The sequence below is a fragment of the Mesorhizobium sp. ES1-6 genome, from assembly GCF_020164775.1.
In the GTDB taxonomy this organism is placed as follows: domain Bacteria; phylum Pseudomonadota; class Alphaproteobacteria; order Rhizobiales; family Rhizobiaceae; genus Mesorhizobium.
On record NZ_JAIUGU010000009.1, the window covers coordinates 55,932 to 258,922 of the forward strand.

Consider the following 202,991-nt stretch of genomic DNA (forward strand, 5'->3'; position numbering starts at 1 on the left):
GCGGGCGCGCTTTTCGCGCCCGCATCGGCGCCAATGAGAGCAGCTTTGGTCCTTCGCCGCGCGTCATAGCCTGCATGGAGCGCGTCGCGCGCGACCAGTGGATGTATTGCGATCCCGACAATTACGATCTCAAGGTTGCGGCCGCCGCGCACCACGACGTGGCGGTCGATAACGTCGTTGTCGGTGAAGGCATTGACGGCCTGCTCAGCCTGGTGGCGCGCATGTATGTGGCGCCTGGCGATGCGGTGGTCACCTCGCTTGGCGCCTATCCGACCTTCAACTTCCATGTTGCCGGCGTCGGCGGAAGGCTGGTGACCGTCCCTTACGAGAACGATCGCGAAAGCCTGGACGGCCTGCTGGCTGCGGTCGTCAGGGATAAGGCGCCGCTGGTCTATCTGTCCAACCCGGACAATCCCATGGGGAGTTGGTGGGAGGCGGATGAAATCATCCGCTTCATCGAGGCCTTGCCGGAAACCACGATGCTGGTGCTCGACGAGGCCTATGGCGAGTTGGGGCCGGCCTCGGCCCTGCCGCCGATCGATGTTTCCAGGCCCAACGTCATCCGTATGCGCACCTTCTCCAAGGCCTACGGGCTTGCCGGCATACGCTGCGGCTATGCGTTGGCCGAGACGCAAGTCATCAGCGACTTCGAGAAGATCCGCAACCACTACGGTGTCAGCCGCATGGCACAGATCGCCGGCGTCGAGGCGCTCGCCGACCAGGCCTATCTCGAGACGGTGGTGGCGCGGGTGGCAACCGGACGGCGGCGCATCGCTGCTGTCGCCGAGCAGAACGGGCTGAAGCCGCTCGCCTCGGCGACCAATTTCGTCACCATCGACTGCGGCCATGACGGTGCTTTCGCTCTGAAAGTGTTGCAGGGACTGTTGTCGCGCGACGTCTTCATCCGCAAGCCGATGGCGCCAGGGCTCGACCGCTGCATCCGCGTCAGCGTCGGTCTCGACCACGAACTGGATATCTTCGCCGAGGAATTGCCTGGTGCACTGGCAGCGGCGCGCGGAAACTAAGGCATTTCCAGACATCGGAAGCCACCGCCGTATCGAGCAGAGAGCTGAGGCGCGCGAGCATGTCCGACAACTCGACGGCATCCTGGTCGCCCAAGGCCGCGGTCAAGCGAGCAAGATCGCGATCCGCCGCGGCCTGAAGGCTGGTCAATGCCGCCAGGCCGCGTTGCGTGAGTGAGAGAATGCGCCGACGCATGACGTCAGGGCCGGAGCGCGTTTCCGTCAGACCGGCGGCAGAGAATTTGCGAAGGATTCTGATGACATAGCCAGTATCCAGCTGGAGCGCGCGAGCGATTTCGGATGCCGCTGGTGCGAGATCGAGTTGGAGCGCCCGTGCCAGAAAGCCTGTCTTGCCGCCAGCGACGGGGGCGATCTGGCCGGGTCGCCGACCCAATTCGAACAGCACACGTGCCTCGGTCAGCGTGTAGGCGCTATGCAGGAAGGTTTCGTCCAGCAGTCCGATCAGGCCGGTATAGAGCCGGTTGAACGGCGGATGTCATTGATCACGGCTTTCCGATTGGCTGGCATGTCAGGCGCGTTCCCAAGGGGTTCACACCAGACTTTTGCATAAAACTTGACTATGTCAACTATTTAGTGGGCCAGGTCGTACACCACCGGAACCCAATGCGACCCATCAATTTGTTCGCGTCATCCCTTCCAGCAGTTGCCTTCGTTCGATCCTGCGCCAGACTCCATGCAAGGGAGCGAGCCATGGATGACCGGACAAGAGCAGTGCAGGCGCGCGTGTTCGGCAAGGTGCAAGGTGTCGGCTACAGGCTGTGGGCGCGAAGCGAAGCGACCGGGCTCGGGCTGGTGGGCTGGGTGCGCAACGAGAGGGATGGCTCGGTGACGGCATGGCTTGCCGGCGCCGACGCGGCGGTTGCCGCCATGATCGAGCGGCTTCGCCATGGCCCGCCAGGCGCTTCCGTCTCGCGTCTAGAGGTGGAGGAACTGGAGGCCTGGCCCACGCCTGAAGATTTCAGGATCATTGCCTAGGCGAAACTCACTCTTGAATTAATTGAACGTTCGTTTTATTGTATTTCCATCAACGAGGCGATGATGGCACGCACCGCGGGATCAGACGGCGAGCGAACCGAAGCGGCAATCCGCGAAGCCGCGGTCAGCCTGATCGCGCGGTACGGTTATGAGGCGATGTCGATGCGCCAGTTGGCCGCCGAGGTCGGCGTGCAGGCGGCCGCGCTCTACCGCTATTTCCCGACCAAGGAAGAGCTGCTGTTCACGCTGATGCGCGAGCATATGCAAGGACTTCGCGAAGCCTGGGAGCACTCCAGGCCAGCCGGCGCGGACCCATCGCGGCAGCTTGCCGCCTTTGTGCGCAACCACATCGCCTTTCATATCGAGCGACGCCACGCCACGCATGTGTCGAACATGGAATTACGCAGCCTGTCTCCCGACAGGCTGACGCAGATCCTGCGCATGCGCACGGCCTACGAAAAAGAACTGCGATCGATCCTGCGCGATGGCGCCGAGGCGGGCATTTTCAGCATCGAGGACACCGGCCTGACGGCCATGGCGCTGATCCAGATGATGACCGGCGTCATCGTCTGGTTCCGGCCAGGCGAGCGGCTGTCGATCGCTGAGGTCACTACGACATATCTTTCGATGACAATGCGCCTCGTCGGCGCGAAGATCGATGTCAATACTACAGCGCCGCGCGTCCCGGCGGACGCGCAAAGGACGCTGTAGCACTGGAATTTCGCCCATGAGCCTTCCCGAAGATCGAAGTCGATTTTCGGGGTCATGCGGCAGGAGGAACGGCATGTACACGAACACGCTCAGCTTCGGGCATGACGAGGATGTCGAGGCGTTGCGCGACATGGTGCGGCGCTTTGCCCAGGACAGGATCGCGCCGATAGCCGCTGATATCGATCGCGAGAACGAATTCCCAGCACATCTATGGGGTGAACTCGGCGCACTCGGCCTGCTCGGCATTACCGCCGATCCCGATTTCGGCGGCAGCGGCATGGGCTATCTCGCCCATGTCATCGCGGTCGAAGAGATTTCGCGGGCCTCGGCGTCGGTCGGCCTCTCCTATGGCGCCCACTCCAATCTTTGCGTGAACCAGATCAACCGCTGGGCAACGCCGGCGCAAAAGGAAAAATACCTGCCGCCGCTGTGTTCGGGCGAGCATGTCGGGGCGCTCGCCATGTCGGAGCCTGGAGCCGGCTCCGACGTGGTGTCGCTCAAGCTGCGCGCCGACAAGCGCAATGACCGCTATGTGCTCAACGGCACCAAGATGTGGATCACCAACGGTCCGGATGCCGAAACGCTGGTCGTTTATGCCAGGACCGACCCGGAACGGAAATCACGTGGCATCACCGCCTTCATCGTCGAGAAGGCGATGCCGGGGTTTTCGGTGGCGCAGAAACTCGACAAACTCGGCATGCGGGGGTCCAACACCGGGGAGTTGGTATTCGAAAATGTCGAGGTGCCGTTCGACAATGTGCTGCACGAGGAAGGACGCGGCGTCGAGGTGTTGATGTCGGGTCTCGACTATGAGCGCACCGTGCTTGCCGGCGGGCCGATCGGCCTGATGGCGGCGTGCCTCGACGTGGCGATCCCCTATGTTCACGAGCGCAAGCAGTTCGGCCAGCCGATCGGGGAATTCCAGCTGGTGCAAGGCAAGCTTGCCGACATGTACACGGCAATGAACGCGGCGCGCGCCTATGTCTACGCCGTCGCAGCCGCCTGCGACCGCGGCCAGACCAGCCGCAAGGACGCTGCCGGCTGCGTGCTGTTTGCCGCCGAGAAAGCGACGCAGATGGCGCTCGACGCCATCCAGTTGCTTGGCGGCAATGGCTATATCAACGACTATCCGACCGGCCGGCTGTTGCGCGACGCCAAGCTCTACGAGATCGGCGCCGGCACCAGCGAAATCCGCCGCTGGCTGATCGGCCGCGAGATCATGGCGGAGGGGGTGTAGCATGGCCGTCCTGCAGACCCAGATCTCCCCCTCCTCCGAAAGCTTCCGCGCCAATGCCGAACGCATGCGGGCGCTGGTTGCCGACATCGCTGAAAAGGCCACGGCGGTCGAGCGCGGCGGTTCGGACGAGGCTCGCGAGCGTCATGTCGGCCGTGGCAAGCTGTTGCCGCGCGAACGCCTGGCGCAATTGCTGGACACCGGTTCGCCCTTCCTCGAGATCGGCCAGTTCGCGGCGTGGTCCATGTATGGCGAGGAGATCTCTTCGGCCGGCCTGATCGCCGGCATCGGCCGCGTCGAGGGCACCGAGGTGATGGTCGTCGTCAACGACGCCACGGTGAAGGGCGGCACCTATTATCCGTTGACGGTGAAGAAACATCTGCGCGCGCAGGAGATCGCGCTGCAGAACAATTTGCCGTGCGTCTATCTGGTCGACAGCGGCGGCGCCAACCTGCCCAACCAGGACGAGGTGTTTCCCGACCGCGAGCATTTCGGCCGCATCTTCTACAACCAGGCCAATATGTCGGCCGCCGGCGTCCCGCAGATCGCCTGCGTCATGGGGTCCTGCACGGCTGGCGGCGCGTATGTGCCGGCGATGTCGGACGAGACGATCATGGTGCGCAACCAGGCGACCATCTTCCTCGGTGGACCGCCACTGGTGAAGGCGGCCACCGGCGAGGATGTCAGCGCCGAGGATCTGGGCGGCGCTGATGTGCACACCAGGCTTTCCGGTGTCGCCGATCATTATGCGTTGGACGACGAACACGCGCTGGCCTTTTGCCGGCGCATCATCAAGAACCTGAATCGGAACAAGGCTGTAAGCCTGAACTTACACAAATCGATTCCGCCGCTTCATCCCCCGGATGAACTCTACGGCATCGTGCCCACCGACCTGCGCCAGCCCTATGACGTGCGCGAGGTGATCGCGCGCATCGTCGACGGCTCCGAATTCGATGAGTTCAAGCAGAATTACGGCACGACGCTGATCACCGGTTTCGCCCATCTCCACGGCATGCCGGTCGGCATCATCGCCAACAATGGCGTGCTGTTTTCCGAAAGCGCGCTGAAGGGCGCGCACTTCATCGAACTGTGCTGTCAGCGCAAGATTCCGCTGGTTTTCCTGCAAAACATCACCGGCTTCATGGTCGGCCGAAAATACGAGGCGGGGGGCATCGCCAAGGACGGCGCCAAGCTGGTGATGGCGGTGGCGACCGCCAAGGTGCCGAAGGTGACCGTCATCATCGGCGGTTCGTTCGGGGCCGGCAATTACGGCATGTGCGGCCGCGCCTACTCGCCGCGCTTCCTGTGGATGTGGCCCAATGCCCGCATCTCGGTGATGGGCGGCGAACAGGCGGCAACGGTGCTGGCCATGGTCAAGCGCGAAGGCATCGAGCGCAAGGGCGGGGAATGGAGCGCCGAGGAAGAGGCGAAATTCAAGAAGCCGATCCTGATGAAATACGAGCATGAAGGCCACCCGCTCTACTCATCCGCCCGCCTTTGGGACGACGGCATCATCGATCCGGCCAGGACCCGCGAGGTGCTGGCGCTCAGCCTTTCCGCGGCGCTCAACGCCGAGATCGAGGAAACACGCTTCGGCGTGTTCAGGATGTGAGATGAGCAAGGCCCAAGACAGGATCCAAGTCCACACCGGGGACATCATGAAGCTCGACGTAGACGCCATCGTCAATGCCGCCAACACTTCGCTTCTTGGTGGGGCGGCGTCGACGGCGCCATTCATCGCGCGGCAGGCCGCGAGCTTGAATTCGAATGCCGGATGCTGAATGGCTGCAAAGTCGGCGATGCCAAGATAACCAAGGGTTACAAGCTGCCGGCTCGACATGTCATCCATACTGTCGGGCCTGTCTGGCAGGGCGGTGGCAAGGGCGAAGCCGAGCTGCTGGCGTCCTGTTACCGGCGTTCGCTTGAACTAGCTATCGCCAATGATTGCCGCTCAGTTGCGTTCCCAGCCATCTCGACCGGTGTATACCGCTATCCGAAAGATGACGCGGCCAAAGTCGCCGTTTATGAGGTCAATGACTTCATCAAGCACAACGCGCTTCCCGAAATCGTTGTTTTCTGCTGCTTCGACGAAGCGATGGCGGAACTATACCGGCGACATCTTGCGACATTGGGTGAATATTGAATTTTATAGACCAGGCGCTTATTTCGGTCACGAAATCGCGAGCTCATCCCGCAGCTCTGGCGGCGCCGGAGAATATTCGCTATCGCTCCTCCTGCACTTTGCAGTCGGGATGGGATGAGAATGAAAAGGAAATATTCACGGAATGTGTCTACTTTAATACTTTCGGCATTGCTGCTAGCCGCCTCGTACGGTTTGGGCGTGGCCGGATCGCTGGCGGGAAGCGAGGGAGACAAACGTTTCCCGCCCTATTTGCCACGAAACTCGAAAGATCCATGTACCAAGGCCTACAAGGCGTATGTGGCGGCCGGCGGCCATTCGGCCTACGCCACCACGCCCTATGCCCGGATCATGTCATCATACATAATCTGCGGCGGGCATCTGAACGCGCCGTCACAGAAGGCAGCGGAAGAACTGGCTATGAAATCCTGTCTCGCCACGCGCACGCACTACAAGGTAACCACCGGCGGCGCCTGCGAGATCGCCGCTTCGAAATAGGCCGGTGCCTGCCAAAACGGCGCCGCCCGATACTGACCCGGGAGGCTCCATGTTCACGAAAATCCTGATCGCCAATCGGGGCGAGATCGCTTGCCGCGTCATTCGCACGGCGCGCAAGCTCGGCGTACACACTGTCGCCGTCTATTCGGATGCCGACGCAAAATCCCTGCATGTCGAGATGGCAGACGAAGCGGTTCATATCGGCCCCTCGCCCGTCGGCGAGAGCTATCTACGCGGCGACAAGATCGTCGCGGCGGCGCTCGCGACGGGCGCGCAGGCCATTCACCCCGGTTACGGATTCCTGTCGGAAAACCCCGACTTCGTCGACCAGGTGGTGGCGGCCGGCCTCGTTTTCATCGGCCCGTCGGCGGCCTCGATCCGTGCCATGGGACTGAAGGACGCCGCCAAACGGCTGATGGAGAAGGCCGGCGTGCCGGTCGTGCCGGGCTATCATGGCGAGGCGCAGGAAATCGTGCTGCTTGCGTCCAAGGCGCGCGAGATCGGCTATCCCGTGCTGATCAAGGCGCGCGCCGGCGGCGGCGGCAAGGGCATGCGCCGCGTCGAGCATCCCGATGATTTTTCCGAGGCGCTGTCCAGCGCCCGGCGCGAAGCCAAGGCCGCTTTCGGCGACGACCGCGTGCTGGTCGAGAAATATGTCGACAAGCCGCGCCACATCGAGGTGCAGGTGTTCGGCGATAGCTTCGGCAATGCCGTGCATCTCTACGAGCGCGACTGCTCGGCGCAACGCCGCCACCAGAAGGTGATCGAGGAGGCCCCCGCCCCCGGCATGACGCCGGCGCTGCGCAAGGCGATGACGGAAGCGGCGGTGAAGGCCGCCAAGGCGATCAACTATTCCGGCGCCGGCACCATCGAGTTCATCGTCGATGCCTCGCAAGGCCTGAAAGTCGACCGCTTCTGGTTCATGGAAATGAACACCCGCCTGCAGGTCGAGCACCCGGTCACCGAGATGGTCACCGGCACCGATCTCGTCGAGTGGCAGTTGCGGGTCGCCAGCGGCGAAAAACTGCCGAAGACACAAAGCGAGATCGCGCTTTCCGGCCATGCTTTCGAGGCGCGCATCTATGCCGAGGACGCGGCCAAGGGGTTTCTGCCGGCGACGGGCACGCTGCACCACCTCAAATTTCCGGACATTGCCCCTGAAGGTGCCGCGATGCGCATCGAGACCGGCGTGCGGGCCGGCGATGCCATCTCGCCCTATTACGATCCCATGATAGCGAAGCTGGTCGTCCATGCCGGGGACAGAGCGGCAGCACTGGAAGCGCTCCGCGCGGCGCTCGCGCAGACCGAGGTTGCCGGATCCACCGTCAACACCGCTTTTCTTGCGGCCCTTGCCGCCGATCCGGATTTTGCGGCTGAAGACGTCGATACCGGCCTGATCGGCAGACACCAGGAGGCGCTGACGGCGGTCGCGCCGCCGACCGGCGAAATCATCTCGGCCGCCGCCCTGGCCGCTTCGGGTGCCGGAGCATTGCCGTCGTCGGACGACCCTTGGTCGTCGCTTGCCGGCTATGCGCATTTCCACGGTGTGGCGCGCCGCACCCGGCTGAAATTTGGCGACGAGGCGATACTGGCAAAGGTTTCAATGCGGCCGGACGGCCGCTTTCAGGTGGCGCTCGATGCGCCATATGACAACGCCAATGCGCATGACCTTCGCACCCTTCCCCGCCTCGCCCGCTGGCCTGGCCACATCACGGTGTTCGAGGGCGCTGTCGGCTATACTTTCAGCGTGCCTGATCCCCTGGCCAGGAGCGATGAAGCAGCAGCCGCCTCCGGCAGCCTGCGCGCGCCGATGCCGGGCCTGGTCAAGCTCGTGCGCGCGGCGAAGGGCGAAGCTGTGATCAAAGGGCAACCCTTGCTGATCCTCGAAGCGATGAAGATGGAGCACACCATCGCCGCACCACATGACGGTGTGATCGCCGAGATCGCGGCCGAGGGTTCTCAGGTAAGCGACGGGACGGTGCTGGTGCGGTTCGTCGGAGAACCGAACGCCTGACGGCGGGCGCGTCACATACCTATACGGTGGAGCCCTTTGCGGCCACGCTCGGGCGTTTCCTCACTCTCCAGGTAAAGATCGACGTGGCCGCATAGTTCCAAACGGCGCCGAGGAGGATGCCGGCCAAGCCTGCCGACCACCATCTGTAATGATTGTTGGCGAACAGATAGTTTGCAATGCCTACATTGGCGAAAGCACCCACGGAGCATACAAGCATGAAAGTGAACAGACCAAAGATCACCTCCTTGGCACCCCGGAGACGTCTATCGCGATAGGTCAGTGTGTTGTTCACAAAGAAATTGAACACCATCGCGGTGACTGTCGCGAGGCCTTGAGCGGCTATAAAATCCGCAAGACCCGTGGCGAGAAGTGCCGACAAGACCACCATGTGAACGAACACGCCAAGGCCGCCTATCAGGGAGAAGGATATGAAGCGCGCCGGAACGACGTGACCGACCAACTTGTCGGCCAGCAGCATCAGATATTCCCATGTAACCAAGGCATCCAGCTTGCTCTCGCCGGCCTGCCTGGTGCGAAACTGGTAAGCGACCTCCTGGATCCTCAACGGAGATTTCGAGGAAGCGCAGATATCTAGCAGGATCTTGTAGCCTTGACCTGACAAATCCCTGACCGAGTTATCGAAAGCTGATCTCGTAATAGCGAAGAACCCGCTCATCGGGTCCGTGAGATCGCTCTTCGTTACCATCTTGGCCAGCCGCGTTGCAAAAGCACTAATTTGTGCCCGGCGTTTGTCCCAGGAGCCCAACCCACCCCCTTCGATGTACCTGGAGCCAACCACAAGATCAGCGGTGTTGGCTTCGAGGAAGGAAAGCATTTTCGGTATGATGGCCTCGTCATGCTGAAGATCGGCATCCATCACGACCATGAACGGCGTGGTCGTGCTGAGCATTCCTTCGGTGACGGCAGTGGACAGCCCGCGCCGGCCGATCCGATGGATGAGCCGAACTCCGGGGAGAACGGCAGCCAATTTTGCGACTTCAGCTCTGGTTCCGTCAGAGGAGTCGTCGTCAACAAAAACGATCTCATGTTCCTTGCCCTCGAGCGCATTCCCGATGGCCGCGGCGACCTTGGACACATTCGCAAATTCATTGAATGTCGGAATGATCACTGAAACCAATGGGGCAAAATGCGACGTCGCATTTTGACTGTCTTTGACATCGATGTTCAAAATCATCCTTGGGTTATCTGAGCTTGGCACAGTAGCAATCCTGTGGAACAAAAACTTACCAATGCAGAAGGGGATCCGCTTCCACGACAGTCAACTTTCCGGCAGCGACGAGTTTGTCGATGGCATCGGGAGGAAGGAGGCCGGCGAGAACCTGCTGGTGGACGTAGAAGGGATCAACAATGAACGTTTTTCCTGAACGGTAGCTGGCGAGCGTACAGAAACAGGTCGCATCTCCAGGGACGCTTTTTAAGCGCGCGGCCGTCGTGGACATAGCCGCTTCGCGCGCGGCTATTTCCTCATGAAAACTCGGATCGATCAACAATCTCACCGGTTCAATGCGTGACGACGCCACTAGGCGAAGACAAATGGCGAGCAAAAGAAAGAACCGCAGCGCCTCCGGCGACCAGCGCCGAGCGAGCGGCAAAACCGGCGCATGCGCGAAAGCGAGGCCGGTGGCAATCGATACCCCGAAGACCAGTTCGAATTGCGCGTTGTAGGCCACGCCATCGCCGGTTTTCTGGACAAAGAACATCACGAGGCCAAGGATGTTTAGGAGATTGCACAAGCGGATATTGGGATCGGTCCTGCGCGTAATGCCGACGTAAACCCAGGCGGCCAGTCCAATGGCAATCCATTGCAGATGGCCGATGGCGCCGAAGGCGTGTTTCAGCGAATAGGCGCGCGGCGACCTCAGATTGCTGAAAAAATCGGGGCCGAAGGCAACGTAACAGAGGGCAAAACCCAGAACGATGGCGAAAGCCGCCAGGATCGCGGATTTCACCATTTGCCGCGGCTTGTTGATGCCCACCCATATCATTGCTGTCAGCGGCATCACTACGATGTTGTGTTTGATGAACCCGGCGGCCACCATCAGAAGAATGGGCAGTGCGTAGCCGCGATCCTGCGCCCGGGCCTTGAGGAAGGCGACAAAGCCAACCGTCATGGCTGCCTGGGCCAGCAAATGGGGATCATCCATCCCGACATAGCCGGTAAAAAAGCGGCACATGGTGGCGCCGAAAAATAGCGCGCCGATCACCGCGGAGGTCGCATCCCCACCCAGCAGGCGGATGGCGCGGAAAACACCCCAGGCGATCACCAGAATTGCTGCGAGCGACAGCAACCGTCCGGCCAGCACGACATCACCGATCAACCGCCCCAGACCCCCGACAATGTAAAAGGAAAGCGGCGGATAATTGTTGGCAATCAGCTGATGGGCAGCGGGATAGAGCGGCATCCGCCCCATCGCCGCATCGGCATAGTAGGCATTCCATCCCTCATTGGTATCAATCTCGATATCGAGGAACGCCCGATAAATCGGCCACAATGCCGCCAAGACGGTCAACACGACGAGGCAGCCGATCATGATGTACACGCGGCGGGTCAAGAAATTCTCGCCGGCCAGGTTTGTGGTTGAATTCATATGGCGCCAGATCCGGATCTGATTATGCGAATGGGGCAAGTCGGCGAGCAAATCTGCCTGTCTCAAAACGCGAAGCGGCAGAAAGAATCACCCCTACATTCATTTTTTTTGACCTAAAAAAGCCTTCCCTAATAGCGCAATTACAGAGTGATACTTATTTCTTTGCGGACGTGAAATGCCGGGCGCTCAACTACAGTGTTTCCGACAAAAATGGCCGGGACGAACCCGGCCATTTGTTCAAGTTCCCTGACTGCCGAAGCGGCGGAGCGATTACTGCGCGATCGGCGCGTATTTGCCGTCATGCCACTGGTTGATGTCGTAGCTGGCGTTCTTGAGGTCGCCCTTCTCGTCGAAGGTGACATCGCCGACAACGGTGCTGATCGGCGTGCCGTTCTTCAGCGCCTCGGCAACCTTGGCCGGATCGTCGCTGCCGGCGCGCTTGATGCCTTCGGCGAAAGCCTGGACCACGGCGTAGGAGAACAGCGTGAAGCCTTCCGGCACGAAGCCGCCGGCCTTGATCTTCTCGACCGCCGCCTTGGCTTCCGGCTTTGCCTGGGGATCCGACGGGAACACGAACATGGTGCCCTCGCCGGCCGGGCCGGCAACCTGCCAGAATTCCGGCGAGGCGATGGAGTCCGGCATGATCAGCTGGAACTTCAGGTTCTGTTCGGCCGACTGACGCAGGATCAGGCCAGCCTCAGGATGGTAGCCGCCGAAATAGACGACATCGGCCTTGAGATCCTTGAGCTTGGTGACAAGCGCCGAATAGTCCTTCTCGCCCGGATTGATGGCGTCATAATAGACTTCCTTGAGGCCACCGGCATTCATGGTTGACCTGACGGCATCGGCCACGCCCTGACCGTAGGCGCTCTTGTCGTGCAGGACGACGACGTTCTTGCCGGCATATTTCTTGGCGATCCACGGGCCGATGAAGGCGCCCTGTGCGTCGTCACGCGTATAGAGACGCATGATCGTCGGCCAGCCGGCCTTGGCCGCGGCGTCGGTCAGCACCGGGTTCGACGAAGCCGGGCTCATCATCAACGCACCGGCCTCCGCATAGACCGCCGAGGCCGGAATGCTCGAACCCGAGCAGGCATGGCCGTCGATGAATTTGACGCCGTTGGCGACGATGCGATTGGCGACCGACACGGCCTGCTTGGGATCGCACTGGTCGTCCTCGATGTCGAGCTTGATCTGCGAGCCGTTGACACCGCCAGCGGCGTTGATGGCGTCGGCGGCGGCCTGTGCGCCCTGCTTGAACTGGTCGCCGATGGTGGCGAGCTGTCCGGTCATCGGGCCGACCACCGAAATGGTGATGTCGTCGGCGAACGCGACCGGCGCGCTCATCATCAGGCCGAAAATGGCCGCGCTCAAAATACTCATTTTTTTCATGACAAGAGAACTCCTCCACTCACGCGCGGCCGCCCCGGCCACGCTTCTTCCAGAGAGGCGGGACAATTTCATCCTTCATTGCGCCTGTCTAGGCGCATTGGCGCCGCTCGATTGGGCCTGAGATGGCCCACTCACGCAAAAAAGCCACGCCAGCCTTGTTCCGGCTGGTCGTGGCTTTTTTGCCTGTCGGGCTGTTTCCCCAGCGCCCCCGCGCCACGAACCCAACTTGATCTTCCCTGTCTTCCTGCTGACCATCATTCGCGCGGCTTGAGCCCGTCGGCCTGCCGCATTCTGTCATTGTTGGCCTGTGGCTGGCTGTCTGCGCAGCCTTGTCCCTGTTTAGCCCGACCGTCTTTGGCGGTCTTGGCCGAAGCGTCCCCGTCTGGCGAAACTCAGTGCATGGTCATCCATTCGCGGGCTTCGCGCAGCGCCTTGGCGATCTCGATCTTCGACATCGCGGCCGAGAGTTCCGAGCGCAGTTCGGCGGCGCGGGCCGATCCCTTGATGGCGGCGATGTTGAACCATTTGTGGGCGGCAACGACGTCGGTCTCGCAATCGCGGCCGGTCGCATACATCATGCCCAGTTCGAAAAGAATGTCGGCCTGGGCAGTTGCCCCCATGGCGCCGAAACCTGCTTCAAGCATTTCAAAACGTGCCATTTTAGTCCCCTGTCTGGCTCCCGAGAGCTGCCTCCGTTTGTCTTGTCCGGGCCGCTCTTTCGATGCTTTCGAGAATGCCGCGCAGGCTTGAATCCGTCGTTAAATGGCGTGCTTAATTTGAGGAAAACAAAGCTAAAACAAGAGGTAAACACGGAAATTCGTTAAGGATACGAAGCCAGCAATTCAGCCGATTTTCGTCAAATTTGACGAAAATCTGGCAGGCCTCGATCAACACTCCGCTAACCCTAGGAAACAAACAGGAGACGGCGATCGTTTTCATTTCCTCGCCGACAGCGCGAATTCAGGCGGCTTCAAAATGCCAAAGTCTTCCGTAGCGGCACCGCTTTTGTTTTGCTGGAAGCTGGATTAGCTTACGTTTGCGTAAGCGGCAGACCGGCGAGGCGGAGCATCCGGCCGGCTATCCAAAGGGAGGAAGACATGTTTCGAAAAGTGAGCCTGGCCTTGGCGGCCACTTTGATGCTGAGCGGCGCGGCGTTTGCCGATCCGATCGAGGGCAACTGGAGGACGCAAGCCGGTGACACCGCTGCCATTGGTGGCTCCGGCTCGTTTTCCATTACGCTGAAGTCCGGCAAATATGCCGGCAAGACCATCGGCTCGCTCAAGGCGGCCGGCGACAACAAATATACCGGCAACATCACCGATCCGGCAAACGACAAGACCTATTCAGGCAAGGCGACATTGTCGGGCACCTCGCTCAAGATGAGCGGTTGCGTGCTCGGCGGCCTGATCTGCAAGAGCCAGACCTGGCACAAGCTCTGATCGTCCATTTCCTAGTCATTTCAAAAACGGGGCCCTGCGGGCCCCGTTTTCGTTTCATCGACACGTTAGCAGTCGCGCTCGAGGCGCCATTCGGGTCGCCGGCAACTCGGCCAATGTCCCGTCAATCAATTTGAACCGCAGATGAACGCCGGCATCAGAGCCGGTTCAGAGGCATCAGGGCATTCTCCTGCGTGTTGAAGGAGACACGGACCCAATGCTTGCTCGCCGCTTCACCATCGTCTGCCTGCTGATGAGCCTGTTTGGAATGTTCTTCGCCATCCTCGTCGCCGAAGCGGGCCGTTCGCCCCGCTCCTGGGACGAAGCCACCAGAATGTGCCACCTCGGCTGCCCGACCACGCTTCGCCACTGAAACAGAGAACCCGGACCTCGAAAAGAAAAGCGCAAGACATCATGAACCGCATCGCCGCCAACCTCACCAAGACCCTCCGGCTCCTGCCGCGGGCGGCGCTTATCCTGATGCTTCTGGCCGCTCCGGTTCTGGCGGTGCCGATGATGCGCGCCGATGCCGGCTCGACAATCGAGGCGCCGGCACTCAGAAAGTCCGGCGTCGGCTTCGTGCTGCTGGTCAGCCTGCAGAGGGGTTGAAGAAAAATGGCGCTTTGAGCGCCTTCGGCGGCGACACCCCTCCCAACCGCCCGTCCAAGTCTCTATATTGAGCCATGGAAAAGCGAATCTATCCCCAAGCCATCGAATCTGTCGTCATGCCCGAGCCTTTTGGCCGGCAAAGCTTCGACAACGCCGAAAAGGCCGTTGCCGCACTGCAGGTGCTTTACAACAGAAACACCAAGTTCCTGCGCGACTCCTTCGCGGCCCTTGCCGCCGGCGGCGACAGCAGCAAGCGCTACCGGGCCTTCTATCCCGAGATCGGCGTCACCACGAGTTCCTTCACCCAGGTCGACTCGCGCCAGGCCTATGGCCACATGCCGACGCCGGGACATTTCTCGACCACGATCACACAGCCGCAGCTGTTCGAGACCTACCTCATCGAGCAACTTCGCCTGATCATGCGCAACCACGGCGTCGCGGTCACGGTTTCGGAATCGACCACACCCATTCCGCTGCATTTCGCTTTCCTGGAGGGAACTTACGTCGACGGCGCCGCCGCCGAGCGCATCAAGCGGCCGATCCGCGACCTGTTCGACGTGCCGGATCTGGACGGCACCGACGACCAGATCGCCAACGGTACTTTCGAGGTCGCCTTTGGCGAGCCCCGGCCGCTGGCGCCGTTCACGGCGCAGCGCATCGACTATTCGCTGCACCGCATGACGCACTACACCGCGACCAGTCCGCAGCATTTCCAGAATTTCGTCCTGTTCACCAACTATCAGTTCTATATCGACGAGTTCGTCGCCCGCGCCCGCGACCTGATGGAAAAGGGCGGTGACGGCTACACGGAATTTGTCGAACCTGGCAACGTCATCACCCGGGCTGGGCAAAGCGCGCCAAGCGAAGGCGTGGCGCCACAGCGCCTGCCGCAGATGCCGGCCTATCATCTGAAGAAGCCGAACCATGGCGGCATCACCATGGTCAATATCGGCGTGGGGCCTTCCAACGCCAAGACCATCACCGACCATATCGCCGTGCTTCGGCCGCATGCCTGGGTGATGCTCGGCCACTGCGCCGGGCTACGCAACACCCAGGCGCTTGGCGACTATGTGCTGGCGCATGCCTATGTGCGCGATGACCATGTGCTGGACGACGATCTGCCGGTCTGGGTGCCGATCCCGCCGCTGGCCGAGATCCAGGTCGCGCTGCAGGAGGCGGTCGCCGAAGTCACCGGCCTGTCGGGCTACGACCTGAAGCGCATCATGCGCACCGGCACCGTCGCCACCATCGACAACCGCAACTGGGAACTGCGCGACCAGCGCGGACCGGTGCAGCGCCTGTCGCAGTCGCGCGCCATCGCACTCGACATGGAATCGGCGACGATCGCGGCCAATGGCTTCCGCTTCCGCGTCCCCTACGGCACGCTGCTGTGCGTTTCCGACAAGCCGCTGCATGGCGAACTGAAATTGCCGGGGATGGCGACCGAGTTCTACAAACGCCAGGTGGCGCAGCACCTGACCATCGGCATCAGGGCGATGGAAAAGCTGGCCGAGATGCCGATGGAGCGGCTGCATTCGCGCAAGCTCCGGAGCTTTTCGGAGACGGCGTTCCAATAGAACGCCGCGCGAAGCCTCGGCGAGGCAATTCGTCGTCTTGCTCGGGCCGCATTTTGGCCGATAAGCAAATCGACGGATCGTCAGGCGGCATTCGGCGGACACGACCTCGATGACAACAGGCGCGCGCTTGAACATGACGGCTGGGCTGGCATTCCTGGCGATGATGGCATTATCGGCCGCTTTGTTGGCCGGGTTCTTCGGCGCGCTGCACCCGGCTTTCGATTCCTTCGCGCATTTTCGCATTCACTTCAGTGTGCTGATGGCGCTTCTGGCGTTGCCGCTGCTTGCGAGTTCCTACCGGCTGCAGGCGGCCGTGGCGATGCTCTTCGCCATCGCCTGCCTGGCCACGACGGCTAGCGCATTGCCAAGGCTGTGGCCGCGGCCCGCGGTTGCCGAGCCCGCCGACCAGATCGTCTACAGCCTGCTGCAGATGAACCTGCGCTTCAACAATCCGACACCGAAGAAGGTGCTCTCGCTGATCGGCCGCACCAATCCGGACGTGATCACGCTCGACGAGGTGTCGCAGATGTGGACGACCGAGCTTGGCTATATCGCCAGCGCCTACCCCTACCGGATCCTCTGTCCCTACCCGAACGGCATGTTCGGCGTGGCGCTGCTGTCGCGCCGGCCATTTGCCGCCGGCACCGCGCCGCGTTGCGAGCCGCGCGGCGCCATGGCGACCGCCACCATCGACTTCAGCGGGAGCGATGTCGACGTCGCCGCGATCCATTTGAGCTGGCCCTGGCCGAAGGAGCAATATTGGCAGATCGGCGAACTGGCGGGGCCGCTGGCCGCGCTCGGCCAGACCGCGATCGTGGCCGGCGATTGCAACGCCGTGCCGTGGAGCGCGGCGGTGCGGCGGGTCGCGGCTCTCGGCGGGCTGACACTCATGCCTTCCGCCGGCCCGACCTGGATCCATCGGACACTGCCCGACTTCCTGCGCCGCTACGCGGGCTTGCCGATCGACCAGGCGTTCAGCAAGGGCGGCGTGTCGATCCTGTCGTCAAAGCGGCTGGAGGATACCGGCTCGGACCATCTCCCGGTGCTGATCGAATTCTTGGTTCGATCGGATCAGAAACCACCCGAGGACGGGCGCGCCAGCGCACTCGCGGCAAGCGACTTGTCAGCCAGGCCTCGGGGCTGACTTACAAGGCCGAGACGCCGCGACGCGTCGAGATGGCGAACGGTTCGCTCGTTCATGGTTTTCCGATCAAGGCAGCGATCAGATGTTCGACATGGCCGCCATTGGCATGCTCGCGCCGGTCGAAGGCGATTTGTTTGGCCTCATATTCGGCATAGACCGCCTTGATGCGAAGCCGGGCCTCGCTCCGTGTCTTGTAGCAGGACGGGTCGTTGGCGACCCGTAGGCCGGTTATCGACCTCTCCGTGGCGCGCATCATCTCTCTGGCGATACGCCCATGTGTTTCCTCATGGCTGCGAACACCGGCGAAAAACCTGTTCCAGCGCCTTTTCAGCGCCGGCGTCATCGGCGAGGCAACGCGAGGGAAGGTGTAGAACAGATTGAGCGTGCCGTTGACCTGTCCCAGCCGGCAGAAGCCCTTATCCTGACCTCCGCCGAGATCCCAGTCGACGGTATAGGCCGTGGTGGCGATGGCATGCGTCATGAAGCCATGCTTGGGGCCTTTGCTGTCCATCGCGTCGATGAGGGTCGTGCCTGAACTTCCGTTGATATCGTAGGTCCGCGTCTGGACCACCGCCCTGGTGCCGGCCAGCGCTTCCGTCACACACAGCGCCCCGATGACGGCCAGGCATGTCAGAACGATCCGGCGCATCTGCCTTTCTCCTTATTCCTGGAGAAGGGAACCATAAGCTGGCGGTGGTTTCAACGGTTCTAATGTACCACACACCCTCGCGGGAATTTGCCGCTGTGCCCGACCCCAGGCCATCGCTCACATATTCTGGTACACAGGGCCCTCGCCGCCCTGCGGCGGCACCCAGTTGATGTTCTGGTTCGGATCCTTGATATCGCAGGTCTTGCAGTGCACGCAGTTCTGCGCGTTGATGACGAAGCGCACGTCCTTGACCTGGGGATCGGCGGCGGCGTTGCCATCCTTGTCCACCCACTCATAGACACCCGCCGGGCAATAGCGCGTGGACGGTCCGGCGAAGACGTCGTGCTCGGAGCGTTGCTGCAGCGCCATGTCGCCGACGATCAGGTGCACCGGCTCGTTTTCCTCGTGATTGGTGTTGGACAGGAACACCGAGGACAAACGGTCGAACGTCAGCACGCCATCCGGCTTCGGATAGGTGATCTTCTTGTGCCGGGCTGCCGGCTCGAGCGTGGCATAGTCGGCCTTGCCATGCTTCAGCGTGCCGAAGGGCGAAACGCCGAACAGCGTGTTCAGCCACATGTCGAGGCCGCCGAGGCCGACGCCGATGATGGTGCCGAAACGCGACCATAGCGGCTTGACGTTGCGCACCTTCTTCAGATCCTTGCCGATGTCGGTCGCGCGCCAGGCGTCCTCGTAGGCGGAAAGCTCGTCATTGGCGCGGCCGGCGCCGATCGCTTCGGCGACATGCTCGGCCGCCAGCATCCCCGACAGCACCGCATTGTGGGAGCCCTTGATGCGCGGCACGTTGACGAAGCCCGCCGCGCATCCCATCAGCGCGCCGCCCGGGAACGACAATTTCGGCACCGACTGCCAGCCACCCTCGGTGATCGCACGCGCGCCATAGCCGAGCCGCTTGGCGCCTTCGAACGTACCTGCGATCGCCGGATGGGTCTTGAAGCGCTGGAATTCCTCGAAGGGCGACAGATAGGGGTTCTTGTAGTTGAGATGGAGGACGAAGCCGACCGCCACCTGGTTGTCCTCGAGATGATAGAGGAACGAACCGCCGCCGGTCTTCATGTCCAGTGGCCAGCCGAAGGAATGCTGGACAAGGCCCGGCCGATGGTTCTCCGGCTTGACCTGCCAGAGCTCCTTCAGACCGATGCCGTACTTGCCGGGCTCGCGGCCATCGGAGAGCTTGTATTTGGCGATCAACTGCTTGGCGAGCGAACCGCGCGCGCCCTCACCGATCAGCACATATTTGCCCATCAGCGCCATGCCCGGCGCGAAGCCCGGGCCATGCGTGCCGTCCTTCTCGACGCCCATGTCGCCGGTAACGACGCCGGTGACGGCGCCTTCTTCATTGTAGAGCAGGCCGGCCGCGGCAAAGCCTGGATAGATCTCGACGCCAAGCGCCTCGGCCTTGCCAGCCAGCCAACGGCAGACATTGCCGAGCGAGACGATGTAATTGCCATGATTGTTCATCAGCGGCGGCATCAGGATGTTGGGCAGACGGAACGAGCCGGCGGGGCCGAGCACCAGGAAATGGTCCGCCGTGACGGGTGTCTTGAAAGGATGACCATCCTCTTCGCGCCAACCGGGAAGCAGCCTGTCGATGCCGATCGGGTCGACGACGGCACCCGACAGGATATGGGCGCCGACCTCGCCGCCTTTTTCCAGCACGACCACGGAAAGCTCGGGATTGACCTGCTTGAGGCGGATGGCCGCGGCAAGGCCAGCCGGTCCGGCACCGACGATGACCACGTCGAATTCCATGCTCTCGCGTTCGATATCGCTCATCAACCCCTCCGCACTGGCTTGCCGCTGTTGGCGTATCTTGCTGGCTCCTGCGCTGCATAGCGCATCAATTGGCGACAGGAAACCGGCGCATACGTGACAATGCGGATTCGGCCAAAAAGTCGCGCACCATGCACCAGGGCAGCCGTTTGCGCCGGGAAATAGGCCGCACTCGCGTTTTTGATTGTTTGACGACTTGCTTATCGGCCATACTTCCCGCCATGCGCATTCCCGGGCCAGGCGGCTTTTCTTCGACGCGCTTTCCATCAACGCCCGGCCGGGCCTGCCGGGCGGTCATTTTTGCCCTTCTGGCGTTGGCGCCGGATCATGCCGTCGCGGATGAGGCAAAGGTCTGGGCGACAGGCGCGTATTCGTTCTCCGACGAGCTTGGCGGCTTCCGCATCACCGCAGCCTCCGGCATCGGGACCAAGGATGATCCGCTCGTCATCACCGAAGAGCTGAATTCGGCGACGCCCGTGACGCTGACCATCCGCACGACGAAGCCGATCCAGACATTCGGCAAGGCCGGTGAGTTCGCCAATGGCATCATGTATATGCGCTTAAACGTGCTCAACAACAGCGGCCAGGCCTGGATCGAGTTCCAGTTCGAGTTGCAGGAAATACTGGACCAGCCGAGCGTGTTCGGAGACGGACTTTCGTTTGACCAGCGCAACAAGACGCCCGACAATATCTGGTCGAGCAATTTCGCCGATTTCGACCGCGACTTCGAACCCTATGACCGGCTGCTGTTCAAGAACGGCAAGGTCGATCCGCTGAGGACCGCCAGTTTCGAGTTCCTGATGACCGACTACACACCGCGCTGGACCTTCTATCTCGTGCAGGACCCACGCATACCCACCGGCTAGACCGCGACCTCGCCCCAGGCGAGAGAGATCGGCTGTCGCCGCCGCCTTCGCCGAGGTTGCAAATTGGCGCCGCCCGGACGATGGTGCGGCCATGACTGCCGCCTCTCCCAACAATCCGGTCGATTTCGCCGATCTGCTCGCCTTCTATGCCAGCGCGGGTGTGGACGAGGCTTTGGAGGATGCGCCGGTAAACCGGTTCGCGGAGGCCGCGCCGAAGCCGGCGGAACGCATGCCGGCGACGCCACGTGAAAGCAGGGCACCGGAGCCGCCCACGGCTCCGCCGCGCCTCGATGCGCGCGCCCTGCCGGATGCTCCGGCCGCGCGCCCGCCGACCTCGGCCGTGCCCGACGAGGCGCAGGCGGCGCTGGCGCGCCAACTGGCGACCGCGTCGGTGACCCTGGAAGAGCTACGCCAGCACATGGCCGCTTTCGAGGGCTGCAATCTCAAGGCGACCGCCAAGAACCTGGTGTTCGCCGACGGCAACCCGCAAGCCGCCGTCATGCTGGTCGGCGAAGCCCCCGGCCGTGACGAGGACATTGAGGGGCTGCCCTTTGTCGGCCGCTCCGGCCGGCTGCTCGACCGCATGCTTGCCGCGATCGGGCTTGACCGGACCTCGGTCTACATCGCCAATGTCATCCCCTGGCGGCCGCCGGGCAACCGCACGCCGACGCCGCACGAGACCGAGATCTGCCGGCCGTTCATCGAGCGTCAGATCGAACTGGTCAATCCCAAGGTCCTGGTCAATCTCGGCGGTCCGTCGGCCAAGACCTTGCTCAACACCTCGGAAGGTATCCTGCGGCTGCGCGGCAATTGGCGCGTCCACACCACGGCGTCCGGCATTGCCATTCCGGCCATGCCGACATTGCATCCGGCCTATCTCCTGCGGACGCCCGCGCACAAGAAGCTGGCATGGCGGGATTTTCTCGAAGTGAAGGCCAGGTTGCGGACACTCAGCTAGCGATAACCTCCCAGGTAATTGAAATGCCTTCAGTGTCAACCTAGTCATCCTCGCATGACATCAGCCCAAACCTCCGCAGGCAGTCTCATCCGCGAATGGCGCACGCGCCGCCGCATGAGCCAGCTCGACCTCGCCATGGAAGCCGATATCTCGCAGCGGCATCTCTCCTTCGTCGAAAGCGGTCGCGCAGCACCCTCGCGCGACATGGTGCTGCATCTGGCCGAGCAGCTTGCGATCCCGCTCAGGCAGCGCAACCAGTTGCTGCTGGCCGCCGGATTCGCGCCGAGCTTCAGCGAGCGGCCGCTCACCGATACGACGCTGGCACCGGCAATGGCGGCGGTCGAGATCGTGCTCAAGGGGCACGAGCCGTTTCCGGCGCTGGCGGTGGACCGGCACTGGAACCTGGTTTCGGCGAATGCCGCGATCGCTCCTTTCCTTGCCGATGTCGGCGAGACTTCGCTGCTGACGCCACCGGTCAACGTGCTTCGCCTCAGCCTGCACCCCGGCGGCATAGCGCCACGCATCGTGAACCTGCAGGAATGGCGCACCCACCTGCTCGAACGGCTGAAGCATCAGAACGATGCCGCCGGCGACCCGGTGCTGGTCGAGCTGGAGCGCGAATTGCGCGGCTATCCTTCAGGCCTCAAGGGCAGCCGCCCGGCGCCGGTGGAGCCGAATGCGATCGTCCATCCGCTGAGGCTTGCCCATGGCGATCAGGTGCTGTCGTTCATCAGCACCATCACGGTCTTCGGCACACCGCTGGATGTCACGCTGTCGGAGCTGGCCATTGAGTCTTTCTTCCCGGCCGACGAGCAGACGCGAGCTGTGTTGACGAGACTGGCGAAGGAACGAGCCGAGCGATCCTGATCAGCCCTGCGGCAAGGCCGCCTTGCGGATGCGGGTCTGTTCCAGACCCAGTTGCCGTTCGCGCCAGATGATGAAGATGCCGGCGGCCACCACGATCACACCGCCGACCAGCGTACTGGCTGAGGTCACGTCGCCGAAAACGAGATAGCCGACGACGACACCGAGGATCATCGAGGTGTATTCGAACGGCGCCACCACCGAGGCCTCGGCATGGCGATAGGCCGCGGTCATCAGGATCTGGCCGAGGCCGCCGCAGAAGCCGGCCAGGATAAGAAGCGCGGCTTGCGCTGGCGTCAGCGCCTGCCAGCCGGAAGGCAGCGTCAGCAGCGAAAGCACGCTCGCCGTCGACGAGAACCACAACACGATGGTCGCCGTCTTCTCCGTCTGCACGAGATTGCGCACGAGCAGCATGGCGACAGCCGAGATTGCCGCGGCAATCAGCGCCGCCATGACGCCCAGGACCTCCTGGTCGTCGAGCCCCTCGTCCGAACTAAGCAGGGTCAGCTCCGGCCAGGAAATGATGAGCACGCCAACGAGGCCGATCGCTACAGCGCTCCAGCGATAGACGCGGATCGTCTCGCCAAGGAAGACCGAGGAGAACACCACGACCAGCAGCGGCTGTGCATAGTTGAGGGTGATCGCCTCCGGCAGCGGCAGCCTGGTCAGCGCGAAGAAGCCGAGCCCCATGGCACCGACGCCGACTATGCCACGCGCGATGTGGTTGAAGGGGCGTTTCGTGGCGAACGCGGTGGCCAGATGTCCCTTCAACGCCAGGAAGGCAATGATCGGGAAGATGGCGAAAAAGGAACGGAAGAACACGATCTGGCCGGCGGGCACGTCGCCTGCCGCCTTGATACAGGTCTGCATGCCGACAAAAACCGCCACGGAGACGATCTTCAGCGCGATGCCTCTCAGCGTGCCGTGATCGCCCGTCGTCTCTGGTTGCGCGCCCAACCCTGATGTCACTTTGGCGATGCGTCTCTGTCCGCGATCGAAAGCACGTTGCGGGTCTCGAAATGGCAGAACGGGAAATCGTCGGCACGAACGAAAGCGCCCATCCCGAATTTCGGTGTGACGGCGGTCATGACGGCCTCGCGACGATGAAAGGATAGCCTGAATTAGGCTCTGCCGCAGTTTTGTCGAGGGAGTGTTTCGTGTAAAGAGCGCGGACTTTGAATTTTTTGGACCAGTCAGTTCATGTCCGGTCCCCGGAAAAGACAGGAAAAGCCAGGGAATGCGCACTGACACAGGCCAGGTCTTCAAGCTTGAGGACTATCGCCCCAGCGACTACCTCATTCCGGAAACCAACCTCGACTTCCGTCTTTCGCCGAAGGCTACGATCGTCACCGCGATACTGACCGTCGAGCGCCGCGAGGGCGTATCGAAATCGGCTCCGCTGGTGCTCGACGGCGATGGGCTGACGGTCAAGCGCGTCGAGATCGACGGCAAGATGGCGAAACCGGCGGATCTGCTGGCGAGCCCCGACCAATTGACGCTGCTCAAGCCGCCGGCCGCACGCCGTTTCCAACTGCTGATCGAGACAGAACTGGCGCCGGCCGGCAATGAGGCTCTCATGGGCCTCTACCGCTCGAACAACGTCTATTGCACGCAGTGCGAGGCCGAGGGCTTTCGCCGCATCACCTACTTCCTCGACCGCCCCGACGTCCTGTCCGTCTACACGGTGCGGATCGAGGCGCGGCGCGACGAGGCGCCGCTGCTGCTGTCCAACGGCAATCCGGTCGAAGCCGGCGATCTCGCCGATGGCTGGCACTATGCCAGGTGGCACGACCCCTTCCCCAAGCCGTCCTATCTGTTTGCGCTGGTGGCCGGCAATCTCGGCCAGGTCGCCGACAGTTTCGTCACCCTATCCGGTCGCAAGGTCGAACTCGGCATCTATGTCGAGCCCGGCAAGGAGGCGCTCGCCGGCTACGCGATGGACGCTCTGAAGCGGTCGATGCAATGGGACGAGGAAGCATTCGGACGCGAGTACGACCTCGACGTCTTCAACATCGTCGCCGTGTCGGACTTCAACATGGGCGCGATGGAGAACAAGGGCCTCAACATCTTCAACGACAAATACGTCCTGGCCGACCAGGAGACGGCGACGGATGCCGATTTCGCCAATATCGAGGCGATCATCGCGCATGAATATTTCCACAATTGGACAGGTAACAGAATCACTTGCCGCGACTGGTTCCAGCTTTGCCTGAAGGAAGGGCTGACGGTCTTCCGCGACCATGAATTCTCCGCCGACCAGCGCTCGCGCGCGGTCAAGCGCATCGCCGAAGTGCGCACGCTGCGCGCGCACCAGTTTCCCGAGGACCAGGGTCCGCTGGCGCATCCGGTACGGCCGCGCCGCTACCGAGAGATCAACAATTTCTATACGGCGACGGTCTACGAAAAGGGCTCCGAAGTGGTGCGCATGATCCGCACCATTCTCGGTGCCGAGGCCTTTCGCGCCGGCATGGACCTCTATTTCGAACGTCACGACGGCGAAGCCGCGACCATCGAGGACTTCATCAAGGTGTTCGAGGACGCATCCGGCCGCGATCTTTCACAATTCGCGCTCTGGTATCACCAGGCGGGCACGCCCAACCTGACCGTGAGTTCGACGCACAATCCTGCCGCGCGGGAATTCACGCTGGAGATCGAGCAGTCGGTGCCGCCGACACCGTCGGAAAGCCGCAAGCGGCTGATGCATATACCGCTCGCCTTCGGCCTGATCGGCGCCGGCGGCAAACCTGTCCGCTATAGCGGCGTCGAGGGCGCCAGCGTCGAGGACGGCGTCATCCATATCCGCAAGCGCCGTCACATCGTGCGCTTTTCCGGCGTCGACGAACGACCGGCGGTGTCGCTCAACCGCGGCTTTTCGGCGCCGGTGACGCTGTCGGTCGAGCAGAAGGCGGCCGACCAGTTCTTCCTCGCCCGCCATGACAGCGATGCTTTCTCGCGCTGGCAGGCCTTCAACACGCTGCTTACCTATGCGCTGATCGCTGCCTTCCGCCAGATCCTTGGCGGCAAACAGCCGGACTTCGCCTCACAGCTGACGGAACTAGCCGGCAACATCGCCAGCGACGAGACGCTCGAGCCAGCCTATCGGGCGCTGGCGCTGTCTCTGCCTGGCGACGCCGACATCGCGCGTGACATAGGCAAGAACATCGATCCGGACGCCATCCACGCAGCGCGCCAGGCGCTTGCGCTGGCGATCGGCACGGCCAATGGCGAGGTATTTTCCGGCCTCTACGACGATCTTACCGACAAGACCGCCTTCAGCCCCGACGCGGCGAGCGCGGGACGACGCGCCCTGCGCAACATTCTCATGGATTATCTCTCGCTGCCGCCGGGTGGAGCAACGTTGGCCGTCAGGCATTTCCAGTCCGCGACCAACATGACCGACCGCGCGGCCGCACTCAGCGTTCTGGCGCATCGTCACCATGGAACGCCGGAGGCGAAAAAGGCGCTGGCGGCTTTCGAGAAGACCTATGCATCCGATCCGCTGGTCATGGACAAATGGTTCCAGATCCAGGCCAGCGTGCCGGGGCCGCAGGCTGTCGATACCGTTCGCTCCCTGACCGCTCATCCGGGCTTCTCGATGGGCAACCCGAACCGGGTGCGCTCGCTGATCGGCACGTTCTCCAGCGCCAACCAGACCGGCTTTCACCGCGCTGACGGCGAAGGCTACCGTTTCTTCGCACAGACCGTGCTCGAAGTCGAAAAGCGCAACCCGCAAGTGGCGGCAAGGCTGGCGACGGCGCTGAGGTCATGGCGCTCGCTGGAGCCTGGAAGGCAGGCCAAGGCCAGGGAAGCGCTGCTGGCGATCGCCAATGGCCAGAACCTGTCGGCGGATTTGCGCGATATCGTCGAGCGTACGCTGGCTTAGTCGCCCCTCTCCGTCTCCCATCGGCTAGAAAGCAGAGCGGCGCCGAGCGACACCGGCGGCGCCGGAAAGCGCATTATTTATTCGATTTTTAATCTTTTTTCGCCCGACCACTGGACAAGGCGAATCACCTTTGATTCTTTAATGGCGATTCGGAAGTGCGGTGTTGCCGGATCACCAGCACATAGAAATGCGGCATACTGAAATCGGGGAGTGCCATTTATGGCGAAGGCGGACGCGTGGGGCGCGCCCGGTGGGATGGCTTTTGCGCGTCGCGAGACGCGCAGCGACGGCCTTGCCGGGAACACGCGGCTCATCGCCGAACCGGCCTACAAGCGGCTTCTGGCCGCCGAACCGTTGCTGCGCCGGTCGATACCGGCCCTCATCGTCATCTTCCTGATCGTCATCGCGGGGCTGCGTGTGCTCTCGCTGATGAACGAACGCGACGATGTCGAGCGCGACGCCAAGGCAATCCTGACATTGGCCGCCGCGCAGCTCGCCAGTTCGCTCGCCACCACATCGGACACGCTGCCGGGCGCCACCCAGGACCTGCTTGAGACCACCAGCCGCCAGGGCGCGATGGGCCGCAGCCATGTGCTGGTCATCACCGACAGCGCCTTCAAGATCACCGCCGTGACGCCGCGCTCGGTGCCCTGGCAAGGCCATTCGCTCGACGGCCTGGTCCAGGGCGGCCAGCCTCTGTTCATGTTCGGCGACCGCGCTGGTGTCATCGAGGTCAACATCGGCGGGCAGGACTGGTACGCGGCGGTCAGCCTCTCCAAGGACAGGAAGGGAGCCGCCGCGGCGCTTGTGCCGCAAGAGGCGGTCTTCGACACCTGGCGCAAGACAGTCTCGCTCAACGTCACCCTGTTCGTGCTGACGGCGGGCGTCCTGATCATCATCCTCTATGCCTATTTCGGGCAGGCGGCGCGCGCGCAGGCAGCCGACCGCATCTATCTCGAGGCGCATCAGCGTATCGACATGGCGCTGGTGCGTGGCCGCTGCGGCCTGTGGGATTGGGACATGGTGCGCGGCAAGATGTACTGGTCGCGCTCGATGTACGAAATGCTCGGCTACGAGCCCTGCGAGACGATGCTGTCCTTCGGCGAGGTCGACGAGATCATCCATCCCGAGGATGGCGACCTGTTCGAACTGGCCAACAGGATCGTCGCGCGAGAAATCGACCACATCGACCAGGTGTTCCGGATGCGGCATGCCGATGGCCAATGGGTCTGGATGCGCGCCCGGGCGCAGGTCATGGACCCGGAAGCCCCCGAGATCCAGCTGATCGGCATCGCCGTCGACGTCACCGAGCAGCGCCATCTGGCGCTGCGTTCGGAAGCCGCCGATCTTCGCCTCAGAACCGCGATCGAGAACATCAATGAATCCTTCGTGCTGTGGGATTCGGCTCAGCGCCTGATCATGTGCAATTCCAAATACCAGCACGACAACGGGCTGTCGGATCGCGATGTGATGCCAGGGGTGACGCGCGCCTCCCTGGAAGAGCGGATGCTGGCCTTTGCCTCGGAGCGGCGGCTTGCCAACACCAATGGTCCGCAGGGCGGCGCCACATTCGAGCGGCAGCTCGCCGATGGTCGCTGGCTGCAGGTCAACGAACTCCGGACCAGGGATGGCGGCATCGTCTCGGTTGGCTCCGACATCACCCAGATCAAGCTGCACCAGGAGAAGCTGGTCGACAGCGAGCGCCGGCTGATGGCGACGATACACGATCTCAGCCTCGCCAGGCGCTCCGAAGAAGAGCGCTCCAGTGAACTGGTCGACCTCAACCGCAAATACATGAAGGAAACCGAACGCGCCGAAGCGGCCAACCGGGCCAAATCCGAATTCCTGGCCAACATGTCGCATGAATTGCGCACACCGCTGAATGCCATCATCGGTTTCTCGGAACTGATGGAGCAAGGGCTGTTCGGCCCGCTGGGCTCGGAGCGCTACGAGGAGTACGCCACCGACATCAACAGCAGCGGCAAATATCTCCTCGGCGTCATCAACGACATCCTCGACATGTCGAAGATCGAGGCCGGCCAGTTCTCGCTCGACCAGGAACAGATCGACCTCGGTCCGCTGATCAGCGAGACGGTGCGGGTCGTCTCGCTGCAGGCGGCACAGAAGGCGATCACCGTGGAAACGCGCATCGCCGATGCGCTGACCTTGTTCGCCGATCGCCGCGCGATCAAGCAGATCGTCATCAACCTCCTGTCCAACGCGGTGAAGTTCACCGGCCAGGGGGGTCATATATCGGTCAGGGCCCGCAACACGTCGGGCGCGCTGGTGCTGACGATCGAGGACAATGGCTGCGGCATCCCGAAGGAAGCGCTCGGCAAGCTCGGACGGCCGTTCGAACAGGTACAGAACCAGTTCTCCAAGAACCATGCCGGCTCCGGTCTTGGCCTTGCCATTTCGCGCTCGCTGGCCGAGTTGCAGGGCGGCGCGCTGAAGATCCGTTCGACCGAAGGTGTCGGCACGATCGTGTCGGTGCGCATTCCGGTGAGGAAAGCGCCGGCGTCGGTGAAGGCCGCGGCTTAGCTCTAGCCGGACCGACCGCCGATCACGATCCTCCGGCACGCAGCAAAAGATCGAAATCCTTCCTGACCGTCCGCGACGTCTCCTTGAGGTGTGCTTCCAGCACCCCGAAATCCGGCAGGTCGGTGACCGCCAGAAGCAGATCCGAAAGCCCGGGGGGGACGTCGTCGCGTTCGAAAGGTCCGGTGAGGCAAAGCCGCGTCATCTGGGTCAGCGCCAGATAGAGGGCGAAAGCATCGCCCAGGTTCTGCCTGATCGCGGCATTGGCGAAACGTGGCGTCAGGCGAGACAGGATTTCGGCCGTACCGGTGGCGCGCGGTCCGGCTTCGACCTGCCCGGTGATGACAGCCACCTGGGCGATGAATTCGAGATCGATCAGACCGCCCGGGATCAGCTTTATGTCCCACAGATCGCGGGGCGGCTTTTCCTGCTCGATCATGGCCCGCATTTCCGAGGCCTCGGCCCTTACCTTCGCCGCATCGCGCGGCTGGCCGAGCACCGCGGCAACTTCCGCCTCGACCTCGCCGCACAGGCCGGCGTCACCGGCAATCGGCCGCGCCCGCGACAGGGCCATGTGTTCCCACGTCCATGCCTCCTGGCGCTGGTATTTCTTGAAGGCGTCGATATGGGTGGCGACCGGTCCCTTGTTGCCGGACGGCCGCAAACGCAGGTCGAGTTCGTAAAGCACTCCTTCCGCCGTCGGCGCCGATACCGCCGATATCAGCCGCTGCGTCATGCGGGTGTAATAGTGCGACGGCGCCAGCGGTTTGTCGCCATCGGAATCCTCGGCGTCCGAATCGTGGTCGTAGAGCAGGATGAGATCGACATCCGACCCGGCGGTCAATTCGCGGCTGCCGAGCTTGCCCATGCCGAGCAGCGAAACCACCCCGCCAGCGATCGTGCCGTGGCGCACGGCGAATTCGGCAGTCACCGCTTGCAGCGCCGCCGCGATGGTCAGGTCCGCCAGATCGGAGAAAGCGCGGCCGGCGCGAGCCGGATCGATCGAGCCCGCGAGAAGGCGCACACCGATCAGGAATTTCTGCTCGGATGCAAATATGCGCAGCCGGTCGAGCACGTCCTCATAAGCCCTGTCGCCTTCGAGGAAGGCGGAAAGCCGCGCCGCGAGATAGGCGCGATCGGGGAGCTCGGTCAGCAATGCCGGGTCGAGCAGGCCATCGAAGACATGCGGCCGACGGGTGATGATCGCCGCCAGCCGGGGCGCCGCACCCATGATCGTCGCCAAAAGCTTAAGCAGTGCGGGGTTCGACTGCAGCAGCGAAAACAGCTGGATGCCGGCCGGCAAGCCGGCGAGGAACTCGTCGAAACGGACCAGCGCCTCGTCGGCGCGACGCGTCTGGCCAAAGGCCTTGAGCAGAGCGGGCGTCAGTTCCGTCAAACGCTCGCGCGCCTCGGCAGACTGGGTGACGCGATAGCGGCCGAAATGCCAGCCGCGGATGACACGGCAGATATCGCTTGGCCGCTGAAAGCCGAGACCGTGCAGGGTCTGCAGCGTGTCCGGGTCGTCAACGTCGCCGGTGAAGACCAGATTGCCGATCCCGGCCGAAAGCTCCGGCGCGGTTTCAAATAGCGCGGCATAGTGGCGCTCGACCTGCTGCAGCGAAGCACGGAACGCGCGGGCAAAAGCGGGCGCGTCGGCAAAGCCCAGCATGCGGGCGATGCGCTCCAGCCCTTCATCGTCTTCCGGCAGCGTGTGCGTCTGCTCGTCGGCCACCATCTGGACGGCGTGCTCGACCCGGCGCAGGAACCAATACTGGTCGGCGAGCGCGTCACGCGCGTCCGATGTGATCCAGCCTCGGGCCGCGAGTTGACCGAGCATCGGCACTGTCTCGCGGCCGCGCAGCTCCGGGAAGCGGCCGCCGGCGATCAGTTGCTGGGTCTGGACGAAGAACTCGATCTCGCGGATGCCGCCGCGCCCAAGCTTGACGTTGTGACCCTTCACCGCGATCTCGCCATGGCCCTTATGGGCGTGGATCTGGCGCTTGATCGAATGGACGTCGGCAATCGCGGCGTAGTCCATGTATTTGCGCCAGATATAGGGCTGGAGCTCCCTGAGAAAGGCGTCGCCAGCGGCGAGATCGCCCGCCACAGGGCGCGCCTTGATCATTGCGGCGCGTTCCCAGTTCTGGCCGCGCGCCTCGTAGTAGCGCAGCGCGGCTTCAACCGGAATCGCCAGCGGCGTCGAGCCGGGATCGGGACGCAACCTCAGATCGGTGCGGAAGACATAGCCGTGCTCGGTGCGATCCTGCAGGATGCGAACCAGCCGGCGCGTCAGGCGTGAGAACAGGTCGGTGGCATCGAGAGGATCGACCACGGCGGGCGCTTCCGGGTCGAAGAACACGACGAGGTCGATGTCGGAAGAGAAATTCAGCTCATGCGCGCCGAGCTTGCCCATGCCGAGCAGGACCCAGCCCGATCGATGCGACGGGTGGTCGAGGTCCGGCAATTTGAGCTTGCCCTGGCCGTGCGCGTCGCGCAGCAGGAAATCGACGGCCGCGCGGGTGCAGGCGTCGGCGAGGTCGCTCAACCGCCTGACGGTCAGCGAGGTTTCGGCCTCGCCCGAGAGGTCGGCGAGCGCGATCAGGAAATGCGCCTCGGCCTTATGCTTGCGCAGCTCCATCATCAGGCTGGATTCCGAAACCGCTTCCGTCAGCGGTGCCTGGTCGATCGAGGCGATGATCGCCTCCAGGCGGGCCTCGATCGGCAGGTCGAACAGCCCGTCGAGGAGTTGCGGCCGGCGGCGCGCCGTATCGCGCAGGAACGGCGAAAGGTCGAAGACGGCGGCCAGGAAATCCTGCGCCGCCCCCTTGCCGGCCAGGAATTTGGCCGCCCGCGTCAGCCCCTCTTCGCGCGCCACAGCCGCGATTTCGGACAGTTCCTGTCGTGCCCGGGCCTGGTCGAGTGGAGCAAGCTGGGTTTCCAGGCTCAGCAACCAGTCCTTCTTGCTCACCTTGGCAACGGCCGCCATCAGTGGTCCTCCCGTGCGGGGAAACTCATGACCACGGATAGTCCGGGATTGCCGGGCAACAGGTCAAGCCGGCCGTAATGGAATGTCATGACCGCCTTGGCGAGACTGAGGCCAAGGCCGGAACCGGGTTGCGAACGGCTCTTTTCCAGCCGCACGAACCGTTCCGTCGCCCGGGCCCGATCGGCATCGTTGGGGATGCCCTGGCCATTGTCCATGACGGAAAGCCTGATCTCGCCACGCGTGCGTTCGATCGCCACGCGGACCGCCGGCTTGCACGTGGAATCGGTCGAGTATTTGATCGCATTGTCGACGATGTTGGAGAGCGCCTGGCCGATCAGCTCGCGGTTGCCATTCACGACAAAAGCGCCGTTCACCTCGGCATCCAGCGACACGCCGGCCTCCTCGGCCACCGGCTCGTAGAGTTCGACGACGTCACGCACGGCGGCCGCCAGATCGACGCGATTGGTATGCTCGGAAGAATACCCGGCCTCCAGCCGGGAGATCATCAGGATGGCGTTGAAGGTCTTTATCAGCTGGTCGGACTCCGTGATGGTGCCTTCCAGCGCCTGCCGATAGTCCGATGTCTTCTGCTTGCCCGAAAGGGTCGCCTCGGCCCGATTGCGCAGCCGGGTCAGCGGCGTCTTCAAATCATGTGCGATATTGTCGGAAACCTGCTTCAGGCCCTCGTTGAGCGTCGCGATCCTGGCCAGCATGGCATTGAGGTTTTCCGAGAGCCGGTCGAACTCGTCGCCGGCGCCGGTCACCGGCAGCCGGCCGGAGAGATCGCCGCCCATGATACGGCGGCTCGCCTCCGACACGCTGTCGATACGCTTCAGCGCCGCACGGCCGACAAAGAACCAGATCAGAAGGCCGCCCAGTCCCATCATGCCGAGCGCCAGCATCAGCGAACGGCGGATGACGGCGCGGAACCGCTCCGGTTCGCCGAGATCGCGGCCGACCAGCATGATCATCTGGTTTGGCAGGCGCAGCACGAGGGCAATGGCGTTGTGACCCTTCTCGCCCTGCGCCTGCGTTTCGCTCTGGTCGGATTGCGCGGTCCCCTTGTCGGCGGGCAAGTTGCGCAGACGATCGAGTTCCCCCTCGCCAAAGCGCTGGTAGGAAAAAGGGCTGGTGGTCCAGCCTTCGTTGTCGAGAACGCCCGGCTCCAGGCTCTGCACGTTACCGGTCAGGATCTGGCCGTTGGCATCGGCGATCAGATAGAGGTTGGCGCCGGGCTGGCGTGAGCGGGCCTCGACCACGCGGACCAATACCGGCAGGCCACCGCGCTGATAGGCACGGGCAAGACCGAGCACCTCGTCATTGATGGTTTCCTGCGTCTGCCCGGTCAGCATACGAGCCGAGAGCGAGGTCATGTAGAGGACAAGCAGCACCGCGCAAAGCGCGAAGAGCAGGAGATAAAGCGCCGAAAGCCGCGCGGCCGTCGTCCTCATGATGGCGGGCACGGAAAGCGCCATGCTGTCGCCTAGCCGCCCTTCAGCATGTAGCCGGCGCCGCGAATCGTATGCAGGATCGGCTTGTCGAAGCCCTTTTCGATCTTGCCGCGCAGCCGCGAGACGTGGACGTCGATGACATTTGTCTGCGGATCGAAATGATAATCCCAGACATTTTCGAGCAGCATGGTGCGCGTCACCACCTGGCCGGCATGGCGCATGAGATATTCCAGCAGGCGGAATTCGCGCGGCTGCAGCGTGATCTCACGCGCCGCACGGCGGACAGAATGCGACAACCTGTCGAGTTCGAGGTCGCCGACCCGGTAGACGGTTTCTACCTCCTTGGCACTGGCGCGCCGGTTCAGCACTTCGACGCGAGCCAGGAGCTCGGAAAAAGCATAGGGCTTGGTCAGATAATCGTCGCCGCCGGCGCGCAGACCGGTGACCCTGTCATCGACCTCGCCCAGCGCCGAGAGAATGAGCACCGGCGTCGTGTTGCCCCTGGAGCGCAGGGCGACAATGACCGACAGGCCGTCGCGGCGCGGCATCATCCGGTCGATGACCATCACGTCATAGTCACCCGCGTCGGCAAGCGCGAAGCCGGTCTCGCCATCACCCGCGACATGCGCGGTATGACCGGCTTCGGTGAAGGCTTTCTGCAGATAATCCGCGGCCTCGCGATCGTCTTCCATGACGAGAATCTTCATATGGCCGTTATACGCGATTTCGCTGGAAGGTTGAGTAGCCGGCATCTGCATTTTAGCCTTTGCCAAAGCGCTTCTCGACCAAGATGATCGAGGGCGTGCGTGATAAAATCTTTGTTGCGTGGCGTCGTTACGCCGAAAATGTCAGGTCACGGTCATCTCGTTACCCGGCAATCGCCGTGCCTACCGGCATTCGGGCCCGAGGGCGTGATGTGGCAGCCATATCCGGTGCGCGGCAGCGGGCGATGGGAAGCCCGCTGCCGCTGAAGAAGTGCGCGATGACTGACTAACGCGCGCTCCTTCTTGCTTTCCCATGCGGCGACTCGGGGGTGTTGAAACCGCCGCATTGGAAAAGTCGTCTCAGCCCTTGGCGACCGGCAGCGCGACGAAACGGTTGTTGTCGTCACGGGTAATCTGCATCAGCACGGCCTTGCGCCCGGATTTGACCGCATCGGCCATGGCCTTGGTGACGTCTTCGGTGCCGTTGACCTCGGCCGAGTTGACCGATGTGATGACATCGCCCGGCTGAATGCCGCGATCGGCGGCGGCGCTGTCGGGGTCGACGTCGGTGACCACCAGTCCCTTGCCGTTTTCGGACTTGGTGACGGTGAGGCCGAGATCGGCCAGCGTGTCCGGCTTTGCCGGGGCGGCGGGTTGCTGCTGCTGGTCGCCCGACGCCTGCTTGTCGCTGGCGGGCAGCTTGCCGAGATCGACCTTGATGGTCTGGCTCTTGCCGTCGCGCCACACGGTGACATCGACCGACTTGCCGGGCGAATAGGCCCCGATCAGGCGGGCGAGTTCCTTCGGCGAGGCAACGTCCTTGCCGTCGACCTGGGTGATCACGTCGCCGGCTGCTATGCCGGCCTTCTTGCCGGGGCCTTCATCCTGGGCGCTGGACACCAATGCTCCGTTGTTGGACTTCAGACCGAGCGATTCGGCGATGTCCGAGGTGACCGGCTGGATTTCGACACCGAGCCAGCCCCGCTGCACGGCACCGCTCTTCATCAGGTCCCCGACGACCTGCTTGGCCGTGGATGCCGGAATGTCGAAGGCGATGCCGACACTGCCACCGGAAGGCGAGAAGATGGCGGTGTTGATGCCGACCACCTGACCGTTGAGATTGAAGGTCGGGCCACCCGAATTGCCGCGGTTGACCGAGGCGTCGATCTGCAGGAAATCATCATAGGGGCCGGCGCCGATGTCGCGGCCGCGCGCCGAGACGATGCCGGCGGTGACGGTGCCGCCGAGACCGAACGGATTGCCGACAGCCACGACCCAGTCGCCGACACGAACCTTGGAATCGTCGGCGAAGTCGACATAGGTGAACTTGCCGCCACCGTCGACCTTGAGCACGGCGAGGTCGGTGCGCGGATCGGTGCCGACCAGCTTGGCGTCGAGTTCCTTGCCGTCATTGGTCACCACGGTGAAGGCGGTGCCTTCTTCGACGACGTGGTTGTTGGTAACGAGATAACCGTCCTCGGAAATGAAGAAGCCGGAGCCTTGCGCCACCGGACGCGGCTGGTCGTTGTTGCGGTCGCGGTGACCGAAGCGGCGGTGACCTTCATCATTCTGGCCACCCTGGTCGCCAAAGCCACGGAACTCCTTGAAGAAGCGGCGCAACTGCGGGTTGTTGGGAAGATTGTCGAGGCCGTCCTGATCATCGGAGCCGTCATCGGCGGTCGGCTGGATCTTGGCCTTAACCTTGACGCTGACCACGGCGGGCGAAACGCGCTCGACGACATCGGCGAAGCCCGGAACCTGCGGCGCCTCGACGCGTACGGCATCGGCCAGAACGGGGCTGGTTCCGCTGGTCAGCGCGCCAACGCCGATCGCGCCGGCGACGGCGATGGACGCGACGGCCGCCAGAAGGCGCTTGCGGGTGCGGGAATATGAATTGGGGGCGATATTCATGGGTTCGTATCCTCTTTCAAAGGGACGCGCCTTGATCGGCATCCTCAGGGAACGAGAATTAGAGCGGCGCACATTACACCGCCATTTCCGGTGCATGAAACTTTGGTAATGTTTGTCGTAGCAGCGAGGTCGCACGAATCCTTGGTCGCAGCCGGCGATTGCATCATGTCGTACACAAATCAGCACAGGCTTTCATCATGACGGCAAGCACTACGATGACAATTCGCGTTTCGCCCGAAACCAAGGTGAAGCTGGAGCGGATCGCCGCCGACACCCGGCGCAGTAAGTCCTTCCTCGCGGCCGAGGCAGTGTCGGCCTATGTCGATCGCGAGCTTGAGATCATCGAAGGTGTAAAGCGCGGCATGGCTGACGCGGAGGCTGGCCATCTCGTCGCCCATGAAGAAGCCATGGCGGAAATCGACGCCATCATCGACGCAGTGGAAGCCAGACGCGCGGGCAGCGCGTGAAGCGGATCTTCACCTGGTCGCGGGACGCACTCGACGATATCAAACGGCCGGTCGCTTTTATCGCGCAGGATAATCCGGCCGCGGCACGACGCTTGGCGGATCGCATTCGCGCCACGGGCCGGGGTCTTGGGGACATGGCGACTGGCCGTTCCTGGCCGGATTAATCGCCTAGCATCTTGTCCAGAGCGGCCTGCTCTTCGGCCGAAAGCGCTGCCGTTGCCGGAAGCCGGCGCGATCGGGTGCTGAGCACTATGAACACGCCACCCGCCAAAAGCAGGAGAACCGGCGTGCCCCACAGCAAAGCGTTGCGCAGATCGAAACGCGGCTTCAGCAGCACGAACTCGCCGTAGCGGGAGACCACATAGTCCATCACCTGCTTGTCGGTATCGCCGGCAACGAGGCGCTGGCGCACCAGGATGCGCAGGTCGCGGGCGAGGTCGGCGTCGGATTCGTCGATCGACTGGTTCTGGCAGACCATGCAGCGCAAGCCCTCCGACAGCGCCCGCGCCCGCGCCTCCAGCGCCGGATCCGCCAGCATCTCGTCAGGCTTGACGGCCAGCGCCGTGCCGGCCACACCGAGCACCAGCATCAGGGCGAGCAACGAGGCGGACAGCCTTGCCTTCATGGCTGGCTCGCGTCTGTCACGGTCTGCTTGCGGCGGCGCGAGGGTGCACCGACCCGCAGCCGCCGGTCCATCAACGACATGGCCGCGCCCGCCATCATCACCAGACCGCCGCCCCAGATCAGCGTCACCAGCGGCTTCCACCAAAGGCGCACCACCACCGAGCCGTCCTTGCCCTCGTCGCCGAGGGAAATGTAGAGCTGCGAGAGGAAGATGGTCCTGATGCCGGACTCCGTCGTCGTCATCTGCCGCACCGGATAGAAACGTTTGGCCGAACTGATTTCGCCGACAGGGCTGCCGCTGACGCCGATCAGCTCGAAACGGCCGCGATCCTCGCTGTAGTTCGGTCCCTGCGCGGGATAGAGCCCGACGAAACGCACCGTGTGGCCAGAGATTTCGACCGTTTCACCGGCATGCATGGAGAGGATCTTCTCCGTGCCGAAGCAGAGCGTGCCGACAATGCCGAGCACCGTCAGGCCGAGGCCAAGATGGGCGAAAGCAGTCCCGAAGACCGAGCGTGGCAGACCAACCAGGCGCCTGACCATGACCGGCGCGGCGACATTGCCTACACCGGCCTTGACGGCGAGGTCGGTCAGCGCGCCAAGGATCAGCCAGACGGCAAGGCCGACGCCAAGCGCGGCTAGCACCGAAGCGCCATCGATGAACAAGGCCGTGACCAGCGTCGCCAGAAGAGCGGCCCCGAACGCCACCATCAGGCGCTGCGCGACGCCAAGGACATCGCCGCGCTTCCAGGCCAGCAGCGGCCCGAAGGGAACCACCACCAGCAGCGGCGCCATCAGCGGGGCGAAGGTGAGGTTGAAGAACGGCGCTCCGACCGAAATCTTGTCGGCCGAAAAGGCCTCGACCGCCAGCGGATAGAGCGTGCCGACCAGCACGGTGGCGGTCGCCGTGGTGAGGAACAGATTGTTGAGGACGAGCGCGCCTTCGCGCGAAACCGGATGGAACAGGCCGCCTGCCGTCAGCCTCGAGGCGCGCAGCGCAAACAATGCCAGTGAGCCGCCGATGAACAGCGTCAGGATGCACAGGATGAAGACGCCGCGCGTCGGATCCGTGGCAAAGGCGTGGACTGACGTCAGCACGCCCGAACGCACCAGGAAGGTACCGAGCAGCGACAGCGAGAAGGTTAAAATGGCGAGCAGCAGCGTCCAGATCTTCAAGGCCGAGCGCTTTTCCATGACGATGGCCGAATGCAAAAGCGCGGTGCCCGCCAGCCACGGCATGAAGGACGCGTTTTCGACCGGATCCCAGAACCAGAAACCGCCCCAGCCTAGCTCGTAATAGGCCCAGTACGATCCCATCGCGATGCCGCCGGTCAGGAACATCCAGGCGACCAGCGTCCATGGCCGCACCCAGCGCGCCCAGGAGGCATCGATGCGCCCCTCGATGAGGGCGGCGACCGAGAAGGAAAAGCAGATCGAGAAGCCGACATAGCCGAGATAGAGCAGCGGCGGATGAATGGCGAGGCCGAGATCCTGCAGGATCGGGTTGAGATCGCGGCCTTCGATGGGTGCCGGATTGAGCCGGATGAAGGGATTGGACGTCGCCAGGATGAACAGGAAGAAGGCAGCACCGATGGCGCCCTGCACGGCGAGCACATTGGCGCGCAGCGTCGCCGGCAGGTTGGAGCCGAAAGCAGCGACAAGCGCGCCGAAGAAAGTCAGGATCAGCACCCAGAGCAGCATCGAGCCTTCATGGTTGCCCCAGGTTCCGGTGATCTTGTAGATCAGCGGCTGCAGCGAATGCGAGTTCTCCCAGACGTTCGCCAGCGAAAAATCGGAGTTCGCATAGGCGCTCGCCAGTGCCGCGAAGGACAGGGCCGTCAAGGCAAAACCGGTCACCGCGACGGGGCCGCCGACCGCCATCAGGCGCTGATTGTTCAGCCGCGCGCCAAACAGCGGCACGATGGTCTGCACCAGCGAGAGCGCGAACGCCAGGATCAGGGCGAAATGTCCGGTTTCAACCATGGCTATTCACTCTTGCTCTCCTGCCAGACGCCCTTGGCCTTCAGCCCGTCGGCCACTTCCTTGGGCATGTAGCGTTCATCGTGCTTGGCCAGCACGCTGTCGGCGATAAAAACGCCGTCGGGGCCGAAAGTGCCCTCGGTGATGACGCCCTGCTCTTCGCGGAAGAGATCGGGCAGGATGCCGGTATAGGTGACCTTGACCGATTTATGCGTATCGGTAACCGAAAAGGCGACTGTCGCACCCTGGCCGCGCTGGATGGTGCCTTTCTCGACCAAACCGCCGAGCCTGATGCGCTGGCCGGGCTGCACACTGGCGGTGGTCAGATCGGCCGGCATGTAGAAATAGGACGCTTTCTGACCGAGCGCGTAGAAGGTCAGGCCGGTGGCGGCGGCGAGGAAAGCCAGGCCGCCCAAAATCACCGACAATCGTTTCTGCTTGCGCGTCATATCAGGCCTACTCCGTCGCCGTCAGGCCGATCGAGGCGGCAAAGGCGGTGAATTTCTTGGCTTCTTCGCTGCCGGGGCCAAAGACCGCAATGGCGCGACCCAGCGCATCGCGCGCCTGGTCAGCCTTGCCCAGCACGACATAGGAACGAACGAGCCGCATCCATCCTTCCGCGTCGCGTGGATTCTGACGAAGTTTATCGTCGAGCCCGGCGACCATGGTGTTGATCATGGCTTCCCTGTCCTGCGGCGACATGGAGGAAGCCGCGTCGACATCGGCGGCATCGGGGCCCTTCGTGGCCGCGTCGGAAGCGACTTCGGGGCCGCCGGATTGGGCCAATGCCTGTTCGATGGCGCCGCGCCACGGCGAATCCGGCGGCAGCTTAGCAAGCGTCGCCTGCCAGGCCGCGGTCGCTTCCTGGCCACGGCCCTCCTGCGCCAAGGCCATGGCCAGATAGAAGCTGGCTTTCGCATTGGCGGGGTCAAGCTTCAAGGCCGCCTCGAAGGCGTCCTGGGCATCGGCCGAAACAATACCGCCCGCGGCACCGGCGATCGCCTCGCCGAGACCGGCCCGGCGGGCAGCACTGTCGCCGTCGAGGCGAATGGCGTTGCGGTAGGCCGCGACGGCGTCGGCGAAGCGCTGCATGCGCAGATAGACCGGCGCCAGCACGTCCCAGCCCCTTCCATCGGAAGGATTGGCCGCGAGATGGGCTTCGGCGCGCGCCACCAATTCGTCGACCGAACTGTCGGCGGGGTTCTTGGCCAGTCGCTCGCCGAGCGGCTGCGACGGCAAGTCAGGCGAGCCGATCTGGCTGTAGAGCCCCCAACTGACCAACGGGACCGCCAGCACGGCCACGGTCGCGACAAGCCTTGCCGTGACCGACGCCGCCCTGCCGGACGTCCTACCGGCCATATCCGCATTGCCAAGGCGAAGGATGCGGCGGGCGATCTCGGCGCGCGCCTCGGCCGCCTCAGCGGGCCGGATCATGCCGCGCGCGGCATCGCGGTCGAGTTCGGCCAATTGATCGCGATAGACTTCCAGATCGTGATCACCGCTGGATGACGCACCCCTGGAGGCCCCGGCCAGCGGCAAAAGCACCGCCAGGCTGGCGCCCAGCGTGAGAATTGCGGCTATGACCCAGAACAGCATGGCTCTTCCAATAAAGGCAGAGCCCTGCCCTGCCAACATACCCATCCTGCGACGCTTTGACGGCAGGAAGCCTGATATCCCTGACCGGCACCCGACACCGGCGCCGTCCGCGGCGAAGACTCAGGTCAATGGCGTCCAACTGCCGTCGGCATTGCGGCAGGCTGTTCCGTGCGCCGTGGAACTGGCGCCGCCGCTGAACACCGTCTGCGTATACTGGCGGCAGTCCTGCGAACCGACGCGGTAGGGCTGGGCTGGAACGACCTCGCCATAACGCGAAGCCTGATCGCCCTTCCACGTCACCTTCTGGCCGCTGGTATTGTATTCGAGCGCCTTGTATTCGGCCTCGAGCGCGCTGCGCTTCTCGGTCTCGCTCAGGCCGTTGCCGATCGACCCGCCGATGAGGCCGCCCCCCATGGCGGAAATGATCGACTTGGTGACGACCTTGCCGCCCGCCGGTGGCGTCGAGGCCGGGGTAGCCGCCACGGTCGGCCCCTTGCCGCTCAAGGTGGTGCAGCCCGACACGGCCAGCAATGCGGAAAAAAGCGCGACGCGAATCTTCATGCCAACAACCGGTATTCTTGAGTTGGAGCCTGCCATGGATGCGCCGGGGGCCGCGTCATCTCAGCGTGGCCATAGTATTGATATTCGTCGGAAATTTGGCCGCCGCCAGTGCGAGGTCAATCTATATGCCGCCATAGCATGCGCGGCCATCGCTGTCGATTGGCCTGGGAACACGTCACTGAAGGCTCCGCAATCGCACCACTGCCCTCAATCCGCCCATGCCGGACCGTTCCAGCACCAGGCCGCCTCCATACTCGTTGACGAGGTCGGCGACAATGGCAAGGCCCAGCCCCGTTCCCGGTTTTGTCTCGTCCAGGCGCCGTCCGCGCTTCATGGCTTCGCGCGCCTTGTCCTCGGGAATGCCCGGGCCATCGTCCTCGATGCTGATCTCGAACAGGCTCTCATCCTTGCTGGCCAAGGGCCCGACCGAGACCGCGACCGCACTCTTTGCCCATTTCATCGCATTCTCGAGAAGATTGCCAAGCAGTTCCTCGAGGTCCTCACGTTCGCCGGCAAAGACGATCTCGGTGGCCGGCAGCGACAGCGACAGGCTGGTCCCCGGGTTGAGCTTCTGCAAGACCCGCACCATGCGCTGCACCAGCGGTGCCACCGGCGTGCGATAGACGACGCTGTCGCGCTGCGCCGCGACGCGGGCGCGCTGCAAATAGTGCTCGATCTGCTTTTGCATGGATGCGGCCTGCTCGGCGATCAACTGCCCCTTGGCGCCGCCGAGCGCCCGGCCCTCGTTGAGCAGAACGGCGAGCGGCGTCTTCAGCGAATGGGCGAGGTTGCCGACCTGGGTCCGCGAGCGTTCGACAATGCGTTTGTTGTTTTCAATCAGCGCGTTGGTTTCATTGGCCAACGGTTCGATCTCGGCCGGGAAGCGGCCGTCGAGCCTCTGCGCGGTGCCCTCGCGCACCATGGCGAGCGCGTTCCGGACCCTGCGCAACGGCTGCAGCCCGAGCAGGATGGCGATGGCGTTGATGGCGATCATGCCGATACCGAACAGGCTGAGATAGGTCAGCAAGCGGCGCTGGAACGTTCCTATTTCCTGCTCCAGCTCTGTCTTGTTGCCCATGACGCGGAAGCGCGCGGCGCGGTTCTTGGCATCGAGAACGAATTCGCTCTCGAACACGACCAGCTCTTCGCCATTGATGCCTTGCGCGGCATAGCTGCGCTGGAAATTGGCGTTGAAGGGAACGTCCGCCACATCGGGCGACGGGATGGTCCGGGTCATGGACGACGAGTGAAGATCGCCATGCACGCCTTCCGAGGCGGGCTCAACGGACCAGTACCAGCCCGAATTCGGCTCGGAGAAACGCAGGTCGCCAAGGTCGGGCGAGCCGGTCAGCGCACCGCCGTCGGAAATTCCGATCGAGCCGATCAGGTTGAACAGATGCGCCGACAGCAGGCTGTCGAAACCCCGCTCGCTAGCCTGGCGGTAGAGCGTGGTGATCAGGGTGAAGATGACGACCAGGGTCAGTATCGCCCAAACCGTGGAAAAGGCGATGACGCGGAACGTCAGCGAGCGCGGCCACGCGCGCAGCGAAAGCCGTCCGCCCACGGTTGGGTTGGTAGGTAGCGGTTCCGCCTTACGCCTCCGGCTCACGCATGCGGTAGCCCATGCCGCGCACGGTTTCGATCATGTCGATGCCCATCTTCTTGCGCAACCGCCCGACAAACACCTCGATGGTATTCGAATCGCGGTCGAAATCCTGATCGTAGAGATGCTCGACCAGCTCGGTGCGGGAGACGACCTCGCCCATATGGTGCATCAGATAGGCAAGCAGGCGGAATTCGTGCGAGGTCAATTTCAGCGGCACGCCGTCGACATCGGCCTTCGAAGCCTTGGTGTCGAGGCGCAGCGGCCCGCAGGTCAGTTCCGACGAAGCGTGGCCGGCGGCGCGGCGGATCAGCGCCCTGAGTCGCGCCAGCACCTCCTCGATGTGGAACGGCTTGGTGACGTAGTCGTCGGCGCCGGCATCGATGCCGGAGACCTTGTCGCTCCAGCGGTCGCGCGCGGTCAGGATCAGCACCGGCATCTTGCGGCCGCCGCGACGCCAGCGCTCGACCACGCTGATCCCATCCATCTGCGGCAGGCCGATGTCGAGCACGACGGCATCGTAAGGCTCGGTGTCGCCGAGGAAATGCCCCTCCTCACCATCGAAGGCACGGTCGACGACATAGCCGGCATCGACCAGCGCATCCGAAATCTGCCGGTTGAGATCCTTGTCATCCTCGACGACGAGTACGCGCATGCGGGGACCAAATGCCTGTTGACCGAGGTTTCAGATATAGGCCGATTCCGCCGGCCTGGGAAACGGAGGGGAAGGCCGCGTCAGTTTTGCGGAACGACGATTTCGGAGCGGCGCGGACGCTGCCCGTCCTTGCCGGGCACCAGCACGACGATGACGCAGACCGGCTGGCCGCCGCGCGTCGATGCCGAGGCCTTGGCGAGCGTTCCGCCATTCTGCTCGGCCACCTGCTGACCGATCGCATAGCAGTCGGATGCGGCCAGGACGATCGGGCTGGGCTGGTCGAGCGCGATGACCGGCATCGCCATTGCCTGCGACGCAAACAGCCCGGCGGCACCAAGCGCCAGGGTCGCGGTTCGGAAATGAGAGCGAAGCGTTTTCATGTCCGGCTTTGTAACGCATCGGTGCTGAACGTGAAATGAACAGTGAACGGCCCTGAAACCATGCTCGCCAACCCCTGCAACGCGAGACAGACAATCTGATTTAACCGCCCCACCGGTGAAACCCGCGAAACCCAGTCTAGACTCCGTTTCGACGATATTGAAAGCGCGTCAGGCGTTTTCCTGCGTCAACGCACGGAATCGCAGCAGACCATGATGGACAAGCAGTTCCTCATCGTAGCGCGCCTCGGTGAATTCCAGCGACAGCCGCGTCTGGCCGCGTGGGCCGACGACCAGGACCGCTCCGGCAAGCCGCGCCTTGATGGCGTCCATGATCGCCCGCGTCTCGGCCTCGCCATGCGCCTTCGACCAGACATGCAGCGTGATCAGCTGGTCGTCATTGTTCTCGGCGCCGGTGTCCCAGTCGAAGGCGGAGGTCTGGCCTGAAGTCACATAGGGAAAGGCGACGTTGCCGGTTGCCCGCTCGAGTAGCCCCGCGCCACCCAGCAGCGCCGACAGCGACGCATCGCTTTTCAACCTGAGGAACAGGGCCTGCTGCAAATCATCGGGCGCGGTCATCGTCCATTTCCTCAAGCCGTTGCGCCACCGACCGTGCTTTCCAAAGCTTGTCCATGTCCGCATCCCTCCCCAGATATAGCGGTTCGCCACGCGAAGGCGATGGCGATTCGTCATCGGAATGATGAATGCCGATGATCTCGAAAATACGACTTGCCGACAATCTCGTCGGCAGGCGCGGTAGAGCCTGGCAAATGGACCATGGGCGCGGCCTCCGATTGCCTGGTCACGTGATCCTGCCCCATATAGGCAGGTCCATACGATGGAATGTTCCTTGCCGGCTTGGCCGGACAGCGGCATGTTGCCGATTTTCGGAGCTGATCATGCTCGATCCAGAAAAGGCTCAAGCCGCGTCGCGTCTGCTGGTAGGTCATTGGGATGATGGCACCCATCTCGACGCCATACCCGAGGCGTTGCGGCCGAAGACACGGACCGAAGGCTATGCCATCCAGGCCCATGTCATGGATCGTTCGGCGGCGCCACTCTTCGGCTGGAAGATCGCGGCAACCAGCGTGGCTGGACAAAGACATATCAATGTCGACGGCCCGATGGCCGGGCGTCTGCTCGCCGAGAAGGCAGTCGGGGTCGGCGGGACCGTTTCACTCGATACGAGCAAGATGCGTGTCGCCGAGATCGAATTCGCTTTCCGGTTCGGCAGCCAGCTCCCGCCTCGCCCGGCACCTTATGAAATCGCCGAGGTGATGGACGCCGTGGCGACCTTGCACCCGGCGATCGAAATACCGGACTCTCGCTATGATGATTTCTGTGCTGTCGGGGCCCCGCAGCTCATCGCCGACAATGCCTGCGCCAATCTGTTTGTCATCGGCGAGCCCGTGGCGGAAGACTGGCGCGGCGTGAACCTCGCCGAACACAAGGTAACCGGTTTCGTTTCCGGCAAGTCGCGACACGAGGGCACCGGCGCGGCTGTATTGGGTGATCCTCGGATCGCGCTGACTTGGCTCGTCAATGAGCTGTCGGGCCTTGGCATAGCCGCCCAGCCAGGACAGGTGGTGATCACAGGTACTTGCGTGACGCCGATACGCGTCGAGGCTGGTGATGAAGTGATCGGCGATTTGGACAAGTTTGGCCGCGTCTCGGTGCGGTTTGTTTAGAGCGGCTCGCTCCCCCGGCGTAGCCGGACCACGAAGCTCCTCACCGCCAGAACCAGCACGGTGATGATGATCAGGATAACCGACAGGGCCGCGATGGCCGGGTCGATGTTGTCGCGCAGGCCCATCCACATCAGGCGCGGCAAAGTGATGGCGTTGACCGAGGTGATGAACAGGGTGACGCCGATCTCTTCCCAGGAGAGCACGAACGACAGCAGTGCCGCGGTGACGATGCCGAACTTGATGTTGGGCATGATGACGCGCGTGGCCCGCTCCCACACGCTTGCGCCGAGCCCGCGCGCGGCAAGGTCGATGCGCCGGTCGAGCTGGCTGAGCGAGACCAGGATCAGCACGGTCGCGAATGGCACCGTCATCACCGAATGCGCCATGGCGACGCCGAGCCAGGTGTCGTAGCCAAAGAAGGAACTGACGCGCGAGATCGAGGTGAGCAGGAAGTAGAGCGTCACCGCCGAGACCACGGGAGGCACCACCATCGGCAACAGCACGAAGCCGACAAGGGCTGCCGTGAAGCGTGGCTGAAACATCCAGACGCCGAGGCTGAAGCAGAGCGCCAGCACGGTGGAAATGGCGCTGCTGACGAGGCCGATCCGGACCGAAAGCAGGATCGACTGGAGCCAGCGCGGATCCTCGATCAGCGAACGATAGTGGCGCAGCGACAATTCACCCGTCGGCATTGCCAGCATGCGGCTCGGCGTCAGCGAGACCGGAATGACGGCCAGCAGCGGCAGCAGCAAGAACAGCGCCACCAGCACGGCGAGGATCAGCGAGACGGGACCGGGGCGATAGGTCGGCATCGCGCTACACCAGGTGCTTCGGTTTGACGTGACGGAAGAGCAGCGCCATCAGGGCGCCGACAAAGACCACCAGCACGACGCTGATCGCGGCCCCCAGCCCCCAGTCCGGGCTCTGGAATATCCGGAGATAGATCAATTCGGCGATCATCACGCTGCGGCCGCCGCCGAGAATCGCCGGCGTGACGAAGAAGCCGAGCGAGAAGACGAAGACGATCATCGCCGAACCGATGATGCCGGAGCGCGTCATCGGCACGAACACCGTCCAGAAGGTGCGCATGCGACTGGAGCCCAGGCCGCGCGCGGCGAGCAGCACGCGCTCGTCCAGGCTGCGCATGGCCGACGCCAGCGGAAAGACGGCGAAAGGAATGAGGAAATGCGTCATGCCGACGATGACGCCGAATTCATTGCGCACCAGCGCCAGCGGTTCGGAAATGAAACCGATGGACTGCAGCCAGGTGTTGATCAGGCCGCGGTTGGACAAAAGCGCCACCCAGCCGAAGGCGCGCGTCAGCACCGAGATCCAGAACGGCACCAGGATGCAGAATTCGGCGATGAGGCGCTGTGCGGGGCTGCCGCGCACCCAGACGACGGTGATGGCATAGGCGGCGGCGACCGACACGACAGTGACGATGGCCGCTATGCGCAGGGTACGGATGAACACCGACTGCACCAGACCGTCGGTGAGCAGCGCCTGGTATTGGCCAAGCCCGGGCGTCGGCAAGGTGAAGCTCCACTTCACCACGCCGAGAAACGGCCAGGCATAGGCCAGGACGAGGAACAGGAGCAGCGGCGCCATCAACAGCGCCGCGCCCATCCTGTCGGAGAGGGTACCCCTCATATCGGTCCGACTGTCCCGGCCCGATCAGGCCGAGATGATCTTGGTGTATTCGTCGAGCGCCGGCCCGTAGTTCTTGGCGTACCAGTCCATGTCGAGCGCGATCTGCTTCTTCATGTTCTCGGGATCGACGGGGTTGATGCGCTTCTTGTCGGCGGGGATCAGCGCATCGGCCGCCGGATTGGCCGGGCCCTGGCCGAGCTTGTCGAACATCACGAGCTGCTTTTCCGGATCCTGGGCGCTGGCGATGAACTTCATCGCCGCATCCTTGCCGCCCGGGTTGTTCTTGAGCACGGCCAGCGCGCCGGGCGAGATCAGGCCCTGATCCCAAATGAACTTGATCTTGCCGCCGGAATCCTGCTCGATCAGCGAGGCCCGCGTCGACCAGACGATCGCCATCGAGGCTTCGCCGTTGAGCAACACGCTCTGGCTCTCGGCACCGCCGCCCCAATAGGCAACGACGTTTTCCTTGAAGGCGGCGATCTTGTCATGCGCGCGCTTAAGATCCAGCGGGTAGAGCGAGGCCGGCGCGATGCCGTCGGCCAGAAGGGCCGCTTCCCAGCTCGACACGCCCCATTTGTAGAGCGAGCGCTTGCCAGGGAACTTCTTCACGTCGAAGAAATCGGCCATGCCGGTCGGCGCGTCCTTGCCGTATTTCTCGGAATCATAGGCGATGACATAGGAGAAGAAATAGGTCGAGGCGGCATAATCCCAGCCAAAGCCCGGCCGCATCTTCTTCTTGTCGACTATTGTGTAGTCGATCGGCTCGAGCATGCCTTGCGCGCCGAGCGTGATGGCCGAGAACGGGTCGACGTCGACCAGGTCCCAGGTCGGAGCGCCGCTCTTGGACTGCGCGGCGATGGCGCCTTCGGTCGGACCGGAGCCATCCATCTTGACGGTGATGCCGGTGTCCTTGGTGAAAGCCTGTCCATAGGCTGCGTCGTAAGCCGTGATGGCATCGCCGCCCCAATTGACCAGCACCAGTTCCTTGGCTTGCGCGAAGGCGCCGGTCGAGCGCAGCAGCATCGGCGCGCCGGCAAGCACGAGTGCCGCGAGTTGCGTGAACTGGCGGCGCGAGATCTCGCCGCGCCTCGTCCTTTCGGACAGCGTTTCGATAGCCTGTTTCTTGGTGTCGTTCATGTCAGTTCCCCTTTGTTTTCGTTGATTTCAATCCGGAAGCCGGTGCGGCGGCTCAGGCCGCACCGGTGCTCATTGTCCTCCTTCCGGAAGGAGGAAACCCTTTTCAGCCGGCCATGTCAGCCAGACGGAATTGCCCTTGCTCAGCGCCGCGGCCGCGACCTCGTTGGGCACCGAGACGGTCACCTTGGCACCCTGTCGTGTCGTCAGGTCGAGCTTGGTCGCCGCCCCCAGATAGGTCGAGGCGATTGCCGTCGCGGCAATGCCGTTCTCTCCGGAGGCGGCCTCGCGCGCGATCGACATGTGTTCGGGCCGGATCGCCAGGATGGCGTCACCACGGACTTTCTCGGCCTTGCAGTGCATGCTGACCGCACGGTCCTCGCACAGGCCGGTCGAGCCGTGACCGGCGGGCTTGACCCCCTTCAGCGGCAGCATGTTGATTTCACCGAGGAACTCGGCGACGAAGCGATTGTCCGGCCGGTCGTAGACGTCGTCCGGCGCCCCGACCTGCAGCAATTTGCCATGATTGAAGATGGCGACGCGCGACGACAGCGCCAGCGCTTCGCTCTGGTCGTGGGTCACAAAGACGAAGGTGGTGCCGGTCTCCTGGTGCAGGCGCTTCATCTCGGCCTGCATCTGGCCACGCAGGCTCTTGTCCAGCGCCGAAAACGGCTCGTCGAGCAGGAGCACGCCCGGCTCGAACACCAGCGCGCGGGCAAGTGCGACGCGCTGCTGCTGGCCGCCGGAAAGCTGCGAGGGCAATTTCTTCTCGTGGCCGACCAGGCCGACGCGCTCGATCATCTCGCCGACGCGCTTCCTGATCTCGGTGGCCGATTTCTTGCGGACCTTGAGCGGGAAAGCGATGTTGGCCTCGACGCTCATATGCGGGAACAGCGCATAGCCCTGGAACACCATGCCGGCGGCGCGCTGTTCGGCCGGGCGGTCGGTGATATCGGTTCCGTCGCTGAAAAGCCTGCCCTCGGTCGGCTGCACGAAGCCGGCCAGGATCATCAGGAAGGTGGTCTTGCCCGAGCCGGAGGGGCCGAGCAGCGTCAGGAACTCGCCGCGACCTATGTCGAGCGTCAGATTGTCCAGCGCACGGAACGAGCCGAAGCTCTTGCCGATCCCGATCGCCTTGATCTCTGCGGCCCGGCCGGGTTGCTGCATCCTGCCTCTATCCTTACCGTTGAGCCAAATCGTAGGCAGGGCCGAAGCTCACCGCAACCGAATAGTTTTCGCCTGATCGGCAAATTTGATTCATCTATGGCGGGCTGACGCCACCCTGCCTCTCAATAAGGCTGAATGCGGTTCTCGGAGAGAGTCGACCTCAGCCATCCCGCGAACGCTTCCAGGACCGGGTGCGAGGCCTTGGCGTGTTCGGAGACCAGAAAATAGGAGCGCGGCGATTTGATCGCGATGTCGAACGGCCTGACTAGACGGCCTTCGCTTAGCGCACGGCGGCTGGTCAGTTCATCACCCATGGCGATTCCCTGCCCGGCAATCGCCGCCGAGAAGACGAGGTTCATGTCGGAAAAGAAGATGCCACCTTCGGTGTCCGGGTTTTCGACCTTGGACAGCGCCAGCCAGCGTGCCCAATCCTCGGTGTCGTCGAGATGGAGCAGATTGGCGCGCAACACGTCCGCCGGCCGGGAAAAACCGCCGACCTTGTTGAGCAGTGTCGGGCTGCAGAGCGGGGTGAACGAGATTTCGCACAACAACTCGGCCATGCGGTTCGGCCAATTGCCGACGCCGAAGGCGATGAAGGCGTCGGCATCGGCATTGCTGACATCGTCGAGCCGTCGGGGCGTCAGGATGCGCAGCGCCACATCGGGATACATCTGCCGGAACTCGCCTATATGGGTGCACAGGAACAGCGAGGCGAAGCCCGGTGTACAAGAGACGGCGAACGAGCCGCCGACGCCGGTGCCGGCATCACGCGCCACCGCGTCACCCAGCACGGTCAGCGCCTTGCGCACGTCGCTGGCATAGCGCTGGCCACGCGGGGTGAGCGCCACCCCCTTGCCGATGCGCTCCAGCAGATCGAAGCCGAGATCGCGCTCAAGCAGCCGCAATTGGTGGCTCACCGCGCTGCGGGTCAGGTGCAATTCGTCGGCCGCGCGCCAGACGCTGCCATGCCTGGCGAAACTGTCGAGAGCGCGCAGCGCCTGTGTCGAAGGAATTCTCAAGGGGTGAACCGAATTTGCACGAACCGGGAAAACATATCACTTTTTGGCGAGCCGCTTCACTGCTTTCTTCTAGAGCATGGACAAACCGGTGACGACATCGGCGCAAGAGACGGCGCTCGCCTGCCTCGACGGCATCCAGCCACTGCTGTCGGCCTGGACACGCACCATCTTCGATTTCGGCGAGACCGCGTGGCGCGAATACCAATCGGCCGCCTGGTATGTCGATCGGCTCAAGCGCGAGGGATTTTCGGTCGAGGAAGGCTCGGGCGGCATGCCGACCGCCTTCTGCGCCCACTGGACGAATGGTGCCGGACCAACCGTCGGCATGTATGCCGAATATGATGCCGTGCCCGGCAATTGCCAGGACGCCGTGACGGTAAAGCAGCCTCGGCCTGGCCTTGGCGCAGAGGCCGGCGGCCATACCGACCCGCATTCGGGGCTTGGCATGGCAAGCCTCGGTGGCCTGCTCGCGACCAAGGCCGCCATGCAGCGCCACGACATTCAAGGCACGCTGCGCTTTACCGGCGAGCCGGCCGAAAAGGTGCGCGGCTCGAAGCCTATCCACGCCGCCAAGGGCTATTATGACGGCCTTGCCGGCATGATCTCCTTCCATCCGTTCTACATGCTGCCGCTCTGCAATACGGCGCGCTGGGACACGCATTGCGGCGCGGCCTATGCGATGATCTATCGCTTCGTCTGCGACGAGCCTGAAAACTGGGTTCGCGCAGGCGACGGCGCACCGATCCCGCAGGCGCATTCGGCGGTCAGGGCACCGGGTGCCAACGATGCGCTGATGACCATGTACATGGCCTCCAAGGCACTGCGCGATTCCATGCTGCCGCATCAGGGAGGCTGGTCGATCAGCGAGGCGATCCTGACGGCCGGCCAGGCCACGGCCGACAATCTGCCGGCCGGCCTCGCCGAGATCCAGTACATGATCCGCGTGCCGACCATTGGGATGGCCGAACAGGTGACGGCGGTGCTCGACCGCAACGCCGCGGCCGCCGCCGCGATCAGCGGCTGCCGCCATGAGCGGCACTGGGTGTCGAAGTCGCGGCCGGGGCTGGCCAACCACGCCATGGCCGGGATTACCTACGAAGCCCTGTCGACGGTCGGGCCGCCACGCTGGGACGAGGCCGCCAGGACGATCGCGCGCGAGATTCAGGTCAATGCCGGAGGTACCGCGACCGAGAACCCGTTCATCGATGAACTGGAGCGGCTGATTGCGCCACGGGAGGCCGAGGCGATCCTGCGCCGTGACCTGCCGCCTTCGCAGGTGAATTCGACCTCCGACGACTACACCGACATGAGCTGGCACGCGCCGACCGCGCGCTTCTATGTTGCCCGCCCAGCGCTGCGCTCGGCAAACGGCCACGCTTTTCCGGCATGGGTGATGAATGCACTGGGCGGCATTCCCGCGACGATCGATCCGATGGTTGTCTGCGCGGCCAAGACGGTCGCGCTGGCGGCGCTGCGCCTGCTCGAGGACAAGACCGCCCGCGACGAGGCGATGAGCGAGTTCACCACCCGGACCGGCGGCGGCGTCGGCGGCTCTGACTGGATCGCGCCGCTCTGCGACTACGAGCCGCCAATCAACTTCCGCTGGCCGGAATATGTCACCACGCCACGCGGGCGCGACTGGTGGATACCAAGCAATGCGCGACCGACCAACTCTTGAGAACAAGCCACGAGGAGAACCGCATGACCGTTCATGACCGCATCATCGCCGAGCCGTTTTCGCTGCAACGCCGCAACCCGGCCGGCGGCACCAAGCCGCTGACATCATGGGGCTTCGCCAACGAGACCGACGTCTTGACCGACGTGCTGCTCGGATCGCCGAATTTCCTGCGCCACCTCTCGACCAGCTCGCTGTCGCGAAAACATCTGCGCGAAGCGCCCTGCAACGTCCAGATCGCGCAGGCCCAGCACAAGGATCTGGTCGCCGCCTACGAGCATTTCGGCGTCAACATCCATTGGCACGAGCCGACGCCGGAACTGCCGATGCAGGTCTATTCCCGTGATTCCAGCGTCATGACGCCTTATGGCGCCATCATCACCGCCATGGCCAACTGGTGGCGACGCGGCGAGAATTACGCCGCCATCCGGACCTATGAAAAGCTCGGCATCCCGATCTACGACATGGTGACGGCCGGCACTTTCGAGGGCGGCGACTTCAACGTCATCGAGGACGGCGTGGTGTTGATCGGCTGCGGCGGCGCCCGCACGCAGGAGGAAGGCGCCCGCCAGGTGCAGGCCTGGTTCGAGAAGGAGGGCTGGGAGACGCGCATCGCCTTCATCGACGAATATTACGTCCATATCGACCTGATGGTGGTGCCGATCGCCGAAAAGCTGACCGCCGTCTGCCTCGCCTGCACCGAGCCCGGCATCGTCGACTGGCTGAAGGGCATGGGCCATGAGATCATCGACGTGCCCTTCCAGGACACGATGGCGCTCGGCTGCAACTTCATGTCGCTCGGCAAGGACCGGGTGATCGCGCCGACCTCCAGCCAAGCGTTGATCGGCCAGCTCAAGGCGCGCGGCTTCGAGGTCGCGGCCGTCGACATGAGCGAAATCTCCAAGACCGGCGGCGGCATCCACTGCATGGCGCAGGCGCTGAAGCGCGAAGCGGCCTGATAGCCCGGAGACTGCAAAACCACCCTCGTCCGGCGGATCGACAATCTGGCGGACGGGAGACCGGCCCCCGCTCGCTCTCCCCTTCCATCGAGAAACCGTGCGACTGTGTCCTCGCCGCCCTTGTGAGCGTCCACAAAATGGATGAATAGTCGGAACAGGGCGTTGCCCTGAAATTGCCGGCTTGCGGTTTTCAGGTCACGCCAGAGCCGAGCGGGTTTTAGAATGGTCAACCCTGAACCGCGCAAGAGAAGAGGTCCGATCGCGTCGCGCCTTCTGGCGCTGGACGCGTGGCTCGATTCCTCGCTCTACGAGATCGGTTTCAAGGGGCGCGAGTTCTGGGAAGCCGCGACGATCTTTTCGCGGCGCTTCCGCCTCAAGGGTTGGCGCCGCGGCCTCATTGAACTTTTGAGCGAAGGTTTCACGCTTGGCGCCGGCGGCATGGTGGTGATGCTGGCGCTGGCCATTCCGGCGTTCCAGGATACGGCCGGCGACTGGCGCGCCCAGGGCGACTTCGCCGTCACCTTCCTCGACCGCTACGGCAACGAGATCGGCCAGCGCGGCATCATCCAGCGCGATTCCGTGCCGGTCGACGAGATGCCGGACCACGTCATCAAGGCAGTGCTCGCCACCGAGGACCGGCGCTTCTTCGAGCATTACGGAATCGACGTTCTCGGCCTGTCGCGGGCGATCTTCGAGAATGTGCGGGCAAACTCCGTCGTCCAGGGCGGCTCCAGCATCACCCAGCAGCTGGCCAAGAACCTGTTCCTGACCAATGAGCGCACCTTCGAGCGCAAGATCAAGGAAGCCTTCCTGTCGCTGTGGCTGGAGGCCAATCTTTCAAAGAAGGAAATCCTGCAGCTCTATCTCGACCGCGCCTATATGGGCGGCGGCACCTTTGGCATCGAGGCGGCGGCGGATTTCTATTTCGGCAAGAGCGTCAAGGACCTGAACCTTGCCGAGGCGGCGATGCTGGCCGGCCTATTTAAAGCCCCGACCAAATACGCGCCCCACATCAACCTGCCGGCGGCGCGCGCACGCGCCAATGTGGTTTTGTCCAATCTCGTGGATTCCGGCTTCATGACCGAAGGCCAGGTGCTGCAGGCCAGGCTGCACCCGGCCGACGTCGTCGACCGCGGCGAACAGAAGAGCCCCGACTACTACCTCGACTGGGCCTTCGACGAGGTCAAGAAGATCGCCAAGCCCGGCCAGCACTCGCTGGTTGCCCACACCACCTTCGACGCCAACATCCAGAAGGCGGCGGAGGAGTCCGTCGAGTTCCACCTGCGCCAGTTCGGCAAGGAGTACAACGTCACCGAGGGCGCGGTGGTGGTCATCGAGACCAACGGCGCGGTCAGGGCGATCGTCGGTGGCCGCGACTACGGCGCCAGCCAGTTCAACCGCGCCACCAAGGCGTTGCGCCAGACCGGCTCGTCGTTCAAGCCCTATGTCTACGCCACGGCGATGGAGCACGGCTTCACGCCGAACTCGATCATCTCGGGCGGGCCGATCAGCTGGGGCAACTGGTCGCCGCATAATTACGGCGGCGAGTCGGCGGGCAACATCACCCTGCTCATGGCGATGGCCAAATCGATCAACACCGTGCCGGTGCGGTTGGCCAAGGACCATCTCGGCATCGGCCCGATCAAGGCGATGGCGGAATCATTCGGGGTGGAATCGCCGCTCGAGGGACACAAGACGATGGTGCTCGGCACCTCTGGCATGACCGTAATGGACCAGGCGACCGGCTTCAGCGTGTTCGCGCAGAACGGCTTCGTCGGGTCCCGGCATGGCATCACCCAGCTCGTCACCCGCACCGGCGACGTGGTGTATGACTGGACCAAGGATGCGCCGCCGCCGCATCGCGTGCTGTCCGAGCAGGCGCTGAAATCCATGAACACCATGCTGACGGCCGTACCGGTGGTGGGCACGGCACGGCGGGCGCAAATTCCCAACATCGTCGTCGCCGGCAAGACCGGCACGACGCAATCCTACCGCGATGCCTGGTTCGTCGGCTTCACCGGCAACTACACGGCGGCCGTGTGGCTGGGCAATGATGATTTCACGCCGACCAAGAACATGACCGGCGGCTCGCTGCCGGCGATGGTGTGGCAGCGGCTGATGGTCTACGCGCACCAGAACATCGACCTGAAGCCGATCCCCGGCATCGACAAGCCGTTTGTCGACGAGGAGATCGCGGCCAAGGCGGCCGAGGCGCAGAAGAAGAGCGATGAGCAGGCAGCGGCCGATGCCGCCGCAGAGCGGCCGCCGGTGTTGTCCAGCCGAACCACGCAGACGCTGCGGGACATGAGCCAGCTGTTCCAGACAGCCCCCAAACTCGACGCGCCCGCTTCGCCCGAAACGCTTTCGGCCCTGTAACACCGTCCGGCAAAGACAAGACCGACAGGCAAATCCTTCATGCGGCTTGCCACGGGACCCCGCGCCGCGATATCCCCGAACGCCAATCCTTCGTGCACCGGCCATTCATGCTTAAGAACGCCTTCCTGATGCTGCTTTCGCTTGCCATAGCCGTTGGCGGCGGCGGCGCCAGCGTCTGGTATGCGCTGAAAATTCAGGACGGCATCGGCGCGATCCGGATCGGTCAGTGGACCGCCTTTCCCGACATCGGCACACCGGCCGCGGACCCCTATTCCAAGGCGCGCGTGGCACGCGAGGGCGTTCTGGCGCTCGGCCGCGCCGAAGGCCTGTCATTCGTCGCCGAAAATGATGCCGCCGGCGACCAGCTCAAACGGGAATGCACCTACAGGATCGAGGGTGGATTTCCGACGGCCCGCTTCTGGACGCTCTACGCCGCCGATCAATCGCTCGGTGTCGTCGAGACCGGCAAATCGCGGCTTGCAGCACTTCAGTCCTACGAGGTGCTGCGCCAGTCCGACAATTCCGTGATCATTTCCGTCGGGCATCGGCCGATGCCGGGCAACTGGCTCCTGACCGACGGCTCCGGAAGGATGTATTTCGTCCTGACCTTCTACGACACGCCCATCGCCAGCAGCACCGGCCTGTCGGACGTTTCGCTGCCCAGGATCGTCAAGGCGGGCTGCGATGCTTAGTTTGCGTGCCGCACTGCGCAGGCTTCTGCATGCCGTCCTGCTCGGCCTCGTCGGCGCCGGCATCGTCCACATCGTCGTCCTGCTTCTGGTGCCGGAGTTTTCGGAACGCGACGCCTGGTCGCGCTTGTCCATGGCCTCGGATCTCTACAGGATGAACCGGCTCGATGCCGAAGCGGGCGGCGCGCCGGTGGTGAAATCGGTCGACCCGCTGTTTTACGCCACGGCCTGCCGCTTCGACCTCGAGGAAGGAATGGTCCGCATCAAGGCGCCGGGAAACGTGCCGTTCTGGTCGGTCTCGGTCTATGACCGCAGCGGCCACAATATCTATTCCTTCAACGACCATACGGCGACGGGCGGCAAGCTTGATGCCGTCGTGCTGACGCCGGCGCAGATGATCGACGTGCGCAAGGACCTGCCCGAGGACCTTCAGGGGGCGATCTTCGTCGAGGCGCCCATCGGCGAGGGCATCTTCGTCATCCGCAGCTTCGTGCCGGACGAGAGCTGGAAGCCGATCGTGTCGCGCTTCCTCGATCAGAGTTCCTGCGAGCTGCAGGATTTCTAGATCGCCGATCTAGTGATGCGGCACCGGCGTTCGTGGCGATCCAGGCTTGTCCGGGCCGGCAGGCCGCGCTTCGCCGGTATTGGACCGCTCATAGCGGATGCCGGGAAATATGATCACGGCCGCCGGTATTTCGGTGGTTTGCTTGGCTCGATTGGTCGGTGCCGCACGCGGCACGAAAGACAGTACCATGCCCATGGTTCGCGCATTCCTCTCGGTTTTCCCGGAGCACAACGCAACGCCTCCAAATATCATTAAGGCAGGCAGAGGGTTAACGGAGCGCTAACGGATCGCCGCTAACTTGATCTTTGTCTGGAGGTCGGGACGTTCTGACCCGAGACAATCGCAAAACCGGCACGGTCCCGGTGGAACGTGTTCAAGTTCGTGTATCTGGTGTCAGGCGTATCCTTCGTGTCATCTTCGGATTTCAGGCAAATCGCGATAAGGACGGAATCGGGAAAAGCCGAAAGGTTGTTCCGCGCCGCGGTGTCGGCGTTCTGCTCGCTGACCCGCCCGTCGCGCCGCGAGATCGGCCAGCTCGAGGACCTGACGCTGCCGCTGTTCGACAATGTGTCCGTCGAATCGCGACGCTACGTGGCAGCCGCCCTTTCCGAATGCGAATATGCACCCGCGGCCTTGGTGCGTCGCCTCTGCGAGGAACCGGTCGACATCGCCGCGCCGCTGCTCATCCGCTCGCGCGCCGTCAGCGATATCGACCTGATCGCGCTGATCGGCCGGCATGGGCTGCCGCATGCGCGCGCCATAGCGCGGCGCAAGGATCTGAACCCGACCATCGCCGATCTGATCAGGGTGCTCGAAAGACCAACGCTGGTGCGGGTGCGGGATCCGGAGACGGAATCCTACCCGGCGCGAAGCCTTGCCGCGAAAACCCACGCGACGGCCGACGGCGCGGAAACCCCGCAGGCGCCCGGCCGGCAGACGCCCGGCGTCGCCGCGGAAAACGCGCGGCGCAGGCTGCGCTCCATGATGCGCACCGGCGACGAGGCCTCGGCGGCGAAGGTCGATGCGTTCCCGGGTGCGGATACCTACGTCAAACTACGGGAGACGGCTCTGACGGGAAACGCCGCGTTCTTCCAGACCGCGTTGGCGGACGCCCTCGACATTGATTTCTCGATCGCGCAATCGCTGACCGCCAACCAGAACTATGCGCCGCTGCTTGCGGCGCTGCGTTCACTCGACTTCAGCGAGGACCGGGCATTCCTGATCACGGTCGCCGTCTATCCCGGCCTGTTCCCGCACCCGCAAGCCATCCGCACCTATCTCGACCGCTACCGGCTCCTGCATCGCGACGTGGCCCTGGACAAGGTCAGGGGATGGAAGGCCGAAACGCTGTCCAGAGTGGTTCGCAACGCGTCGCCGGCAAACAGCGAAGCCCGCAAGGCCTCCAACAGCGACGAAGCCGAGGCGCCTGGCCTCAGGGCGTCTTCACGGAAATAAGCTCTTCGAGCGGAACGGTCCCGGCCTCGATCTCGACCACCCAGATATCGGGATCGAATTTCTTCTCCCGCTCGAGTCTGGCGTCTAGCACGGCTGCATCATCCTCGGTGGCAAGAAGGCTGAAGAACCGGTCTTCCGGCTTGTCCGAATCGTAGCTCGTCTGCGGCGCCGGCCCGTAGAGAGCGGTTTCGCCCAGCCTGCCTCGTGCCAGGATGAACACAGCCCCGGCCTCGGTTGCACCGCGCTTGACCACGGCGGCAAATCCGCCAGCGCCGAAAACCCGGCGCAACAGGGCCGACACCCACAGATCAGCGGTTACGCGCATGGCAGACTCCCGACGGCACTCGGGCTCTCTATCGAAATTTTACGTCCGGGGCGAGCCGTCGTTTTGGCCGTCAGTTGGTCAGGCCGATCTCGCGCATCTTGACGTAGACGATCTCGTCGGGCTCGCCGGTCTGCGGCAAGCCGAACAGCGACTGGAACTCCTTGATCGCGGCCTTTGTGCGCGCACCGACGACGCCATCCAGTTGCATGTCGTCATTGCCGAAGGCCTTGAGCCCGGCCTGGATCTTGATGATGCGGGGATCTGGTCCTTCGGTCGAGGTCGAGGCGGTACTCGCCTGCCCGGAATTCGTTTGCCCAGAATTCGTTTGCCCGGAATTCGTCTGCCCGGAATTCGTCTGCAACGACACGGGAACGGCGGCCGGCGCCACGTCGGGACGAGGCTGCGGCCTGGGCACGGCGGCGGTCTTCGGCGTTGCACCCAGTTGGTCCAGCAGCAGCGCGTCGATCTCGCCCGAGGCGTTCAGCCCGACCTTCTGCTGATAGGCCTGTATGGCCTTGCGCGTGTTGGGCCCGGAGATGCCGTCGACCGTGCCGGAATAGAAATCGAGGTCCTTCAATATGCCTTGCACCTGCTCGACCACCGGATCGCCCTTGATCGGGGCGGGCGCGGCGTTGGACCGCACGATGTTGATTGTCGTCTCCGGCTCGTCGGCGGCGTGCGGAACACCCTGGAAATTGCGTGTGGCGAAAAACGCCCCGGCATGCGGGAAAGGCTGATACCACAGCGCATTCGCCGAGACATAGAACAGCGTCACCAGGAATGCGGTCGAGCCTCCCACCAGGACGGGATTGCGCGAAATCATGCCGCCGACGGCGATGGCGCCATCCTGAAAGGCATTGCCGCGGCGTTTGACCGCCTTAGGCTGTTTTGCGGAGCGAGCCATTTCCGTCCCCTTTCGCCCTCGGCACCGGCATCGTCAGCACTCCGCTCGGGTTGGCGGGGCGGCCCTTCGGCCCGCTGACCGGCAGGCTGATGGTCACCGTGGTGCCCTCGCCCGGCATGCTTTCGATCGACATGGTCCCTTGGTGCAAGGCCACCAGCCCCTTCACCAGCGAAAGGCCAAGACCCGTCCCCTCGAAACGGCGTGTATAGTCGTTCTGGATCTGCATGAAGGGTTTGCCGAGATTGGCGAAATCCTCCTCGGCAATACCGATGCCGGTGTCCCTGACCCAGAAATGCAGGCGCGACCCGATCCGCTTGGCGCCGACGACGACATCGCCGCCATCGGGCGTGAACTTGATGGAGTTGGAAACGAGGTTGATGAGCATCTGTTGTACGGCGCGGCGATCGGCATTGATGTCGCCTGCGTCCGGGGCGATCTGCGTCCGCAGGTCGATATTCTTGGCCTGCGCCTGCAACCGCATCATCGACTGGCACATGTCCACGGCTTCCATGAACCGGAACGGCTCCGGCTCGGTGGCGTAGACGCCCGATTCGATCCTCGACACGTCGAGTATGGATGTCACGACCGCCAGCAAATGCTGGCCCGAATCCCGGACGAGGCCGACATATTCCTTCTGGCGCGGATCCTTGAAGGCGCCGAACATCTCATGCAGCAGCATGTCGGAGAAGCCGATAATGGCGTTCAACGGCGTGCGCAGTTCATGGCTCACCACCGCCAGGAAGCGGCCCTTGGCCACTTCGGCGGCGGCAGCGGTCTCATTGGCTTGCGCCAGTTCGTCGCGCAGCCGCGCGGTCTCGTCGTTCTGGCGCAGGACGAGCGTGAAGACGTCGCTCTGTTCCTCGCCGCGCACCAGTTCGAGCGCGAATGGCTGGTAATTGTCGGCCACCAAACCATTGCCGTTGTGGGCGCCACCGCCATTCTGCGGCAGCCTGATGCGCAATTCGAGGCGGCGCGACAGGGCGCCATCGCGCATGTCGGCCAGGGCGCTGAGATAGGAGACGCGGTCCGACAGATGGACGCGGTCGAAGAGGCCCGTTCCGGACAAAAGCTCGGGCGGCAATTTCAGCAGCGTGCGCGCCTTGGCGGACGCATCCACGACTTCTCCGTGGCGCGCGACCCGCAAGACCACCGCGTCGATAATGTCTTCCAACCGGTCGCCCGCATCGACCGTGTCGGCAGCGCCGGCGGTGCCGCGAAAGGCCGATATGCGCGGGACGAGGGTCAGCGCCCAGGCCAATGGCACCAGCCAATGCCAGGCGGCGACGTGCGAGCCCACGAATGGAAGGAAGGCGGCGGACAAGGACTGAAGGGCGATGGCGATGACGGCCGAAGCGGCGCCCCACAATGCCGCACGCCGCGAAGCGCCGATCCACCAGGCTTCGAATGGCAACGCCAGGGCAAGCATGGCGACAGGAGAACTCAATCCTCCCGCGGCACAGATGAGACCGCCAAGGGCAAGCGCCGCCATCGCCAGGGCGATCGGCCCCGCAGCGGCCATCTTGCCGGTAGCGGCCACCAGCAGGGCGACGAACCAGCACAGGCCGAAGGCCGCGAAAATGGCGGCCATGGTCACGGCGGCGCCCATCCCCGACGTCACCAGCGTGACCGCCGCGCCCGCGGCAAAGAACGGTGCGGCCAGCATGACGCCAATGAAACGGCGTTGGCGCTCGCGGTCGCTCCCTTCATGAACGCTGGGGTGAACCATGCGCTCACAACCGGCCGCCATTGCGCCAGGCAATTCAGCGTATCTGGCCTCGATCGGCATCAACTCAACGCACTCGCACTCGTCGTGAACAGCTCTGCTTTTGCAGATTGTCTTGGTTGGCTTTGAAACTCGCATCCAGCGTTTAAGGAATGGATAAGGCAGGGCCGACCAAGGCCCGCCCCGCGGCAAATATCGGGATGGCGGCGGCCGAAAACCCGGGCAAATGCAGCCATAGTAAACGGACGGTTATTCGCGAACACCCGTCGCCAGCCAGCCGATCGAGCCGCCGGAATCGCTTGATCTCGTCGGAAGTACAATGAAACCAATGGGATGGATGGTTATCACACAGTAAGGAAAATTGTCCCGATCCGAGACAAATCGGCAGCAAGAACGCCTGGTTTCGAATTTGCCTAAAATTTGAAGAGAATTTTCGTTTTGCCTGCAAGCCGTCCTTCGTGCCTGTGTGCCAACATGCTGCCCATAAAAGAGGTCATGCCCTTTGATGCATGATCCGGTCACGACGAGAGGCAAGGCATGTTCTTCCTGATAAGAATGGCTTTCTGGTTTTCCCTGGTACTGCTGGCGCTGCCGCTGGGTGTCGGGTCCGATGAAACGGGCCAGGAAAGCGTCGGGCCGATTCAGGCCCTGTTCGCGGCGCGCGACGCCGTCGGCGACATCGCCGGAATCTGCGAACGCAAGCCCGACGTCTGCGCAACCGGCAAGTCGGCGATGCACACCATCACCGCGCGCGCCAAGGAGACCGCCAAGATCGCGGCCGCCATGCTGGATGACAAGTCCGCCGGCCCCGACACCACGACAATGACCGGCAGCGTGCCGGAAGTCGTCCTGCCCGAAACGGTCGACCTGCCCATCAAGAATTAAGCCGTCTCGACGGCGCACCGCGGGCTGTCTGCCCTCTCGACGCCCGCGGTGTCCTTGTTTTTCTCGTGACGCGGCGCCGCCGCGTGACTATATCCGGCTCATGACGACGACGATCCAGACGATCCGCGACGATTTTTCCTTCCTCGATGAATGGGAAGACCGCTATCGCTACGTCATCGAGCTCGGCGAAGCCCTGCCGCCGTTCCCAGATGAGCAGCGCAACCCCGCCAACAAGGTGCCAGGTTGCGTGAGCCAGGTCTGGCTGACCACCGAACGGGGACCGGGCGCCGACCCCGTCATCACCTTCACAGGCGATTCGGATGCCCATATCGTGCGCGGACTGGTCGCGATCATGCTGGCGCTGTTTTCCGGAAAGACGGCCAGCGAAATCCAGAGAACCGACGCCGAAGCGACGCTGAAGGCTCTCGGCCTCGACGAGCACCTGTCACCCCAGCGCGCCAACGGGCTTCGTTCGATGGTCAAGCGCATCAAACGCGATGCGGAGATGGCGCTCGCCCATACTGCGTGACAGATTGCTGCCCGCGCGACAGGTTTCCAACTTCCATTTTCCTACCCAGCAAAGCAAAACGGCGCCCGAAGGCGCCGTTCGATTTCAGTTCGCTTCTGAAAAAGCGGCTACCGCGCCTTGCGTTTGCGGCCAAGGCCCATCTTCTTGGCAAGCTGCGAGCGAGCCGCCGCATAGTTCGGCGCCACCATCGGATAGCTCGGGTCCAGGTTCCATTTTTCGCGGTACTGATCGGGCGTCAGATTGTAGTGAGTCATCAAGTGACGCTTGAGCGACTTGAACTTCTTGCCGTCTTCAAGACAGACGATGTAGTCGTCATGAACAGAGCGCTTCGGGTTGACAGCCGGCTTCTGCTTGTCGGCAGGCGGCTGTTCAACGGTTCCGCCCACGCGACCGAGGGCGGCGTGGACATCAGATATCAGGTTCGGCAGTTCGCCGACCGGCACGGGATTGTTGCTGACATAGGCAGCCACCACATCGGCGGTGAGCTCGATCAGCGCATCATTGTTTCTGGAAGGTGTTTCGACAATATCCATCATCTTCAGGCCCCAACAAGAGTTACGTCGGTCTGTGCCCCTTTTTACAGGCAGGGCATCGCACGAATTTATGCAGATAGAGCTTCTGCGATTCGCGTCACAGGGACATCAATGCGACCGCACGTCAAGTAAGTCAATTCGCCGCCTGCATTATATTTAGGGATTTTGATCAACTATTCCGGGATCAGCTTCAATCTTTCGTGCACCATGTAATTTTTCGATATTTCGTTCGCCAAACGGATAAAGGCTGACGTTAGGTCAGCTAATCATTACATTCGCGATAACTCACAAAATAGGTTTCAATGTTCGGGTTTGCTTGGCGGCCACACCGACAAGCTTGGTTGTTCACACCTGTCCACAAAACCAGAGGTTGCCGACCATTCGTTGGTCAAAACGGCGTAATATATTTGCCATAGGCCCAGCCGGTGACGAAGACGCCGTTCTTGGCGGGGTCATGCCAGACCTCGCACCAGCGATAGCGGACTGTCTGTTGCTGTTTCCATGCCGGTTGGCCGGCAATGTCGAGCAGGTTCATGCCGCCGGTGCATCGTCCTGTCATCTGCAGGACGGTCCCGTTCGGGTAGGCGGCCTGCTTCTGGGATGTCCCCGACGGATATTTGCGCACATTGAGCGTGTCGCCGAACGGCACATTGGCCACTTGCCAAGCCGCGAATACGGTCGCATGAGACTGGCCGGAAAAGACCAGAGTTAGCGAAGCAACGGCGAAGGCCGTGGCAATACGAGACCGAATAGTCATCTTCTCTCCTCCCGGCCACCTCAATGGGCCCACACCACCTCTACGTAACGGCTCTTGAACCCGTCCTGATCGGCGTGTTCATTCGTCATTCAAGATATTTCCAGAGCGAGACGCAATGACCAGGACTTCCCGATTTCCAATCGTCAGCGCCCCTGCCCCCGAGAAAAGGCCCGTCTCGGACACGCATCACGGCATCACGCGAACCGACGAATATGCCTGGCTGCGGGCGGATAACTGGCAGGAGATGTTCCGGGATCCTTCCTTGCTCGATCCCGGGATCCGCGCCGAACTCGAAGCCGAGAATGCCTACCAGTCGAAACTGATGGCCGACACATCGGATCTGCAAAAGCAGCTTTTCAAGGAAATGAAGGGCCGCATCAAGGAAGACGATTCTTCGGTTCCGATGAAGGACGGGTCTTATGCCTATGGGTCCTCCTTCAAGCTGGGCGGCGAGCAGCCGCGCTATTTCCGCACGCCGCGCGATGGCGGACCCGAGCAGATCCTGCTCGACGGCGATGCCGAGGCCGCGGGGAAAGCCTATTTCCGGCTTGGCGGGGTCGATCATTCGACCGACCATCGCAAGCTTCTATGGGCCTTCGACGACAAGGGCTCCGAATTCTACACGCTGCGCGTGCGCGACCTGGCCGATGGCATGGAACTGGCGGACCAGATTCCCGCGACAGGCGGTTCGGGCGTCTGGGACGCGGGCAATGACGGGTTCTTCTACACGCGTCTCGATCCAAACCACCGGCCGTCGAAAGTGCTGTTCCACGCCCTGGGCCAAAACACTGAAAACGACCGGCTGATCTACGAGGAAACCGACCCCGGCTTCTTCATGAACGTCGATGGGACCCGCAACAATCAATGGATCATGATCGGCATCAACGACCATGAGACCTCGGAATACCGCCTGCTGAGTGCTAGCGATCCATTTGCCGAACCGAAGCTGGTTTCGGCCCGCGAGACCGGCCTTCAGTATGAGTTAGAGGAAGGCGGCGACATCTTCTTCGTCCTGACCAATGCGGATGGCGCCAAGGACTTCAAGATCATGACGGCGCCGGCGAGCGATCCTGTCCGCGCCAACTGGCAGGAACTGGTGCCGCATGAGCCGGGCCGGCTGATCCTGTCGGTGATCGGCTTCAAGGACCACATGGTCCGGCTCGAGCGCAAGGAAGGCCTGCCGCGCATCGTCGTGCGTGACCGTGCCAGCGGCGAAGAGCATTTGATTTCCTTCGACGAGGAGGCCTTCTCGCTCGGCCTTTCAGGGTCCCTGGAATACGACACCGAGATGATGCGCTTTTCCTACTCGTCGATGACGACGCCGTCGCAGATGTTCGACTACAACATGCGGACCCGTGAGCGTGTGCTGCTCAAGACCCAGGAAGTGCCGTCCGGTCATGACCCACACCAGTATGTCACGAGGCGGCTGATGGCGCCCGCGGCCGATGGCGAACTGGTGCCGATCTCGCTTCTGCATCACCGCGACACGCCGCTGGACGGTTCCGCGCCTTGCCTGCTCTACGGTTACGGCTCCTACGGCATCACCGTGCCGGCCGCCTTCAATACCAACTGGTTCTCGCTGGTCGACCGAGGCCTGGTCTTTGCCATCGCCCATGTCCGCGGCGGCAAGGACAAGGGTTATGGCTGGTACGATGACGGCAAGCGTGCGCAGAAGATGAACACCTTCACCGATTTCATCGCCTGCGCGCGTCACCTCGTCGCCGAGCGCTATACCGCGCATGACCGCATGGTCGCGCAAGGCGGCTCGGCCGGCGGCATGCTGATGGGCGCCATAGCCAACATGGCGCCGGATTGCTTCGGCGGCATCGTGGCCGAGGTTCCGTTCGTCGATGTGCTCACCACCATGCTGGATGCGAGCCTGCCGCTGACCCCGCCGGAATGGCCAGAATGGGGCAATCCGATCGCGTCGGCGGACGACTACCGGACGATCGCCGCTTATTCGCCCTACGACAATGTCGCCGCGCTCGACTATCCGCCGATCCTGGCGCTCGCCGGCCTCACCGATCCGCGCGTGACCTATTGGGAGCCGGCCAAATGGGTGGCGCGGCTGCGCGACCGCAAGAGCGGCGACAATCCGGTGCTGTTCAAGATCAACATGGATTCCGGCCATGCCGGTGCCTCCGGCCGGTTTTCACGCCTTGAGGAGATCGCCTATACTTATGCCTTCGCCCTGAAGGTAACGGACAAGGCATAGCTTACGGAGGAACGCCGCGATGATCGATCTGTCCACAGCGATAGCCTACATCGCGGTTGTGTTCGGTTTTGTCTTCATTCCGGGTCCGGCCACGCTGTTGACTATCGCCCGCGCGACGAGTTCGGGAACGAGGGTCGGGATCGCCACCGGCGCCGGGATCGCGGCCGGCGATGTGTTCCACACCGTGATGGCGATGGTCGGCATCTCGGCGATCATCGCCACGTCGGCGACGCTGTTCGGCATCGTGAAATATATCGGCGCGGCCTACCTCGTTTACCTCGGCATTCGCGCCATCATCGAGAAAGCACCGACCGATCCGACCGCTGGCGCGCTTGCGATATCGGCCGGCACGGCGTTTCGACAGGCTGTCCTGACCGAGGTGCTCAACCCCAAGACCGCGCTTTTCTTCCTGGCTTTCCTGCCTCAGTTCGTGCGTCCCGAAAACGGATCGGCGATGGTTCAGCTGGCCGTATTGGGGATCATCTTCGTCATGCTGGGGCTTTTCAGCACGGTCGTGTTTGCCGTCAGCGCAGGGCGGCTCGGCGGTTTCCTGCGCCGAAATCCGACAGTGCTGAAATGGCAAGGCAAGGTTGTCGGCGGTATCTACTGCGCCCTGGGTGTCCGCCTCGCCTTGCAACAGCGCTGACGCCAGACAGCAAACATCCGCCGACAGGCGTGATGATCATGACTTTTTGACTTCCGCGCGGTTCATTTCCGCTCGCAATCGCGCCGCTCGCGCGCTACCCAAGGCACGATTTTCCTGGGCACGAGCCCGCACTTGCACAAGGGTCCATTATGCTGCTCGTCGACGTCTACCTCGACAAATCGCCGATCCAGGGCATTGGTGTGTTTGCCAAAAACCACATCCCCAAGGGGACGCTGGTCTGGAAGCTCGACCCCCGGTTCGACCGCATCATTGACGTCGAGACCTATGAGGGCGAGACCGGGCCGGTGAAGAACTATCTCGACCGCTATTCCTACCCCGACCGGCGCGATCCGGCCTATATCGTCTTCGAAGCCGATGACGCTCGCTACATGAACCATGACGACGAGCCGAATTGCGATGTTTCATCGCCCGAGGAAACCTACGCCTTGCGCGACATCGCCCCGGGCGAAGAGTTGACCTGTAATTATAATCATTTCTTCGAAACAGGCTTCGATTTCCTCGGCGATCGCCACCTGTAGTGCGAAGATTGACTCTTTGTTTTGGCGCAATTCCGGACGGAAAACCATTTCACACTTTTCCTGGAATTGCCCTAATTCGTGCTTTTCTGGCGCGCCGGATAGCCGTTGGGATGCGGGGGTATCGCCTTGAGGTAGGCGGCGATCGCCGTGCGGTCGTCCGCCGTCAGCTCGGCCATGTTGCGCTGAACGTCGACCATGGCGCCGCCGACGGAATCGAAATCCGGCGTGAAGCCGGTTTCGAGGTAGTTGGCGATATCGGACGCCGACCAGGTGCCGATCCCCCCCTCGCCCGAAGTGATGTTCGGCACGACGCCCGAGCCCTCGGCGGCCACGGCGCCGGCAAGCCATTCGCCTTTCCTGGTGCCGCCCGCGAAATCGCGCGGCGTGTGGCATTCGCCGCAATGGCCTGGTCCTTCGACCAGGTAGCGGCCTGCCATTACGGGCTCGGGCGTGCCGTCAGGCAGGGGAATGACCGGCTGGTCGCGGAGATAGAGCCGCTTCCACAGGCCAATGCCGCGCCGGATGTTGAACGGGAACGCCAGCGAATTGCCCGGCGGTTTGCCAGCGACGGCGGGCAATGTCTTGAGGAAGGCATATAGGTCGGCAATGTCGGACGGTTTCATGCGCGCGTAGGACGCGTAGGGAAACGCCGGATAGAAATGACGGCCCGACGGCGATACGCCCTTCAGCATCGCGTTGGCGAGATCCTCGACCGACCACGCCCCGATGCCATCCTTGGGATCTTGCGAGATGTTGGGCGGAACGAAGGTGCCGAACGGCGTCTTGAGTTCGAGGCCACCCACCAGTTCAAGCCGTGCGTCGCCCTGCGACCCGGGCTTCGCGTGGCAGGAGGTGCAGCCGCCTGCGTAGAAAATGCGCTTGCCCCGGCTGGCGTCGCCGGGGCCGAGTTGCGCCAGGGCCGCCGCATTGAGCCTGACCGGCGCCGACAGCAGCCAACCGGCGGCCGCGCCGGCGACGCCCACAACGAGGGCGGCGCCGACGAGCTTCCTCAGCCAGGCCATTTCTGGCGATCAGCCCTTCTTGACCCTGTAGCCCTGGTGGCAGGTGCCGCAATCCGAGCCGATGGCGCCGATCTGCGTCTTCAACGCGTCGGCATCCGCGGGAGCGGCGGCGACCGCGGCCTTGACGTCGGCGAGATACTTGTCCTCGGCCGCCTTGAAGCCGGCCATGTCTTCCCAGATCTTCGGCGCCGCCGTGGTGTCGCCCGTATCGCTGCCCTTCGGGAACAAGGCCTCGACGTCGAATTTCTCGGCATTCGCCTGCAGCGCCTGAAGTTGCGTCAGCACCGCGGCGGCATCAAAGGGCTCCTCGCCCTTGGCCACTTTCGACAGGCCGCCGACGATCTTTCCACGTTCCTTCATCAGAGCCTGCCGGTCGAGGATCGGATCGGCAAAGGCCGCCGACGCCGCGAGGGCGAGCATGGAGATGGCGATGACAAGCTTTCTCATTCATTTGGCTCCTTGATGAAGGCATTTCAGGACAGGAGGTTAACGGATGCGGCGGGAGGAATATTCCCTTCTTCCCGCGTGAATTTCGTATGACCTTTGGTTGTTCGGTGCCGAAAAAGAAAAGCCCCGCATGCGGGGCTTTTCTGGAGGCAATCAGGCATTTTCGTAGAGTTCGAGCACATGATCCCAGTTGATCAGGCTGTCGACGAAGGCCTCGAGATATTTCGGCCGGGCGTTGCGGTAGTCGATGTAGTAGGAGTGTTCCCAGACGTCGACGCCGAGGATCGGCGAGGCGCCATGGACGAGCGGGTTTTCGCCGTTCGGGGTCTTGGAGATGGCCAGCTTGCCATCCTTGACCGAAACCCAGGCCCAGCCCGAACCGAACTGCGTCGTGCCGGCGGCGATGAAATCAGCCTTGAACTTGTCGTAGCCGCCGAGATCGCTGTCGAAAGCTTTCTGCAGCGCGCCGGGGAGCTTGTTGCCGCCGCCGCCCTTTTTCATCCACTTCCAGAAATGGATATGGTTGTAGTGCTGGGCGGCATTGTTGAAGAGGCCGGCATTCTTGCCGAACGACTGCTTGACCACCTCTTCGACCGAAAGATCGCCAAGGCCGGCTTCGGCGGCGAGCTTGTTGCCATTGTCGACATAGGCCTTGTGATGCTTGTCGTGATGATACTCCAGCGTCTCTTTCGACATATAGGGCTGCAGGGCCTCATAGTCGTAGGGCAGAGCGGGCAATTCGAAAGCCATGGGTAGTACTCCCTCGTGGAAAGTCCGGTGTGGATACCGGAGTAAGATAGGTCGGGATTGAGCTGGAACAACTCCGGAAGTGAAGCGCCGGCCCCTTTCTAAGCGGGTTCCCGAGAACTGTCACACGCTTTTCCTGCGACCAACTGCCCGGTGGCCGAAAGGCCGGACCGGCATGTCAGCCGGCCGAGGTCGAATGGGCCCAATCCCAATAGAGTTCGCGTGCCTTCTTGGCCACCGGACCGGGTTGCAGGTCGCGGTCCTCGATGCGGGTGACCGGCACGACCTTGGAGTGGTTGCCAGTCGAGAAGATCTCGTCGGCTTCGAGGAAATCCCGCACCGACAGCGTCTTTTCGGTCGTCCTGAACCCATAGTCGCCAAGCAGCGTCATGGTGCGCGAGCGGGTGATGCCGGACAGGAAGGTTCCATTGGGGGCCGGCGTCAGCACATGGCCGTCCTTGACCAGGAAGATGTTGGAGGTTCCGGTCTCCGCGACATTGCCCAGCATGTCCAGCACAAGCGCATTGTCGAAGCCGCGCATTTTGGCTTCGACAATGGCGCGGCCATTGTTGGGATAGAGGCAGCCGGCCTTGGCGTTGGTCGGCATGGTCTCGATGGTCGGGCGCCGGAACGGCGACACCGTCACCGAAAAGCCGGTCGGCGAGATCATTGGCGATTCATAGAGGCACAGGCAAAAGCGCGTCGAGGCCGGATCTGCCGGCACGCCCATGTAGCCGCCATGCTCGGCCCAGTACATCGGCCTGATATAGACCGCCGTCTTGCCGTCGAATTTCTTCAATCCGTCCCAGGTCAGCCCGACGATCTGCTCGGGCGTCATGTTCGGCGCGAGACCGAGCGCGATCGCCGAGGCATTGACGCGTGCGGCATGAAGTTCGAGATCCGGCGCCACGCCCTCGAACCAGCGCGCCCCGTCGAATACGCTGGTCCCGAGCCACATGGCGTGGCTGCGCGGCCCCAGAATGGCGACATTGCCTTCGTACCAATCGCCATCGACGAAAGTCCATGTCGCGGATTGCGCCGCTGCCGCCAGTGTCATCGCGTTTTCCTGTTCCGTTCAAATCTAGTGTGACAACATTGGATGACGCTTTGGCCGCTGCCGTCAACCAGCATCGGGGAGTTTTGTTGAGGCCAGCGCCGGTGCGATGCAATCAAGACTTGCACCTTGTCCCGGCTCGCCTCAAAACTGTTGCCATGCAATACGCCGCCTATGTTTTCGACGCCTATGGCACGCTGTTCGACGTGCACGCGGCCGTGCGCCGCCACGCGGACGCGATCGGCCCGGACGGCCAGCTCCTGTCCGAAATCTGGCGCGCCAAGCAGCTCGAATATTCCTGGGTGCGCACGCTCATGGGCGCCTATGCTGATTTCTGGCAGTTGACGGAACAGGCGCTGGACTTCGCCTTGCGCAAGGTCCCTTCGGCCGACCCGAGCCTGAAGGCAAAGCTGCTGGAAGCCTATTGGAGGCTGGATTGTTATCCCGAAGTGCCGGCCGTGCTGAAGGCGCTGAAGGCTTCGGGCGCGAGACTGGCGATCCTCTCCAACGGATCGCCTGAAATGCTGGAGGCAGCCGTCAAGTCCGCGGCGCTCGACCATGTTCTGGACGACATCTATTCAGTCGATGCGGTGCGGCGCTTCAAGACCGACCCTGTTGTCTACGACATGGTCGCCACCGGCTGGCGGCTCTATCCCGGCGCGGTTTCCTTCCAGTCCTCCAATCGCTGGGACATTGCTGGCGCCACAAAATTCGGCTTCCGCACGGTTTGGATAAACCGCTCCAACCAGCCGGAGGAATACCGGGACCTGCCACCTGCCCTGATCCTGCCGTCGCTGGACGCCTTGGTATGCGGTGGCTAGCAGACCTGTGGCCCCAACGCCACAGTGGCGGCGCAGTCACAGCTTCGCCTTTGTTTGTCCACGTTCGGGCCAGAATCGGAACCGCCTATCGCCCCAGGTGTTGTTCGACACCTGCAACAGCGCTCGGTGTATTCACGCTTTGTTGCGATTTGAGTCCTAAAGAAGGCAGCCATGTCCATAACCGAAATCGAATCCCATCGCCTGAGCCGTCGCAGCTTCCTCAATGCCGCAGCCCTGGGCGCCGCCTCGATCGCGGTTTCCGCATGCACCACCACCGGACCTAGGCCAGCCGAGCCGCCGCCACCAACCTACGTCGAGCCGCCACTCTCCGACTATGCGTCGATGTACGCGGCGGTCAACGATGGCGGCTTCGATCTGCCGGCCATCCCGGTCGACAGAATCGATCCGCAGTTCCTGCGCCAGATCGTGCCTGACCCGACCGGGCAGAAGCCCGGAACCATCGTCGTCGATACGACCGGCCACTTCCTCTATCTGGTTCGCCCGGGCGGCCAGGCCATCCGCTATGGTGTCGGCCTCGGCCGCGCCGGCTTCGAATGGTCGGGCGATGCCGTGGTCCAGTGGAAGCAGAAATGGCCGAAATGGACGCCGCCGGATGAGATGATCGCCCGCCAGCCCGAACTGAAGCAGTACAGCGCCGACAATGGCGGCATGCCCGGCGGCTTGAAGAACCCGCTCGGCGCGCGTGCGCTCTACCTCTTCCAGGGGAATGTCGACACGCTCTATCGCCTGCACGGCTCGCCGGAATGGCGTTCGATCGGCAAGTCGGTGTCGTCGGGCTGCGTGCGGCTGATGAACCAGGACATCATCGATCTCTACGACCGCGTGCCGTCGAAAAGCCCGGTCATCGTGACCAGCGATGCCAGCCAGCCAATGGTGGCGGCCGCGACGGCGAACCACAAGGCCATTCCGATCGACTCGGGCGTGCCGGACGGATCGGTCCTGCTCGGTCCGGTCAAAGCGATCACGAACGCGATCTTCTGAGTTTGCTGAAGGAGCGACGCACCGCCGTCGCTCCTTCCATTCACGTCGATGCCACAGCCTGCGACTTTCGGGGCGGCATCCGTCAGAGGCCAAGCGGAGCCTTGAAAGCCGCGAGTTCTTCATCTGAAATCGAGACCACGTGCTGCGGCTCGGGATAGGCTCCCGTCTTCACGTCGGAGATAAATTCGCGATAGGCAGCGACGCGCTCGCGCTGCAGCCGCTCATATTCGGCGGCGAAGTTGCGGTAGGTCTTGGCATGACGTGGCTTGTGGCCCGAGGTGTGGCCGAGCACGTCCTCGCTGAACAGATACTGCGCATCGGCATGCGGTCCGGCGCCCATGCCGAGCATGATCATCGGCGTGCTTCTGGTGATCAGCTCGGCGATCCGGTTCGGCACCACTTCCAGTTCGGCGCCGAAGCAGCCGATAGCTTCAAGGCGCCTAACGTGGTCCCACACCGCACGCGCGCTCTCTGCCGTTCGGCCAACGGCCTTGAAGCCGCCAGTCCAGGTGCATTGCGACGGGATCAGGCCGACATGGGCAACGACCGGCACGGCGTTGTCGCAGAGCGTCTTCTGGATATCGAGCGAGGCGGCGCAGTAGAAGCAGTCACCGCCGATGCGCATGAAGTGGTATGCGGCTTTCAGATAGTCCTGCGCAACGACAAGATTGCCGGCCGGGCCGTAAGGCAGCCCGACCTGGACGAAACAGCGGCCGGCCGCCTCGCGCATCTCCGGCGAGAAGAAGCGGCCCTCGATCGAAAGCATGTCGACGCCGGCCGCATCCGCCGCCGCCGCCTCTTCGAGCGAGGTGACGTAAAGCATGGAAATCTTCTGTCCGCGGCTCTTCATGGCGCGGATGTCGGCGACGGTGGGCCGGGTATTCTTGCTGACCATTTTGTTCCTCTGACAGTGAAAGCGTCGCGGAATGCTTCGAGTGCAACCTCGGGATCGCTCGAGGCAAATGCCTCCATGCCGACCGGCCCGCGATAACCCATTTCCTTCAGCGCATGGGCGATGCCCCGGTAGTTGATCTCGCCGCTACCGGGCTCCCTGCGTCCTGGCACGTCGGCCACCTGGACCTCGCCGATCCAGGGCAGGCAGGCGCGGCACAGCTCGATCAGATTCCCCTCCCCGATCTGCGCATGGTAGAGGTCGAGATTGAGGCGCAGGCCCGGCCGGTCGACATCGGAGACCAGCGCCAGCGTGTCTTGCGCGCGTCCAAACGGCACGCCGGGATGGTCGAGCGGCAGGTTCAGATTCTCCAGTGTGAACGTCACGCCTTCGGCCTCGGCAAGGTCGGCGATGCGGTTCAGCGTGTCGCGCGCCTTGAGCCACATCGCGCCGGTGACGGTCTCGCAGGGCGTGACCGGCAGGCCGCCTTCGCCGAGCCCGGTGCCATGCAGATTGAGCCGCGCGACGCCGAGGCGCTTGCCGACCGCCGCTGTTTCCTTCGCCGTCTTCACCAGTTCGGCCGCGCCCTCGTCATCGGCAAGCCTGCCGCGCAGATAGCCATTCATGATCGAGAAGGTCGCGCCCGATCTTTCCAGCATCGCGAGATCATGGTCCGGCCAGTTCCACAGGCCGACCTGAAAACCCATTTCGGTGAGGCGTTTGACGCGCCATTCCATCGGCTTGTCGCGCCACAGCATTTCGACGCAAGCCGCAAGCGTAAACGTATCGGACATGTCAGACCTCGATGTACACGCGGCCGTCCTCGACCTTCGTGGTGTAGGTTTTAAGGTTCACGCAGACCGGTGCGCGCAACGCTTCGCCGGTCCGGTAGTCGAACACGCCACTGTGTTTCGGGCATTCGATCCTGTATTCCATAACCAGCCCGTCACAGAGATGCACCTTCTCATGCGTGCACAGCCCGTCGGTGCAGAAGAATGCATCGTCGGGGCTGCGGTAGATGGCGAATGTCCGGCCCTCGTGATCGAAACGGATGACCTCCTTCTCGTCGATGTCATCGGTCGCGCACGCGTTGATCCATTTTGCCATTGTCACTCCGCCGTCTGTCTTTGGTTGGTTGAAAAAGGCGGCCGGCGGACCACGCATTCCGCCGGCCGCACAGGAAGATGCCCGGGAGGAGGAGATGGGCGTCTTCACTGGTCACGCATGGCTGGCGCCAGCCCGCGCATGTCCGTCATCAGCCATGGAGAAGCTCTCGATCTCGGCTTCAAGCTCGGCCATCTGCTCGCCGCCCGCCATCAGGTCGGTGATCGCCTCGCGGCTTTTCTCGCCCTTGCGGAAATCGGCGGCCTTGGCGCCCCTGATGAGCACGGCGAAGTGGTCGCCGACGGTGAGCGCATGGACGACATTGTGGGTGATGAAGATCACCGCGATGCCCTTGCGGCGCGCCTGGAGCACGATGCGCAGCACATGCGCCGCCTCCTTGACGCCAAGGGCCGCGGTCGGCTCGTCGAGGATCAGTACGCTGGCGCCGAAATGCACGGCGCGTGCGATCGCCAGCGCCTGGCGTTCGCCACCCGACAGTCCGCCGACGAGACGATCGCCGTCGTCGATACGGGTGATGCCAAGCTGGCGCATCTCGGCGACGGCAATCTCGTTGGCGCGCTTGCGGTCGTAGATGGTCAGCGGTCCCCAGCGCCGCGTCGGCTCGGCGCCGACGAAGAAGGAGCGGCCGATGCTCATCAGCGGGAACGTGCCGCCGAACTGGTGGACGGTCGCGATGCCATGGTCGCCTGCGTCGCGCGGGCTGTCGAATTCGACTGATCCGCCATCCATATCCATTGTGCCCGACGTCGGCTTGTGGACTCCGGAGAGGATCTTGATCAGCGTCGACTTGCCGGCGCCATTGTCGCCGAGCAGGCAGAGCACCTCGCCTGCGTGAACGTCGAGCGAGATGTCGTGGAGCACGTCGATCGGACCGAACGACTTGTTGATCCCGGTCAGCCTGAGCAGGGGCGGTGTCATCGGCGAGCCCTCGATTTGTTGCGCGGCGCGTAGGTCAACGCCATGGTGCGGAAGGTGTTGTTCATCAGCACGGCCGCCAGCAGCAGGATGCCGATGATCAGGCTCGCCCAGTTGGCGTCGAAGCCGGTGTAGAAGATGCCCTGGTTGACGATGGCGAAAGTCAGTGTGCCCAAGACGATGCCGACCACCGATCCGTAGCCGCCGGTGAGCAGCACGCCGCCGATGACCACCGCGATGATCGAGTTGAAGATGAACGACTGTCCGGCGGCCACCTGGGCGCTGTTGTAGAGGATCGCCTGCGACATGCCGACGAAGGAGGCGCACAGGCCGCTGCTCATGAACAGCGCGATGGTCACCCGGTCGGTCGGGATGCCGGCATTGCGGGCGCTCACCGCGTCGCCGCCCATGGCCAGGATCCAGTTGCCGAAGCGCGAGAAATTCAGGATGAAGCCGACAATCAGGATGGCGGCGATCCACCAGAACAGCGTGACCTCGAACTTGCCGCCGAGATAATCGCCGAACAGCAGCTTGGCGGTGGGCCCGCTCTTCAGCGCGACGCTGGTGCTGCCGGACAAGATAACCGAGAGGCCGAGCGTCAGGCCGGCCAAGGCGAACAGCGTGGCGAGCGTGACGACGAAGGACGGCACCTTGGTGCGGATCACCAGCACGCCGTTGACGAAACCGACCGCGAGCCCAAGGCAAAGCGCCGCGAGGATGCCGACGATAATCGGCAGGCCGTAATGGCCCGATAGGATAGCGATGGTCATCGAGCTGGCGGGGACCATCGAGCCGACGGACAGATCGAGATGCCCGGCGATCATCAGCAGCCCGATCGGAAGCGCGATGATGCCGAGTTCGGAGGCGACGTTGAGCCAGCTCGCGGCACCGCCGGCCGACATGAAATTGGCGCCGCCGAAGACCGAGAAGAAGACCAGAACGGCGATCATGCCGATCAGCGAGCCAACTTCGGGACGGCGCACAAGGCTGCCGAGCGAGGGCATCGAAGAGCGCTGGGAGAGCCCCTTGGTGGCTGCCGCAGCGGATTGGTGATGGGCTTGGGATGTCATCGAAATGTCCCTGGCTTTGTGGCTTGAAAATATGGCCCCCTTCTCCCCTTGTGGGAGAAGGTGTCGCCGCAGTCGACGGATGAGGGGTGTTCCAGCTTGGCAAGGACGGCAATCCGTCACGCACCCCTCATCCGTCTCGGCGCTGCGCGCCGATCCACCTTCTCCCACAAGGGGAGAAGGTCAGGCGTAGCGTTATCGAGCGCCGGCCGCCGCACCGGCCATCGTCGCATCGACATTGGCGGCGTCGACGATCCCCGGTCCGGTCAGCACCGGTCTGGTCGGCAGGTCGAGCCCATAGTTGACGAGGCCGTTCAGCAGCGACACCGCAAGAAAGCCCTGCAGGTAGGGCTGCTGGTCGACCGCGAACATCTGCGTGCCAGCCTTGATGCGCTGCAGGCCGGTCTCGTCCATGTCGAAGGAAGCGAGCTTGACCTTGTCGCCGGCATTGGCCTGGCTGATGGCGTTGGCGGCGCTGTTCGCGTCGCCGGCGCTGATGGTGATGACACCGTCGATGGTGTTGTCCTTCAGCACGGCGGCCTTGATCGCCTCGGCGACCGCGGTCGGGTTGCCGAAGCTGGACGAGGGCAGCGGCAACTGGCTCGATTTGCCGCCGCTCTTGGCGATGGCGTCGGCAATGCCCTTGCAGCGGTCTTCGGTGTTGGTGGCACCCGGCAGTGTGTTGACGCACAGCACGTTCTTGGAGCCATGGCTGCCGTAATAAGTGCCGCCGCCGAGACCAGCGGCATATTCTTCATTGCCGACATAGTTCATGGCGCCGAGCCGCTTGGCCGCATCCATGCCGCCGGAATTGTAGATGATGAGCGGCACGCCGGCGGCGACGACCTCCTTGAAGGCGTCGTCCATCGCTTCCGGCACCCAGTCGGGGCCGACAATGGCGCTTGGCTTCTGGCTAAGCGCGGTGCGGATCAGCTTGGCCGCGTCCGGACCGAGATTGTCGTAGTTCTGCGGACCGAGCCAAGTCACCGAGCCGCCGGTCAGTTCGGCGACCTTGCCGGCATCGTCGGCACCCTTCTTGACCTTGGACCAGAACGGGTCGTCGGCCTTGCCGCCGATGACGAAGATCTTCGCCCCATCGGCCATTGCCGACGTGGCCGATGTCGCAGCCACGCCCGCGAGCATGATTGCCATCAGCAGTTTCTTGATCGTTTTCATTTCGTTCCTCCCGGTTGCCGTCGTCAGACGGGTTTAGAAAAAGCTCGATTCATCCGCCGGCGCGCACCTCACCCCTTGCGCGTCGCGAATCGATCAATGATTGGCCGCGGCCTTGGCGTTCATGCGTTGCTTCTTTTTCTGGAAGCGGGCGTCCATGATGGCGTCGCCCTCCCGGGTGCCGTCGTGCCAGGTGCCGAACCACCGATCGAGCGGAATCAGCCCGTCGCCGCCATAGTTCACCTCGAAATATTTATGGTGCAGGTAATGCGCGTAGGCGTGGCTATCGACAGCCTTTTCTTCGGTCACTTCGAGCTTGTCGAAGCCGAGATGGCCATTGACGGCACCGAAGCCAGCGATGTGCAACTGGAACAGCGCGACGACCGGATTGGACGGGATGACCAGGTGCCAGAAAGCGACCGCGTGATAGAGAAACCCTTCCACGGGATGCATCGACAGCGACGACCAGGGCGACGGGTTGACCGAATTATGGTGGACCGAATGGATCCAGCGGTAGAGCGGGCCCCAGTGGATCAGGCGGTGGATGAAGAAGAAATGCACCTCGTGGATGGCCGGCGCGACCAGCACCAGGGCGACGAGGTAGACCGGGTGATCCTGCCAGCCGACCCACGGCACGTAGCCATTGGCAAAGCACCACAGGAAGACGACTTCGACCACGGTCCAAAGCGGGATGGTGATAAAGAACGAGCGCAGGAAGTTGTCGAGGTTCTGGCTCTGGAACCAGAAAACATCGGAGGGCGTGTCTGCGGGGAATTTGTGGTTGTATTTGAAGCGCGTCGCCTGGGTGCGCTTGATGTAATAGCGCAGCTCGAAAATGCCGTAGAAGACGAGGATCGCCGCCGCGCTGACGGCGTAGAGCCACAGCGCCCAGCCCCAGCTGATCGTCTTCATCGTCTCGACGCTGGGAACGATATAGAACCAGTAGAGCAGCGCCGTGGCCATGTGGAAGGCATTCCACGGCCAGATATAGCCGGGCAGCCATGCCAGGATCTTCGGCAGCCTCGGCGGCCAATCCCAGAACGGTGCGCCCTCGACGCGTCCGTTCGGCTTCCAGTCGCCGCGCTTGTCGCGCACGCCGTATTTGAGATCGTCCATGTAGATCCTCCCCCGCCATGCCTCGGGGATGGCTTGCACGCGCACGCCGCCTCACACCGCCTGAAGTGGTGGCGAGATCCTGGTCCGCGTTGTGCTGCAGCTATCCCTGGGCCGGCGGTGTTTGCGCCTTGCTTGCTTTCCCTGAGATAAACATCTTGATCCAAAATGAATCAAGAATAGAATGTTTATTCCAAATTGATTGTTTCATTCGTATCAATTTCGCGGTTTGAATGATACATTTGTATCAATGAGACGGAGCGATGAGATAAAATGGATCGGGGCAAGCGGCCAACGATCAAGGATGTAGCCGCCGAGGCAAATGTTTCGGTGGCCACCGTCAACCGGGTGCTGAGCGGCTCGGGCGCCGTCCGCCAAGGCATGCGGGAGCGCGTCAGGCTGGCGGCGGAGCAGATCGGCTTCTACGGCACGGGGGCGTTGCGCAGCCGCGTAGCGGCTGCCCGGCCGCGCTACCGGTTCGGTTTCCTGCTGCACCAGCCAGGCCGCGCCTTCTACCGAAACATGGCCGAGGCGCTGCGCCTGGTAACCGAAACCATGTCCGGCTGCGAGATTGAGCTGCGCACGGAGTTTCTGGACGATCTGTCGCCGCAGAACGTCGCCTCGCGGATGCTGGCGCTCGGCGCCGAATGCGATGCCCTCGGCGTCGTCGCGGCGGTCCATCCCCTCGTCACCCAGGCCGTCGACACGCTCAATGCCCGCAACGTGCCGGTCTTCGCTCTGATTTCGCAAATCTCGGCGACGGGAAATGTGCCTTACATCGGACTGGACAATTGGAAGGTTGGGCGCACCGCGGCTTGGGTGTTTGAACATGTCTGCCGCGCGCCTGGCAAGCTCGGCATCCTTGTCGGCAACCACCGCTACCGCTGCCAGGAAATGAACGAGAGCGGCTTTCGCTCCTATTTTCGCGAGCACTCTCCAGGTTTCACGCTGCTCGAGCCGTTGCTGACCTTCGAATCCAGCGCCATCGCGCAGGAGATGACCGAAAAGCTGCTCAACGAAAATCCGGATTTGTCCGGCCTCTATGTCGCCGGCGGCGGCATCACCGGCACCATCGCGGCCCTACACTCGACCGGCAGGGCGGGAAGCCTCGTCGTCGTCGGTTACGAGCTGATGGAATCGACCCGCCCAGCGCTGCTTGACGGCACGCTGACCTTCATCATCTCTCACCCACTCGCCAGCATCGCCCAGGCGGCCTTGGCCGGGATGATCCGCGCCGTCTCAGCGCCGAACGAAGGCGGGAGTTTTACAAACATCCTGCCCTTCGAGATCTACACCCGCGAAAACATCTAGCAGCGTAGTCGCGACCACTCCCAGGCGCGGCTCAACGTCCGCGCGAGAGGCTCCCCAGGATACCGCGCACGATCGCTCGCCCGACCGACGAGCCGACCGAGCGCACCACCGATTTGATCGCGGCTTCCGCCACCGTCTGGCGATTGGAGGGGCGTGGCGCCGGAGCCCGGCGGCCACCGGACTGCGGTGCTGGATCGTCATTGCCGAAGCCGGGAATGGTCCAGCGCGAGCCGCCGCTGCCGGCCTGCTGTGCCTGCGCTTCGGCGTCCTGCGCCTCCTTGGCCTTCTTCTGCAACATCTCGAAAGCCGATTCGCGATCGATGACCTGGTCGTACTGGCCGATAACAGGGCTTTCCCCGATCAGCTTCTGCCGTTCGGCCGGGGTTATGGGTCCGAGCCGCGAGGACGGCGGGCGGATCAGCGTGCGCTGGACCATGGACGGAATGCCCTCGGCCTCCAGCGTCGAGACCAGCGCTTCGCCGGTGGCGAGCTGGGTGATGGCGGTGGCGCAGTCGAAATCCGGATTGGGCCGGAAGGTTTCGGCCGCCGTCCTCACCGCCTGCTGCTCGCGCGGCGTGTAGGCGCGCAACGCGTGCTGCACGCGGTTGCCGAGTTGGGCCAGGACCTTCTCGGGAATATCCAAGGGGTTCTGCGTGACGAAATAGACGCCAACGCCCTTGGAGCGGATCAGGCGGACCACCTGCTCGACCCTGTCGATCAGCACCTTCGGCGCCTCGTCGAACAAGAGGTGGGCCTCGTCGAAGAAGAAGACCAGCTTCGGTTTGTCGGGATCGCCGACCTCGGGCAGTTCCTCGAACAGCTCCGACATCAGCCAGAGCAGGAACGTCGCGTAGAGGCGCGGATTCATCATCAGCTTGTCTGCGGCCAATACGCTGATGGCGCCGCGGCCGTCGCGGGTCGTGCGCATGATGTCGGCAATGCGCAATGCCGGCTCGCCGAAGAAGTTTGTCGCCCCCTGCTGTTCCAGCACCAGCAAGGTGCGCTGAATGGCCCCCACCGATGGCTTGGTGACGTTGCCGTAACGGGCGCTGATCTCTTCCGCACGCTCGGCGATGTTGGCGAGCAGCGCCTGCAGGTCTTTCATGTCGAGCAGCAGCAGCCCTTCCTCGTCGGCGATGCGGAAGGCAATGTTCATGATGCCTTCCTGCGCGTCGGTCAGGTTCATCAGCCGCGACAAGAGCAGCGGCCCCATTTCCGAAATGGTCGCGCGGATGGGGTGGCCCTGCTCGCCGAACAGATCCCAGAAGATGACCGGGAACTCCTGGAAGTCGTAAGGGTCGAGCTTCACCTGTTCTGCCCGCTTGACCAGGAAATCCTGCGCGGTGCCCATCATGGCGATGCCGGAAAGGTCGCCCTTGATGTCGGCGCAGAAGACCGGCACGCCGGCGTTGGAAAATCCCTCCGCCAGGATCTGCAAGCTGACGGTCTTGCCGGTACCGGTGGCGCCGGTCACCAGACCGTGGCGATTGCCGTATTGCAGCAGCAGGTTTTCGGCCCGCTGATAGCTGTCGTCGGGCTTGCGGCTGGCGCCGATGAAAATACTGGTGTCGTCAGCCATATGTCGGGTCTCCGCAAACTGTTGTGTCCAAAGCCAGCCTTTGTCCGAAGGTATAGTGAGGCTGTCGCACAGCGACAATGACAATTGTCCAAAGCGGGGCCAATCATCCAATCGGCGTCGATCGCCGAAATCGGATTTTTGGAACTTGCGAATTTCGATGGTGTTTGGCAATCGTTCATGGTCGCCCACGCAAGCCGACCTATATCAGGAGGGTCGAATATCAGGTGGATCGAATTCAGACCCGGGACGTGCATTGCGATAACCGAACCGGGACCGTAGACTGAACTGCCCCGGGCTGGTGCGGTTGCATAAACGAGGAAGATGAATGGGCGCCGGAGCCTTGACCAGGGATGTTGAGCCAACCAATGCCGAGCGCCAGCGATGGCTGGCCCTGGCGGTGAAGGCGTTGGCCGGCGCATCCTTCGAGGAAAAGCTGGTCTCGCACACCGACGACAACATCCGCGTCGAGCCGCTCTATGACCGCGCGACGGGAGCCGAACCGATCGTGCGCGCCAATGCCCAGTCGCCATGGATCGTCAGCCAGCGCGTTGACGACCCCGATGTCGACCGCGCCAAGAGCCAGGTACTGGAAGACATCGCGCAAGGCGCGACAGGGCTGTCGCTTGTCTTCGAAGGTGCTCCGAACGCCTTCGGCTACGGCCTGCCGAGGACGGCGCAAGCATTGGAGACGGTGCTGGATGGTGTGCCGCTCAACCGGGTCCAGATCCGCATCGATACCCACCCCTGGAGCCGACCCATGGCGGACTGGCTGGTGGCGTTCCTGAGCAAGCGCCGGTCCGATCCGGCGAAGCTCAACCTCTCCTTCGGCATCGATCCGGCGGCCATTCTCGCCGGCACTGGCCGGCTGCGCATGTCGATCGAGGCGCTGCAGGAATCGATGCCGCAATCGCTGGCACATTTCTTCTCGATGGGCGTGCCCGGCGTGCTTCTGGAGGCGGACGGTCGCGTCTTTCACAATGCCGGCGCCACCGAAGCGCAGGAACTCGGCATCATGCTGGCTTCGGCGGTCTCGTATCTGAGAATGTTCGAGAAGGCGCGGCAACCGCTGGTCTATGCCGCGCCGCATATCGGCTTCGCGCTCAGCGTCGACCAGGACCAGTTCCTGTCGATGGCCAAGGTACGAGCCCTCCGCAGGCTCTGGGCGCGTGTGCAGGAGACCTGCTCGATCCCCAATTCCACGGCCAACATCCATGCCGAGACATCATTTCGCATGATGACGGCCGCGGACCCCGAAACCAACATCCTACGCACGACGATCGGCTGCTTCGCCGCGGCGGCGGGAGGCGCCGATTCGATCTCAATCCTGCCGCATACGATCGCGCACGGCCTGCCGGCGGCTTTTGCCCGCCGCGTCGCGCGCAACGCGCAACTGATCATGGCCAATGAAAGCCATGTCGATCATGTCGCCGATCCCGCCTATGGCTCCGGCGCCGTCGAAGCGCTGACCTCGGACCTTTGCGAAGCCGCGTGGGCGGAATTGCAGGCGATCGAGGCGGAAGGCGGCGTGCTTTCCAGCCTCCGGGACGGACATATCCAGCAGCGCGTCCGCACCGCCGCCGCCCAGCGCGGCATTGCCTTCAAGTCAGGCGAGCGGGCCATTGTCGGCGCCACGCTTTACTCCTTGGAAAGCGAGCGTCCGGTCGAGACGCTGGACGCGGAGAAGCGGCCTGCCTTCACCGAGGGCGTCGTCCTGTGCGAGCCGCTGTCGCCGGTCCGCATCGATCAATCCATCGGGGCCGCTTCTTGATTCCGGATTTCAGTCAGATCGGCTGGGTGCCACCGCGCCGCGCCCCGGTCGAGGTCAAGGGACAGCGGACGACGCCGGAAGGCCTCGTCGTCAAGCATCTCTACAATCAAGGCGACCTCAAGGGATTGCCGCATCTCGACACCTATCCGGGCCTGCCGCCCTTCGTGCGCGGCCCCTACCCGACCATGTATGTCCAGCAACCCTGGACGATCCGGCAATATGCCGGCTTTTCGACCGCCGAAGAGTCCAATGCGTTCTACCGGCGCAACCTTGCCGCCGGCCAGAAGGGCCTGTCGGTCGCCTTCGATCTCGCCACCCATCGCGGCTATGACTCGGACCATCCACGCGTCGCCGGCGATGTCGGCATGGCGGGCGTGGCCATCGATTCCATTCTCGACATGCGGCAGTTGTTCGACGGCATTCCGCTCGGCGAGATGACGGTGTCGATGACGATGAACGGCGCGGTGTTGCCGATCATGGCGCTCTACATCGTGGCGGCCGAAGAGCAAGGCGTCGCGCATAAGGATCTGGCGGGGACCATCCAGAACGACATTCTGAAGGAGTTCATGGTCCGCAACACCTACATCTATCCGCCGAAGCCCTCGATGCGGATCGTTTCGGACATCTTTTCCTACACCTCGAAGAACATGCCGAAGTTCAACTCGATCTCGATCTCCGGCTATCACATGCAGGAAGCCGGCGCGACCGCCGATCTGGAGCTCGCCTATACGATCGCCGATGGTATCGAATATGCCCGGGCCGGCGTCGCGGCGGGGCTCGACATCGACCGTTTCGCACCGCGCCTGTCCTTCTTCTGGGCGGTCGGCATGAACTTCTTCATGGAGGTGGCCAAGCTCAGGGCCGCGCGCCTGTTGTGGGCGACGCTGATGAAAAAGAATTTCGCGCCGAAGGACGAGCGCTCGCTGTCGCTGCGCACCCATTGCCAGACGTCCGGCTGGTCGCTGACGGCGCAGGACCCCTACAACAACATCATCCGCACCATGATCGAGGCGATGGCGGCGACCCAAGGCCATACGCAGTCGCTGCACACCAACTCCTTCGACGAAGCCATGGCGCTGCCGACCGACCATTCGGCGCGCATCGCCCGCAACACGCAACTCATCCTGCAAAAAGAGTCCGGCACCACGCGCATCATCGATCCGTGGGGCGGTTCGGCCTATCTCGAGCGGCTGACACACGATCTGGCGGCGCGTGCGCTCGCCCATATCGAAGAGGTCGAGGCTCTCGGCGGCATGGCGGCGGCGATCGAAAAGGGCATACCCAAACTGCGTATCGAGGAAGCAGCGGCCCGCACGCAGGCGCGCATCGATTCCGGCGAGCAGGTGCTGGTCGGCGTCAATGCGCATCGCCCCGAGAACGACATCGAGGTCGACGTGCTGAAGATCGACAATGCAGAGGTCAGGGCCCGGCAACTGTCGAAGCTGCAACGGCTGAAAGGCACGCGCGACGTCGCCGCCGTCGAAAGCGCCCTCGACGCGCTGACCCAAGCCGCGCAGGGCGAGGACAATCTGCTGGAGTTCGCCATCCGCGCCGCGCGCGCCAATGCCACTGTCGGCGAAATCTCGTTCGCCTTGGAAAAAGCCTATGGCCGCCATGTGGCCACGGTGCAGACCATTTCCGGTGTCTACCGCAAGGCGCTCGGCGACAATCCGGTGGTCGACCGGCTGCGGGACAAGCTCGATGCCTTCGAAAAGAGAAACGGCGGCAAGCCGCGTATTCTCGTGGCCAAGATGGGACAGGACGGCCACGACCGCGGGCAGAAGGTGATCGCGACGGCCTTCGCCGATCTCGGCTTCGACGTCACCGTCGGCGCCATGTTCCAGACACCGGAAGAGATCGCCAGGTTGGCGATCCAGCACGACGTCCACATCATCGGCGCCTCATCGCTGGCAGCGGGCCACCTGACGCTGATCCCCGAATTGCGCGACGCGCTGAAGAAGCTCGGCCGCGGCGACATGCTGATCGTGGCCGGCGGCGTCATCCCGCCGCAGGACTATGATGCGGTGCTGAAGGCTGGAGCGGCGGAGATTTTCCCGCCGGGGACGGTCATCCCGGAAGCGGCGGAGCGGCTGCTGGATCGGCTGCTGGCGCGTTGAGCGAAACATTGTAGCGCCAGCAAGGTTGTGTCACAGTGACGAACGCAACCAAGGGTAACGGCGGTGAAGACTATTGTCCGCAAGCTCGACGACCGATCAGGTGTAGTGACCTTGCCTCAGGAAATGCTGGACAACCTGAACATGCGAGTAGGCGATCAATTCCAGATCATCGAAACCGATGACGGCGTCATTCTAAGACCGGTGAGAAGTGGCGACGTCGAACGGCAGATGCGCGCTGCTCGTGATGTCATGGACGACCAGTATGAGGCCGCTTTGCAAAGGATGGCCAAGTAGACGGGACGTAGCTTGCGTCAGCCATCAGAGAGCTTGACGATTTCCCATTCCTTGCCGTTGACGCTGGCCACGTCGCCAACCTTCTTGCCGAACAGCGCGACCGCCATCGGCGAGACATGCGAGATGCTGCCCTTGGCCGGATCGGCTTCGTCCTCGCCGACGATCTTCCAGTGCACCTTCTTGCCGTCGTCACTTTCCAGCGTGACACCCATGCCGAAGCGGACGACATCGCTGCCGGGTTCCGGCACGGAAAGTTCGGCGTTCTCGCGCCGTGCGGTCCAGTAGCGCAAATCTCGCGACACGACCGCGATGCGCTCGCGGTCGGCCTTCCGCTCCGCCTTCGCCAGGATATCGCGCAAATCGGCCAGATTGTCCTCGATCTGCGCCAGACCGTGCTCGGTCACCAGATTGCGGTGCGTGCTGATCGGCCGCTCGCCAACGCCGGCGATGGCGTTTTCGCTGTCTTCCTCGCGGGTGAAAGCTCTGCTCATTCCTTGAACTTAGGCGCCGAGTGCCTGCTCGGCAAGCCATCGCCTCCGAGAAGAGCTGCCCGAGGTCTGGCATGATTCCTGCGATGCCAGGGCTGAACACTGGGATTGTGTGCCGATGCTGAACAGACGAACGCTGCTGACGCAGACAGCCGGCTTTGCCGTCATGGGCCTCGCTCTCGGCAAGGCGGCGGCCGCCAGCCTGACCGGCATCGAGAAAGCCTCGATGCGCGGCTCGATCAATGCCGCGGAACTCGGCGTGCAGCCCGGTACGTTTGACGACCAGAGCAAGGCCTTCGCCAAGCTGCTGCGCGACGCGAACGGCCGCGACATGCCGGTCTTCCTGCCGCCCGGAACCTATGTCGTGTCCAATCTCTCGCTGCCCGGCCGCCTGCGTCTTTCCGGCGTGCCGGGCGCCACACGGATCGTCTATGGCGGCGACGGCCATTTGTTCATGGCCGAACAGGTCGAGCATATCGAACTCAGCGGACTGGTGTTCGACGGCGCGAACCGCTCGATGGGCGACTACGCGCAAGGGCTGCTCGATCTGCGCCGGGTCGCGCATCTTGTCGTCGACAATTGCCAGATAACCGGCAGCGGCAAGAACGGGCTGGCGCTGGAACATGCGGTAGGCCGGATCGAGCGTTCGGACATATCCGGGGCGGCGGACGCCGGCATCTATTCCGTCGAAGCCGGAGGGCTGGCGATATCAGGCAATACTGTCTCCGATTGCGCGAATGGCGGCATCCTCGTGCACCGCTGGCAAGCAGCGGAAGACGGCACCATTGTCAGCGGCAACCGCGTCGAACGCATTGGCGCGCGCAGCGGCGGTACAGGCCAGAACGGCAACGGCATCAATGCCTTCCGCGCCGGCAATGTCGTCATCTCGGGCAATGTGGTTTCGGACTGCGCCTTCTCGGCGATCCGCGCCAACAGTTCCAGCAATCTGCAGATATCGGGTAACACCTGCTCACGCTCGGGCGAAACGGCAGTCTATTCCGAATTTTCCTTCGAGGGCGCCGTCATCGCCAACAACATCGTGGACGGCGCGGCCAACGGCATCTCGATCGTCAACTTCAACGAAGGCGGGCGCATGGGTGTCTGCTCGGGCAATATCGTGCGCAATCTGTCGACATCAGGCCCCTACACTGCGGACCCGCCCGGTTTCGGCGTCGGCATCGCCGTCGAAGCCGATACCGTCGCGTCCAACAATGTCATCGAGAACGCGCCACTCTACGGCATGTCGATCGGCTGGGGGCCATATCTGCGCAATGTCGTGGCCACGGGAAACATCATTCGCAAGGCAGGCACCGGCATCGTCGTAAGCGTGGTCGAGGGTGCCGGCACCGCCGTCATCTCCGACAATGTCATCGACGGCGCGTTGAACGGGGCGGTCGTCGGCCAGCGCTGGGCCGAGCCGGTCACAGCGGATCTCACCCAGACCAGCAGCAGCGGTTACGCGCACCTGACCGTCGAGCGCAACCGCGTCAGCTGATTGCCACCTGCAATTCAAGGCCGGCGTCGGCCTCAGCGCCCCGACCTTGGCGCCATTCCGGCTTTCGATGGGCGCGTTCGCCAGTTCAAGCAGTTTCGCGGCCAGGGTTTCGTCCGTCCGCAACAGCCTGGCGAGGACGGCGGCGGCGATTGCATCGCCGGCGCGCCCGGCACCATCATCGCATTTGACCGCGATACCAAGGCCGAGTTCGGGAATTGCGGCACAATGGACACCCTCGGCTCCGCCTTTGGCAAAAATCCGTCCGGGAGCGGCTTCCATCAGCAACAGGTCCGCACGGCCGGTGCCCGCGACGAAGAACGGCTCCGCCATGCAGGCCGAAAGCAGCCGCTTCGCGGCCTTCGCCCGCTCCGGGCCAAAGCCGTTTGTCGTCGCCATGCGGGCAAAGCCGAGGGCAAAGCTCCTGAGCGGCACCGCATAGGTCGGGATCGAGCAGCCATCGGTCGCGCGTTCGTGGGCGCCGTGGACAGCGCCGGTGACCGCCTGCATGGCGTCGCGCACCATTTCCTGCAAGGCGTGCCCAGGCTTGACGTAGCCGCGATGCCCGATGCCGGAATGGACGCAGGTGCAGAGGAAGCCGGAATGCTTGCCGGAACAATTGTTGTGCAACGCGTTCGGCAAGCCTCCGGCACGCGCTAGCGCGATCTCGGCGTCATGGTCCGAGGGCCAGTGGGTGCCGCATTCAAGCGCCGACCCGTCCAGCCCGGCCCTGGCCAGCATGGACCGCGCCAGGTCGACATGCGCCGGCTCGCCGGAGTGAGAGGCACAGGCCAGCGCCAGTTCGCGGTTGCCGAAGCCATAGGCATCGGCGGCACCCGTTTCGACCAGTGGCAGGGCCTGGATGGCCTTGACCGCCGAGCGCGGAAACACCGGCCTGGAGGTGTCGCCGATCTCCAGGACCGGCTTGCCGTCCGCATCGAAGACGGCGACGGCGCCGCGATGGGCGCTCTCGACAATGGCGCCGCGCAAAACCTCGATCAGAACCGGATTGGCCATCTCACCTCCCGTGAATGCCGGGGCGGTTTACCTGATCCGATCAAGAATGGAAACGTAGTTGGCGACAGCCGCGCCGCCCATGTTGAAGATGCCGCCCAGTTTCGCGCCCGGCACCTGGATACCGCCGGCTTCGCCGACAAGCTGCATGGCGGTCAGGACATGCATGGAGACGCCGGTGGCGCCGATCGGATGGCCCTTGGCCTTCAGCCCACCGGAGGGATTGACCGGCAGGCGGCCGTCTTTTGCCGTTGTGCCATCCAGCGCCAGCTTGGCGCCCTCACCGGGCTTGGCCAGCCCCATCGCCTCATATTCGATCAGTTCGGCGATGGTGAAGCAATCATGCGTCTCGACGAAGGAGAGATCGTCGAGCGTCACGCCGGCATTCTTCAAAGCGCGGGTCCAGGCCTGCTCGCAGCCTTCGAAGGCCAGGATGTCGCGCTTCGACATCGGCAGGAAATCCTGCACATGTTCGTTGGCGCGGAAGGCTACGGCGCGGCGCATCTTCAGGGCTGTGGCCGTGTCGGCAAGGATAAGGGCTGCCGCGCCGTCTGAAACCAGCGAGCAGTCGGTGCGCTTCAGCGGACCGGCGACGAAGGGATTCTTCTCGCTCTCCTGCCGGCAGAATTCATAGCCGAAATCCTTGCGCATCTGCGCATAGGGATTGTCGACGCCGTTCTTGTGGTTCTTGGCGGCGATCATGGCGAGCGCGTCCGACTGGTCGCCATAGCGTTGGAAATAGGCCTGCGCGATCTTGCCGAAGACGCCTGCAAAGCCGGCCGGCGTCTCGCCGTCCTCGGGCAGATAGGACGCCTTGAGCAGGTTCTTGCCGATTTCGGGTCCTGGCGTCGTCGTCATCTGCTCTGCACCGACCACCAGCACGATGCGGGCAGCGTTTGCATCGATGGCGCGAATGCCCTGCCGGACGGCGGCCGAACCGGTGGCGCAAGCGTTCTCGACGCGCGTAGCCGGCTTGAAGCGTAACCGGTCATCGGCCTGCAGAACCAGGCTCGCGGTGAAATCCTGCGCCGAAAAACCGGCGTTGAAATGGCCAAGCACGATCTCGTCGACCTCGTCCGGGCCAATGCCGGCATGATCGAGCGCGTCCGTCGCCACCTTGACGATCAGATTTTCGAGCGTCTCGCCCTCGAGCTTGCCGAAGCGCGAATGCGCCCAGCCAACGATGCATGCTGTCATGGCGGTCTCCATCCTTGGCGCCAGCCTTTGCCCGTGGCTCGCAGCGCACTTCGCCTTTATTGTTCAAATATAAACATTCTTGCCCGGACCGTGAAGGGCCGCAACCCAACAATCGCTTGGTGCAGGTCGCGTCGGCATCGATTTTTTATTGATTGACGCGTCAATAAAAAATAATCTCCCGCAAAAATCGGGAACAACATGCCTAAAGTCGGAATGGAGCCGTTGCGCCGCAAGGCGCTCATCGACGCGACGATCTCGGCGATCGGCGAGCGCGGCTCGCTCGATGTGACCATGTCCGAGATCGCCGGACGCGCCGGTGTGTCATCGGCGCTTGCCCATCATTATTTCGGCGCCAAGGACGAGCTGCTGTTCGCGACGATGCGGCACATCCTGGCCGAACTGACTGTCGACATGCGGCAGGCATTGCGTTCCGCCGGGACCGCGCGCGAACGCGTCTCGGCCGTGGTCGCCGTCAATTTTTCCGACATCCAGTTCCAGGCGGAGACCATCGCCGCATGGCTCGCTTTCTATGTCGAGGCGCAGCAATCGTCCTCGCTGCGCCGGCTGCTCAGAATCTACGCAAGGCGGCTGCATTCGAACCTGATGAGCGGCTTGATCGGTATCCTGCCCAGGACCGAAGCCGACCGCGCCGCGGAAGCGACGGCGGCAATGATCGACGGCCTCTATATCAGGCGCGCGCTGAAGGATGGCGTGCCCGACGCCGCGACCGCGATCGCGCTGGTCGAGGACTATCTCGAAACCAAACTTAATGCACGTCAATGAGACGCGCTTTAAGTCTCTCTTTTTATGCATGTCGTTGTCCCAAAACCGCGGCGCACTTTTGGGCGACATGCACGAACGGACGGCACAAACAGTGACAGCGAAGCGACCCAATTTCCTGATCGTCATGGTCGACCAGCTCAACGGGACCTTTTTCCCGGACGGGCCGGCGGAATTTCTGCACACGCCGCATCTGAAAGCGCTGGCCGCGAGGTCGGCGCGCTTTGCCAACAACTATACTGCCTCGCCGCTCTGCGCACCGGGCCGCGCCTCGTTCATGAGCGGCCAGTTGCCGTCGCGCACCGGTGTCTACGACAATGCGGCCGAATTTGCCTCGTCGATCCCGACCTTCGCCCATCATTTGCGTGCCGCCGGCTACTACACCTGCCTATCGGGCAAGATGCATTTCGTCGGACCGGACCAGTTGCACGGTTTCGAGGACCGGCTGACCACCGACATCTATCCGGCGGATTTCGGCTGGACGCCGGACTACCGCAAACCCGGAGAGCGCATCGAGTGGTGGTATCACAATCTGGGTTCGGTGACCGGAGCCGGTGTCGCCGAGACCACCAACCAGATGGAGTATGACGACGAGGTCGTGTTCCTCGCGTCTCAAAAACTCTACCAGCTTTCCCGCGAACAGGACGATGCCAGCCATCGGCCATGGTGCCTCACCGTCTCGCTGTCGCACCCGCACGATCCCTATGTCGCGCGCAAGCAATACTGGGATCTCTACGAGCATTGCCAGGCGCTGGACCCGGAAACCGGGTTCATCGCGCATGACGATCAGGATCCGCATTCGCAGCGGCTGTACCATGCCAGCGACTATCCCTCCTTCCAGATCACGCCCGAGCAGGTGCGCCGTTCGCGGCGCGGCTATTTCGCCAACATCTCCTATGTCGACGACAAGCTCGGCGAGCTGCTGGATGTTCTGACGCGAACGCGCATGCTCGACGATACGATCATCCTGTTCTGCTCGGATCACGGCGACATGCTGGGCGAGCGGGGCCTGTGGTTCAAGATGAGCTTCTTCGAAGGGTCGGCGCGGGTGCCGTTGATGATTGCCGGCAAGGGTATTCATGCCGGGCTGATCGAGGCGCCGGTCTCCAATCTCGACGTGGCGCCAACGCTTTGCGACCTTGCCGGCATCGACATCGGGGCGATCGCGCCTTGGACCGACGGGCAGTCGCTGCTGCCGCTGACCCATGGCGGGCAGCGCACGGCACCGGTGCTGATCGAGTATGCCGCCGAAGGGTCCTATGCGCCTTTGGTGGCAATCCGCGAGGGCCGCTACAAATTCGTCCATTGCGAACTCGATCCGCCGCAATTGTTCGATCTCGAAGCCGATCCGCTGGAGCGGAAAAATCTGGCCGACGACCCCGCCAATGCGGCGCTGGTGGCCGCGTTCATGGGTAAGGTCAGGGCGCGTTGGGACATGGCCGGTTTCGACGCCGCCGTGCGCGAGAGCCAGGCACGCCGCTGGGTCATCTACCCGGCGCTGCGCAACGGCGCCTATTACCCCTGGGATTTCCAGCCGCTGCAGAAGGCGTCCGAGCGGTACATGCGCAATCACATGAACCTCGACAATCTCGAAGAGAGCAAAAGGTATCCGCGAGGCGAATGATGACAGACCTTCTCGTTCCCACACTCGACCATCTCAAACAGGCCTATGCCGTCACCTCCATGGCGACCCAGATCACGCCGCTGCTGCAATCGGCGGCGCTGGCCAGGGAAACCGGTGCGGCCCGGGTCTTCATCAAGCCGGAATCGCTGCAATGGGCCGGATCCTTCAAGGTTCGCGGCGCCTATTGGCGGCTGAAGCGGCTTTCGGCCGACGAGGCAAGCAAGGGCGTCGTCGCCTATTCCTCCGGCAATTTCGCGCAAGGGCTGGCCGCGGCCGGCCAGGCGCTCGGCATTCCGGTCACCATCGTCATGCCGATCGACGCACCGGCCGCCAAACGTGACGCGACATCAGGCTACGGCGCCCGCGTCGTGCTGACCGATCATGGCGACCGCGCGCGTGAAGAGGTAGCAGCCGCCAAGGCGCGCGAGATCGCGGAAACCGAAGGTCTGGCCTTGCTGCATCCCTTCGACGATCCCGAGATCGTCGCCGGCCAGGCGGGCGCCGGCCTCGAAGCGCTCGACCAGCTGTCCGCCAAGGACGCCAGCGCCGATCTCTTGTTCTGCTCGGTCGGCGGTGGTGGGTTGATCGGCGGCGTTTCGCTGGCCTTCCATTATCTGTCGCCCGCCACCGAGATCATCGGCGTCGAGCCCGAAGGGTTCAACGGCATGGGCTCGTCGCTGGCGCATGGCTCGATCGAGACCATGCCGATCGGCCCTAAATCGATCTGCGACGGGCTGATGTCGCGCCGTCCCGGTGATGCGCCCTTCGCCGCCGTCAAGACCGCCGGCGTGCGCGGCATCACCGTAGACGATCAATCGGTGCGGCGGGCAATGAAGATCGCCTTCGAGCGGATGAAGCTGGTGCTGGAGCCTTCGGGCGCGGCGTCGCTGGCTGCACTGCTCGGCGGCAAGGTGGATGTCAGGGACAAGACCGTCCTTGTGGTGGCAACCGGCGGCAATGTCTCGCTCGCCGATTTTATGGCGCATATGAACCATGCTTGAAGCGGATTTCGTCATCATCGGCTCCGGCTCCGCCGGCTCGGCGATGGCCTATCGGCTGTCCGAGGACGGCAAGCATTCGGTCATCGTCATCGAGTTCGGCGGCACCGACATGGGGCCGCTGATCCAGATGCCGTCGGCGCTGTCGATCCCGCTCAACATGAGCCTCTACGACTGGGGATTCGCCAGCGAGCCGGAGCCGCATCTGGGCGGCCGCGTGCTGGCGACGCCGCGCGGCAAGGTGATCGGCGGCTCGTCGTCGATCAATGGCATGGTCTATGTGCGTGGCCATGCCCGCGACTTCGATCATTGGGCCGAACAGGGCGCGGCCGGCTGGGGCTTCGCCGACGTGCTGCCCTACTTCAAGCGGATGGAGGATTCGGACGGCGGCGAGGATGGCTGGCGCGGGCATGGCGGCCCGCTCCATGTGCAGCGCGGCTCGCGCCGCAATCCGCTCTATGGCGCCTTCGTCGAAGCGGGCCGGCAGGCAGGGTTTGAACTGACCGACGACTACAATGGCGCCAAGCAGGAAGGCTTCGGCCCGATGGAGCAGACCATTCTGGGCGGCCGCCGCTGGTCGGCGGCATCAGCCTATCTGAAGCCGGCGCTCAGGCGCAAAAACGTGAGTCTGGTCAGAGGCTTCGCACGCCGGGTGATCATCGAGAATCAACGCGCCATCGGCGTCGAGATCGAAGCTCACAAACAGATTCAGGTCGTTAAGGCGCGACGTGAAGTCATCGTCGCGGCATCGTCGATCAATTCGCCCAAGATCTTGATGCTGTCTGGCATCGGCCCGGCCGGGCATTTGCGCGAAAACGGCATTGCCGTCGTGGCCGACCGGCCCGGCGTCGGCGGCAACCTGCAGGACCATCTGGAGCTCTACATTCAGCAGGAATCGACCAAGCCGATCACCCTGAATTCAGTGCTGAACCCGTTCTCCAAGGCGCTGATCGGGGCGCAATGGCTGTTCTTCAAATCGGGCCTTGGCGCCACCAATCATTTCGAGGCGGCCGCCTTCGTGCGCTCGCAGGCAGGCGTCGACTATCCCGATATCCAGTACCACTTCATCCCGGCGGCGGTGCGTTATGACGGCAAGGCGGCGGCCAAGTCGCATGGTTTCCAGGCGCATGTCGGGCCGATGCGCTCGAAGTCGCGCGGCTCGGTGACGCTGCGCTCGCCGGACCCGAAAGCGAAGCCGGTCATCCGCTTCAACTACATGTCGCATCCTGACGACTGGGCGGAGTTCCGCCACTGCATCCGGCTGACCCGCGAAATCTTCGGCCAGTCGGCCTTCGATGCCTATCGTGGAGAGGAGCTCTCGCCGGGCCGCCATGTCCAGTCGGATGACGATCTCGACGTCTTCATCCGCGACCATGCAGAGAGCGCCTACCATCCGTGCGGCACCTGCCGGATGGGCCATGTCGATGATCAATCAAGCGTGGTCGATCCGGAGTGCCGGGTCATCGGCGTCGACGGATTGCGGGTCGCCGACTCCTCGATCTTCCCGCGCGTGACCAACGGCAACCTCAATGCACCATCGATCATGACCGGCGAGAAAGCCTCCGATCACATCCTTGGCCGCACGCCGCTCGCGCCGTCCAACCAGGAACCGTGGATCAATCCGCGCTGGCAGGTGTCTGACAGATAGGCCATGATCCGCCGATAAGCGAGCCGCCCGACAGCCGCGCACCAATAGCTGACGCGCGGGGGCGAAATGATTTGGAGACTTCCCGATGCGCGCCCAGCCCACGGCTTCGCACTATGTCAACGGACGCTATATCGAGGACGAAGGCGGCGCGCCGCTGCCGGTGATCTATCCGGCCACCGGCGAGACCATCGCCATGCTGCGTTCGGCGACGCCGAACGTGCTGGAACTCGCCATCGAGGCCGCACGCGCCGCACAGCCGGCCTGGGCGCGGCTGAAGCCGGTCGAGCGCGGCCGCATCCTGCGCCGAGCCGCCGACATCTTGCGCGCCCGCAACGCCGACCTTGCCCGCATCGAGACGCTGGACACCGGCAAGGCGATCCAGGAGACGCTGGTGGCTGACGCGCCTTCCGCCGCCGATTGCCTCGAATTTTTCGCCGGCGCGGTCGCCGTCTTCAATGGCGAAGCGGTCGACCTCGGCGGACCCTTCGCCTACACGCGCCGCGAGGCGCTTGGCGTCTGCGTCGGCATCGGCGCCTGGAATTATCCGATCCAGATCGCCGGCTGGAAATCGGCGCCGGCGCTCGCCATGGGCAACGCCATGGTGTTCAAGCCATCGGAAAACACGCCGCTTTCGGCGCTGGCGCTGGCCGAGATCTACTCGGAGGCCGGCCTGCCCGACGGGCTGTTCAACGTCGTGCAGGGCTATGGCGATGTCGGCGCGGGGCTTGTCGGGCATGATGTCGTCGCCAAGGTCTCGGTGACCGGCTCTGTGCCGACCGGGCGCAAGGTGCTGTCGCTCGCCGGCTCCAGGATGAAGCACGCAACGATGGAACTTGGCGGCAAGTCGCCGCTGATCGTCTTCGACGATGCCGATCTCGAAAATGCCATTGGCGGCGCCATGCTCGGCAATTTCTATTCGAGCGGCCAGATCTGTTCCAACGGCACGCGCGTCTTCGTCCAGAGCGGCATTCACGACCGCTTTGTCGAGCGGCTGATCGAGCGAACCAAGAAAATCCGCATCGGCGATCCGCTCGACCCTGAAACGCAGATGGGCCCACTGGTCAACAAGGCGCAGCAAGACAGGGTCGTCGGCTATATCGAGGCCGGCAAGCAGGATGGAGCCACGCTCGCCTGTGGCGGCAATGTGCCGTCGCTGCAAGGCTTCCAGGGCGGCTTTTTCGTCGAGCCGACGGTGTTCACCGGCGTCACCGATACGATGCGCATCGCTCGCGAGGAGATTTTCGGTCCGGTCATGAGCGTGCTGAAATTCGACGGCGAGGACGAGGTGATAGATCGCGCCAACGACACCGAGTTCGGTCTTGCCGCGGGCGTGTTCACGCGCGACCTGCCTCGCGCCCACCGCGTCATCGCCGAGTTGCAGGCTGGAACCTGCTGGATCAACGCCTACAATCTGACCCCTGTGGAGATCCCCTTCGGCGGCGTCAAGCAGTCCGGCATCGGCCGCGAGAACTCTCTGGCCGCGCTGGCGCTCTATTCGCAGCTGAAGTCGGTCTATGTCGAGACCGGGGACGTGGCGAGCCCTTACTGACCCCTGCTACTTGTCCGCCGTCCCGTCCAGATACTGGGTCAGCGCGCAGACGAGGTGGTAGAAGATGCTCGCCGGCACGTCCGATGCCAGCGAGCGGCCGCGTTCGTCGATGCGGTCGATCCACAGACCCAGTGGCGCCGGGTCGATGTGCCAGCGGAACAGCCGGCCGACGCGGGCCTCAATCTCCGGCTTGAGATCAGGGCCGCCGGAGCCGTCGAGCGCGATCGCCGCCTTGAGCGCTTCGGCCTGAGGCCAGCTGCGCGATATAAGGTCGAGCGGCAGGCCCTGCCGTGACACGGCCCCGTAGGCAAGGCCGGTGGCGCGGTTGAGGCCATTGGCGATGGCCGAGGCATAGAGTTTTCGGGCAAAGACGCTGAGCTCGGCCTGGCCGCTGCGACCGGCGAAATCGACCAGCAGCGAAGCCCATTCGAAATGGTGGCCGGGTTCGGTCCAGTTCCCCTTCTCCCCCAGGACCGGTTTCCACTCGGCATCGAAATACTCGCCGAGCGTCCAGCTGTCAGGGTCGAAGAAATGGCTGCGGAAGAGATCGATGATGCGTGCCGCGCGACGCAGATGCGCCCGCTCGCCGGTCGCCTGGTGCCAGGCCAAAAAAGCTTCTAGCAGATGCATGTGCGGGTTGGAGCGCCGCTCGCCCGCCCCGTCCGACGTTTCGAGGAAGCCGGTCAAGCGGCTGTCCTCCAGATGCGCATCGAGGAAGGCGAAAGTCTCTTCGCCGAGCCGCAAGGCGTCGGGATTGCCCGACATGTGCGCATGCGCCAACGCCAGCAGAATGCAGGAATGATCGTAGGCGTCCTCGACCGGGTCGGCGACGGAACCGTCGACATTCAGCGTGCGCACCCAACCGCCCCGTTCGGTGCGGCCCTGCCCCGCCATGAAGTCGATACCATGCGCGATCAACCGGTCGGCCGGGCCGGTCCAGCCGCGCGCCTTGGCCACCGCGAAAGCATAGACCTGCCTGGCCTGGGTGCGCATGCGCTTGGGTTTCACGAGCGGCTTGGTGTCGAAACCCAGCGCCTCATGGAAGCCGCCATTGCGCTCATCCACGCCTGATGTCGACCACAGCGGCAAGGTCTCCTGGAACAGCCAGTGATGCACACGCCGCCGCCAGGCGCCGCTTTCGATGACGCGGTCATGCGCCGGCGTGAATCGGGTTTCCAGCCGTCCGGATTTTTCCAGCTGTTCGACGATTTTCTTGACGTGCTGGCTGTGGCTGACCGGGGCAACGAAAGTGGCATCCGCCGTCGAGACGATGGCAACGTCCTTCATGCCGATCGCCGACAGCAGGCGGCCGTCGCTGCGGATATAGGAATTCTCGCAGTCGATGGCGACGACATCGCCAACGACGACATTGCCCTGACCGTCGGCGGGACCGACATCGAGGAGCGATTGCCAGGAGCCGAGATCATTCCAGCGGAAACCGGCCGGCACCATGGCTATGTCTTTTGCCCGTTCCATGATGGCGTAGTCGATCGAGTTCGACGGGATGGCCGTGTAGAGATCCAGCGGCATATAGAGGCCGGAGAGATCCGATGTCGCCGCCTTGTAGGCGGCTTCGGTCGTGCGCCAGATATCGGGCTGGAACGCAGCGAAGGCGTCGCGCATGGCTCCGGCCCTGAACAGGAAGATGCCGGTGTTCCAATAGAAATTTCCCGCCTTGAGATAATCATTTGCCGTCTCGAGGTCGGGCTTCTCGACGAAGCGCGAAACGTCTGATACCCCGTCCTTCTCGGCCGAGACCTCGATATAGCCGTAACCGGTTTCGGGCTGGGTCGGCTTGATGCCGAACACCACCAGGCGGCCGGCGCGCGCCGCCTGCGATCCCGCTTCGATACTTTGCCAGAATTGCCCCGCCGTCGCTATTTCATGGTCGGAAGGCACCACCAGCACCAGGCTGTCGCCGAATTCCGACAGGGTGCGGAGCGTCGCCAGTGCGACGGCGGCGGCGGTGTTGCGTCCCGCGGGCTCGAACAGCGGGCCGCCACCGGCAAGATCGAGACCGGCCAGGTCGGCATGGACACGCTCGGCGTGACGCTCCGAGGCGATCAGGAAGATCGGCGTCTCGCCAGCAGGTCTGGCCGCCAGGCGGCGCAAGGTCTTGGCCAGCATCGAGCCGTCACCCGACAGATCGTGGAACTGCTTGGGATTGTCCTCGCGCGACAGCGGCCATAGCCGAGAGCCGACGCCGCCGCTCATGACAAAACTGACGATCCGCTGGCTCATGGATATCCCGTCAAAAAGTCTGGTTGTAGGCGCCGACCTCCGGGCTGCGGCGCAACACGGCGTCGACGGCCTCGAACATCTGGCGACGCCGCTTGGACGATACCGGGCTCTCCACCACCACGACAAGTTCCGGCTTGTTGGACGAGGCGCGAACCAAACCCCAGGTGCCATCCTCGGCAACGACGCGGACCCCGTTCACGGTGACGAGCGCGGCGATTTTTTGGCCGGCGAACTCCACGCCTTCGCGCTGCATCGCCTGAAAATCGGCAACCACCCTTTCGACGACGCCGTATTTCACCTCGTCGGCGCAATGCGGCGACATGGTGGGGGTACCGAAGGTGAGCGGCAGGGCGCGGTAGAGATCGGCCATCGAACGGCCTGGACTGCGGTCCAGCATCTGGCAGATGGCGATTGCCGTGACCAACCCGTCGTCATAACCGCGCCCGATCGGCGGGTTGAAGAAGAAATGACCTGACTTTTCGAAACCGGCGACCGCGCCGAGTTCGGCAACGCGGCGCTTGATGTAGGAATGGCCTGTTTTCCAATAGTCGGTAACGGCGCCATTGGCGCGCAGCACCGCATCGGTGTTGAACAGTCCAGTCGACTTGACGTCGACGACGAAGGTCGATCCCGGATGCAGCCGCGAAATATCCCGCGCGAGCATGACCCCGATCTTGTCGGCAAAGATCTCGTTGCCTTCATTGTCGACGACGCCGCAGCGGTCGCCGTCGCCATCGAAGCCCAGGCCGACATCGGCCCCTGTCTCCAGAACCTTGTCCCTGATGGCATGCAGCATCCGCATGTCTTCCGGGTTGGGATTATAGCGCGGGAAGGTGTGGTCGAGTTCGACATCGAGCGGGACCACGTCGCAGCCGATGCGCCGCAAGGCTTCCGGGGCAAAGGCGCCAGCAGTGCCGTTGCCGCAGGCGACGACCACTTTGAGCTTCCGCATGACGCGTTTGCCCTCGGTCAGGTCATCGAGATAGGTGGCGCGAAAATCGCGGATGAATTCGTAGGATCCGCCGCCTGTAAGATCGAAATCGCCGGCGAGCACGATCGCCTTCAGCGCGCTCATCTCCTCGGGCCCGAAGGTCAGCGGCCGCGCCGCGCCCATCTTGATCCCGGTCCAGCCATTCTCGTTGTGCGAGGCGGTGACCATGGCGACCGACTGCGTCTCCAGCGCGAACTGGGCGAAATAGGCCATCGGCGACAGCGCCAAGCCGATGTCTTTCACCCGTGCGCCGGCCGCCATCAGTCCGGACACCAGCGCCAGCTTGATGCCAAGCGAATAGGACCGGAAATCATGCCCGGTAACGATGTCGGATCCGGCGCCGAGACGCCGGATCAGCGTGCCAAGGCCCATGCCAAGCGCCTGGACGCCGATCAGGTTGAGTTCCGGCGGCACCGCCGACCCGGGATGGCCGAACCACCAGCGCGCATCATATTCGCGAAAACCGGATGCCTTGATCAGCGCCGCGGTTTCGAACTCGAAGCTGTTGGGCAAGGCTTCGCCAACGATTTTTGGGGGCAAGATTTGAGAGCTCCAGGCGGCGCAAATACGATCTATCGAGGCAGCGGCTTAGCACACAAGGCTTTAGACCGCGTTTATCCCAGGTTGGAAAACCAAGCTTTGCGGCAATGCCCGACGAAAGCGGGCGAAATGCGACAGAAGTGCTGCCATTGCCGCTTGCAGGAATGAGGTGTGGCGGCTATAAGCCCGCCGTCTGGTCACGGAGTGTAGCGCAGCCTGGTAGCGCACCTCGTTCGGGACGAGGGGGTCGCAGGTTCAAATCCTGCCACTCCGACCAGTGTTTCCAAGGCATTCATTGCCTTCCCGAAAATCCACGGCAACGAATGCGGCAACGATTGGGAAATCACTGCCGTACCCTTCCCGCGCGCCCGCTTGTAAAGGCGTCACCAACGTCTCCCTGATGATCGGGGTGATGATGGCCATAGGTCTTTTCCAGTGTCTCTTTCGTCATGCCGAGGTAGCCGGCAGCTTGCCACATATCGACGCCTGCCTGCATGAGCCAGGTGGTTGCGGTATGCCTCATTGTATGACGGACGATACCTTTGCCATCATCGCCCAGCACATCATCCACTAGGTTGCGGAAGGCTCGCTTGGGGTCTGCGGGCCGCCCTTGATACTCAACCACGTATTTCGCCCCCAGCCTGTGCCAGCGGCGTAGATGGGTCAGCAACCGGCCAGGCAGGCGCACGGGTGGCGCTTGTTTGTTTGCGGCGACGTGCTCATGGTCCGCGGCGCGATAGTAGACCCCGGCCTCCAAGTCGACGTACGGTCTGCCTGGCTGCCTAATAAACGAAGCCTGCCAGACCCGCGACGATCGGCTGCCCGTATAAAGCGAAGTAATGAGAAATCGAGCAACATGAAGGGTTGCCTTCTTTTTTGTGGCAACCCCGCGCTGGACCTCCCTCTTGCGGTATGCCGCCCGAATAAGCTTGGCCATGTCGCCACGGTTGAGGTGAGTCACTCTTCCCTTGGGCTTAGCAGGTAACGTCACAGTCACTGCGTGCCGTGTTACTTTGTCGGCGATTGCGGTACGGCAGGCAGCGCGTAGATCCTCGAGTTCACGTCTGGCCATCGTCTGCGATGACCTTTGCTTGACATAAGCGGCGCAGGTGCTCGTGGTGATATCGTCCAGCGTCTTGTCACCCCAGAAGGCGAGCAGCGCTTTCGCTCTTGCTGCCAGTTCCTTGGGTCGGCGCGCTCCGTCTTCTTTCAAGAGAAGGTAGTGCGCTATCACCTCCGCCACTGAAACCTCCGACGCGGCGCGATGCTTTTCTGTCGGCTTTTCTAAGAAGCGTTTGGCGATGTGCTGGGCGAGCGCTTGCTCAGCCTCTGCACGATCATGTTGGCCGCAGCCAGTGCTGTATTGCTTTCCGTCGAGGATGATCCAGACGGCTTCCCTGTCCTTGCCGCCAGGCCTGAGCCAAAGCCGCGCTGGTTTGCGGGTACGAGACATTTTTGCTTCATCTCCTCAATGGCGGCAAGCGTGGTGAAGTCCTTGTTAGCAATGCGCATGATTGTCAGGCGCCCTCGCCCCGCTTCAAGTCGAAGCCCGCTGACAGTCATTCCGCCGAGGGGGAAAGCCAAGGGTAAGGCGTCTGCTAGGCGCACGGGGGCGTCTGGCGGGACGTTATCGTTCGCGGCCTTCATTGTTCCTCCCAACTTCCCTGCGCTCGGATGGATATGTATTGTCCAGACCGCAATTTCCCCAGTTCAGGCTGCCGCCTGAAGGGCCGTTTCGATGGCGTCAAGTTCGCCGTCTACCGCATAAACAAGCTGGTGCAGCATGAGGCTATCGCGCTCGTCGGCCGCGATCGTGCTGGCCGACATCAGGATGGCGCGGAGCATACTGCGTGCCGTTTGGAAATGGTCTTCGGTGTCGGTGATGTTAAGCATGTTTTGGACTCCTCGTTGTAGTACATTGCGCAACAATGCATTACATACCCGACGCTAGCCGTCAACGTAAAAATGCATTACATTGCATGACATCACAGGAAAGGGAATTTTCATGGCCAAATCCACAACGCCAGCCAAGTCGGCCAACCTAGCGCTTCGGTTGCCGCCCGTGATCAAGTCCGCCTTGGCCAAGGCAGCAGCAGCAGACCGACGCTCGGTGAGCGGGTATGTCGAAAAGGTTTTAGCAGATCACCTTGTGGCCGAAGGCTTCCTATTCGAAGGCGGATCCAAACCCAAATAAGGGCGCGCCCCTATTCTCAAATTCAGGGCGCGCCCTGACTGCGAAGCGTCGCTGTCGGCCCGTCGAAGCCGGCTTGCCCGATCCGGCAGGCCAGTGCCACCATATCATAAGAAACCACAGAGCCTATAGGCGTTTACGCAAGTTTCAGCAAAGTACAAATTGCGTAAACGCCTAGCTCATCATTCCGTGTAGACTCCATTCTAGTTTTATGGAATCTAGCTCAAATGAGCGATATTCACGCGCAAACTCTGCTGGGCACCATCTACACCGCAAAGGAGGCCGCAGAGCGCCTCCGCATGACGCAGCGCGGCGTTATTACGCTCGGTAAGCGGTACGGTTGCTGCTCGGTTCACGGTGACCGAAGAGTCTTGTTTTCAGAACAAGATTTGCTCGACATTTGGCAAATCATCCGTGCGCCTGCCACTGCAGAGAAGCGTGCAACGGCCAGTGCCATTGCGTTCTATACGTCTGACGCTTCCTACAAGGATTTGCTCCGCACGGAGCAACGAAAGCGCGACGAGAAGCGGCGCCTCCGAAAAGAACGCGAGGTTGCTGAACGCGAGAAGCGGCTGGAGGCAAAGCGTCAGGCAACGCGCGCAAAACTTGATGCTCGTGTCGCCAAGCGCGAGGCCAAGACACAGGAGTTGGCTGCGAAACGGGCAGCGCGATCGGTGCTGGCTGCCGAGTTGGACCATAAGAACCGCGACCCAGCCTACTGGACCGAAGAGCGGAAGCGCGCGCTTCGGCAAGAGCGTGTGGCTCGGATGCGCGACGGTTCCCAATGAACGAAATTCGCACCGTCTCCAACATCGCGCTCGACAAGCTTCCATTGTTCGCCAGCGATTTGGAGATCGCAGTGGCCATCGTTGGAAAGCAAAACGCGTCACGATGGAAGCGCGATATGATTCCCATTCTTGAACACAAGGGTTTTCCGCGGTTTGACAAGGTTCATCAGGGGCGGCCCGTGCACCTCGTCAAACTGTTCTACGCCGCCTACCACAGTCCGGAAATCAACACCGCCCAATACCGACTGGACGCTGTCCGTACCGAGGAGAGTCGACGCGAAGAGGAGGCGCGGTGGAAGGAAATTCAGCAACGCAAGGCAGACAAAAAGGCGCAAGCCAAAGCCAACGCAGACGCTTGGGCTGAAAAGAAACGCAATGCATTAGAGGCATACCGGGCGAAAAAAGCTGCTGAGGCCGCCAGTGTGGGATCCTGATTGCCCTATTTGCCATAGCACCGTGCGCCGGGAACTTCCTTGGGAAGACCATGGATGCGGCGAGTGCAAGAGATGACAGCCCTAGTCGACGCCTTAATTGTGTATCGGTGGCAACTCTGGATTGACATTATCTGCCATCCGCACACAGTGTGCGGCGGGTTTGGGAGGCTTTTACATGGAAGTTCTTATTATCGCAGTCCTCATCGGACTGATACCTGCGGCCATTGCCAGGTCGAAGGGCAAATCGTTTGTAGCATGGTGGATATACGGGGCGGCACTTTTCATCGTTGCCTTGCCCCACGCGCTATTAATGCGATCTGATCAAGGCGCCATTGAAAGTAAGGCACTCTCAACCGGTATGAAGAAATGCCCCAGCTGTGCAGAACTCATCAAGAGTGAAGCGAAGGTCTGCCGCTACTGCCACAACCCGGCGTGATGAGATTTGGACACGAGCAGTACAAGAATGAAGTGGATGGTTGCTGCAGTTGTAGCTTGTGTAGCCGCCCTTGGCATCTGGCTCGGCGGCATTAGGATTATCGTGATCCAGCCAATTGGCGCGATACCGCAGGGGGTCACAGTGGTCGTAGCTGGTATCAACGCCAACATTGTTGATAGTCCCGATGCTATGTGCCAACGGATTCAAGGAGGGGTTAGCCTCCTATGCCGGGGCATGATGGCTGGAGCAATCGCGAAAGAGGGGAAGATCCTTCTTCGCCTGCCCTATAGCGAAATTCTGTTTCGACTGTCCGGCGCGCCTTACTTAGACCGATAGCTCCTTGCTGGCTACCCAGCAGGAGGAGGCCTTACCGGCCCGGTAGTGTTCCACTTGATAAACTCCCTCCTTCCCTGTGACCTCCCGCACAGCGTTCAACAGCACCTCGTGCAGGAGGCGGGTAGCGCGATAGTGGTCGCAGTGCGGCGATATGAATGGTTTGATGATGCTCAAGTGCAGAGCCTCGGCCGCCACCAGAAAGAGCTCGATTTCAGCCTGCGATAGCTGCTTTGACGGTTTTGACTTTGCCATTGCGATCTCCGTTAGAAATCGCGCACCTAAGGAATATAGTCCTACGATGTTTGGCAGGTGTAAAGGCCGGAAGCGCCTTGTCCACATGAAGAACGCACAGGGAACAAAAACCTTGTGGGAAAAACCAGCCACAGCGGGCGGCGGACGCTCATTGCCTGTAGATTAGTGGCATTGGCTAGGGTTTGCGGCGTCCTCGGCCAAGAGAAACGGCCGCAAACCCTGCGTACCAGTTGGCTCCCCGGAGAGGGCGAGGAGGCAGTTAGCGCTGCCTCCTCGTTCCCGTTTCGGGTGGAACCATATTGGTTACAAGTTGCGATTTTCGCAACGGTCTGAACGCGATGATCACAACATTAGTCGCAACTACCGTTGCAATTTCATCGCATCGGCAAATCAGGCTACTTCCGCGATCACGCCACTTGCCAGCCAATCGCCCGGCGCTACATCTGCCCAGCGGCGGACCTTAGCGGACCGTCTGGCCGGCGCTCATTTTAACCCCAAGCCCCCCGCCCAAATGAGCGCCGGCGACTTTATCCAGACAGCGGCACCCGATATGGCGTCTCATAATCAGCCCACGCGATCAGGCCTAACGTGCTTCGCACCGGCTTGCTTGTGGCTGGGAGATAGGTACATTGGTCAATGTATCTGCGGTATTCTAGCAAGATGGGGTATTTGCCATGCGAGGCAGCATCATAATTCTTTGCGTGGGCGTTTTAACGACACTTGGCACGGCATTCACTGCAGCCAACGCGGCTCAAATGAAAGACTTTCTTGGAGTTTGGATCCCGCAAGGAGATAGCTGTAGTGCCACCAAAGATGGCGGCGAATATCAAGGTTTCACAATAAAGAAGAATGACCTTGAATGTGGCTGGGGCTGCGTTTGTGATGGCTTCAAGGCGAAAATTGCCGGCGACAAACTCAGCATTGCTGCCTTGTGTACCGCAGAAGAGGAAGGAAAAGCCAAAATCACCATTTCGGCAACGTTTTTAAAGCCGCATCAGATCATGCTTGGTTTTGATGACGTCGCTCCGGAGATTTATAAATACTGCTCCGGAAATTGACTACTGATCTTCTCCTGTGACGGTGCACGGAATAGATTTTGATTTTGGTAAATTCAGGCTGCCCTCCCAATCATCAACGCTCCAATTAATATATTCTGACATCCGATTTGTGTCATTGTTCAGATCAAACGCCACCTGTATCTGCTGTAAATCATCAGATTCATAGTTGAAGAAATAGTTCGTTCCCCCGTGCCCATCATAGTGGGGAACGCCAACGCTTTCGGCGCGCACCTTCTTTCCATCTACGTACAAAACTGATTGGCCGTCTTCTACTGGGATGTCGGCATCGTTAACAATGCCCAGATGTGCGTGTTCGGGGCCCTGATCTCTGTGTGCGCCACAAGCGATCTTTATTGGATTTGCCGCGCAGGGGAGACAAATCAAAGGCGCCACAAGCATAGCGATTATCGGGGCCATAAAGGTACGGTACACGGGGAGATCCTTTTCGAATGAAGCCAAGTGGGACGTTGGTCGTCGTTTCCCAAGATATCTTCAAGCAAACATGCACCTTTTAGCTTTTTAGTCGAGTCGGCAACTGCCCGCCTCATGCCATCCCCCGCTGCTTGGCTTCCCGCAACGCCTTGACGACGCGTGGCGTGAACTCCTTGTCGAACTTCTTCAGGGCGGCCGTTATTTCTTCGCCAGCGCCTTTTTGCGCTCCTTTTGCGTCTATCACTGGCGCAAACGTAACGTGCGTGTCGCCGGTCTTAGACGGTGCACTTATCGACGGCATACTAGGCGCACCGATAGCCTGACCGCGCCGCATAGCCTCCACGGCCGACACACCGCCGAGGCGGCTGATGTCGTCCTGACTGAAAACCACCTCGCCCTTATGGACGATGCCGGCGGGCTGCTTCTTGCCGCCGGGGCCGGTGTAGCCGCCAGAGTCGTAGAGGCCGCCAGTGCTGTTTAGTGAGCCGCCACCGGGAAAGACGTTGCTGGATCCGCCACCGCCAAAGATGGCACCCAAGATGCCACCAAGACCGCCTCCACTGCTTGCCGAGTTGGCCTGCATGATCGAGTCGATAAGATCGTTTTCAATCTTGTCGATGATCTTGTCGAGCGCATGCGTCGCCGTGTCGGCGAACGTTTTCCAGCTAAGTTTGCCGGACTCTAACGCTGAGCGCAGGTCGTCAAACGCACCTTTCAGCACGTCGCGCTGCAACTGCTGGATTTCTTGCGCCTTGCGTAGTTCATCAGCCTGGCGCGCGTAGGCGGCCGACACCTCGTCAATCGCCTTGATCTGTGCCGGCGTTAACTGCGCATTTTGCCAGTCAGCATCGCCCTTCTTACGAGCCTCTTCGCGGACCTGCTTCAGCGCGGTTTGCTCGAGTTGCAGGCTGATCTGGCGCTTTTGCTGCGCCTCATAGGTAAGGCCCAAACTGGCCTGCTCTTGAACTAACGCAGCAGTTCGATCTTGAATGGCCTGCAGGTCGTTGTCGAACTGGTCGGCTGCGGTTTTTGGAACGGCATGAGTGCGCGGCGTGCGGACTTTCTTCGGCTTGTTGGGATCGATGCCGGAATCGTTGTCGTAACCGAAGCGACGCCACAAACCGAGTTGGTCATTGAACGACGCCTGTGCGCGGTCCAAAGACCCCTTGCCGCCGATCGCGTCGCCTCTCGCGCCTTCGCCGCTGCCCAGCCGTGCCATGTCGGCCAGCATCGCCTTCAACGCACCGACCGCTCCCTGCGCGTTTTCCGCTGCAGTCTCAATGTTGGCGAGTTGCGCGGCCGTGTGCGCTGTGTCGATTTGCTGTTGGGTCAGCTGGCCCAACGCAACCGACAAGTTGTCGATCTCTTCACGTCCGCGCGCTGCCGGATCGATAATGCCCGAGATTTGATCGGCAATCGGCCTTAGGCGGCCTGGATCTGTTGCCGCTATCTGGTCAAGCGACTGCTGAAAAGCGTCGAAGTCCGGCTTGCCGGCCCTGATCTGCTCGCGCAGTTTGTTGATTGGCTCGGCAAACGCGGCGAACTTCGTCTTGACAGCATTTAGGTCGGAGTCACCAACCAAACCTAGCTGCTCAAGAATCCCGAATCCGCTGTAGCCGCCGTTATCCGACAGTCCAGCCTTGGCCTGCTTTTCGGCAGCAGCAACGGATTCCCTAAGCGCAGCCAGCGAACGACGCTGCGCGGACTCAAGCGATGAAATAGAGCGGCGCGCGTAATCTTCCGCGCCATCGCCTGCAATGCCGTAGGCGTCGCGCAGCGCCTTAATGGTCTTAGCGTGCTCTGCCAATGCGTCATCGACGGTTGCGACAGTCTTGCCGCTTATGGCCTCATAGGCGACGAACGCAGCACCCGAAGCCACGACTGCAGCAGTGACCCATGGAAACTTGGTGACGATGCCAAGTGCCATGTCACCGACGCCCTTAAGCGCCGCGGTAATGCCGCCCGGCTGCGAGGCGACGAAAGACAGATGCGACAGCTGACCCGTAAGCGCTTGCGCCGGAGATACGCCTAGCGCCAACTGCTCGCCTACTGACCGCACACTGTGCAGCATTGCCTGCATACTGGCGCTGGTGCCACCGGCCGCATGTCCAGTTTTATCTAGGACGCTAGCTGTGTCCGCCAGAGCGCCCTTCCACTCTTTCACTTTCGACGCGACGGGCAGACCGACCATCTCGTTGATACGTCGTTGCACGGGCGTCATCGATGCGTCGATGCTCTTGCCCATGCCGTCAAATTGTTTGGCGATTCCGCTTGTTGACGCGGTGATCGAGTCGCCAAGCTGCCTAAGTTGGCGTTTGATGGTAGTAAGGTCGGTGGAAACGCTAATCAGAAGGTCGTCGGTCTTGTCAGCCATTGCGGACCTCCGATGCCATGCCCTCAAGGAGTGCCGACCAAGGCTGCTTGGTCGGCATGCCGCGGAGAAGCGACTTGGCGCCGGCAAGCAGGCTGGCGATGACGTAGCCTTCCGAAAATCCGCGGCTGCGTAGCGCTTCGATGTGGCCGGCCGTAGCGGCCGAGGATATCGCGTTTTCTAATGCGTCGAGGAGCGCTTGGTCCGGGTCGATTGTGCGCGCGCGGGTACGCGGCACGCGGGGCGCTTGTTTGGTGGCCATTGGGGTTTTCCTTTGTGAAGAAGGTTGCCTGTGGAAAGCGGGCATACCGAGCGCTGTCACTGCGCGCTGCTTGTGAATCAGATATCAGTAGTGGTGATTGCCGGCGGCAACCTGCGTTCTAAGCAGCTTTTGGCTGTACTCGCACGGTGCACGGCACAGCAATGAAGTTGTGCCGGAGTGACGGAACTTATCCGTCTTAGAAAACAGGGAGACGTCAACATGTCGTTGAAGTCAAAAGTAGTGAGCGTTAGGGCGTACTTTCGTACGCGCCTCGGCCGGCTGGAGCATGTCTGTGCTCACTTCCGGTCTTGGCCTCGCCAACTCTCATTCGACTTTTAAGCTTGGCCTCGTGAACTAAGCTCGCCGCCGGCAATCACTTCTTATCAGCCAAATCCTGAACGGAGGGCCTACCACAGGTGGCAAATACAACATCGAAAATCATAATTCTCACGGTAGTGGTTTTCCTGATTGTGAGTCTCGTATGGCAATCACTCGACGGTTTGTGCACTCCCGTTGCCCTTTACGCTGCGTGCCGCCTTGCGGGGCATTTCCATTGGACCTGGTTATATGACTATCAAACTCTACTTACGGGCGTACTTGCCCTTGGCGGAGCTTGGTGGGGTGTGCGAGCAATCAACCTGCAGATGAACCAAGAGGCCCAAGCTGAGGCCGACCGCTTGTCTAGCCGTAGAGCAGCAGCCAGGGCGACTTTACCCCTGTCATTAAGTTTGCTCTCTGAGTACGCGGAAGAATGTGCTCTAATACTCAAAGAATTGCTAGATAAATGCGTCGATGGATCGCTCCCTCGAGCGATTGAAGTTAAAGAATTTCCTACACCGCCAGCAGAAGTTATTCAGGCTTTCAAGGAGATGACTGAGGTGTCTCTTCCTGCGGACAGGGAGACCCTTGCCGCGATTCTGACCAAGATTCAAATCCAGCGATCGAGAATAAGATCAATACCGCCAGAAAGACGACCACTGGAGATGATAATCGCCGCCACCAATCTCGAGGAGTACATTCTTGATGCTGCGGAAATCTACGCCCGCTCCTCTGCGCTATACGAATACGCGAGGCGCAAATCCGAAAAGATACCAAGCCCTATTATTTCAGTCGACGCCCAAATGAGCGCGCTCAATAACCTAGGAATATTCGACGGGTTGCGCGACAAGTTGGTTGCCACGCTGAGAAGGCGAAATCCCAACGGATGACTCTCATCGTGCAATCCCCCGCATCGCGGCCTCAACTAGCACCGCGCTGGAGCCAATCCCCCGCACGCAAGTTCGACTCGCCGCAATGAAGTTGAGTGCGGTGCGCGATGAGTTTTTCGATACCCCCGTGACGATGGCCGATATTCAGAATTCGCCCTGCATGCACTGTACCTGCAGATGATCTCGGAATTCACCGATCGCTCGATTCTTCATGTCGTCTGACCCGTAACGGGGCTGGCTCCAAGCCTCAATGGCCAGTTGGCGAAGGGCCTTACGCATGACTTCCGAGTCTCCTTGCGCGGCCAGGTCGAGTATCTTTTGAAGCGGAACTCCATTTTGCCGAGCCTTCATCGTCTCTTCTGCAAACCGACCCATCATTGCACATGCCTCATCGCTGGATGCGGCATGAACCGCCGATGGCAATAGAGCCGCAAATGCGAACACCAAGACTTTCAGCTTATGCATGGATCTCTTGTGACGTTTGTTGATGCCCAAAGAAAGGTCAGATACTCGCACCTAAAAAATCAAAAACAATCAAAATAGTTGCGAGTGAGGGGCACGCGGGGGTCCGGGAACGGGCTCCACCCCCCTATATGCGCCGCAACCGCATCGCCGCCTCCGCGCGGCGCCGACTGGCGGCAAGGGAGTTCGACCGTGCGATTGATGGAGCGTCAGTGCTGGGCGCGATGCCCTGTTTGCGCATGGCAGCTTCTGCTCGTCTAACCGAGCCGGATCGGCCAGAGAGCGAGGCGCTCGTCGTCTCATATGCTGGAAATGCGGTTAGAGTGATTTCGTAAAGGTCAACATCTTCGATGGTTCGAAGCGGCAGGCTGTCACCGTCATCTTGCCAAGACTCAGAGCGAACGTAGAAGCCAAAACTGCAACCGCGGACGTCTCTCCTCGCGACCGTGCCGATCGCAGTTTGACCTTCTGGCGTAGAAGAATCGACGTCCAAAGAAAAATAGAGGCCAGTCGCATCTTCCTGAAGCGTGAGGCTTCCCGATGACGTGCGGCCGAGGACGCGGCCAGAGTCATGGTCAAGCAGCATTACAACGTCGGGCGCCTGGCGAAGCGTCCGGGTAAACGCGCCAGGAGCGATGCGCTCCCGAAAGTCAGCAATAGTCGTAATGTCCCCGAAGCGCACGGCATATCCGGAAATTACGTTATCGGCCAAGTCTTGCCTCCAGGTCGGTGTCTCGCGTATCGCTAGAACGTGCCTCCTTCAGGATGTCCACGATCTCGTCTGCGGTCATCGATGAGTTCAGAACTTGGCCACCAGGCAGCCTGATGCTCCGCCTGTTCGATCGCTTGCGCTTACGCTTATCCGCGTATTCAACCCCATCAAGAGACATAGCCAGCCTCCTGCGCTTCCTTGAGGTAGTGCAAATAGCCGGACATGAACGTCGGTCGCATCGGCGGGAGATAGCTGAGCGCCACGTCTTCCCGATCGAGCGCATCAAGCAGCTTCTCGGCATCCTTGGCGGCAGCGTCAACGTCGTTTAGGGCAACGCAAATCTTGGCTACGCGCAGGCCGTATTCCTCTCGCACGGCGGCGCAGACTGCGACAGAAGCCTTTCCGCGACGGTCCGCCAGGCGACGACGCAGTATCTCGATAGCATCCTCAAGGTCTGCCACTTGGTGGCGCTTTTCCTTGAGCCTCTCTGGCCGCTGCTGAAGGCTGGTGTCGACGGTATTGCCAAGTAGCTCGGCCACGCCTGAGCGCATGCGCGGCGCCGGTCTCGCCAAGATGTCAGCCTCGATTACAGAGGCCTCCCGATGTGCAGCGGAATGCTTGCTCATCAGGTCGGTAAGGTGCGTTTCAATAGTGGCGTATTCGCTGTCGGCTTCGGCTAGCGAAAGCACGCGAAATTCAGGTGATTTAGCCATTGGCATTTCTCCCTTAGACAATTTCGATGACATCGCCTGCGGCGACGGTGATGGAGAGACGATCGCCGCTGTTCAACGTCAGGACGTCTGCGCGACCAGGGAGGCGGACCGTGACGGCGTTGTCGTTGACGACGGGCCGAACAGTGACGATGCCATCTGCGGCAGCGACGAAGCGCGCGCCAGAGCCGAAAAGCACGATTGGCTCAGCGTCAGATTCTACAGAGAGGTATGGGGTGTTCATTAGTTGTCTCCAAAAAGGTCATTGATTGCGGCGACGAATGCGCCGCCGTTGATTTCGACTGACTTGCGATGGCCGAAGGCCTGCCAATGGCCTGGCGTGCCAGCGCCAAAGCGGCGCGTGTCGATGGGGTCGGTTAGTGTGATCTCAGGCCAGTTGCCCACCACAGAAATGATGGTCTTCGCCACACGTGCTTTTGCGTCTGGCGAGCCCGTAGCCGCGATTTCAGCCAGAATATCTAGTTCATCTCCGGCAGTAGTGCTAATCCGCTTTGGCGCGCCTGAGTTCTCTGGGAGGCCGCCGAGGCGCAATTCACGGTACTGTCGCACAGTATCGGCAACGGCCCGTAGCGGGCAGTCTAGGGCAACGCCAAGCATCAATGTGGCGACGTGCTGTGGGGTGATTTCCGGCGTGTGACGTGGGCCGCCCATGGGCAGGATGCCACTATCAATGAATTTACGAGCCACAGCCGCTGTGCGGCCGGGGTCGTATCCGACGCGGGTAGTCAGTGCCGCGACGGCGTCGTTAGTTACAGCCATTACGGCTTCCTTTTTTCAAATTGAAATGATGGGTGTCAAAAAGAAGCCCGGCGCGAACACCGGGCGAGTCGGGAGAGGGCAAATCCCTTCTCTCTATTGGGCGTGGTAGCGGGCGAAACGGTCCGACTACGCTACAAATTTATCGGCGAACTTCAGAGCGTCGACTGCGATGCGTCGTCCATGGCGATGCGCAGCGCTTGCTGCGTAGCCATAAGCTGCTCCGATCTCCGCAAAACTGTCTGCCTCCAGCGTGAGACGTACTACTTTCAACCTGTCCCGACCGAGGTAGGCAGCAAATGCGTCCGCTTCCGCAACTCGATCGATTTCAGCTAGAGCTTGAGGTCGGGATGGCGTGGCCGTTGTTATGCGAGCGGTCCAGCCTTCTCCTTCCGGGCCGCGCTGGTCGCCCTGTTTATAGTCAGGTCGACACCGCTTGCCCCTCTTTACGTACTCCATGAGAGTCCCTCGGAAGAAGCGCATTCCGAAGAACTTACCGAGGCTGCTCCTCCCTCCGACTTCTAGAATCTCATGGCCAGCTTTCTTTTCTCGCTGGAACTTTAAACCACCATCGAACCGCTCGACCTGACCTTTCTGCTTCCCGTGTCGGTGAACGACCACGCGGCTGCGCATGCCATCCGAATAAGCGTCGAGCAGGTCTTCCACAAATGTATCATTGCCTGGCGTGACTTCATGACGGAAATCTAGGCCAAAGCCGATGTTGTCGTTGTCGGCAGAAAATGCCGCATCGCACTGCGTCAGGTCGGCCGGGCGCAGCAGTTCCTCGACGCGAACGAGACAACGATACTGGTCAGGTGCGGTCTTTTGAAGATTTAGACGAATGCGCATTGGGCTTGGTGGCTCGGCGGGAGGCGACTGTCGAACTTCGCGGTGCTCGGGGAGCGGAATGCAGACGGTTCGCGGCTGCTGGCGATTATCATTTGCCGCTACCCGGAACGCCGGCCGGGCGATGTATTTCGGGTGTAGGTAGCCCAAGTCTCTCCTGGCTCTGGCTTCGTCACTCGACGTCCGAGCGACGTTGAGGTGTTGGTGGAGTGTGAATACTTACGCGCGACGCGGGCCGGCCGGCCCGCGATTTCTGCCCAAGATTTCAAGATAGTACCCTCGAAAAGTACCGGACGTTGCCGGAGGCGCCGCTTTGCGGTCGCCAGGTATGCCGGCTTGCCGGCGGCCTGCCGCCTGAACGGCGGTCATTTGTGGGCGGCAAACGCCACCATCTACAAAACTAGCCGTTTACCGCCGTTTTGTCAAGATTTAGTAGCAGCATCCGTTCGGACACAAAATGTAGCGTCCGACACCCAGTCTGGTCGCGCTATATCAAAGTTATCCCCACAATCCCCACAGCAGACGCGTCCGGCCAAATCCTGACTATATCTAGTGTTCAGTTCCCTGAATGTTCTGCTATGATGCACAAATTGTAGCCGGAATCCTCCGGCGGAAAGGAGGTGATTGGAATGAGCAAGAATCAGAAGATTGGACGCAACGCAGGAAACGGGCAGTTCACGACGGTTAAGACCGCCACGAACAAACCCGCCACCCACATCGTTGAGACGATAAAGCGCAAGTAGGTGGGCTATGCCGACCTAAGAGCCGGGCGGTTCACTTTGCCGGTACCCCGCCCGGTTTCCTTTTTCCTCTGTAACGAGGCGAAGGTCAAATCACGAATAGCCAATCGCGAAATTCGGCGCTTTTCCTTTTGAGAGGAAATACGCTAGTGCTGGTGGGCGAGTCGGCTTTAAGGGTGGCGAGATGGTCAAAAGATTTAGCAAGTTCCTCGCTGAGCAGAAAGAGGTCGAGGCAATCAAAAGCATTGCCGAGCCGATGGTAATATTCTGGTACGACCCCGCAGATATCGATGCGGCGAAGTTGGCGCTCGATGTACTTGAAGAAGGCCAAACCTATAATTTTAGCAAAGGCTATCATGCGCGTTTCGACTTAGGACTACAGCCAAATCAACAAGATCACCTTCATGTATATCTTAGGAAAAACCACCTTTGTGTCATAAACAAGGATGGAACTGCGAGCCATAAGTCTGATCTCTCTCTCATCCCGAAACACGTAAAAGCGGAGATAAGAAAACTTGGTGTTGTTACTCTTGCGGAGTCGATGCTGACCGAAGAAGCGTCGTTTGATCAGTATTCAGTTCCCAAGGCCGCCCTATTATCATTCAAACTGCATGTTCTCGCGTTGTCGGCACAATGAAAGGCCCTCGTGCGCGTTGCGCACGCGCGAGGAATTCCTGTATTGGCGTTAGTTGTTAATGGGGGCGCCGCTCCCGTGGTCCGCTGTCGGAAGAGGCTGACTCGCCCCCTACCAGTCATCGTCATCTTCGGCCGCTGGCGACCACCCAACCTTGCTGAAGTCTGCAGGTGTTGCTCCCATTGAGCCGAGGCACAGGCGCAGCAGGTTCATGCCACTGATTCCCAGTTCGCCGCGCTCCATGCTTCCGGACAGAAGCGAGGCAATCGATGTAATGCCACGATGCGAACGATTGAGCCAAGGCAAGGAATCAGCGAACTCACGCCATGCGGTTTGTGCCTCAGCGGCTAGCCAATGGGGCGGCTCGCCAATAGGGTCTGTGTATTCTGGAGGCAGGTTGGAGCCGGGCCGAAAACGCTCCGGATGCTTCATGGAATAGCCCGTCATTCGGGCTTTCTCGATTGGTACGCGTGGTCGTGGCAATGGGATGACCCCCATATTTTGAATTGGAAAAATGCGCGCGATTGGCCCCCGCCGGTCTGTGGTTCAGTCGCCGGCCAGGTCTCGGAAGGCCCCCTAGGGGGGGCGGAACCGGCGCGGTGCGGTGGCGTTGATCACCCTTCATGATGGGAGATGATCGATGTGGAGAATGTTGAAGATGGCCTTGTTAGCCTACGTGGCCAGGGCGATCATTCGAGAGAACTTCGCCAAGCCTTCCGTTGAGGCAGCGCCAGTCGCACGCAAGCTACTCGCCCCGCCGAAGCGGTCCACATCCTGATTGTCGTTGGCTGGCCGTAGGTCAGGGCGCTCCTTATACAAGGCGGCCCATGATATCCGTCGCCTGGTCACGGTCTCGTTCGTTGCAGGCGCGGTAGCGGTCATGCGTTCTCCTGTCTGTATCTATGCATTAGACTGGTTAGAGTGATTAGACTCAGAAGGAAGTCTAACCGGTCTGAGCAGTCTTATCGGGGTGGTAGTAGGCACCGTATCCCGCCTTAGTGACCTCGCCGGCTGCCACCATCTTAGTGAGAAGTACGTTGACGTTGCCGACCTTCATGCCAGTAGCGGTAGCAATCTCAGCAGGGCTCATCACTTGGGTTGCCCCGAGCAGCGCGGCTAATATCTGACGTCGTTCTCCAGACCGCTTGACCTCATCGACATCGCCAAGGACAGACCATCTACCAGCGTCAAACTTCAGGGCCTTCTCAACCTCTTCAACATCGCGACCTCTGCCATAAAGCTTTGGGCCGTCCGAAGTGCGATTGAGGATCAGGATGGAATCCGCGGCGCCTGTCAGCCCGTTTGTGCCAGATATCATCTCCAGGGGATCTTCAGCCTCAGCCTTGCGAACGTGAGTCACTGCGACCACAGCAAGCCTGTGCTCGCTGGCGAACCGTTGCAGGGGTGAGAGCGCCTCGTAATCCGCAGCATAGCTGTCCTGATTCTTCCCCTTCGGCGGACGGACGATCGCCAAGGTATCCACGATGATAAGGCGCGGATCCGGAACCGATTTCCGCCAGGCATCAAGCGCCTCGATCAGCCCAGCGCCGATTTTGGGGGCTTCTGTCTGTAGCGACAACCGCGCCATATTCGGGCGTTTAATCCTCGGTAGCACGACGCGGAGCCGGTCCTGCAGTCGCCGCTTATTGTCCTCGAGCGCGAGATAGAGTGCATCCCCTTCCTCGCATTCCGCACCAAGCGATTGCCCACCGCTTGCAACAGCAATGCCGAAGTCGAGCGCCAGCCAAGATTTACCAAGTTTCGGCCGGCCGCCGAGGATCGTTAGCCCTTCAGCAACGAAACCCGGAATGACATATTTAATCGGCGCGAATTCCATACCCAGCAATGTCTCGGCGTCGATCGGCTCGAATTTGGGCTTATTGTCGTTCGCGGGTTGGGGTCGGGGCTTGGGTGCTGCCTCCTCGCATGGTGGCTCGACCACGGCTGGCAGAGTTTGCAGCGGCTCGTCGTTGATGATGGCGTCCATGACGATGCCGACTGCGGCCTCGCTCGGGTGGCCACCGATCTGCCGAATATAAGGCGTGCCATTTTGCCAGAGCGTGACGACTGAAGTGTCGTCGCCCTTGCCGAGGAAGCGCGCGAAGCTGTCCGTTAGAATGCCAAGACGTGGAACGTCTCCCAGTTCGATCTCGGACCAATGACCGGCAAACTTTTCGATCGTGTCGCGGTCGGTATTGGGCCAGTCCGGCTCGTTGTCTTTGAACGGAACCAGGACGATGTCGCCATAGAGGATGTCGGCATAGTCGGTCAGGCAGTCCAACGCGTGTTCGCGTGGGTCTATCGCTACTAAGTCAGCGCCCGGCTGGACGTCTTCCGCAAGAGCGGACGGCAATTCAAACGGTATCATTGGCTACACGGCCTCCCATCGCCAAGAAGGCGGCTTCAGCCATGCGGCGGGCATATGCCCCGTCAAAGGAGGCGAACCGCTGTCCGCCTTTGGTGGGCGAGAAGACGAACCTCTTGCCGTCGCTCGTGAGTGCCAATTTCAGTCCAATGAGCTTGAGGCCATCAGCCACTTCAGCGTCAAAGATCGCGACATCGCGAAACCGCCCACCGCCGTGATGGACGGTAGGCCTACAGTTGAGAATTTTCACAATTTGATTTCCGGTTGGGAGGTGTGGTTGCTGCGCCGGTTGGGTCCGGCGTTTTTTATGGTTACGGCAATGATTGGCAATGAATGAACGGAACAAACGGTGATTTTTCGATTCAAACACCGCCGCTAATTAGTTGTTTTTAAAGGAATTCTGGATTGGCTATGTTGTTCGGGACGAGGGGGTCGCAGGTTCAAATCCTGCCACTCCGACCAGCCAAGTCAAATACTTAGGTATTTGCTTCTCCCGATACCCCTCGGATTTCCCCACAGTACCTAATGAGGCGAGCTTGATCCTGGTCTCCAAGATCCCTTCTTGTCTCAGCGTAATGCGGGGCTAGATGCTCTCGCCGATCGAAGCTGACCGCCATAGCTCTGCCAGTGGCCAATTTCACGATAGCCGCCGTAAGGGCCTCGTCGGTATCGGGGCAACTGGGCGCGCGTGCGCGAAGCTCCTCAATAGTCTGACCAATGGAAATAATGTCGCCGTCGCGCCAGTCAGGAAGAACAGCGCAAATCAGCTCTTGCGTAGTGAGGCCAGGCGGAAGGACGCGCTTCATACTGCCCATGGGAACCCTCCCTGACGAATAAGCCGACGCCAAGGATAATACGATTAATTCAGGCCAGGCGAGTCGGACTGAAGTCTTGCCGCGAGAATGATGCCACAAGGTTGGTGGCTATCGATTCTCCAGCCGCCGGAGGGCGGCCTGCGCGGATTTCAGATGTTCGATTAAGCTCTCGAGCAAGCGCTCGTCTTGTTCCGTCGGGCGCCCTTTTTTGCCAAACGTCCGATTGCCGGTAAATCTCACGGGCGGCCAAAGCAATGTACGCCCTACTTGGCGAGAGAGCGAACCTACCGAGCCATCGCGTTGACGGCCACCCTCATCTACCTTGTGGCGGGCCTGTGGGTCGCCTGGCCGGCGCGGTAGCTCTCAGGCACTGCGTCGGCCTCCTTCACTCCGCTTTTGATCGTGGCCGGATCGTGTTTGGAGAGCCGCCTGCAATCGTGCGGCGGCGAGGAGAATGCTGTCCGGTATCGATTCGGGAGGAGCGACCTTTTCCATAGGCCGTATAACAAATGTTAGTCCCAATTGTTCCGGATCGGACGATGTGAAAAGCCCGCTTGCCAGGGCCAGCGGCTCACGGTTGCTCACAGCCTGCGAACCGCCGTATGATTGGCAGGGGTTGGGAAATAAGATGGCGCCAAGGTTCATAGCAAAACAGCTTTCTTGGCCGGCCGGTATCGCCGGCTGGCTCATCCGCGCTGGCATGAACCGGGGCAACGCCCGGCTGAACAGCTACGCTCTCGATCAATTGCAGCTGGTTCCTGAGGATCGAGTGCTGGAAGTCGGTTTCGGCGGTGGTCCGGCAGTGCCGCGCCTTGTCGGTGGCGCCGCATTCGTCTGCGGTGTTGATCGCTCCCCCGACGTGGTGAGCGCCGCCACTCGGCGGTTTGCCGTTGCGGTGCGCGCCCGACGCGCCGAGTTTCACGTCGGGACGGTTGAAAATCTGCCCTTGCCGGATGCGACATTCGACAAAGCCCTCAGCGTCCACACAGTTTACTTCTGGCAAAGCCTGAAAGCCGGATCCGCTGAGTTGGCACGCGTTCTCAGGCCTGGCGGGCGGATCGTTTTGGGCTTCCTTCCCAAGGCGCACATGGACCGGATGAACATGCCAGCAGATATCTTCACCCCACGTGAACCGGACGAGATCATAGCTGCTCTGGAAGGTGTGGGGTTCAGCGAGACGGAGGTTCGAAAACCGAACTCGGAGACGGCATGGGCCGTCGCGACAGGTATACGAAACTGAGCTGTCGCATGCGGAACAAGTGGCGGCCACAAAGCCCGCGGGCACGCGCCAGCGGGCTTTGATGGTATTATGCTGAACCCTTAGCCGGTGGGGCCTGAAGGCGGAGAAAGTGTTAGGGCGACAACGCTTGACAGCTTCTCGCGCTTGGTGAGTTCCGGCTTCTGATAGATCTTCTTCATCGCTCAGCTCACTCTTTGATTGGATTTGATATAGGGGCCAGCTGGGCTGCGATGCTGCCTAAACATTCGCGCTTCTGCAATTCTGGCTTTACATATGTCTTCTTCTTCATGGGAATCCCCCGGTTGCCTCTCAATGGGCAGAAACTGCGTGCAGGCCCGACCATTGGCAAGCCAAACGAAAGCCCGCCACTGAGGGGACGGTGGCGGGCTTTCTTTGAAAGCTGTTCGAACAACTCTCCCGCGCCTCTATCCGGGGCGCTGGATAATGAACTTGGGCCGATGGAATGGGTTCCCGACGGAAGCAAAAAAACCGGCTGCATGAGCCAAGCGGGCTTTAAACCATTTCGCCGGTCACCATTCGCCGGTCAGGGAACTGGCGGGGGTGGCGGCGGCGGTAGCGATGCACCGGGTCCGGCCGTCACAAACGAAAGTCGTTCGCGCTTGATCAGCGCTGGCTTCTCATAGATCTTCTTCATAGTATGCTCCTCGCTTTACCCTGGCGGAAAATTGCTTGCACTTGCGGAGCTTGTCAACCGCCTCCGACCACAAGTTCGGGCGCTAGCCAAAAACGGAGGCCAAGAATAGCAGGACCACCATCCGTTCGGGATGAGGGGGTCCCGGGTTCAAATCCTGCCGCTCCGACCATAAAAACAATGTGTGGGCATTGCTCTTGAGCAGAGGCCGCCGCGAAGTCACATCGTGTCGGTCAAGTGCGGTGGTTCGCCGCGGCCGCTTTGCAGGCGCCTAGCGCAAGCCGAAAAAGCTCAATACCGCTATGACGACGACCACCGCTCCCACGAGCCAAATGATGTTGTTCATAATCTTTACTCCTTGTTGCCCGGTGAAGCCCGCGCCTCTGGCGGAGGACGCGGGCCGACCAGCCTTTGCCTGCTGATCTTCAGCGGACACCAAACCGTGATGTCTGCCGCGGGAAGAACTGTTAGGCTGGCCTAATGTTCCGCGTCCATGCAGACGGCGAGGCGGGAGACCCCCTCTTCCCAATCCTTGCGGCACGACAGCCAGCCTTTCGATTGCCTGCGTCCCGGCTGCCTCCGCCCCCGGAACCAAAGAGATCAGCAGCAGTTGTATCCGACGAAGGGCTAATGAAAGCATGTGGAGAACTTGCAATGAAAACAATGGTCATGTGCGCTTTGGCGCTTTCGATGGGATTGCCCGCGTTGGCTTCGGCAGCCGAGGCTGACGTCGTCATCAGGACCCATCATCGGCACCACCACAACGTCAGGGTCATCAATGAGGAAGGCCAGCGCCTGCATCACCGTCACCACGGGACGGTCGCGTTCTACGACCATGGCCGCCGGCATCATTATCGGCATCATCATTATCGGCATAATCGGGATGCCGTGGTCGTGACTGGTTCCGTCTCCACCCATCGTCACCACCACCCGGTCGTGATTGAAAACGGCGGTTACTGATTGTCATCTGGTGGCCCGGCATCATGCCTGGCCACCAGATAGCTTTTCCCCTAGCATGCACCTTCCACGCGAATGCTTGGGCGTTATTGGCCGCAGCCAAAACACCCTCCCATCATGGAAAAAGTCGGCGCAAGCGCTTCTCGGCGTCATGCGTTCGTGTTGACCGACGCTAGCCTGGGGCCGCGCCAAAAAATCAGGGTTCGCCCGCCACCTGGAGCAGCGGGCGAACCCTATCGGCGCAGGAATGGACTGGGCTGCGCCGATGGGCAAGGAAATCAGCCGAGGACTATTCCGGCCACCATGAAAGTGATGGCCATCGCGAAGATCGGTGCGAGCAACCAGCGCGCCTGACCAACACTCTTCTCCATCGGCTTCCTCCCACAAATCGCAGAGGACCAACGACGGCGGACAGCACGTGTTCCGGGCTCCGTTCCTGGCAAGACCATTGCGTTTGAGCGTCAGACCTAGGTCCTAGGCCCATCGGACCGAAGCCCAGCCCTGGAACGATCGTCGGCGCTGCAGGTTTGGCTGGTTGGCGTGGGATATCCGAACAAAGCGAAGATGATGATGATCACAATCTCCAACCGTGACGATGCAATTTCCCATGCCTTGCGGCTGCGCGTGGCCGACCTCAGGAGCAAGATGCGGGAGGCGCGGATCACCGAGGGCGACATCAAGATCTTCCAAAAGGTCGCGGCCGTCATGGAAGACGGTCAAGGCCGAATTGATGGCGACGATCTGATTGCCGCATCCTTCGTTATCGACACGCTGACTGACAAACCACGCCCTGAGTGACATGCCGAAGATCAGCAGGCTTTTTGAATCCCATGCCGAAGCGGCGCGGGTCGCCGGCGACCTCTTCGCGGCCGGGGTTCCCCGCGTACAGATCGCTGTCATCGGGCCCTACCGGGACGAGATCGGTGTCCTGAAGTCTCCTTGTGTCATCCTTGGTGCCGCCGCCGGGCTGTTGGCGTGCCTGGGCGCTTATGCGATTTACGACATCCGTTCTTTCCCAATCGGCCTATCGGCAATGGCCCTGGCCGTGGGGTTCTGCGGCTGCGTGCTGGGTGGGTCGCTCGGAGCCTGGGTCGCGACCACCGGAAGGCCCGACGACCGGAGCCTCGACGAAGGGGTTGTCCTGGTGACGGCCGATGTCGATGACAACGCGACCGACATTGCCCAGATGGTGCTCGGCGGTGGCGCCCCCATGACCGAATTGGCCGCCGAAGCAGCGTAAGACTTTCCGATTACACGGGCCGATGACACTCCGGGCCGACAACCAGTGCGGCACGCGAGCACTGGCCGGCCGGACAGACTTTGACGAAACGGGCATCGGCGCTAGGTTGATCGATGAGCCGGCAAGACGGCGAACCGGACGCGGACATGAATTTGATCTCAACGGCAGGCTCGGCACCGGTTCTTCTGGCTGTGATGTTTCTGGTTGGCGGATGCGCAACGATCGGCGGAACGGCCGATCCGGCCAAATACCAGAGCATGAGTTGTACCGAACTCAACAGTGCCGTGGGAAGCAGCGCCCGCGACATCTCGCAAACCGCGGTCACCCGCGGCAAGGTCGCCAACACCAGCGTGCCGCGCTGGCTGCTTGGCGGATCGCGCGTCAAGGCCGCTGTCGCCAACCGCGAAACGGCCAGGATTGACCGGTTGAAGCAACAACAGGATGCCCTTTTCGCGGCCCGCGCACGCAAGTGCGCGAGTTCGGCGGGCTGAGCGAACAGGCCTCAGCTGCAGTGGCTTATCATGCGCTCAACCGGAACCGCGTGACGTCGATCGCGGCATTCATCAGCGTCTGGGTGTAAGGCGCTTGCGGGTTGCTGAAGATCGCGTCAGTCGGCCCCTCCTCGACGATCTTACCTTGTTTCATGACGATGATGTAGTCGGCCATGGCGCGCACCACGGCGAGGTCGTGGCTGATGAACAGGTAAGACAGTTCGTGATCGGCCTGGAGCTTGCGCAGCAGTTCCACGATCTGTTTCTGCACCGACCGGTCGAGCGCCGAGGTCGGCTCGTCCAACACGACCATCTTCGGCTTCAGGATCATGGCGCGGGCAATGGCGATGCGTTGCCGTTGTCCGCCGGAGAATTCGTGCGGGTAGCGGTTGCGGGCGTTGGGGTCGAGGCCGACTTCACGCAAGGCTTCGACCGCGCGCTGGTCGCGCTGCTTGCCAGAAAGGTTGGGCTCATGCACCAGCAGCCCTTCGGTGATGACCTGGCCAACCGTCATGCGTGGTGACAGCGAGCCGAACGGATCCTGAAAGACGAGCTGCATCTGGCGCCGCAGCGGCCGCATCTCCCGCCGGTCGGCGGTGGAGATATCGCGATCGCCGAAGCGAATGAGCCCATCGCTCGGCAATAGCCGCAGCAAGGCGCGGCCGAGCGTCGATTTGCCCGAGCCGGATTCGCCGACGATGCCGATGGTCTGGTTGCGCTGCAGCCGGATCGAGATGTGGTCGACGGCTCGCAGCATCATCGGTTCGCCGGCCAGAAACCCGCCGCCGATCCTGAACGTGACTTCGACATTCCTGCCTTCGAGAACCACGGGCGCATTGGCCGGCGGCGGCGCCTTGGTTCCGGTTGGCTCGGCCGCCAGCAGCATCTTGGTGTAGGCATGCTGCGGATTGGCGAAAATGGCTTCCGCCTCGCCTTCCTCGACGACCTCGCCCTGGCGCATGACATAAACCCGGTCGGCGAAGCGGCGGACGATGCCGAGGTCGTGGGTGATGAAGACGATCGCCATGCCAAGCTTGCGCTGCAATTCGGCCAAAAGCGTCAGGATCTGCGCCTGGATGGTCACGTCGAGCGCCGTCGTCGGTTCGTCGGCGATCAGGATGTCGGGGTCGTTGGCGAGCGCCATGGCGATCATCACGCGCTGGCGCTGGCCGCCCGACATTTCGTGCGGATAGGATTTCATCCGCCGTTCTGGGTCGGGAATATGGACGAGCCGCAGCAGCTTGAGTGCCTCCTCATGCGCTTTGGCCGCACTCAGGCCGCGATGCCGGCGGATCGGCTCGATCAACTGGTTGCCGATCGAATAGAGCGGATCGAGCGAGGTCATCGGTTCCTGGAAGATCATGCTGATCTTGCGGCCGCGGACCTTGTTCAGCTCGGATTTGCTCAAGGTGAGCAGGTTGCGGCCGCGATAGTCGACATGGCCCGACGCTTCGCCGTTGGAGGCCAGCAAGCTCATCGCCGCCATCATCGTCTGGCTCTTGCCCGAGCCGGATTCGCCGACCACGGCAACGGTTTCGCCCGCGTTCACATGGATGTTGATGCCCTTGACCGCTTCGACCGCGCCGTCGAGCGTGCGGAAGCGGACGCGCAGATCCTTGACGCTGAGGATCGTTTCGGGAGTGGCCATGTCAGCGATCCCCATTTTCACCGATCCCTTGGGTCAAGCGCGTCGCGCAGGCCGTCGCCGACGAAGTTCAGGGCAAACAGCGTCGAGACCAGGAAGAAGGCGGGGAACAGGAGCAGCCAGTTGGCGGTGCCGATGTTCTTGGCGCCGACGGAGATCAGCACGCCCCAGCTGGTCATCGGCTCCTGGATGCCGAGGCCGAGGAACGACAGGAAGCTCTCCAGGATGATGACCTGCGGTACCAGCAGCGTCATGTAGATCACCACCGGCCCAAGCAGGTTGGGGATGACATGGCGGATCAGGATGCCGCGTTGGCCGATGCCCATGGCTTCCGCCGCCTGGACATATTCCTGGCGGCGGATCGACAGCGCCTGGCCGCGCACGATGCGGGCCATGTCGAGCCATAGCACGGCGCCGACCGCCAGGAACATCAGAACGAAATTACGGCCGAAGAACACCACCAGCATGATGACGAAGAAGATGAACGGCAAGGAATAGAGCACGTCGACGATGCGCATCATCACCTCGTCGACCTTGCCGCCGGAAAAGCCGGCGGCGGCGCCATAGATCACGCCGATCGCCACCGCAACAACTCCGGCAAGCAAGCCGATGGCCAGCGAGATGCGCCCGGCCATCAGCGTGCGCGACAAGAGATCACGGCCGGTGTTGTCGGTGCCGAACAGGAAATACTGCTGTTTGACCGACGCGCTCATCGTCACCTCGAGGCCGTCGGGCGACTTGTTCTCGATCTTGGTGTCGTCGAAGGCATCGGAACGGTCGAGGTAGCGGATGTTGCGGTCGTCGATCGGCTTGGTCGACTTGACCGTGACGAACACCTGGCTCCCCTCCTGGTGCCACTCCTTGATGTCGACCCGCATGCGTTTGATCGCCTCGGTGAGCGCCGTCTCGATCATGTCGGGCTTCGGATAGGCCGACAGGCTTGGCGGCATGCGCACATAGTCGGCATAGATGGTCGTGTATTGATGCGGAACGAACCAGGGACCAAAGACGCTGACGACACCGATCAGAACGAGGTAGTAGAGGCTGAACATGGCGGCGCGGTTAGCCTTGAGGCGCGCCCACGCATCGCCCCAGAGCGAACGGCCGATGACGACGGGAGCCGTGGCAGCGATGTCAGTCATAGCGCACCCTCGGGTCGACGACCGCGTACATGACGTCGACGATCAGGTTGAAGACGATGGTGAAGATGGCGATCACCACCACCGTTCCCATGACCAGCGTGTAGTCGCGGTTGAGCGCGGCATCGACGAAATAACGGCCGACGCCCGGAATGGAGAAAATCGTCTCGACGATGACCGAGCCGGTCAGCAGTGCAGCCGCCGCCGGGCCGGTGAAGGAGACGATGGGCAGGATGGCGCCGCGCAGCGCATGCTTGACCACAACCGACCAGTCGGAGAGGCCAAGCGCGCGCGCGGTGCGGATATGATGGGACCGCAGCGATTCGATCATGGAGCCGCGCATCAGGCGGGCGACGATGGCGATCTGCGGCAAGGCAAGCGTCAGCACCGGACCGACCTTGTTGATAAAGGCGCCGTCGCCCCAGCCGCCAATCGGCAGCAGCCTCCAGGTCAGCCCGAACAGGAGCTGGATCACCGGCGCGATGACGAAAGTGGGGATGGTGCTCCCGGCGGTCGCCAGGGCGATCACCGTATAGTCGCCAAGCTTGTTCTGGTTGAGCGCGGCGATGGTGCCGAGCACGCTGCCGAGCAGCAGGGCCAGGATCAGCGCCGAGGCACCGAGTTGGACGGAAATCGGCAGGCCCTTGGCAAACAGTTCGGTGACGGTGAAATCCGGCATGTTGTAGCTCGGGCCGAAATTGCCGCGCAGCAGATTGCCGAGATAGTGGACATATTGCAGCCAGAGCGGATCGTTGAGGCCGAACTGGGCTTCGAGGTTGGCCTTGATCTCGGGGCTAAGGCCCCGCTCCTGGTTGAACGGGCCGCCCGGCGCGACGCGCATCAGGAAGAACGCCATCGTCACGATGACGAACAGCGTCGGGATGGCGGTCAAAAGCCGCCGGAATACATATCGCAGCATCGGTGCCCCGCTTGATCCGGAGCCTGCACGTCCAATTGGACTGACATGCTCCAGCCTTCAAATCTTCGCACCGGATGTTCCGAAAATTCGATTCCGCTTCCCGGGCCGATGCGATGGCAAACCAGCGCCGCCGCGCCCTGAGGGGCGCGGCGGCTTGGCCAGGGATCAGTCCTTGCTGACGAAGCGCGACGGATGCACGTCCATCACATTGTCGACGAAGCCATGCAGCTTCGAGGAAACGATGTCGTGATAGCTGTAGTAGAGCAGCGGAATCTGGCCTACGTCGTCGATGAGGATGCGCTCGGCCTCGGAGAGGTCCTTCATGCGCTCTTCAGGCTTGCCGCCGGCGGCAGCAGCCTTGTCCATTGCCGCTTCGTAGGCCGGGCTGTTGTAGTTCGAATAGTTGTTGCCGCTGGCCTTGCGCGTGATGCCGAGGAAGGTTTCCGGATCCTTGTAGTCGGCGATCCAGGCGGCACGCGCCACGTCATAGTCGCCCTTCTGCTCGAGGAAGGAGTAGTGGGTCTTGGTGTCGGTGTTGAGCAGCGTGACGTCGACGCCGAGCGGCTTCAACTGTTCCTGGATGGCCACGGCGGTGTTCTTGTGGTTTTCCGAGGTGTTGTAGCGGATTTCCATCTTCAGCGGGTGCTCGGGCGTGTAGCCGAGCTTCTCGAGGATCTTCTTGGCCGCGTCCTCACGGTCGATTTGCGGCATGTCGGCGTATTTGGCCATTGCGGGCGTGTAGCCCTCGATGCCGGGAGGCACCATCGAATAGCCGGGCAGCATCGAATTCTGCCAGACCTTCTCGGCGATGAAGTCGCGGTCGATCGCCATCGAGATGGCGTTGCGCAGCTCGGGATTGTTCCACGGCGCCTTGTCCGTCTTGATCGCATAATAGTAGGTGCCGAGATAGGGACCGACATGGATCTGATCGCCGAACTTGGTCTTGAGGTCGGCCAGCTGTTCGGTCGGCAGATCGTCATAGCTGTCGAGTTCGCCGGCCTCGAAGCGCTTCATTGCCGACGAGCGGTCCTCGGTCGGGATGTAGTTGACGACGTCGAACTTGACGGTCGCGGCGTCCCAGAACTTCGGATTCTTGACCAGTTTCATGTGGTCGTTGGGAACCCATTCGGCCAGCGTATAGGCGCCGTTCGAAACCAGATTGCCGGGCTTGATCCAATCGGCGCCGAGCTTCTCGATCGAGGCCTTGCTGACCGGATAGGTCGCCTGGTGGGTCAGCATCTCCAGGAAGTAAGGCGTCGGCGCCTTCAGGGTCACTTCCAGGGTGTTGGCGTCGATCGCCTTGACTCCCATGTCCTCGGGCTTGCCCTTCTTGGTGTTGACGTCCTCCGCACCCTTCACCGGATACAGCATCGAGGCGTATTCGGCGCCGGTCGCCGGATCCTCCAGCCGGTGGAAGGCGTAGACGAAGTCGTCCGCCGTCACCGGGCTGCCATCCGACCACATGCCGTCCTTGCGCAGCTTGAAGGTATAGACCGTACCGTCATCCGATACCGTCCAGCTTTCAGCTGCACCCGGGATGAGGTTGGCCTTCTCGTCCTGCATGACCAGTCCCTGGAACAGGTCACGCAGCACGTTGGCTTCATAGACCGTCGAGGTCTTGTGCGGGTCGACCGATTCCGATTCAGCGGCGGTGCCCCTGTTATAGACCGTCTCGGCAAAGGCCGGCGTCAAGAATGTGCCGGCAGCCAAGGTCATGGTCGTGGCGAATACCGTCGCCCTCAACATGTTTTTCAGCATGAAGTTCTCCCTGTCGGCGCTGCCATCGGCGCGCCTTTACGTGTTGACGCCCCGGAACCGATGTCTGGCTCCTTTGGGCGTGCCGTCGGTTCCCTCCGGCGGCTGGTGGCAGGAGACTAGACAGGAGGTAAGCTCTTTTCAACCGAGTACTGATTGACCCTAAGTCAATCCCCCTTGCCGAGAAAGCAACCGCTAAATTAGAGATTCACTTTCAATCGACCACAGCTTTTGGTTGTGCCTAGGGTTTTCGCTTTCTGCATGCGAACTTGGGCATGCTGGAGCCATGGTTCACAACCTCACTTCCAAGCCCCGTAGGCGCCAGTTCCGCTCAGACAATTCGGGAACTTCAGCGATCGAATTCGCTCTCCTGTCGCCGATCTTCATGCTTCTTTTGCTCGGCATGGTTGCATATGGCATCTATTTTGGAGCCGCCAACTCGATCCAGCAAATTGCAGCCGACGCCGCCCGGACGGCTATTGCGGGGGTGAACCAGACCGAGCGACAGACGCTCGTGGCCAGCTATCTCACCAACAACGCTGGCGGCTATCCGTTCGTGGACGCCAGCAAACTGACCTATCAGGCCAACGACAGCGTGGCCGACGGAAGCCAGTTCGTGGTGTCGGTCTCATACGACGCCCGCAACCTGCCCATCTGGAATCTGTTCCCGGGCGTAGCCATGCCGGGGACGACCATCAGGCGTCAGTCAACGATCAGGGTCGGGGGTATCTGATGCGGCAGCGCGCGGGCAAGGGCATCGGCCGGCTTGCATGGGCGATGATCGGAGACCGGAAGGCGAACTTCGCCGTTATGACCGCATTGAGCGCGCCGGTTGCGTTGGCGCTGGCCGCGGTGGCCATTGACGAAGGTTCCATCTACACCGAGCGCCGGGAGGCCCAGGCGATGGTGGACCTGGCCGCGATCACCGCCGCTTCGAACATCAACAACGTCAACACGGCCGTAGTCACCACCCTCACCGACAACGGCATGCCGGGCGTCGTCGTTCAAGCTTCGGGTCAGACCATCGCCCCGGCCGTCGGCAAAACCGTGGTGACGGTCACGCAAGGCCGATATGCCGCATCCACCGCCAATGTCAGCCAGCGCTTCCAGGCGGGCGTGACGCCCTACAATGCCGTCCGGGTTACTTTGGCGAAGATCCCCAACCGCTATTTCGCCAGCTCGCTGATCCCCACGCCGGTCATCGGCACCCAAGCCATCGCCAGCAATACGCCGCAGGCGACATTCTCGGTCGGATCGAGACTGCTCAGTGTCAATGGCGGCATTCTCAACGCACTTTTGAGCGGACTTCTCGGCGGCAACATCTCGCTCAGCGTCATGGACTACAACGGGCTGGTCTCGGCGGATGTCAGCGTGCTTTCCTTCATCAGTGCGCTGGGCACGCAACTGAACATCACGGCCGGCACTTATTCGGACGTTCTGGCCTCGAAGGCGACTGTCGGCCAGATCGCCACCGCCATGGCCAATGTTCCCGGCCTCGGCAATACGGCAAAGGTCGCCCTGCAGACGATCGCCTCCAAGTCTACCAGCACCGTCAAGATCCCGCTCAGCAGCCTTGTCGACCTTGGATCCGTCGGCAGCCTGGGCCTCGGACAACAGCCGACCGGCCTCGGCGTCGATGCAAGCGCCATGGGAATGCTGACCGCGGCGGCCGTGCTGGCCAACGGCACCAACCAGGCCGCGGTCGATCTCGGCGCCACCGTCCCGGGATTGCTCTCCACCAAACTCGACATCGCCATCGGCGAACCGATGCAATCCTCGCCCTGGCTGGCGATCGACGGTATCGGCTCCGTGGTTCGGACCGCCCAGACGCGCATCAAACTTACGGCCTCCGTCGGTATCGGCACGCCCGGCCTCGGCGGCGGCATCAGTCTGCTGGCCGTCAATCTGCCGCTCAATGTGGAAGTCGCCTATGCCGAGGCCAAGCTGACCGACATAAGTTGCCCGACAGGGCCATCCAGCATCAACGTCTCCATCGCCGCGCACCCCGGCATTGCCCAGTTGAACCTGGCCAACAGCAACAACCCCTCCGGCTTCGCCGATTTTAGCCACCCCCAGACTTTCACTGATGCGAACATCGCCGATGTGAGCCTGAAGCTGTTGTTGATCAACATCCCGCTGATCCAGGTGACGGGTTCGGCCGCCACCGCGATCACCAACAACAGCCCGCAGACCCTGACATTCAACGCGACCGACATCGCCAACAAGACGATCAAGACGTTTCGACGCGAAACATCTCGCAGTCGCTCACCACGTCGCTGATCAGCAACCTGTCGCTTTCGGTCAATGCGCTTGGTTTGGGCATCGATCTGACCGCCCTGCTCGGAGCTGTCAAACCGGCGGTGGTGGCTCTGCTCAACACTGTAACAGCGCCCGTTGACGACTTGCTCTACAATGTGTTGTCGGCACTTGGCGTCGGTGTCGGCCAGGCCGACGTGCGCGTCACCGGGGCGACCTGCGGGCGGGCGGTGCTCGTCCAGTAGAACCTGCAGAGACCGGTCAGCCGACCTGACCGAGGAAACAGCCCAGCGTTGGCAGTGAGACCTCGCTATCCCCGACAGCGGCGCCGGCTATGGTTGCGGCGACACTTCCGACATCCGCGGGTACTCGCCAAGTCACCGGTTCCCCCGCGAAATTGAAGACACACAGCAGCCTCTCCCCGCCATTTTCGCGGATGAAGGCGAGCACGTCGCCTTCAGCGTCGAGAAAGCGGATCGAACCGCTGATCAGCGCCGGATGCCGCCTGCGCAAGGCGAGCGCCGAGCGGTAGGCGGACAGCACGGATTGCTCCTCCCCGTTCTGCACATCGACCGCGCGGGCGCGATGGCTTGCCGGGACCGGCAGCCAGGGTTTTGCGGTGGAAAAGCCCGCATTGTCCGCGCCGGCCTCCCAGACCATCGGCGTGCGGCAGCCATCCCTGCCCTTCACGCCGGGCCAGAAACGGATGCCGACGGGATCGCGCAGATCCTCATAGGCAAGCTCCGCCTCCTCAAGGCCGAGCTCCTCGCCCTGGTAGAGGCAGATCGAACCCCGCAGGCAAGACAGCAACAGGATCGAGAATCTGGCCACGGCGTCGGGATCGCCATCCGGCCGCGTCCAGCGGCTGACATGGCGCACCACGTCATGGTTGGAAAACGCCCAGCAGACCCAGCCATCGACAACCGCGCTTTCGAATGCCTCGACGCAGCCGCGCACATGCGCGGCCGAAAATTGCGAGCCGAGCAGGTCGAACGTGTAGCTCATCTGAAGCTTGTCGCCGCCGGAGGTGTAGGCGGCGAGCGTCTGCAGCGAGCGGCCTTCATCGCCGATCTCGCCGACGGCGGCGCGGTCGTCATATTCGTCGAGCAACGCACGAAAGCGCCGCAGGAAGGCCAGGTTCTCCGGCTGCGTCTTATCGAACAGATGCTCTTGATAGAGGTAGGTGTTGGTTTCCGTGTTGGTGCCGGCGACGCTCGAGGCCAAGGGCGGATTGCCGCGCAGCCAACGATCGTGGACATAGTAGTTGACCGTATCCAGCCGAAAGCCGTCGACACCGCGATCGAGCCAGAACCGCACCGTGTCCAGCAACGCGTCCTGGACCTCCAGATTGTGGAAGTTCAGGTCCGGTTGAGCGGCGAGGAAATTGTGCATGTAATATTGCCGGCGGGTCGCGTCCCACTCCCAGGATGGCCCCCCGAAGACCGACAGCCAATTGTTGGGCGCGCCACCGTCAGGCCTGGCGTCGGCCCAGACGTACCAGTCGGCCTTGGCGTTGTCGCGGCTGGCGCGGCTTTCGATGAACCATTCATGCTTGTCGGATGAATGCGACAGCACCTGGTCGATGATGATTTTCAGGCCGAGCCGGTGCGCCTCGGCGATCAGCGAATCGAAATCCGCCAGTGTGCCGAACATCGGGTCGACGTCGCGATAATTCGACACGTCGTAGCCCATGTCGGCCATCGGCGACTTGAAGAAGGGCGACAGCCAGACAGCGTCGACGCCGAGCGAGGCGATATGGGCGAGCCTTGCCGTGATGCCGCCGAGATCGCCGCTGCCGTCGCCGGTCGTGTCCTGGAACGAGCGTGGATAGACCTGATAGATGACGCAGCCTCGCCACCACTCGGCCCCCTGCCTGGCATTGTCGTCAGCCATTATGAACCCTTCCCGGCGCCACCGTTTCCGGTCCGGCCGTCGATCATGAAATTGACGCTACGGCCCGGCAACGGACGCAGAAGGTCGATCGCCTGTGTCTCGATTGCCGGGCGCCACTGGAAGCCATCTCGCGCCGGCAAGGTGAAGACGCATTGGCGGCGGTCACCATTGATGATGATGGCAAGCCTGCCGTCCTCGCCGCCAAGCAGCATGACGAGGCGATGCCGGCCGGGGTCGTTCCAATCGGTCTCGCCGAGCGGAGCGCCCGTCTCGCTCAGCCACGAGACATCGGGGATGTCGGACGCGCTTGACGGTTGCCCGGTCAGGAAACGCGTATCCGACAGCATGGGCACCGCGCGCCGAAGCGCGGCAAGCGCCGACACATATTGCTCCAGTTCGAGGCTCCGCCTCGCCCAGTCGAGCCAGGTGATGGCGTTGTCCTGCGCATAGGCATTGTTGTTGCCTTGCTGCGTTCTGCCGAACTCGTCGCCTGCCGTCAGCATGATGGTGCCGCGCGAGGCGAACAGAGTGGCGAGCAGCGCGCGCTGGTCGTCGAAGCGCGCCTTGCTGATCGCTGCTTCGTTCGTGTCCCCCTCGACGCCATTGTTCCAGGACAGGTTTTCGTTGTGGCCGTCACGGTTCTGCTCGCCATTGGCCGCGTTGTGCTTGCGCTCATAGGCGACGATGTCGGCCAGCGTCATGCCGTCATGGGCGGCGATGAAGTTCACACTACGGCTTGCCGGCTCCCCTGCCCTGTCGAACACGTCGGACGAACCGGCAAGGCGCGTGGCGAGAGCACCGATCATGCCGGCATCGCCGCGCCAGAAGCGTCTGACATCGTCGCGGTAGCGGTCGTTCCATTCCAGGTATGGCGCCCGGAAATTGCCCAGTTGATAGCCGTTTGCCCCGATGTCCCAAGGCTCGGCGATCAGCACGCGGTCGGCAAGCACCGGATCATGGGTGACGGCCTGGAGCAGAGGTGCTTGCGGATCGAAGGCGCCATCGACGCGGCCCAGCACCGGCGCCAGGTCGAAGCGGAAACCGTCGACGCCGGCCTTGCGCACGAAATGACGCAGCGTGTCGAGCACCATTTCGCGCACCACCGGATGATCGCAGGCGATCGTGTTGCCGGTGCCGGTGTCATTGACCAGCCCGCCATCTTGCCGGTGCCTGTAGTAGGCCTGGTTGTCGAGGCCACGCAGCGAAAGCGTTGGTCCCAGCCGGTCGCTTTCGCCCGTATGGTTGAAGACGAGGTCGAGAATGGTGCCGATACCAGCCTGACGTAACGCCGCAACGGTGTCGCGCAATTCAGCCAGGCCGCCGGATGCGAGGCGCGGGTCGAGCGCCATGAAGGTAACGGGATTGTAGCCCCAGGCGTTCCTCAGGCCGAGCGGCGGCAGATGCCGCTCGTCGATCGAAGCCGTCACCGGCATCAGTTCGACGGCGGAAACACCGAGCTTTTGCAGATGCTCGATGATGGCCGGATGGGCAAGCGCGGCGATCGTACCGCGCATTTCTTGCGGCACATCCGGATGCAGCCTGGTGAAGGCGCGCACGTTCAGTTCGTAGATCAGGCCGCCCGGACGAAACAGTGGCGGCAGGGTCGTCGGAACCGTCGGCAAGGCTTTGGCCACGGTCTTGGGCATCAGCGACGCGGTGTCGGCGCCCTCATTGCGCCGCGCGGCGAGCCGCCAGTGATAGGCGTAAGGCCGGTCGATTTCGACTGCATAGGGATCAACGAGCAGCTTGTCGGGGTCGAACCACAGCCCACGCTCGGGTGCATAGTCGCCGTCGGCACGCAGGCCGTAGCGCGTGCCCTCGGCCAGGCCGGCGACGAAGAGCGCGTGCACGCCGTCGCCTTCCGGCTTCAGCTCAAGGCGATCGCGTTCGCGGTTGCCCTGCTCGTCGAAGATCGAGACCCAGAGGCGGCGGGCCGACGAGGTCCATGCGGCAAAGCGGATGCCTTCGGGAGTGATGGTGGCGCCGAGGTGGGTCAAAGGTGTCGGCCTTGTCGGGTCTTGCAAACGTTGGACATTAGCCGAGCCCTCCCCGACTTCGTCATCCCTGGGCGAAGCAGGAGCGAAGCTCCGTCGCGGAGACCCTGGGATCGATGCCGTGACCTTAAACCAAGGGCCAGGCCGAGCAGGGCGTCGCACCGTGGCACCGCCTTGATGTCACGGCATGGATCCTCCGGTCTACGCCGCGTCGCTACGCTCCTTGCTCCGCCCGTGGATGACGAAGCCATGGCGGCCACCCTCAAGTAATCACGCTTGGCTTGTCGCGGCCGGTGTGGCTCTTGATCCCGGCGATGTCATCGGCCGCTGAAATCAGGTCGGCGAGCGCCACCTGCGTGTCGAGGTCGTGCCTCGCCTTGTCCGGCTCGTAGCGCTCGATATAGACGCGCAGGGTCGCGCCCGAGGTGCCGGTGCCCGAGAGGCGGAAGACGACGCGCGAGCCGCCTTCGAACAGCACCCTTATGCCCTGGTGCTCGCTGGTCGAGCCGTCGACCGGATCGTGATAGGCAAAATCGTCGGCATTGCCGATCTTCAGGCCGCGCACGCTGGTGCCGGGCAGCGAGCCGAGCTTGGCCCTGAGTTCGTCGACCAGCGCATTGGCGCGGTCGCTCTCGACCTCCTCGTAGTCGTGCCGCGAATAATAATTGCGCCCATAGGTCGCCCAGTGTTCGGTGACGATCTGCTTGCAGCTTTCGCCGCGCGCCGCCAGGATGTTGAGCCACAGGAGCACCGCCCATAGGCCGTCCTTTTCGCGGACGTGGTTGGAACCGGTGCCGGCACTTTCCTCGCCGCAGATCGTCGCCATGCCGGCGTCAAGCAGATTGCCGAAGAACTTCCAGCCGGTAGGCGTCTCGTAAATGCCGATACCGAGCTTGTGGGCGACGCGGTCGGCCGCGCCGCTGGTCGGCATCGAGCGGGCAATGCCCTTCAACCCGTCCTTGTAGCCCGGCGCCAGGCGGGCATTGGCGGCGAGCATGGCCACCGAATCCGACGGGGTGACGAAAATACCCTTGCCGATGATCAGATTGCGGTCGCCGTCGCCGTCGGAAGCAGCGCCGAAATCCGGTGCATCCGGTCCCATCATCTCGTCATAGAGGTGCTTGGCATGGACCAGGTTGGGATCGGGGTGATGGCCGCCGAAATCGGGCAGCGGTTTGAAATTGCGGCAAGTTCCGTTCAGGGCGCCGAGGCGGTTTTCCAGTATTTCCTTGGCATAGGGTCCGGTTACCGCATGCATGGCGTCGAAGCGCATGCGGAAACCCGACTTGAACAGTTTGCGCAGCGCGTCGAAATCGAACAGGCTTTCCATCAGTTCGGCATAATCGGTGACCGGATCGATGATCTCGACGGTCATGCCGCCGGCCTTGACGGTGCCGACCGTATCGATGTCGATCGGATCGATGTCGGCGATCTTGAAGCTCGAAATCACCTTGGTCTTCTCGAAGATCGCGTCGGTCAGCTTTTCCGGCGCCGGGCCGCCATTGCCGGCATTGTACTTGATGCCGAAATCCTCATGCGGCCCGCCGGGATTGTGGCTGGCCGACAGGATGATGCCGCCGAAGGTCTTGTATTTGCGGATGACGTGCGAGGCAGCCGGCGTCGACAGGATGCCGCCCTGCCCGACCATCACCTTGCCGAAACCGTTGGCGGCGGCCATGGCGATGGCCTTCTGGATGACCTCGCGGTTGTAGAAGCGGCCGTCGCCGCCGATCACCAGGGTCTTGCCGGCAAATCCGTCGAGCGCGTCGAAGATCGACTGGATGAAGTTCTCGGCATAGTGCTCCTGCTGGAACACTGGCACCTTCTTGCGCAGCCCCGACGTGCCGGGCTTCTGGTCGAGATAGGGCTTGGTGGGGACGGTGCGTATCATGCTTCAGGCAACCCTTTTCGAAAGCAGCAGGCGATAGAGTTCGACGTATTTTTCGGCGCTTCGATCCCACGACACATCGGTCTTCATGCCCTGGCGCTGGATGGTCTCGAAGGTTGCTGGACTGGCATGGGCGTCGGCCAGGCGGCGGATGGCGTGCAGCAGCGCGCCGCCATTGTTGGGAGTAAACTGGAAGCCGGTCGCCACGCCGGCGGCGATCGCTGCTTCGTTGGCGTCGATGATGGTATCGGCGAGGCCACCGGTGCGGGCGACGACCGGCACGCAGCCATAGCGCAGGCCGTAAAGCTGCGTCAGCCCGCAGGGCTCGAAGCGCGAGGGGATGACGATGGCGTCGCAGCCGCCCTGCATGACGTGCGACAGCCCCTCATCATAGCCGACGACGACGCCGATGCGGCCACGGTGGCGCGCGGCCGCAGCCAGAAGCGCGCCTTCGAGGCCGGCGTCACCCGAGCCCAGTATGGCCAGCCTGGCGCCTGTCGCGACGATGCCGTCGACCACTGTCGCCAATATGTCCATGCCCTTCTGCCAGGTCAGCCGGCTGATGACACAGACGATCGGGCTGTCGTCACGGTCGAGGCCGAAACGGTCCTCGACGGCGGCCCTGTTGGGCGCGCGGCCCTTCAACGTTTCGGCCGTATAGGTCGATACAAGATGCTTGTCGGTCGCCGGATCCCAGATGGCGGTGTCGATGCCGTTGACGATGCCATGGAGATCGCTCGAGCGCATGTTGATGAGGCCGTCGAGGCCCATGCCGAATTCTGGCGAGCGGATCTCCTGCGCATAGGTCGGGCTCACCGTGGTGATCGCCCAGGCGGCCTGCAGGCCGGCCTTGAGGAAGCCGACACCGCCATAATATTCGACGCCGTCAAGCGCCATCGCCGCCGCCGGCAGGCCGAGCTCGCCGAAGATGCCGGCGCCGAACTGGCCCTGGAAGGCGAGATTGTGGACGGTCATCATCGACGGCGTGCCGACCGCCTTGCCATAGCGCATATAGGCCAGCGTCATCGCCGACTGCCAATCATGGGCGTGGACGACATCAGGCAGGTAGCCCGAAATGGCGCCGCCGGCGATATCGGCGCCGGCCTGGCTTAGGGCCGCGAAGCGCCGCCAATTGTCCGGCCAGTCCGCGCCCGAGGCATTGCCATAGGGCCCGCCGGGACGATCGAACAGATGCGGCGCGTCGAGCACGAACAGATCGAGCCCGGCGATCTGGACGGCATGGACCGAGGCCTTGCCACCTTGCAGCAAGGGATACTGATAGACAGCCTTCTTTTTCTTGAAGGCGCCCATGTTCTTGAAGGCGCCCATGACGGTCGGAAAGCCAGGGATGAGCGTGCGCATGGTGACGCCCTTGGCGGCCAGCGCGATCGGCAGCGCCCCCGTCACGTCGGCGAGCCCACCGGTCTTGATCAGCGGGAAAATCTCTGGCGTGACCGACAGAACCTGCATCCGCTACACCCCCACTCCGCTACAATTTCAGCTTGTCGATCATGTCCTGGGTGACCAGACAGATGCCTTTTTCCGAAACGCGGAAGCGTTTGGCGTCGAGCGCGGGATCCTCTCCGACCACCAACCCTTCGGGTATCCTAACACCATGGTCGATAACGACGCGCTTCAACTTTGCGTTCCGCCCGACATGAACGTCGGGCAGCATGACGACTTCTTCCAGCGTCGAATAGGAATTGATGCGCGCGCCGGTGAAGATCAGGCTTTTCTTCAGCGAGGCGCCGGAGACGATGCAGTCGCCCGAGACGAGCGACGAGATGGCGGAACCGCGCCTGCCATCCTCGTCATGGACGAACTTCGCCGGCGGCTTCAATTCCGCATAGGTCCAGATCGGCCAGTCGCGATCGTAGAGATCGAGCTCCGGCGTCACATCGGTCAGGTCGATATTGGCCTCCCAATAGGCGTCTACCGTTCCCACGTCGCGCCAATAGGCCTCGTTCTCGGCGGTCGAGCGCACGCAGGACTTGGTGAAGCGGTGCGCGATCGCCTTACCATGCGTGACGATATAGGGGATGATGTCCTTGCCGAAGTCGCGGCTGGAGCCCGGTTCGGCGGCGTCGCGGCGCAGCTGCTCCATCAGGAACTTGGTCTTGAAAACGTAGATACCCATCGAGGCCAAGGCGAATTCCGGATTGCCCGGAATGCCAGGCGGATCGGCGGGTTTTTCGACGAAGGCGATGATGTTGTCCTTGGCATCGACATGCATGACGCCGAAGCCGACTGCCTCCATGCGCGGCACTTCGAGGCAGCCGACCGTGACGTCGGCGCCGGCATCGACATGCTGGCGCAGCATCAGCTCGTAATCCATCTTGTAGATGTGGTCGCCGGCCAGGATCACCATGTATTCGGGGCCATAGGCCTCGATGATGTCGATGTTCTGGTAGACGGCGTCGGCCGTGCCTTCATACCATTGCGTTTCCGAGACGCGCTGGCTGGCCGGCAGGATGTCGAAACTCTCGTTTCGTTCGGGCCGCAGGAAGTTCCAGCCGCGCTGCAGGTGGCGGATCAGCGAATGCGCCTTGTACTGCGTGGCGACGCCGAGGCGGCGGATGCCGGAGTTCAAGGCATTGGAGAGCGCGAAATCGATGATACGCGTCTTGCCGCCGAAATAGACGGCCGGCTTGGCGCGCCGGTCGGTCAATTCCTTGAGGCGGCTGCCGCGCCCGCCGGCCAGCACATAGGCCATGGCGTCGCGGGCCAGCGGCTGGGTTCTTTTCAAGTCTGCCATGTATACCCTCCCAAGTTACTCAGTCTCGCCATGTCCCGGCCGACGCTCAATCGGCAACGAACTCGAGCATGATCGTCGACAGCGGCGGCAGAAGCATCGTTGCCGAGATGCTCTTGCCCTCCGCCCTTGCCTCGACCGTGCCGCCATTGCCCATGCCGGAGCCGCCATATTCGGAAGCGTCGGTGTTGATGATCTCGCGCCACTTGCCGGCCTTCGGCAGCGGCACGCGATAATTGTCGCGCGGCACCGGCGTGAAATTGGAGATGACGGCGACCGGATTGCCGCCGGGAGCGTTGCGCACCCAAGCGAACACCGAATTCTGGCTGTCGTCGACGATCAGCCAGGAGAACCCTTCCGGCTCGCAGTCGCGGCCATGCAGGGCCGGGCGCGAGCGGTAGAGATAGTTGAGATCGCGCACCGTCTGCCAGACGCCGCGATGCGGCCGGAAATCGAGCAGGTTCCAATCAAGCGCGCGCGCCTCGCTCCATTCGCGGCGCTGCGCGAATTCCTGGCCCATGAACAAAAGCTTCTTGCCGGGATAACCCCACATGAAGCCGTAATAGGCACGCAAGGTCGCGAATTTCTGCCAATCGTCGCCGGCCATCTTGCCCAGCAGCGTGCCTTTGCCGTGCACGACCTCGTCATGCGAGAGCGGCAGCACGAAATTTTCCGAGAAGGCGTAGGTCAGGCCGAAGGTCAGCTCGTTGTGGTGGTGCTTGCGGAAAATCGGCTCCTTGGAAAAGTACTCCAGCGTGTCGTGCATGAAGCCCATGTTCCATTTGAAGCCGAAGCCCAGCCCGCCCTCATGGACCGGCGCCGAAACCTTCGGCCATGAGGTCGATTCCTCGGCGATGGTCATGACACCGGGATGGTGGCCGTAGACCTCCTTGTTCATCTTCTGCAGGAAGCCGACCGCTTCGAGGTTCTCGCGGCCACCCTTCTCGTTGGGGATCCATTCGCCCTGCTTGCGCGAATAATCGAGGTAGAGCATCGAGGCGACCGCGTCGACGCGAAGACCGTCGACATGGTATTTTTCGGCCCAGAACAGCGCGTTGTTGACGAGGAACGACACCACCTCGCGGCGGCCGAAATTGTAGATCGCGGTGTTCCAGTCGGGATGGAAGCCCTTGCGCGGATCGGCATGCTCATAGAGCGCGGTGCCGTCGAAATGGACCAGGCCGTGCTCGTCGACCGGAAAATGCGCCGGCACCCAGTCGAGGATGACGCCGATGCCGGCACGGTGGGCGCCGTCGACGAAACGGGCAAATCCGTCCGGATCGCCGAAGCGGGCCGAAGGCGCGTAGAGGCCGGTGGTCTGGTAGCCCCAGGACGGATCGTAGGGATGTTCGGAGATCGGCAGGAATTCGATGTGGGTAAAACCGGTCTCCACCACATAGGGGATCAGCCGCTCGGCCAGTTCATCCCATGACAGGAAGGCGCCGTCGTCGCTAAGCTGCCAGGAACCGGCATGGACCTCGTAAATCGAGATGGCTTCGCGCCGGGGGTCGGCGTTGCGCCAGAAATTGCGATGCGCCTCATCGCCCCACTCATGCGCCGGCGGCGCGGCAACGACCGAAGCCGTGGCCGGACGCAGTTCCGATTTGAACGCGAATGGATCGGCCTTCAGCGGCAATCTTACGCCATCGGGGCCGATGATTTCGTATTTGTAGGGCCGGCCGGCGCCGATGTCGGGAATGAACAGCTCCCAGATGCCGGTATCGCGACGCTCGCGCATCGAATGCCGGCGGCCGTCCCAGTCGTTGAAATCGCCGACCACCGAGACGCGCCTGGCATTGGGAGCCCAGACGGCGAAATGCACGCCCGTGGCACCCTCATGCTCGATGACATGCGCGCCGAGCTTGTCGAACAGCCTGAGATGCGAACCCTCGGCGATGTAGTAATCGTCCATCGGCCCGAGCACCGGGCCGAATGAATAGGGATCGGTCAGCCACCAGTCGCCGCCTTCATTGCGCGCGTGGTAACGTAGCGGCTGGCGCTTCTTGATCGACAGCTTGCCCTCGAAGAACCCGGCATCGTCGCGCCGCGACAACGCACCGGCCTCAATGCCCGTCAGCGTATAGGCGGTGACGGATTCGGCGTGCGGAACGAAGCACCGGGCAAAGAGGCTCTTGCCAATCTCGTGGACACCAAGGACCGCGAACGAATCTCCGTGCGTACCGGCGACAATCGCCTCGACATCGCTGGCTGGCGCCAGTCCGTCCGGCCCGCTTGTCGCAGCGGTCGCGCGCGGCTTCCTCATCAGGCGGTCGCCCTCCCCGGGCACCTAGAGCCGGTTCCATCCCGACGGGATCGGGATGGGGCTCTATCTCCTTGTTTGAGCATAATCTTTTCCGAAAACCGAAGTCCAGTTTTCGGGATCATGCCTTCAGTCTTTTGTTTCGAGCCACATTGCTCGTGGTCTCATGCAATCATATCAGACGGGCACGTTCCAGATTTCTTTCGCGTATTGGCGGATCGTGCGATCGGAGGAGAACCAGCCGACGCGCGCGACGTTGCGGATGGCGCGCGCGTACCAGTCCGGGCTGTTGCGCCAGACCGCATCGACGTCGCGCTGGCAGGCGGCATAGGCGTCGAAATCCGCCGCGACCATGAACCAGTCGCTGTCGTAGAGGCCGTTGATCAGGTCGCGATAGCGATTGGGATCATCGGGCGAGAAGACGCCCGATGAAACGGCCGCGACCGCCTGCGCCAGTTCGGGGGATGCCTCGATGACGCCGCGCGGATTGTAGCCATTGTTGCGTCGATCGGCGACTTCTTCGGTGGTGAGGCCGAAGATGAAGATGTTGTCGTCGCCGACATGCTCCTTGATCTCGACATTGGCACCATCGAGGGTGCCGATGGTCAGCGCGCCGTTCAGCGCGAACTTCATGTTGCCGGTGCCGGAGGCTTCCATGCCGGCGGTCGAGATCTGCTCCGAGAGATCGGCGGCCGGCATCAGCACCTCGGCCAGACTGACATTGTAGTTCGGTACGAACACGACCTTCAGCAGGCCGCGCACCGAAGGGTCACTGTTGATCACCCTGGCGACGTCGTTGGCCAGTTTGATGATCAGCTTGGCGTTGTGGTAGCTGGGCGCTGCCTTGCCGCCGAAGAATTTCACACGCGGCATCCAGTCGCGCTCGGGATGCGAACGGATCTGGTCATAGAGCGCGATCGCCTCGAGGATGTTGAGGAGCTGGCGCTTGTATTCATGGATACGCTTGACTTGGATGTCGAAGAGCGCCGAAGGATCGAGCTTGAGGCCGAGGCGGTCGGCGACCAGGTTGGCAAGCCTCACCTTGTTCTGGCGCTTCACGGCGGCGAATTTTTCGCGGAAGGCCGCGTCGTCGGCCAAGGGATCGAGCCCCTTGATCGCCTCGATGTTATCCATGAAGCGATCGCCGATCGCCTCGCGGGCAAGCCCGGTGAGGCCGGGATTGCACTGGATAAGCCAGCGCCGCGGCGTGATGCCGTTGGTCTTGTTGTTGATGCGGTCGGGGTAGAGCCGGTGCAGATCGGCGAAGACCGTCTCCTTCATCAACTCGGTATGCAGCGCCGACACGCCGTTGATCGAATGCGAACCGACAAAGGCCAGATTGCCCATGCGCACCCGGCGGTCGCCATTCTCCTGGATCAGCGAGATACGGCTGATCTGCTCGTCCGAGAACTGATCGGTGGCGCGGGCTTCGAGCAGCACCTGCGCGTTGATGGCGTAGACGATCTGCATATGACGCGGCAGCAGCCGCTCGAACAGCGGCACCGGCCAGCTTTCCAGTGCTTCGGGCAGCAGCGTGTGGTTGGTGTAGCCGAAGGTGCGTTTGGTGATATCCCAGGCGAGATCGAAATCCATGCCGTGGACGTCCATCAGAAGCCGCATCAGTTCGGGCACGGCGATCGCCGGATGGGTGTCGTTGAGATGGATCGCCGCCTTGTCGGGCAGCGACTTGAGATCACCATATTGGCTCAGATGCCGCTGGACGATGTCCTGCAGCGAGGCGGTGGAGAAGAAACATTCTTGCCTGAGCCTGAGTTCCTGTCCGGCCATGTGGGAATCGGCTGGATAGAGCACCCGCGACAGCGCATCGGCCTTGTTGCTTTCGGCCAGCGCACCGATGTGGTCGCCGGCGTTGAACTTGTCGAGCCGGATCGGGTCGATCGGCATGCCGGACCACAGGCGCAGCGTGTTGACGCGCTTGGCGCGCCAGCCGGCCACAGGCGTGTCATAGGCGACCGCCAGAACATGCTCCCTCGGCTTCCAGACATGGCGTTCGAGGCGGCCGTCCCTGGAGGTGATCGATTCGACCGAACCACCGAAGCCGACCTCGAAGGAGCGCTCACGCCGCTCGAACTCCCAGGGATTGCCGTGGTCGAGCCAGGTCTCGGGCAGCTCGACCTGCCAGCCATCGTGGATTTCCTGCCGGAACATGCCGTTGGCGTAGCGGATGCCGTAGCCGTGGGCGGGGATGTCGACCGTCGCCATGCTTTCCATGAAGCAGGCGGCGAGCCGGCCGAGGCCGCCATTGCCAAGCGCGGCGTCCGGTTCGAGCGCCGCGATCAGGTCGAGATCGACGCCGAGCGAGGACAGCGCTTCACGCATGTTCTCCATCAGGCCGAGGTTGGAGAAGGCGTCGCGCATCAGACGCCCGATCAGGAATTCGAGCGACAGGTAATAAACGCGCTTTTCCTGCTGATCGTAGGCTTCCTTGGTCGCCTGCATCCAATGGTCGACCACGCGGTCGCGCACGACCTTGATCGAGGCGGTCAGCCAGTCGTATTGGGTCGCGACGGTGGTGTCCTTGCCAACCCTGTATTTGAGCGACATCAAGACTTCCTCGGCGAGCGTCTTGGGGTCGGGATTGTCGAGAGCGGGGGCTTCGATCGTCATGGCGGATGTCATATCGCCTCTCGTTCGTTTGACCTGATCATACCGGCTTTCACCGTTTCGCCCAGCCCATCCTAGTGCATTGCAGCATGTTTTCAATCGATTTAGAGAAGACCCCTGTCTGCTTACCCTGCGGCACGTCGGCGTTTCAGGCCGCCAATGCGGCTTCCGGGGGCGCTTTTGCCCCTGTCATGAACGCAACGGCATCGGACATCGTATATTGCTTGGGGTCGATGACGGCGAGGCGACGGCCGAGGCGATGAATGTGGATGCGGTCGGCCACCTCGAAGACATGCGGCATGTTGTGCGAGATGAGCACGATCGGCAGGCCGCGTTTCTTCACGTCGAGGATCAATTCGAGCACGCGGCGGCTCTCCTTGACGCCAAGTGCGGCCGTCGGCTCGTCCATGATCACCATTTTCGAGCCGAAAGCGGCCGCGCGCGCCACCGCCACGCCTTGGCGCTGGCCACCCGAGAGCGTCTCCACCGCCTGGCCGATGTTCTGGATGGTCATCAGACCAAGTTCGGTGAGCTTGTCACGAGCCCGCTTTTCCATTGCCGGGCGGTCGAGCATGCGCAACCACTGGCCAAGGAAACCCGGTTTGCGGATCTCGCGGCCAAGGAACATGTTGTCGGCGATGGACAGTGCCGGTGACAGCGCCAGGTTCTGGTAGACGGTTTCGATGCCGGCTTCGCGGGCTTCCATCGGCGACTTGAAGGCAACGGTTTTGCCTTCAAGCCGGATTTCACCTTCGTCGGGCACGACAGCGCCGGAAATCGCCTTGATGAGCGATGACTTGCCGGCGCCATTGTCGCCGATGACGGCAAGGATCTCGCCGGGATAGAGGTCGAAGTCGGCATTATCGAGGGCGGTGACACGGCCATAGCGCTTGACCAGGCCGCGCGCGGTGAGGATGGGTTCCTGGGTCATGACTATGCCGAAACCTTTCTGATCCATTGATCGACCGCCACGGCGCCGATGATCAAGACACCGGTGAGCAGCACTTTCCATTGCGGATCGGCGCCCAGCATGTTGAGGCCCATGGAGACGACGCCGACGATCATGGCGCCAAACAGCGTGCCCAGGATCGAGCCTCGCCCGCCGAAGAGAGAAATACCGCCGATCACCGTCGCGGTAATCGCCTGCAGATTGTAGTCGGTGACGGCGGCCGACGGAGAGATCGAACCGTTGCGGCCGATGGAGACCCAGGCCGCGAAAGCGGCGATCAGCCCGGCGAGGGTGTAGACCGTCATCAGCACCTTCTTGGTCTGGATGCCGGACAGCTTGGCGGCCTCCTGGTCGTCGCCGACGGCGTAGACATGGCGGCCCCATGCCGTGTGATTGAGCACATACCAGAGGAGCAGAACCAGGGCGACCATGGCGATCACGCCGGCCGTCAGCACCGCGGTGCCGACCTTGAAGCTCAAGGCGAACAGATGCAGCAATGGCGCCTGGATGTCGACGTCGGTGTCGCGGATCGTCTCATTGGCCGAATAGATGAAGTTCGTGGCCATGACGATGTTCCAGGTGCCAAGCGTCACGATGAAGGGCGGCAGCTTCATGTAGGCGACCAGCACCCCGTTGAGCAGTCCGCAGGCGGCACCGGCCGCAAGACCGATGGCGACGGCGAGCACGCTCGGCAGGCCGTAGCTGACGGCACAATTGCCCATGATCACGGCTGAAATCACCATGATGACGCCGATCGACAGATCGATGCCGGCGGTCAGGATGACCAGCGTCTGCGCGGCCCCCAGAATACCGACAATGGCGATCTGCTGCAGGATCAGCGTCAGCGTGTAGGACGAGAAGAAACGTCCGCCGATGGTGACGCCGAAAATGACGATCGACAAAACCAGCACGATCAGCGGCACCGCCGCCGGCGTCGAATGCAGGAAGTGCTGGATGCGCCTGACCGCCGATTTGTGCTCGTCGAAAGCGGCAACGCTTGTGTCGCTGCTCGAGAGAACCTTCTCGAATTCCTGAGCTTGAGACATGTTTCCTCCCCGTAGGGTGTCAGCCAGTCGCCGACGCCCGTCCACGCCTTTCCGGTCTGTCGCCGGGATTGTTCGCGGTCACGCGACCTATCGTCCACCCGAAGCGGTCGGGGATCAAGCCCCGACCGTCCAGGTTTCTTCGTTGCCGGTCAGGCCAGCATCAGCCCCAGCACTTGGCGAGGCCTTCCTTGGTGTCGATGGACTTGACGCCCGTGGCCGGCTTGTCGGTGACGAGGTTGACGCCGGTGTCGAAGAAGTTCTTGCCCTCGGTCGGCTTCGGCTTGGTGCCGTCCTTGGCGAAAGCGGCGATCGCCTCGATGCCAAGCGCGGCCATCTGCAGCGGATATTGCTGCGAGGTGGCGCCGATGACGCCTTCGGCGACCGACTTCACGCCGGGGCAACCGCCGTCGACCGAAACGATCAGCACCTGCTTTTCAAGGCCGACGGCCTTGAGCGCCTGGTAGGCGCCGACCGCGGCCGGCTCGTTGATGGTGTGGATGACGTTGATGGTGTTGTCCTTCTGCAGAAGGTTTTCCATCGCCTTGCGGCCGCCTTCCTCATTGCCGTTCGTCACGTCGTGGCCGACGATGCGCGGATCGGTCTCATCGCCGATCTTGTTGGGGTCCTTCACGTCGATGCCGTAGCCCATCATGAAGCCCTGGTCGCGCAGCACGTCGACCGTCGGCTGCGAGGGGGTCAGGTCGAGGAAGCCGATCTTGGCATCCTTGGCCTTGTCGCCCAGCGTGGCGGCGGCCCAGGCGCCGATCAGCTTGCCGGCCTCCAGATTGTCGGTGGCGAAGGTCGCGTCGGCGGCATCGATCGGATCGAGCGGCGTGTCGAGCGCAATCACCAGCAGGCCAGCGTCGCGCGCCTTCTTCACCGTCGGCACGATGCCCTTGGTGTCGGACGCGGTGATCAGAATGCCCTTCGCACCGTCGGCGATGCAGCTTTCGATCGCGGCTACCTGGCTCTCGCTGTCACCGTCGATCTTGCCAGCATAGGTCTTGAGATCGACGCCAAGTTCCTTGGCCTTGGCGGTCGCACCCTCCTTCATCTTGACGAAGAAAGGATTGGTGTCGGTCTTGGTGATCAGGCAGGCGCCGACGCCGGCGGCGGATGCGGACGAAGCGAACGCCATCAGACCCAGCGCGGCCGCCGCGAAAACGGTGGACTTTAACAGTTTTGTATTGGTCACGATTTCCTCCCAGTGGAACACTCTCGAATGCCGGCCAACCGGCACCCGCACGGCATCCAGGCGACTTCTCCCAGCGCGGATGCCCGATCAAAAAACACTAGACCAGGCCATCTGTCAATAATTAAATCACTCTTATTTATTATTGACAGCCTTGCGCCCTTCACTCATTCTGGCCCAAAAGCATTGAGGGGAAACGACGGGAGGAACAGGGTGGAGACCGCCACTACGAGGCATGGTTCGCCCGAAGCGAATGAGAGCCTTATTCACCGCGGCACCAACCAGAGCGGCATGCGCGACCACAATGAGCGCCTGGTGCTTTCGCTGGTGCGCCAGCATGGCAGTCTGGCGAAGTCCGACATCGCCCGCATGACCGGACTTTCGGCGCAGACGGTGTCCGTCATCATGCGCGAGCTGGAGGAAGAAAGCCTGCTCGTGCGCCAGGCGCCGTTGCGCGGCAAGATCGGCCAGCCCTCGATCCCCATGGCGCTCAATCCCGAAGGCGCCTTCTTCATCGGCCTCAAGATCGGCCGCCGCAGCGCCGAACTCGTGCTGATCGACTTTCTCGGCAATGTGCGCTCGATGCTGCAGCACTCCTACCGCTACCCTGCCCCGCGCGAGACGGTCGACTTCGTCACGGCAGGCATGAAGACGATGCGCGGCGCCCTAACTCCGGCGCAGGACAAGCGCATTGCCGGACTTGGCATCGCCATGCCGTTCGAACTCTGGAACTGGGCCGACACCGCCGGCGCGCCGCGCGAGGTCATGGACGAATGGCGCCATCGCGACATCAGGGCCGATATCCAGGCGCAGTGCGATTTTCCGGTCTATCTGCAGAACGATGCCACCTCCGCCTGCGGCGCCGAACTGGTCTTCGGCCAGACGGGCGCGGCGCGGGACTTCGTCTATTTCTACATCGGCGCCTTTGCCGGCGGCGGCATCGTGCTCAATGGCCGGCTCTTCGGCGGCCCGACCGGCAATGCCGGCGCGCTCGGCTCCATGCCCGTGCCCGGGCCGGATGGAAAACCGACCCAGCTGATCGACGTGGCCTCGATCGCCATGCTGGAAAAAGCGCTCAATGCGCGTGGCGTCGAGGCTTCCTATCTGTGGACCTCACCCGAGGATTGGGGAGAGATCGGCGCCGAACTCGACGCGTGGATCGCCAGCGCCTCGCAGGCGCTCGCCTACGCCATCGTCGCGGCGTCCTCGGTCATCGATTTCGAGGCCGCGGTCATCGACGGCTGGATGCCGAAGGCCGTACGGCAAAGGCTGGTCGAGGCGGTCGTGACGGCAATCGACGCGATCGACGGCGAAGGCTTGAAACTTCCGGCCGTTCGCGAGGGGAGCGTGGGCATCCATGCGCGGGCACTCGGCGGCGCAAGCCTGCCGCTTTCCGAACGCTTCCTCATCGGTTCGACGACGATCGCCAGGAGCGCCTGAATGCTGATTGGCATCCCGGCGCTGCTTGGTCCGGAGCTTCTGGCGACGTTGCGGGCCATGGGCCATGGCGACGAAATTGCCCTGGTCGACGGGAACTATCCGGCGCAGGAGCAGGCAAGACGCCTCATCCGGACCGACGGCCATGCCCTCATTCCCGTCCTCGACGCGATACTGACGCTGCTTCCGGTCGACGATGTCGTGCCGGAGGCGCTGTTTCGCGCCTCGGTGAAAGGCGATCCGTCGCTTGCCGACCCTGTCCATCGTGAAATGGAGGCGATCTGCGCCAAACGCGCGCCGGGACGCAAGGTGGTTGCACTGGCCGGCGCCGACTTCTATGCACGGGTCAAATCGGCGCATGCCATCGTCGCGACAAGCGAGCCGCGGCTTTACGCCAACATCATCATCCGCAAGGGCGTGATCTATCCGCCGGAGACCAGGAAGCCATGATCCTCTGCTGCGGCGAAGCCCTGATCGACATGCTGCCGCGCACCACCACGCAGGATGAGCCGGCCTTCGCTCCTTATGTCGGCGGCGCTGTCTTCAACAGCGCGATCGCGCTCGGCCGCCTCGGCGCGCCGGCCGGCTTCTTCTCGGGCCTGTCGTCGGACCTGTTCGGCGGCCAGTTCCGCGATGCGCTGGGGGCGAGCAAGGTCAGTTCGACCTACGCGCACACCTCGCCCCGGCCGACGACGCTGGCCTTCGTGCGGCTGAACAACGGCCAGGCCACCTACACCTTCTATGACGAGAACACGGCCGGTCGCATGCTGACCATCGAGGACCTGCCGCAACTGGGCGGCGAGATCGAGGCGATGCTGTTCGGCGCCATCAGCCTGATCTCGGAGCCGGCGGGATCGGCCTATGAGGAATTCATGCGGCGTGAGCACGAGGCTCGCGTGATGATGCTCGATCCCAACATCCGGCCGAACTTCATCCCCGACAAGGCCAAGCACCTCAGGCGCATCAGGGAGATGATGGCCATGGCCGACATCGTCAAATTGTCGGACGAAGACCTCAACTGGTTCGACGAGGCCGGATCGCACGAGGATGTCGTGCGCAATTGGCTCGACCGTGGCCCGAAACTGATCGTCGTCACGCATGGCAGCGAGGGTGCCGTTGGCTACAGCAAGCAGCACCGGGTCACCGTCATGCCGGAGACAGTGAAGGTGGTCGACACCGTCGGCGCCGGAGACACGTTCAACGCCGGCATCCTTGCCTCCCTGCATGAGCAAGGCCTGCTGACGAAGACGGCTATTTCCAGCCTGTCGGAAGACGCTATCCGCAAAGCATTGGCGCTCGGCGCCAAGGCGGCGGCGGTGACGGTGTCACGAGCCGGCGCCAATCCCCCCTGGCGGCACGAGATCGGCTGATCGGCCCTCCGGCGCGATCACTTTATGTTTCCATGCGCTGGAAAACCGCGATAAAAGAGGCTTGTATTGTACCGCCAAGCCCGGTTTCCCGGCTTTTTGGGGCAATACGCCGGCAAAACACGGTAACGGGCTGCGACACTTGCACTATGCGCCCGGTCCGCGGCCGGCTTTTTCAGCCGCGCCAAGTCTGATACCAGCGGGCCGGTTATTGGCAGGCATTGAGGCCGACATGCAGTTCATCGATCTTGGCGCGCAGCGCGAACGTATCCGCGACCGGCTGAAAGCCGCGATCGACCATGTCGTCGAGGACGGCCGCTACATCCTTGGCCCCCAGGTCGGCGAGTTCGAGAAAAAGCTCGCCGCCTATATCGGCGTCAAGCATGTGGTTGCCTGCGCCAACGGCACCGATGCGCTGCTTTTACCGCTGTTTGCCGCCGGTATCGGCCCGGGCGACGCGGTGTTCGTGCCGAGCTTCACCTTCGCCGCCACGGCGGAGGTGGTGGCGCTGGCCAAGGCCGAACCAGTCTTTGTCGATGTCGATCCGAAGACCTACAATGTGGATATCGCCAGCCTCGAGGCGGCGATCGCGATGATCAAGAAAGAAGGCCGGCTGAAGCCGAAGGCGATCATTCCCGTCGACCTGTTCGGCCTCGCCGCCGACTATGAGGCGATCATGGCGATTGCCAATCGCGAAGGCCTGTTGGTGATCGAGGATGCCGCGCAGTCGATGGGTGGCTCGCTCGAAGGCAGGATGTGCGGCGCGTTCGGCCATGTCGGCTCGACCAGCTTCTATCCGGCCAAGCCGCTCGGCTGCTATGGCGACGGCGGCGCGATGTTCACCAATGATGACGCTCTGGCCGACCAGCTGAGATCCTTTGCCTTCCACGGCAAGGGCGAAACGCAATACGACAATATCCGTGTCGGCATCAACTCACGGCTCGACACGCTGCAGGCGGCAATCCTGATCGAGAAACTCGCCATCCTCGAGGAAGAGATGGTGGCGAGGCAAGTGGTAGCCCAGCGTTATGCTGAAGGCCTCGGCGACATCATGACCGCGGCCCGCAACCTGGATGGCAGCCGCTCTGCCTGGGCGCAATACGCGATCGAGACGCCGAAGCGTGACGGGCTCAAAGCGCATTTGAGCGAAAAGGGCATTCCGTCCGTCATCTACTACGTCAAGCCGCTGCATGAGCAGATCGCCTATCGCGACTACCCGCGCACGCCAACCGGTCTTGCCGTCTCGGAAGACCTGCCGAAGCGGATCCTGTGTCTGCCGATGCATCCCTATCTCAGCGAAGCCGACCAGGACCGGATCATCGAGACAATCCGCAACTATATCGGCTCCAACTCGGCGCAGGCCGCGGCCGAATAATCGCCGACAGCCGGGGATTCCAAGACCGGCATGGGACGGCGGCCGTGCGCGCGCCGTTATTCCGCGAGGGTCGCAGTGCGTCTCGTGGTCCGGTGACCGATCCCCGGTCCGGTAACGGAGCGGCACTGCACCATGCAGATGCTCGCTGTGAAGACCAAGGTGCCGAGCACCCATGACAACCAGATCCGATGGTCGACCGAGAGTTCGACGACGGCTATGATCAGGCAATTGCTGGCGATGAAATGGCAGGATCCGCTCAGAGGGCGGATCACTCTTATGATCGCCGCCAGCAGCACCCCATACACGATGATGCCCAGCGCTCCCAGTTCGTACCACAGATCGAATACGATGTTATGGGCGCTTGGGAGGTCCACCTGGGCATAATATGTGGGGTTCACGACGACCCCTACCGCGTTTCTCATCGTATTGGCGCCATGGCCGAGAAGCGGCTGGTCCGCAATGGAGGGCGAGATCATCTGCCAAAGATCAAGGCGCGCGGCGAACGTGCCTGGATAGAAAGCCAGCCATCCCGTTGTTTTGAGGTAGGCGAACAGCGGCGAGATGACGAAGGGGGCGATGAGGGCAAGAGACAAATAGACGGCGAAGCATCCGATCAGTGCGTGGTGGCGGTATTTGGCGGGCATGACAAACATGACCGCGACGACGACAATCGCCAGATTGACGCCGGTCGATTGGCCGTAGAGCAATGTCAGGACGGCAAAGAGAGCCGCAAGCCCCTTCCAGACCAGCCTCGGCTGCGCAAGAAATATGACGGCAAAAAAGGCTCCGTAGACCGTGATCTTGTGGAGGGTGAAAACATTTTCCACAAATCGGGGATCCGCGGTGAAGAACGCAAAATACAGTTCCCAGCCCATCACCGACACGAGGCCGATGAACATGCCGAACAGCGAGGCCGCCGCGAGCCGATCGCGTTGAGCGCTTGAAAGCGCGAGGATGCCATGAACCAGCAGTATGGCGGCGATCGCGTAGCCAAACACATCCTTCGCCGCCGAGAGAGAGCGGCCCGCGTCGACGGACCACAAGGCGCTCGACAGAACAAAGCCGGACAGGAGAGCGAGAGCGAAGACGAGGCCTATCGTTGCCCTGCCAAAGCGTACTCCCTTGGTCAAAAGGGTAAGAGCGCCCATGAGTCCCCCGACCAGCGCCAAGACCGTCGGAGACATTTCGACGAAGACGAAAAGGGCGGGAGCGAGGGCGTAGAGGCCCAGCAACATCCTGAGGATTATTTCATCACGATTGCTGGTCCAGACCGGAAAGCCGCCCAAAATGACGGCATGGCATTTCTGAAAAAAGGACATTCAATTACCGACTCAGGGAACGTCGATACAGGATAGGCCATAGACCAGAGGTTTTCACCTCAACTTTCGATACGCTCCCCGGTTGCAATCCTGCCGCTGGCAATGAAATGCGGGTTGGCGAAATCCGCGTCATCGGCCTGATTGCGTTTGCCATAGGCCAAGGGCTTGCCGTCCAGCGTGCGCGTCGTGCCCCCGGCGGCACGCAGCACCGCGTCACCCGCCGCGGTATCCCATTCCATGGTGCGACCGAAGCGCGGATAGATATCGGCCTCGGCATTGGCGAGAAGGCAGAATTTCAGCGACGAACCGACCGAGACGATCTCGGCGGCACCGAGGTCGCGAATATAGGCTTCGGTTTCGGGCGTATTGTGTGAGCGGCTGGCAACCACGGCCAGCGGCGTCACGGCGTTTCTAGCCGAAATCGGCCGGCGAGAAACAATCCTGTATTCACCATCGATTTCAAGCGATTCTGCCCTGCCCGGCAAACCGGAAAAGAAGCGGCCGCGGCATGGCGCGAAGACGACGCCGATTTCCGGTACGCCATGACGGACAAGGGCGATGTTGACGGTGAAATCGGTGCGTCGGTTGACGAATTCCTTGGTACCGTCAAGTGGATCAACAAGGAAGAAGGCCTCGCCAAGTTCGCCCGGCATGACACCGGCGGCTGCTTCCTCCTCGGCCACGCAGGGAATGTCGGGGAACGCGGCACGCAGGCCCGCGAGAATGATCTTCTCGCTCTCGCGATCCGCCTCGGTCACTGGCGAGGAGTCCGATTTGCGGTCGACGGCGCAGCCGGCGTGGAACACGCGCATCACTTCGCGCCCGGCCGCCAGCGCCAGCCGCTCGAAGACTTCAAGCATCGAGGCGTCGTCAGATGCCGCCGCCATTGTCATATTGGTCTTCGGCAATGTCACGCTCGTTCAGCCAGTGTTCCAGGGCATCTACCATCTCTTCGGCCGATCTGCCGAGCGTCTTCAGATGGATTTCCGGTTTCTCCGGCGCCTCGTAAGGCGAATCGACACCGGTGAAGTTCTTGATCTCGCCATTCAGCGCGCGAGCATAGAGGCCCTTTGGATCACGCCTGGCGCATTCCTCGAAAGGCGTATCGACAAACACCTCGATGAACTCGCCATCGGCCATCAATTCCCTGGCCATGCGCCGCTCGGCGCTGAACGGCGAAATGAAGGAGACGATAACGACCAGCCCGGCGTCTGCCATCAGCTTGGCCACTTCGGCGACACGGCGAATGTTCTCGACGCGGTCGGCGTCCGTAAATCCCAGATCGCGGTTAAGACCGTGACGAACATTGTCACCATCGAGAATATAGGTATGGCGGCCGGTGGCGAACAGCTTCTTCTCGAACAGGTTGGCGATCGTCGACTTGCCGGAACCCGAAAGCCCCGTGAACCAGAACACGGCGGGACGCTGGTTCTTCATGTCGGCGCGCAAACGCTTGCCGACATCGAGCGATTGCCAGTGGATGTTTTCGGCGCGGCGCAGCGAATGTACGATCATGCCGGCGCCAACGGTGGCGTTGCTGATGCGATCGATCAGGATAAAGGCGCCAGTGGTACGGTTCTCGCCAAACGGATCGAAGGCGATCGGCGCCCGCGTCGAGATGTTGCAGATGCCGACTTCATTCATTTCAAGCGACTTGGCCGCCTCATGGGCAAAGTCGTTGACATTGATGCGGTATTTCAAGTCGGTGACGGTGGCGCTGGTCTGATCGGTCTCGGTGCGCAGGATATAGGAGCGGCCCGGCAGAAGCGCATGCTCGTCGAACCAGACGACGTTGGCGGCGAACTGGTCCGCGACCTGAGGTCGGGCGGCCGGCGAAACCAGCATGTTGCCCCTGGAAACCTCGACCTCGTCGTCAAGGACCAGCGTGACAGCCTGGCCGGCCACCGCCTGTTTGAGGTCACCGCCATAGGCGACGATGCGTTTGACATGCGAGGACTTGCCCGATTTGGCGACGACGACCTCGTCACCTTGCGCGATCGTTCCGGACGCGATGGTGCCGGCAAAACCGCGAAAATCGAGATTGGGGCGATTGACGTACTGAACCGGAAAGCGGAACGGCAGCTCGGCCGTGGCTTGGTCTACCGAGACGGTTTCGAGATGCTCGATCAGCGTCGGGCCGGAATACCATTGCGTGTTTTCGGAGCGGCCGCTGACGTTGTCGCCGTAGCGGGCCGACATCGGGATCGGCGCGACGGTCTGGAAACCGAGGTCGCGTGAAAACTGCCGGTAGTCCTCGACGATCCTGTCGAAGACCGCCTGGTCAAAATCGACAAGATCGATCTTGTTGACCGCCAGCACGATGTGACGGATGCCGAGCAGCGACGCGATGATCGAGTGGCGCCTTGTCTGGCGCAGCACGCCCTGCCTGGCATCGATCAGCACGATCGCCAGATCGGCGGTCGATGCGCCTGTCGCCATGTTGCGGGTATATTGCTCGTGGCCGGGCGTGTCGGCGACGATGAACTTGCGCTTCGGCGTGGCGAAGAAGCGGTAGGCGACGTCGATGGTGATGCCTTGCTCGCGCTCGGCCTCCAGGCCGTCGACCAACAGCGCGAAGTCGATGTCGTCGCCCGTCGTGCCGTGCTTGCGCGAATCGCGCTCGAGCGCGGCGAGCTGGTCCTCGAAAATCTGCTTGGTGTCGGACAAAAGGCGACCGATCAACGTCGACTTGCCGTCATCCACCGAACCGCAGGTCAGGAAGCGCAGCAGCGACTTCTTCTCCTGCGCGGCCAGATAATCGCGGACGCCGTCCGTGGGGGCGAGGCTCTTTGCCATGATGTGGCGCATGGTCAGAAATACCCCTCGCGCTTCTTCTTTTCCATCGAGCCGGCTTCATCGCGGTCGATCAGGCGACCCTGCCGTTCGGAGGTGCGTGCCGTCAGCATCTCGCCGACGATGGCCTCGAGCGTGTCGGCGTCGGATTCGATGGCCCCGGTCAGCGGATAGCAGCCAAGTGTGCGGAAGCGCACCAGCCGGTTCTCCACGACTTCGCCGGGGCGCAGCTTCATGCGCTCGTCGTCCTTGAGGATCAACATGCCATCGCGCTCAACGACCGGCCGCTGTTTGGCGAAATAGAGCGGCACGATCGGGATGTTTTCCTGCAGAATGTACTGCCAGATGTCGAGCTCGGTCCAGTTCGACAAGGGGAAGACGCGGATCGATTCCCCTTGCGCGATACGCGTGTTGAAAATCTTCCACATCTCAGGCCGCTGGTTCTTCGGGTCCCACACATGCTGGGCATTGCGGAACGAGAAGATGCGCTCCTTCGCGCGCGACTTTTCCTCGTCGCGGCGGGCGCCGCCAAAGGCGGCGTCGAAGCCGTATTTGTCGAGCGCCTGGCGCAACGCGACGGTCTTCATCACATGGGTGTGGGTGTTCGAACCATGATCGAACGGATTGATGTTGTCGCGCACACCGTCTTCGTTGACATGAACCAGAAGGTCGAAACCCAGCTTCTGCGCCATCTGATCGCGAAATGCGATCATCTCGCGAAATTTCCAGGTGGTGTCGACGTGAAGAAAGGGAAAGGGCGGCTTGGCCGGATAGAACGCCTTCATCGCCAGATGCATCAGCACCGACGAATCCTTGCCGACGGAGTAAAGCATGACCGGCTTGGTGAAGGCCGCCGCAACCTCGCGGAATATGTGAATGGACTCGGCTTCAAGCCGCTGCAAATGCGTCAGCGCAATGGTCATGGACTGTAAGCGTTCTCTCGTGCCTCGCGACAGAGACCCTAGTTTAAATCATCGAGCCTTTTACGCCCGATTCAAGCTTCGCCTCTGAGCAAAGTGTTTCGTGCGGGCGTTCTAGCAGATCGTCGCTGTCCAGAACAATGCAAGACCAGTCCGGCAGCGGTCGGTTCGAGAATAAATTTTCCACACCTGTCCCAAAACCCGGAAATTTCTGCTTGCAAGCCGTCCAGCCGAGAAAAGGCAGGAAAAATATTGCCTATGAGCGCACGCCCGCGCCGCAGCGGGGTCGACCGATCGCGACCGCCGGCTTTCAGCGGCAATCGATGCGCACGCACTATCGAAACAGCGGCCCAGCCGCTATACGCTCTTTTGGAACCGGGTCAGATGCGCCATCAAGGGTGGGCAATTTCGAGGCGCGCACATTCGATTTCACCAACAGGTATGTGGCGCATAAAAACTTCTCCGGAGTAGCGGGGCCGAAAATTGAACCGGCTTTCATCCATAAGGCAGCAATTCACGCCTTCGCGGATCAATATCTACTTCTCCATTTTTTGCTTTTTTTTCCCGCCGATCCTGGGATCCGCGGTCAGCTTCGTGTTCAATGGCGGCGGACTGTGGTCCGTCCTGTTGATCGCCTTGAAGAGAAGGCGCTTCAATGTCGACCGGGCGATGATGGCGCTGACGATCGCGATCTATGCCTATTGCGCAAGCAATGTCCTGGCGTCCATCGTCAACCACGCGATCGTCGGGGACGCACGGCATCTTCTGCCGCTGATCACCTTTCTGCTTTTCCCCGTCTCCTATTCAACCTGGAGCATTTCGCAAAAGACAATGCTCGTCCGCATCATTGTGCTGGCCAGCATGGCGGCCTGTTTTGGCGCGCTGCTGCTGGCGGTCTACCAGCAGTATCTGCTCGGTATACGCGCGGAGGGCGGGGCCGGGAATGCGATCATTTTCGCCGAGGTTCTGTGCCTTGCAGTGGTGACCTGCGTGGCTGCTGCCCTGTCCGGCATAGAGAGATACAGGATCGCCCTCATCTGCGCCGCGCTCGGCGGAACGATCGCCATCGTCTATTCCGGTACACGCATTGTCTGGCTGGCGCTGCTGATCGCCGGCGTCGCCGTTCTGCTGATCAACCAGCGACGGCTGAGAGGGAAAAGTGCCGTTCGCCTGCTTTTGCTGCTGGCCGCGATTGCGGTTCCGATCGCGGCTTTCGGCTTCCAGACGATAGCAGGACGTATCGCATTTCTGCACTCCGACTGGGTTGCGATGGCCCACGGTGACCATACGACAGCCTTGGGAGCGCGCGTTGCCCTTTGGGATATTGGCCTCAAGGCATTTCGTGAGATGCCGTTGTTCGGACACGGGGTGGGTGCCACCCATCTCTTGATCAAGCAGGGCTTTCAAGATCAGTTCGGGTTGGACGCAGGGTTCAATCATTTCCACAACGGCTTCCTGACCGCCTTGGTGCAAGCGGGGCTCCTGGGCGCGCTGACGCTGGCGGCGATCTTCGTGATCGCCGCCAGGAACGCCGCTTTGGTGCTGCGCAACAGCGCCGATCCGATCGAGCGGTTCGGCGCCACCATGATTGTCGCCCTCGTCATCACCTACCTGACCGCTGGAATGACTGGAATCCTGCTCGGTCATGACATTCTGGATTCAGTCTTCATGGTCTTTCTGGTGTCGGGAACGTATCTTGCCTGCGGGCGCCAGGCTGCGTTGATGGAGAGCCAAACCGTTCCATCAGGGGTGGAGGCCGACGCGGTACCACCCGCGAAAGGCCAAACCGCTCCATCAGGGGTGGAAGGCCTGGCACCTCCGCCAGCCGCCCGATAGACGGTGTGGGAAAGACAATGAAAGTCCTGGTTACGGGCGCGACGGGCTTCATCGGCCGCCAGGTGGTCCATCGACTTCGTGAGGCCGGTGTCGAGCTTCGCGTCGCTTCGCGCCAACCGGAGCGACTTGATCCGGGTTCCGACGCAATACCGATGCCCGGCTTCGATGCGTCGGCCGCCGCCTTCCTGGCGCTGACCAGGGATGTTACGGATGTCATCCATTGCGCGGGTCTGAACAATGACCGGGGCAATGCTACCGAAGCCGACTTTCGAGCAGCCAATGCGCAATTGAGCGCACGGCTGGCGCATGCCGCCGCCGCTCAGGCAAGCGGACGGTTTATCCATCTATCCTCGATCCGGGCCGTGATCGGCGCGGGTGCCAGCGCAATGATCGACGAAGAAACGGTCCCCGAGCCGCAAGACGCCTACGGACGCTCCAAACGCGAAGCGGAAATTGCCGTGCTGGGCGCCTATGCTTCGCATGGCCGGTCCGATGCCGTCATATTGCGCCTGCCTCCGGTCTACGGGATCGGCATGAAAGGAAACCTGGCGACGCTGATGCGGCTCGCCGACACGGCTCTGCCGATGCCGACGGGTGCACTGACGGCAAACCGCTCACTGCTGTCATCGCAATCGGCGGCACGGGCCGTGTGGCATCTGCTTTGCCATCAGCAGCCACTTCGTCCGGTCTACACCGCCAGCGACGTGCCGCCGGTTTCCGTCGCCACCATCATCGGTGCCTTTCGCCTTGGGTTCGACAGGCCGGCGCGACTGGTGACAATGCCGGCCGGACCGATGCGGGCAGCCGCCATTCTGCTTGGCAAGCGAAGGTTCTGGGACAGCCTGACCGCGACACAGATTTGCGACCCTTCCCTGCTTGCCTCGGAAGGCTGGGCGCCAGAAACCGAGACGCTGGAGCGGCTGACCGAGATAGCGCGGCTCCGGAAGCCAAGACTTCCTGTTTGACGTGATCCAAGAACGGTTTCCGCCTTTAATTCGGGGCTGCTCAGCCGCGATAAAGTGTTCCAACCAGAATCCGAAGGTCGAGCCAGAAGGACGCGGTCCTGAGATAGGTGGCATCGGTTTCGGCCAGTAGTTGCGGGTTCGACATGTCGATGCCCCTGATCTGGGCCAAGCCTGTCATCCCCGGCAGAGCCTGCAAAACACCCAACCGCCCGCGGCATTCGATCAGTTCCGTCTGGGTCGGCAGGCAGGGTCGCGGCCCGACCAGGCTCATTTCGCCGCGCAGGACATTCCAGAGTTGCGGCAACTCGTCGAGCTTGAATTTCCGCAAGCCCTTTCCAACCGATGTCACGGCGCTCACGGGTGTTTCATGCGAGGGCAAGGATGGCGTTCCCTGGTACATCGTCCTTAGTTTGTGGCAGCGAAAGAGCGCCCCTTCCCGGCCAACCCGCGTTTGCGAAAAAATCACCGGGCCAGGCGACGATATCCGGACGGCAAGAATGGCGAGCAATAGAATGGGAGAGGTTGCCACCAGCAGCACGGCCGCACCGGCGAGATCGAAGATTTTCTTGGCTGTCTTCATGAGTGGCCGATGGGCTCCCTGCCAGGGCTTACGCGGCAACCGCGACACAGCCCATCCATCCGGGCGGCGTAGCATGAGGTCGCGGTCCTGACCAAGCACGCCACGCGGTCGCCGATATTCAGATACGCCCCAGGGCAAAGGCGAGATAAAGCCCAAGGGTCCCCGCAAAAGTCTGTCGATAGACGCCGCTCTTGCGCAGGGCGCCCAGGCGTTGGAAAAGACCGCCGCGCCTGCCGTTTGCGAACAGGTCGAGGCACGCCAGCGCATCCCGGGTCAGGAGATCGCGATTGACGGCAAGCCCGGCAAGATTGACATCGGTCCAGTCCGCGAACTGGCCCTTGAACAGGCGACCGAGCCGCGAAATCCGCGCCTGCCACGATGCGTTGGCGCCCACCAGATTTGCCGCATGCTGGCGGTAGCGTACCAAGGGCCGCGGATCGTAGCGGACGACGCCGCCCGCACCGGTGACGATCAGGTAAGCCCACCAATCGTGGCTGACGAAGCCGGTGTGCGCGGAGGCCCTGGCCAACAGGTCGCGCGCCGCGCGGTTGAGCAGCATGGTGTTGCCGCCGGCGATGCTCTGCACCAGAGCATTGCGGAACGACGGCGGACGGCTAAACAGCGGCGAATGGCCAACCAGCCTGCCGGTTTCGGTCATGGTCGCGGTTCGCGAGCAGCTCATCAGCGCAATGTCAGTGTCGAATGCCTGCATCCAGCCAAGGGCGCTTTCAAGCCTGTCAGGCTCCCAGACATCATCCTGATCGCTGAAGGCGTAGCAATCAGCGTCAATGCGAGGATCGAGGATCATCGACCGGAAGTTGGCGGCAAAACCTTTCCCTGGCCCATCGACCAATGTGATCCGGCCCTTTGTCCAGCGGGGCTTCCAGGCTTCGATGATGGCAGGCGTGCCATCGGCGGAGCCGTCGTCGGATATCCAGAGATCGATCAGCGGATGCGACTGCGCGAGCAGCGATCGGATCTGCTCGTCGATGAAGGCGGCGCCGTTCATCGTGCCCATCAGCACCGCAATGCGCGGATATGTCTTACCCACGGATGTCAAACGCCTTGCCGCACGAGGTTTTGCGAGCCACGAAACACGCACTCTTCCTGGAATTGCTCATCTCTTGCCTCCACCCAATTCCGGACGGAAAACCGCGGCGCACTTTTCCTGGAATCGCTCATCTCTTGCCTTCACGCAATTCCGGACGGAAAACCGCTGCGCACTTTTCCTGGAATCGCTTCAGCTCGCCTGCCCGGCCGTCTTCGGGACCGCGTCATGGCGCGCGTTCGCCCTTGTCTTCGTCGCGCGGTCGAGATCGGCCAGGATGGTGAGCGAAGCCGCCTTGTCCTGGGTCTTCATGGATTGCTGCAGCGCGGCAAGTGCCGCCTGGACGTCCGACCACCGCGCGACATCGGTGCTCAGGCCAAAAATCTTGGCAATGCTGAGCTCGACCAGTTCCTCGTCTTCGCCGTGCAGGGTCTCGTGCAGCTTTTCACCCGGACGGATGCCCGTGAAGCGGATTGGAATGTCGGTATAGGGGCTTTTTCCCGCCATGCGGATCATGGTTTCGGCCACTTCGAGGATCGGCACGGGCTTGCCCATGTCGAGCATGTAGACGGCGTAGTCCTGGTCGGCCGGCCGCGACGCGGCATCGGCCGCCGACATGATGACGAGATCGACAGCTTCGGCGACAGTCATGAAATAGCGCGTCATGCGCCGGTCGGTTATGGTGACCGGACCACCTGCCTCGATCTGCGCCTGGAATATGGTCGCCACCGAGCCGTTGCTGCCAAACACATTGCCGAAGCGGACAGCGATGAACTTGGTGGCGGGGCAGCGCCCGCCCGGTTCGCCGGCCGGCGTGCCATGCAAGGCGCTGACGATCTGTTCGGCGGCCCGCTTGGTCATGCCAAGCACGGAGGTCGGATCGACAGCCTTGTCGCTCGAGACCATGACAAATTGCGCCACGCCGCATTTGGCGGCAACCTCGGCGCAGACCAGCGTGCCGAAGACATTGGTCTGGATGGCCGATTCCCAGTTCTCCTCCAGCAGAGGCACGTGCTTCAACGCCGCGGCATGGAAGACGATGTCTGGTTTGAACTCGGTGACGACCCGCGTCATCTGGCGCCGGTCCGCGACGTCGACGATGCGGACCTTGAGGCGGTCATGGTGCTTCTCGTCGACATATTGGCTCAACTGGAAGATGCCGAATTCGGAATTGTCGGCGACCAGCACCGCCTCGGCTCCCAACTCCAGCGACCGCTTGACCAGCGTCCGCCCGATGGAGCCGGCGCCTCCGGTGACCAGGACGCGCTTGCCGCCGACGAAGGCGCCGATGCGCTCGATGTCCGACGGCACCGTGGGGCGGCGCAGGATCGTTTCCATCTCGACGGCATCGAGAACGAGCTTTCCCTCCTGGCCGAGTTGCGAAAGCCCCGAGAATTGCACGACCGCTATGTCGCCTTGACGCGCGACGCGGACCAGTTCGGAATATTCCTCGATCTCATGCTCGGCGCCGCTGCCGAAGATCAGCAGGTCGAGGCTCTTGGTGCCGCTCGCATAATCCTCCAGGACCTCGACCAGGCGCGGCCGGGTCGCCACCACCGGAACCCCTTGAATGCGCGTGCCCAGCGGCGCGCCGCGCTCGGTCGCCATGATGCCGGCGATGGTATGGTCGGCAGGGTCCGCCGTACGCGTGAAACGAATGATGAGGTCGGCCTCGCCCAGCCGCCCGACGAACAGTGCTTGCTTGGCCCGTTCCCTGTCGTCCCTGCCGTTCAGGACGCCCCAGCTCGCGCCGTCACGCAGGAAGCGGTAGAACAGCCGGGGCGCCGAGATGATGGTGAAGGAGACAAGGAAGAAGACGATGAACTGGCGCTCATTGAGGCCCGCGACAGGCTGGAAGAAGCGCACGAGCAACGAAACGGCGTAGAGCACGAACGTCAGGATCGTGCAGCTCTTCAGGATGTTGAAGAAATCGGGCGTCGAGGCGAAGCGCCAGACCGTGGTGTAGAGGCCGCAATAGCGGAACAGCAGATGGCTGATGACCACGATGCTGGCCCAGGTGACGAGCCCCTGCCTGGAGAGCGCCTCGAACGACAGATCGGACCGCGACAGGAGAAGGCTGAGCGCCACAGCGACCAGGACCATGACCACGTCTTGGACCATGATGAAGGCGCGCCGCACTTGCGGCCTCAATCCGAAGACAGCTTCCAGATAGGAATTCATTGGGCGGGACTAGACTCCGGGCTTTCGGCACGACCACCAGCAAAGCGAGCGACCACGAACATCATCCGTGGCCGGCACAATTCCAAGTAGCATTACCGGCCCCCACCGTGCTGTATCGCATACTGCGAGGTGCGAGGCATAGCCAGATGTTTTTTGGGGGGAACAGTTGAAGGGATCATCAAGACCCAATGTGCACTTTTAGGGGGCCACCTAGCTGACGTCGCCACTCTTATCGCTTAAGGATCGCGGCGAATCCATTCCTGCCCGCTCGCGCGGGGCACCCTTTACGGAAGAATGCTCGATGAATATGTTTCAGCCCAACGAGGATGCAAGAATGCTACGGGAAGTGCCGGCTGCCGAAAGCGACAACGACACCCTATGCGCACTTTCGATTGTGCTAATATTAGAAGGACGTTTGAGTTCGGGGCGAGGTTTTGTAAGCCGAATTGTGGATACGCTTCGTCCTATTGTTAAAAAGAGCGATGATGATGTCGAGTTGATCGTCGTTTTCAGCGATCCCCAGTGGAAGGCAGCACCAAGCATCCAGTCACTGCCTGCCTACTTTCAGCGTGTTCGCGTCTGTGAAGTGGCTTCCGACAACGAATTGCCCGCCGAACTGCTCAATGCGGGGAGAAAAGTCGCCAGCGGCCATCGGCTCATTTTTTTGGGCCCGCAACTTGCTTCGGACGCTGGCCGTCTCTCAGCATTGGTTGAAGCGAGTAGAGCCGCTAGCCGTGGTAGCCACTCGATCGCGGTATCGTATCCCTCTTCTAGTTGGCGCTTCGGACTTCCGGGAGAGCCTTCTAAATTTCAACTACACGGATGGATGCTTAACTGCCCGCTTCTAGAACTCTCTGACGTAGCCATCTCGTCAACAGCACTGGATGAAATCGGTGGCTTCGATACTTCTCCACTCCTCCAGCAAGCCTCCAACTGGGATGCCCTGATCAGGCTTTCCAGTAGCCAAGATATCAGCCTGGTAAAAGTCATTGAGGGTCCACATAGGGAGACCAGAACTCCGTTCATCGCACGACCTTACCCCGTTAGCGAGGATATGCGCCGCAGATATATGGCCAGCGGCCTATCTGCGCCCGACATCAATGAACGTGAACGAAACTTCATCCACGATATGCCGTCGAATGACTACAACTACCTTTCGCGGCACATCCCATCGCTTGCGCGATATGAACGATCCTCTAATTCCGAACCTATCCGAGTTACAGTTACCGGTGGACCTTGGGAGTATCACCATAATTGGTTGTGTTTTTATTCATATTTTAAGTATCTTGAAGGAACCGGCTTTGGTACGTATAAAAGCTTGTTCGATCATCTTGTAACAAGAGAAGATGTTGAAAGTAGCGATATAGTTATTCTGTCAAGATGTAAAGTTGAGCAGGTTCGCCAAATTCTCGACTGGTGTAAAGAACTCGGAGTGCCGTCAGTCTATATGATCGACGATAATTGGATCTCCATCACACATGATTGGCCCGATCTGTATCGTGATGTGTTCGGTCCGAACACCCCCTTCTTTCGTAATTTCATATTCGGGATCAGGCACGCAGATTATGTACTCACCTACAATAAATTTTTAGCTGAGGATATTGCACCTTATGCAAAAAAAATTGTTACTCTGCCAAATAGTGTAGATTTAGCTCTTTTTGAAAATACGCCAAGACGACCTTCAAAAAGGTTCGTTGTTGGGTATTCAGGGTCGGAAAGATATGACAACCAAGCGTTCAGAGCTCTGGCTGAAATAGGAGAAACCCATGGTGACGTGGACATTTTGATATTCGGAAGCCTTTCACAGAGTCAACGGGCTCTTTTGAAAGGCACAAGAGTTATAGAACACTCTCTCGCACCATATGTTCAGTACGCTCAAATGATTAGGGAGGCTAGCCCTGATATCTTGCTGGCCCCCCTAGATGACACACGGACCTCACGATCAAAATGTCCCAACAAGTATCTCGATATCACCGCCGCCGGTGCAGTCGGTGTATATTCCAACATCGAACCCTATAGCTGGCACATCGAAGATGGAGTCAATGGCGTTCTCATTTCCAACCCAAATGAGTGGGTCAAGAAAATAACGTCTCTTCTGGATAAGGCAAAGCTATCCAAGTTGCACGCAAATGCCAGGACTGACATCGCCACGAACTATGACACATCCGTGGTGGCTTCTCAATTTGCAGAGCTGATTAAATCCCTCGCTAACGGGCTACGATAGTGGAAACTAAAGAAATGCTGAACGCCGCATTGATTTCTCATTCCCCTTATACAGCTGGGTCAGAGAAAATGCTGGCTAATCTCGCCTTCGGCTTAGCTGACGGCGGTAAGATCAATCCCGTCGTCCTGATCCCCGATCCTGACCGCGGTTTACTAGGCAAACTGCTCAGCAGTCGAAACGTTCAATGGTACAGATCTCCGCTGCTCAGAGGGTATGTTTACGAGACGATCCATCTTGCGCCGGAGCATGCAAAATATGTTCTAGATGTTTCCGGTATGTATGCCGATCTATATTGGCGGCGGCGAATTGACGTCGTTGTTGTAAATACATTGACAGGCCTTTGCCCTGCCATCGGTGCAATCCTTGCCGGACTGCCATACGTCCTGTGGGTGCACGGTGTTTTAGACGGAGATCCAGCAAGCACTCACGATCTTATGAAACAAACATTCGACTCTATTATGCTCAAGAATGCGAGTTCCGTGATCTGCTGCTCCGATTGGACCAGGAGATATTTCGAGTCGATGGTCCCGGGGGAAAAAGCAAAGACCATTCTCAACTGGACATCGGTTCCGGCCACGAAACCGACCTATGCCAAAACATCCAGAATTTGCACGATGACGAGTCTCGAATCCCACAAGGGAACGGAGTTTCTGATCCGAGCGATAGCCTTGCTTAAATCGTCGGGTTTGTCAGTCGGTCTTGATATTTATGGCGACGGACCAATTAGGATTAGCCTGCAGGAATTGTCGAGAGCGCTTCAAGTTGATGATTTGATTGTGTTTCACGGGAAGACGGATCGCCCTCAGGAGTGCTTCGGAAAGGCACTAGCTACTGTTATCCCGTCAATCGTGGAATCGTTCGGGATGGTGGCAATAGAATCTATGGCAACAGGAACACCCGTCATCGCTTCACGGGCCGGAGGCCTCCCAGAAGTTATTGAGGATGGCGTTTCAGGCATCTTGTTCAAACCCGCCGATCATGTAGATCTTGCCGCAAAAATACGCTCGTTATTTGAAGATCCAGAGAGAGCCGCGTACATAGGCACGACTGGGCGGGATCGGGCATTGACCTTCTTCGACGGAAAGAGGTCTATCCTACAATTCGAAGAGACTCTTTTTGGTTCTATAAAGTCATTTTCGCAATATTCAGATGAGGCCTTTTCGGACCTGGACCATCTTCGTCTTCTTTCTGAGATTTTACCCACTACCGGCTCGGTTGTTCGGACCGATGAGGCCACCTGGAATGAGTTAAATGAGATAAAGAATTCGGCGTATTGGCGGCTAGGAAGGCCCCTACGGGAATTTGCCACCAAGTATCCGGTTCTTCGATGGCCTGTTAAAAAGTCGCTCGGTGTTTTCTCTCGGAAACGCATCTGATTTTTTGAGCCGCTCTTTAGAGAAGCATCGTTAACAGGGATTGTGATCAAGAGGAAGTTATTCTGACAAGTGTATTCTTTTGGCAATTCGTCGAATAACCAATGCAGCCCCCCCCTCGTTGTAGACTACCACAAGGTGTATTGTTAGGCGCTCAATCCAGCGCCAGATTTTTTTTAAATTCAACCGAGCCTCTCTGAGAGGTTTAATGTCTCGTGACCGGTCTTTATCGAGTTTTTTGAAAAAGCGTGCCCACTCTTCGGAAACGCGAGACACGTCATAGCGCGCCTTAACGTCATCAAAAGCGCTGTCCGCCAAGTTCATCCGCCTCTGGGGATGTTCGAGCAGCGTTATTAGAGCCTGGAGCCAGGACGATTGAGCACCATCAACCAGCAATCCGGAGACCGAGTCCTTCACGACATCGCGATAGGGCGGAATATCAGAGTAAATTCCTGCAATTCGACAGGCGCCATATTCGCGATATTTATTGTCGGTCTTGCTGCGATTGGCTTCATGATCCACCAGAGGTGCCAGGCCGATAGCCCAATTTCTCGAAGCCTGGAATCTGATGTAAGCATTGTAGTCGCCGGTGTGTGGAAAAAACCTCACTCGCTCTCTGGGGGCTATGCCTCTTGGCAGAACGCCGGCAAATTCGAAGACTGCCTTCGGGTATTTCTCCAGGATCGGTTGGACAAGCGGCGATATCAGATCCAAATCATCAACTCGTGACGGGCTTCCCGCAAAGCCGATCCGGATTTCTTCCGTTGGGGGCGACTGCACACCCTTAATGAGAGAAAAATCAAAGAACGTCGGCAGAACCGCGATACTGGCATTAAAACCAGATATGAACTTGGCCAGTTCGGTCGAATTGACTATCACGGCATCCGCGTGCGAAATCGCAAACTCCAACGACTTTCTGATGATTGGGTGCTGATAATAGGTCGCGAGCGGAGTGCTCCCTGCGATCCGCCAGAAATTGTCATCAATGTAATAGGCATACGATATGTTCGCATCGACCAGCAATTGCGTCCATGACAGGACCAAGGGATCCGCACATCGCACAAACATAGGAATAGTGTCCGACGCAATGTCGCTGATCTGAAGATCAGCCAGAAACTGGACCCTGTGGTTGACGCCATACGCACGGCACGCCGCCATGACCTGTGCAATCAGATGAGTCGTGGCTATTTCCGCTTCGATTACCACCAGGATATTAGGCATGCTTGGCACGCTGCCGTCGTTTGGTTTGAGTGCTTGCATTCCGCTTTACGCACTTCATCACTAATTTCCACCAAGGTCGGCTGTCGGGCGGCCTACTTTCTGGCGAATCAAGGTTCACGGTCGACAAGATTTGCAGTACGCGCAAATGCGGCACAAATTGTCTAATGCGGCGCTGATCGAATCCTTACGATATGCTCGGTAAATTGGCCCGCGAATAGCACTCAAGAATCTCAGTCGTATCTCCATCCATGTGAATACTGCCCCCATCGAGCCAAATCGTTCGCTTACAGAACGATCCAAGAAGTGTCGGGTCATGACTCGCGAAGACCAGGATCTTTCCCTGCTCCATGAATTCGTACATTCGGCGCTTGGCCTTTTCCGCAAAGCGGATGTCGCCAGCACCCATCACTTCATCAATCAGCAGAATTTCGGGATTGATGCTGGTCGACACGGCAAAGGCAAGACGAACAAACATGCCGGCTGAATAGGTGCGAACGGGATAATCCAGGAATTCCCCTAGTTCGGTGAACTCCCCGATCTCCGGCAATTTCTCCTCGATTTCGGCAGGCGACATGCCAAGCAGCAATCCGCGGATGCGAATATTGTCCCAGCCGGACTGGTTCATTTCGAAACCGGTCGCGAACTCGAACATCGGGCACACATGCCCACGAACCGTGACCTTACCGGACGTCGGCGGATAAATCTTCGCCATGACCTTCAGCAGCGTGCTTTTGCCGGCGCCGTTGAGGCCAATCAAGCCGACACGTTCACCACTCCCAATTCTCAGGTTCACTTGGTGCAGCGCATTCACGCTATATGTGGATGAGCCCACATTCCGCCCAGTCAGCCGGCCGACGAACCAATCTTTCAGGCCGCCGTTGGCACGTTCCCCCTGAAAGCGGATACCCACGCTATCGAGATTAATTGCAAGCTCGGTCAAAGCAGGAAAACCAATCGATTGTCTAGACGGCGAGCAACAAGGGCCGCAATCACCCATAGGACAAATAAGTAAATAGCTGCAAACGCGTAATTCTCAAAGGGGGAGAAGCCGCCTTCAAGTATGGGATGACGGACGATATCTATCAGATAGTACAGAGGGTTATATTGGTATACGAAGTCGAGATGTTTTTCCTGAAGAACTTTAATCGGAAACATGATTGGAGTTACAAAAAAAATGACCTGCAAGATACCGGCCAGGGCAAATGGCAAATCTCTGAAGCGAGTTCCAACGTATGCAGATATCACAATGTGCCCGAGGGCTGCCACCAACAGCAACATCAAACCAGGAACGGCCATTATCCATCCTAAGATATGAAAATTTTGGAAGAAGATTTGGACTATTATGATAGCCAAAAAGCCTATCAGCAAAACAATACTATACGAAACAAGCGCCCTTAACAGATATATCTGCTTTGGATAGGAGAACTGCTTGATATAACCTTCAGATCCCACGAAAGCCGCACCAGCTTCAATGAACGATGAAAGCAGAAACCCCCAGATGACAAAACCGGCGGTCAAAAAAGGCAAAAAATCAGCCATAGGCTGGCCGAACATGACGCCATAAACAAAGCCGGCACCACCCACGAAGAACGCCAGGTTCAACAGGATCCACAGCGGCCCGATGAAGGAACGCCGAAAACGTGCCTTGATGTCCTGAACACCCAGAAAAATCCAGACACGCCAAAGCTTCAGAGCTGCCAGCGCATCATTATAGAGTTGCTGCGTTGGTATCATGTCATGCGACCTCCGGTGAAGCTCATGCGGATGAAACCGTTAGAGCGGCTTTCTTCGATGAAGCCGCACCGTATGTAGACGCCAATGGCCTTTGTATTGTGCTCCATCACTTCAAGAAAGACGTAGGGCAGTTTGAGGATATCTGTCGCGAACCGCACGAGCTCTGAACACGAGCGGGTGATGTAGCCCTTTCCGGCCATTTCCGGTGCAACGAGAAATCGGCCGATCTCGGCACTTCCGGCACCATGATCGATGTCATAGATGCCGCATTGACCGACCGGGTGTCCGTCCACCTCCACCAGGAAGAACAAATCATCGTCCTTTTTGAGATGGTTGTTGTACCACGCCAGATGCTGGTCAAAAGCGAGCCTCTCGGATGTCTTGAACCAGACACGCGCGTCATCCCTGTTGCGCCAGTCGAGGATAGTTTTGAGATCCCGCTCCTCCACCAGCCTCAAGACAATGGTGCCGTCTCCAAAAGGGGCGATTTGCGGTTTCATTGGGCGTATTTGAGAACCAGCTCTGAAACCAGATCCACGTCAGCCTTGCTCATGCGAAGATGCAGCGGCAGAGAGATGATTTCCTTGCTTGCCACCGACGCATTCGGACACGTACCTGCCGCAAAGGCGTACATCCGGTAGTCGGTGTTGTCGCGATAGTGAACCCCCGGATAGATTCCGTGCTCGTTGAGGGCAAGCATCAGATTGTCGCGGTTTTGGACCCGTATCTGCAGAAGATGCTGGGCTGACTCGCAGCCTCGCGCCGTCGGTACGACGCTGACATGGTTGTGCCCATCCAGATGCTGTCGGTACCAGACGGCGAGCTGGCGCCGAAAGGAATTGTCGATATCGAGATATTTCAGCTGGACGATGGCAATGGCCGCCATGATCGAGTTGCCGTGATATTTATGCCCGATCTCCTCGACGTCATACATCCATTTGTACGCCCCCTGAGAGGCGGTGCGGGCATATGTATCCTTGTTGATGCCCAGCCAGGTCAGCTTGCGGACGCGCTCATCGTCCTCCGCTTCCTTGAAACAAATCATTCCGGAATCGGCGGTTGGAAGATTCTTGACCGCCTGGAAACTGAACACAGATACATCGGCGTCACCACCAATGTGCCTGCCGTCGACGCGAGTGCCAGACATGTGGGCAGCGTCGAGCACCAGCTTGATGTCGCGTGCGCGGCAAATCTCCAATATCTTCTGATATTGGCCGACGTTGCCTCCCATGCCGACGAATATCAGTGCTTTCGTTTTGTCGGTGATCCGCTCGAGCACACTTTGTGGGTCAAGGCAGAGATACTCGTCAACATCGGCGAATACCGGCTTGAGGCCAGCATATAGAATGGCATGGTTTGTCGACACGAACGTCAACGGCGTGGTGATGACCTCACTGTCATCGTCCCATCCATATTTGGACTTGAACAACTGGAAAGCCAGATGAAGCCCAACCGTATTGGAGTTCAGAAAATGGGCGTGTGGGAGACCCGTATAGTTCTTCCACGCCGTCTCGAATTCCGCGGTCTTGAAGCCTAGTCCGGTCCATCCTTTTTCCAGGCACTCACGGATACCCGCAAGGCATTCTTCGATGCGGAAACTCGGTACAAATAATTGAACGCTCATCAAGAATCTCCATGACGCTGGCGGTTCACACGTTGCTGGCGTGCCCCGTCTGACCGTTCAGGAGACGAGATACGATTTCTTTTGTCGATAGCTGCCATTCGGGCGCCGTCCAACCACAGGTCGCGGTGAACTTCGCCGTAGACAACGTTGAATTGGCGGGGCGGCGCGCCTTGGTCGGATAGTCCACTGTAGCAATGTCCCGTACCCGCGCCCAAGGGCCACCAAACACACGGCTTGTGTCCAGGATATGACGCGCGAAACCACTCCAATTGGTCTCGCCTGTTCCCACCAAATGGTACACACCGAAGGACGAGAAGCCCGTTCTGGGATGCAGCATCGCTGCCGCATGCAAGATTGCGTCAGCAATATCAAGCGCTGAAGTGGGATTTCCCCACTGGTCAGCCACGACGGCGATCTCGTCCCTGTCGACGGCAAGCTTCAGCATCGTCTTGACGAAATTCCGGCCGAACGGGCTGTATGCCCACGCCGTGCGTAGGATCAGATGACGCGGATTGGCAGCGGCCACCGCTTGTTCACCAGCGAGCTTCGAGGCACCGTATGTATTACGCGGCGCCGTCGGGTCGGTCTCGACATAAGCGCCGGCCCTGGTTCCGTCGAAGACATAGTCGGTCGAGAGATGAATGACCGGCACGCCCAGCCGCGCCGCTGCCTCGGCCACCTTGCCGGCGCCGGTCGCGTTGACCGCAAAGGCCAGATCGGATTCGTCCTCGGCCTGGTCGACTGCCGTATAGGCGGCGGCCGACACGACGATGTCGGGCTTTGCGGCGGTGATGGCGTCGATGACCGTCTCCGGTTTCGCGAGGTCGAGTTGCGGACGGCCGATGGCGACGACCTCCAGGCCGGCGCGCGCCTGGCCGGCTTCCAGCAGGCTCGCCGCGACCTGGCCGTCGCGCCCGGTGACGAGGAGCCTCATGCGCCCACCTTGCGGGCTTCGCCCAGCCTTTCGCCGGCATAGCGCTGTTCGCGGATCGGCCCCCACCACCATTCGTTGTCGAGGAACCAGTCGACGGTCCTGGCAAGGCCGCTGTCGAAATTCTCCCTGGGCGTCCAGCCGAGTTCGCGGCTTATCTTGGTGGCGTCGATGGCGTAGCGGCGGTCGTGGCCGGGACGATCGGTGACGAAGGAGATCAGCTCGCGATAGCGCCTGCCGCCGGCGCGCGGACGCCTGGTGTCGAGCAGGTCGCAGATCGTCTCGACGACGGCAAGGTTGGTGCGTTCCGAATTGCCGCCGACATTATAGCTCTCACCCGGATGCCCCTTGGTGGCGACCAGTTCCAGGGCGCGCGCGTGATCCTCGACGAACAGCCAGTCGCGCACATTGGCGCCGGCGCCATAGACCGGCAGCTGCTTTTCGTCGAGCGCGTTGAGGATGACGAGCGGGATGAGCTTTTCGGGGAAATGATAGGGGCCGTAATTGTTCGAACAGTTGGAAAGCACGACCGGCAGGCCGTAGGTTTCGTGCCAGGCGCGCACCAGATGGTCCGAAGCCGCCTTCGAGGCGGAATAGGGCGAGGACGGCGCGTAGGGCGTCTCCTCGACGAACATGCCGCCGTCGAAAGGCAGGTCCCCGAACACCTCGTCGGTGGAGACGTGATGGAAGCGGAAGCGGCTCTTCCTGTCGTCGGACAGGCCGCGCCAGTATTCCAGCGCGGCATTGAGCATCTTATAGGTGCCGACGATGTTGGTCTCGATGAAGGCGCCCGGTCCATCGATCGAACGGTCGACATGGCTCTCGGCTGCGAGGTTCATGACGATGTCGATGTCGTGGCGGCGCAGGATATCGAGCACCGCCCTGTCGTCGCAGATATCGGCCTGGGCGAAGCTGTAATTATGGGCATTCTCGATCGGCCGCAGCGAGGCCAGATTGCCCGCATAGGTCAGCTTGTCGAGATTGGTCACCCGGTAGGCCGGATTGGCGCACAGATGCCGGCATACCGCCGACCCGATGAAGCCGGCACCGCCCGTCACCAGAAAATTCAAGCCGCCGTCCTTATTCACCACACGCTCCATCAGGCGAACACCTCGGCCGCGGCCAGCGTCGGCGCCTTGAGGTCCTTGTCGGAAAGCTGGAACCCGCCGGCCAGCGACGGCCATTCGATGCCGATGGCGGGATCGTCGAAACGGATCGACCGGTCATGCTCGGGCGAATAAGTGTCGGTCACCTTGTACAGCACCTCGGTGTCGGGCACGAGCGTGACGAAGCCATGCGCGAAGCCCTTCGGCACCAGGATCTGGTTGCCCTTGTCGGCCGACACTTCGAGTGCGACCCATTTTCCAAAGGTTTTCGAGGTGCGGCGGATGTCGACCGCGACATCGAGAACGCTGCCTCTGACGACCCGCAGCAGCTTATCCTGGGCGCGCGGCGCGAGCTGGTAGTGTAGCCCCCGCAAAACGCCGGCGGCGGCGGAATAGGAATGATTGTCCTGCACGAAAACCAGGTCGATGGCGGCCTGCGAAAAGCGCTCGGCATTGTAGGTTTCCATGAAGAAACCGCGGGCGTCGCCGTGGCGTTTGGGAACGATTTCCAGCACCCCGTCGATGCCGAGGGACCTTATCTCCAGCATCTAGCTCTCCGACAGATCGGCAACGCGCCGGCGCAGATAGGCGGCGTATTCGTTCTTGCCCAGGCGGGTCGCGCGCTCCAGCACCATCTCCGCCGTCAGCCAGCCCTGTTCGAAGGCGATCTCTTCCGGGCAGGCGACCTTGATGCCCTGGCGATGCTCGATGGTGCGCACGAAGGAAGAGGCCTCGTGCAGGCTGTCATGCGTGCCGGTGTCAAGCCAGGCATAACCACGGCCCAAACGGTGGACATGGAGCTGGCCGCGTTCGAGATAGACGTTGTTGACCGCCGTGATCTCGATCTCGCCACGCGCCGAAGGGCGGATGGTCGGGGCGATGTCGACGACGGCATTGTCGTAGAAATAGAGCCCGGTGACGGCCCAGTTGGACTTCGGCTTTTGCGGCTTCTCCTCGATCGTCAGCGCGGTTCCGGTCACCTTGTCGAAGGACACCACGCCATAGCGTTCGGGATCCTCGACATGGTAGGCGAACACCGAAGCGCCTGTCTGGCGCGCTGCCGCGGCGCGGCAAAGCTGCGACAGCCCGTCGCCGAAATAAATGTTGTCGCCCAGGATCATCGACACGCTGTCCTTGCCGATGAAATCGCGGCCGATGATGAAGGCTTCCGCGAGACCATTGGGCCGCGGCTGCTCGGCGTAAGACAGCGCCAGCCCGAAATCCGACCCGTCGCCCAGCAACCCCTGGAAAGCCGGCAGGTCACGCGGCGTCGAAATGATCAGAATCTCTCGGATGCCCGCGAGCATCAGCACGCTCAGCGGATAATAGATCATCGGCTTGTCGTAGATGGGGAGAATTTGCTTAGAGACTGCTAATGTTAGTGGATAAAGACGCGTTCCACTGCCTCCAGCAAGGATAATTCCTTTCAAGAAGCTCTCCTCGACATGCCAAAGCCCCCCGGCCCTGAATGCCCGTGCTTAGGTTTCATGCATTGGCTTGTCAATGCGGCACGGGACAAACGCGTTGGCAATGTCGGATAGGGGCCATCGACCGGCCCTTCCGTCCCAATCCGCCTTATCCTACCTCGTCGAGGCCGAGGCCCTGACCGGGACAAGCAGATTGTCATCGTCATGGCGGGAGGCCCTGGCCATTTCGTTCCTCTGGTTGAGCCGATTGGCAAAACCGCCGTGAAACACAATAGCATTCAAATAGGCGAACGTCATTGCCAGGGCGGCGGTACGCAAGGGGTAGTCGACGAGAGAGTGAACGAGCAGAAATGATATCGACAGAAAAGCGGCCTTCTGCAACGGTTCTCCGCGAATTCTCAAGGACGATGCCGATAGAAGCACCGTATAGGCAACCATCAGCAAGGTAACTGGCGCACCACCTTCCAGCACCAGTTCCAGATAGTCGTTGTGCGCATGATTTACATAGGATTTGAAGATCATGCTGCTTTTTTCATAGATCTGATAAACCTTCTGGAAGGACCCAAATCCGACGCCGGTGGCCCAATTCTGTTCAATTCCCTCAATCGTGGTTCGAGCGAATTCGGCCCTTCCGAATTCCGGGTCGACGACTTTCACATCGATCTTTGCCCAGGCGCCGATCGTGTAGATCGAAAGACCGATGAAAACAGCCAGGATGCCATAGCCACCAACCTTGGAGCGGGCCGACAGGAAGACGACGGATATGGCGGTGATCGCCAGCCCGATCAGAATGCCGGCCCGCGAGCCGGCGGCCAGAAGAAGCAGCAGGAGTGTCACCAATCCGAGCGCTCCTGACAGGAGGTGACCGCGGAACAGGCCGTAATAAACGACGAAGGGGATGGAGACGAAAAGCAAGGCCGAGAAATGGTTCTGATTGGCAAAGAGACCCGCATTGATCGTAAACGGCAGCAGTCCCTCGATGGCAACGGTATCGGAGAGCGAGTACTGGATCGCCGCCGCCAGGCCATTGCAGATCACTCCCATGAAAAAGAACGGCAGCAGACCATGGACCTGCTCGGCACGCAGGCGCAGGACGCCGAGGAAGAACGCGGCGGCGGCAATGAAATAGAGCATGCACTCGATGGTGCGCCCTACCCCGACGCTGACGAAGCGCCACCGTGTCGCGCCATCCAGCCATGGATCCGCAAGCAGCACGCCGGGCCGCCAACCCTCGAGCAGGGTCGCTGGCAGCGGCATCAGCTGAAAACAAAACACCGCCACCACAAGAGCAAGCAACCACAAGATAGCGCGAGGAATGGCCTGTTGAGCCGGTCGCGAGAGAATGACCGCCGCGGCGACGATCGCCGCGATCTCGATCAGCGTCTCGGTGTAGAGGCCGCTCGCGGTGCCGCCGCCGATCAGCAGGGACAGAAAGAGGACAGATCCAAGCAGATATTTGTCCCACTCCGCGGGCCGTCGAGACTGTTCCCTCACGACGATATTCTTTCGATGCTCAATTTGTGCATGACCAACGTCCCGACATATCGAAACCGCCAACTCTCGGCGATCGCCGCCGTTTCCAGTCTCAGCAACTGCATCGGGCACGCCGCCGGTTCAATCGTGAAGTCGAGGCTCAGGCTTCGCCTGCTGAAGGTGCCTTCCGGGATGTCGAAGCGCGCCATTTCGCGTGATGGGTCGACGCATCTGAGCGACCAGAACAAATCCTTTGGCAGCTTGAGGTTCGTGGCCGAAGCGTTCAGGGAAATCCTGTAGGAGCCCGGAGGCAGTTCGATGAATTGCTGAAGCGCCGCGTTCTTGACGGGCGTGTTCAGAAATCGAAGCGTCGCTCCGCGGTCGCTTTCACCCGCGTCCTGCAATCCGGCGAAAGTGATCTCCAGACCCGAGCGGTCATGTACCACCCAGTCGAATGGCTTGCCGCTGTGGACCGGTTCGAAGCCGCCATTGAAAAATATACCCACCCAGTTTCCGCTCCTCATCCGACAGGCTGAAGAGAAAGAGCCGATAGGCCGAGCCATATTGCTTCTGCTTGATATAGCCATCGATCACGGCCGACAATTCGTTGGAGGTTGGAGGCGCCGACGACCCCGCGAGATCCAGCAGCAACTGGTTCGCGGCCGCCAAGCCCTGAGGGTTCTGGCCAAGGGTCGAGAAAAGCTTGCCTCGCCACGGAGCTTCCGCCCGGATGGCGGCGAGCACGGCCCCGTATCCCCGGGAATTGGAGAGAATAGCCGGCCAGCCGGCAGCCAAGGCCGAAAACTGATCAGGCCACCGGCGCAGCAAGATATCGATCTCGACCACGGCCCTTACCAGGTCGCCCGCCTCGACGGACCGGTCGATGGATCTCCGCAACGCGTGTATTTCGGTCTTGGACAGCATTCGAGCCCGATCAAAGAGCTCGAACGCCTGGTCCGTTTCGCCCTGGCGGTACTTGATCTCACCGATCAGGCTATAGAGGCGCGCATCCGCGACATCGAACCGAAGCGCATTTCGAGCCTTTGCGTCCAACCCTTGGAGGTCGGCATGGTCGTTCGTTTGATTCAGTTGGCCCGTGATTTCGCCTATCAAGGCATCCACGTTCAACGGATCCAGCGCGAGAGAGACGCTGGGCGCCGCGGTTTCAAGAAGACGACTTAGCCCGATCGACGAAGCCATCAACACCAGAACGGAGGCGACGAACCAAACGCCTGAACGCAGGAGACTTTGCATGCGCGGGCTGGTCTGCTCCACCATCGACTTTGCCCTCAATTTTCGGGGTACCGTATTGGTAATATTGGTAGTTCATATATTTGTAGGCGTAGTTGTAATCGAACTTGTTCACCTGGAATTTCGACATCGCGGCCCCGATGACATTCGCCCCGGCCGTCCGCAGTCGTTTCAGAGCCGTTTTGGCTGATTTGCGGGTTACCTGGTTGGTGGAAATGACCATCAACGTGCCTTCGGCAAGTCGGCTGAGGATCGGCGCATCCGAAAGGCCGACGACCGGCGGCGCATCGATGATGACCAGATCGAAGCGCTTGCCGAGATTGGTGATGATCAGCGCCATTTTCGGCGAAGAGAGCAGGTCCGCCGGGTTCGGCGGTCCCCGATGTCAGGACAGTGTCGCGCCACGCATCAGCGCCATGATCGCGTCGGTTGTAAGCCCCGCGCCGGCGTGACCGCGCAACCTGGCGAAGCGGGTTGCATCCGGTCTTTTGTCCACGCGAGTAAGCGCAATAGTTCCATCAGCAGCGCGGCGGAAATCGACCCGGCTCCCGGGGACGATACCCAGGAGATCGCGGATCGGCTTCAGGATGGTAACTTTTCCCTTCGTAGTGACGACGACGCTCATCCTAATTTCCAGTGCTTTCGAGGTGAGAAGGTGTCCGAGGGCAGCGCCTAGGCGGAATGAACGAGTCCTGCTTACAGTGCGCTTTTCATGGAGCCGCGAGTTGCCCTATTATGTCAAGATTGCCCGTGACGGAGCCTTACATGTGCAATGACTACGAGCAGCATGTCGCGTGGGCTGAATATTGCCGAATGATGGCTTCGCTCGCGCTCAAAATTCCCACACACCAGACCGCACTCGATTTGCCACAGGCCGACGACGTTCGCATCAATGATCCGGCTCCCATAATGCGCAGCACTGGCGAGGCCATCGAGCTTGCTTCGATGACGTTCGGGTTTCCTCCGTCCGGCCCAAAGGGCGGCCCTGTGTTCAACTTCCGCTCGGAAGGTCGGCAGTTCAGCAACAGCAAACGGTGCCTCATTCCGGCGTCAGCCTTCTTCGAATTCACGGGCACGAAGTATCCTAAAGCGAAACATCGCTTTACGCTGAACGGCTCGCCGTTCATGGCTGTTGCAGGGCTCTGGCGCGATGCGGTCGGCAACAAGCCACCTACCTTCACCATGCTGACGACCGAGCCCGGACCCGATGTCGCACCGTATCACAATCGCCAGGTCGTTGTACTTCAGCCTGAAAATTGGTTGGCCTGGATCAATCTGACAAAGCCGGAAGCCAAGCTATTGCAGCCGCTTCCGGCCGGATCGCTGACCGTCGAGACAGTGCGCCCCGAACGATCGTGATCAGTTACGCAGAATATCGGGTACTCTCAGGGGGCCGAGTTCCAGAATGCGTTCGTATTCGCCGGTCCGACGCCAGACACCCTTGGTTCGGCCATTCTCCCGGTCCTTCGCAGGATCGAATAAGGTACCGCGAAAGCGATCGCGGAAAGCCTTTGCAAACGCCTGATCAGCGAAACAGTGCAGTCGCCACTGCTCATATTTGCCATTCGACCAAATCGCCTGCACTTGCCGGGTATGAGGCATGACGCCAAGCTCCTGACAAAATTCCGTAATTTGCGTAAGGTTTCGATCAACGCATAGATCATCAGGCAATGCGACCTGGTACGGCCAATCGCGATCGATGACCGACGGTGCTGGAATGGAACGGCTGCGCTTCGGCATTTGTCGGCTTTTCGGTTGCCGCCTCAAGAGCGTTGATCGCATCGTACACGGCTTGTCGCTTGGGCTCGATCGGCTCGTCGGGATGAAATCTCGCAAGCTCCAGGGTAGTATAGGCAATCGTTACCGCCGCGATCAGATCTCTTGGGTCATCATCGACATCGAGCGTCAATCTTTCAGCCAGCGTCCCGATTTCCGAAAAATTCAAATATTCGCCCTTGCCATCCTGCGCCGCAGTCAGGGCGCGGAGCATGGAGAGCGCGGTCGGTCGATCTGCGAGCTGCGTCGCAGGATCGTCCAGCAATCGCAGATCAGCAGTAAACGGCCGCCTCTCTTCGGGCCAATCGGCGCAACATGCATCAAGCGCAGCATTAGACGCCTCCATCCAGAGGTTGGCCGCCGCATGCTCCATTTCAGAAGGTTCGTTATCTTCCGGGAAACCGTTGATATCCCATCCTTCGAGGGCGAACATGCCCTCCGCTGCTTGTAACGACGTAATGCCTGCACGATCCAACACAGCCTGTGCGGCCGCTATTCCCCGCGAAATTTCCTCCGGCGTCGCGCCCTTCATCAGCAAAAGCAGGTCCATTCTTGCCTCCACTAGTTAGCCCGTCATTGTGAACAAATCGGGAACAAATGTCAAGAGCGCCTTGACGAAACAGGAATATGTTCCTTATTCCTGTACGCACCGGAGCAGGAAATGACCATGAGACAGCGCCAGATCGCGCCGATCGGCGAAGCCATGTCGGATTTGGAAACAGCGGCACAGCAGGCTATTGCCGCCGCTGGCGGCGACCCAGTGATCGCGTTGCTCAACCTCATGGCCCGGAACCTGGAACTGGAACGTGAACTTGCTCTGTCACGCGTTGCAGTTTCGAATGGTTTTTCCCGCGGCTGGCACAAGGCACGGCCCTAGATGACAGACACGGCCGAAGACAATTTCAGGATCGAGGTTTGGGACCGAGAGGAAAAGACTCATCTCGAAACAATATCTCGATCCCCGGACGCGATGGTCAGCCAGGCCGCTTGGCAGGCGGCTATCCGGCGCCGTCCTGGCATGCTGCTGATCCACTACAACAGCCGCCACGTCATGGAAAAGATTCTCACGCCAGGCGAAGTGAAGTTCCCCCCGCAGATGATCATCGAAGGCGGCATTCATGTCGGCTTGGATGTCGCGCTTGGCGACCTTCGCGAATGGCACGAGCTGCGCGCACGCTGCAAAAGCTGCTCACATCAAGCCCAAGTTAAGCCGTCCGGGCTGATCCGACGATATGGCAGCGGCGCTCTATTACGCTCCGTTGAGAGGGCGCTTTTCTGCACAGGTTGTGACAGAGGTGGCCCAGTTCAAATTGAGATCCATAGACTACCAAGGAACTGACAAAGACGGCCTTGCGGGATGTCTAGGCCACAGCCACGATTACATGTGCCTGAATTTTGGCGGAAACTTCGCCATTGCCATGTCTGTCGGCGATGGCGGATGCGGCGTGATCGGTAGCAGCGTCCAGTTTTCCAGGGTCCCTGGCCTCGATTTCGTTGCGAAGCGGAGTGCCCTGACAGTAGGCGACGGCAGGAACGCGCGGTGAAGATGCACGGCTTTGTTCTGCTCTCGTCTCGATGACAATTTGGGAGAAACCCGCCGCCTCCACGTCGCGACGGATCAACGCCTTATCGTGGTAGCCGTGCGGCGTGCGCGCCAGGAAGCGCGGCGGATCGTCGGGAAAAATCCGCGCGAGGGCATTCGTGACATCATCGGCGAATACATTCTCTTCGATACGATCCCACACGTTGAACAAAAACCGGCCTCCCGGCTTCAGGACCCGCCTGGCTTCGCGGTAGGCAGAACTGCGGTTCGGAAAGAACATGGCACCGAACTGACAACAGACGAGATCGAAGGTCGCATCTTCAAACGGCAGAGCCATCGCATCCGCCTGGCGCCATTTGATGCGGCTGTCGAGTGTCTGTCGCGAAGCGGCGTAGTCGAGCATCGACTGGTTAAGGTCGGTCACGACATAGCTTGCATCCGGGGGCAATCCTGGCGTCAATGCGCGGGTGACGACGCCGGTGCCCGCGGCGATTTCCAGAACAGCGCCGGGAGACAAGGCCACGGCACGTTGCGCGATATCCGCGGCGAACGGTTCGAATATCAAAGGCACCATGTAACGGTCGTAGTTTTCCGGGACCGAGCCCGCGAACAGCTTGTCAGTTTCCAACATGGCAATCCCCACCGTCTGATGACTTGGGAGGTTAGCACATATTTTTGGTCCTGGCCTTTTCGACCGAGACCCAGTCTCGACGCACCCAAGAGGGCGTTCACCTGCTTAAAGCCGTCCAAAATAGTCCTGGTACCACTCGACGAACCGCCCGACCCCGTCCGTGACGGAGGTGCGGGGCTGGTAGCCGACCGCCGCTTGCAGCGCCGAGGTGTCGGCGAAAGTGTCGGGCACGTCGCCGGCCTGCAGCGGCAGAAGCTCGATCACGGCCTTGCGGCCAAGGGCAGCTTCCAGCGCCTCGACATAAGCCGTCAGCTTCACCGGATTGCTGTTGCCGATGTTGAAGATGCGCCAGGGCGCACTGCTGGTCGCCGGGTCCGGATGGCTGGAATCCCAGGCCGGGTTGGCCGTGGCGGGGCTGTCGCTGGCGCGGATCACGCCCTCGGCGATGTCTTCGACATAGGTGAAGTCGCGCGTGTGGTTGCCGTTGTTGAACAGCTTGATCGGCTCGCCAGCCAGGATGCTCCTGGTGAACAGGAACAGCGCCATATCCGGGCGCCCCCACGGGCCGTAGACGGTGAAGAAACGCAAGCCCGTGGTGGGCAGGCCGAACAGATGGCTGTAGCTGTGCGCCATCAGTTCGTTGGCACGCTTGGTGGCGGCATAGAACTGCAGGGGATGGTCGGCCGGGCGATGCTCGGAAAACGGCATGTCGGTGTTGGCGCCGTAGACGCTGGAAGTGCTGGCATAGGTCAGGTGCCCGACACCGCTGCCGCGACAGGCTTCGAGCATGTTGGTGTAGGCGACAATGTTGCTTTCGACATAGGCGCGCGGGTTTTCCAGGCTGTAGCGAACGCCGGCCTGGGCGGCGAGATGGATGACCCGGTCGAAGGCATGGTCGGCGAAGCACCCGTCGACCACGCCCCTGTCGGCGAGATTGCCGTGGATGAAATGATAGCCGGCATTGGTGCCACGGCTCGCCTCGGACAGCAGCCGCAGCCGCGCCTGCTTGATACCGGGATCGTAGTAATCGTTGATGCTGTCGATGCCGACAACCTCGTCGCCGCGCTCCAGGAGCCGCCTGGCGACGTGATAGCCTATGAAGCCGGCGATGCCGGTGACCAGAATCTTCATCAGAAGCGCCCGTCCGTGACGTCCCTCGGGAACAGACCCTTGATGTCGTAGATTATGCTGGGGTTCTTGCAAAGCGTTTTCAGGCCGAAACTGCTGGTGTCCGACAGCGACGATGACGCCATCATCGCGTTGCGCGGGCATTTCCTGCTGCGCGACGATATCGGCCACTTTGGAATTCCTCAGATCCGGACAGTTTTTCTTGAAGGCGGCGCCCATGAACAATCCAGCTGCCGACTACAGTCTGTCCGAGCCCGGAGTAGTCCGGACCCGATGCACGGTCGCGGGTGGCTGGACAATTCGCCGGTTCGCTTCACAATGCGACCAAAAGCGTGAAGCGAAAAGCTCGGGCGAACAGCGTGAGGGAGGATCGGCATGCTGGGACTGATGCAGGAATGGCCGCTGCTGTGCCACAAGCTGATCGACAACGCCGAGCGGCAGCATGGTGCGCGCGAGATCGTTTCGCGTTCGATCGAGGGGCCGATCGTGCGCACCACCTACGCCGACATCCATCGTCGTTCCCTCAAGGTCGCCCAGCGCCTTGAGCGCGACGGTTTTGCCCTGGGCGACCGCATCGCGACGCTGGCCTGGAACACCGCCCGCCACATCGAGGCCTGGTACGGCATCATGGGCATCGGCGCTATCTACCACACCCTCAATCCGCGCCTGTTTCCCGAACAGATCGTCTGGATCATGAACCACGCCGAGGACAAGGCGGTCTTCGTCGACCTCACCTTCATCCCGTTGCTCGAGAAGATCGCCGGTGCCGTCAAATCGCTGAAAAAGGTGATCGTGCTCACCGACAAGGCGCACATGCCGCAAACGACCCTGCCCAACGCCGTTGCCTATGAGGAGTGGCTCGAAGAGGTTGATGGCGATTTCGCCTGGAAGAGCTTCGATGAAGGCACCGCCGCCGGCATGTGCTACACATCGGGCACGACGGGCGATCCCAAGGGCGTCGTCTACAGCCATCGCTCGAACGTGCTGCACGCCATGATCGCGGCCATGCCCGACGCCATGGGCCTGTCGTCGCGCGACACGATCCTGCCGGTGGTGCCGATGTTCCACGCCAATGCCTGGGGTCTTGGCCAGAGCGGCCCGATGATCGGCGCCAAGCTGGTCATGCCCGGCTGCAAGATGGACGGCGCCTCGATCTATGAGTTGCTCAACCAGGAGAAGGTGACCTTCAGCGCCGCAGTGCCGACCGTATGGATGATGCTGCTGCAATATCTGGAGGAGACCGGCAAGACGCTTCCCCATCTGGGCAAGGTCGTGATCGGCGGCTCGTCCTGCCCGCGCGCGATCATGACGAAATTCCAGGACAATTACGGTGTCCAGGTCATCCACGCCTGGGGCATGACCGAAATGTCGCCGCTCGGCACGCTGTGCACCTTGAAGCCGGACTATGCCGGCCTGGACGGCGAGGCTCGGCTCGACGTCCAGAGCAAGCAGGGTTACCCGCCCTTCGGCGTCGAAATGAAGGTGACCGATGATGAGAACAATCCGCAACCATGGGACGGCAAGACATTCGGCCGGCTCAAGGTGCGCGGCCCGGCGGTCGCCCGCGCCTATTATGGCGGCGCGGGCGCGGAGCAGTTCGACGAAGACGGCTGGTTCGATACCGGAGACGTCGCTCATATCGATGCCGGCGGCTACATGCAGATCACCGACCGCGCCAAGGACGTCATCAAGTCAGGCGGCGAATGGATTTCGACCATCGACCTGGAGAATCTGGCCGTCGGCCACCCCGATGTAGCGGAAGCGGCCGCCATCGGCGTCCAGCATTCGAAATGGGGCGAGCGGCCCTTGCTGGTCGTCGTCGCCAAGCCGGGCAAGGAACCGACCAAGGCCGAGATTCTGGGTTTCATGGATGGCAAGGTGGCCAAATGGTGGATGCCGGACGACGTGGCTTTCGTCGGCGAGATTCCGCACACCGCCACCGGCAAGATCCAGAAGATCACCTTGCGTCAGCAGTTCAGGGACTATCGCTTGCCGACGGATTGAGGGGATGTTGCGTGTTTCCGCTTCAAGCGGCCGCAAAAAGGCACTAAACCTCCGTCCGGGTTGGGGCAGCGCAGAGAACAATGGTTAGCATTCCCGAACGGCAAACGTCGAAGGCCGCCGGCTGGTCGCGGCGCACGGCCGCCTTTTCCGCGGTGCTTTTGCTGACCAACTTTGTCGGCCATCGCTTCGGCCTTGTTGAAACGCCGGTGTTCCTGTGGGTGCTGGGCATTGTCGCCCTGCTGGCGGCACTGGCGCTGCTGTTTGCCGGCCTGGCCTTTGCGAGGCTGTGGAATTTTGGCGACCGTGGTGGCCGCGATCTCACCGTCGGCGCCTTGCTGGCGCTGCTGGTGCTCGCCCCTTACGGCGTCGCCGCCTACTGGGCGACGATCTATCCGCCGCTGCGGGACATCTCGACGGATTTCGATGAACCGCCCACGCTCGATGTCGGTGACCGGACCCAGGACATGAACGTGCTGTCCCCGTCGACGCCGGGTGAGCAGACGTTGCAGACCGACAGCTATCCATTGGTCACCGCACGCAGCTACGACCTGCCGTTCGAGACCATCGTCAACGCCGTCGAAACGGTGCTCGACCGGCGCGGCTGGGACCTTTCGGAGCCTTATCCCGACCTCACCGGACAGACGGAGGTGACCATCACCGCCATCGCCTCGAGCTTCGTTCTGGGCCTTCCCGCCGACGTCGCCATTCGCGTTACGGATGACGGCGACACTGTCATTGTCGACATGAGGTCCGCCTCGCGTTACGGGCGCCACGACCTTGGCGACAACGCCGCGCGCATCACCGATTTCCTGGCGGAACTGGATCAGGAAGTCGCCGGCCAGGTCGGCGCGGCCCCGGCCCAGTAGCCATTTTTCAGCAAATTGCGCGCCACGAAGGTAAGGCTGACGCGTCGTGGCACACTCGCCTATCGGCCCGGCGTGAAAATGCCGCCCATGGCGGGAGACGCCTCCGTCGCCACCACGCCGCGCGCCACCAGATCCTCCAGGTGGGCCAGCACCGACAGTCCGGCGGCGCCGTGCAGGCGGGGATCGGTATCCCTGTAGATCGCCTTGACCATGTCGGGGACCGTCCTGTCGCCGGCTCTGATCCGTTCCAGTATGGCTCGTTCGCGCATCTTGCGATGGGTCTTCAGTCCGCGCATGAAAGCGCGCGGCGCCGTCACCGGTCCGCCATGGCCAGGCAGCAGCAGGCGATCGCCGCGCTCGATCAGTTTGTCGAGGGATGCCATGTAGTCCGCCATTGCCCCGTCTGGCGGCGCGACGATGGAAGTAGCCCAGCCCATTACATGATCGGCTGAAAACAGGATGCCGGTGCCTTCCAGCGCGAAGGCTGCGTGATTGGCGGTGTGGCCGGGCGTCAGCACCGTCCGGATCGCCCAGCCGTCACCGCTGACCAGTTCGCCGTCCGGCGATGCGATGTCGGGAACGAAAGCGGTGTCGGCGCTGGCGTCGAGGGCATTGGTTTCCCCTAGATGCAAGGGCCTTGCCGGCCGGTGCGGTCCCTCCGCCAGCACCTTAGCGCCGGTGCGCTCCTTCAGCCGGGCCGCCAGCGGGGAATGGTCGCGATGCGTGTGGCTGACGAAAATGTGGCTGACCGGCCGGCCCGCGATCACGTCAAGCAAGGTCTCGAGATGCGCCTCGTCATCGGGGCCGGGATCGATCACCGCCAGCGTGTCGCGTCCCACGACATAGCTGTTGGTGCCATGAAAGGTGAAGGGGCTGGCGTTGCGGGCCGTTACGCGTTGCACGCCGTGAGCTACATCTACGCCTTGGCCATAGGCGGGGTCGAAACTGGTATCGAATCTGAGAGCCATGTCGGCACATTGTCCCCGGAACGGCAAAACCGATTGCCGCATAGCACGCAAGCCAATATAGGAAAACGCAAGACCGCGTTTGTTGGATCGCGGCCAGATTGGATTGGGGAAGACCATGACTACCGCAACGACGACGCGCCCGCTTGTTTTTCTGGCCATGCCGCAAGACGGCGCGGCGCGGCTGGCAACGCAGTTCCTCCTGGCGATCGCCGGGACGCTGCTCTTGACCCTTGCGGCCAAGACCAGGGTCGTGCTGGGGCCCGTCGATATCTCGATGCAAACGCTAGCCGTCTTCCTGATCGCCGCCGCCTTCGGCATGCGGCTCGGCGTCGCCACCTTGCTGCTCTACATGGCGGAAGGCGCGATGGGCTTCCCGGTCTTCCAGGGCACGCCCGAAAAGGGCATCGGCATTGCCTACATGCTCGGCTCGACCGGCGGCTATCTCGCCGGCTTCGTGGTCATGGCCGCGATTGTCGGCTGGGCCGCCGACCGCGGCTGGGATCGTCATCCGATCAAGCTTTTCAACGCCATGCTGGTTGGCGAAGTCATCATGATGGCGATGGGCTTTGCCTGGCTGGCGCTGCTGATTGGCCCGGAAAAGTCATGGCAGTTCGGCGTCGTGCCCTTCATCGTCGGCGATCTGATCAAGGTTGCGCTCGCGGCCAGCCTCGTGCCGGCCGTCTGGTCGATGCTGAAGCGCGCCTGAGATTTGAGGCCTCTGCCGCCATTCCAATGGCAGGGGCTTCAAATACATTACACCGGCTTAAACTCTCGTGATCGGATCGACCGCGGAAAGCGCCACAATCCGGCCATCGTCGGCGTTAAGTTTCGTTAACGGGCAAAGGGGTGCGATTGGCGACTGAAAGAGGTTCGCATGGACGCGCTCGACGATAAGGTTCTCGAGAGTACGCTTGCCGAAAGCCTGGCCGATCTGGTGCCGGACGAGAAGACCGTTTCCGAAGACGAGTTCGTCGAAGTTGTCGGCGGCGCGCTCGAAGCGGTCGGCGGTACCTTGCTGTTCAAGATGTGCGTCCAGAACGAAGGGGAAGGCCAGCACGTCGCGGCGGCATCCGTCGGCGATGGCGGCAATCGACAGTTCCTGCTGCTCACCTTGCCGACCGGCGGCGGGGCACTGAAAGTCGAGACCATTTCGAGAAGCAACAACCCGGTGGCTGGCATCGCGGCCGCCTATGCCGGGCTGATGGACGCCTTCAAAACCGCCGCCTGAATTTCCGCGGCGCCGCCAAGCCAATGCCGCGCCATCCGGGCGCACGGTTTTTGTTTTGCTTGTGACTGCCGGCCTTGCGCAACCCGACCGTCCACCACACTTAAGGTTGGGCATATTTAAGGTCGGGGCAAGAAGGAACCAGCATGGACAAGATCGCCAACCCCGCACCGGGCTTCCAGCGCAATCCCGACAAGATAATCACGATAGAACCCTATTCCGGTACCGTCACGGTGCGTGCCGGCGATACTGTCATCGCTTCGTCCGCGAAGGCGAAGGTGCTGACGGAGGCCCCCTACCCCGCCGCCTTCTACATACCGTTCGACGACATCGATTTCGACAAGCTCAGCCGGACAGAGCACGCGACCCACTGCCCCTACAAGGGTGACGCGAGCTATTGGAGCGTGCTGCCGGCGGGCGAAGCGGGCAAGGACGCGATGTGGGCCTATCGCCAGCCTTTCGATGAGATGACCGACATCCGAGACCACGGCGCATTCTACGCCAGCAAGGTCAGCATCGAAGCCAAGCCGGACTGAGCAAGACCGGTCCAGCATCGCCGGTCAGTCGGTGGTGCCGTGATTGCCCGTCCCGTCGGCGTCGTCGAGCCGCACGAAGGTCATGCCCTTGTCTTTGAGCGCCAGCAGGCCCTGCACCACGCCTTCGCCGGCGGCATGGGTCGGCTGGTTGATGTGAGAGATGATGACGTCGCCATCCTTGGCAGCGGCGATACGCCTGGCGGTTTCCTTGGCGCCGAGCAGCGAGCCGCCATCGCCATTGATCGAGAAGCCTGCAATCTTGAAGCCGAGCTTGCGGATCATCGTGATGGCCGAGGGACTGTATTCGGCGGTTGCGCCGCGGAACCATTTCGGCGCCGGCTCGCCCGTCTTGGCGAGTGCGGCGGCACCCGATTCGACCTCGGCGAGGACCGCTTCGGGGCTACCGGCGCTGCGTATGCCATAGATCTTCTGCGGCGTATCGACCGCCGGGATATGGCGACCGCCATGATTTTCCAGTTCGAACAGGTCGGGATGCGCCCGCATGATCGCGACGGCCTCGGCGTTACGCTTCAGCCAGATGCCGGTGACGAAAATGGTGGCCGGTATCTTGTTGTCCACCAGCGCCGAGAGAATGCGCGTGTCGGTTTTGCCGCCACAGGCATCGAGCGTGAGCGCGACGCGGCCGGCTCCGCTTGCAGCCGGCTTGATGTGCAGTGTGGGTTCAACCAGCGGCGCGGCATGGGCGGAGGATAGCTGGGCGCTAGATATCAGCGCTACCGACACGGCGATCATGCAGAGTTGTTTTGGCAGCAGACGCATCAAACCAATTTCCCGACCGGCGATTTCAAGCCGCTATCCCAAAACCCGTATGAAGGCGGAAATCGGACGATGGATAGCAGAAAGACGTCTGGCGCGGCAATTTGACCTCCCGCTTGGGTGACGCGCCATCTTGCGACAGTCTCGCCGACCCATCGCCCTCAGACAGCGCGTTCCTTTTTCAGCTCGGTGCGTGCCAGGATCTCGCGCGCCGCATCGACAACAGGGTTCACTTCCAGGCGCCAGACGCAGCATGCCTTGCTGGGGTCGGTCCGGCGACACAGGTCCTTGGCCACGCACTCGCACGGCATCGACGGCCGCAGCGCGATGCTGGGCACGCCGACAGGTCCCCAGCGCGACGGATGCGTCAGGCCAAAAAGGCCGACAACAGGGGTACCCGCGGCAGCGGCCATGTGCATCGGGCCGCTTTCGTTGCCGAGAAACAGCCGAGCCTGCGCCAAGACCGCCAGCAGGCTCTCGAGCGACAGCGCTCCGACGAGGTCGACCACTGGCGTCGCCGTCCCGGCCAGGATTTGGGCGGCGGTTTCGCGTTCGCCTGGCCCTCCCACCAGAACGACGCCCAATCCGGTTTCAGCCGCAATCTGGTCGATCGCCTCGGCAAAGCGTGCTGGCTGCCATTGCCGGCCCTCGAAACTCGCGCCTGCATGGACGGCGACGAATGCTTTCGGACGGATACGGTGCCTGCCCAGAAGCGCCAGGGCTTTCGCGGCCTCGAATGGCGGCGGCTGGATGCTCGGCACCGTCACGCGCAGCTCGATGCCGAGCGCTTCAAGGGGAGAGAGATAACGATAGACAAAATGCTGGCCGCCGAACCCGTATGGTTTGGCGAACAGATTGGCGGGCTGCCTCTCCAACAGCCTCAGCGGCCTCTCGGGAGGATTGTAGCCGACACGCGTCCTGGCGTTGACGAGCCCGCTGACAATTCGAGAGGTCTTGGAATCGGTCAGATCGATCGTCAGGTCGAAGCGGTGGCGGCGCAGCGCCCGCACCATGGCATAGAGCTCCTTTCCACGCTCCAGCGGGGTGCCACGCATGCGAGTGCGCCTGAACGGAACCACCTCGGAAGCGATACCATGCGCAACCACGAAGCTCTCGAACTGCGCTTCGCAGAGAAACACGATCCTGGCGCCGGGAAATTCGAGCCGCAGGTTCCTGGAGAGTGTCGATGCGAGAACGATATCGCCTATGAACTTCGTTTGAATGATCAGGATCGAGCTGAACGGAGCGGGTGATATCTGTAACATCTGTTTCCGGAGACAATTGGCGGGCCGTCCGCAAACTGGTCGGAAACAATGTCGGGATTACGCGATGGCGCCAGCACGTTCGCGTGAGTTTTCATACAAAAATGTAAGCTTCGTTCCAGGACATCCCGACCGGTTCAGCGTCGTTGGATCGCCGAACCGATCCAACGATTTGTCTTGCCCAATCGCTGACGAAAAAGCGCTGCGCGGTTTTCCTGGAATTGCCTATCCGCGCCCCGTCTTCGCCACCTGGACCGCGGCCTGCGCCGCCGCCAGCCTGGCAATCGGCACGCGGTAGGGCGAGCAGGAGACGTAGTCGAGCCCGACCTCCTCGCAGAAGCGGATCGACGAGGGATCGCCGCCATGTTCGCCGCAGATGCCAAGCTTGATATCGGGCCGGGTCTCCCTGCCCTTTTGCGCGGCCATGCGCACGAGTTCGCCGACGCCCTCAATGTCGAGCGAGACGAATGGGTCCTGCTCGATGATGCCCTTCTGGCGATAGGTCTCCAGGAACGAGGCCGCATCATCGCGCGAGATGCCGAAGGTGGTCTGGGTAAGATCGTTGGTGCCGAAAGAGAAGAACTCGGCCGACTCGGCGATGACATGGGCGCGGATCGCCGCGCGGGGGAGCTCAATCATGGTTCCAGTCAGGTAATCTATCTTGACGCCGCTCTCGTCCATGACGCTTTTGGCGACGGCATCGATGCGCGCCTTCACATAATCGAGTTCCTTCACCAGACCGACCAGCGGCACCATGATCTCGGGAACCACCAGCGCGCCGGCTTTCTTGCCCGCCTCGACGGCGGCCTCGAAAATGGCACGCGCCTGCATCTCGGCAATCTCGGGATAGGAGACGGCAAGACGGCAGCCGCGATGGCCGAGCATCGGGTTGAATTCGTGCAACGCCTCGGTACGCTGCCTGAGCTTGTCCGGCGACACGTTCATGGCGGCCGCGACCTCGGCGATTTCGGCCTCGGTCTTGGGCAGGAATTCGTGCAGCGGCGGATCGAGCAGGCGGATCGTCACCGGCAGGCCGGCCATGATCTCGAACAGTTCCAGGAAATCGGAACGCTGCATGGGCAGAAGCTTGGCCAGCGCCGCGCGACGGTCCTTCTCGGTGTCGGCCAGGATCATCTCGCGCATGGCGACGATGCGGGCGCCGTCGAAGAACATGTGTTCGGTGCGGCAAAGCCCGATGCCTTCGGCGCCGAAGGAGCGCGCCATGCGGGCATCGAGCGGCGTTTCGGCGTTGGTGCGCACCTTCATGCGGCGCACCGCGTCCGCCCACTCCATGATGGCGGCGAAATCGCCCGACAATTCCGGCTGCAACATCGCCACGGCGCCCTTGAGCACCTGGCCATTGCCGCCATCGATGGTGATGATGTCGCCCTTGCGGAAGGTCTGGCCCATCGAAAGCAGCGTGCCGGCCTTGTAGTCGACGCGCAGCGAGCCGGCGCCGGACACACAGGGCTTGCCCATGCCGCGCGCCACCACCGCCGCGTGGCTGGTCATGCCGCCGCGCGTGGTCAGGATGCCTTCGGCCGCATGCATGCCGTGGATATCTTCCGGACTGGTCTCTATGCGCACCAGGATTGCCTTGCGCCCTTGCGTCTTCAAGTCTTCGGCATCGCCCGAGGAAAAGACCATCTCGCCGGTGGCGGCCCCGGGAGACGCCGGCAGGCCGACGCCGATGACGTCGCGCGCGGCTTTCGGGTCGATGGTCGGGTGCAGCAACTGGTCGAGAGAAGCCGGATCGATGCGCGCGACGGCCTCTTCCTTGGTGATCAATTTGTCCCTGGCCATCTCGACGGCGATCCTGAGCGCCGCCTTGGCGGTGCGCTTGCCGGACCTTGTCTGCAGCATCCACAACTTGCCGCGCTCGATGGTGAATTCCAGGTCCTGCATGTCGCGGTAGTGCTTTTCCAGGCTGTCGGAGATGGCGACGAAGGACTGGAAGGCATCCGGCATCAGCTTCTGCAGGGAAGGCTTGTCGGAACCGGCGGCGATGCGGGCGGCCTCGGTGATGTTCTGCGGCGTGCGGATGCCGGCGACCACGTCCTCGCCCTGCGCGTTGACCAGGAACTCGCCATAGAGCTGCTTTTCGCCGGTCGACGGGTTGCGGGTGAAGGCAACGCCAGTGGCCGAAGTCTCGCCCATGTTGCCGAACACCATCGCCTGGACATTGACCGCCGTGCCCCAGCTTTCAGGGATGTCGTGCAGGCGCCGGTAGGTGATGGCGCGGTTGTTCATCCAGCTCGAAAACACCGCTCCGATCGCGCCCCAGAGCTGCTCGTGCGGATCTTGCGGAAACGGTTTGCCCAGTTCTTCCTCGACCTTGGCCTTGTAGAGCGCGATGACGCCTTGCCATTCGATGGCCGTCAACTCGGTGTCGAGTTCATGGCCGAGGCTGGCCTTCTGGTCTTCCAGGATTTCCTCGAACACCTCGTGATCGAGGCCCATGACGACATCGGAATACATCTGGATGAAACGGCGGTAGCTGTCATAGGCAAAGCGCGCATCGCCGGAATCGGAGGCCAGCGCCTCGACCGTCTCGTCGTTCAGGCCGAGATTGAGCACGGTGTCCATCATGCCGGGCATCGACGCCCGGGCGCCGGAACGCACCGAAACCAGGAGCAGCTTCGAAGGGTCGCCGAACCGCCGGCCGGTCAGCCGGCCGATATGGTCGAGCGCGATAGCGACGTCGGCTTCCAATCCTGCCGGGTAGGTACGGCCATTGGCATAGTAGGCATTGCAGACCTCGGTGGTGATGGTAAAGCCCGGCGGCACCGGCAGGCCAAGGCTGCACATCTCGGCCAGATTGGCGCCCTTGCCGCCCAGCAGATTCTTGTCGCCGGCACGGCCTTCCGCCGCGCCATCGCCAAAGGTGAAAACCCATTTGGTCATGCTTTGCTCTCCGGTTGCAGGAGATTGGAAAGATTGGCGAAACGGAAAGCTCCGCCCGTGTCCGACTGTGGAGCGATATGATGCTGCAGTGCGAAAGGCAAGCACCGGGCAAAGCTGCCGGGTCGCTACAATCGATTAAGAGAAAGCCGTGCTCCCGGATGCGTCGAAAAGACTTGCCACCCCACCGTTCGACGCTTAGAACATAAAGGGAACAACGAGGTGCCCCATGAAACAGCCCGGAAAACTGGACTATCTGGAAATGCCGGCGACCGGCGGCACGCTGGACCGGCTGAAAGGCTTCTACAGCGCTGCCTTTGGCTGGTCGTTCACCGACTATGGACCGACCTATTCGGCCTTCAGCGAGGGCCTGGACGGAGGTTTTCAAGCCGAGGCCGCGGAAGCGCCGGCCAAACCCCTGCCCGTGCTCTACAGCGGAAATCTCGAGGAAACTCTCGGAGCCGTGGAAAGCGCGGGCGGCGTGGTCGTCAAGCCGATCTTCGCGTTTCCAGGCGGCAGGCGCTTCCACTTCGTCGATCCGGCCGGCAATGAGCTGGCGGTCTGGAGCGAATAGCCGTCCCGGCGTGATCGAGTAGTGCGGAGTTGGCTGACAGTTTGGCCTCGCTCATAAGGATTGTGCTTTTCGGCTGCTCTGCTAATAACGCGCCGCACGAGCGACTCTGACGGCTATTGGGGCGTCGCCAAGTGGTAAGGCATCGGTTTTTGGTACCGACATTCCCAGGTTCGAATCCTGGCGCCCCAGCCAAGCACAATTTCGCTCTAGTCCGAAGCACGCGCCGAACCAACCCTGCCGCGCCAAGCGTGAGCGTGTTCTCTGACGGTGCCAGGGATGCGACCGGTCAACCGGAAGATCCAGGCGACCAAACGAACTATAGCGTAGACCTGAACAAGTAGCGTGACCAGAACGTTCTGGCCTCGCGGTGGACCGCGCCAGCCCTCCGGAGCCCTGAGGTCTGTCAGGGGCAACTCCCATTGCATCCATGGGAGCAACCTCGTTCGCGACCATGCTTGTTCCTTGGCGTGCTATCGGAACGAACATGCCGTTTTCCCTCCCCATGTACTTGCGCGTTTCTCAGGGTTTTCTTGCCAGCACTTGACCCGACTTGGCGCCACTCAAAGGAGTGCTATTTTTGCCACATTTTTTGGCCTTCTGCCTAGAATCTGTGATTTAGTCACAGCTTAATAATGAAACGCTTACGTTAACTTGTAAGATGGAGGACAAGGCCAGGCGGCAAGCCCGGCCGGGGCGCTCTTAAAGAGCGCGGGGAAACGCGGGTGGGAAAATGAAGACGACAGGTCTGTCGACCAAGGTCATGGGCGTTGGTCTCTTGATGACGGCTACCATGCTGAGTGGCTGGAGCGCGCATGCACTGACGCTCAAGGAGGCCATGGCGGTTGCGGTGGAATCCAACCCGGAAATCGGCCAAGCCATCGAAAACCGTGAGGCCATCGAGTTCGAACTGCGGCAGGCAAAAGGACTTTATCTGCCAAGTGTCGATGTCGAGGCATCAGCCGGTGTTCGCCGCCTCGACAACCCGTCACGACGGGCGCTTTCCATTCAGGATGATTCTCTTTACCCGGCCGAGGCCGATCTCGTGGTCACCCAGAAACTCTGGGACAGTGGCGCACGTCGCGCCGAGATGAGCCGCCAGGCCTCGCGCGTCGACGGCGCATCGTTCCGCGTCCTCGAGCGGTCCGAGTTCATCGGGCTTTCGGTTGTCCAGGATTACCTCGAATATATGCTGCAGACATCGATCGTGGCGGAGGCAAAAAAGAACCTCGGGTTCCATCAAGCCATCCTGAGCGACATCCGGGCCGGTATCGAAGGCGGCGGTTTGAACGAAGCCGATCGCCAACAGGCCGAGGAGCGCCTCTTTGCCGCCAAGGCGCGCATGCAGGAAGCTTCCGAAGAGCTGGAAGCGTCGAAGATACGGTTCTTCAAGACCGTGGGAAAGCCGCTGACCAACGCGTCGCGTCCGGGTTCGGTGGCCAGCGCACTGCCGAGATCGCTCGACGAAGCGATTGGCCTGGCACGCGCGAACAATCCTCGCGTGCACATGGCCAACAGCGATCTGAACGCCTCCGCCGCCCAAGTGGACGCCGCCCGCGCCAAATATGGCCCCGAAATCATCGCCGAGGGTCGCGCCAGGGGCGGATCCGACATCGACGGCGACGACGGCGATACGTCCGACCTGCAGGCGCGGCTGGTGTTGCGCTGGAACCTATATCGAGGCGGCATCGACAAGGCCAATGAGCAGGAGCAGATCCGCCGCAACAGCGAGCAGCGGCTTGCGATGCATCAGGTCCTGCGTGAGATCGAGGAGGCCGTGCGCACCTCGTGGGACCGTCGTTTCCGGCAGGCCGACCTGGCAAAGACGCTGAAGCTGCAGGCTGCCGCGAATGAAAAACTGGTGGCGTCCTATCGCGAGCAGTTCAAAGTCGGGCAGCGATCCCTGCTCGACGTCCTTGATGCGCAGAACACGCGCTTCAACACGGCGACCCTGGCCGACACCGCGTCCTACGCATCGCTCTTTGCGGAATACCGCCTGCTGGCTGCGACGGGACAATTGCTGAGGACCATGGACCTTCAGCCCGCCAAGCAGGCCGTGGCCTATGCCGAGGGCGAGTTCGCGGTTCCGCCGACGCCTGATACCGAAACCTATGCGCGGACCCCGTCGGAACAGAAGAACGACCTGCCCTTCGACATCCTTGCCCCGGTCAGGAAAAAGTGAGCCGGTGTAACGGGTGTTGAAGGTCCTGGCAGGCGGGTCGTGAATCAGCAGCCAAATATCCTGTCGCCGAAGGAGGCGTTCAAGGCCTGTTTTTCAGCGGTTGCCGCCTATCTCGGCAGGCCGAGCGCGGAGACCGTGCTGTTTGCCGGCGTGCCGATCTCGGACACGCGCATCGACGTCACCGAGATCAGGCATCTTGCCGAACGCATCGGTCTGGAGACGCGCGAATTCAGCCATCGCGACTTCCTGCGCGGGCGTGTCGATCTGCCGGCAATTCTCTTCCGTGTCAGTCAGTTGCCGATCGCCCTGCTGGCGGAAACCGACGGCGAAGGGTATCTCACGGCCCCGCAGGAAGACGGACGCACGACTGTCGGTAAATCCGAACTGGCCGCGAGTTACATCAGCGGCGGCGTGTCCTTCTCGATCACCTATGCCAACGCCACCGAGGGCATGAGGGTCGGATCGGCGCAGCAGATCGAGCGGCGTCATTGGCTGACGGGAACGATGGGCGCTTTCTGGCGCACCTATTCGAAGGTCGTGCTGTCGGCGATTTTCATCAATCTTTTGGCCATCGCCTCACCGATCTTCACCATGAACGTCTATGATCGCATATTGCCGAACAAGGCGATATCGACGCTCTGGGTGTTGGCGCTGGGAATCGGCGCCGTCATTCTTTTCGACCTGCTTCTGAAGACGGCCCGGGCCTCGCTCATCGACTATGCCGGGCGCAAGGCGGACCTGCGCATATCGTACCTGCTGTTCGAGAAGGTGCTGAATTCCTCCCTATCCGCGCGCCCGGGCTCGACCGGCGAATATGCCAACCGCGTCACGCAATATGAGTTCGTCAGGGAGTTTTTCACCTCCAACACCATCAGCGTCTTCATCGATACGGCTTTCGTCTTCATCTTCCTGCTCGTCATCTACGCGATCGGCGGCTGGTTGGTGATCATACCGGCCTTGGCATTCGTGGCGTCTGTAATCGTCGGCCTGGTCACGCAGCGCCGCATCGGCAAACGCGTGGCCGCATCGATGAACGAAGCATCCCAGCGCCAGGCCTTGCTGGTCGAGTCCATCTCCACGCTGGAAACAATCAAGTCGCTGCGCGCAGAAGCCTATTTGCTGAGGAAATGGAGCGAGCATTCGAAGAACGCGGCCAACACCTCCGAGAAGATCAAGCAGCTCTCGGCGGCGGCCGGCAACATCACCCAGGCCATCCAGCAGCTTGTGACGGTCGCCCTGGTCGTGGCTGGAGCCTACGCCTTTTCGGAAGGCCATGTTTCGACGGGAGCCATTATCGGAACGGTGATGCTGGCGAGCCGGGCCGTGGCTCCGCTCGGCCAGATCGCGATCACCTTGTCGAGATTTCGCCAGGCCATGCTCTCGCTGAGGATGGTGAACTCCATCATGAGCCAACCGGAAGACCGGCCGGACACGGTAGGCTTTGTCAATCGTCCTGTCCGCAATGGGGCGATGACGTTCAAGAATGTCGGCTTCGTCTATCCCGGATCGGAAAATGAGGTCCTGTCCGGCCTGAATTTTTCGGTGAAGCCGGGGGAGCGGATCGGCATCATTGGCCGCATCGGGTCGGGCAAGACGACGATGGGACGCCTGATCGGCAGGCTTTTCCTGCCAAGTTCCGGAGAGCTGCTGCTGGATGGCATCGACATTCGCCAGTATCACCCGTCGGAGGTGCGCGCCGCTGTCGGCATCGTGGCGCAAGCCGGCGACCTGTTTTCGGGCACCGTGAAGGAGAACCTGCTCATGGCGTCCCCGGAGGCGACCGACGAGCAGATCATCGAAGCCGCGAAGGCCGCCGGCGTGGATGAATTCGTCTCCCGCCATCCACGCGGCTACGACATGAATGTCGGCGAGCGCGGGACCAATCTTTCCGGCGGGCAGAGACAGACGGTGGCGATCGCCCGGCTGCTTTTGACCAAGCCGAAGATCGTCTTTCTGGATGAACCGTCCGGCTCGATGGACCTGGCTTCGGAAAGGCAGCTGATCAGGCAACTCAAGACAGCTTTTGATCGCAACACGACGCTGATCGTCTCGACGCATCGCTTCAGCATGCTCGAATTGGCCGATCGCCTTATTGTTGTCGAACAAGGGAGAATAGTTGCTGACGGGCCAAAAGAACAAGTCATTCAGGCACTGCAGAAAACGAATTCCTGAATGAAGAAATTATACCGGCCGAGGCCGGTATAATGATGGGGCGTGGGAAATGCTTGCCAGGGAAGACCGACCGCCGTTCTTTGCGACGGCGTCGATATTTATCATAGCGGCGCTCTTCGTCGCCTTTGTCGCTTGGGCATCGTTCGCCGAAGTCGACGAGATCGCGCGCGGCGACGGCAAGGTCATACCAGCCTCCAAGACCCAGGTCATTCAGGCCAGCGAACCGGGCGTCGTTCAGGAAATCGCGGTGAAGGTGGGACAGGTCGTCCGGAAGAACGACCTCATCATTCGTCTCGACAACACATTGAACACCTCCAGCCTGGGCGAACAGCAGGCCAAGGCTCGGGCGCTGCAAGCACGTATCGCCAGGCTCAAATACGAACAGAGCGGTAACATCACGGGATCATTTCCGTGTCCGGAAAACATTCAGTCCGTGGCGCCGGAAATCTGCGACAACGAGCAGAATCTCCTCGTTGCCCGGCGCGAAAACTTCGACAACAAGCTGTCGGTGCTCAAGTCGCGCCTCGACCAGCGCGAAAAGGAACTCGACGAGGCGAACGCCAATTTCGACCGCCTGACAAAAAACCTGGCCGTGAGCGACCAGCAGGCGAAACTCGTCGATTCGATGGTCAAGAAAGGTCTGATGGCAAGGACCGAGCAGCTCAAGGTCGAGCAGGAGCAAACCGAACTCAACGGCCAATTGAACCTGGCCGGCGAGACGATAAAGAAGGCCAAGTCGGCGATCACCGAGGCGCAGCTGCAGGTCGAGGAACTCGGGCTGCAGCTGAAGCAGGAAGCGCTCGACGACCTGACGCAAGCCTTGGCCGATCTTTCGGTCGTGGACGAAACCATTCGCGGCGCGACCGACAAGGTCGCGCGGACCGATATCCGCTCTCCAGTTGACGGTATCGTCAACACGATGGAATTGAACACCGTCGGCGCCTTCGTCCAGCCAGGTTCGGTCGTTGCCGGCATCGTGCCCACTTCCGAGACGCTGCTGGTCGAGGCGCGTGTTTCGCCCCGCGACGTCGCCTTCATTCGCCCCGACCAGGATGCCTTGATAAAAGTCACGGCCTACGATTTCTCGATCTTTGGCGGCATCGAAGGCAAGGTTTCCAACATAACCGCGGACAGCCTGGTCGATCAGAAGACGGGCGAGCCCTATTATCAGGTGCGTGTCGCAACCGAGAAATCGACACTGGAGCGGGACGGAAAGGCATATTCGATCATCCCCGGCATGATCTGTTCGGTGGATATCAAGACCGGGCGCAAGACGATCCTGAGCTACCTGCTGAAGCCGATCAACAAGGCACGCCAGGAGGCAATGAGTGAGCGGTAGCGCCATCTCTCCCTCGACCCCGAGCCTGCTTCTGCCGCTCCCGACAGAAGATTTCGAGCTCGAGTTCCGCGTCGTGGCGCGCGGCGGCGTAAGGCGCGGCATCCGCCTGGAACGGGCTTTCTGGCTTTCGCTGAAGCAGATGGCGGAGAGCCGGAAATGCACGATCGGCATGCTGGTCGACGAAATCGCTGACAGTCACGCTGAGAAAGGAAATCTGACCTCGGCAATCCGGGTGGCCTGCATACGCGAGTTGGGGCACGCTAACCTGAACTTGCGCAGGCTTGCGTCGATCAGGACGGTAAACGCCATTCTGCTTGCCTGTCCGTCGCCGGCTTTCGCCCTGGCCTCGAGCAAGAAGATCGTGACGTTCAATGCTCCGTTCCAGCAACTTGTCAAACGGCAGTTGCCGACGGCGTTCGCCGAAGACGCGCGGCAGGACCTGAAGCTGGCGCTGGATCTCAACGTGGCGGATATATTCGCCCGCCTCGAGACCAATGGCGATGTTGCCGTTGCGAGCGGATTTGTGATTGGCGCCGGCGAGCGCCGTTATCGGGGCCAATTGAACGCGGTGCGGGCGCCGGTCCTGGAGCTGGAATTGCTGATGGCTTTTGTCTTCAACAGCTAGCCATTCAGCAGGGACAACGCCGCCCGCCCCGCTTACTTGACGTCCATCTGCACACCTTCGCCGGGCGCCACGCTTTCGAAACCACCCTTGACGTCGGCCACCCGCGCGCCCCCCGTTCTGGACCCGTGGATCCATGCCCGGTCGGTGCTGAACGAATAGAGCGGCTGATAGTCCGGAAGCGCGCTGTCCTTGAGCACCGTATTGTTGAGACTGTCGAGAATGTAAGCGCCGCTTGCGGTGCTCACCGAAAGCACGGCGTGGAAGAACCCGCGCTTGCGGTCCTGGAGCACGACGAGCGACATGCTGCGTGCAGGGATGCCGGCCCTCAGCAACGCCGTCATCTTGAGGATGGCGAAGTCCTCGCAGTCGCCAGCGCGATGGGCGAGGATTTCCGACGGCTTCGCCCAGTAGTCGAGCTTGCCGTAAACGACACTGTCTTTCCTGTAGGCGATCAGGCGGTTGATGCCGCTGTTGATGAACGCCAGTTTTTCGACGAACCCCTTGGCTTGGGCAGCCGCGACCATGGCCGCGAAGGGCTGGCTCTCGTGGTCGCAGGGACTGCCCGCCGTGCAACTGGCTATGGCCTGATAGACCGGCGCCCAGCGCGCCGAAACGGGAAAATTGCGCATGGACAGTGCAACCGACCCGAACACGCCCGGGATGATCGCCGCCGTCTGGATGGGGTCGATACCCTGGCTTTCCGCAGCCGTCGAGGCGCTGGATCCGTCTTGTGCGGAAACGGGACCGTAGCCGTTCGAGACGAGGCTGGCTTGGTAGGAGACGGCCGGCTGCCAGGGCTGGTACCTGCGCAGCGAAATACCGCCGAGACTGGGCGGTGCCTCGACGGTGCCAAGCAATGCTGTTTCGGACAGGACATCCCTGATGACGGGCCCGGCAAGGGCTGGCTGCGCCAAGCCGGCGATTCCCACCGCTAGCAGAAGCAGCTTGAGCTTGCTCTTTTCCCGAGCATTCTTTTGTTTTTTCATGACGCCCACCTTTGACCGTGGACGCTACCAATCTTGTCTCAAATTACTGGAAAGGAAGGTGGATAACTTTCCTGCAAAGCAATTTTGCTACTTTGCGTAAAATTTTACATAGTTTTATACTTATATTTACCAAGTTTTCCGGGGCGGCCGCGGCAAAATCTCGTGCATTCCGGATACCATATAACCAATTATATATTCACAGTTTACCAAGCGTAAAAAAAGCCATTGCAGGCATATCCATATATATCGAATGGGTTGACGGACCGTTGCAAAGTCAAGGCGTCGCCTGTCTCTTTCCGGGAAATGCCGGAGGGGTTTAAGCTATGGCGACCAGTATTGAATTGGACAACGTTTCGAACTCGTGGGACGAACATTCCGTTTCCAACGATCATCACGACCTGACAGCGCCGATCCAGATGGTGGCGCAAGCCGCGCCGGCGGAGCAGGCGACGGCGCCAGCTCAAGCCGCGCCGGCCGCGGCCGAACCCGTACCGGTCGATGTCGGCGGCGGCGCGCCAGCGGTTGCCCCGCCGGCGGCAAATGCCCCGCATGAATATGTCGCGGACGCTAGCAACGTCGTCAGGCTCCCCGCCAACGTCTCGATCGACAATATCAAGGTCGACGGTCACAACCTCGTGCTCGAACAGGCGGACGGCTCGGTCATCGTCATCAAGGACGGCGCCCTGAACGTGCCGACCTTCATCGTCGGCGAAGTCGAAGTGCCCCGCGTGGCGCTGATCGCGGCGCTGGAAGCGAGCCATGTCGATGTCGCCTTTGGCGCGGACGGTTCGATGTCGGCGGGCCCAGGAGGGTCGACCTCCAGCGCCGGCGGAAATTTCGAGCAGCCCTCCGGCGGGATCGGCGACGGCTTCGGCCTCTCGGCATTGCTGCCGCCCACCGATCTGCATTTTGGACAATTGGAGCGGCGCGAGCTGTTCCCTTCCCTGGTCGACAGGGGCGTCTCCGTGGTGGCCATGTCGCTGACCGACCCTGGCCAGGCGGCCAGTGAAACCGGCCTCGATGGCGGCCCGCAACAATCGCCGGGCAGCGAGGCACCGAGCAACTCCGAAACCTCCGGCGTCGGGGCGATCACCATCGACGCACCCGACGGCATCGGCTCGATCGTCATCAACGGCACTACCGTGACCGGCGTCGGCCAGCAGATCTCAGGACAGTTCGGCTACATCACCATCCTGTCGTACGATCCTGGCACCGGTGCCATCCAGTATGACTACACCGTCACCCAGTCGGTCACGCACCCCGTCAGCACGACCGGATACGACGCCAACGATACGGTTCCGGATAATTTCAGCATCACCGTCACGGATGTCGACGGCGATACGGCGAGCACGACCTTCACCATTGCCATCATCGACGACGTGCCGACGGCGATTGCCGACACGGACAGCATCGCGGAAGGCGGCACGGCGAACGGCAATGTGATCACCGGGCTTGGCAGCGACGGCGATGCCGCCGGCGCCGACACCAAGGGCGCCGACGGCGCATCGGTGAGCGGTGTGACCGGTGCCGGGGCGACGACGGTAGTGGGCGGCGACTTCCATGTCGTTGGCCAGTACGGCACGCTGACGCTGAGCCCGGACGGCACTTACAGCTACGTGGCCAATTCAAACATCAGCAACGCCTCTCCGGTGACCGATACCTTCACCTACACGCTGAAGGACGGCGACGGCGACACCTCGCAGACGACGCTCAATATCACCATAGGCGACGGGGAAGGTCCATCGGTGGTGTCGAACGCGATCATCGCGGTGGACGAAGCAGGGCTCGGCACCGCAAATGCGACCGGCAGCGCGGCCGCGAGCAACGTCGAGGACGGCAATGGCACGGTGACGTTCCATGCCGGTTCCGACAACATCACCGGGTTGGCCTTCACGTCGGTCTCCGGGATCACGGCGGACGTCAACGGAGTTGCCGGCGCCGACATCGTCTGGATGCTGGCCGGTCCGACGCAGATTGTCGGTTCCATCAACGGCATCGAAGCCATCCATATCGACCTGGTGGCCTCGTCCCTGCCGATCCTGGCGGGAGCCAACGGCTCGGCGACAGTCAACGTGACGCTGCTCGACAACTTCCCGCATCCCGACGCGGCTGGGCAGAACGTCATCAACCTGACCGGCATCAACGTGGTCGCCACCGACACGGACGGTGGCCAGGCGAGCGCGACGGTTCAGGTCAATGTCACAGACGACGTGCCGGTCGCGGCCAACGACAGCGCGACGCAGACGACGGAGAATGCGCCGTTCACGATCGACGCGCTCGCCAATGACGTGTTCGGCGCCG

186 protein-coding genes, 2 tRNA genes and 4 pseudogenes (1 of these 192 only partly in view) are annotated in these 202,991 nt (G+C 61.8%); 83 read left to right on the forward strand and 109 right to left on the reverse strand.

Annotated elements, in window-relative coordinates; genetic code table 11:
• From LB564_RS21170 to LB564_RS21205, 8 genes and pseudogenes are all read left to right on the forward strand, one after another.
• A protein-coding gene (locus LB564_RS21170; RefSeq protein ID WP_224540662.1) for a pyridoxal phosphate-dependent aminotransferase crosses the window boundary here: on the forward strand, positions 1-1,025 show its 3' portion. 88 nt of this gene lie to the left of the window's left edge; the window shows 1,025 of its 1,113 coding nt (coding positions 89-1,113); its start codon lies beyond the left edge, outside the window; the stop codon is at positions 1,023-1,025.
• A 708-nt stretch (positions 1,026-1,733) separates the two neighbouring features.
• Positions 1,734-2,018, forward strand: a complete 285-nt coding sequence (locus tag LB564_RS21175) for an acylphosphatase (protein ID WP_224540664.1) — start codon at positions 1,734-1,736, stop codon at positions 2,016-2,018.
• Between the two features lie 63 nt (positions 2,019-2,081).
• Positions 2,082-2,729 (forward strand): TetR/AcrR family transcriptional regulator, encoded by a 648-nt coding sequence (locus LB564_RS21180; RefSeq protein ID WP_224540666.1) that lies wholly within the window; start codon positions 2,082-2,084, stop codon positions 2,727-2,729.
• A gap of 73 nt (positions 2,730-2,802) precedes the next feature.
• A complete protein-coding gene (locus LB564_RS21185) occupies positions 2,803-3,966 on the forward strand; it encodes an isovaleryl-CoA dehydrogenase (protein ID WP_224540668.1) in 1,164 nt (387 codons plus the stop codon).
• A 1-nt stretch (position 3,967) separates the two neighbouring features.
• A complete protein-coding gene (locus LB564_RS21190) occupies positions 3,968-5,575 on the forward strand; it encodes a carboxyl transferase domain-containing protein (protein ID WP_224540670.1) in 1,608 nt (535 codons plus the stop codon).
• A gap of 1 nt (position 5,576) precedes the next feature.
• A pseudogene (locus LB564_RS21195) lies at positions 5,577-6,106 on the forward strand (O-acetyl-ADP-ribose deacetylase).
• A 120-nt stretch (positions 6,107-6,226) separates the two neighbouring features.
• Complete coding sequence (locus tag LB564_RS21200) at positions 6,227-6,601, forward strand: hypothetical protein (RefSeq protein WP_224540672.1); 375 nt, start codon at positions 6,227-6,229, stop codon at positions 6,599-6,601.
• A 49-nt stretch (positions 6,602-6,650) separates the two neighbouring features.
• Positions 6,651-8,615, forward strand: coding sequence for an acetyl/propionyl/methylcrotonyl-CoA carboxylase subunit alpha (locus LB564_RS21205; protein WP_224540673.1), 1,965 nt, complete (start codon positions 6,651-6,653; stop codon positions 8,613-8,615).
• A gap of 19 nt (positions 8,616-8,634) precedes the next feature.
• Here LB564_RS21205 and LB564_RS21210 read toward each other — a convergent pair whose 3' ends face one another.
• The 4 genes from LB564_RS21210 to LB564_RS21225 all read right to left on the reverse strand — a co-directional run bounded on the left by LB564_RS21210 (position 8,635) and on the right by LB564_RS21225 (position 13,275).
• Positions 8,635-9,810, reverse strand: coding sequence for a glycosyltransferase (locus tag LB564_RS21210; RefSeq protein ID WP_224559459.1), 1,176 nt, complete (start codon positions 9,808-9,810; stop codon positions 8,635-8,637).
• Between the two features lie 49 nt (positions 9,811-9,859).
• The gene (locus tag LB564_RS21215) at positions 9,860-11,224 is read right to left on the reverse strand and encodes a glycosyltransferase family 39 protein (RefSeq protein ID WP_224540677.1); all 1,365 of its coding nucleotides are present in this window, start codon (positions 11,222-11,224) and stop codon (positions 9,860-9,862) included.
• Between the two features lie 270 nt (positions 11,225-11,494).
• The gene (locus tag LB564_RS21220) at positions 11,495-12,616 is read right to left on the reverse strand and encodes a branched-chain amino acid ABC transporter substrate-binding protein (protein WP_140709864.1); all 1,122 of its coding nucleotides are present in this window, start codon (positions 12,614-12,616) and stop codon (positions 11,495-11,497) included.
• A gap of 392 nt (positions 12,617-13,008) precedes the next feature.
• Entirely contained in the window at positions 13,009-13,275 is a 267-nt protein-coding gene (locus tag LB564_RS21225; RefSeq protein WP_027026420.1) for a sel1 repeat family protein, read from the reverse strand.
• 438 nt (positions 13,276-13,713) lie between these two features.
• On the opposite strand from LB564_RS21225, the gene LB564_RS21230 reads away from it, so the two are divergent.
• The 5 genes from LB564_RS21230 to LB564_RS21250 all read left to right on the forward strand — a co-directional run bounded on the left by LB564_RS21230 (position 13,714) and on the right by LB564_RS21250 (position 17,382).
• Complete coding sequence (locus LB564_RS21230) at positions 13,714-14,055, forward strand: DUF2147 domain-containing protein (RefSeq protein ID WP_224540678.1); 342 nt, start codon at positions 13,714-13,716, stop codon at positions 14,053-14,055.
• Positions 14,056-14,269: 214 nt separating this feature from the next.
• The gene (locus tag LB564_RS21235; protein ID WP_181173856.1) at positions 14,270-14,425 is read left to right on the forward strand and encodes a hypothetical protein; all 156 of its coding nucleotides are present in this window, start codon (positions 14,270-14,272) and stop codon (positions 14,423-14,425) included.
• Between the two features lie 41 nt (positions 14,426-14,466).
• Positions 14,467-14,661 (forward strand): hypothetical protein, encoded by a 195-nt coding sequence (locus LB564_RS21240; protein WP_140709861.1) that lies wholly within the window; start codon positions 14,467-14,469, stop codon positions 14,659-14,661.
• Between the two features lie 116 nt (positions 14,662-14,777).
• The gene (locus tag LB564_RS21245; protein WP_224540680.1) at positions 14,778-16,238 is read left to right on the forward strand and encodes an AMP nucleosidase; all 1,461 of its coding nucleotides are present in this window, start codon (positions 14,778-14,780) and stop codon (positions 16,236-16,238) included.
• 133 nt (positions 16,239-16,371) lie between these two features.
• Positions 16,372-17,382 carry an endonuclease/exonuclease/phosphatase family protein gene (locus LB564_RS21250; RefSeq protein WP_224540950.1) on the forward strand — a complete coding sequence of 337 codons (1,011 nt, stop codon included), beginning with the start codon at positions 16,372-16,374 and terminating at the stop codon, positions 17,380-17,382.
• Between the two features lie 52 nt (positions 17,383-17,434).
• Here LB564_RS21250 and LB564_RS21255 read toward each other — a convergent pair whose 3' ends face one another.
• The 3 genes from LB564_RS21255 to LB564_RS21265 form a co-directional block, all read right to left on the reverse strand.
• Positions 17,435-18,031: a DUF922 domain-containing Zn-dependent protease gene (locus LB564_RS21255; RefSeq protein ID WP_224540681.1), complete on the reverse strand. Its 597-nt coding sequence runs from the start codon at positions 18,029-18,031 to the stop codon at positions 17,435-17,437.
• Positions 18,032-18,148: 117 nt separating this feature from the next.
• On the reverse strand, positions 18,149-19,828 hold the full coding sequence (locus tag LB564_RS21260; protein ID WP_224540683.1) for an electron transfer flavoprotein-ubiquinone oxidoreductase: 1,680 nt from the start codon (positions 19,826-19,828) through the stop codon (positions 18,149-18,151).
• Positions 19,829-19,892: 64 nt separating this feature from the next.
• Complete coding sequence (locus LB564_RS21265) at positions 19,893-20,123, reverse strand: hypothetical protein (RefSeq protein ID WP_224540963.1); 231 nt, start codon at positions 20,121-20,123, stop codon at positions 19,893-19,895.
• Here LB564_RS21265 and LB564_RS21270 point away from each other — a divergent pair.
• From LB564_RS21270 to LB564_RS21280, 3 genes are all read left to right on the forward strand, one after another.
• Positions 20,047-20,691, forward strand: coding sequence for a hypothetical protein (locus tag LB564_RS21270; protein WP_224540685.1), 645 nt, complete (start codon positions 20,047-20,049; stop codon positions 20,689-20,691). The genes LB564_RS21265 and LB564_RS21270 overlap by 77 nt on opposite strands.
• A 91-nt stretch (positions 20,692-20,782) precedes the next feature.
• Positions 20,783-21,649, forward strand: a complete 867-nt coding sequence (locus LB564_RS21275; RefSeq protein ID WP_224540686.1) for a uracil-DNA glycosylase family protein — start codon at positions 20,783-20,785, stop codon at positions 21,647-21,649.
• A gap of 54 nt (positions 21,650-21,703) precedes the next feature.
• Positions 21,704-22,516: a helix-turn-helix domain-containing protein gene (locus LB564_RS21280; protein ID WP_224540688.1), complete on the forward strand. Its 813-nt coding sequence runs from the start codon at positions 21,704-21,706 to the stop codon at positions 22,514-22,516.
• Here the strand turns inward: LB564_RS21280 and LB564_RS21285 are convergent, their stop codons facing one another.
• Positions 22,517-23,482, reverse strand: coding sequence for a DMT family transporter (locus LB564_RS21285; RefSeq protein ID WP_224540690.1), 966 nt, complete (start codon positions 23,480-23,482; stop codon positions 22,517-22,519).
• Positions 23,479-23,601: a hypothetical protein gene (locus tag LB564_RS31515; protein WP_263491480.1), complete on the reverse strand. Its 123-nt coding sequence runs from the start codon at positions 23,599-23,601 to the stop codon at positions 23,479-23,481. Before LB564_RS31515 ends, LB564_RS21285 begins: the two co-directional genes overlap by 4 nt.
• A 149-nt stretch (positions 23,602-23,750) precedes the next feature.
• Between LB564_RS31515 and pepN the strand changes: the two genes are divergently transcribed.
• Together pepN and LB564_RS21295 are read left to right on the forward strand one after the other, a co-directional pair.
• Entirely contained in the window at positions 23,751-26,396 is a 2,646-nt protein-coding gene (gene pepN, locus LB564_RS21290; RefSeq protein ID WP_224540693.1) for an aminopeptidase N, read from the forward strand.
• Positions 26,397-26,615: 219 nt separating this feature from the next.
• Positions 26,616-28,937, forward strand: a complete 2,322-nt coding sequence (locus LB564_RS21295; RefSeq protein WP_224540694.1) for a PAS domain-containing sensor histidine kinase — start codon at positions 26,616-26,618, stop codon at positions 28,935-28,937.
• A 22-nt stretch (positions 28,938-28,959) separates the two neighbouring features.
• Here the strand turns inward: LB564_RS21295 and LB564_RS21300 are convergent, their stop codons facing one another.
• From LB564_RS21300 to LB564_RS21315, 4 genes are all read right to left on the reverse strand, one after another.
• Positions 28,960-31,920 carry a bifunctional [glutamine synthetase] adenylyltransferase/[glutamine synthetase]-adenylyl-L-tyrosine phosphorylase gene (locus tag LB564_RS21300; protein ID WP_224540696.1) on the reverse strand — a complete coding sequence of 987 codons (2,961 nt, stop codon included), beginning with the start codon at positions 31,918-31,920 and terminating at the stop codon, positions 28,960-28,962.
• The gene (locus tag LB564_RS21305; protein WP_224540698.1) at positions 31,920-33,395 is read right to left on the reverse strand and encodes an ATP-binding protein; all 1,476 of its coding nucleotides are present in this window, start codon (positions 33,393-33,395) and stop codon (positions 31,920-31,922) included. The genes LB564_RS21300 and LB564_RS21305 overlap by 1 nt, the downstream gene beginning before the upstream one ends.
• A gap of 8 nt (positions 33,396-33,403) precedes the next feature.
• A complete protein-coding gene (locus LB564_RS21310; RefSeq protein WP_224540700.1) occupies positions 33,404-34,078 on the reverse strand; it encodes a response regulator transcription factor in 675 nt (224 codons plus the stop codon).
• A 357-nt stretch (positions 34,079-34,435) separates the two neighbouring features.
• The gene (locus LB564_RS21315) at positions 34,436-35,986 is read right to left on the reverse strand and encodes a Do family serine endopeptidase (protein WP_224540702.1); all 1,551 of its coding nucleotides are present in this window, start codon (positions 35,984-35,986) and stop codon (positions 34,436-34,438) included.
• 197 nt (positions 35,987-36,183) lie between these two features.
• Here LB564_RS21315 and LB564_RS21320 point away from each other — a divergent pair, with 197 nt between their 5' ends.
• On the forward strand, positions 36,184-36,453 hold the full coding sequence (locus LB564_RS21320) for a CopG family ribbon-helix-helix protein (protein ID WP_224540704.1): 270 nt from the start codon (positions 36,184-36,186) through the stop codon (positions 36,451-36,453).
• Positions 36,450-36,617 carry a type II toxin-antitoxin system RelE/ParE family toxin gene (locus LB564_RS31760; RefSeq protein WP_224540706.1) on the forward strand — a complete coding sequence of 56 codons (168 nt, stop codon included), beginning with the start codon at positions 36,450-36,452 and terminating at the stop codon, positions 36,615-36,617. Before LB564_RS21320 ends, LB564_RS31760 begins: the two co-directional genes overlap by 4 nt.
• Here LB564_RS31760 and LB564_RS21330 read toward each other — a convergent pair.
• From LB564_RS21330 to LB564_RS21370, 9 genes are all read right to left on the reverse strand, one after another.
• Positions 36,614-37,078 carry a cytochrome c-type biogenesis protein gene (locus tag LB564_RS21330; protein WP_224540708.1) on the reverse strand — a complete coding sequence of 155 codons (465 nt, stop codon included), beginning with the start codon at positions 37,076-37,078 and terminating at the stop codon, positions 36,614-36,616. The two genes, LB564_RS31760 and LB564_RS21330, sit on opposite strands and share 4 nt — an antisense overlap.
• Positions 37,075-39,060, reverse strand: a complete 1,986-nt coding sequence (locus LB564_RS21335) for a heme lyase CcmF/NrfE family subunit (protein ID WP_224540710.1) — start codon at positions 39,058-39,060, stop codon at positions 37,075-37,077. Before LB564_RS21335 ends, LB564_RS21330 begins: the two co-directional genes overlap by 4 nt.
• Positions 39,061-39,062: 2 nt before the next feature.
• Positions 39,063-39,506: a cytochrome c maturation protein CcmE gene (ccmE, locus tag LB564_RS21340; RefSeq protein WP_224540712.1), complete on the reverse strand. Its 444-nt coding sequence runs from the start codon at positions 39,504-39,506 to the stop codon at positions 39,063-39,065.
• A 7-nt stretch (positions 39,507-39,513) separates the two neighbouring features.
• Entirely contained in the window at positions 39,514-40,653 is a 1,140-nt protein-coding gene (gene ccmI / locus LB564_RS21345; protein WP_224540713.1) for a c-type cytochrome biogenesis protein CcmI, read from the reverse strand.
• Positions 40,654-40,773: 120 nt separating this feature from the next.
• Positions 40,774-41,214, reverse strand: a complete 441-nt coding sequence (locus tag LB564_RS21350; RefSeq protein ID WP_140709835.1) for a hypothetical protein — start codon at positions 41,212-41,214, stop codon at positions 40,774-40,776.
• Between the two features lie 175 nt (positions 41,215-41,389).
• Complete coding sequence (locus LB564_RS21355) at positions 41,390-42,778, reverse strand: ATP-binding protein (RefSeq protein WP_224540715.1); 1,389 nt, start codon at positions 42,776-42,778, stop codon at positions 41,390-41,392.
• Positions 42,779-42,806: 28 nt separating this feature from the next.
• On the reverse strand, positions 42,807-43,472 hold the full coding sequence (locus tag LB564_RS21360) for a response regulator transcription factor (protein WP_023812809.1): 666 nt from the start codon (positions 43,470-43,472) through the stop codon (positions 42,807-42,809).
• Positions 43,473-43,552: 80 nt separating this feature from the next.
• On the reverse strand, positions 43,553-43,852 hold the full coding sequence (locus LB564_RS21365) for a hypothetical protein (protein WP_224540717.1): 300 nt from the start codon (positions 43,850-43,852) through the stop codon (positions 43,553-43,555).
• A gap of 168 nt (positions 43,853-44,020) precedes the next feature.
• Positions 44,021-44,428: a DUF3168 domain-containing protein gene (locus tag LB564_RS21370; RefSeq protein ID WP_140709830.1), complete on the reverse strand. Its 408-nt coding sequence runs from the start codon at positions 44,426-44,428 to the stop codon at positions 44,021-44,023.
• A gap of 320 nt (positions 44,429-44,748) precedes the next feature.
• On the opposite strand from LB564_RS21370, the gene LB564_RS21375 reads away from it, so the two are divergent.
• The gene (locus tag LB564_RS21375; RefSeq protein WP_224540719.1) at positions 44,749-45,537 is read left to right on the forward strand and encodes a 2-keto-4-pentenoate hydratase; all 789 of its coding nucleotides are present in this window, start codon (positions 44,749-44,751) and stop codon (positions 45,535-45,537) included.
• On the opposite strand, the gene LB564_RS21380 is transcribed toward LB564_RS21375, so the two are convergent.
• From LB564_RS21380 to LB564_RS21400, 5 genes are all read right to left on the reverse strand, one after another.
• Positions 45,534-46,349, reverse strand: a complete 816-nt coding sequence (locus LB564_RS21380; RefSeq protein WP_224540721.1) for an ABC transporter permease — start codon at positions 46,347-46,349, stop codon at positions 45,534-45,536. The two genes, LB564_RS21375 and LB564_RS21380, sit on opposite strands and share 4 nt — an antisense overlap.
• Positions 46,350-46,353: 4 nt before the next feature.
• The gene (locus tag LB564_RS21385; protein ID WP_224540723.1) at positions 46,354-47,187 is read right to left on the reverse strand and encodes an ABC transporter permease; all 834 of its coding nucleotides are present in this window, start codon (positions 47,185-47,187) and stop codon (positions 46,354-46,356) included.
• 24 nt (positions 47,188-47,211) lie between these two features.
• On the reverse strand, positions 47,212-48,324 hold the full coding sequence (locus tag LB564_RS21390; protein ID WP_140709824.1) for an ABC transporter substrate-binding protein: 1,113 nt from the start codon (positions 48,322-48,324) through the stop codon (positions 47,212-47,214).
• A 69-nt stretch (positions 48,325-48,393) separates the two neighbouring features.
• The gene (locus LB564_RS21395; RefSeq protein WP_140709823.1) at positions 48,394-49,488 is read right to left on the reverse strand and encodes an ABC transporter ATP-binding protein; all 1,095 of its coding nucleotides are present in this window, start codon (positions 49,486-49,488) and stop codon (positions 48,394-48,396) included.
• A gap of 122 nt (positions 49,489-49,610) precedes the next feature.
• Entirely contained in the window at positions 49,611-50,507 is an 897-nt protein-coding gene (locus LB564_RS21400) for a LysR substrate-binding domain-containing protein (RefSeq protein ID WP_224540725.1), read from the reverse strand.
• 76 nt (positions 50,508-50,583) lie between these two features.
• Between LB564_RS21400 and LB564_RS21405 the strand changes: the two genes are divergently transcribed.
• From LB564_RS21405 to LB564_RS21425, 5 genes are all read left to right on the forward strand, one after another.
• Positions 50,584-52,185 (forward strand): amidohydrolase, encoded by a 1,602-nt coding sequence (locus LB564_RS21405; RefSeq protein WP_224540726.1) that lies wholly within the window; start codon positions 50,584-50,586, stop codon positions 52,183-52,185.
• Between the two features lie 23 nt (positions 52,186-52,208).
• Positions 52,209-53,141 (forward strand): dimethylarginine dimethylaminohydrolase family protein, encoded by a 933-nt coding sequence (locus LB564_RS21410; RefSeq protein ID WP_224540728.1) that lies wholly within the window; start codon positions 52,209-52,211, stop codon positions 53,139-53,141.
• Positions 53,142-53,363: 222 nt separating this feature from the next.
• Positions 53,364-55,517, forward strand: coding sequence for a transglycosylase domain-containing protein (locus tag LB564_RS21415; RefSeq protein ID WP_224540730.1), 2,154 nt, complete (start codon positions 53,364-53,366; stop codon positions 55,515-55,517).
• Positions 55,518-55,624: 107 nt separating this feature from the next.
• Positions 55,625-56,209 carry a DUF1214 domain-containing protein gene (locus LB564_RS21420; protein ID WP_224540732.1) on the forward strand — a complete coding sequence of 195 codons (585 nt, stop codon included), beginning with the start codon at positions 55,625-55,627 and terminating at the stop codon, positions 56,207-56,209.
• On the forward strand, positions 56,202-56,771 hold the full coding sequence (locus LB564_RS21425) for a DUF1254 domain-containing protein (protein ID WP_224540734.1): 570 nt from the start codon (positions 56,202-56,204) through the stop codon (positions 56,769-56,771). The genes LB564_RS21420 and LB564_RS21425 overlap by 8 nt, the downstream gene beginning before the upstream one ends.
• A 9-nt stretch (positions 56,772-56,780) precedes the next feature.
• Here LB564_RS21425 and LB564_RS21430 read toward each other — a convergent pair whose 3' ends face one another.
• Complete coding sequence (locus tag LB564_RS21430; protein ID WP_149903935.1) at positions 56,781-56,966, reverse strand: hypothetical protein; 186 nt, start codon at positions 56,964-56,966, stop codon at positions 56,781-56,783.
• A gap of 213 nt (positions 56,967-57,179) precedes the next feature.
• Here LB564_RS21430 and LB564_RS21435 point away from each other — a divergent pair, with 213 nt between their 5' ends.
• Positions 57,180-58,226, forward strand: coding sequence for a hypothetical protein (locus LB564_RS21435; RefSeq protein ID WP_224540735.1), 1,047 nt, complete (start codon positions 57,180-57,182; stop codon positions 58,224-58,226).
• On the opposite strand, the gene LB564_RS21440 is transcribed toward LB564_RS21435, so the two are convergent.
• The 3 genes from LB564_RS21440 to LB564_RS21450 all read right to left on the reverse strand — a co-directional run bounded on the left by LB564_RS21440 (position 58,204) and on the right by LB564_RS21450 (position 61,181).
• Positions 58,204-58,551, reverse strand: coding sequence for a DUF1491 family protein (locus LB564_RS21440; protein WP_224540737.1), 348 nt, complete (start codon positions 58,549-58,551; stop codon positions 58,204-58,206). The genes LB564_RS21435 and LB564_RS21440 overlap by 23 nt on opposite strands.
• A 70-nt stretch (positions 58,552-58,621) precedes the next feature.
• Positions 58,622-59,455 (reverse strand): peptidoglycan-binding protein, encoded by an 834-nt coding sequence (locus LB564_RS21445; protein ID WP_224540739.1) that lies wholly within the window; start codon positions 59,453-59,455, stop codon positions 58,622-58,624.
• Positions 59,430-61,181: a sensor histidine kinase gene (locus LB564_RS21450; protein WP_224540742.1), complete on the reverse strand. Its 1,752-nt coding sequence runs from the start codon at positions 61,179-61,181 to the stop codon at positions 59,430-59,432. The genes LB564_RS21445 and LB564_RS21450 overlap by 26 nt, the downstream gene beginning before the upstream one ends.
• A gap of 534 nt (positions 61,182-61,715) precedes the next feature.
• On the opposite strand from LB564_RS21450, the gene LB564_RS21455 reads away from it, so the two are divergent.
• Both LB564_RS21455 and LB564_RS21460 read left to right on the forward strand, forming a co-directional pair.
• Entirely contained in the window at positions 61,716-62,063 is a 348-nt protein-coding gene (locus tag LB564_RS21455) for a DUF5330 domain-containing protein (RefSeq protein WP_140709811.1), read from the forward strand.
• A 100-nt stretch (positions 62,064-62,163) separates the two neighbouring features.
• Positions 62,164-62,592: a SufE family protein gene (locus LB564_RS21460; protein WP_224540745.1), complete on the forward strand. Its 429-nt coding sequence runs from the start codon at positions 62,164-62,166 to the stop codon at positions 62,590-62,592.
• Positions 62,593-62,699: 107 nt separating this feature from the next.
• On the opposite strand, the gene LB564_RS21465 is transcribed toward LB564_RS21460, so the two are convergent.
• On the reverse strand, positions 62,700-63,125 hold the full coding sequence (locus LB564_RS21465) for a MucR family transcriptional regulator (protein WP_140746786.1): 426 nt from the start codon (positions 63,123-63,125) through the stop codon (positions 62,700-62,702).
• A gap of 388 nt (positions 63,126-63,513) precedes the next feature.
• Complete coding sequence (locus LB564_RS21470) at positions 63,514-63,882, reverse strand: SH3 domain-containing protein (RefSeq protein WP_224540747.1); 369 nt, start codon at positions 63,880-63,882, stop codon at positions 63,514-63,516.
• A gap of 115 nt (positions 63,883-63,997) precedes the next feature.
• Between LB564_RS21470 and LB564_RS21475 the strand changes: the two genes are divergently transcribed.
• The 3 genes from LB564_RS21475 to LB564_RS21485 all read left to right on the forward strand — a co-directional run bounded on the left by LB564_RS21475 (position 63,998) and on the right by LB564_RS21485 (position 67,282).
• Complete coding sequence (locus tag LB564_RS21475) at positions 63,998-66,097, forward strand: S9 family peptidase (RefSeq protein WP_224540748.1); 2,100 nt, start codon at positions 63,998-64,000, stop codon at positions 66,095-66,097.
• Positions 66,098-66,116: 19 nt separating this feature from the next.
• Complete coding sequence (locus tag LB564_RS21480; RefSeq protein WP_224540750.1) at positions 66,117-66,743, forward strand: LysE family translocator; 627 nt, start codon at positions 66,117-66,119, stop codon at positions 66,741-66,743.
• A 149-nt stretch (positions 66,744-66,892) separates the two neighbouring features.
• Complete coding sequence (locus LB564_RS21485) at positions 66,893-67,282, forward strand: SET domain-containing protein (RefSeq protein ID WP_140709801.1); 390 nt, start codon at positions 66,893-66,895, stop codon at positions 67,280-67,282.
• Between the two features lie 71 nt (positions 67,283-67,353).
• On the opposite strand, the gene LB564_RS21490 is transcribed toward LB564_RS21485, so the two are convergent.
• The 4 genes from LB564_RS21490 to LB564_RS21505 all read right to left on the reverse strand — a co-directional run bounded on the left by LB564_RS21490 (position 67,354) and on the right by LB564_RS21505 (position 70,555).
• Positions 67,354-68,304: a cytochrome c gene (locus LB564_RS21490; RefSeq protein ID WP_224540752.1), complete on the reverse strand. Its 951-nt coding sequence runs from the start codon at positions 68,302-68,304 to the stop codon at positions 67,354-67,356.
• Positions 68,305-68,313: 9 nt separating this feature from the next.
• Positions 68,314-68,751, reverse strand: coding sequence for a c-type cytochrome (locus LB564_RS21495; RefSeq protein WP_224540754.1), 438 nt, complete (start codon positions 68,749-68,751; stop codon positions 68,314-68,316).
• 153 nt (positions 68,752-68,904) lie between these two features.
• The gene (locus tag LB564_RS21500) at positions 68,905-69,501 is read right to left on the reverse strand and encodes a superoxide dismutase (RefSeq protein WP_224540756.1); all 597 of its coding nucleotides are present in this window, start codon (positions 69,499-69,501) and stop codon (positions 68,905-68,907) included.
• A gap of 175 nt (positions 69,502-69,676) precedes the next feature.
• The gene (locus LB564_RS21505; RefSeq protein ID WP_224540758.1) at positions 69,677-70,555 is read right to left on the reverse strand and encodes a branched-chain amino acid aminotransferase; all 879 of its coding nucleotides are present in this window, start codon (positions 70,553-70,555) and stop codon (positions 69,677-69,679) included.
• A gap of 155 nt (positions 70,556-70,710) precedes the next feature.
• Between LB564_RS21505 and LB564_RS21510 the strand changes: the two genes are divergently transcribed.
• Positions 70,711-71,373, forward strand: a complete 663-nt coding sequence (locus LB564_RS21510; protein ID WP_224540760.1) for a haloacid dehalogenase type II — start codon at positions 70,711-70,713, stop codon at positions 71,371-71,373.
• A 171-nt stretch (positions 71,374-71,544) separates the two neighbouring features.
• Positions 71,545-72,375 carry a L,D-transpeptidase gene (locus tag LB564_RS21515; RefSeq protein ID WP_224540762.1) on the forward strand — a complete coding sequence of 277 codons (831 nt, stop codon included), beginning with the start codon at positions 71,545-71,547 and terminating at the stop codon, positions 72,373-72,375.
• An 82-nt stretch (positions 72,376-72,457) separates the two neighbouring features.
• Here LB564_RS21515 and LB564_RS21520 read toward each other — a convergent pair whose 3' ends face one another.
• From LB564_RS21520 to LB564_RS21550, 7 genes are all read right to left on the reverse strand, one after another.
• On the reverse strand, positions 72,458-73,270 hold the full coding sequence (locus LB564_RS21520) for a 3-methyl-2-oxobutanoate hydroxymethyltransferase (RefSeq protein ID WP_224540764.1): 813 nt from the start codon (positions 73,268-73,270) through the stop codon (positions 72,458-72,460).
• Complete coding sequence (locus LB564_RS21525) at positions 73,222-74,061, reverse strand: hydroxypyruvate isomerase family protein (RefSeq protein ID WP_224540766.1); 840 nt, start codon at positions 74,059-74,061, stop codon at positions 73,222-73,224. The genes LB564_RS21520 and LB564_RS21525 overlap by 49 nt, the downstream gene beginning before the upstream one ends.
• 1 nt (position 74,062) lies before the next feature.
• Positions 74,063-74,374 (reverse strand): MocE family 2Fe-2S type ferredoxin, encoded by a 312-nt coding sequence (locus tag LB564_RS21530; protein WP_224540768.1) that lies wholly within the window; start codon positions 74,372-74,374, stop codon positions 74,063-74,065.
• A 111-nt stretch (positions 74,375-74,485) separates the two neighbouring features.
• The gene (locus tag LB564_RS21535; protein ID WP_224540769.1) at positions 74,486-75,310 is read right to left on the reverse strand and encodes an ATP-binding cassette domain-containing protein; all 825 of its coding nucleotides are present in this window, start codon (positions 75,308-75,310) and stop codon (positions 74,486-74,488) included.
• Positions 75,307-76,311: an ABC transporter permease gene (locus LB564_RS21540; RefSeq protein WP_224540952.1), complete on the reverse strand. Its 1,005-nt coding sequence runs from the start codon at positions 76,309-76,311 to the stop codon at positions 75,307-75,309. The genes LB564_RS21535 and LB564_RS21540 overlap by 4 nt, the downstream gene beginning before the upstream one ends.
• Before the next feature lie 258 nt (positions 76,312-76,569).
• A complete protein-coding gene (locus tag LB564_RS21545) occupies positions 76,570-77,550 on the reverse strand; it encodes a sugar ABC transporter substrate-binding protein (protein ID WP_224540771.1) in 981 nt (326 codons plus the stop codon).
• 93 nt (positions 77,551-77,643) lie between these two features.
• Positions 77,644-78,663 carry a sterol desaturase family protein gene (locus LB564_RS21550; protein ID WP_224540774.1) on the reverse strand — a complete coding sequence of 340 codons (1,020 nt, stop codon included), beginning with the start codon at positions 78,661-78,663 and terminating at the stop codon, positions 77,644-77,646.
• Positions 78,664-78,933: 270 nt separating this feature from the next.
• On the opposite strand from LB564_RS21550, the gene LB564_RS21555 reads away from it, so the two are divergent.
• The gene (locus tag LB564_RS21555) at positions 78,934-79,971 is read left to right on the forward strand and encodes a LacI family DNA-binding transcriptional regulator (protein WP_224540776.1); all 1,038 of its coding nucleotides are present in this window, start codon (positions 78,934-78,936) and stop codon (positions 79,969-79,971) included.
• A gap of 31 nt (positions 79,972-80,002) precedes the next feature.
• Here LB564_RS21555 and LB564_RS21560 read toward each other — a convergent pair whose 3' ends face one another.
• Positions 80,003-81,550, reverse strand: coding sequence for a helicase HerA-like C-terminal domain-containing protein (locus LB564_RS21560; RefSeq protein WP_224540778.1), 1,548 nt, complete (start codon positions 81,548-81,550; stop codon positions 80,003-80,005).
• Positions 81,551-81,875: 325 nt separating this feature from the next.
• Between LB564_RS21560 and LB564_RS21565 the strand changes: the two genes are divergently transcribed.
• From LB564_RS21565 to LB564_RS21575, 3 genes are all read left to right on the forward strand, one after another.
• On the forward strand, positions 81,876-83,318 hold the full coding sequence (locus LB564_RS21565) for a methylmalonyl-CoA mutase subunit beta (RefSeq protein WP_224540780.1): 1,443 nt from the start codon (positions 81,876-81,878) through the stop codon (positions 83,316-83,318).
• Positions 83,315-85,435, forward strand: coding sequence for a methylmalonyl-CoA mutase (gene scpA, locus LB564_RS21570; protein ID WP_224540781.1), 2,121 nt, complete (start codon positions 83,315-83,317; stop codon positions 85,433-85,435). Before LB564_RS21565 ends, scpA begins: the two co-directional genes overlap by 4 nt.
• A 63-nt stretch (positions 85,436-85,498) precedes the next feature.
• Positions 85,499-85,729, forward strand: coding sequence for an AbrB/MazE/SpoVT family DNA-binding domain-containing protein (locus tag LB564_RS21575; RefSeq protein WP_224540783.1), 231 nt, complete (start codon positions 85,499-85,501; stop codon positions 85,727-85,729).
• Positions 85,730-85,746: 17 nt separating this feature from the next.
• Here the strand turns inward: LB564_RS21575 and greA are convergent, their stop codons facing one another.
• A complete protein-coding gene (greA, locus tag LB564_RS21580; protein WP_224540785.1) occupies positions 85,747-86,220 on the reverse strand; it encodes a transcription elongation factor GreA in 474 nt (157 codons plus the stop codon).
• Between the two features lie 115 nt (positions 86,221-86,335).
• Here greA and LB564_RS21585 point away from each other — a divergent pair, with 115 nt between their 5' ends.
• On the forward strand, positions 86,336-87,712 hold the full coding sequence (locus tag LB564_RS21585; protein ID WP_224540787.1) for a TIGR03808 family TAT-translocated repetitive protein: 1,377 nt from the start codon (positions 86,336-86,338) through the stop codon (positions 87,710-87,712).
• Between the two features lie 12 nt (positions 87,713-87,724).
• On the opposite strand, the pseudogene LB564_RS21590 reads toward LB564_RS21585, so the two are convergent.
• A pseudogene (locus LB564_RS21590) lies at positions 87,725-88,726 on the reverse strand (asparaginase); the annotation flags it as partial.
• A gap of 27 nt (positions 88,727-88,753) precedes the next feature.
• Complete coding sequence (locus tag LB564_RS21595; protein ID WP_095791453.1) at positions 88,754-89,920, reverse strand: acetyl-CoA acetyltransferase; 1,167 nt, start codon at positions 89,918-89,920, stop codon at positions 88,754-88,756.
• Between the two features lie 198 nt (positions 89,921-90,118).
• Between LB564_RS21595 and betI the strand changes: the two genes are divergently transcribed.
• From betI to betB, 5 genes are all read left to right on the forward strand, one after another.
• The gene (gene betI / locus LB564_RS21600) at positions 90,119-90,703 is read left to right on the forward strand and encodes a choline-responsive transcriptional repressor BetI (protein ID WP_224540788.1); all 585 of its coding nucleotides are present in this window, start codon (positions 90,119-90,121) and stop codon (positions 90,701-90,703) included.
• A 91-nt stretch (positions 90,704-90,794) separates the two neighbouring features.
• Positions 90,795-92,324: a choline-sulfatase gene (betC, locus tag LB564_RS21605; protein ID WP_224540790.1), complete on the forward strand. Its 1,530-nt coding sequence runs from the start codon at positions 90,795-90,797 to the stop codon at positions 92,322-92,324.
• A complete protein-coding gene (locus LB564_RS21610) occupies positions 92,324-93,325 on the forward strand; it encodes a threonine/serine dehydratase (protein ID WP_411910191.1) in 1,002 nt (333 codons plus the stop codon). The genes betC and LB564_RS21610 overlap by 1 nt, the downstream gene beginning before the upstream one ends.
• The gene (gene betA, locus LB564_RS21615; RefSeq protein ID WP_224540794.1) at positions 93,318-94,970 is read left to right on the forward strand and encodes a choline dehydrogenase; all 1,653 of its coding nucleotides are present in this window, start codon (positions 93,318-93,320) and stop codon (positions 94,968-94,970) included. The genes LB564_RS21610 and betA overlap by 8 nt, the downstream gene beginning before the upstream one ends.
• An 85-nt stretch (positions 94,971-95,055) precedes the next feature.
• A complete protein-coding gene (betB, locus tag LB564_RS21620) occupies positions 95,056-96,519 on the forward strand; it encodes a betaine-aldehyde dehydrogenase (RefSeq protein ID WP_224540796.1) in 1,464 nt (487 codons plus the stop codon).
• A 6-nt stretch (positions 96,520-96,525) separates the two neighbouring features.
• Here betB and LB564_RS21625 read toward each other — a convergent pair whose 3' ends face one another.
• Positions 96,526-98,760 carry a mannose-1-phosphate guanylyltransferase/mannose-6-phosphate isomerase gene (locus LB564_RS21625; protein ID WP_224540798.1) on the reverse strand — a complete coding sequence of 745 codons (2,235 nt, stop codon included), beginning with the start codon at positions 98,758-98,760 and terminating at the stop codon, positions 96,526-96,528.
• A 10-nt stretch (positions 98,761-98,770) separates the two neighbouring features.
• Entirely contained in the window at positions 98,771-100,291 is a 1,521-nt protein-coding gene (locus LB564_RS21630) for a phosphomannomutase/phosphoglucomutase (RefSeq protein WP_224540800.1), read from the reverse strand.
• A gap of 200 nt (positions 100,292-100,491) precedes the next feature.
• Between LB564_RS21630 and LB564_RS21635 the strand changes: the two genes are divergently transcribed.
• Positions 100,492-100,568: transfer RNA gene (locus LB564_RS21635), tRNA-Pro, on the forward strand.
• A gap of 66 nt (positions 100,569-100,634) precedes the next feature.
• Here the strand turns inward: LB564_RS21635 and LB564_RS21640 are convergent.
• Together LB564_RS21640 and LB564_RS21645 are read right to left on the reverse strand one after the other, a co-directional pair.
• Positions 100,635-101,744: an integrase gene (locus tag LB564_RS21640; protein WP_224540803.1), complete on the reverse strand. Its 1,110-nt coding sequence runs from the start codon at positions 101,742-101,744 to the stop codon at positions 100,635-100,637.
• Between the two features lie 257 nt (positions 101,745-102,001).
• Entirely contained in the window at positions 102,002-102,184 is a 183-nt protein-coding gene (locus LB564_RS21645; RefSeq protein ID WP_224540806.1) for a hypothetical protein, read from the reverse strand.
• Positions 102,185-102,296: 112 nt separating this feature from the next.
• Here LB564_RS21645 and LB564_RS21650 point away from each other — a divergent pair, with 112 nt between their 5' ends.
• From LB564_RS21650 to LB564_RS21665, 4 genes are all read left to right on the forward strand, one after another.
• Positions 102,297-102,485 carry a hypothetical protein gene (locus tag LB564_RS21650; RefSeq protein ID WP_224540808.1) on the forward strand — a complete coding sequence of 63 codons (189 nt, stop codon included), beginning with the start codon at positions 102,297-102,299 and terminating at the stop codon, positions 102,483-102,485.
• Between the two features lie 224 nt (positions 102,486-102,709).
• On the forward strand, positions 102,710-103,270 hold the full coding sequence (locus tag LB564_RS21655; RefSeq protein WP_224540810.1) for a hypothetical protein: 561 nt from the start codon (positions 102,710-102,712) through the stop codon (positions 103,268-103,270).
• The gene (locus tag LB564_RS21660; protein ID WP_224540812.1) at positions 103,267-103,704 is read left to right on the forward strand and encodes a hypothetical protein; all 438 of its coding nucleotides are present in this window, start codon (positions 103,267-103,269) and stop codon (positions 103,702-103,704) included. The genes LB564_RS21655 and LB564_RS21660 overlap by 4 nt, the downstream gene beginning before the upstream one ends.
• A 175-nt stretch (positions 103,705-103,879) precedes the next feature.
• Positions 103,880-104,140: a hypothetical protein gene (locus LB564_RS21665; RefSeq protein ID WP_224540814.1), complete on the forward strand. Its 261-nt coding sequence runs from the start codon at positions 103,880-103,882 to the stop codon at positions 104,138-104,140.
• Positions 104,141-104,487: 347 nt separating this feature from the next.
• Here LB564_RS21665 and LB564_RS21670 read toward each other — a convergent pair.
• Positions 104,488-104,728, reverse strand: a pseudogene (locus tag LB564_RS21670) (hypothetical protein).
• 674 nt (positions 104,729-105,402) lie between these two features.
• Between LB564_RS21670 and LB564_RS21675 the strand changes: the two are divergent.
• Positions 105,403-105,786, forward strand: a complete 384-nt coding sequence (locus LB564_RS21675; RefSeq protein ID WP_224540818.1) for a hypothetical protein — start codon at positions 105,403-105,405, stop codon at positions 105,784-105,786.
• Here the strand turns inward: LB564_RS21675 and LB564_RS21680 are convergent, their stop codons facing one another.
• The 3 genes from LB564_RS21680 to LB564_RS21690 all read right to left on the reverse strand — a co-directional run bounded on the left by LB564_RS21680 (position 105,787) and on the right by LB564_RS21690 (position 108,851).
• Positions 105,787-106,218, reverse strand: coding sequence for a hypothetical protein (locus tag LB564_RS21680; protein WP_224540820.1), 432 nt, complete (start codon positions 106,216-106,218; stop codon positions 105,787-105,789).
• Between the two features lie 112 nt (positions 106,219-106,330).
• Entirely contained in the window at positions 106,331-108,592 is a 2,262-nt protein-coding gene (locus LB564_RS21685) for a hypothetical protein (RefSeq protein ID WP_224540822.1), read from the reverse strand.
• On the reverse strand, positions 108,585-108,851 hold the full coding sequence (locus LB564_RS21690; RefSeq protein ID WP_224540823.1) for a hypothetical protein: 267 nt from the start codon (positions 108,849-108,851) through the stop codon (positions 108,585-108,587). The genes LB564_RS21685 and LB564_RS21690 overlap by 8 nt, the downstream gene beginning before the upstream one ends.
• 416 nt (positions 108,852-109,267) lie before the next feature.
• Between LB564_RS21690 and LB564_RS21695 the strand changes: the two genes are divergently transcribed.
• Positions 109,268-110,059, forward strand: coding sequence for a hypothetical protein (locus LB564_RS21695; RefSeq protein WP_224540825.1), 792 nt, complete (start codon positions 109,268-109,270; stop codon positions 110,057-110,059).
• A 144-nt stretch (positions 110,060-110,203) separates the two neighbouring features.
• Here the strand turns inward: LB564_RS21695 and LB564_RS21700 are convergent, their stop codons facing one another.
• From LB564_RS21700 to LB564_RS21725, 6 genes are all read right to left on the reverse strand, one after another.
• Complete coding sequence (locus LB564_RS21700) at positions 110,204-110,524, reverse strand: hypothetical protein (RefSeq protein WP_224540827.1); 321 nt, start codon at positions 110,522-110,524, stop codon at positions 110,204-110,206.
• Positions 110,525-110,648: 124 nt separating this feature from the next.
• Positions 110,649-111,233, reverse strand: coding sequence for an HK97 family phage prohead protease (locus tag LB564_RS21705; RefSeq protein ID WP_224540829.1), 585 nt, complete (start codon positions 111,231-111,233; stop codon positions 110,649-110,651).
• 167 nt (positions 111,234-111,400) lie between these two features.
• Positions 111,401-111,946, reverse strand: coding sequence for a hypothetical protein (locus LB564_RS21710; protein ID WP_224540831.1), 546 nt, complete (start codon positions 111,944-111,946; stop codon positions 111,401-111,403).
• 13 nt (positions 111,947-111,959) lie between these two features.
• Complete coding sequence (locus tag LB564_RS21715) at positions 111,960-112,187, reverse strand: hypothetical protein (protein WP_224540833.1); 228 nt, start codon at positions 112,185-112,187, stop codon at positions 111,960-111,962.
• Positions 112,187-112,723, reverse strand: a complete 537-nt coding sequence (locus tag LB564_RS21720; protein WP_224540835.1) for a hypothetical protein — start codon at positions 112,721-112,723, stop codon at positions 112,187-112,189. The genes LB564_RS21715 and LB564_RS21720 overlap by 1 nt, the downstream gene beginning before the upstream one ends.
• 126 nt (positions 112,724-112,849) lie before the next feature.
• Complete coding sequence (locus tag LB564_RS21725) at positions 112,850-113,716, reverse strand: hypothetical protein (protein WP_224540837.1); 867 nt, start codon at positions 113,714-113,716, stop codon at positions 112,850-112,852.
• 774 nt (positions 113,717-114,490) lie between these two features.
• Between LB564_RS21725 and LB564_RS21730 the strand changes: the two genes are divergently transcribed.
• Positions 114,491-114,943 carry a hypothetical protein gene (locus LB564_RS21730; protein ID WP_224540839.1) on the forward strand — a complete coding sequence of 151 codons (453 nt, stop codon included), beginning with the start codon at positions 114,491-114,493 and terminating at the stop codon, positions 114,941-114,943.
• A gap of 108 nt (positions 114,944-115,051) precedes the next feature.
• On the opposite strand, the gene LB564_RS21735 is transcribed toward LB564_RS21730, so the two are convergent.
• From LB564_RS21735 to LB564_RS21745, 3 genes are all read right to left on the reverse strand, one after another.
• A complete protein-coding gene (locus tag LB564_RS21735) occupies positions 115,052-115,387 on the reverse strand; it encodes a hypothetical protein (RefSeq protein WP_224540841.1) in 336 nt (111 codons plus the stop codon).
• 496 nt (positions 115,388-115,883) lie between these two features.
• Positions 115,884-117,308 carry an AAA family ATPase gene (locus LB564_RS21740; protein ID WP_224540843.1) on the reverse strand — a complete coding sequence of 475 codons (1,425 nt, stop codon included), beginning with the start codon at positions 117,306-117,308 and terminating at the stop codon, positions 115,884-115,886.
• Positions 117,295-117,555, reverse strand: a complete 261-nt coding sequence (locus LB564_RS21745; RefSeq protein WP_224540845.1) for a hypothetical protein — start codon at positions 117,553-117,555, stop codon at positions 117,295-117,297. Before LB564_RS21745 ends, LB564_RS21740 begins: the two co-directional genes overlap by 14 nt.
• A 1,193-nt stretch (positions 117,556-118,748) precedes the next feature.
• Here LB564_RS21745 and LB564_RS21750 point away from each other — a divergent pair.
• From LB564_RS21750 to LB564_RS21770, 5 genes are all read left to right on the forward strand, one after another.
• Positions 118,749-119,360, forward strand: coding sequence for a class I SAM-dependent methyltransferase (locus LB564_RS21750; RefSeq protein WP_140709763.1), 612 nt, complete (start codon positions 118,749-118,751; stop codon positions 119,358-119,360).
• Positions 119,361-120,666: 1,306 nt separating this feature from the next.
• Entirely contained in the window at positions 120,667-120,972 is a 306-nt protein-coding gene (locus LB564_RS21755; protein WP_140709759.1) for a hypothetical protein, read from the forward strand.
• 564 nt (positions 120,973-121,536) lie between these two features.
• Complete coding sequence (locus LB564_RS21760; RefSeq protein WP_224540847.1) at positions 121,537-121,767, forward strand: hypothetical protein; 231 nt, start codon at positions 121,537-121,539, stop codon at positions 121,765-121,767.
• Position 121,768: 1 nt separating this feature from the next.
• Positions 121,769-122,209: a hypothetical protein gene (locus tag LB564_RS21765; RefSeq protein ID WP_224540849.1), complete on the forward strand. Its 441-nt coding sequence runs from the start codon at positions 121,769-121,771 to the stop codon at positions 122,207-122,209.
• Positions 122,210-122,355: 146 nt separating this feature from the next.
• A complete protein-coding gene (locus LB564_RS21770) occupies positions 122,356-122,700 on the forward strand; it encodes a hypothetical protein (RefSeq protein ID WP_224540850.1) in 345 nt (114 codons plus the stop codon).
• Between the two features lie 28 nt (positions 122,701-122,728).
• Here LB564_RS21770 and LB564_RS21775 read toward each other — a convergent pair whose 3' ends face one another.
• The 4 genes from LB564_RS21775 to LB564_RS21790 all read right to left on the reverse strand — a co-directional run bounded on the left by LB564_RS21775 (position 122,729) and on the right by LB564_RS21790 (position 128,161).
• Positions 122,729-124,348 (reverse strand): ABC transporter ATP-binding protein, encoded by a 1,620-nt coding sequence (locus LB564_RS21775; protein WP_140709753.1) that lies wholly within the window; start codon positions 124,346-124,348, stop codon positions 122,729-122,731.
• Positions 124,349-124,365: 17 nt separating this feature from the next.
• Positions 124,366-125,487, reverse strand: coding sequence for an ABC transporter permease (locus tag LB564_RS21780; RefSeq protein WP_224540852.1), 1,122 nt, complete (start codon positions 125,485-125,487; stop codon positions 124,366-124,368).
• On the reverse strand, positions 125,480-126,403 hold the full coding sequence (locus LB564_RS21785; RefSeq protein WP_127279557.1) for an ABC transporter permease subunit: 924 nt from the start codon (positions 126,401-126,403) through the stop codon (positions 125,480-125,482). The genes LB564_RS21780 and LB564_RS21785 overlap by 8 nt, the downstream gene beginning before the upstream one ends.
• Positions 126,404-126,568: 165 nt before the next feature.
• Positions 126,569-128,161: a peptide ABC transporter substrate-binding protein gene (locus LB564_RS21790; RefSeq protein ID WP_140709747.1), complete on the reverse strand. Its 1,593-nt coding sequence runs from the start codon at positions 128,159-128,161 to the stop codon at positions 126,569-126,571.
• A gap of 283 nt (positions 128,162-128,444) precedes the next feature.
• On the opposite strand from LB564_RS21790, the gene LB564_RS21795 reads away from it, so the two are divergent.
• Both LB564_RS21795 and LB564_RS21800 read left to right on the forward strand, forming a co-directional pair.
• Positions 128,445-128,891 (forward strand): TadE/TadG family type IV pilus assembly protein, encoded by a 447-nt coding sequence (locus LB564_RS21795; RefSeq protein ID WP_224540853.1) that lies wholly within the window; start codon positions 128,445-128,447, stop codon positions 128,889-128,891.
• Positions 128,891-130,659, forward strand: a pseudogene (locus tag LB564_RS21800) (pilus assembly protein TadG-related protein). Before LB564_RS21795 ends, LB564_RS21800 begins: the two are co-directional and overlap by 1 nt.
• 16 nt (positions 130,660-130,675) lie before the next feature.
• On the opposite strand, the gene LB564_RS21810 reads toward LB564_RS21800, so the two are convergent.
• The 10 genes from LB564_RS21810 to LB564_RS21855 form a co-directional block, all read right to left on the reverse strand.
• On the reverse strand, positions 130,676-132,307 hold the full coding sequence (locus LB564_RS21810) for an alpha-glucosidase family protein (protein ID WP_224540859.1): 1,632 nt from the start codon (positions 132,305-132,307) through the stop codon (positions 130,676-130,678).
• Positions 132,307-134,304: a glycogen debranching protein GlgX gene (gene glgX / locus LB564_RS21815; protein ID WP_224540861.1), complete on the reverse strand. Its 1,998-nt coding sequence runs from the start codon at positions 134,302-134,304 to the stop codon at positions 132,307-132,309. The genes LB564_RS21810 and glgX overlap by 1 nt, the downstream gene beginning before the upstream one ends.
• A 259-nt stretch (positions 134,305-134,563) precedes the next feature.
• Positions 134,564-136,192, reverse strand: a complete 1,629-nt coding sequence (locus tag LB564_RS21820) for an alpha-D-glucose phosphate-specific phosphoglucomutase (RefSeq protein WP_224540863.1) — start codon at positions 136,190-136,192, stop codon at positions 134,564-134,566.
• Between the two features lie 3 nt (positions 136,193-136,195).
• Entirely contained in the window at positions 136,196-137,659 is a 1,464-nt protein-coding gene (gene glgA, locus LB564_RS21825) for a glycogen synthase GlgA (RefSeq protein WP_224540865.1), read from the reverse strand.
• 19 nt (positions 137,660-137,678) lie between these two features.
• Positions 137,679-138,944: a glucose-1-phosphate adenylyltransferase gene (gene glgC, locus LB564_RS21830; RefSeq protein WP_140710797.1), complete on the reverse strand. Its 1,266-nt coding sequence runs from the start codon at positions 138,942-138,944 to the stop codon at positions 137,679-137,681.
• A gap of 46 nt (positions 138,945-138,990) precedes the next feature.
• A complete protein-coding gene (gene glgB, locus LB564_RS21835; RefSeq protein WP_224540868.1) occupies positions 138,991-141,204 on the reverse strand; it encodes a 1,4-alpha-glucan branching protein GlgB in 2,214 nt (737 codons plus the stop codon).
• A gap of 174 nt (positions 141,205-141,378) precedes the next feature.
• Positions 141,379-143,841 (reverse strand): glycogen/starch/alpha-glucan phosphorylase, encoded by a 2,463-nt coding sequence (locus LB564_RS21840; RefSeq protein ID WP_224540870.1) that lies wholly within the window; start codon positions 143,839-143,841, stop codon positions 141,379-141,381.
• Positions 143,842-143,974: 133 nt separating this feature from the next.
• Positions 143,975-144,757 (reverse strand): ATP-binding cassette domain-containing protein, encoded by a 783-nt coding sequence (locus LB564_RS21845; RefSeq protein ID WP_224540872.1) that lies wholly within the window; start codon positions 144,755-144,757, stop codon positions 143,975-143,977.
• A gap of 2 nt (positions 144,758-144,759) precedes the next feature.
• Entirely contained in the window at positions 144,760-145,821 is a 1,062-nt protein-coding gene (locus LB564_RS21850) for an ABC transporter permease (protein ID WP_224540874.1), read from the reverse strand.
• A gap of 160 nt (positions 145,822-145,981) precedes the next feature.
• Entirely contained in the window at positions 145,982-146,959 is a 978-nt protein-coding gene (locus LB564_RS21855; protein ID WP_224540954.1) for a sugar ABC transporter substrate-binding protein, read from the reverse strand.
• Positions 146,960-147,226: 267 nt separating this feature from the next.
• Between LB564_RS21855 and LB564_RS21860 the strand changes: the two genes are divergently transcribed.
• The 4 genes from LB564_RS21860 (at position 147,227) to LB564_RS21875 (ending at position 151,192) form a co-directional block, all read left to right on the forward strand.
• A complete protein-coding gene (locus LB564_RS21860; RefSeq protein WP_224540876.1) occupies positions 147,227-148,453 on the forward strand; it encodes an ROK family protein in 1,227 nt (408 codons plus the stop codon).
• On the forward strand, positions 148,454-148,900 hold the full coding sequence (locus LB564_RS21865; protein ID WP_140710786.1) for an RbsD/FucU family protein: 447 nt from the start codon (positions 148,454-148,456) through the stop codon (positions 148,898-148,900).
• Positions 148,897-149,820 (forward strand): carbohydrate kinase family protein, encoded by a 924-nt coding sequence (locus tag LB564_RS21870; RefSeq protein WP_140710784.1) that lies wholly within the window; start codon positions 148,897-148,899, stop codon positions 149,818-149,820. The genes LB564_RS21865 and LB564_RS21870 overlap by 4 nt, the downstream gene beginning before the upstream one ends.
• 229 nt (positions 149,821-150,049) lie before the next feature.
• A complete protein-coding gene (locus LB564_RS21875) occupies positions 150,050-151,192 on the forward strand; it encodes a DegT/DnrJ/EryC1/StrS family aminotransferase (protein ID WP_224540878.1) in 1,143 nt (380 codons plus the stop codon).
• A 56-nt stretch (positions 151,193-151,248) separates the two neighbouring features.
• On the opposite strand, the gene LB564_RS21880 is transcribed toward LB564_RS21875, so the two are convergent.
• Genes LB564_RS21880 through cysD form a run of 4 tightly spaced genes read right to left on the reverse strand, consistent with a single transcriptional unit; the run spans position 151,249 to position 156,227 of the window.
• Positions 151,249-152,511: an O-antigen ligase family protein gene (locus LB564_RS21880; protein ID WP_224540880.1), complete on the reverse strand. Its 1,263-nt coding sequence runs from the start codon at positions 152,509-152,511 to the stop codon at positions 151,249-151,251.
• Positions 152,512-152,570: 59 nt separating this feature from the next.
• Positions 152,571-153,371, reverse strand: coding sequence for a 3'(2'),5'-bisphosphate nucleotidase CysQ (gene cysQ, locus LB564_RS21885; RefSeq protein WP_224540956.1), 801 nt, complete (start codon positions 153,369-153,371; stop codon positions 152,571-152,573).
• Between the two features lie 10 nt (positions 153,372-153,381).
• Positions 153,382-155,319: a sulfate adenylyltransferase subunit CysN gene (gene cysN, locus LB564_RS21890; RefSeq protein ID WP_224540882.1), complete on the reverse strand. Its 1,938-nt coding sequence runs from the start codon at positions 155,317-155,319 to the stop codon at positions 153,382-153,384.
• A 2-nt stretch (positions 155,320-155,321) separates the two neighbouring features.
• Positions 155,322-156,227, reverse strand: coding sequence for a sulfate adenylyltransferase subunit CysD (cysD, locus tag LB564_RS21895; RefSeq protein ID WP_140710775.1), 906 nt, complete (start codon positions 156,225-156,227; stop codon positions 155,322-155,324).
• A 480-nt stretch (positions 156,228-156,707) separates the two neighbouring features.
• Between cysD and LB564_RS21900 the strand changes: the two genes are divergently transcribed.
• On the forward strand, positions 156,708-158,060 hold the full coding sequence (locus LB564_RS21900) for an O-antigen ligase family protein (RefSeq protein ID WP_224540883.1): 1,353 nt from the start codon (positions 156,708-156,710) through the stop codon (positions 158,058-158,060).
• A gap of 17 nt (positions 158,061-158,077) precedes the next feature.
• Positions 158,078-159,025: an NAD-dependent epimerase/dehydratase family protein gene (locus tag LB564_RS21905; protein ID WP_224540885.1), complete on the forward strand. Its 948-nt coding sequence runs from the start codon at positions 158,078-158,080 to the stop codon at positions 159,023-159,025.
• A gap of 40 nt (positions 159,026-159,065) precedes the next feature.
• Here LB564_RS21905 and LB564_RS21910 read toward each other — a convergent pair whose 3' ends face one another.
• The 3 genes from LB564_RS21910 to LB564_RS21920 all read right to left on the reverse strand — a co-directional run bounded on the left by LB564_RS21910 (position 159,066) and on the right by LB564_RS21920 (position 162,834).
• Positions 159,066-159,605: a sugar transferase gene (locus tag LB564_RS21910; RefSeq protein WP_224540958.1), complete on the reverse strand. Its 540-nt coding sequence runs from the start codon at positions 159,603-159,605 to the stop codon at positions 159,066-159,068.
• Between the two features lie 118 nt (positions 159,606-159,723).
• Positions 159,724-160,623, reverse strand: coding sequence for a glycosyltransferase family 2 protein (locus LB564_RS21915; RefSeq protein WP_411910192.1), 900 nt, complete (start codon positions 160,621-160,623; stop codon positions 159,724-159,726).
• A gap of 222 nt (positions 160,624-160,845) precedes the next feature.
• Positions 160,846-162,834 (reverse strand): nucleoside-diphosphate sugar epimerase/dehydratase, encoded by a 1,989-nt coding sequence (locus LB564_RS21920; RefSeq protein ID WP_224540890.1) that lies wholly within the window; start codon positions 162,832-162,834, stop codon positions 160,846-160,848.
• Between the two features lie 301 nt (positions 162,835-163,135).
• On the opposite strand from LB564_RS21920, the gene LB564_RS21925 reads away from it, so the two are divergent.
• Complete coding sequence (locus tag LB564_RS21925; protein WP_224540892.1) at positions 163,136-165,058, forward strand: glycosyltransferase; 1,923 nt, start codon at positions 163,136-163,138, stop codon at positions 165,056-165,058.
• Between the two features lie 14 nt (positions 165,059-165,072).
• Positions 165,073-166,434, forward strand: a complete 1,362-nt coding sequence (locus LB564_RS21930) for a glycosyltransferase family 4 protein (protein WP_224540895.1) — start codon at positions 165,073-165,075, stop codon at positions 166,432-166,434.
• 57 nt (positions 166,435-166,491) lie between these two features.
• Here LB564_RS21930 and LB564_RS21935 read toward each other — a convergent pair whose 3' ends face one another.
• The 14 genes from LB564_RS21935 to LB564_RS22000 form a co-directional block, all read right to left on the reverse strand.
• A complete protein-coding gene (locus tag LB564_RS21935; protein WP_224540896.1) occupies positions 166,492-167,691 on the reverse strand; it encodes a glycosyltransferase in 1,200 nt (399 codons plus the stop codon).
• 145 nt (positions 167,692-167,836) lie between these two features.
• Entirely contained in the window at positions 167,837-168,592 is a 756-nt protein-coding gene (locus tag LB564_RS21940; RefSeq protein WP_224540898.1) for an ABC transporter ATP-binding protein, read from the reverse strand.
• Positions 168,589-169,386: an ABC transporter permease gene (locus LB564_RS21945; protein WP_224540901.1), complete on the reverse strand. Its 798-nt coding sequence runs from the start codon at positions 169,384-169,386 to the stop codon at positions 168,589-168,591. The genes LB564_RS21940 and LB564_RS21945 overlap by 4 nt, the downstream gene beginning before the upstream one ends.
• Positions 169,383-169,886 (reverse strand): GNAT family N-acetyltransferase, encoded by a 504-nt coding sequence (locus LB564_RS21950; RefSeq protein WP_224540902.1) that lies wholly within the window; start codon positions 169,884-169,886, stop codon positions 169,383-169,385. The genes LB564_RS21945 and LB564_RS21950 overlap by 4 nt, the downstream gene beginning before the upstream one ends.
• Complete coding sequence (locus tag LB564_RS21955; protein ID WP_224540904.1) at positions 169,883-171,010, reverse strand: DegT/DnrJ/EryC1/StrS family aminotransferase; 1,128 nt, start codon at positions 171,008-171,010, stop codon at positions 169,883-169,885. Before LB564_RS21955 ends, LB564_RS21950 begins: the two co-directional genes overlap by 4 nt.
• 25 nt (positions 171,011-171,035) lie before the next feature.
• On the reverse strand, positions 171,036-171,944 hold the full coding sequence (gene rfbD / locus LB564_RS21960) for a dTDP-4-dehydrorhamnose reductase (RefSeq protein WP_224540907.1): 909 nt from the start codon (positions 171,942-171,944) through the stop codon (positions 171,036-171,038).
• On the reverse strand, positions 171,941-173,011 hold the full coding sequence (gene rfbB / locus LB564_RS21965) for a dTDP-glucose 4,6-dehydratase (RefSeq protein WP_224540959.1): 1,071 nt from the start codon (positions 173,009-173,011) through the stop codon (positions 171,941-171,943). The genes rfbD and rfbB overlap by 4 nt, the downstream gene beginning before the upstream one ends.
• A gap of 29 nt (positions 173,012-173,040) precedes the next feature.
• Positions 173,041-173,595 carry a dTDP-4-dehydrorhamnose 3,5-epimerase gene (gene rfbC / locus LB564_RS21970; RefSeq protein WP_224540909.1) on the reverse strand — a complete coding sequence of 185 codons (555 nt, stop codon included), beginning with the start codon at positions 173,593-173,595 and terminating at the stop codon, positions 173,041-173,043.
• Positions 173,596-174,477, reverse strand: coding sequence for a glucose-1-phosphate thymidylyltransferase RfbA (gene rfbA / locus LB564_RS21975; protein ID WP_224540911.1), 882 nt, complete (start codon positions 174,475-174,477; stop codon positions 173,596-173,598).
• A 150-nt stretch (positions 174,478-174,627) separates the two neighbouring features.
• A complete protein-coding gene (locus LB564_RS21980) occupies positions 174,628-176,031 on the reverse strand; it encodes an O-antigen ligase family protein (protein ID WP_224540913.1) in 1,404 nt (467 codons plus the stop codon).
• The gene (locus tag LB564_RS21985) at positions 175,965-176,453 is read right to left on the reverse strand and encodes a hypothetical protein (protein WP_224540915.1); all 489 of its coding nucleotides are present in this window, start codon (positions 176,451-176,453) and stop codon (positions 175,965-175,967) included. The genes LB564_RS21980 and LB564_RS21985 overlap by 67 nt, the downstream gene beginning before the upstream one ends.
• The gene (locus LB564_RS21990; RefSeq protein WP_224540917.1) at positions 176,383-177,225 is read right to left on the reverse strand and encodes a hypothetical protein; all 843 of its coding nucleotides are present in this window, start codon (positions 177,223-177,225) and stop codon (positions 176,383-176,385) included. Before LB564_RS21990 ends, LB564_RS21985 begins: the two co-directional genes overlap by 71 nt.
• Positions 177,113-177,538, reverse strand: a complete 426-nt coding sequence (locus tag LB564_RS21995) for a hypothetical protein (protein ID WP_224540919.1) — start codon at positions 177,536-177,538, stop codon at positions 177,113-177,115. Before LB564_RS21995 ends, LB564_RS21990 begins: the two co-directional genes overlap by 113 nt.
• Before the next feature lie 45 nt (positions 177,539-177,583).
• Complete coding sequence (locus LB564_RS22000; protein ID WP_224540920.1) at positions 177,584-177,823, reverse strand: AbrB/MazE/SpoVT family DNA-binding domain-containing protein; 240 nt, start codon at positions 177,821-177,823, stop codon at positions 177,584-177,586.
• A 140-nt stretch (positions 177,824-177,963) separates the two neighbouring features.
• Here LB564_RS22000 and LB564_RS22005 point away from each other — a divergent pair, with 140 nt between their 5' ends.
• Positions 177,964-178,557, forward strand: coding sequence for an SOS response-associated peptidase (locus LB564_RS22005; RefSeq protein WP_224540922.1), 594 nt, complete (start codon positions 177,964-177,966; stop codon positions 178,555-178,557).
• Here the strand turns inward: LB564_RS22005 and LB564_RS22010 are convergent, their stop codons facing one another.
• Together LB564_RS22010 and LB564_RS22015 are read right to left on the reverse strand one after the other, a co-directional pair.
• On the reverse strand, positions 178,558-178,800 hold the full coding sequence (locus LB564_RS22010) for a hypothetical protein (RefSeq protein WP_140710439.1): 243 nt from the start codon (positions 178,798-178,800) through the stop codon (positions 178,558-178,560).
• Between the two features lie 61 nt (positions 178,801-178,861).
• Positions 178,862-179,524 (reverse strand): hypothetical protein, encoded by a 663-nt coding sequence (locus LB564_RS22015; RefSeq protein ID WP_224540924.1) that lies wholly within the window; start codon positions 179,522-179,524, stop codon positions 178,862-178,864.
• Between the two features lie 117 nt (positions 179,525-179,641).
• Between LB564_RS22015 and LB564_RS22020 the strand changes: the two genes are divergently transcribed.
• Positions 179,642-179,851: a hypothetical protein gene (locus tag LB564_RS22020; protein ID WP_140710435.1), complete on the forward strand. Its 210-nt coding sequence runs from the start codon at positions 179,642-179,644 to the stop codon at positions 179,849-179,851.
• Entirely contained in the window at positions 179,852-180,313 is a 462-nt protein-coding gene (locus LB564_RS22025) for a hypothetical protein (RefSeq protein ID WP_224540926.1), read from the forward strand.
• A gap of 22 nt (positions 180,314-180,335) precedes the next feature.
• Here LB564_RS22025 and LB564_RS22030 read toward each other — a convergent pair whose 3' ends face one another.
• Both LB564_RS22030 and LB564_RS22035 read right to left on the reverse strand, forming a co-directional pair.
• On the reverse strand, positions 180,336-181,148 hold the full coding sequence (locus LB564_RS22030) for a class I SAM-dependent methyltransferase (protein WP_140710431.1): 813 nt from the start codon (positions 181,146-181,148) through the stop codon (positions 180,336-180,338).
• Between the two features lie 105 nt (positions 181,149-181,253).
• Positions 181,254-182,279, reverse strand: a complete 1,026-nt coding sequence (locus LB564_RS22035; RefSeq protein ID WP_140710429.1) for an NAD-dependent epimerase — start codon at positions 182,277-182,279, stop codon at positions 181,254-181,256.
• 372 nt (positions 182,280-182,651) lie between these two features.
• On the opposite strand from LB564_RS22035, the gene LB564_RS22040 reads away from it, so the two are divergent.
• Positions 182,652-184,280, forward strand: a complete 1,629-nt coding sequence (locus LB564_RS22040; RefSeq protein ID WP_224540928.1) for a fatty-acid--CoA ligase — start codon at positions 182,652-182,654, stop codon at positions 184,278-184,280.
• A gap of 80 nt (positions 184,281-184,360) precedes the next feature.
• Positions 184,361-185,146, forward strand: a complete 786-nt coding sequence (locus LB564_RS22045) for a DUF1499 domain-containing protein (RefSeq protein ID WP_224540930.1) — start codon at positions 184,361-184,363, stop codon at positions 185,144-185,146.
• Between the two features lie 59 nt (positions 185,147-185,205).
• On the opposite strand, the gene LB564_RS22050 is transcribed toward LB564_RS22045, so the two are convergent.
• Positions 185,206-186,114 (reverse strand): MBL fold metallo-hydrolase, encoded by a 909-nt coding sequence (locus LB564_RS22050; RefSeq protein ID WP_224540932.1) that lies wholly within the window; start codon positions 186,112-186,114, stop codon positions 185,206-185,208.
• 115 nt (positions 186,115-186,229) lie between these two features.
• Here LB564_RS22050 and LB564_RS22055 point away from each other — a divergent pair, with 115 nt between their 5' ends.
• From LB564_RS22055 to LB564_RS22065, 3 genes are all read left to right on the forward strand, one after another.
• Positions 186,230-186,820 (forward strand): biotin transporter BioY, encoded by a 591-nt coding sequence (locus LB564_RS22055; protein WP_224540935.1) that lies wholly within the window; start codon positions 186,230-186,232, stop codon positions 186,818-186,820.
• A 168-nt stretch (positions 186,821-186,988) separates the two neighbouring features.
• On the forward strand, positions 186,989-187,342 hold the full coding sequence (locus LB564_RS22060) for a hypothetical protein (protein WP_224540937.1): 354 nt from the start codon (positions 186,989-186,991) through the stop codon (positions 187,340-187,342).
• 143 nt (positions 187,343-187,485) lie between these two features.
• Positions 187,486-187,875, forward strand: a complete 390-nt coding sequence (locus LB564_RS22065; RefSeq protein ID WP_140710418.1) for a DUF427 domain-containing protein — start codon at positions 187,486-187,488, stop codon at positions 187,873-187,875.
• A gap of 24 nt (positions 187,876-187,899) precedes the next feature.
• Here the strand turns inward: LB564_RS22065 and LB564_RS22070 are convergent, their stop codons facing one another.
• Together LB564_RS22070 and LB564_RS22075 are read right to left on the reverse strand one after the other, a co-directional pair.
• Positions 187,900-188,655, reverse strand: a complete 756-nt coding sequence (locus tag LB564_RS22070; protein WP_224540939.1) for a polysaccharide deacetylase family protein — start codon at positions 188,653-188,655, stop codon at positions 187,900-187,902.
• 158 nt (positions 188,656-188,813) lie between these two features.
• The gene (locus LB564_RS22075; protein ID WP_224559453.1) at positions 188,814-189,665 is read right to left on the reverse strand and encodes a glycosyltransferase family 9 protein; all 852 of its coding nucleotides are present in this window, start codon (positions 189,663-189,665) and stop codon (positions 188,814-188,816) included.
• Between the two features lie 81 nt (positions 189,666-189,746).
• Between LB564_RS22075 and LB564_RS22080 the strand changes: the two genes are divergently transcribed.
• Positions 189,747-189,905, forward strand: coding sequence for a hypothetical protein (locus LB564_RS22080; protein ID WP_224540966.1), 159 nt, complete (start codon positions 189,747-189,749; stop codon positions 189,903-189,905).
• A gap of 234 nt (positions 189,906-190,139) precedes the next feature.
• Here LB564_RS22080 and ppdK read toward each other — a convergent pair whose 3' ends face one another.
• Positions 190,140-192,818, reverse strand: a complete 2,679-nt coding sequence (gene ppdK / locus LB564_RS22085) for a pyruvate, phosphate dikinase (RefSeq protein ID WP_224540940.1) — start codon at positions 192,816-192,818, stop codon at positions 190,140-190,142.
• 226 nt (positions 192,819-193,044) lie between these two features.
• On the opposite strand from ppdK, the gene LB564_RS22090 reads away from it, so the two are divergent.
• The 6 genes from LB564_RS22090 to LB564_RS22115 all read left to right on the forward strand — a co-directional run bounded on the left by LB564_RS22090 (position 193,045) and on the right by LB564_RS22115 (position 199,704).
• Positions 193,045-193,389, forward strand: coding sequence for a VOC family protein (locus LB564_RS22090; protein ID WP_140710410.1), 345 nt, complete (start codon positions 193,045-193,047; stop codon positions 193,387-193,389).
• Positions 193,390-193,506: 117 nt separating this feature from the next.
• Positions 193,507-193,581: transfer RNA gene (locus LB564_RS22095), tRNA-Gln, on the forward strand.
• Between the two features lie 538 nt (positions 193,582-194,119).
• Positions 194,120-195,568, forward strand: a complete 1,449-nt coding sequence (locus tag LB564_RS22100; RefSeq protein ID WP_140710408.1) for a TolC family protein — start codon at positions 194,120-194,122, stop codon at positions 195,566-195,568.
• Positions 195,569-195,607: 39 nt separating this feature from the next.
• Positions 195,608-197,740, forward strand: coding sequence for a type I secretion system permease/ATPase (locus LB564_RS22105; protein ID WP_224540942.1), 2,133 nt, complete (start codon positions 195,608-195,610; stop codon positions 197,738-197,740).
• 49 nt (positions 197,741-197,789) lie between these two features.
• The gene (locus LB564_RS22110) at positions 197,790-199,079 is read left to right on the forward strand and encodes an HlyD family type I secretion periplasmic adaptor subunit (protein WP_140710404.1); all 1,290 of its coding nucleotides are present in this window, start codon (positions 197,790-197,792) and stop codon (positions 199,077-199,079) included.
• Positions 199,069-199,704, forward strand: coding sequence for a ribbon-helix-helix domain-containing protein (locus LB564_RS22115; RefSeq protein ID WP_140710402.1), 636 nt, complete (start codon positions 199,069-199,071; stop codon positions 199,702-199,704). The genes LB564_RS22110 and LB564_RS22115 overlap by 11 nt, the downstream gene beginning before the upstream one ends.
• A gap of 32 nt (positions 199,705-199,736) precedes the next feature.
• Here the strand turns inward: LB564_RS22115 and LB564_RS22120 are convergent, their stop codons facing one another.
• Complete coding sequence (locus tag LB564_RS22120) at positions 199,737-200,690, reverse strand: transglutaminase-like cysteine peptidase (RefSeq protein ID WP_224540945.1); 954 nt, start codon at positions 200,688-200,690, stop codon at positions 199,737-199,739.
• A 323-nt stretch (positions 200,691-201,013) separates the two neighbouring features.
• Here LB564_RS22120 and LB564_RS22125 point away from each other — a divergent pair.
• Positions 201,014-202,991: Ig-like domain-containing protein (locus tag LB564_RS22125; protein WP_224540947.1), on the forward strand; the 1,978-nt coding region annotated here is incomplete at its 3' end.

Excerpts from the sequence above, each read along its gene's own strand:
- LB564_RS21270 (WP_224540685.1), top strand. The coding sequence starts at position 20,047 with ATGCGCATTCCCGGGCCAGGCGGCTTTTCTTCGACGCGCTTTCCATCA.
- LB564_RS21700 (WP_224540827.1), bottom strand. The coding sequence starts at position 110,524 with ATGCATAAGCTGAAAGTCTTGGTGTTCGCATTTGCGGCTCTATTGCCA.
- cysD (WP_140710775.1), bottom strand. The coding sequence starts at position 156,227 with ATGACCATTGCGCTGACGCATTTGCAGCGGCTTGAAGCCGAGTCCATT.
- greA (WP_224540785.1), bottom strand. The coding sequence starts at position 86,220 with ATGAGCAGAGCTTTCACCCGCGAGGAAGACAGCGAAAACGCCATCGCC.
- LB564_RS21785 (WP_127279557.1), bottom strand. The coding sequence starts at position 126,403 with ATGCTGCGATATGTATTCCGGCGGCTTTTGACCGCCATCCCGACGCTG.
- LB564_RS22100 (WP_140710408.1), top strand. The coding sequence starts at position 194,120 with ATGAAGACGACAGGTCTGTCGACCAAGGTCATGGGCGTTGGTCTCTTG.
- ppdK (WP_224540940.1), bottom strand. The coding sequence starts at position 192,818 with ATGACCAAATGGGTTTTCACCTTTGGCGATGGCGCGGCGGAAGGCCGT.
- LB564_RS21510 (WP_224540760.1), top strand. The coding sequence starts at position 70,711 with ATGCAATACGCCGCCTATGTTTTCGACGCCTATGGCACGCTGTTCGAC.
- LB564_RS22035 (WP_140710429.1), bottom strand. The coding sequence starts at position 182,279 with ATGAAGATTCTGGTCACCGGCATCGCCGGCTTCATAGGCTATCACGTC.
- LB564_RS21200 (WP_224540672.1), top strand. The coding sequence starts at position 6,227 with ATGAAAAGGAAATATTCACGGAATGTGTCTACTTTAATACTTTCGGCA.
- LB564_RS21585 (WP_224540787.1), top strand. The coding sequence starts at position 86,336 with ATGCTGAACAGACGAACGCTGCTGACGCAGACAGCCGGCTTTGCCGTC.
- ccmI (WP_224540713.1), bottom strand. The coding sequence starts at position 40,653 with ATGCTGTTCTGGGTCATAGCCGCAATTCTCACGCTGGGCGCCAGCCTG.
- LB564_RS21235 (WP_181173856.1), top strand. The coding sequence starts at position 14,270 with ATGCTTGCTCGCCGCTTCACCATCGTCTGCCTGCTGATGAGCCTGTTT.
- LB564_RS21950 (WP_224540902.1), bottom strand. The coding sequence starts at position 169,886 with ATGAAACCGCAAATCGCCCCTTTTGGAGACGGCACCATTGTCTTGAGG.
- rfbC (WP_224540909.1), bottom strand. The coding sequence starts at position 173,595 with ATGCTGGAGATAAGGTCCCTCGGCATCGACGGGGTGCTGGAAATCGTT.
- LB564_RS22000 (WP_224540920.1), bottom strand. The coding sequence starts at position 177,823 with ATGAGCGTCGTCGTCACTACGAAGGGAAAAGTTACCATCCTGAAGCCG.
- LB564_RS21905 (WP_224540885.1), top strand. The coding sequence starts at position 158,078 with ATGAAAGTCCTGGTTACGGGCGCGACGGGCTTCATCGGCCGCCAGGTG.
- LB564_RS22060 (WP_224540937.1), top strand. The coding sequence starts at position 186,989 with ATGGACGCGCTCGACGATAAGGTTCTCGAGAGTACGCTTGCCGAAAGC.
- LB564_RS21245 (WP_224540680.1), top strand. The coding sequence starts at position 14,778 with ATGCCCGAGCCTTTTGGCCGGCAAAGCTTCGACAACGCCGAAAAGGCC.
- LB564_RS21455 (WP_140709811.1), top strand. The coding sequence starts at position 61,716 with ATGTTCTTCCTGATAAGAATGGCTTTCTGGTTTTCCCTGGTACTGCTG.
- LB564_RS21780 (WP_224540852.1), bottom strand. The coding sequence starts at position 125,487 with ATGACTGACATCGCTGCCACGGCTCCCGTCGTCATCGGCCGTTCGCTC.
- LB564_RS21915 (WP_411910192.1), bottom strand. The coding sequence starts at position 160,623 with ATGGGCACGATGAACGGCGCCGCCTTCATCGACGAGCAGATCCGATCG.
- LB564_RS21445 (WP_224540739.1), bottom strand. The coding sequence starts at position 59,455 with ATGGCTCGCTCCGCAAAACAGCCTAAGGCGGTCAAACGCCGCGGCAAT.
- LB564_RS21415 (WP_224540730.1), top strand. The coding sequence starts at position 53,364 with ATGGTCAACCCTGAACCGCGCAAGAGAAGAGGTCCGATCGCGTCGCGC.
- LB564_RS22040 (WP_224540928.1), top strand. The coding sequence starts at position 182,652 with ATGCTGGGACTGATGCAGGAATGGCCGCTGCTGTGCCACAAGCTGATC.
- LB564_RS21810 (WP_224540859.1), bottom strand. The coding sequence starts at position 132,307 with ATGGCTGACGACAATGCCAGGCAGGGGGCCGAGTGGTGGCGAGGCTGC.
- LB564_RS21685 (WP_224540822.1), bottom strand. The coding sequence starts at position 108,592 with ATGGCTGACAAGACCGACGACCTTCTGATTAGCGTTTCCACCGACCTT.
- glgA (WP_224540865.1), bottom strand. The coding sequence starts at position 137,659 with ATGCAGGTTCTGTCGGTCACGCCAGAGATTTTCCCGCTGATCAAGACC.
- LB564_RS22065 (WP_140710418.1), top strand. The coding sequence starts at position 187,486 with ATGGACAAGATCGCCAACCCCGCACCGGGCTTCCAGCGCAATCCCGAC.
- LB564_RS21795 (WP_224540853.1), top strand. The coding sequence starts at position 128,445 with ATGGTTCACAACCTCACTTCCAAGCCCCGTAGGCGCCAGTTCCGCTCA.
- LB564_RS22075 (WP_224559453.1), bottom strand. The coding sequence starts at position 189,665 with ATGGTGCGGGCGCTGCGCCGCCACCGCTTCGACCTGACGATCGATCTG.
- LB564_RS21775 (WP_140709753.1), bottom strand. The coding sequence starts at position 124,348 with ATGGCCACTCCCGAAACGATCCTCAGCGTCAAGGATCTGCGCGTCCGC.
- LB564_RS21655 (WP_224540810.1), top strand. The coding sequence starts at position 102,710 with ATGAGCGATATTCACGCGCAAACTCTGCTGGGCACCATCTACACCGCA.
- LB564_RS21440 (WP_224540737.1), bottom strand. The coding sequence starts at position 58,551 with ATGCGCGTAACCGCTGATCTGTGGGTGTCGGCCCTGTTGCGCCGGGTT.
- LB564_RS21375 (WP_224540719.1), top strand. The coding sequence starts at position 44,749 with ATGCTCGATCCAGAAAAGGCTCAAGCCGCGTCGCGTCTGCTGGTAGGT.
- LB564_RS21410 (WP_224540728.1), top strand. The coding sequence starts at position 52,209 with ATGACCGTTCATGACCGCATCATCGCCGAGCCGTTTTCGCTGCAACGC.
- LB564_RS21175 (WP_224540664.1), top strand. The coding sequence starts at position 1,734 with ATGGATGACCGGACAAGAGCAGTGCAGGCGCGCGTGTTCGGCAAGGTG.
- LB564_RS21425 (WP_224540734.1), top strand. The coding sequence starts at position 56,202 with ATGCTTAGTTTGCGTGCCGCACTGCGCAGGCTTCTGCATGCCGTCCTG.
- LB564_RS21450 (WP_224540742.1), bottom strand. The coding sequence starts at position 61,181 with ATGGTTCACCCCAGCGTTCATGAAGGGAGCGACCGCGAGCGCCAACGC.
- LB564_RS21710 (WP_224540831.1), bottom strand. The coding sequence starts at position 111,946 with ATGGCTAAATCACCTGAATTTCGCGTGCTTTCGCTAGCCGAAGCCGAC.
- LB564_RS21220 (WP_140709864.1), bottom strand. The coding sequence starts at position 12,616 with ATGAAAAAAATGAGTATTTTGAGCGCGGCCATTTTCGGCCTGATGATG.
- LB564_RS21275 (WP_224540686.1), top strand. The coding sequence starts at position 20,783 with ATGACTGCCGCCTCTCCCAACAATCCGGTCGATTTCGCCGATCTGCTC.
- LB564_RS21420 (WP_224540732.1), top strand. The coding sequence starts at position 55,625 with ATGCTTAAGAACGCCTTCCTGATGCTGCTTTCGCTTGCCATAGCCGTT.
- LB564_RS21720 (WP_224540835.1), bottom strand. The coding sequence starts at position 112,723 with ATGGCTGTAACTAACGACGCCGTCGCGGCACTGACTACCCGCGTCGGA.
- LB564_RS21990 (WP_224540917.1), bottom strand. The coding sequence starts at position 177,225 with ATGGTGGAGCAGACCAGCCCGCGCATGCAAAGTCTCCTGCGTTCAGGC.
- LB564_RS21565 (WP_224540780.1), top strand. The coding sequence starts at position 81,876 with ATGGGCGCCGGAGCCTTGACCAGGGATGTTGAGCCAACCAATGCCGAG.
- LB564_RS21855 (WP_224540954.1), bottom strand. The coding sequence starts at position 146,959 with ATGGCGTTCGCTTCGTCCGCATCCGCCGCCGGCGTCGGCGCCTGCCTG.
- LB564_RS21880 (WP_224540880.1), bottom strand. The coding sequence starts at position 152,511 with ATGTCCTTTTTTCAGAAATGCCATGCCGTCATTTTGGGCGGCTTTCCG.
- LB564_RS21690 (WP_224540823.1), bottom strand. The coding sequence starts at position 108,851 with ATGGCCACCAAACAAGCGCCCCGCGTGCCGCGTACCCGCGCGCGCACA.
- LB564_RS21240 (WP_140709861.1), top strand. The coding sequence starts at position 14,467 with ATGAACCGCATCGCCGCCAACCTCACCAAGACCCTCCGGCTCCTGCCG.
- glgB (WP_224540868.1), bottom strand. The coding sequence starts at position 141,204 with ATGAGGAAGCCGCGCGCGACCGCTGCGACAAGCGGGCCGGACGGACTG.
- LB564_RS21430 (WP_149903935.1), bottom strand. The coding sequence starts at position 56,966 with ATGGGCATGGTACTGTCTTTCGTGCCGCGTGCGGCACCGACCAATCGA.
- LB564_RS21485 (WP_140709801.1), top strand. The coding sequence starts at position 66,893 with ATGCTGCTCGTCGACGTCTACCTCGACAAATCGCCGATCCAGGGCATT.
- LB564_RS21320 (WP_224540704.1), top strand. The coding sequence starts at position 36,184 with ATGACGGCAAGCACTACGATGACAATTCGCGTTTCGCCCGAAACCAAG.
- LB564_RS21500 (WP_224540756.1), bottom strand. The coding sequence starts at position 69,501 with ATGGCTTTCGAATTGCCCGCTCTGCCCTACGACTATGAGGCCCTGCAG.
- LB564_RS21205 (WP_224540673.1), top strand. The coding sequence starts at position 6,651 with ATGTTCACGAAAATCCTGATCGCCAATCGGGGCGAGATCGCTTGCCGC.
- LB564_RS21790 (WP_140709747.1), bottom strand. The coding sequence starts at position 128,161 with ATGCTGAAAAACATGTTGAGGGCGACGGTATTCGCCACGACCATGACC.
- glgC (WP_140710797.1), bottom strand. The coding sequence starts at position 138,944 with ATGGCAGACTTGAAAAGAACCCAGCCGCTGGCCCGCGACGCCATGGCC.
- LB564_RS21360 (WP_023812809.1), bottom strand. The coding sequence starts at position 43,472 with ATGCGCGTACTCGTCGTCGAGGATGACAAGGATCTCAACCGGCAGATT.
- LB564_RS21935 (WP_224540896.1), bottom strand. The coding sequence starts at position 167,691 with ATGCAAGCACTCAAACCAAACGACGGCAGCGTGCCAAGCATGCCTAAT.
- LB564_RS21640 (WP_224540803.1), bottom strand. The coding sequence starts at position 101,744 with ATGTCTCGTACCCGCAAACCAGCGCGGCTTTGGCTCAGGCCTGGCGGC.
- LB564_RS21920 (WP_224540890.1), bottom strand. The coding sequence starts at position 162,834 with ATGAATTCCTATCTGGAAGCTGTCTTCGGATTGAGGCCGCAAGTGCGG.
- LB564_RS21330 (WP_224540708.1), bottom strand. The coding sequence starts at position 37,078 with ATGAAGGCAAGGCTGTCCGCCTCGTTGCTCGCCCTGATGCTGGTGCTC.
- LB564_RS21945 (WP_224540901.1), bottom strand. The coding sequence starts at position 169,386 with ATGATACCAACGCAGCAACTCTATAATGATGCGCTGGCAGCTCTGAAG.
- LB564_RS21470 (WP_224540747.1), bottom strand. The coding sequence starts at position 63,882 with ATGACTATTCGGTCTCGTATTGCCACGGCCTTCGCCGTTGCTTCGCTA.
- LB564_RS22120 (WP_224540945.1), bottom strand. The coding sequence starts at position 200,690 with ATGAAAAAACAAAAGAATGCTCGGGAAAAGAGCAAGCTCAAGCTGCTT.
- LB564_RS21850 (WP_224540874.1), bottom strand. The coding sequence starts at position 145,821 with ATGTCTCAAGCTCAGGAATTCGAGAAGGTTCTCTCGAGCAGCGACACA.
- LB564_RS21875 (WP_224540878.1), top strand. The coding sequence starts at position 150,050 with ATGCAGTTCATCGATCTTGGCGCGCAGCGCGAACGTATCCGCGACCGG.
- LB564_RS21215 (WP_224540677.1), bottom strand. The coding sequence starts at position 11,224 with ATGAATTCAACCACAAACCTGGCCGGCGAGAATTTCTTGACCCGCCGC.
- LB564_RS21530 (WP_224540768.1), bottom strand. The coding sequence starts at position 74,374 with ATGGCAAAATGGATCAACGCGTGCGCGACCGATGACATCGACGAGAAG.
- LB564_RS21210 (WP_224559459.1), bottom strand. The coding sequence starts at position 9,810 with ATGATTTTGAACATCGATGTCAAAGACAGTCAAAATGCGACGTCGCAT.
- LB564_RS21740 (WP_224540843.1), bottom strand. The coding sequence starts at position 117,308 with ATGATACCGTTTGAATTGCCGTCCGCTCTTGCGGAAGACGTCCAGCCG.
- LB564_RS21595 (WP_095791453.1), bottom strand. The coding sequence starts at position 89,920 with ATGACAGCATGCATCGTTGGCTGGGCGCATTCGCGCTTCGGCAAGCTC.
- LB564_RS21520 (WP_224540764.1), bottom strand. The coding sequence starts at position 73,270 with ATGGTCAGCAAGAATACCCGGCCCACCGTCGCCGACATCCGCGCCATG.
- LB564_RS22080 (WP_224540966.1), top strand. The coding sequence starts at position 189,747 with ATGCGCAACCACGAAGCTCTCGAACTGCGCTTCGCAGAGAAACACGAT.
- LB564_RS21305 (WP_224540698.1), bottom strand. The coding sequence starts at position 33,395 with ATGGCGCTTTCCGTGCCCGCCATCATGAGGACGACGGCCGCGCGGCTT.
- LB564_RS22020 (WP_140710435.1), top strand. The coding sequence starts at position 179,642 with ATGAGACAGCGCCAGATCGCGCCGATCGGCGAAGCCATGTCGGATTTG.
- LB564_RS22110 (WP_140710404.1), top strand. The coding sequence starts at position 197,790 with ATGCTTGCCAGGGAAGACCGACCGCCGTTCTTTGCGACGGCGTCGATA.
- LB564_RS21955 (WP_224540904.1), bottom strand. The coding sequence starts at position 171,010 with ATGAGCGTTCAATTATTTGTACCGAGTTTCCGCATCGAAGAATGCCTT.
- LB564_RS21310 (WP_224540700.1), bottom strand. The coding sequence starts at position 34,078 with ATGAAGATTCTCGTCATGGAAGACGATCGCGAGGCCGCGGATTATCTG.
- LB564_RS21535 (WP_224540769.1), bottom strand. The coding sequence starts at position 75,310 with ATGACACCGCCCCTGCTCAGGCTGACCGGGATCAACAAGTCGTTCGGT.
- LB564_RS21650 (WP_224540808.1), top strand. The coding sequence starts at position 102,297 with ATGGCCAAATCCACAACGCCAGCCAAGTCGGCCAACCTAGCGCTTCGG.
- LB564_RS21845 (WP_224540872.1), bottom strand. The coding sequence starts at position 144,757 with ATGACCCAGGAACCCATCCTCACCGCGCGCGGCCTGGTCAAGCGCTAT.
- LB564_RS21390 (WP_140709824.1), bottom strand. The coding sequence starts at position 48,324 with ATGAACGACACCAAGAAACAGGCTATCGAAACGCTGTCCGAAAGGACG.
- LB564_RS21765 (WP_224540849.1), top strand. The coding sequence starts at position 121,769 with ATGCCGAAGATCAGCAGGCTTTTTGAATCCCATGCCGAAGCGGCGCGG.
- LB564_RS21315 (WP_224540702.1), bottom strand. The coding sequence starts at position 35,986 with ATGAATATCGCCCCCAATTCATATTCCCGCACCCGCAAGCGCCTTCTG.
- ccmE (WP_224540712.1), bottom strand. The coding sequence starts at position 39,506 with ATGACGCGCAAGCAGAAACGATTGTCGGTGATTTTGGGCGGCCTGGCT.
- LB564_RS21870 (WP_140710784.1), top strand. The coding sequence starts at position 148,897 with ATGATCCTCTGCTGCGGCGAAGCCCTGATCGACATGCTGCCGCGCACC.
- LB564_RS21760 (WP_224540847.1), top strand. The coding sequence starts at position 121,537 with ATGATGATCACAATCTCCAACCGTGACGATGCAATTTCCCATGCCTTG.
- LB564_RS21385 (WP_224540723.1), bottom strand. The coding sequence starts at position 47,187 with ATGAGGGGTACCCTCTCCGACAGGATGGGCGCGGCGCTGTTGATGGCG.
- pepN (WP_224540693.1), top strand. The coding sequence starts at position 23,751 with ATGCGCACTGACACAGGCCAGGTCTTCAAGCTTGAGGACTATCGCCCC.
- LB564_RS21300 (WP_224540696.1), bottom strand. The coding sequence starts at position 31,920 with ATGGCGGCCGTTGCCAAGGTGAGCAAGAAGGACTGGTTGCTGAGCCTG.
- LB564_RS21380 (WP_224540721.1), bottom strand. The coding sequence starts at position 46,349 with ATGCCGACCTATCGCCCCGGTCCCGTCTCGCTGATCCTCGCCGTGCTG.
- LB564_RS22005 (WP_224540922.1), top strand. The coding sequence starts at position 177,964 with ATGTGCAATGACTACGAGCAGCATGTCGCGTGGGCTGAATATTGCCGA.
- LB564_RS21335 (WP_224540710.1), bottom strand. The coding sequence starts at position 39,060 with ATGGTTGAAACCGGACATTTCGCCCTGATCCTGGCGTTCGCGCTCTCG.
- LB564_RS21225 (WP_027026420.1), bottom strand. The coding sequence starts at position 13,275 with ATGGCACGTTTTGAAATGCTTGAAGCAGGTTTCGGCGCCATGGGGGCA.
- betA (WP_224540794.1), top strand. The coding sequence starts at position 93,318 with ATGCTTGAAGCGGATTTCGTCATCATCGGCTCCGGCTCCGCCGGCTCG.
- LB564_RS21480 (WP_224540750.1), top strand. The coding sequence starts at position 66,117 with ATGATCGATCTGTCCACAGCGATAGCCTACATCGCGGTTGTGTTCGGT.
- LB564_RS21395 (WP_140709823.1), bottom strand. The coding sequence starts at position 49,488 with ATGCAGCAACCCGGCCGGGCCGCAGAGATCAAGGCGATCGGGATCGGC.
- LB564_RS21545 (WP_224540771.1), bottom strand. The coding sequence starts at position 77,550 with ATGAAAACGATCAAGAAACTGCTGATGGCAATCATGCTCGCGGGCGTG.
- LB564_RS21910 (WP_224540958.1), bottom strand. The coding sequence starts at position 159,605 with ATGAAGACAGCCAAGAAAATCTTCGATCTCGCCGGTGCGGCCGTGCTG.
- LB564_RS21820 (WP_224540863.1), bottom strand. The coding sequence starts at position 136,192 with ATGATACGCACCGTCCCCACCAAGCCCTATCTCGACCAGAAGCCCGGC.
- LB564_RS21540 (WP_224540952.1), bottom strand. The coding sequence starts at position 76,311 with ATGCCCTCGCTCGGCAGCCTTGTGCGCCGTCCCGAAGTTGGCTCGCTG.
- LB564_RS21460 (WP_224540745.1), top strand. The coding sequence starts at position 62,164 with ATGACGACGACGATCCAGACGATCCGCGACGATTTTTCCTTCCTCGAT.
- LB564_RS21660 (WP_224540812.1), top strand. The coding sequence starts at position 103,267 with ATGAACGAAATTCGCACCGTCTCCAACATCGCGCTCGACAAGCTTCCA.
- cysN (WP_224540882.1), bottom strand. The coding sequence starts at position 155,319 with ATGCGCCACATCATGGCAAAGAGCCTCGCCCCCACGGACGGCGTCCGC.
- LB564_RS21505 (WP_224540758.1), bottom strand. The coding sequence starts at position 70,555 with ATGACACTGGCGGCAGCGGCGCAATCCGCGACATGGACTTTCGTCGAT.
- LB564_RS21610 (WP_411910191.1), top strand. The coding sequence starts at position 92,324 with ATGACAGACCTTCTCGTTCCCACACTCGACCATCTCAAACAGGCCTAT.
- LB564_RS21250 (WP_224540950.1), top strand. The coding sequence starts at position 16,372 with ATGACGGCTGGGCTGGCATTCCTGGCGATGATGGCATTATCGGCCGCT.
- LB564_RS21755 (WP_140709759.1), top strand. The coding sequence starts at position 120,667 with ATGAAAACAATGGTCATGTGCGCTTTGGCGCTTTCGATGGGATTGCCC.
- LB564_RS21185 (WP_224540668.1), top strand. The coding sequence starts at position 2,803 with ATGTACACGAACACGCTCAGCTTCGGGCATGACGAGGATGTCGAGGCG.
- LB564_RS21350 (WP_140709835.1), bottom strand. The coding sequence starts at position 41,214 with ATGAAGATTCGCGTCGCGCTTTTTTCCGCATTGCTGGCCGTGTCGGGC.
- LB564_RS21255 (WP_224540681.1), bottom strand. The coding sequence starts at position 18,031 with ATGCGCCGGATCGTTCTGACATGCCTGGCCGTCATCGGGGCGCTGTGT.
- LB564_RS21475 (WP_224540748.1), top strand. The coding sequence starts at position 63,998 with ATGACCAGGACTTCCCGATTTCCAATCGTCAGCGCCCCTGCCCCCGAG.
- LB564_RS21265 (WP_224540963.1), bottom strand. The coding sequence starts at position 20,123 with ATGACCGCCCGGCAGGCCCGGCCGGGCGTTGATGGAAAGCGCGTCGAA.
- LB564_RS21625 (WP_224540798.1), bottom strand. The coding sequence starts at position 98,760 with ATGAGCCAGCGGATCGTCAGTTTTGTCATGAGCGGCGGCGTCGGCTCT.
- LB564_RS21230 (WP_224540678.1), top strand. The coding sequence starts at position 13,714 with ATGTTTCGAAAAGTGAGCCTGGCCTTGGCGGCCACTTTGATGCTGAGC.
- cysQ (WP_224540956.1), bottom strand. The coding sequence starts at position 153,371 with ATGCTTGAAGTCTTCGAGCGGCTGGCGCTGGCGGCCGGGCGCGAAGTG.
- LB564_RS22015 (WP_224540924.1), bottom strand. The coding sequence starts at position 179,524 with ATGGACCTGCTTTTGCTGATGAAGGGCGCGACGCCGGAGGAAATTTCG.
- LB564_RS21770 (WP_224540850.1), top strand. The coding sequence starts at position 122,356 with ATGAATTTGATCTCAACGGCAGGCTCGGCACCGGTTCTTCTGGCTGTG.
- LB564_RS21295 (WP_224540694.1), top strand. The coding sequence starts at position 26,616 with ATGGCGAAGGCGGACGCGTGGGGCGCGCCCGGTGGGATGGCTTTTGCG.
- LB564_RS22070 (WP_224540939.1), bottom strand. The coding sequence starts at position 188,655 with ATGCGTCTGCTGCCAAAACAACTCTGCATGATCGCCGTGTCGGTAGCG.
- LB564_RS21750 (WP_140709763.1), top strand. The coding sequence starts at position 118,749 with ATGGCGCCAAGGTTCATAGCAAAACAGCTTTCTTGGCCGGCCGGTATC.
- LB564_RS22055 (WP_224540935.1), top strand. The coding sequence starts at position 186,230 with ATGACTACCGCAACGACGACGCGCCCGCTTGTTTTTCTGGCCATGCCG.
- LB564_RS21865 (WP_140710786.1), top strand. The coding sequence starts at position 148,454 with ATGCTGATTGGCATCCCGGCGCTGCTTGGTCCGGAGCTTCTGGCGACG.
- LB564_RS21280 (WP_224540688.1), top strand. The coding sequence starts at position 21,704 with ATGACATCAGCCCAAACCTCCGCAGGCAGTCTCATCCGCGAATGGCGC.
- LB564_RS22010 (WP_140710439.1), bottom strand. The coding sequence starts at position 178,800 with ATGCCTCATACCCGGCAAGTGCAGGCGATTTGGTCGAATGGCAAATAT.
- LB564_RS21730 (WP_224540839.1), top strand. The coding sequence starts at position 114,491 with ATGGTCAAAAGATTTAGCAAGTTCCTCGCTGAGCAGAAAGAGGTCGAG.
- LB564_RS21925 (WP_224540892.1), top strand. The coding sequence starts at position 163,136 with ATGAATATGTTTCAGCCCAACGAGGATGCAAGAATGCTACGGGAAGTG.
- LB564_RS21515 (WP_224540762.1), top strand. The coding sequence starts at position 71,545 with ATGTCCATAACCGAAATCGAATCCCATCGCCTGAGCCGTCGCAGCTTC.
- LB564_RS21490 (WP_224540752.1), bottom strand. The coding sequence starts at position 68,304 with ATGGCCTGGCTGAGGAAGCTCGTCGGCGCCGCCCTCGTTGTGGGCGTC.
- betI (WP_224540788.1), top strand. The coding sequence starts at position 90,119 with ATGCCTAAAGTCGGAATGGAGCCGTTGCGCCGCAAGGCGCTCATCGAC.
- LB564_RS21370 (WP_140709830.1), bottom strand. The coding sequence starts at position 44,428 with ATGACCGCGCCCGATGATTTGCAGCAGGCCCTGTTCCTCAGGTTGAAA.
- LB564_RS21495 (WP_224540754.1), bottom strand. The coding sequence starts at position 68,751 with ATGAGAAAGCTTGTCATCGCCATCTCCATGCTCGCCCTCGCGGCGTCG.
- LB564_RS21840 (WP_224540870.1), bottom strand. The coding sequence starts at position 143,841 with ATGACATCCGCCATGACGATCGAAGCCCCCGCTCTCGACAATCCCGAC.
- LB564_RS21190 (WP_224540670.1), top strand. The coding sequence starts at position 3,968 with ATGGCCGTCCTGCAGACCCAGATCTCCCCCTCCTCCGAAAGCTTCCGC.
- LB564_RS21715 (WP_224540833.1), bottom strand. The coding sequence starts at position 112,187 with ATGAACACCCCATACCTCTCTGTAGAATCTGACGCTGAGCCAATCGTG.
- LB564_RS21180 (WP_224540666.1), top strand. The coding sequence starts at position 2,082 with ATGGCACGCACCGCGGGATCAGACGGCGAGCGAACCGAAGCGGCAATC.
- LB564_RS21665 (WP_224540814.1), top strand. The coding sequence starts at position 103,880 with ATGGAAGTTCTTATTATCGCAGTCCTCATCGGACTGATACCTGCGGCC.
- LB564_RS21735 (WP_224540841.1), bottom strand. The coding sequence starts at position 115,387 with ATGACGGGCTATTCCATGAAGCATCCGGAGCGTTTTCGGCCCGGCTCC.
- LB564_RS22030 (WP_140710431.1), bottom strand. The coding sequence starts at position 181,148 with ATGTTGGAAACTGACAAGCTGTTCGCGGGCTCGGTCCCGGAAAACTAC.
- LB564_RS31515 (WP_263491480.1), bottom strand. The coding sequence starts at position 23,601 with ATGACCGCCGTCACACCGAAATTCGGGATGGGCGCTTTCGTTCGTGCC.
- rfbD (WP_224540907.1), bottom strand. The coding sequence starts at position 171,944 with ATGAGGCTCCTCGTCACCGGGCGCGACGGCCAGGTCGCGGCGAGCCTG.
- LB564_RS21930 (WP_224540895.1), top strand. The coding sequence starts at position 165,073 with ATGCTGAACGCCGCATTGATTTCTCATTCCCCTTATACAGCTGGGTCA.
- LB564_RS21645 (WP_224540806.1), bottom strand. The coding sequence starts at position 102,184 with ATGCTTAACATCACCGACACCGAAGACCATTTCCAAACGGCACGCAGT.
- LB564_RS21550 (WP_224540774.1), bottom strand. The coding sequence starts at position 78,663 with ATGGACGATCTCAAATACGGCGTGCGCGACAAGCGCGGCGACTGGAAG.
- LB564_RS22025 (WP_224540926.1), top strand. The coding sequence starts at position 179,852 with ATGACAGACACGGCCGAAGACAATTTCAGGATCGAGGTTTGGGACCGA.
- LB564_RS22050 (WP_224540932.1), bottom strand. The coding sequence starts at position 186,114 with ATGGCTCTCAGATTCGATACCAGTTTCGACCCCGCCTATGGCCAAGGC.
- betB (WP_224540796.1), top strand. The coding sequence starts at position 95,056 with ATGCGCGCCCAGCCCACGGCTTCGCACTATGTCAACGGACGCTATATC.
- LB564_RS21675 (WP_224540818.1), top strand. The coding sequence starts at position 105,403 with ATGCGAGGCAGCATCATAATTCTTTGCGTGGGCGTTTTAACGACACTT.
- LB564_RS21365 (WP_224540717.1), bottom strand. The coding sequence starts at position 43,852 with ATGAAAACGCTTCGCTCTCATTTCCGAACCGCGACCCTGGCGCTTGGT.
- LB564_RS21260 (WP_224540683.1), bottom strand. The coding sequence starts at position 19,828 with ATGAGCGATATCGAACGCGAGAGCATGGAATTCGACGTGGTCATCGTC.
- LB564_RS21560 (WP_224540778.1), bottom strand. The coding sequence starts at position 81,550 with ATGGCTGACGACACCAGTATTTTCATCGGCGCCAGCCGCAAGCCCGAC.
- LB564_RS21525 (WP_224540766.1), bottom strand. The coding sequence starts at position 74,061 with ATGTCCGATACGTTTACGCTTGCGGCTTGCGTCGAAATGCTGTGGCGC.
- LB564_RS22045 (WP_224540930.1), top strand. The coding sequence starts at position 184,361 with ATGGTTAGCATTCCCGAACGGCAAACGTCGAAGGCCGCCGGCTGGTCG.
- LB564_RS21405 (WP_224540726.1), top strand. The coding sequence starts at position 50,584 with ATGGACAAACCGGTGACGACATCGGCGCAAGAGACGGCGCTCGCCTGC.
- LB564_RS21555 (WP_224540776.1), top strand. The coding sequence starts at position 78,934 with ATGGATCGGGGCAAGCGGCCAACGATCAAGGATGTAGCCGCCGAGGCA.
- LB564_RS21995 (WP_224540919.1), bottom strand. The coding sequence starts at position 177,538 with ATGGCGCTGATCATCACCAATCTCGGCAAGCGCTTCGATCTGGTCATC.
- LB564_RS21465 (WP_140746786.1), bottom strand. The coding sequence starts at position 63,125 with ATGGATATTGTCGAAACACCTTCCAGAAACAATGATGCGCTGATCGAG.
- LB564_RS22090 (WP_140710410.1), top strand. The coding sequence starts at position 193,045 with ATGAAACAGCCCGGAAAACTGGACTATCTGGAAATGCCGGCGACCGGC.